Origin of the sequence: Candidatus Kapaibacterium sp. (assembly GCA_023957315.1) — a bacterium.
Taxonomy (GTDB): Bacteria; Bacteroidota; Ignavibacteria; order Kapaibacteriales; family UBA2268; genus PGYU01.
Genome location: JAMLHE010000005.1, coordinates 115,343 through 287,119, shown reverse-complemented (window position 1 = coordinate 287,119; position 171,777 = coordinate 115,343). Strand labels below are relative to the sequence as shown.

At 37.9% G+C, this 171,777-nt stretch carries 106 protein-coding genes, 1 tRNA gene, 1 pseudogene and 1 riboswitch (1 of these 109 running past the window's edge); of the genes and pseudogenes, 60 read left to right on the top strand and 48 right to left on the bottom strand.

The annotated features are described in order from the left end of the window. The 8 genes and pseudogenes from M9949_07580 to M9949_07545 form a co-directional block, all read right to left on the bottom strand. Window positions 1–213: hypothetical protein (locus M9949_07580; protein ID MCO5251267.1), on the bottom strand; the 213-nt coding region annotated here is incomplete at its 3' end. A gap of 439 nt (window positions 214–652) precedes the next feature. Continuing rightward, complete coding sequence (locus M9949_07575; GenBank protein ID MCO5251266.1) at window positions 653–3,904, bottom strand: PDZ domain-containing protein; 3,252 nt, start codon at window positions 3,902–3,904, stop codon at window positions 653–655. A gap of 54 nt (window positions 3,905–3,958) precedes the next feature. Further along, window positions 3,959–4,642 (bottom strand): tRNA (guanosine(37)-N1)-methyltransferase TrmD, encoded by a 684-nt coding sequence (gene trmD, locus M9949_07570; protein ID MCO5251265.1) that lies wholly within the window; start codon window positions 4,640–4,642, stop codon window positions 3,959–3,961. Between the two features lie 10 nt (window positions 4,643–4,652). Beyond that, on the bottom strand, window positions 4,653–5,168 hold the full coding sequence (gene rimM / locus M9949_07565) for a ribosome maturation factor RimM (GenBank protein ID MCO5251264.1): 516 nt from the start codon (window positions 5,166–5,168) through the stop codon (window positions 4,653–4,655). Window positions 5,169–5,175: 7 nt separating this feature from the next. Next, window positions 5,176–6,066, bottom strand: coding sequence for a lytic transglycosylase domain-containing protein (locus tag M9949_07560; GenBank protein ID MCO5251263.1), 891 nt, complete (start codon window positions 6,064–6,066; stop codon window positions 5,176–5,178). 14 nt (window positions 6,067–6,080) lie between these two features. After that, window positions 6,081–6,620 (bottom strand): annotated as a pseudogene (locus M9949_07555) (ABC transporter ATP-binding protein). A gap of 98 nt (window positions 6,621–6,718) precedes the next feature. Next, window positions 6,719–8,425 carry a hypothetical protein gene (locus M9949_07550; protein MCO5251262.1) on the bottom strand — a complete coding sequence of 569 codons (1,707 nt, stop codon included), beginning with the start codon at window positions 8,423–8,425 and terminating at the stop codon, window positions 6,719–6,721. A 10-nt stretch (window positions 8,426–8,435) separates the two neighbouring features. After that, complete coding sequence (locus M9949_07545; protein MCO5251261.1) at window positions 8,436–8,867, bottom strand: hypothetical protein; 432 nt, start codon at window positions 8,865–8,867, stop codon at window positions 8,436–8,438. 376 nt (window positions 8,868–9,243) lie between these two features. Here M9949_07545 and M9949_07540 point away from each other — a divergent pair, with 376 nt between their 5' ends. Continuing rightward, window positions 9,244–11,238, top strand: a complete 1,995-nt coding sequence (locus tag M9949_07540) for a hypothetical protein (GenBank protein MCO5251260.1) — start codon at window positions 9,244–9,246, stop codon at window positions 11,236–11,238. 20 nt (window positions 11,239–11,258) lie between these two features. On the opposite strand, the gene M9949_07535 is transcribed toward M9949_07540, so the two are convergent. Genes M9949_07535 through M9949_07520 form a run of 4 tightly spaced genes read right to left on the bottom strand, consistent with a single transcriptional unit; the run spans window position 11,259 to window position 15,645 of the window. After that, the gene (locus tag M9949_07535) at window positions 11,259–11,903 is read right to left on the bottom strand and encodes a DedA family protein (protein MCO5251259.1); all 645 of its coding nucleotides are present in this window, start codon (window positions 11,901–11,903) and stop codon (window positions 11,259–11,261) included. 40 nt (window positions 11,904–11,943) lie between these two features. After that, entirely contained in the window at window positions 11,944–12,471 is a 528-nt protein-coding gene (locus tag M9949_07530; GenBank protein MCO5251258.1) for an HAD family hydrolase, read from the bottom strand. Then, window positions 12,464–13,654: a glycosyltransferase family 4 protein gene (locus M9949_07525; GenBank protein ID MCO5251257.1), complete on the bottom strand. Its 1,191-nt coding sequence runs from the start codon at window positions 13,652–13,654 to the stop codon at window positions 12,464–12,466. The genes M9949_07530 and M9949_07525 overlap by 8 nt, the downstream gene beginning before the upstream one ends. Then, window positions 13,651–15,645 carry an ATP-dependent helicase gene (locus M9949_07520; GenBank protein ID MCO5251256.1) on the bottom strand — a complete coding sequence of 665 codons (1,995 nt, stop codon included), beginning with the start codon at window positions 15,643–15,645 and terminating at the stop codon, window positions 13,651–13,653. The genes M9949_07525 and M9949_07520 overlap by 4 nt, the downstream gene beginning before the upstream one ends. A 76-nt stretch (window positions 15,646–15,721) precedes the next feature. Between M9949_07520 and M9949_07515 the strand changes: the two genes are divergently transcribed. Further along, the gene (locus M9949_07515) at window positions 15,722–16,624 is read left to right on the top strand and encodes a T9SS type A sorting domain-containing protein (protein MCO5251255.1); all 903 of its coding nucleotides are present in this window, start codon (window positions 15,722–15,724) and stop codon (window positions 16,622–16,624) included. A gap of 478 nt (window positions 16,625–17,102) precedes the next feature. Here the strand turns inward: M9949_07515 and tnpA are convergent, their stop codons facing one another. The 6 genes from tnpA to M9949_07485 form a co-directional block, all read right to left on the bottom strand. Beyond that, window positions 17,103–17,549: an IS200/IS605 family transposase gene (gene tnpA / locus M9949_07510; GenBank protein ID MCO5251254.1), complete on the bottom strand. Its 447-nt coding sequence runs from the start codon at window positions 17,547–17,549 to the stop codon at window positions 17,103–17,105. A 289-nt stretch (window positions 17,550–17,838) separates the two neighbouring features. Next, entirely contained in the window at window positions 17,839–18,147 is a 309-nt protein-coding gene (nuoK, locus tag M9949_07505; protein MCO5251253.1) for an NADH-quinone oxidoreductase subunit NuoK, read from the bottom strand. A gap of 13 nt (window positions 18,148–18,160) precedes the next feature. Then, window positions 18,161–18,667, bottom strand: a complete 507-nt coding sequence (locus tag M9949_07500; GenBank protein ID MCO5251252.1) for an NADH-quinone oxidoreductase subunit J — start codon at window positions 18,665–18,667, stop codon at window positions 18,161–18,163. A 69-nt stretch (window positions 18,668–18,736) separates the two neighbouring features. Next, window positions 18,737–20,863 carry a RelA/SpoT family protein gene (locus tag M9949_07495; GenBank protein MCO5251251.1) on the bottom strand — a complete coding sequence of 709 codons (2,127 nt, stop codon included), beginning with the start codon at window positions 20,861–20,863 and terminating at the stop codon, window positions 18,737–18,739. Between the two features lie 9 nt (window positions 20,864–20,872). Further along, window positions 20,873–21,604 (bottom strand): alpha/beta hydrolase-fold protein, encoded by a 732-nt coding sequence (locus tag M9949_07490; GenBank protein MCO5251250.1) that lies wholly within the window; start codon window positions 21,602–21,604, stop codon window positions 20,873–20,875. A gap of 26 nt (window positions 21,605–21,630) precedes the next feature. Continuing rightward, complete coding sequence (locus M9949_07485) at window positions 21,631–22,296, bottom strand: thiamine diphosphokinase (GenBank protein MCO5251249.1); 666 nt, start codon at window positions 22,294–22,296, stop codon at window positions 21,631–21,633. 146 nt (window positions 22,297–22,442) lie between these two features. On the opposite strand from M9949_07485, the gene M9949_07480 reads away from it, so the two are divergent. Next, window positions 22,443–23,384: a calcium/sodium antiporter gene (locus M9949_07480; GenBank protein ID MCO5251248.1), complete on the top strand. Its 942-nt coding sequence runs from the start codon at window positions 22,443–22,445 to the stop codon at window positions 23,382–23,384. Window positions 23,385–23,387: 3 nt separating this feature from the next. Here M9949_07480 and M9949_07475 read toward each other — a convergent pair whose 3' ends face one another. Further along, entirely contained in the window at window positions 23,388–23,936 is a 549-nt protein-coding gene (locus tag M9949_07475) for a cob(I)yrinic acid a,c-diamide adenosyltransferase (GenBank protein MCO5251247.1), read from the bottom strand. Window positions 23,937–24,050: 114 nt separating this feature from the next. On the opposite strand from M9949_07475, the gene M9949_07470 reads away from it, so the two are divergent. Continuing rightward, complete coding sequence (locus tag M9949_07470) at window positions 24,051–26,819, top strand: S41 family peptidase (GenBank protein ID MCO5251246.1); 2,769 nt, start codon at window positions 24,051–24,053, stop codon at window positions 26,817–26,819. 48 nt (window positions 26,820–26,867) lie between these two features. Continuing rightward, window positions 26,868–27,290, top strand: coding sequence for a heavy-metal-associated domain-containing protein (locus M9949_07465; protein ID MCO5251245.1), 423 nt, complete (start codon window positions 26,868–26,870; stop codon window positions 27,288–27,290). A gap of 86 nt (window positions 27,291–27,376) precedes the next feature. Here M9949_07465 and M9949_07460 read toward each other — a convergent pair whose 3' ends face one another. Then, complete coding sequence (locus M9949_07460; protein ID MCO5251244.1) at window positions 27,377–29,719, bottom strand: ATP-binding protein; 2,343 nt, start codon at window positions 29,717–29,719, stop codon at window positions 27,377–27,379. A 233-nt stretch (window positions 29,720–29,952) separates the two neighbouring features. Between M9949_07460 and M9949_07455 the strand changes: the two genes are divergently transcribed. Together M9949_07455 and M9949_07450 are read left to right on the top strand one after the other, a co-directional pair. Further along, entirely contained in the window at window positions 29,953–31,266 is a 1,314-nt protein-coding gene (locus tag M9949_07455; GenBank protein MCO5251243.1) for a sodium:proton antiporter, read from the top strand. 20 nt (window positions 31,267–31,286) lie between these two features. Beyond that, a complete protein-coding gene (locus tag M9949_07450) occupies window positions 31,287–32,498 on the top strand; it encodes a 6-phosphofructokinase (GenBank protein MCO5251242.1) in 1,212 nt (403 codons plus the stop codon). A 72-nt stretch (window positions 32,499–32,570) separates the two neighbouring features. On the opposite strand, the gene M9949_07445 is transcribed toward M9949_07450, so the two are convergent. The 3 genes from M9949_07445 to M9949_07435 all read right to left on the bottom strand — a co-directional run bounded on the left by M9949_07445 (window position 32,571) and on the right by M9949_07435 (window position 41,442). After that, entirely contained in the window at window positions 32,571–33,866 is a 1,296-nt protein-coding gene (locus M9949_07445) for a T9SS type A sorting domain-containing protein (protein MCO5251241.1), read from the bottom strand. Between the two features lie 95 nt (window positions 33,867–33,961). Next, window positions 33,962–39,709 carry a glycosyltransferase gene (locus tag M9949_07440; protein MCO5251240.1) on the bottom strand — a complete coding sequence of 1,916 codons (5,748 nt, stop codon included), beginning with the start codon at window positions 39,707–39,709 and terminating at the stop codon, window positions 33,962–33,964. A 74-nt stretch (window positions 39,710–39,783) separates the two neighbouring features. Continuing rightward, window positions 39,784–41,442, bottom strand: coding sequence for a polysaccharide pyruvyl transferase family protein (locus tag M9949_07435; protein MCO5251239.1), 1,659 nt, complete (start codon window positions 41,440–41,442; stop codon window positions 39,784–39,786). Between the two features lie 256 nt (window positions 41,443–41,698). Here M9949_07435 and M9949_07430 point away from each other — a divergent pair, with 256 nt between their 5' ends. The 17 genes from M9949_07430 to M9949_07350 all read left to right on the top strand — a co-directional run bounded on the left by M9949_07430 (window position 41,699) and on the right by M9949_07350 (window position 75,139). Next, complete coding sequence (locus M9949_07430) at window positions 41,699–43,606, top strand: NAD(+) synthase (GenBank protein MCO5251238.1); 1,908 nt, start codon at window positions 41,699–41,701, stop codon at window positions 43,604–43,606. A 15-nt stretch (window positions 43,607–43,621) separates the two neighbouring features. Beyond that, the gene (locus tag M9949_07425) at window positions 43,622–44,275 is read left to right on the top strand and encodes a response regulator transcription factor (protein MCO5251237.1); all 654 of its coding nucleotides are present in this window, start codon (window positions 43,622–43,624) and stop codon (window positions 44,273–44,275) included. 120 nt (window positions 44,276–44,395) lie between these two features. Continuing rightward, a complete protein-coding gene (locus tag M9949_07420) occupies window positions 44,396–47,269 on the top strand; it encodes a hypothetical protein (protein ID MCO5251236.1) in 2,874 nt (957 codons plus the stop codon). Between the two features lie 94 nt (window positions 47,270–47,363). Further along, on the top strand, window positions 47,364–58,256 hold the full coding sequence (locus M9949_07415) for a GEVED domain-containing protein (protein MCO5251235.1): 10,893 nt from the start codon (window positions 47,364–47,366) through the stop codon (window positions 58,254–58,256). Window positions 58,257–58,444: 188 nt separating this feature from the next. Continuing rightward, entirely contained in the window at window positions 58,445–60,616 is a 2,172-nt protein-coding gene (locus M9949_07410; GenBank protein MCO5251234.1) for a hypothetical protein, read from the top strand. Between the two features lie 62 nt (window positions 60,617–60,678). Next, window positions 60,679–62,772, top strand: coding sequence for a hypothetical protein (locus M9949_07405; GenBank protein MCO5251233.1), 2,094 nt, complete (start codon window positions 60,679–60,681; stop codon window positions 62,770–62,772). A 31-nt stretch (window positions 62,773–62,803) separates the two neighbouring features. Beyond that, entirely contained in the window at window positions 62,804–64,117 is a 1,314-nt protein-coding gene (locus M9949_07400; GenBank protein ID MCO5251232.1) for a hypothetical protein, read from the top strand. Window positions 64,118–64,180: 63 nt separating this feature from the next. Next, window positions 64,181–66,040, top strand: a complete 1,860-nt coding sequence (locus M9949_07395; GenBank protein MCO5251231.1) for a hypothetical protein — start codon at window positions 64,181–64,183, stop codon at window positions 66,038–66,040. Window positions 66,041–66,046: 6 nt separating this feature from the next. Beyond that, the gene (locus tag M9949_07390) at window positions 66,047–67,417 is read left to right on the top strand and encodes an OmpA family protein (GenBank protein MCO5251230.1); all 1,371 of its coding nucleotides are present in this window, start codon (window positions 66,047–66,049) and stop codon (window positions 67,415–67,417) included. A gap of 36 nt (window positions 67,418–67,453) precedes the next feature. Next, window positions 67,454–67,825 (top strand): response regulator, encoded by a 372-nt coding sequence (locus M9949_07385; GenBank protein ID MCO5251229.1) that lies wholly within the window; start codon window positions 67,454–67,456, stop codon window positions 67,823–67,825. 18 nt (window positions 67,826–67,843) lie between these two features. Beyond that, window positions 67,844–70,057, top strand: coding sequence for a CHASE domain-containing protein (locus M9949_07380; protein ID MCO5251228.1), 2,214 nt, complete (start codon window positions 67,844–67,846; stop codon window positions 70,055–70,057). A gap of 9 nt (window positions 70,058–70,066) precedes the next feature. Next, window positions 70,067–70,483, top strand: a complete 417-nt coding sequence (locus M9949_07375) for a response regulator (GenBank protein MCO5251227.1) — start codon at window positions 70,067–70,069, stop codon at window positions 70,481–70,483. A gap of 107 nt (window positions 70,484–70,590) precedes the next feature. Then, window positions 70,591–71,883, top strand: a complete 1,293-nt coding sequence (locus tag M9949_07370; GenBank protein ID MCO5251226.1) for a 3-isopropylmalate dehydratase large subunit — start codon at window positions 70,591–70,593, stop codon at window positions 71,881–71,883. A gap of 1 nt (window position 71,884) precedes the next feature. Then, the gene (locus M9949_07365) at window positions 71,885–72,385 is read left to right on the top strand and encodes a 3-isopropylmalate dehydratase (GenBank protein ID MCO5251225.1); all 501 of its coding nucleotides are present in this window, start codon (window positions 71,885–71,887) and stop codon (window positions 72,383–72,385) included. Between the two features lie 425 nt (window positions 72,386–72,810). Beyond that, window positions 72,811–73,029 (top strand): hypothetical protein, encoded by a 219-nt coding sequence (locus tag M9949_07360; GenBank protein MCO5251224.1) that lies wholly within the window; start codon window positions 72,811–72,813, stop codon window positions 73,027–73,029. Then, window positions 73,010–73,270 carry a type II toxin-antitoxin system RelE/ParE family toxin gene (locus M9949_07355; GenBank protein MCO5251223.1) on the top strand — a complete coding sequence of 87 codons (261 nt, stop codon included), beginning with the start codon at window positions 73,010–73,012 and terminating at the stop codon, window positions 73,268–73,270. The genes M9949_07360 and M9949_07355 overlap by 20 nt, the downstream gene beginning before the upstream one ends. A 237-nt stretch (window positions 73,271–73,507) precedes the next feature. Then, window positions 73,508–75,139, top strand: a complete 1,632-nt coding sequence (locus tag M9949_07350) for a T9SS type A sorting domain-containing protein (protein MCO5251222.1) — start codon at window positions 73,508–73,510, stop codon at window positions 75,137–75,139. 280 nt (window positions 75,140–75,419) lie between these two features. Here the strand turns inward: M9949_07350 and M9949_07345 are convergent, their stop codons facing one another. Together M9949_07345 and M9949_07340 are read right to left on the bottom strand one after the other, a co-directional pair. After that, the gene (locus M9949_07345; GenBank protein MCO5251221.1) at window positions 75,420–77,078 is read right to left on the bottom strand and encodes a S41 family peptidase; all 1,659 of its coding nucleotides are present in this window, start codon (window positions 77,076–77,078) and stop codon (window positions 75,420–75,422) included. 79 nt (window positions 77,079–77,157) lie between these two features. After that, window positions 77,158–80,187 carry a T9SS type A sorting domain-containing protein gene (locus M9949_07340; protein ID MCO5251220.1) on the bottom strand — a complete coding sequence of 1,010 codons (3,030 nt, stop codon included), beginning with the start codon at window positions 80,185–80,187 and terminating at the stop codon, window positions 77,158–77,160. A gap of 127 nt (window positions 80,188–80,314) precedes the next feature. Here M9949_07340 and M9949_07335 point away from each other — a divergent pair, with 127 nt between their 5' ends. From M9949_07335 to M9949_07325, 3 genes are all read left to right on the top strand, one after another. Then, a complete protein-coding gene (locus tag M9949_07335) occupies window positions 80,315–80,860 on the top strand; it encodes an RNA methyltransferase (protein ID MCO5251219.1) in 546 nt (181 codons plus the stop codon). 23 nt (window positions 80,861–80,883) lie between these two features. Continuing rightward, window positions 80,884–81,666 carry a hypothetical protein gene (locus M9949_07330; protein MCO5251218.1) on the top strand — a complete coding sequence of 261 codons (783 nt, stop codon included), beginning with the start codon at window positions 80,884–80,886 and terminating at the stop codon, window positions 81,664–81,666. An 87-nt stretch (window positions 81,667–81,753) separates the two neighbouring features. After that, a complete protein-coding gene (locus M9949_07325; GenBank protein ID MCO5251217.1) occupies window positions 81,754–84,372 on the top strand; it encodes a T9SS type A sorting domain-containing protein in 2,619 nt (872 codons plus the stop codon). Window positions 84,373–84,380: 8 nt separating this feature from the next. Here the strand turns inward: M9949_07325 and M9949_07320 are convergent, their stop codons facing one another. Continuing rightward, complete coding sequence (locus tag M9949_07320) at window positions 84,381–84,896, bottom strand: histidine phosphatase family protein (protein ID MCO5251216.1); 516 nt, start codon at window positions 84,894–84,896, stop codon at window positions 84,381–84,383. Then, on the bottom strand, window positions 84,893–86,227 hold the full coding sequence (locus M9949_07315) for a hypothetical protein (protein ID MCO5251215.1): 1,335 nt from the start codon (window positions 86,225–86,227) through the stop codon (window positions 84,893–84,895). Before M9949_07315 ends, M9949_07320 begins: the two co-directional genes overlap by 4 nt. Before the next feature lie 184 nt (window positions 86,228–86,411). On the opposite strand from M9949_07315, the gene ppk2 reads away from it, so the two are divergent. Beyond that, entirely contained in the window at window positions 86,412–87,218 is an 807-nt protein-coding gene (ppk2, locus tag M9949_07310) for a polyphosphate kinase 2 (protein ID MCO5251214.1), read from the top strand. 51 nt (window positions 87,219–87,269) lie between these two features. On the opposite strand, the gene M9949_07305 is transcribed toward ppk2, so the two are convergent. Next, window positions 87,270–87,342, bottom strand: a tRNA-Met gene (locus M9949_07305). Between the two features lie 84 nt (window positions 87,343–87,426). Here M9949_07305 and M9949_07300 point away from each other — a divergent pair. The 3 genes from M9949_07300 to murB are packed head-to-tail and all read left to right on the top strand — an operon-like array spanning window position 87,427 to window position 93,651. Continuing rightward, window positions 87,427–91,131 carry a UvrD-helicase domain-containing protein gene (locus tag M9949_07300; protein MCO5251213.1) on the top strand — a complete coding sequence of 1,235 codons (3,705 nt, stop codon included), beginning with the start codon at window positions 87,427–87,429 and terminating at the stop codon, window positions 91,129–91,131. Between the two features lie 50 nt (window positions 91,132–91,181). After that, window positions 91,182–92,576 carry a class II fumarate hydratase gene (gene fumC, locus M9949_07295; GenBank protein ID MCO5251212.1) on the top strand — a complete coding sequence of 465 codons (1,395 nt, stop codon included), beginning with the start codon at window positions 91,182–91,184 and terminating at the stop codon, window positions 92,574–92,576. A gap of 58 nt (window positions 92,577–92,634) precedes the next feature. Next, complete coding sequence (gene murB, locus M9949_07290; GenBank protein ID MCO5251211.1) at window positions 92,635–93,651, top strand: UDP-N-acetylmuramate dehydrogenase; 1,017 nt, start codon at window positions 92,635–92,637, stop codon at window positions 93,649–93,651. Window positions 93,652–93,761: 110 nt separating this feature from the next. Here murB and M9949_07285 read toward each other — a convergent pair whose 3' ends face one another. The 11 genes from M9949_07285 to M9949_07235 all read right to left on the bottom strand — a co-directional run bounded on the left by M9949_07285 (window position 93,762) and on the right by M9949_07235 (window position 115,161). Beyond that, complete coding sequence (locus M9949_07285) at window positions 93,762–98,069, bottom strand: S8 family serine peptidase (GenBank protein ID MCO5251210.1); 4,308 nt, start codon at window positions 98,067–98,069, stop codon at window positions 93,762–93,764. 79 nt (window positions 98,070–98,148) lie between these two features. After that, window positions 98,149–100,401: a hypothetical protein gene (locus M9949_07280; protein ID MCO5251209.1), complete on the bottom strand. Its 2,253-nt coding sequence runs from the start codon at window positions 100,399–100,401 to the stop codon at window positions 98,149–98,151. 89 nt (window positions 100,402–100,490) lie between these two features. After that, on the bottom strand, window positions 100,491–102,380 hold the full coding sequence (gene mrdA / locus M9949_07275; protein ID MCO5251208.1) for a penicillin-binding protein 2: 1,890 nt from the start codon (window positions 102,378–102,380) through the stop codon (window positions 100,491–100,493). Then, window positions 102,370–103,797 (bottom strand): O-antigen ligase family protein, encoded by a 1,428-nt coding sequence (locus tag M9949_07270; GenBank protein ID MCO5251207.1) that lies wholly within the window; start codon window positions 103,795–103,797, stop codon window positions 102,370–102,372. The genes mrdA and M9949_07270 overlap by 11 nt, the downstream gene beginning before the upstream one ends. Window positions 103,798–103,806: 9 nt before the next feature. After that, window positions 103,807–104,964 (bottom strand): Wzz/FepE/Etk N-terminal domain-containing protein, encoded by a 1,158-nt coding sequence (locus M9949_07265; GenBank protein MCO5251206.1) that lies wholly within the window; start codon window positions 104,962–104,964, stop codon window positions 103,807–103,809. Between the two features lie 53 nt (window positions 104,965–105,017). Beyond that, entirely contained in the window at window positions 105,018–106,787 is a 1,770-nt protein-coding gene (locus M9949_07260) for a metallopeptidase TldD-related protein (GenBank protein MCO5251205.1), read from the bottom strand. A 42-nt stretch (window positions 106,788–106,829) separates the two neighbouring features. Continuing rightward, window positions 106,830–108,515 (bottom strand): metallopeptidase TldD-related protein, encoded by a 1,686-nt coding sequence (locus tag M9949_07255; GenBank protein MCO5251204.1) that lies wholly within the window; start codon window positions 108,513–108,515, stop codon window positions 106,830–106,832. Window positions 108,516–108,544: 29 nt separating this feature from the next. Continuing rightward, window positions 108,545–110,641 carry a BatA domain-containing protein gene (locus M9949_07250; GenBank protein ID MCO5251203.1) on the bottom strand — a complete coding sequence of 699 codons (2,097 nt, stop codon included), beginning with the start codon at window positions 110,639–110,641 and terminating at the stop codon, window positions 108,545–108,547. Between the two features lie 95 nt (window positions 110,642–110,736). Beyond that, a complete protein-coding gene (locus M9949_07245; GenBank protein ID MCO5251202.1) occupies window positions 110,737–111,864 on the bottom strand; it encodes a hypothetical protein in 1,128 nt (375 codons plus the stop codon). Between the two features lie 14 nt (window positions 111,865–111,878). Beyond that, window positions 111,879–112,379, bottom strand: a complete 501-nt coding sequence (locus M9949_07240; protein ID MCO5251201.1) for a cupin domain-containing protein — start codon at window positions 112,377–112,379, stop codon at window positions 111,879–111,881. A 1-nt stretch (window position 112,380) separates the two neighbouring features. Further along, window positions 112,381–115,161 (bottom strand): prolyl oligopeptidase family serine peptidase, encoded by a 2,781-nt coding sequence (locus M9949_07235; protein ID MCO5251200.1) that lies wholly within the window; start codon window positions 115,159–115,161, stop codon window positions 112,381–112,383. 145 nt (window positions 115,162–115,306) lie between these two features. Next, a riboswitch (cobalamin riboswitch) is annotated at window positions 115,307–115,501 on the top strand. Window positions 115,502–115,619: 118 nt separating this feature from the next. Between M9949_07235 and M9949_07230 the strand changes: the two genes are divergently transcribed. From M9949_07230 to M9949_07215, 4 genes are read left to right on the top strand one after another with little or no spacing between them, the layout of a single operon-like run. Then, window positions 115,620–117,989, top strand: coding sequence for a T9SS type A sorting domain-containing protein (locus tag M9949_07230; GenBank protein MCO5251199.1), 2,370 nt, complete (start codon window positions 115,620–115,622; stop codon window positions 117,987–117,989). An 11-nt stretch (window positions 117,990–118,000) separates the two neighbouring features. Then, a complete protein-coding gene (locus M9949_07225; GenBank protein MCO5251198.1) occupies window positions 118,001–119,992 on the top strand; it encodes a TonB-dependent receptor in 1,992 nt (663 codons plus the stop codon). Next, complete coding sequence (locus M9949_07220; protein MCO5251197.1) at window positions 119,989–120,909, top strand: T9SS type A sorting domain-containing protein; 921 nt, start codon at window positions 119,989–119,991, stop codon at window positions 120,907–120,909. Before M9949_07225 ends, M9949_07220 begins: the two co-directional genes overlap by 4 nt. Continuing rightward, complete coding sequence (locus tag M9949_07215; GenBank protein MCO5251196.1) at window positions 120,906–122,000, top strand: hypothetical protein; 1,095 nt, start codon at window positions 120,906–120,908, stop codon at window positions 121,998–122,000. The genes M9949_07220 and M9949_07215 overlap by 4 nt, the downstream gene beginning before the upstream one ends. Here M9949_07215 and M9949_07210 read toward each other — a convergent pair. After that, window positions 121,968–122,729 (bottom strand): M50 family metallopeptidase, encoded by a 762-nt coding sequence (locus M9949_07210; protein MCO5251195.1) that lies wholly within the window; start codon window positions 122,727–122,729, stop codon window positions 121,968–121,970. The genes M9949_07215 and M9949_07210 overlap by 33 nt on opposite strands. Window positions 122,730–122,798: 69 nt before the next feature. On the opposite strand from M9949_07210, the gene uvrB reads away from it, so the two are divergent. After that, window positions 122,799–124,844 carry an excinuclease ABC subunit UvrB gene (gene uvrB / locus M9949_07205; GenBank protein MCO5251194.1) on the top strand — a complete coding sequence of 682 codons (2,046 nt, stop codon included), beginning with the start codon at window positions 122,799–122,801 and terminating at the stop codon, window positions 124,842–124,844. Here uvrB and M9949_07200 read toward each other — a convergent pair. Then, window positions 124,836–126,794 carry an acetoacetate--CoA ligase gene (locus M9949_07200; protein ID MCO5251193.1) on the bottom strand — a complete coding sequence of 653 codons (1,959 nt, stop codon included), beginning with the start codon at window positions 126,792–126,794 and terminating at the stop codon, window positions 124,836–124,838. The genes uvrB and M9949_07200 overlap by 9 nt on opposite strands. A gap of 73 nt (window positions 126,795–126,867) precedes the next feature. Further along, the gene (locus M9949_07195; protein ID MCO5251192.1) at window positions 126,868–129,093 is read right to left on the bottom strand and encodes a tetratricopeptide repeat-containing sensor histidine kinase; all 2,226 of its coding nucleotides are present in this window, start codon (window positions 129,091–129,093) and stop codon (window positions 126,868–126,870) included. 386 nt (window positions 129,094–129,479) lie between these two features. Between M9949_07195 and M9949_07190 the strand changes: the two genes are divergently transcribed. The 17 genes from M9949_07190 to M9949_07110 all read left to right on the top strand — a co-directional run bounded on the left by M9949_07190 (window position 129,480) and on the right by M9949_07110 (window position 151,724). Continuing rightward, window positions 129,480–129,695 carry a hypothetical protein gene (locus M9949_07190; protein MCO5251191.1) on the top strand — a complete coding sequence of 72 codons (216 nt, stop codon included), beginning with the start codon at window positions 129,480–129,482 and terminating at the stop codon, window positions 129,693–129,695. 159 nt (window positions 129,696–129,854) lie between these two features. Then, on the top strand, window positions 129,855–131,024 hold the full coding sequence (gene hppD, locus M9949_07185; protein ID MCO5251190.1) for a 4-hydroxyphenylpyruvate dioxygenase: 1,170 nt from the start codon (window positions 129,855–129,857) through the stop codon (window positions 131,022–131,024). A 15-nt stretch (window positions 131,025–131,039) separates the two neighbouring features. Then, the gene (locus M9949_07180) at window positions 131,040–131,501 is read left to right on the top strand and encodes a type I restriction enzyme HsdR N-terminal domain-containing protein (GenBank protein ID MCO5251189.1); all 462 of its coding nucleotides are present in this window, start codon (window positions 131,040–131,042) and stop codon (window positions 131,499–131,501) included. Between the two features lie 15 nt (window positions 131,502–131,516). Further along, window positions 131,517–132,674: a homogentisate 1,2-dioxygenase gene (locus M9949_07175; protein ID MCO5251188.1), complete on the top strand. Its 1,158-nt coding sequence runs from the start codon at window positions 131,517–131,519 to the stop codon at window positions 132,672–132,674. Between the two features lie 607 nt (window positions 132,675–133,281). Next, entirely contained in the window at window positions 133,282–135,453 is a 2,172-nt protein-coding gene (locus tag M9949_07170) for a T9SS type A sorting domain-containing protein (GenBank protein MCO5251187.1), read from the top strand. 190 nt (window positions 135,454–135,643) lie between these two features. Beyond that, on the top strand, window positions 135,644–138,127 hold the full coding sequence (locus M9949_07165; protein ID MCO5251186.1) for a serine hydrolase: 2,484 nt from the start codon (window positions 135,644–135,646) through the stop codon (window positions 138,125–138,127). Then, window positions 138,127–139,134, top strand: a complete 1,008-nt coding sequence (locus M9949_07160; GenBank protein ID MCO5251185.1) for a BPL-N domain-containing protein — start codon at window positions 138,127–138,129, stop codon at window positions 139,132–139,134. The genes M9949_07165 and M9949_07160 overlap by 1 nt, the downstream gene beginning before the upstream one ends. Next, entirely contained in the window at window positions 139,131–140,639 is a 1,509-nt protein-coding gene (locus M9949_07155) for a T9SS type A sorting domain-containing protein (protein MCO5251184.1), read from the top strand. Before M9949_07160 ends, M9949_07155 begins: the two co-directional genes overlap by 4 nt. After that, the gene (locus M9949_07150) at window positions 140,636–142,003 is read left to right on the top strand and encodes a C25 family cysteine peptidase (protein MCO5251183.1); all 1,368 of its coding nucleotides are present in this window, start codon (window positions 140,636–140,638) and stop codon (window positions 142,001–142,003) included. Before M9949_07155 ends, M9949_07150 begins: the two co-directional genes overlap by 4 nt. Window positions 142,004–142,139: 136 nt before the next feature. Then, the gene (locus M9949_07145) at window positions 142,140–144,488 is read left to right on the top strand and encodes a tetratricopeptide repeat protein (GenBank protein ID MCO5251182.1); all 2,349 of its coding nucleotides are present in this window, start codon (window positions 142,140–142,142) and stop codon (window positions 144,486–144,488) included. Between the two features lie 357 nt (window positions 144,489–144,845). Further along, window positions 144,846–145,004 carry a hypothetical protein gene (locus tag M9949_07140; protein MCO5251181.1) on the top strand — a complete coding sequence of 53 codons (159 nt, stop codon included), beginning with the start codon at window positions 144,846–144,848 and terminating at the stop codon, window positions 145,002–145,004. Window positions 145,005–145,166: 162 nt separating this feature from the next. Beyond that, entirely contained in the window at window positions 145,167–145,631 is a 465-nt protein-coding gene (locus M9949_07135; protein MCO5251180.1) for a DUF2141 domain-containing protein, read from the top strand. 15 nt (window positions 145,632–145,646) lie between these two features. Next, window positions 145,647–147,146 carry a phytoene desaturase family protein gene (crtI, locus tag M9949_07130; protein ID MCO5251179.1) on the top strand — a complete coding sequence of 500 codons (1,500 nt, stop codon included), beginning with the start codon at window positions 145,647–145,649 and terminating at the stop codon, window positions 147,144–147,146. A 34-nt stretch (window positions 147,147–147,180) separates the two neighbouring features. After that, window positions 147,181–148,587, top strand: a complete 1,407-nt coding sequence (locus M9949_07125) for an aldehyde dehydrogenase (protein MCO5251178.1) — start codon at window positions 147,181–147,183, stop codon at window positions 148,585–148,587. 27 nt (window positions 148,588–148,614) lie between these two features. Next, window positions 148,615–150,117 carry a phytoene desaturase family protein gene (crtI, locus tag M9949_07120; GenBank protein MCO5251177.1) on the top strand — a complete coding sequence of 501 codons (1,503 nt, stop codon included), beginning with the start codon at window positions 148,615–148,617 and terminating at the stop codon, window positions 150,115–150,117. Beyond that, window positions 150,107–151,231, top strand: a complete 1,125-nt coding sequence (locus M9949_07115; GenBank protein MCO5251176.1) for a glycosyltransferase — start codon at window positions 150,107–150,109, stop codon at window positions 151,229–151,231. Before crtI (M9949_07120) ends, M9949_07115 begins: the two co-directional genes overlap by 11 nt. 10 nt (window positions 151,232–151,241) lie before the next feature. Further along, window positions 151,242–151,724 carry a glycosyl-4,4'-diaponeurosporenoate acyltransferase gene (locus M9949_07110; protein ID MCO5251175.1) on the top strand — a complete coding sequence of 161 codons (483 nt, stop codon included), beginning with the start codon at window positions 151,242–151,244 and terminating at the stop codon, window positions 151,722–151,724. A 100-nt stretch (window positions 151,725–151,824) separates the two neighbouring features. Here M9949_07110 and M9949_07105 read toward each other — a convergent pair whose 3' ends face one another. The 3 genes from M9949_07105 to M9949_07095 form a co-directional block, all read right to left on the bottom strand. Beyond that, a complete protein-coding gene (locus M9949_07105) occupies window positions 151,825–152,385 on the bottom strand; it encodes a hypothetical protein (protein ID MCO5251174.1) in 561 nt (186 codons plus the stop codon). Window positions 152,386–152,549: 164 nt separating this feature from the next. Next, window positions 152,550–153,095, bottom strand: coding sequence for a hypothetical protein (locus M9949_07100; GenBank protein MCO5251173.1), 546 nt, complete (start codon window positions 153,093–153,095; stop codon window positions 152,550–152,552). Between the two features lie 463 nt (window positions 153,096–153,558). Further along, window positions 153,559–154,845: a Glu/Leu/Phe/Val dehydrogenase gene (locus M9949_07095; protein MCO5251172.1), complete on the bottom strand. Its 1,287-nt coding sequence runs from the start codon at window positions 154,843–154,845 to the stop codon at window positions 153,559–153,561. A gap of 252 nt (window positions 154,846–155,097) precedes the next feature. On the opposite strand from M9949_07095, the gene M9949_07090 reads away from it, so the two are divergent. Then, window positions 155,098–158,277: a nucleotidyltransferase domain-containing protein gene (locus M9949_07090; protein ID MCO5251171.1), complete on the top strand. Its 3,180-nt coding sequence runs from the start codon at window positions 155,098–155,100 to the stop codon at window positions 158,275–158,277. 9 nt (window positions 158,278–158,286) lie between these two features. Here M9949_07090 and M9949_07085 read toward each other — a convergent pair whose 3' ends face one another. Next, the gene (locus M9949_07085; protein MCO5251170.1) at window positions 158,287–159,375 is read right to left on the bottom strand and encodes a tetratricopeptide repeat protein; all 1,089 of its coding nucleotides are present in this window, start codon (window positions 159,373–159,375) and stop codon (window positions 158,287–158,289) included. An 82-nt stretch (window positions 159,376–159,457) separates the two neighbouring features. On the opposite strand from M9949_07085, the gene M9949_07080 reads away from it, so the two are divergent. Then, window positions 159,458–160,573: a glycosyltransferase family 4 protein gene (locus tag M9949_07080; GenBank protein MCO5251169.1), complete on the top strand. Its 1,116-nt coding sequence runs from the start codon at window positions 159,458–159,460 to the stop codon at window positions 160,571–160,573. Here the strand turns inward: M9949_07080 and M9949_07075 are convergent. Then, window positions 160,568–161,728 carry a redoxin domain-containing protein gene (locus M9949_07075; GenBank protein MCO5251168.1) on the bottom strand — a complete coding sequence of 387 codons (1,161 nt, stop codon included), beginning with the start codon at window positions 161,726–161,728 and terminating at the stop codon, window positions 160,568–160,570. The genes M9949_07080 and M9949_07075 overlap by 6 nt on opposite strands. A 15-nt stretch (window positions 161,729–161,743) precedes the next feature. After that, complete coding sequence (purL, locus tag M9949_07070) at window positions 161,744–163,978, bottom strand: phosphoribosylformylglycinamidine synthase subunit PurL (protein MCO5251167.1); 2,235 nt, start codon at window positions 163,976–163,978, stop codon at window positions 161,744–161,746. Window positions 163,979–164,267: 289 nt separating this feature from the next. On the opposite strand from purL, the gene M9949_07065 reads away from it, so the two are divergent. The 5 genes from M9949_07065 to M9949_07045 form a co-directional block, all read left to right on the top strand. Further along, window positions 164,268–164,903 (top strand): TetR/AcrR family transcriptional regulator, encoded by a 636-nt coding sequence (locus M9949_07065; GenBank protein ID MCO5251166.1) that lies wholly within the window; start codon window positions 164,268–164,270, stop codon window positions 164,901–164,903. Window positions 164,904–164,919: 16 nt separating this feature from the next. Then, window positions 164,920–166,362, top strand: a complete 1,443-nt coding sequence (locus M9949_07060) for a TolC family protein (protein ID MCO5251165.1) — start codon at window positions 164,920–164,922, stop codon at window positions 166,360–166,362. A gap of 13 nt (window positions 166,363–166,375) precedes the next feature. Beyond that, the gene (locus M9949_07055) at window positions 166,376–167,416 is read left to right on the top strand and encodes an efflux RND transporter periplasmic adaptor subunit (GenBank protein MCO5251164.1); all 1,041 of its coding nucleotides are present in this window, start codon (window positions 166,376–166,378) and stop codon (window positions 167,414–167,416) included. Window positions 167,417–167,426: 10 nt separating this feature from the next. Beyond that, on the top strand, window positions 167,427–170,573 hold the full coding sequence (locus tag M9949_07050) for an efflux RND transporter permease subunit (GenBank protein MCO5251163.1): 3,147 nt from the start codon (window positions 167,427–167,429) through the stop codon (window positions 170,571–170,573). Window positions 170,574–170,934: 361 nt separating this feature from the next. Beyond that, a protein-coding gene (locus tag M9949_07045) for a 5'-nucleotidase C-terminal domain-containing protein (protein ID MCO5251162.1) crosses the window boundary here: on the top strand, window positions 170,935–171,777 show its 5' portion. It continues 1,044 nt past the right edge of the window; 843 of the gene's 1,887 nt are visible here — the first part of the coding sequence; it begins with the start codon at window positions 170,935–170,937; the stop codon falls past the right edge of the window.

Sequence of the window (171,777 nt, the reverse complement as noted above, 5' to 3'; positions counted from 1 at the left end):
TTTATTATCAAAGCAAATATGAAGGTATCGCTCATTATTTTCAGAGGTAACAAATAATAATGTATCGCCTAGATTGATTGAGCTTGAAATCTTATTTTGCAAATCAACATCATTGAATTTTGTTAAAAAAAACAAACTTGGCGTTTGGCTTTGTACAAATGATGTATTCACCAAAATGAATAAGGTGATTAAAAAGGTAAGTACGATTTTCATAATAGCTCCTAAAAGTATTTAAATTTATTAATTTTATAAATTCCAAAAACGTATAGCCGCTTGGGAATCGAGCCACCCTCAAAGCTCCCCGTTCTTCGAGTGTTCATCGAACAATCATAAACTACCTCTCTCGCAATTGAGCGGATACCTTATAAGCCCCATGTCGTAAAATCTAAGCATCAAAATCCCACTTTGATTGTTTCCACATTCCATTTCAAAAAACTTTTTTCAACAATAGTATATCTCTATTTCCAAACAACAAATCAAATTTCGAAAAGTTACATTTTTTTTGATAATTTTTCAAAATATTGCACTTTTTTTCAACACTGAATGTTTGTTGATGCTACATATGAGGTATATGTGCAAATAAATAAAAACTTCGTTATACTTTAAAGCATAACGAAGTTTAGACAAATAAGCAATTAATTAAAACCTATAATTATTTCCCAAAATCTTTCTTTTTATCAGGAAATTGCGGCAAAGCCGGAATCTTGGGCTTGGTGTCGGTTTTGAGCAAATCGAGAATTATTTCAATTCCCCGATTGAGTTGCTCGTCCGTTCCGTGATATTCCTTCCAAGGGTCGTTGTCCACCTCTATATCCGGCACCATACCAACATCTTCGAGAATCCATTTGCCGTCGGGGCTGAAGTTCGCTACTTCGGGTTTGCGGACGTCGCTGCCATCAAGCAGAGGCAATGAGCCGTATATGCCGACAACGCCACCCCAGCTTCGTTTGCCGATTACAGGACCCAAATTCAAACGCTTGAACTGGAAGGGGAAGAGGTCGCCGTCGGACATGGACTGCTCGTTTATCAGGCATACCATTGGTCCGGTCATGATTGCGTCGGGATTTGTCAAGATTTCGTCCTGGTTGCGACCGTATTTGACGATTGCCAATTCGCGGCGCAATCTTTCGATTATCATCGGAGATACGTTGCCACCGCCGTTATAGCGGTCGTCAATTATCATACCTTCTTTTTTGGTCTGTGGGTAGAAATAACGTACAAACCAGTTCAAACCATTAAATGGTGACATGTCCGGAATGTGCACGTAGCCAATTCTTCCGCCTGTCGCTGAATCAACTTTGCGGCGATTTGTTTCCACCCAATCATAATATCGCAAATCTTTCTCGGATTTTAGTGTTTTAATATTTAATTTTCTGGCTCCATCACGAGAGGCTTTGGAATTAATTTCAATTTCGACAAATTTATCAGCTTTATTAATTAATTCAGAAAATGGAGTGCGTGATTGATTGAGCGTAACTCCATTAATTGCAACAATATAATCACCATTTTTTATATTCAGTCCGGGTTCAGTCAGAGGTGAACGCAAATTTTCTTCCCAATTCATTCCTTCGTAAATCTTTTTTATTCGGTAAAATCCTGAAGATTTGTCAAATTCATAATCGGCACCTAATAACCCGATTGGCACTGCAGTCACTTTCGGCATATCGCCACCACTTACGTAAGCGTGTCCGGCATCGAGTTCGCCAATCATTTCTCCGATAATGTAAGTCAAATCAGTTCGGTGAGTTACGTAGGGGAGAAGCTGCTCGTATTTAATTTTCAAGGAATCCCAATTATATCCGTGCATATTCGGGTCATAGAAAAAGTGCTTCATGTGGCGCCAAGATTCATTGAAAATCTGCTTCCATTCTGCACGTCGGTCAAGCATCACTTGCATATCTTTGAAATCTAATTTCCCTTCTTTAGTTGTAATATTCTCTTTCAGAGATGAAATATAATAATCTTCGCCCGATTTGAATAAAATTGAATTTTCATCATGACTAATTACATATTGCGAAAACTCACCAACTTCTTTTTCTTCGCGCTTAACTGCATCATAATAATAGAACTTAGGCTTTTGACCGGATGCACTCCGTACAAAATACATTCGATAATTCATTGTCGCAGTCAAATTGGAATAATTTCCCGCTGCAACAGGAAATTCGAATATTCTGCTTTCTATGCCTTCAAAATCTATTCTTATCGGGTTTTCGGCACTTGCTTTTTCCTTTTTCTTGGTTGGCTTTTTCTCATCGCCCTTTTCTTCGTCACTTTCAAATACTGCAAATGGATTTAATGTTGTGTCTTGCAACGTAACACCATATATTTTAGACATATCCGAATATTGGAAATTATATTCGAAAGCCCCAAAATTTGGTTTAAAATTACGGTCAGAAATGAAAAATAAGAAGCGTCCTCCGGGAGAAAATTCTACTCCGTAGCTGTTAAAGAATTCATTTGTAACGGGATAGCTCTTATTATCTTTAAGCGAATAAATATAAATCATTCCTGTGCGGCGGTCTGTATAATTTGTGTAAGCAATCCATTGATTATCCGGCGACCAATCAAAATCGGAAAAACTCCAAAATCTTGACTTAGCAATATTAGTCTGCTTTTTGCTTACAATATCAATATAATATAAATTGCGAGTATTATCGGATGATATTAATTTCTTGCTGTCCGGCGACCATTTCAATCCATAACGATAAAAATTTCCATCATTAGTCAATTTAATTTCGCCCGTTCCATCAGCTTTTATGATATATATTTCATCTGTACCGCTTTTATCGCTGATGAATGCAATCAATGAGCCGTCAGGCGACCATACTGAGCTTCTTTCATGAATTCCGGAAGTGCTTGTAAGATTTCGGATATTTCCCTTGGAAGCAGGAACGGTGAATAAATCGCCTCGCCCTGTAAATAGTGCACGTGCACCGCTTGGGGAAATGTCAGCACTTGTAATTCTATCTTTCACTGTCACCAATGAAGTGCGTAATTGCGGAAAATCTTCTTTAACTTCAATATTTATTTGGCGGACATTTTCATTTGCTAAATCCATTAAATAAATATTTCCGCCATTTTCAAATGCGATATGATTTTTGCCTTTTGAAGGGAATTTCACATCATAATAATCAAAATTGGTGATTTTTCGAGTTTGTTTCGTGTTCAAATCGTAGGAAAATAAATTCATCGTAAAATCTCTATCTGAAAGATAATAAATTTTGTCACCATGCCAAATGGGAATAATATCTTGGAAGTCATTGTTAGTAATGTTTTCGCTTTGCCCGGTGGCGAGGTCATAAATCCAGATTTCGTCAGCTTGACCGCCACTATAGCGTTTCCAAGTTCTATATTCGCGGAAAATGCGATTGTAAGCCAACTTTGTGCCGTCGGAATTCATCGAAGCGAATCCGCCACGAGGCAATGGCAACTGAACAGGCAAGCCACCCGCTTTGCCGACTGTGTATAATTGCCCGACAAGGATATTCCAGCTATTTTGGCGAGAACGATACAAAATGCTTTCACCGTCCGGAGTCCATTGCATGATAATAATGTCGGGACCTTGCCTCTCGGCGACGTTTGCTTCAGTGTGACTGTAAGTGAGCCGCTGTGGAATTCCACCGCTCGAAGGCATTACATAAACTTCGTTGCTTCCGTCATATTCGGCGGTAAAGGCGATTTCGGAGCCGTTTTGCGAGAATCGCGGGTAGCGCTCAATTCCTTCGGAGCTTGTCAATCGTCTGGCTATACCGCCTGATAGAGGCACAGTGTAGATGTCACCACCATAAACAAATGCAATGTCTGCTTCGGAAGTATTGGGGTATCTGAGTAATCTCGTGGGTTCAGCGAATAGTTCTGATGCGATAAAAAGCAAAATTGTCAGTGAAATAATAAATTTAATCATCGAAAAATTCCGATTTATGTTTAAAAAATATTATTTAGTAGTCGAAAAAAGGGATTAATTATTATCTTGGAGCAAATCGGGGCGTCTTTCGGCAGTTTTTTTCAATGATTGTTGATGTCGCCACTCCTCTATATGAATGGGATGCCCTCCAAGCAAAACATCCGGAACTCTCATTCCGCGAAAGTCTGCCGGTCTGGTGTAAATCGGAGCTTCGAGTAATCCGCTTTGGAATGAGTCATGCAGAGCCGATTCGCAATCTCCAATTACTCCGGGGAGCAAGCGAACAATCGAATCTGCAAGAACAATCGCCGGAAGCTCGCCACCACTCAAAACAAAATCGCCGATGGAAAATTCGCGTGTAATCAAAGCATCTCGTACCCTTTGGTCAACGCCTTTGTAATGCCCTGCAAGTATGATTAAATTGCCTTTCAAGGACAATTCATTGCAATGGCTTTGGGTCAAACGTACACCATCTGCTGCCATGTAGATGATTTCGTCATAATCCCGCTCTGTTTTCAATTTGTCAATGCAACTAAACACGGGTTCGCATTGAATGACCATGCCTGCACCACCTCCGAAAGGATAATCGTCAATGTGGCGATATTTGTCGGTAGCGTAATCATGCAAATTATGTAGATTGATTTCTGCAATTTTCTTTTCGCGTGCAATTTTGATTATACTTGCATTGATTGCCGATTCCATTATTTCCGGTACAGCCGAGATTATATCTATTCGTATTAATGGCATATCAATCAATCAAACCCGGAATAACATTGATAAATATTTTCTTATTTGCGTAATCAATTTTTTCGACGAATTCCGGCACATTTGGTACATTGAAATCATTTTTGGTTCCGCTCACCACAATCACGTCATTTGCGGGTAATTGCCAATAATCAATAACATCGCCCAATTCCTCACCGGAAGTGGCATCAATCACTTTCATATTAATGAAATCGGATGTAATTTGAATTTCAGGGGAAATCGTTCGTAATTTTTCTTCTTCAATGAAAATGCCCGCTTCCATGAATTGCATAGCTTTTTCATCGGAATCCACACCCTTTAATTCCAATTTGGCTTGTTTTTTGGTTTGTCGCCATTTGACAACCTTGTAAGTAATCGAAAAATTTGGCGAATAACCTATATAAACCTCTGTGTCAGGCGGTAAATGAACGTCGTCAATGTCTAAGTGGCTGACTTTCATTTCGCCGCCATAGCCTCTGATTCCCGTAATAGTTCCGATATATATTTTCGTGTTTTCCATTTTGGTCTTATTTTTTCGGTACAGCAACTTCAAACACTTTGCCCTTGGGAGGATTCGGCAGAGAGCGTTTCAAAATCCAAGGATTGAGCATTTTGACTTGCTTATAATTATAGCCCATGCTTTTTGCCCATGCGGATAAATCAGGCACTGCACTTCCAACCTTAACAATATCATATTCATCGGGCGGGTACAAATCGGATTTCTTTAATTTGAATCCATATTTTTCAGCATTTTGCATGAAATGTTTTATAATTGCAATTCGGAAAATGAATCGGGAAGTTTCCTCATTCAAATGCAAATCAAAATAATTGTCTGTACTCTGGAAACTCAGATTGCTTTGCACTCCGGAGTGTCCCATATTATATCCGGCAGCTGTCAACATCCACGATTTGTGGTTCTTATAGCCGTCCTTCAGATACTTCATTGCTGCACGCGTGCTTTTCTCCGGATGGCGTCTTTCGTCAATGTTGTCATCGACTTGCAATCCCATTAACTTTGCGGTTGCTGGCATAAATTGCCACAAACCTATTGCACCAACACTTGATTTGGCTTGATATAGGGCGCTTTCGGCAACTGCTAAATATTTCAAATCATCCGGCATATTATTCTCGCTGATAATTTTTTCGAACATCGGGAAAAATCTACCGGAGCGTTTCAAATAAAGTATGATTTGACCGGGTTGCTGTAGCAGCATATAAAATTCTCTTTCTGCGCGCTCGCGAACTTCAGGGTCATCTAAAGGTACTTTTTCGCCACACCAAGACAATTCTGTGGGGAATTCTACTGTTGACAAAAATTCAAAATGAGATTGTGTATCAATCTGATTGCTTCTCAAATCATTTGATTCGGTGCAAGATATGACAACGATTGCAGTAATAAATAATAATATTGAACGCATAAGGATTCCTTGCATTATTGATAATCCATCAAATCGAAAAAAGCATTGCATAGCCGTTTTTCTCTGTCCTCGTTTGTAGCGATCACAATGCCACAAGAATTTGATGATTTCCTTTTTATTAATTCACCGACGATTTCGATGCCTGTATTGTCTAAATTTGATGTCGGCTCGTCAAGAAACAGCAAATCCGTATCATGTGCCAAAGCTAAAATGAATTTCATCCTTTGCTTCATTCCGGAGGAAAAATTTCGGATTTCCTTGTGGGCATGTTTGTGCAAGTTGAATTCAAGCATCAGATTGTCGAATAATCCAAGGTCTATGGGGATTCCCTTCAATTTGCAAAATATCTCAAATTGTTCGATTGGTGTAAATTCTTCATACAAGTTTACGTATGGTGCAACAAATCCAAAATGAAGATTATGGTCATCTGCGGCTATCTCATTTCCATTTTTGGTAAAGCTGATTTTGCCACGACTTGGATTGATGATTCCTGCCATAGTTTTCAGCAAAGTTGATTTGCCTGAGCCGTTTTCGCCTGTAATTGCAATCACATCGCCCGGGCGGATTTCAATTGAAAAATTGTTGTAAATGAAACTTTTGCCGGTATAAGATTTGGCTATCGCATCTGTTTTGAAGAGGAAATCTCTCATAATCATTTCTTCAGTACCGTAAATTTGCCTACACTCAAATCATCTTTATGATAAATCCCATAAATATAAATTCCATTTGCCAAATCGTTCGGAAAGTTAGTCCAACTCAACACTTTCCGTCCGTTGAATGAACCGACAGCCAATTTCTCGGTTTTCAGTGCAACCATATCGGCATTGTAGATGATAACTTCCAAATTTTCGTACAAATTTGAGCCTTCGGGAGCAGGGAAATGTAGTGCTTCGTCAATTTCAGGATTAAACGAATTCGGGAAAGCATAATCAATCTCGAATAAAACGTCGCCTTTGCGTACGTATATTTTTGATTTGAGGAATTCATGGTCTGATTCGACAGTATAATAATAATTCAGATTTGGTAATGCTTCCCAACCGCTTTGCTGCGATTCGGAAATGCCAACAAAATAATCGCGCTTAATTTTGAACTGGTTTTTTGCCGCATTCAAATCCGAATTTACAAGCACCACATCGACAGTGTCATTGGTTATGTCTTTCCCGTTTTTGAAAATATACCGTAGTGAACGGATCTCCAATGGGTCTAAAGTTCGCGAATCTGACACAGAAGGGCTCGAATAAACTTGAGTCCCGAAGAATTTGATTTCGGGCAGACTCGAGGCATTTGGGAAGTACAAACCTTCAACAGAACGACTGCCTGTATGATATGCCCATTCCGAAAATTTGAACAATTCTTTCTTCAAATCTGTGCTTATTTCCTTGAGGGCGCTATCCAAGGCAGAATAAACTTCAATTTTATTGCCGACCAATTCCCAAAGCCTTTTCAAAACATTATCGCCATGGTTTAGAATCAAATATTTTGCAAAAAGCGAGTAACCATAGCCCATATCGGGACTATCAACGCCAAAAGGATACGAAGACATATTGTTAAAAATATGTCGAACATATTGAAGATAATCGTTGATTTCGGGGTATTGCCTCATTTCCATCGAAACAGCGCACATTTCCATAATGCCAATCGAAGCCGGAAAGCTTCTGCCGTACATTAATTGAATAGCGTGTTGGAACTCATGGGTAGCAGTTATTTTTAGTCCTTCCATTCCAAATGTGCTGTATGCTTGTCTGGCTCGACTTGGTTGGCTTTGAGGACGTATCGAATCCGTTGGGCTGTAATCATTATCAAGGACGATGTAGGAATAAAATTTATCGAATCCGGGTGAGTCAACATAGTCAATTTCTTCATCAAACCAAGTATAACCGTATAATCCTCCCGCATGATAGTTTGGGTGCATTGGGTCGTCGTCACTGTTGCCCAAATCCCAAATATAAATATCATATTCATGAGTGCCACGTCTGCCGCCATCAGGAGCAGGGGAGACATAACCCAATTGTTCAACTTGCAATTCGTACGCCTTGTCCATGTAATATGCTACGGAGTCAATGTAATCAGGCACGCCATTCATATTCGAATCTTTCAAATCGGGAGCGTTCAATCCGGTAATGTCATAATGAATAATGAAAACACCTTTCGGTGAAATATGAGTTTTTTGCCCGACTTTAGGAACTCCATTTTCGTAGTCAACCCTACGCATCAAAGCATCTCTGCCATCGGTAGAATGGATAAGGTGGAATCCGCATTTGTTACTGTGGTGGTCGTCTTTGGAAAGTGAAATGTTGGGTTTAAACAAAACGAAAAAAAATGCCAAAACTATGACACGATATAAATTGTTTTGAGTCATTGAGGAGGTCTTACCTGAACATTTCTTTAATCATGCCCCAAGTGCGTCTTATGCTGCTTGTGTTATGCTTTACATAAGCTACATCGCTAAATGTGGCAGTATTATCATTTGCAATGATTTTGATTCTGTAACTATAAAAGTTTTGAGATTGCAAATCAGGGGTGTATTCGAAGTCATCTTTCATGAATGCTTCATCATCACGGAAACTGTAGTTGCTGGGCGAACCCTTTGCTAATACAGAATGGATACGTTTGTAGTTTTCGTCGCCTACTGAGCGCTCGATTTCAAAACGTTTGATGACAGACTCGTCAGATGTCGTCCATTTGACGGTAACATTGTCGCCGGAAGATTCGGCTGTAAAGGACTGCAATATACTATCGGAAGCTAAACCGATTGTAATCAATCCCATCGCTATAAGAATCACTAATATTGTACTTCTCATGTTTCAAAATTAAGTATTATTTTCTAAAGTACAAAATAAATTTCTGTTTTTTTATCAACAAATATTCTGCAACGTGTAAATCACATCATTATATATGACGAAAGAAACCTAAAATCTTTCAAATTCTTTTCAAATGCAAATCAAAATTCCTCTCATCAAAACTAAAAAAATACAAATAGTCAAAAAAAATGTCGAAACCTTACAATTCTATACCAAATAGACGTTTATAACGTTTAAATAGTTACAAATTTAATGCCGAATTTGGTTAGAATCGTAGAATTGTGTGATTGTTTTAGGTTTTAGAACAAAATAAATTTTTACTTTGTCCAAACTATCTTTATTTTTGAAAACATCTATTAATAAATTTGGAGGTATTATGTTAAGAATTAGTTTACTTTTTGTCGTTTTCATTTTATCATCTATCCATTTATACTCTCAACCAACTATTGTGAGAGATATAATGCCGGAAATTGGAGACAAATTTGTACTGTACGATTGCGATACCGTTGGAGTTGTTCAAGGTAATTCGGGAGCTAACATTAATTGGGACTTTTCATCTCTGACTCGTTTGAGTGGTTCTGATTATATGACTGTTTTAGAATATATTGACCCTGCTTTTGCTCCTCAAAAGGACAAATTCCCTTTAGCAACAATTGCACAAATGACTGACACTGCTGCTGTATTCTATCGTGAAACATCGGAAGGATTCTTCAGGCTCGGAATCGGTGCTTTTGAATTATACGAAATCATCGATTCTCCTTATGACCAACATTTGAAATTTCCATTTTCATTCAACGACAAATTCTCAGCGAACTATAAATCAACGTTTTATATTGAAACAGAAGAAGGTGAAATGGAAATGAATCGCTACGGTGAAACGATGGTCGAATACGATGCATACGGTACTCTTAAAATGCCTGCAGGAATGCAATATGACAATGTTTACAGGCTTTATTACGAATCAACAACTTACGATACTGTATATGTCATGGAAGGTTTTCCTCCAATGATTATCAAAACTGAAATGACGAACTATGGTTGGCATGCATCTACTTCAACTCAGCCAATATTAACAATTAGCGATATTGTTGTTTCTTATATCGGATTCCCGGGGACCCCGGTTTATACTAAGAGCGTAACTTATTCTGAAATCGGCGGAACTATTGAATTGATGCCACCGACACTGCTTTCGCCTGCCAATAATTCGGTTGACCTCGAACTACCTGTGCTTTTGGAATGGGAAGCTCAGGGTGTGGTCGCTATTGACAAAGATACCGACGAGATACAAGCTGAAGACGAAATTATGTATCATGTGCAAGTTTCATCAAATCCCGGATTTAGCATTATGGATTTTGAAGCTACAATTTCGGCTACATCACAAAATGTTTACGAACTTGAATTCGGAACTACATATTATTGGAGAGTAAGGTCTATCAGAGGTGAGGAAATTTCAGAATTTTCCTCGATTTGGAATTTCAAAACAAAAGTTCCTGATGATATAACAGTACCTGACCCGCCAATGCTAATTAGCCCTACAAATGGCGAAGTAGTTGAAACAAATATGCCTACACTCGTTTGGGAAGAAGCTGCAGGAGTAGATTATTCTTGGAAAATTGAAGTAGCTACCGACATGAATTTCACAGACGTTATTTATTTTGAGTACCCACGTATGACAAATACTCTTGAATTTGATTATGAGTTAGAACCCGGAAATTACTTCTGGCATGTGCAAGTTAATAATGGTGAAGCTTGGTCTGAATGGTCGCAAACATGGTACTTTGTTATCGAAGGTGAAGTAGTTGTACTCGACCCGCCTACATTGCTTGAGCCTGCTGATGGTAGTGAAGATTTACCATTAAATAATATCACATTCACTTGGGAAAATGACGAAAATGCTACATTTTGGATAATTGATATTGCTGAAGATGAAAATTTCGATGAAACATTTATATCAGATCAAACAGAAACCAACTCAATTACATTATCCGGTTTTGAATCATACACAACATATTACTGGAGAGTATTGTCAACTGATGGTATTAATGTTTCAGAATGGTCAGAAACAAGAAGCTTCACGACTATGTTAGGTGGCGATGTCAAAAGCATTTACTCAGGAAGCGTGATGAAAATTTCGCCCAATCCTGCACAAGATTTTATCCAAATCACACTCGATTTCGATAGTAATCAAAATGCAGAATTCGAAATACGTGACATCAAAGGCAACTTGTTAGTAAGTGAAAATCTCGGTATGATTAGTGGTTCGCAATTGAATTTGGAACGCTCAATCAGTAATTTTGCATCAGGTAAATATTTTGCAATTGTTAAAATTGGCGAAAAAGCATTTATCAATCCGTTTAACATAACAAGATAAAGTACAAATTTTAAGATTTCTTAAAGAGTCTCAGGTTTTTCCTGAGGCTCTTTTTTATTTTTACCGTTGGAACCGTTCTTATTATTTATAAACCATCGAACTATAAAAAATACGATAATTAATCCAGCAACAGGGAATATAATCTTGCCATATAGCGAAAGGTATTCGTCTATTTTTTCCCAATTATCCCCAAACGCATATCCGAAATATAACAAAATCGAATTCCAAATTAGAGAGCTTAGTGCAGATAGAATTATAGTTTTGGTAAAGTTTAGCTTTGACATTCCGGCAAAAAATGAAATTACGGCGCGTGTTCCGGACAAAAATCTATTTGCGACTATAAGTCTGTAGCCATATATTTGAAACCACTTTTCTACTTTTATCAAGGCTTCTCGGGAAATAAACTTAAAGCGACCGGATTCCATGATTGCACGGTCAAACTTTGAACCAAAGTAAAACATAATGGCAAAACCGAGAGTTGAACCAAGCGTCGAAACTAAAAGTAAAGGTACAAATCCCACTACGCCTATTCCGATTAGAGTACCGGTAAATACCAAAATCGAATCACCGGGCGCGGGAGGGAAAACATTCTCTATAAGTGTCGTCAGGAAGGCTATTACAAGTACCCAATACCAAGGAACGGTACTCAAAAATTCTATCGCCATTTCAAACATATTTGCAAACTTCTCTATCGTAAAATTAAAATCACGTAATAAACTGATTAATATTTATAAGTAAGTTTTCCAAGTCAGGCAAAACCTTAACATCTGAATGCTGAAATTCAAAATCACCGATTAAAATGCACTTTATTCCGGCATTAATAGCAGCTTGAGCGTCCGAAATGCTATCGCCAATCATCAAAGACTGCTTTTGGTCAATGTCATACAATTCCATCGCTTCCAATAGCATTCCTGGATTGGGCTTTCGGCGTGGATGATTACTTTCGGCAAGTTCCGGACAATAAAAAATAGCGTCAAATCTTTCTCCTGCTCGTTCTTGCAAAACATTTTGCATATGGTCATGAATTAAAATCAAATCATCTTCGCTCATCAAGCCCTTGCCAATTCCCTGCTGATTTGTAACCACAATCGCCAGATATTCTTTCATTTTTACATATTTCAAAATATCGATGATGTCTTCCATCAATTCAAAATCTTCGATTTTGCAGACATATTCGTCCACGAGCCGTTTATTAATAATTCCGTCTCTATCAAAAAATATCGATTTATTCATCTAAAATTCCATTCATAATTGATAAAAGTTGTGATTCGACCACATCCCAAGTGTGAGTTTGGAGAATCAAATTTCTTGCCTCAACGCCAATTTTGGCTCGCAAATCTTCATCGCCAAGCAGTTTTATTATTTTCTGTGTAAAATCATTGCTATCATTTGCGATGACTAAATGCTGCCCGTCAACTCCGTTGATTCCCTGATTGCCGGTTGTAGTCGTTACAACCGGGCAGCCGCAAGATAAGGCTTCCAAAAGTTTATTTTGTATTCCGGAGCCTCCTCGGTGCGGATTGATAAATATTGTGGCTCTTTGGTAGAGCGAAAGCATATCACCTACATTTTCGATAATTTCGATATTTTCCGATGCAAGACTGCGGATTTCCGCATTCATATCAGCGCCGGCAATAATCAATTTGACATCCGGAACAGCTTTCACAACAGATGGAAAAATTTCCTTAGCGAGTTGAATTGCAGAAATCTGGTTTGAATGTACGTTCATCTTTCCTGCAAAAAGTAAGGTTTTGGGTTCGCGTACGGAGCTGTCTTTATAATGCTCTACATCAGTTCCATTTGTCAGAATTTGATAATTTCCGCTTGGATTGATGTTTCTGATGCTCGAAATATCATGCTCGGTTACGAAACTTACAGCATCGAAATTGTCCATCATTTCCATTTCATACTTTTGCAGCTTTTTCCATTCGTGGTATCTTACGATTTTTTGCAAAAACTTGTCTGTTTGCTCGTATGAACGTTGTTGATATAATGTTCGGCAATCTTCGGCAACTAAGAGTTTTTTTATATCTAAGTCCTTGACAAATTCTCCTGAACGCATGAAAAAGGCGACAACAACATCAATATTATCATTTTTCACGCTTTTTAAAACCGCTGACTGAAACTCACTCAAATTATAAAAGGAAATCTCGAAAGGCAATTTGGAAAATAATTTCAATCCACAATTTAAAGCACCTTTAGCCGGGTCGAATTTTAAAACTTCGACTTCAACACCGAGCGATTTGACTATTTCCAAATCGGAAACACTCGGCAAATTTCGATAACTCCAAGCAATCATCTTCACATCATAATGTTTCGCTAAAATTTTGAGCATATTGAATGCTTTCAATTTATCGCCACCAATCGGGGGATAGGGGAATCGTGTCGTCAGAAAAAGTATGCGTTTCCGGCTCACTCTTCGTCGTCCTCCTCGGAAACCACATATCTTTCGGCGAACTCATCATTGATATTTTCAAGAAATCGAGATGGTTCGCTCAACACAAATCCGGATTCTCGGTCGAAAATATTAGTTGGATATGTGACATACAGATAATCCTTAGCACGAGTGCAAGCCACGTAGAATAATCGTCGCTCTTCCTCCATTTGGTCTATCGAATCAGACGATTTTGAAGATGGAAATTTCCCTTCCAAAGCCCAAATCAAAAACACGACTCGCCATTCGAGCCCCTTTGCAGAATGAATGGTCGAAAGTGTGAGATATTCCTCTTCTTTCGATTCCGGTGTCAATTCCGATACCGATTCATTGGGCGGGTCGAGCGATAATTCATTCAGGAAATTATCCAAGGAACGATAGCGCTCAGAAATTGAAATCAATGTTTCGAGGTCTTTCCATCGCTTTTGCCAATCGTCATACTTTTCTTGCAGATAAGGTCGGTAATATTCGGTCAATAGGGCGGTTTTATCGGCTATACTCAATTTCGATTTTGAAACATCGCCAAGATTTTTGAACAATTTGTGAATGTGCTCAAACGAACGCAAACCGCTGTCTAATTGCGTATAATCAGATGTATTGACTTGGTTGTCCGAAATTTGTTCGAGCACCTTGTCAACTGTCATTGGTCCAACGCCGGGCAATATTTTCAGAACGCGTTGCCAACTTACGGCATCAATCGGATTTGCCAAAATTCGCAAATATGCGATTATATCTTTTACGTGAGCAACTTCCATGAACTTCAGTCCGCCAAATTTTCGGAAAGGAATATTTGCTTTTTCGAGTTCGATTTCCAAATCAAATGCATGGAATGATGACCTGAATAATATCGCCATGTCTTCGAGTGGAATGTTCTCTTCGCGATGCTCCAACACTTGCTGGACGATAAATTTTGATTGCATTCTCTCCGTTTGCATAGTTATGATTTTCGGCATTTCGGAAGATTCGCGTTTGGAAAACAAATTTTTCTCATACTTGAATATTGCCGAACTCATCAGTGTATTGCTGAAATTCAGTATCGGCTGAATGCTACGGTAATTTTCTTCAATTTTATAAACCTTGCACTCCTCGAATGAATTCGGGAAGAACATTATATTTTGGTAATTTGCTCCACGAAAGCTGTAAATTGATTGGGCATCGTCGCCTACAGCCAGAATATTTTGATTTTTTCCTGCCAAAAAAAGTATTATCTCATGTTGCAATCTGTTGGTATCTTGATATTCGTCCACCATGACCTGAGTATATTTTTTGTTGATTTTCTCAAGCACATCGGGATGATTTTTCATCAGAAAAAGTAAATTCAGCAATAGGTCATCATAATCCATCAATTGATAACGCTTCTTGTACTCGATATACTTGAAAATCAGCTCTTTGACTTTGTCCGTATCATTCAAATACCATGGAAATTGGTCTTGGATTAAATCATCAACACTCGATTGCGTGTTTACGGCGAGACTCCAAATCTTGCTGATAGTCGCTTTAGTAGGGAATCTCCGCTTCTCATTTTTCCCGGTATATTCATGACGCAGTAAATTTATCACATCTTGCGAGTCGCTCTGGTCGAGTATAGTGAAATTTGAGGCATAGCCCATAACTTGAGCATATTGCCGCAAAATCAACGACGCAAATGAATGAAAAGTGCCTCCAGAGACGCTTTCTGCCCGTCCATCAAGTAGAAGTGCTGCACGGGAAAGCATCTCTTGCGATGCCTTGCGAGTAAAAGTCAACAAGAGTATAGATTCCGGCGGGATGCCGTCTTCAATCAATCGCGAAACGCGGTAAATTAGAGTGCGAGTTTTGCCTGTGCCTGCTCCGGCAATCACTAAGGCCGGACCCTTATTATGCATGACTGCTTCAAATTGGCTAAGGTTCAAATCGTGCTGGTAATTAATTTTATATGATTTTTGTATTCCTACATCATCATATTTAGTCTTCTTTAAAATAATTTTTTTCACTATATAACTTTATCGTATTTCCATCGTATTGTATTGTATAATTTACAAATATAGTTAACAATAATTAGGTACTTTGATGAAAAATTTTATTATACTAAGTTTATTAGCACTCTTCGTCACAAATACAGCCGAAAGCCAGCTTATGCAAAAGCAACTCGCCACTGAGCCCCTCCCATCTGTTCGCGAAAGAGTCATTGATGACGGAATTGACGCTCCGGAATTGATTTTTGTCGTCTCAATGAATCAAGATGTTGAATTTTTTGGTCAAACAATGGAAATGAGATTCGATATAACGACCGGAAAGGGCGACTTATGGATGTATATATTTACAAATGAATCGCGAACAGATTTTCGCGGCTATGTAGTATTCAAGCCCGTTCTCGGCGGATATATAATTGAAGAATTCGCTGCCGAAGAAATACTTGAAAGTGGATTACCGATAGAATTAGAGCAATCTTTAGACGATTTTGCATGGCAAAATAGCGACAAAGTAGCCGCTGCCTTTCGCTCATCAGCAGCATTTTCAGATTTTTATGCACTCGACCCCGATGTTTTCATGATTGCCTTGTTTTTGAACGGTGGTATCCCGGGCATTGAATATGGAGACCCAATGTGGGGAGCAATAATGGAAAAGGATGATATGGAACAAATGTGTTCAGCACATGCCATCAGTCTCGAAGTACAGTGCTTGCTCGAAGCATCAGTTGATGACGCAATTGCCAACAACTTCATGATTTATCCCAATCCTACCTCAGATTATCTCACAATCCATCTATACGATATCAACCATACGGTTAACCGTATGGCTGAAAACACAGATATAGAAGTGCAAATATTTAACGTGCTGGGAGTAGAAATTCAAAACTTCACTTCAAGCCTCTCCGTAGGCGATAAAGTTAGAGTAAATGTATCAGATTTGCCAACCGGCACCTATTTCATAAAAATTGGCAATCGCTTTGTACCATTCGTAAAAGAATAGAAAGCCCGAAGGGGTATTGGGTAAGTAAAGCCCGAAGGGCTTAAATATGAATAACCCCGTATTAAATGCGGGGGAGAAGAAATGCGGTGTTTCCCCAAAAAGCCCAAAGGGCTTAAATATGAATAACCCCGTATGAAATGCGGGGGAGAAGAAAAGCGGTGTTTCCCCAAAAAGCCCGAAGGGCTTAAATATGAATAACCCCGTATGAAATGCGGGGGAGAAGAAATGCGGTGTTTCCCCAAAAAGCCCGAAGGGCTTAAATATGAATAACCCCATATGAAATGCGGGGGAGAAGAAATGCGGTGTTTCCCCAAAAAGCCCAAAGGGCTTAAATATGAATAACCCCGTATGAAATGCGCGGAACGAATCAAATGCACCCTATTACAAGCCCAAAGGGCTTAAATATGAATAACCCCGTATGAAATGCGGGGGAGAAGAACATGTGTGGAAATCCCAACCACGAAGTGGTTGAATGTTGTTACACAAGGTATTTCTCATCAAACTCAATTTCATGCTCTTGCAGCATTTCTATAAATTCTTCCCGGAAACTTTTGGTTCGATGGTGTTCTTCTTGATTTTTCACGTACAAGATTAATCTGTCTTTTTCTCTGATACTATAGGTAAATGCTCCGTAGCCTTCCGCCCAGCCTCCAAAGTTTGGGAACAAACCTTTCTGTTTAATCAATGTAGAACTTGCCAATTTTATATCTTTGACAAGCGAGGCTAATGAGATTGTTGGATGCAAGTGTGTGATTAAATGTAAATGATCTTCTACGGCGCTAATTCTGTACAGATGGCAATTTTTGCTTTTCAATATACCCCAGATGTATTTCAGAAGCTCTTCTCTGTTTGGCTTGGTAAGAGTGCGTTCTCTGTTTTTGGTACTAAAAACTATCTGATAGATTATTTGGGTATATGTGCTCATAATCTTTTGATTCTTTTATTCAACTCCTTCGGAGTTGTTTGTGTTTTAATTACTCTTTCCATAGGTTTCACCTATGGTTATTCACATTTAAGCCCTTCGGGCTTTACCTTGTGCTTAAGTTAATTACTCTTTCCATAGGTTTCACCTATGGTTATTCACATTTAAGCCCTTCGGGCTTTGACTTTGTGCTCAATTACTCTTTCCATAGGTTTCACCTATGGTTATTCACATTTAAGCCCTTCGGGCTTTTACAATGGTTATTCATATTTAAGCCCTTCGGGCTTTTACTTTACCACTTCAAAATGTTGATTTCATCAACGTTGACGCTTTGTTTGATTCTGAAGAGGGCGATGACGATTGCTAATCCGATTGCAGCTTCGGCGGCGGCTACTGACATGACAAAAAATACAAATACTTGTCCGGAGGCGTCGCCAAAATTAGCGGCAAAGCCTACAAAGGTAAGATTGACAGAATTCAACATCAATTCGATTGACATGAAAATGATAATTGCGTTGCGGCGGGTAATAACTCCTATCGTACCAATCGAAAAGATGATGCCCGACAAAACGAGGTAATATTCTATGGGTATTGCTTGCATGATTTTTTACTTTTTAATTTTCTAACTTCTTTTTTGCTAAAACTAATGCCCCGACGATTGTTCCGGTAAGTAGTACACCAATCAGTTCCACGGGGACGATGTAATTGGTGAAAAGTTCGTTACCAAGATTGTTGACGGTGCCTACTGCTGCTGCTGTTTCCTCGTTGAATTGGCTGAAACTCGAGTGAGTGATATAAAGTGTCATCAGAAGGAAAGCGAGTGCCGAACCAAACACCCATCCAAGTACATATCGAGAGGAAAGCTTCAATTTCAATTTCTCTTCGTTCGACAAGTTGAGCAACATGATTACGAATATGACAAGCACCATTATGGCGCCGGCATAAACTAATATTTGAATGGCTGCGATAAATTGCGCATTTAGTGTCAGATATAGACCCGACAACATGAAGAAATGCAAGACTAAAGCCATTGCCGAACGCACGGGATGCCTGCTTGCTATAGTTACAATTGCCGAACCTATTGCTAAGGTTCCCAATATCATAAATAGTATTAGTGTCAAATTCACGATTGCTTACTTTATATTATACTAACATCATCTTTTCAAAAATAAATAAAAAAGTTCTTAACTTCAATTTTTATTTTTATCAATTTCAACTAAAATTACTCCGTGAACACTCCAAATGTTCTCGAAAATCATCTTTATGTGCTTCTTATCAGGGACTAACAGCTCTATTCGCTCTTTCAAAATATTTCCTTCGGATTGGTAAGAAAGTGATTTCAATTCAATATCATTCACCGAAATCATCTTTGAATTCATTTCCTCGAGTATCTGAATATTATTGTTAACAGAGACATTGATTGTCAGTTCGAATAATCCTCTATCATTTCGCTCAAATTCAATAGCATCAAATTTTTCAGTAAAATGCAAGTAATTGTCGGATGAAAGTATGGTTGAACTTGATTTTTCGACAATTTTTCGGAGTTCATTCCCTATTTTGAATCCGTCTTTCAGCTTATATTTGATAAATTCCATTGTTCTTTCAAAATCAATCTTTTTCTTAGCTATTGCCAAAAACAAATCCTCCTTTGTAGGAAATTGAAGAGAAATTGCAACTTTGTCAATTTCATCATCGGCGATTCGCAATGCATACTCTTGCAATTTCGTATTCCAAATCTTTTTTCCTTCGATAATATTACGTTTTTCCTCGTCTTTGAGATATTTAATTATGGCTGATTTTGCTTTTGGAGTCACTAAATATTGCAACCAATCTGATTTTGGCTGAGGATGCTCGGATGTAAGAATCTCAACAATATCGCCGCTTTCGAGTTTGTGCTCAATTGGAACTATTTTGCCGTTTACTTTAGCACCTATATAGCTGTATCCGATTTGCGTATGTATGTCGAAAGCGAAATCAAGCGGCGTCGAATCCTTTGGTAGAGTCCTAAATTCGTTGTTGGGAGTATAAACGTAAATTTCATCAAGTAGAAAATTATTTCGGACATTTTTGATGACATCTTCGTTTGTACTCAAACCGGCATTTTCGAAAATACTTCTCACAACTTGAACCCATTCCATTATTTGCTTCTTTTCGAGAATACTATGCTGACCGACTTGATTTTTGTATATGAAATGTGCAGCCAATCCTTTTTCGGCAATATCATGCATGGAAATATTTCGCACTTGTATTTCGACGATTCTGTTATTCAGCCCAACTACTGCCGAATGAATGGATTGGTAACCGTTTCGTTTGGGATTATTGATGTAGTCTTTGAAAGTCTCGGGTACAGGCATATAAATGCTCGCAACAACGCCATAAACATAATGACATAAAAAAGGGTCTTTATTATCCAAATTTACTCTAACTGCGAATAGGTCATATAACTCATTTATGCTTTTGCTCCGAGAACGCATCTTATTGTATATTGAGTATAGGTGCTTTGGTCTGCCGTCAATTGTAAATTTTATTTTCAGCTTTTTGAGCAATTCCTCTTGAGCTAATCTTTCTTCGATTGGTTTGATAAATTGCTTTATGTATTCCTCGCGTTCTTCTCGCGACAAATTCAATGCCGTTCTGATTTCTTCGTAAGCTTCTTGATTCAAATATTTGAATGCCAAATCTTCCAGTTCCCACTTCAAATTACGTAAGCCAAATCGGTTGGCGAATGGAGCGTAAATATCCATAGTTTCTTTGGATAGCTTAATTCTGCTTTCTTCAGGTAAATACTCCAAAGTTCGCATATTGTGAAGTCTGTCCGCTAATTTGATAAGTATAATTCTGACATCGCGGAATAAAGAAATCAATAATTTTCGATAATTTTCTGCCTGATTATCAACGGGAAGATTGTTGTTTTCAATATGCCCTATTCGATAAATATTTTCAACTATATTAGCTACGGTCGAACCAAATTCCAATCTGATGTCTTTAATATGGTAAACGTCGCCTTGGTCAGGCACGTCATGCAACAAAGCCGCAATCACCGAAGTTTCGTCCAAAGGGATTTCTTTAAGCACAATGCGAGCAACTTCAAGCGGGTGTGTGTAATATGGGTCACCGGAATTACGGATTTGATTTTCATGAGCGTCCAAGCACATCATGAAAGCTTTGCGGATTTTTTGTTCGTTAAATTTATTGAGGTGAGTCTTGCATTCTTTGAGCAAAAATGTCAAATCGGATTGAACATCAAGCCCAAATTTATGGTTACTGTTTTCTTCTGTTTTTGTTTTATTGCCAAATGGAAGTGTAAGAATGCTCATTGCCGCTACTTATAAAAAAGAGTTAGTAATATGTTTCAATTGTTCATTCCACGTTTTTGAGTCATGGTCCCATTTAGTATCCCACAAATCACATCTATGTTTAATATCTTTTAGTCTTAGAATATCGGAAAAATTTTGAGTCTGCTCGGGATTTTCGTATCGTCCACTACCGGAAGCCAAGTAAATATGTTTACGATTGAGCAAATAAGACATCCAGTAGTTATCGTTTAGATTGGGGAGATAATCAACAGGCGAATTGAAATAACAATTTTCGTCGAAATAACCTTTTGTCAACTTTCGGATGTCGTAAAAGCCGCTTAAAGCAATAGTCCCCATGAAAATATCGGGTCGTCTGAAAAATGTGTTTGCAGCATGATAAGCTCCAATTGATGCCCCCATTGTTAGCATTGGGACCGGTCCACCGCAGGATTCGTAGATAAAGGGTACTAACTCTTCTTCCAAAAATCGATTGAATTCAAAGTGTCTGCGACTTCTTTCCTCATCTGATTTGCCCGGGTCGAGCCATGATTGCAAATTTACAGTTGAAATAGAATAAATCTTGACTTTACCGGAATTAATATACTCCCTCAAAGCATGTACAAAACCGATATTCTCCGCATCATGGCATGAGTCGCCTTGAGTGGGGAATATTATCATAGCTATTCCGTAGCGCCCGTAACTTACAAGCTCTACATCCTTTGATAGATGCTCACTTTCGATTATTCTAACATCTTTTTCCATCTTATCGCCCCTGATTGATATACAATTTATAAAAAAATCGGACTAAAAGGCAGCCTCGAATCCACAAACAACAAAAAAGAGCCTTCTGAAACTGTTATTTCGAAACTGTCTGCCACCGAAACATTTCTGGCGCCCTCGCGTTGACTAAATTGCAAAATTTCGTCATCCAATTCCCATTTCAAATTTCGAGTTGTCAATCTAACCATTCCATTAGGTATTAACGAAACAATTTCATTTTCCACGCAATTCATTTTTATAGAATCGTAAATTGGAATGCCATATCTCCCGAGTTCGTAGTTGCAAAGGTTTAGCCTTCTGCCGTAACGCATCAATATGCTCCAATTATTCAAAGTATGTTCGAGCAATCCTCCATGAAGACCTAATATCAAAATGTTTTTCATTCCTTCATGCTCAAGCCAAAGCAAGCATTTTTCGAAATCATTGGTTTCTTGGTCTGAAATTTCAATAATATCTACCGAATCATACATCTTTTCAATTTCTTCACGTTTGCCCGAATCTAAATCTCCGATTACTTTTGTTGCTCTCAATCCCAACTTATGTAGCTCGAAAACTGCTCCATCAGCGGCAATAATTGGAACATTAGGGTATAAATCAAACACGTAATCCGGCAATTCCGAATTCAAACAGAGCAATGCTTCAAATTTATTTGTGTCAAAAATCACTTGTTTCATAATTTTCTTACATTTCAAAATAACAACTTATCAATATTTTTCCAAACTTCATAATGAAATTTCAAATTTTATAAAAAAAAATGAAAAAACATACGGAATAAGAATTATTTTCGCACTTACTAATTTTCATAAATTCAATTTTATCTATGCTCATATCATTTTTGATGCTGTTGATTGCTTCGGCGCTTCTGTACTTCGGGGCTGATGGTTTGGTGGGTGGTTCTGCTCGGATTGCATTCAAAATGGGCATCAAGCCACTTATAGTTGGTCTGACAATCGTTGCTTTCGGCACGAGCAGCCCGGAATTAGTCGTCAGCGTCAATGCGAATCTTGCCGGAAGTGGTGACATAACTTTGGGGAATGTCATCGGCTCGAATATATGTAATATTGGGTTGATTGTAGGAATTACGGCACTAATCAAGCCGATTAATGTTAGTCTTCAAATTGTACGCAAGGATATTATCATCATGTGTGGCGTAACAGTTCTGCCGATATTAATGCTGATTGACGGGCAAATAGGCAGGATAGAGGGTGTGATTCTCATTTTGTTACTTATCGTTTATTTGTGGTACAACATTTTCATCGTGTCAAAGCAGGGCAATCCAGAAGCTGATACAGAGATAGATTCATTAGTAAAAAAGTCAAAGCCAATGTGGATGAATATTGCTTTTATCATCGGTGGCTTGGCTTTGCTGATTGTAGGAGCAAATTTGTTTGTAGATAATGCTGTCGAAATAGCTCGTTTTTTCAATATTAGCGAGTCTGTTATCGGCTTGACTATCGTCGCTATCGGTACAAGTTTGCCTGAGTTGGCAACAAGTGTGGTTGCATCTGTCAAAGGGGAGAGCGATATTAGTTTGGGCAATATTGTCGGGTCTAACATTTTCAATATTCTCGCCATTCTGGGCATAGCTGCCGTAATCAACCCGATTAATTTTGGGAATATCACTTATATTGATTTATCCATCATGATGATGTTTGCAGTGGTGTTGCTTCCTTTGGCTCGCACCGGATTTGTCATAGACCGAAAAGAGGGCTTAATACTCCTACTGCTTTATGTGGGTTATATCTACATTTTGCTCAGATAAATTTTATCTAATTTCGCGTTCAACGTTGGGCACATCTAACAAAAAGTTTGCGTAGCGAGCCGCTGTAAATAAATAGTCTGAAAGGCGATTTAGAAATAAAATCACATCTTTGGAAACTGACTCTAAAGTTGCCAAATGCACTACCAAACGCTCAGCACGTCTTGCTACTGTCCGTGCTACGTGCAATCTGGCTGAAGTTTCCGAGCCGCCCGGCAAAATGAAACTCTTCAAAAGGGGTAATTTTTCCACGTAACTATCAATCAAATTTTCTATGAATTCGATGTCGTTTTGGTTGATTCTGTCAACCTTGAATTTTGGCGGAGGCTCTGTGGGAGTAGCCAAATCGGTACCCAGAACAAATAAAAGATGGCTGATTTTTGTCAAATCATCCTTAATCGGTTGAGGTACTTCGCCCGAATTAGCCAAACCAATGATGCTATTCAACTCATCGACAGTGCCGTATGATTCGACACGCAAATCATACTTGGCGACTCGCTTTCCGTTAAATAAGCCTGTCGTTCCGTCATCGCCCGTTTTTGTGTATATTTTCATTATTCAAATTTATCTTATTTTTGCATTACTCGAAACAAATAAGTAGTTTTTTGTAAACATTTTATTGTTTCATGTGTCATTATTTATTGAGAAAGTGAAATTAAGGAAAAAATTGTGAAGAAAGTTATTATTATTTCGATTCTTTTAGCAACTGTAAATGTTTATTCAAATATACTTTATCAACCTGACAACCTCAATTTCGAGCAGGGCAGACCGGGTTATGTCCCCGATGGTTGGGTATTTCCTTCAAAACTTGCTTCAGCAGGTTACATTGCCTTTGTTGAGCATAAGACTTCTTATGAAGGCAGATACAGCGTGGTTATTGACAATCCGCATTATAATGCTGATACTTCATTCGTCGATGGAAGTCCTAATATGTCCACTTTGTACCAATCTGTTGATGCCTATCCCTATCGTAATAAGTTGATTCGTTTTTCTGCTTGGGTCAAATGCAATTTAGGCGAATCCGATGCCAAAGGAGAATTATGGATTGTAGTACGCGATGAAAAAAAAGAATCTATTGTTACTGAGTTTGGTGAAGATGACTTAATCAAAGACAGCGTCTGGCACAAGAAGGAGATTACAGCGTTTATACCTTATAATGCAGATGAATTGAGGTTCGGTTTTTTATTGAAAGGTAAAGCAAGACTTTGGGCTGATGCTACAAGTATAGATATTATCAACCCCGAAGCATCGGTTGATTTACCACCCCAAAACCTCCCTGAAAAAGTCATCCCAAATCTTGTGACTTTTGCAAAGTTGTATGGTTATTTGCATCATTTCTATCCTTCGCAAAATTTCCGTTCAATAGACCAAGAGAGGCTTATCCTCTATTCAATTTCGCAAATACTGGATAATACCGATAAGTTCATTCCCGACATGAAGGCGTTGTTGAAGGATATCGCACCACAAGCTAATATTCTTAAGAAAAATGAAGAAATTAACTATTCGTTCAGAACACCAACTTCTATTCAGGAAAAGATTGCTTATGTAGCAGAAATCGCCGGTGGTCCGGTTGTGAAGAACAGTCCGGCATATTATTCTATGCTCAGAAATGTTTACTCAACTACAAGAAGCCGCGAAGGTTCAGTCTTTCAGAATATTGACATGATAAAATATGATAACAGAAAAGTTGTAGTATCGGCAATGATAAAAGTGGACGGCAAATCTCCGGGTAGCAACGCTCAAATTTGGTGCAAGACGGACATAATTAATTCCCAAGAATATACTTTTGCAACAAATTCCGAGACACCGGCTTTTGATAATGAATGGAACAAATATAGTGTTGAAATCATAATGCCCGAAAATGTTTATAATATGCGTTTAGCATTAGTATTCTTAGGCGAAGGAGCCGCTTATTACGACGATGTAACAGTTCAAATTTTTGATGGCGAAAAGTTAGAAAAGGAATTTATCGTTCCAAATGGTGATTTTGAAAAATCCGGAGCCGGAAATACTTTGAATTCTTGGGAAATGGAGCCTGCTGTTTTAAGCGCCGGATATAATGCAGGAAGAGACCCAAATACCAAGTATGGTGGCTCGTTCTCGCTCAGAATCAGTTCAGATACTGAAACTATGGTCAATTTCCCCGATATGGGTGAATTAGCGAGATTCCCTATTAACAAACAATTTGATTTAGCTTTCCCCTTAGTCATACCTTTTGAAAAGGAACAATTACCTGAAGATTTTGCCAAAAATAATTTAGAAATTTCCGGCAAACCTTTTGGTTATAATCCCACGATTTCTGACAAAACCACAAGGTTAGCTGCTGTGATTCAACTTTGGAATATAATCAGGCACTTTTCAATCAACAAAATTGAGGTTGCCGAACTCGAAAATCTGTTGATTCAATCGTTAAAATCTGCAAGTATGGCTAACTCCTACGATGAATTTTCGATTGTTTTGAACAATATGCTTCAAATATTGAATGACCCCAGAGCAATCGCGTGGAATCAGTTTTACGACTTGAAATACGGTCTCCCGCTTGTTTTCCATAAATTTGAGCATGATGTGATTGTGACTTCTGTAATCGATGAATCATTGGATATCACCGCAGGAGATATGATAACTCATGTTGACGGAATTAAGATTGAAAATTTAATAAAAGAATACGAAAGCAGGCACTACTTTGTCAATCAGCGTTACCTAACTTTGAGGGCTTTGGCAAATATCCGGATAGGAGAGAGGGACTCAAAGAGTACACTGACTTTGAAAAATAAGGAAGGGAAATCTCGTGACGTATCTGTAAGTAGAAATGTGCTTCTTTATGATATTTACGAGCCACGACCAGAACCAATTGTCGAGTTGGATTCATTTGTGTATTACGTGGATATGACACAAATAAGTGATAATTACTTCAAGCGCATTACTGACCAAATTACAGAAGCAAAGGCGTTTGTGTTCGATATGAGGGGACATATTAGTATGAGTGAACATGTTTTGAGTCTATTTTCAGATAAAGACTTGGCGGGTGTGCGTTGGGAAATTCCAATATATACCAAGCCTGAAAAGCAATTACTATCAAAAACCATTTATTCGGGGGGAATCACAGGCAGACAGAAATATTCGGACACTAAGTTAATCTTCCTGATTGATGAGTCAACCATTGGCTATACGGAAGCAGTAGCACATATTATCAAAGAATATCAATTGGGTACCTTGATTGGTGCTCCAACAGCCGGTTTAATCGGGGAAACCTTTACGACAAGACTAATCGGCGGGACAAGTGTCTCGATGACAGGCATGAAAGCCTTCGATTCGGACAACAGATTGCTAAACGGTAAAAGCGTCGAACCTAACGTGCTTTTACTGCGAAATCACAATAAATTTCTGAATTATACGGAATTACTATTAGAAAAAGCATTGGAATTATTGAATAATTAGTTATTTTTGTTTGTTATTTTTTATCTATATTATCAAAGGGGAATTTATATGCTTAAAAAAATTAAGTCCATAAGCTCAATTTTCTTGGCTATTTTATTTGTTGTGAGTGTATCATATGCAGGTGAAATCAAAGAAGCAAGCTACCAAACTAATCTACATTGCGGCTCTTGTGCTTCTAAAATTCAAAAAGGATTGAAAAAAGCCGGTGGTGTAATCGAAACTAAAGCTGACGTTGCTTCCAAAGTTGTAACTGTCAAATATGATGCTGACAAGACTGACGATTCGAAAATCAAACAACTAATTGCAGACATGGGTTACAAAGCTGACTTAGCTAATGCTAAAGAATGCAAAAGCGGTGAAAAGGCATGTTGCAAAACTACAGGCAAAGCCTGTGACAACAAAGACAAAACATCCAAAATGTCCGGCAAAGATTGTTGCGATACTAAAGCAACAAAATCGAATCCTAAATAGAGCAATTGGAACCGAAAAATTAAGCGGGATTGTAAAATCCCGTTTTTTTTTGGTTAAATTTTGAAAGTCGGTCTTAGTAACGATGATTACTTATCGAACTTCAGATTGAAAGTAGTGCCTTTGCCTTCTTCACTTTCTAAGGCAATCGAGCCATTAATCAAATCCACATATTTCTTCACGATAGCAAGTCCTAATCCGGTACCCGGCTTGTTTCCTACATTGCGAGACCTGTGAAATGGGTCGAATACATTGTCGATTTCATTTTCTGGTATGCCAATACCATAATCCTTGATTTGCATATTTACTGAAGTTTGACTGTCAATTATACTAATATCCACGCTTGTATCCTCATTTGAGTACTTTAAAGCATTTGCAACAAGATTGCTGATAATGTTCCTCAAGGATATTTGGTCACATTCAATAAGAATCTTCTGGTTTGTACTTTGGACATTGACAATTCTATTTTTCCCGATTGTCATCTTAATTTCATCAATAATTGAGCCCACGAAAGAGCATAGTTCAATGGTATTGTAAGTAGCTTGCCAATCTTTGGTAGTAGGTTTTTCAAATACCAGAACGTCATCAAGCAGCTTAGTAAGTGATTGAATTGAATGCCGGATAAGTTCCAAATTCTTCTTGAATGAAATTTCGTCATGCTTTTCGTATAGCTTATCTAATATGTATGTTGAAGATAAAATTACTGTCAAAGGTGTGCGATATTCGTGTGAAACCATTGCAATAAATCGGCTTTTAAGTTCATTGAGGCTCTTTTCTTTGGACAAAACAGCAAGCAAATCATCTTGAGTTCTCACTAATTCTTCTTGAGTGCGTTTCCGTTCGTCATTTTCGTAGCTCAATTCGTTTAGAGCCGTTTCCAATTGTTTGGTTCTATCTGCCACACGGTTTTCAAGTTCTTTGTTGATTTCAATTATTTTTCTTTCGTATTGCTTTCTGTCAGTAATATCAATCAAAAAAGCCTGCAAAATGAAAGAATCTTTGATGGGGATTCTATTCAAAGAGACTTCGACATCAATCAATTCTCTACCATTTTTGAGATGTTTCCATTCAAAAACAAGTGATTCGCCTTCTAATGCTCGATTAACGTATTCTTTTGCAATCTCAACTGAACTAAATCCTTCATCCTGAAATTTGGGAGACAGCTTATCGGGTGATAGCCCAACGATTCTGTCGCGGCTGAAACCAAAAAGTTGCTCGGCTTTTGGGTTGCAATCAATAAATTGCATATTGTCCAACAATAGAATTGCAACTGAAGCTTGGTTAAATAAGGCTCTGAACTGAGATTCGCTTTGTATAATTTCTTGTTGCAAAACCATATCTTTCGTAATGTCTTGCATTGTCCCTGTTATTCTAAGCGGCACTCCATATGTATTTTTCACTAATTCGCCTAAGGAACGTATCCATCTCATTTCACCGTCGGAAGCTCTGAAAATTCGGTATCTAATGTCAAAATTTTCAGCTCCGTTCAGCAACGAATCAATCGCTTTAGAACGTAATGGTCTGTCTTCTTCATGGCACAATTGCTTGAATTCCGAATACGATATACTTCGTGTATCCGGCTCCATTCCGATTATTTTGAAATACTCTTCAGTTCCCCAAAATAGTGTTTTGTTCAAATCTAATTCCCAACTGGCAATTTTGGCTATTGATTGAACATTCTTCAATCGTCTTTCGCTGTAAGTAAGCTCTTTCTCAACTATTATCCTATCAGCGATTTCTTCTTTCAAACTATCAATTGCCAATTTTGCAATCTCCATTTGTTCATTTAGTTGGTCTTTACTTTCTTTGGAGAGTATCAAAGCATCTGTCAGACCTTTGATAAGCAACAAAAGGCTAACCGCAATAATTGCCGAAAGTAATATCAGGTCGAATGAAATAGTTAAAATTTCAAGTAAGGACAATTTTGCTTTATGCAAATTCATTAACTCATAAAAAGAAGTGATACTATAAGCCATTAAGACTATGATGATTAATCCGAATGCAGTAATAGCACCTTTTCCGCCTTTAAGTATGGTAGTAGTAATGAGAAATGTCAGTATCCATAATGTAGCAGCAGAATCCGGTCCAAAGTTGAAAAGCAAATAAACCGATAAAGCGAAAAGACCAATCAACAAAAAATTAGATTTGAGTATGTATTTCTCTTTTTTTATAAGTAATAAGCTTAGTAATGCCAAATAGATTATAATTATGAACACACCATAAGAAGGGTCTGCTATTTCGAAGGCTAAAATTATACCCGTGAGCAATGACAATGAGCCTATTATTATCCCAAACCGTATTATATAGTTCAATATAACTGACTTTACTTCACGCAGTATCTCCTCTTCTTGTTCGGTAGGTTTCTTAAATAAACCCTGAAGAATCATTGCAATATTTAGTTTTTCTTTACCCCAAGGGTTCATCAAATTCATATTTTATCAACTTAGAATATTTTCACTATACTAAATTAATGATTAATTACATAATTTTAATCATTAATAAGCAACATAAGCAAAGATTTTTTTATAAAAGTTAAAATTAGTCTAAGCGAAATTCAATTTTGATTACCTAAAATTAACAAATTACATTTATTATTTTGTATTGAGTTGTAAAATTACCTAATTTTGACTTTTGGAATTTAACAAATTTGTAAAAAAGGTTAGAAATGGAACTCGCTCATAACATACCATTGTATTCGCTACTGCCGTTTGTTCTAATGTTAGGCGCTATAGCCGTGCTGCCACTTGTGGCGCATCATTTTTGGGAATCAAACAAAAATAAGCTGATTGTAGCTTTAGTATTGGGTGTCCCGACTGCACTTTACCTACTGCTTACAGGGCTATCATACGAATTGTCTCATATCGTATTTTTTGATTACGTGCCTTTTATTATTTTGCTCGGTTCATTATTTGTAATCACAGGTGGAATCTATGTCGAAGGCGATATAGAAGCCAAACCTCATATAAATACATTGATGTTATTAATAGGAACGCTACTTGCTTCGCTGATGGGTACAACAGGTGCAGCAATGTTGTTGATTCGTCCGCTTTTGCAAACTAACTCACAACGGAAATTCAAAGTCCATACTGTTTTGTTTTTCATTGCTACCGTAGCTAATTGCGGTGGACTCTTGACTCCATTGGGCGACCCGCCACTTTTCATGATGTACCTTCGTGGAGCCGAATTTTTCTGGTTCTTGAATCTATTCAAAGAGTGGATTTTTGTTAATTCTTTAATTTTGATTGTATATTATTTCGTAGATAGATACTACTATAGTAAGGAAAAACCCGAAGATTTGAAACGCGATTCGTTAGATAAGAAACCAATTAAAATCTCCGGTAAACGAAATTTCATATTCCTACTTGGTGTTATTTGTGGAGTAGCATTTATCAACCCAAATTCTATGGAATTCATCAATGATAGTATTTATTATGGATTCTTGCGCGAAGGCTTTTTGTTACTGATGGCTGCACTTTCATTGGCATTTACTGCTAAGGCAGTTCGTGCAAGCAATCATTTCAATTGGGAACCAATCCAAGAAGTAGCTTACCTCTTTATCGGTATTTTTATAACTATGGTGCCGGCTCTCGAATATCTTAAGATTCATGCAAATGAACTCGGTATTGTTACTTCTGCACAATTTTACTACGCAACAGGATTTTTGAGTGCATTTTTGGACAATACACCGACTGCAGTTACATTTTATTATTTGCAGGTAGGGTTGGTAGAATTAAACCCAAGTTCATTGCTTAATGGAGCCGTTGCGGGGATTCCCGAAAGCATTATGATAGCAATTTCGACTGCCTCGGTATTTTTTGGAGCTATGACTTATATCGGCAATGGTCCTAACTTTATGGTCAAAGCTATTGCTGAAAGTCAAGGAATTAAGATGCCGGACTTCTTTTCATACATGATAAAATTCTCTATAATCGTCTTACTTCCAATATTTATACTTGCACAGTTACTTTTTGTGCATTAAAAAAAAAATCGGGAGAATAAATGTCTGACATAAAAAGAATTGGCATCATTACAAGTGGTGGTGATTGCGGCGGTTTGAATGCCGTAATTTCAGGTGCTGCTCGAATGGCATATCATTTAGGCATCGAATCGTGCCTGATACCTCATGGCTATGCCGGTTTGTATAATTTATCGAACATCACGCCTGTTGTCATAGATTTTGCTCGTGCCGACAAAATTCATTCGGGTGTAGCCGGCTCAGAAGCCGGACACTCACGCGTGAAAATCAGTAAAATCAATAACGTACACAAGTACGAAATAATCAAAGAAGGCTTGAAAAAGCATAATATTGATGGCTTGATTATTGCCGGTGGTGACGATACGGGTGGTGTCGTGGTTGATTTGATTGAGCATGGTATCAAGTGTATTCATGTTCCGAAAACTATGGATTTGGACTTACAATCATATTCCGTCGGAGGCGATTCGACAATCAATCGGATTGCAAAATTTACGGACGAATTGCGTACCACAGGCATTACTCATAGTCGTGCTTTGGTAATCGAAGTTTTTGGCAGATACTCAGGGCATACGGCTTTCAGAGGAGGACTCGGTGCCGATGCGGATTGTATTCTGATTCCCGAAATTCATGTGGATTATGATGTTGTTTACGACCATTTCAAACAAACCTATGTCAACAGATTGATGTCCAGCGATGTCAAAGGCTCAACCTATATCATCGTTGCTGCAGAAGGTGTCAAAAACACTAAGGGAGAATTTTTTGCTGATGCTTCCGATAATTTGGATTCATTTGGACATAAGAAATTATCCGGAGTCGGCAAATATATTCGTCAGCATCTCGAAGACCGCATGCAAAAGGATTCCTATTGGGAATTGATTTTAAAACGCGAAGGAATCTATGTTGAAGATATTTACCAATATCCCGAAATACGTGAAATCCAACTCGGGCATTTAGTCCGTGCCGGTGCTACAAGTGCATATGATGTTACTTTCGGCAAGCAAATTGGTGGCGGTGCTGTTCTGGCTATGCACAAAGGCATTTGGGGTGTAACTATTGTCGGGGTAGAGGCTGAAGAAATTATTTATATCCCGACACAAGAAGCTATCAAACAACGAAATGTTGAGCTTAAGGAAATCGCTTTTTACGAGGCTATGGGCGTTTGCTTCGGGCGTGAACCTGTGCAATACAAACCTACTTTCCGCCAGCATGTCGGCGAAATTCATCGTTATATGTAAAATCACAAAACAAAAAAAAAGTGGCTGTTCGCAAGAATAGCCACTTTTTTTTTTATATCTCCGACGTATTTTTTATCTTACGATAATCTTGTCGTGATAGACTTTATTTCCAATTGTAACTGCTACAAAATACATTCCTGTTGGTGCGTTTATTGCTCCCAAATCAATAGCATTCAAACCGGATTGAGTTGTAAACTGTTTGTTCATCACTTCGCGACCATCTATTGACATGATTCGAACATTGATGTTTTCGAGCAAAGTGTCATAGTTCAAAACAAAATTAACAGATTCATTTTGACCAATTACATTAGGATGTATGCCATATGACAATCCCGGGAAATCTTCTACAGAAGTTATTCCTAATGGAGTAAAGTCGAATTTGATTATACCTTCTGCCGACCCTGAGAATTCAGTAAAGACAATTTTGTAAACGATTAATTCAGGTGCATCTTCAATATGTCTGTAAGCAAAGTAAACCAAATCTGTCGGTATGGTATATTCATTGGTAGCTTGGCTGAATGTTTTCCAATCAGAGCCAATTGTAGTTATTACTTCAGAATAATTGTCATCATTAATTGCAGGTGGCATAACTGAAATTGGGTCAACGCCTTTCAATTCTGCAACTCTAATGCTAAGGTTACTTTTTACGCCGGTCACAGGATAAGCCATGAATTGACCTTGTCCGATTGGAATCAAACTTTCATATTTCCCGAATACCAAGTCCCAATCAAGTGACAATGGCTCGCGGCTTTTAGCAGAATTTGTTGCAAACGAGAAGTATGCGTAATTTTGTCCCGTATAATCTTTCTTTTTGATGACTGCTATTGTCTCATCTGTACCATTTAAATTTGAGTATCGAATCGAATATTCGCTCGCTGCCAACGTTTCAATCATGAATTTTTTGTACGAATTGTTTGAGATTTTAATGATAAAGACTTTGTCTCCTACAATGTAGTGAGTTGACAAATCATAGTATCCCCAACCAAAGTCACCACCGGTTATGTATCCGTCTTTACCCAGATTTAAAGCTCCTACGTGCCAAGATTCCTCTGAATTTATTGCTGATTCCCATGTTGAACTCATTCCGTTAGTATCAACTTGATTATCAAATGAATTTTCGTTACTTCCGGGAACGACCCATATCTTCATCCCTTTTTGTCCGTTTACAAGAATACCTGCTCTTTGACCTGTTTGGAAAGCCAAATCCCAATTGTCCTTGTTTTCTTGCTGCAAAATACCGTTTTCTAAACTGAACCACACATCATTCTGGTAATCTTTTCCTAAAATTACTGTATGTTCTATTGTTTCTGCTAAAATTGAATTTGTCATAAAAACAAATGCCAATAATGTTAGTAAATACTTATTCATAGTGATACCTAAAAATTTATAAATTAAAACTTTCAACTATGCAAAATACGAAATTTATCGTTAAACGAAGGTAAGTTTCCATCAATTTTCTTAAATCAGATTAAAAAATCTTTTATAAGAAAACTTTTCATAGTGGCACTAATTTCAAAATAGGTCTGCTCTAAAAAGTCTATGAAATCCTCGAAATTTCTATCAAGATTCGTGTTCATTTTCATGAAATCAATCTTACCGGGCGACTTGATTAAATCTTGTAGAATTTTTGCCAAATCACTTACATTCTCAGCTTGGAAAGTCATGCCGTTCTCGTTTTCATTGATGAATTCGGGCATTCCGCCAATGCGAGAGCAAATTACCGGTACTCCGTAGTATTGGCATTCAAGAATCACCAAGCCCGCACCCTCTTCCCAAATGCTTGGTATGACTGCCAAATCAAGACCGGACATTATCTGGCTTAAGTTCTCTCGTTTGTATTCACCTTTGAAATCACATACTTTGTTTTGGTCAATTTTCTTGATTTGCTCTATGTATTTGCCGGGTCCTGTCCCGTAAATTTTTATATTAACTTTTTCAGGATTGATTGATTGAACTGCATCAGCGAGAATATGTACTCCTTTATGAGGTATTAGCGAGCCGATATACCCGATTTTCACCGGGACCGAAGTTCTCGTTTTGCCTTGTTCGTGTTTGCCGTTGTATAATTTGGGTATTTGGTGAGCTACGATAACTTTGTTAGAATTCAAACCCGATTCTACCAAGATGCCTTTGACTCTACCTGAAATAGCCAACGTCAAATCAATATTGTCATTTATCAATTCGATTGCAATTTTGTTTCGCTTCTTATATTCATTTTCTAAATGAGGGTATGTTCTTACCAAATCTGAATTTTTTGCAAAAACTACGTTATCCCATTTTCGTCCGTTCGAGCCAAACATATAAAGCTGTGGGTCAATGAGATGATAATTATGAGGAGTGTATATGGCTCTGATGCCATATTTTCGCGGGATAGCAGCTATCGCAAACCCCAATCCCAAAAAGTTTTGGAAATGCACAACATCAGGCTTCAGCCTGCGGACTAAATTTTCAAATTCCATAAGAATATGTTCATCGCGAACTTCTAACTGCGGTTCATTCGGAATTATGAAATCAAATTTACGATTGAATATGCCAACCAATTTTACACCGTTAACAATTTTGCTCTCTACAAAGTATGGGGTTTCATTTCTGGGATGTCGCAATCCGGCATAAAAGACTGTAACGTCATATCCGCGATTAGCCAGTGCAATTGCTGTATCTTTTGGAAACATTGTGCCACCACCACTTTCGTCCCATCCAAACATTGTGAAAAGTATCTTCTTCGATTTTGTATTTTCGACAATTGCAGTGGGTGCAAGTTCGGGCTTAGTTTCAATTAATTTTGAGCTTTGAAATTTTTCTATTCCTTCCAATAAACCCTTGTAAAAATTTACAAAATGAAGCACAGTAGCCTTCGACAGGAAATAATTTATCAAATCTTCGGTTGTCAAGTCTAATTTTTTACCTTCGAAAATAACTGCATCATTCTTGATTTTGAACTGCTCCACCTTTTGAACTTCGCGTAAAATTTCAGCTTCGACAGAGATGTTTTCTGCTATATATGCCTTTGCTTGAGAAATTGTTTTTTCGCCCAAGCTTCTAAATCCGAATATCTTATGTTCGAGCTCCAAAATTTCGGGATGTTTTTTAATCAATAGCACTGTGTTTCTACCGTTCATAACTTGGCGTTTACGGAAATTTTCAACCGTCAAAGTGTGGTCATGTTTTGATTTCAACTCAGAGGAATAAAGCACCGAATAGCCCATTTTTTGCAAACGATAGCCCAATTCCGTATCTTCGCTCATAGGTTCTCGGAAATCTTCATCGAATAATCCTGCGTCCAGCAGTGCCTTTCGCTCAATGCTGATGTTGCAAGTAATGAAATGCTTGTATCCGTAAACTTTCCCGTTTTCCATCACCGAGTAATCAAAAATCAAGGGGTATTTCGATAAAAAGTATGTGAATGGATGCTCGATAGCCGATTCCACATAATCGAATGTGCCGAGAACCGCAAACTTCTTCCCTGAAAATCTTTGCTGATAGAGCAGATGCTCTTCTAACAGGCTATCACTTGCGATTGTATCATCATTAATTATCAGTACGTATTTGCTCTGCGACGCTTTAATTCCCTTGTTGCGAGCTGCACCCGGACCTGCATTGCTTTGTCTGATATATTTGAAATTCAAAGTCGTTTGAAATTCCGACATCACGCGTTCAGTTTCGTCAGTAGAGCCGTCATCTATAACTAAAACCTCATATTTACTTTTCGATAGAGTTTGCTTTGATAATGCGTCAATGCACTTTTTCAGGGTGTTGATTCGATTAAAAGTGGGGATAATTACACTTATTTCATATTTAAAGTCTGTAATTTCGGTTTTTGATTCAAAAATTGCAGGATTCAGCCGCTTGTACTCTTCGTAAATTCCCATTTGGTAGTAAAAAATATTAACTTTGCTCAATAATCCAATCATCGCTTCGACGAATTGTTCCTTGCTGAGAACTACTCCGTTCAACTTGTAATTTCGCCCTTCTATGAATGGTTCAAACTCAAAGCGTCGCATTAATTCTACAATTCTCTGGATTTCATCGCCTTTGTTTGCGATTACATTTTCGATATTTCGAATAATCACAATGTCAACGTTGTCTAAGGCTAATTCCAAAATTTCAGGGTTAGCAGCAGATGGGTATTTCAATAGCAATTTGTAGTGGTTGCGTCCCCACATCTTTTGCCGTTTGATGAACATATCAATGCTAATATCATGCAAATGAGTAGCTTTGATTGTTCCGTCAAATAGAACTTTCAAACCCAATCTTTGCAAACGCAGCCCTAATTCGATATCTTCTGCCATTGGTTCGCGGAAGTTTTCATCAAACATTCCTGCTTTATCGACTAAACTTCTCTCGACTGAAATGTTGCACGTCCAAAAGTAGAGATAGTTGTATAAGCCACCTGTGACCAACTTTGAAGCGGGAAAAATGAAATCGGATTTCACTGCCAAATAAGTGAAAATCTTTTCCATTTCCGCTTGTGGATAATTAAAAGTACCCATTACAGCTAATTTTGTTCGGTTTGTTTTGTGATGGCGATAATGCCCGGAGAGAACATCTTTTTCAAGAATTGCATCATCATTCAAGATTAGCAAATAATTCCCGCTTGCATGTCTAATCGCATTATTCCGCGCAGTTGCAGGACCTGAATTTGCTTGCTTGAGATAAATAATTTTATACTTCGATTTGAAATTTTTCACTCTCATTTCGGTGTCGTCAGTCGAGCCGTCATCGGCTATAATGACCTCGAAATTTTCGGTAGGGAAGTCTTGCTTTGAAAGAGATTCGAGGCATTTTTCGAGTATGTCAATTCGATTATAAGTTGGGATAATCACTGAGAATATTAATGAATCCTCATTTTCTAAAGATTTTGCCTTGTCAAATTCCAATCCCAGATGCTGTTTCAAAAAGCTCCGTTTCACGAGTTGATTCGGCAATAATAGCTCATTTCGGCTGAAATAGAGCGATTCGCCGGCTACGTTCTTGTCCGATAGCACATTGTATTCATCAGGTGATTCGAGGAATTTATGCACCAATTGCCCGTACCAATCAACGATGTATTCGAAATTGTAATCGGGACAATGAATGAGAATTCCTGAACTTTTTTCAAGAATTAGCTTGAGCAAATTATCTTTGGAAAAATCATTTGTTTGGATAATCCTCACTTCAATCGCCGAAATACTTTGCAAATCTTGCAATAGTTGGTCGTCAATATCTGTGCAAATCACAATTTCGGCATCTCTCATACGCTGATTGCCCAATTGCGAAACGGCTTTTGTCAAATCCTTGATATTATCTTGAGTTACAAATTTTGATGAAAACGGAATGAATATTGTCAAAAGCGTTTGTTGAGGAATCTTTTGCGAGAAGGATTTGTACTTTGTATAAACTTGGTGCCATTCAGGGTAAAACTGCGACCAATCGCCGGATTCGCCACTTTTAGATAAACTGTGCAACAAATAATAGCTGAAAAATTTGTTGATGTGATTGAATTTATTTCGCCGAGAAATCCTGCACCAATACTCGAAATCCATAGCATATCGCAAAGTCTCGTCAAAATATCCGTTTTCGTCAAGCAATTCACGTTTGAAAAATACTGCCGGTTGAGTAGGCATAGTTACGCCGTACCAATACTGCAAAATCTCGTCAAAATCGTAATCAAAATGCTTTAAATCAATCGTTTGATTCGCTGCTTCGATTCCAAGTTTTGCATTGCCATGAACGATGCGCTCGTTCGGATTTTTATTGAAAAATTTGGCGACTTCTGCGAAAACACCGTCAAAATAATAATCATCGGAATTGAGCCAAGCGACGATATCGCCACTCGCCATTTTCAAACCCTTGTTCAAAGCGTTTGTCTGTCCCGAATCCTTTTCCGAAATCCATTTCAAATGCGGGTAGTTTCGCAATATTTCCTGAGTTCCGTCCGTCGAGCCACCATCAATAACGATATGCTCGAAATTCGGATAATCCTGAGCCAAAACGCTTAGAATGGTTTTTTCAATATATTTTGCTTGATTCAAAGTGGGGGTAATCACCGAAAACTTCAAATTTTGCTTTCCCGTTGTGGCAATTCCACTTAATTGAATTCTCTTTTTAACAATGTTAATTGAATGCTGTTCAGCAAATGAACGTAATTCAGCATTAGTTTTATCATCACAACTTGAAGCGTTGGACAAATAGATTCGTGGCTTATCCGATGATTTTTGCATTTCAAAAAAAGCATCTGCAATATCCTCAGCTTGAATGTCAGTCAAACAATGTGGCTTATCAAATTTGCAAACCCAATTGCATTGGTAACATTCCAGCGCATTGATAATCGCGGTTTGCATCCTGTCATAGGGATAAAATCTTCCGAAATGACCGCCGCCAAGTATCGCCAAATTTGGAATCCCCAAAGCTGTCGCGATGTGTGCGTGAGCAGTGTCCACGCCGATTGCTGCAACAGATTTGTAAATAATCGCAGCTGCTTGTCTAATTGTTGTTTGACCGCAAAGATTAGAATATTTTACATTTGCGGCTTTGCAAATTTCTTCATGCTTTTGCCAATCTTTTTCGGAGCCAAGGCAAACGAAATGATATGAATTTCGCAGATTGACTAATTTCAGCACCTGGGCGAGTTGCGGGTAATCTTTTATCGAATATTGTGCACAGCCATATAATGCTACGATTTTGGTTGAATGATTGTCAAGATTGGCAACAAAATCTTCGCTGAATCGCAGGTCTTCCTTACTCAGCCAAATCCATGGCTCAAGAGTTGCATCTCTTATTCCCAATGATTGCAAAAAGTGCTCATTTCGCTTGATTTCCGGCATGATTGAATTTGGACTTTGTATAATCCGGTTGTAAATTGAATTGTTTTGCAGCCTGATTTCTTCTTCTAAATTGGAGTTGTCGCCATCAAAAGCGATTTTTTGTTTCGCTAATATTGAATTTGCAATTGTATCGCAAACTTCATCTCGCGAATAGACTGTATTGAGCATCAAATCATATTCTCGTCCGGCTAATGAAATCAAGAAATCAGCCCTGTAAGCGGAATTCTCGAGAAATTGGTTTTTTTCAAATGTGATAATTGAATCAACAAATGGGCATTGTTCGTAGAAATTGCTCAGATAATTTTGCGAAAGAATTGTGATTTCGGGGTTTTTGTAGTGCGATTTGATATACTCCAACATTCCGGATGCTATAACAGCATCACCGATTGAGTCCGTGCGGAGAATCAATACACTGCCTATTGTATCAGAATATTTACTTTCAAAAGCAGTGTCAATATTCGACGTTACTTTGGGACTTTCAACTAATAAGTTTTTTTTTTAATGTTGCCTTGAGCCATCATTTCATCAAAAAGCGAGACATCAAAATCACTGCTTTTATACGCAGTTACCTGCATGTTTACGCCATTTCGGGTAACTGTGATATTCGTATAAGCAAGCGATTCCAAAGCACTGACGATGCTATCGCTCGTCCAGCCGTATTTGTGGCAAAAGTATTGCGGATGCGATTTTCTACCTTCGTCATTTTCGGAGCCTTCAAGCGTAGAGCCAATGTCCTGCCCGCCATAAAGCCACTTAATTTTGTCCTCCAAATCCATATCGGAATCAATCAAGGATTCAACATTTGGCAAACGCAAATCAATGTACCCATCAGCTTTGAGCAAGTAATGGAAAGTCGCAAGCAATTCGAGTGCTTCCCAATGAAAATGATGCTCTATAAAATCTTGTGCTAAAATGTACGAAAATGATTCGCTTTGGAAATGCTCTTTTAGGCTTTTGGGCTTTATATCGAAAAAGTAATCAACCCGCTCCAACTTTGTATTGCCATCAATATTGACAAAGCCGGATTTGTAATCATTTCCGCAACCGATGTTCAATTTATCATTTTCGGGTTTGCATGGCAATGCAACTTTTCCGGGCAAATCCAGAACAGGAGCTAATGTAGTAAGATATTTACCGACCAAATCAATTTTGAATTGCTCAACTTCTCTGCTTACTTGCGATAAATCCAAGCTCAGCATCTTTTCAAACTCTTGCTCGAATGATTCAAAATTATTCACCCAAGGAACATGAATGAAACCTTCGAGGCAATGAGTGTGTCTGCCTGTCTCGTTGATTACAATTCCTGGTATTCCATGACCTAATCCATACAAACAGGCATGCAAACGTGTAGAAATCACTAAATCAAATTCGCGGTAAACGTCGTGTAAATCTTGATAAAATGAACTGAAAATTAAATCTATATCGAGATTTCTATTTTTAATAAAGTTGAGGAAGCTGAAATATTCCGTTTTGTGATGCGCCACGAGAGTGATTTTGTATTTTCCGTACAAGGATTGCATTATTTGCATATTCAGCTCAAACATTTCCTTGCCGGTAGCTTGGTTAATAATGCCCATTTCATAAGGAATTTGGATAGACATCCCAATATGCTCGATATTTTTGCCGGGCAATATTTTCTTCACTTCAGGAACTGAAAGTAGCGCCGGGCAGTTGATATGATGAAAGTTCAAATTATGTTCGTCGAAGATTGGCGGTCGCTTTGCCGTTCTTGAGGTTATAATCTTCGCACTTTTGAATATTTCAATTTCGGGATATTCGACAATATGGCGGTCAATATAAAAATTCTCATATCCGGCGGCTAACAAAATCACTTTATCCGTCAAATTGTGCTTGAGAATTTCAAGGTATAAGTCTTTGATTTCTCTCCCAACGGGTAACCCGGCTATGACAATCAAATCCAAATGTGGAGCTAATCTGCCAACATCGCCGGGGGAGACCATATTATGGACGCCTTTGAATTTGCTGTATGGCAGAAAGTCCTCATTGAAATTGTAGAACATAAAATTGAGATGATTGTCCTTATACAGGCGTTTGAGGATTTCAATCACGCCATCTCTTATAAAGTCATCTCCCGGATTCCAAAAACTTGTTCCGGATATTAGAATGTTAAGCACTTTCATATTCAATCTCTTTTATATTTAAGAAGAAATCTACAACAATAATAATGCCATTCAAATTGAAATATAATTCTGTGATTATTAGAAAAAATGTGTTATATTATATAATAATAATGAATAAAAAGATTGTAGTTTTAGCTTTTCTGAAGATTTTTGAAGAATTAATACAAATTTTCATTAATTTTTCGTGAAATACGTCGATATAATGACATTAAATTTTGAAAATTGAAAAAAAATCATTAAATTTTAGTATAAGTTTATGAGTAAAAATATAAATAATTTGGGATATTGCAGAATCATTTCTGTAGCTCCAAAATTAAAAATCGCAGACCCAGATTTTAACAGTTCTGTGATGACGGATTTTATTACTAAAATTGAGTATTTATCGCCACATTTCATCTTATTCCCCGAGCTAAGTGTCACTGCCTATACATGTGCAGACCTCTTTTTTTCCGAAAGACTTTCCAATTTGACTATGCAATCAATTGCAACGCTAAAAGATTTTTCAACAAAATTAAGCACTGTGTTTATCATCGGGGCGCCACTCAGTTCAAACGGTAAACTTTTCAACTGTGCTATTGTAATCCAAAGCGGTAAAATTCTCGGCATCGTACCCAAAAGCTACATATGCAATTCAGCCGAATACTACGAAGAACGCTGGTTCAGTTCTGAATTCGACCGAGTAAGCGACAGAATTACTATCGAAAACGAAGCGATTCCATTCGGAGCTGACTTAATTTTCGAATCATTTGACGGAAAATTACGATTTGGTATCGAAATTTGCGAAGATTTGTGGGCAGTTGCTCCACCAAGCAACGATTTGGCTTTAGCAGGTGCTGAAATTTTGTTCAATCTTTCGGCGAGTAACGAATATCTCGGAAAGTATAAATACAGAAAAGAACTCGTGCAAAATCATTCCGCAAAAACGATTTCGGCATATGTGTATTCATCATGCGGTCCTTGGGAATCTACTTCCGATACATTGTTTTCAGGCAATTGCATGATAGCTGAAAACGGTAAGATTCTCACAGAAACTAAACGCTTCAGCTTTGAAACTGAATATTGCGTCGCTGACATAGATTTGCAAATGCTCCGACATGACAGGCAGCGCAACAACTCTTATGGAGGTTCGCAAGCGACCATTAATTTCCGAACTATCAATTTCGATTGGCAAGAACGAGATGTTGATGCAATACTTAGGCATTATTCGGCAACTCCTTTTGTACCCGAATTTGAAGGTGAACGTTCAAATGTTTGTGAAGAAATTTTGCAGATTCAATCAACAGCATTGGCGAGAAGACTTTTGCAAATCAAGTCTAAGACTGTGATTATAGGTCTTTCGGGCGGATTGGATTCCACTTTGGCTTTGATTGCAACAGCAATGGCTTTCGATAAAATCGAACTTGACCGAAAGGGTATCATTGCGATTACGATGCCCGGAATGGGAACATCTGAAGCGACCAAATCGAATGCAATCAAGCTTGCCGAATCATTTGAATGTACTCTTAAAATTATTGATATCAAAGCATCTGTTTTACAACATTTTCAAGACATCAGCCATGATGCAAACGTTCACGATGTAACTTTCGAAAATGCTCAAGCTCGGCAACGCACAATGATTTTGATGGATATGGCTAACAAAATGAAAGGCATCGTAATCGGCACGGGTGATTTGTCGGAGATTGCTTTGGGTTGGAATACTTTCAACGCTGACCACATGTCCATGTACAATGTTAACTCAGGAATTCCCAAAACATTAGTGAAATACATTATCAGTTGGTACGTCAATTCTATAATTCAAAATAGTTTGCAAATAGTTTTAAATGATATTATAAACACTCCTATCACACCCGAATTATTACCCTTAGGAGAGGGGAATACTTTATCACAAGAAACCGAAAAAATCATTGGACCATACGTACTTCACGACTTTTTTATATATTATACAGTACGTTTTGGTTTTGATAAAACCAAAATTATGACTATTGCCGAAATTGCGTTTAGTGGTTTGTTCGAAAATGATGAAATTGAAAAATGGTATTTAGTTTTTTTTGATAGATTTTACAAAAATCAGTTCAAAAGAAATGTTGTGCCTGACGGAATCAAGATAGGTTCAGTGAATTTATCTCCGAGAGCTGATTGGCGAATGCCATCAGATGCACTTTAAAAATTAAGGAACACTATGCTTTTTGAAATCGACAACCCAATTACGACCATTATAGCTGACGACCACGAAGTAGTACGTGCGGGTATAAGAAGACTATTGTCTGTTGACAAGACTATCAGAATTCTTGATGATGGTGCAAATGGAGAAGATGCTATAAGATTGGCTGAATATCACAAGCCAATCGTTGCATTATTGGATATTTTGATGCCAAAGATGACAGGAATTCAAGCTATAAATGAAATAAAAAGAGTTTCCCCAACTACATATGTTATAATGTTGACTGCATTCGAAGATGCAGAACATCTTGAACAGGCTTTAGCTGCAGGTGCTGACGGGTATCTTACTAAAGATATTTCTGCAAAGGATTTGATAGAATCCATCAAACTCGTAACACAAGGCGAGAGAGTTTTTAGCAAATCTATCATTCAAATCATCCAAAACAAGGTTATGCCTTCGAATATTGAAGACGTAAAACAAGTTTCGATAACGAAACGAGAGCAGGACGTCTTGAACCTTGTTGCAGAAGGACTTACAAGCGCAGAAATTGCAGAAAATCTTGGGTTGAGCATTCGTACTGTCGAATCTCATAGATACAATATAATGCAAAAACTTGGCATAAAAAGTGCCGCTTCGTTGGTGAAATTTGCTGTTGGGAGAAATTTGAAGTAAAAGGTATTTTAAGTAAGTAGTATTACTGAGGTTTTTTATTTGATTATGTACTACTTTTGTTGAAATCGTATTTTTAGGCTCTGCTAAATGTTAGGTGTTGTTAAATTAAGTTTGAATATTATGAAAAACAAAACTACAAATTTTATCATTTTGATTGTGTTATTAGCCTTTCATATAAGTGCACAATCTCAAGAAAATGTAGGTATAGGTACAACGACACCTGAAGTTACTGCGTTGCTTGACCTTGTCTCTACAGATAAAGGCTTGCTAGTACCAAGACTTACGACCGCAAATAGAGATGCAATTGCTACTCCGGCAACGGGGCTAATGATTTACAATACTACAAATAATCGTTTTGAATATTATACAGGTGCTACTTGGGTGCCAATATTAACCAATGGTATTATCTCTTTGGATAATTCTCGTATTTTCGTTGGTAATGCCTCAAACATTGCGACCGGAGTTGTATTGAGTGGTGACGCTACAATCACAAATGCGGGAGTTTTGACTATTGCTAACAATGCAATAACTACAGCTAAAATTAACAACAATGCAATCACAACAGCAAAAATTGGCAACAATCAAGTTACAACAGCAAAAATAGGTGACACCCAAGTCACAAATGCCAAACTTGCTACCGGAATTGATGCGACTAAACTTGCTGACGGTAGCGTTGACAACACTGAATTTCAATATTTGAATGGCGTTACAAGCAACATTCAAACTCAACTTGACTCAAAAGTCTCCGGCACATTGCTCAATACTAATATCTTTGTCGGTAATGCCTCAAATTTAGCCACAGGAGTTGCTATGAGCGGTGATGCCACAATCAGCAATGCAGGTGTTTTGACTATTGCCAATGATGCTATAACAACAGCAAAAATCGGCAACACCCAAGTCACAAATGCTAAACTTGCAGCTGCAATTGATGCAACAAAATTAGCCGACGGCAGCGTTGACAACACCGAATTTCAATATTTGAATGGCGTTACAAGCAACATTCAAACTCAACTTGACTCAAAAGTTTCCGGCACATTGCTCAATACTAATATCTTTGTCGGTAATGCCTCAAATTTAGCCACAGGAGTTGCTATGAGCGGCGATGCCACAATCAGCAATGCAGGTGTTTTGACAATTGGTAACGATGCAATCACAACGGCAAAAATCGGCAACCTTCAAGTCACAAATGCCAAACTTGCATCAGGCATTGACGCAACAAAATTAGCCGACGGCAGCATTGACAACACCGAATTTCAATTTTTGAATGGCGTAACGAGCAATATCCAAACTCAACTTGACGCAAAAATGACAAATGCACTGACAAATACAAACATTTTCGTCGGTGATGCTTCAAACGTTGCCACCGGAGTTGCTATGAGCGGCGATGCCACAATCAGCAATGCAGGTGTTTTGACAATTGGTAACGATGCAATCACAACAGCAAAAATCGGCAACACTCAAATCACAAATGCTAAACTTGCTACAGGCATTGACGCAACAAAATTAGCAGACGGCAGCATTGACAACACCGAATTTCAATTTTTGAATGGCGTAACGAGCAATATCCAAACTCAACTTGACGCAAAAATGACAAATGCACTGACAAATACAAACATTTTTGTAGGTGATGCTTTAAACGTTGCCACCGGAGTTGCAATGAGTGGCGATGCCACAATTAGCAACGCAGGTGTTTTGACTATAGCCAATGATGCAATTACAACAGCAAAAATCATTGATAATGCTGTTGACGGCGCAAAAATTCAAATTACCGGAAATACAATAGGTTCGATGATGTATTATGATGGTACTGATTGGGTGCAACTTTCTCCCGGAATTTCAGGACAACTTTTGCAAACAAGTGGCGCAGCAGCACCAATTTGGGTAAATGCTCCATCAGGTTCATTACCACCGGGCTCAGATAAGCAAACCCTAAGACATAATGGTACAGATTGGGTTGTTTCGAGCAATTTAAGCAATGATGGGACTAATATTGGTGTTGGAATTAGCACTCCAACCGCATTAGTGCACCAAGACGGGGGAGATGCAACTGCGGCTTACCACAAATTTACGGCAGGGACTACAACCGGTACTACTGCAAGTGATGGCTTTGATATAGGAGTAAGTAGTACGGGAATAGCCGAATTACGACAACTCGAGTCTTCCGACATGATTTTCGCCACTAATAATACTGAGCGTATGCGTTTATTCGCAAACGGCAAATTGAGTATCAATACTGCAACTGCCCCTCATGATACGGTTCAAGTGTTGATAGACGGCGACGTGAGGATTACTCAAGATTTAATCGTTGATGGAAATATTGACCCGATTGCACTTATTTTGCAACCTCAAGCAACGGCTCCCAACATTACAACGAAAGGTACTATTTATTTCGATAACACAAGTAACGATATTAAGTTTTATAATGGTTCTGCATGGACTACTTTTGGGGCTGTTTTAAACGATGACCAAGAAGTTACAGGCAATGTCTCGCTTTTAAGTTCAGGACCGGCATCTGAATTAAGATTTTACGAGCCTACAGCCGATGGGAACAACTTTACGGCTTTCAAAGCTCGGACGCAAAATGCTAATATAAGCTATAATTTACCGGTATCGCAAGGTGCTGCGGATAGCTATTTGAAAAATGATGGAAGTGGAAATCTCAGTTGGGGAACTGTTTCAGCTTCTAATACTCTTACTGTCACTCATCTTACAGGAAGGGATGATTATAATGTTGGTTCCAGCGACCAAGTAATTGTTGCTTCTTTCACCGGTGGAAGTAAAAATATTAATCTACCTTCTGCTGCTTCTAATACCGGTAGAGTTATTTATATTAAAAAAGGGGTTGTTGGAGTATCTACTGATAGAATTTATCTTATTCCCCAAGAAGGTGAACTTATAGATGGTGCAGCTAATAAATTTATTAGATTAGAGGGCGCTCGGAGAATTGTTTCTGATGGTTCAAATTGGTGGGTTATTAGTTCATATAATGAATAAAAACAATATAAATATAACTCGGAATTTATATTCAAAATTGCTTGCAATTTTGTTTTGTTGTATTGTATTTAGTCCTTATTCTTACTCACAAATAATGACTGTCAAAACAGGTGGTACTAATGTTTTCATGTCAGAAAATGCAATTGTTACCCTAAATGGCGGCGTCACAATCGAATCCGGCGCTTCGCTTATTCATGAAAACGGTATAAAATCCGACCTATTCATTAGTGGCAGATTCTTCAACTATGGTACATATACTCAAAATACCAATGGATTACTGACTTTCGTCCAAAATGAACTTGATTCTATCGGTGGCGCAGCTAACTATTCGATTGACCGAATTGTGGTTAATAAAAGCGGTACTAACAACGTCACGCTTGACCCCAATACGAATTTGAGCATAAATGACAATTTGAGATTGCTTTCGGGTTCGGTTCATTTGGTAAACTCCGAGCTCATCATCACCCCGACTGCTCAGATATACGCTAATGCTATGAATGATTATGATTTGGCTTCTTTCGACAGCCTTAGGTGTATAATCAACATTGGTAGTGATGGCGACCCACTTTTAGGCGGGCATTTAGTCAGACAATTGCCAAGTTCGCAAACTTTACCTGTTGATGTTTTGTTTCCCGTTGGTACTCCCGGTGTTTATACACCTGCTGAAATTAACATTCTGACTGGTGGCGCCTCGTTTAGCACAAATCCCAGAATTGCTATCAAGCCTGTTCCGCAAGAGCATCCAATGGTTGAAATTGAGGACAAATCATTAACAAAGTATTGGAATATCGAGACTGAAGATATTGATTTGAATGATGACGGTACTACAGTTCAATTCTATTATAATGCATCTGAAGTTGAAGGCAACGAAGGTAGTTATGTAGTTTTATACTTCTCACCGGCTTATAATAATCCATTTGGATTTTGGAAAATCAATCCAGGTGCAGATAACGATATTGTAGATTTCAACAACAAATTTTTCTATTCTCAAAAAGTCGATTCTATAGACGGTGATTGGGTGGCTGGTGAAGTAGTTGTGGCACAAGCAACTTATTACAGCCGAGCCGATGGAGATTGGCACGACCCAAATACTTGGTCTAAAGTTTACTTTGGTGATGTTGCTTCTACTACCGCACCAAATAAGCAATCTGATAAAATTCGCATTCAACATAATGTTATAAATATTGATTCTGCTGTTGCTCCTGTTGGTACATTATCATTGGAAAATGGCACCGAGGGACGCGACCCGGGTAAACTCTTTATTAATGGTGACTATGAAATTGTTGGCGATTCTGTTGTTATAGAACTCAATACGACTATCGGAATTGGTCATAGTGAAGGTGTCTTTGCAAATCCCACAAATTCAGGGCAATTCCAAACTTCTACACGAGTTTTCAGCCAAAATGCTGTTTACGAATTTGTTGGTTCAGGCAAGCAATTTACCGGAACAGGCATTCCAACTACAGTTCGGTCAATAGTGGTAAATAAAGCCGCAGGTGACACTCTTGAGCTAAGTAAGAATTTTGCGATTACTGATTCTTTGATTATTAATGATGGAACGCTTGATTTAGCTTCCACAACTATAAACGGCAATACATCAGGCAGACTGTTCCGTATGGATGGCGGTGAAATTGTGATTCGTTCCACCTTCCCAACAAACTATGTTTCACCTTCGTTTACAGTTGGAAGGGTAAGTTTTGATGGTACAGGAAACACTACAATTCCAACCACAACTACTACGCCGGGTGTGCAGCAATACTTTGATTTGAAAATTGCCGGCGATACTCGCAGTGGTAATGTAACGTTCCCTAATTCGGGGCAAATGATTATTAGGAATAGTTTAGATATTTCGAATTTGAATTTTGCAAGTAATTCCTATGCTTTTTTGACTGACGGTTCGACAGTAAGATTTAACAAGAACGGCGGGACTCAAACTATCCCTACTCGCCCGGCATCACCGGCTGATACAACTGTCAATCTCCAATATTACAATCTAATCCTTGATAGCGCCGGAACAAAACAATTATCAGCTATCGGCTCGCCTACGTTCAAGGTTTTGAATGATATTACATTGAATCACAACGTAGAATTCGATGCAAATAATTTCAATCTTGAAGTGCAAGGAGATTGGTCAAATCAAAACGGGAGTACATTTATACCCGGTTCCGGTACGCTAATCTTTAGGTCAACTGTAAATCTTAATACTAATAATATTACTTCACGCGATACAAGTGATAATCCGTTCAATAATATTGTTTTTGCAGGTGCGGGTATTGTTGCTCCTTTAGATGATATTAAAGTCCAAGGGAATTTGCGAATTGATAGCGCCGCTAATTTTAAATTAGGCAATTTTCACCTTTCACTGTACGGAAATTGGTTGAATGATAAAGGAACTTTTATTTATGATAATTCCGATGTTCATTTCAACAACAATTCTTTGCAAACGATTTCAAAAACGATTGGCGACCAGAATTTTTATAATCTGACAATAAACAACAACGCAGGAGTTAATTCCCAAACTGTTGGCGCTGTTGGCAATGGAATCATTGTCAATAATAATTTGATACTCCAAAATGGAAATTTGCGACCTCATATCGGTACAGATTATCGTTTTGTGACTGTTCTCGGCACTCTGACACGACCCGGAAGCGGATTCATAGACGGAGAACTGCGTAAGGTTGTTGGGATAGGGGCTCAAAATAAAATATACGAAGTTGGTTATAATACAAGCTACACTCCGGTAGAATTAGATTTTACCGGAACCGGTGGAGTTTCAGGGTTGATGGGCGTTTACAGTGACACAGTAACAACTGCAACGTCTCCGATTGCTTGGACTGATGCTACTCCAACCGGATTGACTCCTGCAAACAGTCTTATCAAACCTGATAAACACGTTGCACGTCAATTTTACATAAACAAACCGACAGGCGGTGCTTTTGTATTGGGTACCGATAGAGAATTCAGTTTAGATATTACTTTTATTCCAGGGGCATCACCAAATGGTGACATCCGAAATAATGCCGATACTGCAAATTTTGACATTTTGTATTATACGGGCTCCTCTTGGGTACGTCCATATACTTTTACTACATATCCGGTAATGTCCGAGAGACTTTCTAATTCTACGAAAATTAGCAAGTTGAAAGCTTTTGGTACTTTCATTGTCGGCGAACCCGTTTTAGTTGAATATTTCACGAGAGCTAACGGCAATTGGGATTTGCCATCGAATTGGTCAACCCAATCTTATGGTGGCTCTGCATCGGCTTCCTATCCGGGCGAAATATCAAACCACTACATTGCAAACATCGGAAACGGCAATACGATTACGCTTAATTTGAACGTTAATGTTGACAGTACCGGAAATGAGCAGGCGTTCGTTCGAGTTGATTCGAGTGGCAAGGCGCTTTTGGGAACTAATTTAATCCAAGGTTCGGGTGCTTTCAAAATCGCAAAAGACGGTATTGTAGGTAGTGCTGAAGCAGATGGGCTTCGTTTGACAGGTGCTTTGGGCAACATCAGAACCAGCGTAAGGGAGTATAATTTTGGCAATCATGGGCGTTCCCATTTCATATATTATGGCGGGAATACTCAAACCCAAGTTGTAAATAATTTGCCCGATACAGTCGCTTCAATAGTAATTGACAAATCAAGCAATGCTCTGACTATTAGTGCATCGCCGGCTAAGAGTATTGTTGTACGGGACAGCCTATATCTTGACGCCGGAACTTTCACTTTCGGTTCAAATTTCGATTTAACCATTCATGGAAACATCCGAAGAGACGATGGTACAACATTTAATCCCGGTACACGGACTGTAACTTTTACAGGAGCCGGTGGCGATACGATTACAAACTTGTCCGCTTCACCATTAGAATTCTATAACTTGGTACTATCCAAGGTTGAGAATACGGGTAGTGTATTATTGTGGGACAATACTGCATTAAACATTCTGAACAATTTAAATTTTACAGCAATTTCAGCAAACAAAACCTTACTTGATGCTCGTCAAAGACCGAGTGCTTATGTGCAAATAAATTCAGGAGCAACGGTTTCCAATGCCGGAAATAGTCGCGGTTGGGTAAATGGTGAAATGAGGCGATATATTCCATCCGGTGATGCACCGGCAGTAGAATTTGAAATTGGGGATACTGCTATTTATTCGCCATTTTACATTGATTTTGCTTCCGGTTCCGGAAGTGCTGCAGGTTATTTGGGGGCAAAAGTCGAATTGGGTATGCACCCTTATCATTTGAATATGTACAATCCATCAATTTCTCCTGCCCGTGTGATTGGACCTAAATATTGGAGATTTACTCTACCAAGCGGTTCCACTTTTGCTCGCGGCACAAGAAATTATAATGTCCGTGCTTCATATGCAGTACCCGGCGATGATACAAATGTTGATGATTATGCGTGTACCGAAATGGCTTTCATTCGCGAATGGACTAATTCGGTTGATTGGCAGGCTATGTATGCTAGTAATGGTGGCGCCAATGATGGTCAGCCATTTGCATGTACTGATACGCGTGATTTGTCAAACACCCCACAGTTTGCTTATACCGGAGCAAATGCAGGCGGTATTGGTTACACCCAAGCCAATAGCGTAAATCTCGCATTTGGGAATTCTGAATCAATAGGTTCTGATATTTTGCTCGGTGACTTCGTTGTAGGTAATCAAGCAGGATTGATTAATTTTTACATTTTCTATAGCATAAATGATGGTGATTGGACGGACCCCAATAATTGGTCAACGGTATCATACCTTAGTGCTATTAACGAAGCAGCTACAGACCCTGACCCGGGAGTGCGTGGATTTCCACATCGCCAGTATGATAACGTTTATATTGGTAATAACCGTAGTATCAAGCTCAATACAAATATTGGGACGAACAGACTTTCTTCAATTAGTATTTTAAATGCTTGGGCAGGTCCTTCTGTCAACGTTGAAGCAACTGGTGCTTTGGATTTTGACGCATTTGTGCTCAGGTTTAATAATTTCGAAGCTAAGGCAGGCTCTAAACTTACTGTTGGTTCTCAATATGGTATTGCTACGAGTGGAACAAAAAGCGGTAATCTGCTTGGTCAATATACTTACCCGAGCGTTTTGGATAGTATTAATATTGTTTATAGTGCTGTCGGCAATCACATGAATAATTTGCAAGCTGTGGCTTTTGCAAATAGAAACGGCACTACTCATTTTATCGAAAGAGTGAGAATATTAGATGCTTCTGCAAATGTTATTATAGATAACTTTTCAGGTAATTCGCTTTTGAGGTCTTCGGGTTGTGTTAATATCTATCCCGAACATCCCGCTGTATTAGTTGCCGGACAAACTTATACTTTGCAAATTAATCCAAGCAACGTCAGCACTAACCGAAGATTCCGTGCATGGATTGATTATAATTACGACGGTTCTTATGCAAATTCGGCACCTGAGATGATAATGAGCCAAAATTCAAACGACACAACATTAGTTTCAACTAATTTTACAGTTCCAATTGGCACAGGAAATAGCTCAACTTTTATGAGAGTGGGGATGCGGGAAACAAATTCTGATTTTAATGCTACAAGCACAGGTACAGGTGAATTTGAAGATTATACTATAAAAATAATTAACCCTGCTACAACTGTTGCTCAAGTATCCGGCAATGGTTTGCCTGATTGGGTTGCTTCATATTCGGTTCATTCCAAGCAACCAAATAGCACAGTTGCACCTGAAAAAGATTTCAGCATTGTAGATTCATTGAAGATTGTGTCCGGTCAACACCTTAATGGTACGCGAAACATCACGCTACTTGGTGATTTCATCAATGACACTACAAATGGATTTGCCGCAGGTACAGGCTCACTCATTTTCAGAGGTGCTGACGATAGCGAAATTCGTGGCAGTGCAATTACAACATTTAATATTTTGAACTCTCGCAAAAATGGTGCGGATATAAATCTGGAACAAAATGCAATTATTTCAAATTCGCTTATTTTAGATTCTGCAAATCATTTCCATATTGCCGATAATATCAATCTTACCATAAACCAAACTGCAACTGTTACTCCGGGTGCAGGAACTTTTGATGCAGATAGAATGTTGGCTACAACAGGCTCTGCAACTTCCGGCACTATCACCAAAAGATTCACAAGTGGTACTGGAGTGTTGAGAAATTTCAATTTCCCGATTGGAGTTGAGCCTCTTTTCAATCCTGCATTTATACAAGCTACTGCCAATTACGGAGCTAATGCTTCGATAACCGTTAAGCAAGTTGATGACAGGCACCCATTGCGTTTGATGGATAGCTCATTATTTCATTATTGGACGATTTCTACCAACGAGGTTACAAATGTAACTGCTGATAGTTTAAACTTTTCCTACAACCAAGTTGAAGTCGTCGGAAATGAATCTATTTATTTGCCCGGGCGTCGCCGTGGAATGTGGGAAATTAACCTTGGAAACAATCCGTACGTTGATTCAATTAACAACAAAATTATTGTCACAAATGTTGACACCTTGGATGGTGATTGGACTGCCGGCGAACCACTAATTTATTTCAATGGCAGAATTTTTTATAGCCGTATTAATGGTAATTGGAATAACAAATTGAGCTGGTCGAACGAACAAGCACTCAAACATAACGGTCCTGCTGCATCATATTTCCCGGGAATGTTATACAATAACGATACAGTAAATATTGATGGTCATTTAATTGCTTTCCGTGATTCGCTTCATATTTCAATTGATTCATTGAGGGTTGGAGGCTCAAACCCCAATCCGGGTCAAGGTATATTGCAATTTAGCGATTCGCCTGCCGAGAAAATTTTGGAAATGAGGGAGATGTTCCTTGACGAAGATGGTATGATTACGGGAACTACACCTGTCGGCGGCAGAAGAGATACTATCCAAATCACCGGCAGCATCAAAAACAATTCGACTGCAAGCGTTTCTCTGCGGAACGACAATGATAATTCTACAACAATTAAATTTGTTGGCGATGAGAATTCATTGATTTCAGGTACAGGAAATTGGGGCAGACTCGGCGATATTATCCTTGAAAAGGATGGGGGATTGCTTGATTCCTTATTTATTTCTTCTCCAAATTTTGCCATTGCAAGTGATACAACTGCAAATTATAGTATTGGTTTAAATTCCGGAGTTCTATCGCACAATTTCCCAACTGATTTGTATATTTCTACCGATGGAAACCCCATCAATATGGGTAACAACACGGGGATTCACATTTCTAACGGCTCAATCCGCACTCGTTCAACTGTGACTTCAAACTCGTCAACAACAATTGTACTTGACAATGGCGATTTGTGGGTCGGTGATAGTCCGAACGAACATTTCCTTTATAGGACAGGTACTATTTTCGACCAAAACTTTGGCACTGTCAGAGTTGCCGGAGCTTTTGCGAGAGATTTGACTACATCCGAAATTGATTTCAATCTTGCAGGAAGCAATGAATTTTTTGTCAATACTGTCGGCAATACATCTACAAATATCGGTTTTGATATAAGCAATTCCAATTCATCTTTCTCCATGTCTGATGGCAGAATTGTAATTGCCAACGCCGGAGGCACAACGACTTCTGTAGCAGATTACAGGGTCAGTGCTCAAAACGGTACAGGTATGATAGGTGGTATGATTCAGTCGGGTGATACCGCTCTAACTCCGAATAATACAATCGTGAAATTGTCCGGTACTATGCCTGTTTATAATCTATTATTTGCCAATAATCCGCTAAATGCTGTATCTACACAAATTAACGAAGTAAACTTTACGATTAAAAATGATTGGACTATTGACGATAATCATTCATTCAATCTCAATGGCAGCACGGTAAATCTTGCGGGTAATTTAAGTAACTATGGTAATTTCGTTGGAGTTCCTCCGGGACCAACTTCGGACGCTTGGTTGATTTCGTTAAACGGAACGGCTGACCAAACTTTGCTATCGCAATCGTCGCCACTTGAAATTTATAACATTAGATTAATAAAAGCTTCAGGTAATGTGTTATTATCTGCAGTTGGAAATTCAGATTTAGTGGTTCGGAACTCGCTCGAATTTTCAACCACCAACCAATCATTTATAGATGCTTCGGCTACAAACAGATTTGTCGAGCTAAGCCCTATGGTTGGAAGTAATCCGCAAGTTTTCAGAGTTGGCAAGGGTCACGTCTTTGGCAGGCTGTATCGTGAGCTTGCCACCGGAAATGCCGAAGTATTGTTCCCCGTCGGGGCTGATACTTTAGATAGTTATCGTCCGGTAATTTTTGAAACTGTCGGTGCAGGTGGGACTGTCGGGCTTGTAGGCGTCAGAGCTTACGAATACGCTCATCCCGATACGGCAAGTTCAGCATTCAATACTTCTACCAATGTTCAGAAATATTGGAATATTAATACCAGTGGTGCTTTTGATTTAGGCGCCAGAACTTTCAATGCTACTTTGTTCTTCTTGAATCCACAGGATATAAACGGTGGCGACCCACTATTCTACGAGCAATATCTATACAATCCGCCGTATCCTCCTTCAGCAGGTGTATGGTCTGATTTGTTTACATCAGCTAAAACAGATACGAGTTCTAAATCAATTAATAATACAACGTTTGGTGATTTTGCCCTCGGCGAGCCTTCCGGTATTACTTTCTGGAGCTATAACGATGGCAGTTGGAATGATATTAATACTTGGTCTATGAGCGGATACACTACTTTGACACCTGCAACTCGTACTCCAAATGAAGCAACGGATATTGTACGAATCGGATATGGCAAAACTGTTACTCTGCCCGATGGATACCAAGATACCGTCCGCTCTGTCATTGTTGAACGTTATGACGGACTTCCGGGTTCGCTTTATATAGTCGGCTCCTTTAATTACATTCGAGGAACAAGCTTTATACTCGAAGATAGTTGTACGATTGGCTTGATGCACTTGAATGGCATTACGCCTTCTGTAAACGGTTTCTCGGGGGCTGTGCAAACTAATATTCGTAATTTCGGTGTTAGTCGTTATCATTACAACAGCTCTTTTGGTTCGCAAAATACCGGAACAGGCATTCCTGATTCGGTCAAATCAATAATTATTGACAATCCGGGCGCCGTAAACAAAACTGTGTTTATGTCTGTCCCCGGTGGACCAGTTGTCAGAGTACAAGATACGCTTTTGATTAGGCAAGGTACATTCAATGCCGGTAATAGAAATTTAACTTTGTATGGTGTAGCTGCAGTTGACTCTGTTGTCAATGATGGAAAATTAACACCTACAAGTTCATCGGTCAATTTTGGCGGATTAAATGATAAGTATATAGTAATTCGGAATAATTCGGGTATCAATTTCAACAACGTCAATATTCTTGGTGGTGATGTAATTGTGCATCGTCCTGTTCTGAACAATCCTACTCGGACTCATGTTTATATTGCCAATCAATTGAATTTTGCAAATCCTAATACATTTTTCTCCTTGAATGATAGTGTCCACCTAACGATACAGAATCCGGCTTTGACATCAATTCTGAATTTTGGAGCTAATAGATTTGTCCGAACAAGTATCGAAAGTGGCTTTTTGATAAGAGCTATTAATCCATCGTTGACATATACTTACCCCGTTGGTTCGGATACCTACTATGCTCCGGCAGTTTTTGTCGGTGGTATAGGTACTGCCGGAAGAATCGGTGTCAGAACATCACCCGGAGTATTGCCATTAGAGGCACATCGTGGCTCGTCAGGCAGCCCATATTCATCTTTCATCGAACGATATTGGACAATTGATAGCGTTAGTGCTCAAATCAATGGTCAATGGACTTTCAACTATGTTGACGACGATGTTTATAATAATGAATCTGATTTCGTCCGTATTGGCAGATGGCGCCCCACTCGTGAACGCATTCCGGGGGTTTGGGCATTCCCGTTCAATCCGCCGACAATTAATATTGCCGGTAACTTCTTCCAAACTGATGCGGGTTATGATTATAACGAATTCACAGGCGATTGGACTACAGGCAGTGTAGATTATTTCCGTCGCATATTCTATAGCCGCCAAACAGGCAATTGGACCGACGAAAACACTTGGACATATAATCCCGCACATGCCGGACCAATATCAGGAGCAGGAATTTTCCCAAATATGCTCCAAGATTCGGCAATCATCGGTGGTGGAAATGCAGGGGTTGGAAATCATGTGGTCAATCTTGACATCAACGACCCGATATTGCCCGGATTTGAAAGCGGCATAGCTCTCGGCACAAGTATTTCAAATACTGGAACTTTGGTTACCGGAAATAATATCATTTCTGCAGACCATTTCACTATGGAGAATTTCTCTTCATTATATATCGGTTCTCCTGATGGCATTACAAGTCTCGGCAATCCACTAGGAAGTGTCCAATCCGTTATTGCTCGCTCGTTTAGCAAAAATGGAAAATTCTACTACCAAGCTGCAATTAATCAAGTTACAGGGAATGGTTTACCTGATAGCGTCCGAAGTTTGACTGTGATTAATTCCGGGGCAGCGGGACTTAATGTCGTAACTTTAACTGATGATGTGATTACCCGTGATTCACTTTCAATTATTTTGGGAATTTTGGATTTACAGGCAAATATCGCTAATTCGGCAGGAAATTCTCGCTATTGGCAGGAAAGCAATACAATTTTGCGCGTTGGTGGGACAAATTCTCTCGAAACGGCTTTGAACAACTATTTGTCGTACAATTTGCCGGTTGACAGTTGGATTGATTTCAACGGAACTGCTCAAACCATTAGTGATTTGCCATTAAATTTGATTCAAGATGTAGTGTTATACACTGGTGGGCTGGGTGGCGTTTTTGTGAGCAACCCGGGAGATAAGACAGTTAATGGTCAATTATTGGTCAGAGGGAACATCAGTGTTCGTAATTCATCAACTCTGAATAACTTACAAGCCGATGGTTTGTATATATTGGGTAACGTAATTAATAGTGCAACTATCGTAAATCAAGGTATTATTCACTTAGGGCAATAATTTGGCATAAGATTTATTAGAAATATATTGTGTTTTATAGTTATAATTGTAAATTATAATGTATATTATATGTTAATTAAGTAATTGTACTTAATTTGGTATTTGTTGAAATAGTTAAATTTGAATTACTACGAGAATTATTTTTTATATTGAAATCTACTTTTTTTCTTATTTTTATTGGAGTTTATATGAATTTTAAACTTTTACTCAAAACATCAGCCATTGCTGTATGTTTTATATGTTTCTTCGCTATCAGCGATGCTACAGCCCAGGACTTCGTCAGTGACGGAGCTTCTGCTGATTACAATGCTACTTGCGGTGCAGTAGTCCGCATGAAAGGAAATGGGAGCAAATTTGAAAATACTGGTGGTGCTAACCTTGGTGAAACTGCCGGAAGCGTTATTCCCGGTGTTGTTGATTGGGCAGGAAACGGTTCTAACCAAACTGTTCAAGGTTTGTACTATTCTTTACTTTATACTTCCGGCACTTCTACTAAAAACGTAGAAGATGGAGTATTCGTAATGGGTGGAGCTTGTGCTACATTTTTACCGGGTTATGATAATTTAGCCATCTACCCTTACTATGCAACAGGTGGTGACAGAACATATGCCGGTACATTCACTTACGGCGGTTCAGACCCACAAAATCTCTTTCCCGAAACAACCGGTGCAAGTGGTACTGACTACAATATCTTAGCTCTTTCCGGTGGCGGAACTAAGACTATACTTGGTACTGATGACGTTGGTACTGCTTTAAATGTTGATTCTGATGCCGGTACAACATTAGCAATAGTTGGTCAATTATATACAGGTACAGGTACTTCTACTTTAGATGGCGAAGTTGAATTCAACGACGTAGCCGCTGAATTGATTGTTGGTACAGGTGCAGTTGATTTCAATGCTGATGTTGATGTAAATTCAGGTACGATTTCTGCAGCTACAGGCGCAGGCGAAGTTACTGTAGGTAGCGCTTCTACTTTGACTCTTGGTGGCGACGATTCATTCTTAGATTTTGCTGCCAGCACGAACTTAACTATCACTGGTGATATCATCAATAGCGGTAATGGTCTTAACTTGTTATTTGCTTGTTTGTCAACAGTTACTTATGATGGTACACAAAACCCACAATTAGTAATGCCGACATTGACTACCAACTCTTATGGTAACTTGGTTTTGACCAATGGTGCGAAACGCGGTGATATTGCTGCAAATTATGCAAATGACATATTCCTATGTAATAACTTTGCTCTTACAGGCGGCAATTTCGATATGTTCACTAACACTGGTACTCTTACTATGTTAGCCGTTGCCGGTACTGCTACTTACGGCGGTGGAACAGGAAATGAAGAAGTTGTAGGTTCTATGGCTCGTACAATGGATGCAACAGCAGCTTCATATGTATTCAACAACAGAAATACTACAATTGATTTAGATGCAGATGCTAATAACCCAACTTTAGCAACAATCGAAATGCGTCCCGGACAAGGTACTACAATGCCTGCATGGGTTGTTGCTACTGACGTGAACAGAAGTGTCAATCTTACTCATAATGCTGCCGCTGATTTCGACATGGAGTTAGCTGTTGGTTATTTGTTTAGTGAAGGTCCCGGAGCCCCATTATGGGATGCACCAAATACACAAGCATCAATCAGATTCCATGAAGGTAATGCAGGAGGCGACGATGAAAAAATCGGTACAGGTCAAGTTTATAACAGAACTGCTGCTGCCGGTGCTGACTTAGGTCAAATTTCGTTAGCAGGTATCGCAAGAGCAGCTAATACGGCATTACCTAACGACCTTGACAGATTTGCAAGTGGCAACGACGTGATTCTTCGCGCCGGACCTACAACTTTCTACACTGTTGACGATGGTCGTTGGACAAACCCGAACACTTGGGACGAAGGTACGCAACCTTCATCACTTGACGATACTGAAATCAGACACGCAGTTTATGTTGGTATAGATGGTCCATTTATTGGAACTCCGGGCGGTACTGATGGTGTAGCAGCTAACAACACATTAGCAGAATCTGACCATTATGGTACAAATGCAGCAGCAAGAACGATTACTATTGCTGACGCTTATGCAAATGCTTCGATTATTATTGGTAACGAAGATAACACTGCTTCCTACATTTTCCATACTTCATTTGACGGTGGTTCATCATTCTTGAACAACAATACAAATGCTCCTACTGCAGCGTTCCCTTATGCAATTGCTAAAGGTTCAGCAAACAAAACTGATTTCAACGGTCTTTGGTTGATTAACTCACTTGGTGCCGGTACTCCCGGATTTGGTACATTCCAAATTGCTAACCAAGGTACAATCAACAACGAAGGCGTAATCGAAGTCGGCGAATAATTTTAATTACTCCCATTTCCCCCTCTTTTAAGAGGGGGTTAGGGGGTGTTATGAAAGAAAGAATGAAAAAAAATATAATAAATATCACCATCACCATCATCTTACTATTAATTGCAGGCTTGGGAGCTAACGCCCAAAACGCAATTGATAATACAGGAGGTGCTATCAAAAACTCAGGTACCATTAGAGTTAAAAATGGTCAGGTGAAGAGTTTGCCTGATACGCTTGGTGGTAGAGTAGAATTTTTGCAAAAGGTAGAATCTTCGCAGCAAGTTATCCCGAATATTGTTTACTTCCAATTAGTAATCGCAAACCAAGCAAAAAAAATCGTTCATGATTTGAGAGATGCCAATAATGTTATCAAGCCATTGGTAGTTCTTGATTCGTTGATTGTTGTTGATAGTGCACATTTCACTACTCGTTGGATAGGTTATGAGCCCGAAGACGTTCACGCGAAATCTACTGTTAAGAATAATGCTAAATATTCAGGTCCACGATATATCGTCCTTAATGCCGAAAATGAATCCCAAGATTTGATGGGTGTTGGTTCATTTTCGAAATTAATGATAGATAATCCCCATGGTGTCAACGTTGTAAGCGGTGGTTTTCTGATTGATGAAGAACTCAAACTAAACAGAGGAGAGCTTCGGAATTCACAGGAAAACAACTTCACTATGCAGGATACTACGCTGATTGTCCGAAATGTCGGAGCATCACTCGCCGTAGAGCCTCAATTCGAAGCATCAGTCAACATTCGCTATATCGGCACAGGTGATTTGGTCACCGGTCCTGAAACGCCGTCTGATAAGTCGGTTCTAAAAGATTTGTACGTCCAAAATACAGGCAATACTGAACTTTCCAGAAATGTGACCGTGAACGATTCACTATTTGTCGGAGCCACTGTCAATACGCTTGAAGATACTCTTACTTTTACAGCGGATATAAATCCTGTTTACGCAGGGTATAATGATGCTGCTGAAATTGCAGGCAATTTTGAACGAACTAACTTAGTGTTTGGTGACACAATCTTGCTCAACAATCCCCATACTTGGTTGCTATTTGCTAATCAAGCTGATATGGCAGCAATTACGCGTATAGTAAGTACAGTCAGACCCTTGACTTATCAACCTTATCCCGGTGGCGATGAAAAAGTACAGAGAATAATCAATTTGCAAGGATTCGACGAATCAAACAATCCGATTGACCAAGGAATGGCAGCCAGTTTTGGGTTCGGCTGGAGACATTTGCAGAATGCACAATTCCACGAAACGGGTAATTTGCCTGTACCGGAATTGCTGTTGCAACTTTGGATTGGTAATAATTGGTTTGACTTCGATTCGAATGAACCTACGATTGATTTTGCTACAAATTGGGCATTTAGCGATGTCCAATCAATATCGCAATTTGGCGAATTTGCAATTGGTTTGCCCGGTATGATTTCAATTATTCTTAATGCTCGAATGTACCTCGAAGGTCCTTATCTGAAAGGAAATCAGGGCAGAATGCATACTGAACTGAATAATAGGGGATTGCTCGCACAGACAAATTATGATGCTTATCCGATTAATCTCGATACAAAATTCGACCCAACTTTGATAACTCAAATCCCTGATTCGGCAGTTGATTTTGTTGTGCTTGAATTTAGGAAAAAAAGGAATGAACAAGCAAGCTTCTATAAGACTGTATATTTGCATCCGGATGGCAGATTGTTTGACATTCATGGAGATTCGAACATAAGAATTACTCGTCAAGATGGAATTGATTCCGGTGGCGGAAATTACCACCTTGTAATTCGTCACAGAAATCACTCTCCGATAATCACTGCCGAACCATTAGCTATATTTCCGCAAAATAACAGCTTTTTGTACGATTTTAGTCAACCCGGTTTGATTGAAGGCTCGGAAGCATCTATGAAAATTGTCGAAATCAACGACTTAGGGCAAAGGATTTTTGCGCTCAAAGGCGGCTTCTTGAACGAAGATGTTGCTGTAATGGGTGGCATTTTCAATGTTACTCAAAATTATACGATGAACTACGACCACGAAGGTTCGTGGATTGGTTTTACAAAATACGGCTTTTTCAACGCAGACTACAACATGGACGGTCTAATCAATACACGTGACTTTAATATAAGCTGGAATAATAGAAGACAATGATGAAATCCAAGCTAACGGGAAAAAGTCTTGTATGAAAATTGCAAAAATATTCATAATTGCTTTGTTTGTCTTTATCAGTTGCGTAACTAATATTTATGCTTTGGATACGCTTGCTTTTGTTAATGTGAATAATACCTATTTAGTTAATTCTCATACACTTGAGTTCCAACTTCGGATTCAGAGAAATTCGGACAAATGGCTGAAATTTGTAAACGGAACATTTCAATTTACTTTTCCGCAAGGAATAACAATTGATTCGAATGATTTTGAAATTCAGCTTTATGAGACCGACCTGCCGGAAACTGTAATTTCGGGTGCCGGATTGCCCAAAAAAGAGTATTTAATCGAGTATCAAAAATATGACGAACGGTTTAGTATTACAATTCTGGGACCCGAAAATTATATTGATTGCATGGAAGTACCTCTTGATACATCGCTACTCTTAGGTCAGTTCAGACTTATCAAAAATGGGGGAGACCCTATTCCGAATCGTATTGATTGGCTGCAGCCCCAATATTATTACCAAGCAGTAGCATATAAAATCGAGACGGATTCGATTGAAAGGAATGTCACTTGGTATTATGCTGACGATAATGTCGAAATTCACGATGGCAGAAACAACACTTTTACTATTGGTTATGATGACAGGCGACCCTGGGGATTTGAATTCGAAGATTTCTGGGTACGCTACGTCGGACAAACAAATTTGCAGTATGGGTGGTCAACAAGGCGGGAAATTAACGCAGTTGGTTATACAGTACTGAGAGGTTACAAATTTACAGATGAACAAGTCGCATATACAGACACTATCGGCACCTTTGTAGATTACGACCATTACATTGCTGACTTTCTGAGCCAAGGTATTTCACCATCGGGCTTCATTTATGGCGAATTCGACGACCAGGTCCAATACCGAGGTGGCGATTATTCTTATGCTTTGTGGGGGCGCTTGATTGACGACGACGGCTACGAATTCGACTCATTGCTTGCTATTCGTGATGTGCCTGTTCCTCATGCTGTGATTGTGCAGGCAAATGCAACACCAAACCCATTCAATATTACGACCAAGATTAATTACAAACTTGACGATGACGTTTATCTGACAGCTTTTGTAAGCGATTTGTTGGGTAAACAAGTCAAATTTCTAACTCATCCTGAAACAGGCGAGAAATTTGATAAATTACTGATGCCAATGGGCGAACATTATACAATTTTTTCAGCCCCTGAACTCGCTTCACAAGGGCTTTACAATATAGTTTTGCTTGCTTACCCCATCAATGACCCTACTATTGAAATATCCCGAGCGGTAGTCAAAGTCCAACTCGTCAAAGATGGCGTAAGATAATTTGTACCTAAATATATGCTAATTAAATCAACGATATGTTGTAGTTTGTTTTTTCTTTTCATTTTGACAGTCCAAGCTCAGAATGAAATTACAATCGTTGAGCCAATTGCCGGCACAAAACTCCTTTCCGGTGAAACTGTAAATATCGTTTGGAATATGGACCAGCCTAACCCTGTGGATATTTTTTATTCATACGCAGGGAATCAATACCTAATAGCTTCAAATATTGTTGCTCCGCCTTACCAATGGTTAGTACCATATTTAAATACCGATGAATTGGAGCTGATTGTCAAAAGTTACGAGCTCGAAATGCCTTTCCTTATATGGCATCAGCCTGATGCACATGTGACCGAAGTAGGCTCAATCGCCTTTTCCGACGATGGTAATAGATTGATTACCACCGGAAAAGACAACAAAGTAAAAATTTGGGACATTCCGAGCCGCGCGATGATTGATGAATTTTTAATTGAGCCCGGTGTATTGAAACAAGCAGTTTTCTTCCTATCGGATGGTTTCGTAGCAGTCACAGATAGTGTGTTGATACTTTATGATTTGCTGAATGACATTCGTGAGGAGGTCTATGCTCGAGATTATGGCACTACTTTTAGAAATGTCAGCTATTCGGATTTCAATGCTTTAATAGCTGTTGGCACAGAAAATGGCAAAGTTTATACTTTTTACCCGAATGGTGAATTAGTCGAAACTTATGAAACCGGCACTTCGTCTATAATTTATTCGGTCAAATTCGGCTTCGATGGCTCAAAATTATTATTTACCGATTACGAAGGCTATACGCATATAGTTGATATTGAGTCGAGCACAATCGAAAAGAAAGGTGCTCATGGTAATGTTACTGCTAATACGGTCGTATGGTCTGCAGACACCGACAGTAGCTATTCGAGTATAGTTACTTGTGGGGTTGACCGAACTGTTCGGCTTTGGGATTATGAACAAGGCAATCATTTGGCTTCGTTTAATTCCCACGCTCAACACATCCGAGCAGTTAGAATGTCAGTTGACGGTAGCAGAGCGATTTCAGGTTCATTAGATAGCTATATCAGGCAATATGATGTTCGGAATATGTCTGAACTGACCCAAATCGCACTAAATCACGGTGGCGGCGTTTTGAGCCTTGATATCACGCCTAACTTAGATACAATTGCTTCTGCAGGACGCGATAATTCGTTCAAAGTATGGAGCAATGACGAAGTATTTATACTCGAGACATCGGAAAATTACGAATTGGAAAATGATTTATACATTCAAGTACCTGACAAAATTGTCTCAGCAGGTTCGAATTTTGAATTGCCTATATTCAGCAATATTTCTAAAGCTCTCGAACAATCAGGAAAGTCTGATTTCGATTTCAACTTAACTTTGGAAATCCCGATTTTGATAATGGAACCCGAAATAGGCATCACTTCATTACCCGGGCAAATTTACGATACAATCACTTTCCAAGGCAATTTTGCTCTCGGCGATGAACAAATTTTTGATTTTAATTCCCTTGCGATATATTCGTATATAGACCGAGACTCGGTCAGGATTTTAGATTTTGAGATTATTGGATTAGAAATTCCTTCAATTCGTTATATCAACGGATTGATTGTAATTGTCTATGATTGCGAAGGAGAATACGTAAGACGAGTTTATGTGGGCAACGAAAGAAACGGAATTTTACTTTATCCCAACCCTACAAAGGAATTTGCAAAATTAGCTCTCGATTTGTTGGAAACAGCAAAGTATGAAATAATTTTAGCTGATTTGAACGGTGTCAAGAGGCAAATGATTTATAATGGCGATTTGAATTACGGTTCTTATGAATATGATATTGATTTGACCAATATTGAAAATGGGACTTATTTTGTAATTGTCAAATGGAATCAAAAAGAAATGAATTACAAGTTTCAGGTGAGCAAATAATAAAATATGAAAAGCACTTTAATTATACTTATACTCATAGTTTTATTAAATACTGATGCCTCGGGTCAAGCACCGAAGGGTGAATTCAAGACCATGCATATAGACAAAAACCGAGATACAATTGCCTTAAACAGAAGCTATGGTGATTGGTGGTTCGGTGCTCGTGGCGGACCAAGTGCTTTATTGTATTTTGGCGAACTGAATCTGTTTCAATTCCCGGGTGAAATAGAAAACCCATTCAACTCAATTTTGAATTACTCATCAGGCTCCGGATTGGGCTATTTTATTGGGCTAACTGCCGAATGGATTCCCGTAAATGAAACATGGGGCGCCGGCGCCGGCATCAACTTTATAGACAAACGAACATTTACATCCGAAACCAGACCATTGGAAGATTCTTTAGATACAAAATATGAAGTCGTAGGTGCAAATTCGTTCGTAAATTTCAATCTTTACGGTCGTTATAATTTTCCGCTTCCGGGATTGCATGGCTTAATCGGACTTGATATTGATTTGATGATTGGTGATGATTTCAAACAAAGGAAAAAATTCATAAACACGGGCGATATTTCCCAAGACCAAACCGTTGCAATTAACAATTTTAAAGCCGGACTCGGTCTCCACATCGGAATCGGGTATGATATTTTTTCAGCCGATATAATCAATTGGGGACGCATGATGATGACTCCATTTGTTACATTACATCTTGCAAGTTCATCTATAGGCGATAATGAAAGCAAATGGAATGTGTTTTACGCCAAAGCAGGACTTGCAATTAAACTTGGCAAAGACAAAATCCTTTATGATACTTTGAAATATGACCCACTTTTTGAGCCACCACCTGTTTATTTCGCATCTGTTCAAGATTCGCGGGGTATTGAATTTGCCAGATATATTCCCGCAGAAGCTTTGCCATCAGCGACGATTGATTTAGTCCAAAATCCGGTGTTGTTAGGCGAGTTACGACCTTCCGAGTTAAAAGAAACTGAGCGACCCAAAGTAACCGTACCTGAAACACCAATGATAAATGTGGCTGTGGGACAGGCTAACCAATTCAGATTCCCTACATCAGCTTCAACCGGATTGTCAAAAGATGTTAAAGAATATTTAGATGCCGTCGCTAATTATTTGTTAGCAAATCCAAATGCAGAAGTTAGAATTGTAGGGCATTCGGACAACCAAGGTACATTATCTGAAAATACGGAACGTTCACGGGCAAGAGCCAACAATGCCCGACAGTATTTGATAGCAAGAGGAGTGCCCGGGGGTAAAGTACTTTCCACTTTCAGTGGTTCGCTTAGTCCGGTTGCTCCGAACAACACTGAAGCAGGAAGACGACAAAACAGAAGAATAGAAATTGTGATTAGTTCAAAATAGTTTAATTTAAAACATAGAATAATAAAAGAGGCAGATATGTCGAAATCAAAAATATGTGTTATTGAAGATAACAACCCAATCCGAATGTTGTTCTCTACATTATTAAGAAAAGCAGGGTACGAAGTTGTTGATTTTCCAAATGGGCAAACTGCAGTTGAATGGTTAAAGGCTAACGAATGTTTTGGCATAATAACTGATATACTTTTACCTGATATTTCGGGTAATGAAGTTTTAAATATTGTGAGACAATCGGCTCTTAATAAGGATGTACCTGCGATTGCAGTTACAGGGTATTCTGATTATGATGACAAGGAAAAATTTCTTAATTATGGTTTTAAACATTATATGACTAAACCGGTAGATGTTAATACTTTTGTAGCTGAAATCAGAAGAGTTTTTAATTCGTAATTTAAATTGGAAAATAGAATGAGTGATGTAAAACAAACGGTATCATATGATAAGATTTTAAGGGATGTTGCCCATAAGGGAGCCGGAATACATTCCATAAAGAAAACTTATCCTGCCTATCTAATACTAATTATTTTATTGGTACTGAGTTTTTTTGTTCGGGATATTGTTAGCAATCAAATTGAAAGTGAGTTGCAAAGTGAGTTTAATAAATCGACTACTAATGTAATATCTCGTATTGAAACCGTTAATCTGAGAAATCTGGAAGTGCTCTTTTCAATGAGCGGATTGTATGATTTGATTATTGACGTTGTTCGCGATTATTTCGAGCTTTACGCCACAATACCCACAAGAACTTATACTTCAATATCCGGGATTTCATACATTGCTCAAGTCCCGAAAAGTTCTTTGAGTGAGTTCGTTTTCTATGTCCGCTCGCAAGGCTATTACGACTTCGAAATTCAAAGTAATAACGAAAGTGATTTGTATTACCTTATCAATCATTCTATTCCATATAGCCGAAATATCCACAGAATTGGTTTCGATTTAGCTCCTGAAAAGCAAATGTTCAATGCAATTGAATATGCTCGTGATAATAACAAAGCTACCTCGACAGGATTTTACAATACTCGACCTGATACTTTGGGAATTTATCTTATTACTCCAATTTATAAATATGGCACGGAAAGAGAAGATTTGAACGATAGGAGAAATAATTTTGCCGGTGTGGTTGCAGTAGAACTCAATGCTAAAAAGTTTTTTGAAACAGCTCTTTTGAACGAATTTTTAGTAGGTACCACATATACTCCGATTGACACTACTATTGCTTACAAAATTTATGATAAAGACGAAAACGGTGAATTGTTTACGATTTATTCATCTACGAATTCTGCATTGATTGATTCTGATTATAAACCTATGCTTCAGAAAGATGAAACAATAATGATTGGCGATAGAGAAATCACAATTAGATTCTACACAACACCTACTTTTGGCGGTCAATTAACTGCCAATATGCCTTTAGCATCATTGATAATTTCTATACTTATCAGCTTTGCCTTTTTTGGATTTGTTTATGCTGTAGTCACATCGCGTTCTCGAGCACTTGAATTGGCTGACCGTATGACAAGGTCGCAACGCAGAATTGTCGAAACTTCTAAAGATATTATCGCTGTCATGAAATTTGACCGAAATTGGATTAGCATGAACCCCGCAGCTAAAGATATTTTCGGGGTTGATGAAATCGAAGTGATCGGAACATCGTTCGATGATTATGTTTTTGATGATGAAAATCTCCGCGAATTCAACAAAATATTGAATATAAAAGCTGACCATGAAATAACCGAAAGAACCTATTTGAAAATGAAATCACAGACTGAAAAATTCAGATGGGTCAATTGGTCGTTCACTATTTCTCCCAAAGACAAATTAATTTATTGCATCGGGCGTGATGTCACAATCGAAAAACTCGCAGAAGAACAAACATTGCTCCAACAAAAGCAATTGAAACTTGCTGAACTTTTTGCGCGAGAAGCGATTGAATCGAAGAACTATTTCATGAGAAAAATGAGTTTCCAATTGCGAAATTCTCTTACCGGTATCTTGGGATTTTTGCAAATGGTAACGGGTAAATTATACGAAACTGATGATGAACGTGATTCGTATGTTAAATTGGCGGAAGAATCCAGCGAAGAAATTTTCACTTTCGTTTCGGATATGATTGACGCAACAATTGTCCAAGATAAAACTGCAGTTGCGTTTGAAACTGCTAAGTTAGTTGATATATATAATGCTGCCCAAAGTCATTATACTATGGATAAAGATGTCAATCATAATGTCAAATTCATTGTTGATGACGATACCAAAAAAGTCAAAGTTTACGGTAACATCGAAACAATTACAATCGCTACCTATAATGCATTCGACATACTTTCTACAGGTATTGATAAAACCGAAATAATAATTCAAGCACAAGAAAATGCTTATGAGAGAATTGTCGAAGTCCAAATTCTCGGTGGTGCGAACAAATTAGTCTCAGAAATGATAGGCATGTACAAATTGAATTCGGATAATACTATTGAAGCACTCAAAGATGATAAATCAGATATTTTGCTCAAAATATCTAAGATTAATGCTTATTTTAATATAATGGGTGCAAAGCTGACTGTTGACACTTTCGGCGTTGAAGATGGCAATTTGATTACTTTTAGAATTCCATTCAATAAGGCGTAGGATTATGTTATGTTTGAGAATTTTTCAGGAAACAGCTCGAAATCGGTTTTACTGATTGACGATGATAGCTGGGTTCATAAATCAATAACCCATTCTCTGGAAAAAAAGGATTTTACTGTTTTTTCGGCACTAAATCCTTATGACGGAATAGTCATGGCGATAAATCATAAGCCTGATGTTATCATATTGGACTTTATTCTTCCTGAAATTAGGGGAGATACTATGTTGAAATTACTCAAGAAAATCGAAATCACAGAAGCAATTCCTGTGATAATTATTTCTGCAAATATTGACAAAGACCTCCTTCGCTTTGCTATCGCAAACGGTGCCGTGGCATTTATTTCCAAGCCTTTCACTGAAGAAGTTATCCAAGAAAAAGTTCATTTTGTACTTGAAAAACCTGTACTTGAAAACACTGCTGTTTGATAGGTCATATGCTTTAATTTCATAATTTTGTATAGTGCTTTGGTGCAAATCCGAAGTATTATATTTAATGTCCGTATTGTACGGATTTGTAAAAAATTGGAGTTATTATGAAACAAACAGTTGTGAGGAAAATACTTGCCGAAGCTGTTGGTCAACCTCGAGTCAATGTCGGCGATGTTATCGAACCACGCGTTGATTTGGCGATGTCGCACGAGAATGCCGCTTTGGTAATGAATCAATTCTTCGAAATTTACTCGGGACTCAATGCCGAACCAAAGGTTTGGGACCCGAATAGAATCTCTATAATCTTAGACCACAGAGTACCTGCCGAAAGCAAGAAAACAGCCACAAATCAAAAAAAAATCCGTGAATTTGTTGCCGAACAAGGCATTGCCAAATTTCATGACATTCGCGGTGATGAAGGTGGAATTTGTCACCAAATTCTACCCGAGATGGGCTATGTTTTGCCCGGATATGTCGTAGTCGGGACAGACAGCCACACTACAACTCATGGCGCTCTGGGTGCTTTTTCATTTGGTATCGGAGCCACCGAAATGGCTTCAGTATGGGCTTTGGGACACGTTCTCAATGTAGAAGTTCCCGATACAATCAAAGTTGTCATTGATGGCGAAATGCAAAAATTCGTTTCTGCAAAAGACATCATTTTGCATTTAATTGGCAAAATATCCGCCCAAGGAGCAAATTTCAAAGTTCTGGAATTTCATGGCTCGACAATTTCGGCAATGGATACATCAGGACGACTGACAATCAGCAATATGAGCGTCGAAGCAGGTGCCACGTCTGGCATCATCCCCGCCGATAATGAAACTTTGCGATACTTGAGAGAAGTTGCCGGATTTAAGGGAGCATTTGAGCCCGTTTTGCCGGACGATGATGCCGAATACTGCCAAACAGTGCATATTGATGTGTCCAAACTTGAACCTCAAATCGCTTGTCCCCACACAGTTGACAACGTCAAATCTGTCAGCGAAGTAGAAGGGACAAGGATTCACCAAGTTGTAATCGGGTCATGCACAAACGGAAGATTGGACGATATAAAAATCGCTGCCGATTTACTTCGCGGACAAAAAGTATCAAAAAACGTGCGTATGTTGGTATTTCCTGCATCATCGCGGATTTATCGCGAAGCTTTGGAATTAGGCTATGTTTCCGATTTGATGAGCGCAGGAGCCGTCGTCATGAATTCCGGTTGCGGACCATGTTTGGGTGTTCACCAAGGTGCCTTGGGTGACGGCGAAGTAGCTCTGGCTACTACAAATCGCAATTTCAAGGGCAGAATGGGCAATCCCGTTGCCGAAGTTTACCTCGCATCACCTGCTGTAGCGGCAGTATCTGCAATTACGGGTGTAATCACAAATCCAATCAAAGGAGGATATTAAAATGCTCAAAGTGATTTATAAATTGGAAGATGATATTTCTACCGATATAATTTATCCGGGAAGATACATGGCGACTGTATTGCCAACTGAAACGCCGCAATATGCCTTCGATGATATGAAAGACCTCAATCAGTTGCTCAATGGCAAATCTGCCGACGAGCAATCTATCCTTGTTGCCGGAAATAATTTCGGGTGCGGTTCATCGCGCGAACAAGCCGCTTCTACCTTAGTCGGGCACAATGTGATTATAATCGCCAAAGATTTTGCACGTATCTTTTTGCAAAATGCTATCAATCTTGGTTTGCGAACCATCATTTGCCCTGATATTGAAGCATACGCCGGAGACAATTTGGAAATTCATGACGACAAAGTCGTGAACCAAACACGCGGAACAACACATCCGATAATTCCATTACCCGAAGCTCGCCGTGCAATCGTCGAAGCGGGTGGCTTAATACCCTACAGCCGCTTAAAACTGAAGCAAAAGTTGGGAATAAGTTAGTGGCTTAGATGGACTCCACCTGCGAGGTGGAGTCCATCTGAAATTTTGTAGGGATAGCAACAGCGTTCTGTCCGAACCGTTGGTCATTCTGAAGCCGCAGGCGAAGAATCAAGATTTCATAAAGGCATGGATTCTTCGCTTCGCTCAGAATGACGAAAGAGATAGTTCAGATCACCTTGGCAGGTGTGTCACATCTGATACTTTGTAAGGACAGCAACAGCGTTCTGTCCGAACATCCGGTCATTCTGAGCCGCAGGCGAAGAATCAAGATTTCATAAAGGCATGGATTCTTCGCTTCGCTCAGAATGACGAAAGAGATTGTTCAGATCACCTTGGCAGGTGTGTCACATCTGAAATTTAATGTGAAATATCTTATATGATATATCGTTTGATGATTTAGTATTCTTAAAATGAAAAGGAGTCTTATGCCTGATATTAGTTTTATAACCGACCAGAATGGTGCAAAAACCCATTTGTTGCTTCCTCTGAAATCGCCAAAGAAAATTACTTTGGAATACATCGAGGATATTCAGGATATCATTGCCTACGAACTTCTAAAAAATGAGGAATCTGTTGACTATAAATCGAGCATTGAATCCATCATAAAGAAAAAGAAGAAATTGGATGTATCGGATTCTAATTAAGAAAACAGCCCTCAAAAGTCTCGACAAATTGCCTCTTGATATTCTCGAATCTATTAACGAGAAAATCTTTTCTTTAGCCAAAAATCCAAGACCACGTGGTTGTAAAAAATTAATTCTCAAAGAAAATCTGTATCGGATTCGCGTTTCTTCATACCGCATTGTTTATACAATACAAGATAAAATTCTAACGATTGAAATTATAAAGATTTCCAAGCGCGATGAAGTCTATAAAGATTTGTAACTGTTTTGTCCGAACCGTTGGTCATTCTGAAGCCGCAGGCGAAGAATCAAGATTTCATAAAGGCATGGATTCTTCGCTTCGCTCAGAATGACGAAAGAGATAGTTCAGATAACCTCGGCACAGGTGTGGCACATCTGATATTTAAAATATTTTGCATATTTTTGTGACAAAAATGATTTTCACTTGTTTATACATACTAGGGTGTTTGTTTGAAAACTTTTTGAGATTGGAGTAAAAATGAAACTACTAATTATAATATTCTTACTATTCATTGCAAGAATAGCTACATATGCTTCTGAATGGAAATATACAAAGAATTTAGATACGGGACAAATTAATCCTTTGGTATGCTTTGATGGGATGTGCGTATCTGTGGTTCAGCAAACCGGACTAATAGAGCTTTATCATAGCTATGATGCTGGTGATACTTGGTCTTTGACCTATAAAGCGGACCCAATGAATGAAGAACCTAAATATTTACTGAATATACGTGATTTTTCCGCACCCGATAAAGACAATTATTTCGCAATTTTCTCGGAAGGGAAATATGTAACAAAGAGTACAGACCGTGGTAAATCATTTAGTAAAATCTTAATTGCAGAAGATTCTAACCCAATTAATATTTTTATGTTTGATTCTTTGCGTGGAATTATTACAGATACACAATGGTCTGATGATACATTTCATCACTATATTTATATAACAGAAGACGGGTGGGAAACTTATACAATAGCCGATACCATGCTTATACGAAGCGAAATATATTGCATTGATAAAGTTAATGAGGAAACTTTAGGGTTTTATGTTTTAGCTAAAACGGGCGATAATTTTTCTAAACAGTATGTAAATTTTAATATTAAAACTCAAAATTGGGTGAGATTATGTGATTTTAAAGTTGATTCTACATATTTAGGTTTTAGAGAATTAGATATTGTTAATGACAGTATAGCTTTTTTGGTTGGTAGTGAACTGCTTGGTATAGCACATTATCGGTCAGATGTAATTTACCGAACTCGAGACAGAGGTAAAAATTGGGTCGCTGTGCTTGACACAATTGTTGAGCCAAAATTTGGTCTTCAATCAATTAAATTTTATGATGAATTGAATGGTGTCGCAGTTGGTCAGTATGGTAAAATTGTTATGACTAATGATGGGGGTAATACTTGGAACTATCATCCATTACCACAGCAGATGATAGACGAAGCACCATTAACCATGCGCATTGATTGGGCAGGCAAGAAGCCGGTAGTGGGTACGTGGTACGGCAATATATATAAATATGAAGGGATGTTTTTTAAATTTCAGCCTATACCCGCATCAATCCGGCTAACAACTCCCGTCCATGGAAGTCAACAAAAAAGCGATGAAATAAATTTTGAGTGGGAACCTTCGTCACAATTAGATTCATATCACTTCCAAATTGCTGAGGATAATAATTTCCAAAATATCTTTTATCAAGGGAATCTTAAATCAAATCAATTGACTTTAAATGATTTTAAATATCTTACGAGTTATTTTTGGCGCGTCGGTCTCCGCCATAACAAAAAAATGATTTGGTCACCAACATGGAATTTCACGACCTTGAACAATGTAAGCGTAAGCGAGTCAAACTCTGTATCCTTTATCCACCCCAATCCGGCAAGCGAATATATTGAAATTAATGCTGCTATCAACCCTACGGTTAACCGTGGGGTTGATGAAACTGCTGAAATTAAAATCTACAACACTCTTGGTGAATGTGTGAACCTCACCCGTCTCCCTTCGACAGGCTCAGGGAGCGGGAATTTAAGAATTGATATTTCGCATCTCTCTCGTGGTGTGTATTACATACGTATCAGCAGCCGGACGCAGATGTTTGTGAAGATGTGACAGATGAAGACTTCGGAAGTCTAATTTTCAAAATAGATGAATTTAATAAGCATCTTGAAGTTAATTATAAAGACTTCCGAAGTCTAACTCCAAAGTTTTATAATGTGGTGTTTGTATTTATATTCATCGTCTTAATCACCAAAATCATGTAAATCATAGTTCAGACTAACCATCCCGTCAGGTGTAACACCTGACGGGACGGGGCAAAATTATTATATTGATTAATTCAAAAAAAAAAAAGCAAGCTGTCGCTTGCCTTTTCGTATTTATGCTGTATGCCTTATTTCAATTTTGCGATTTTTTCCGCTTCAGGGAATAGTGTCAAAGCTTTTTTGACTTGGCGGTCAATTGATGAATAGAACAATTGCGAACGTTCCTTTGAGCCCCAAACGATACTCGCAAGGGTACCCTTTATTTCGGCATTGATGAAGTCCACATCAATCTTGAATTGTTCTTCATTCCATTCGATTTCCTTACTTTCAGCAAGTTTTCTGAAGTCTTCGTGCATTTTTGCCGACATTTTGAAATCATTTGCGAATGCCTTGAAATCTCTGCCATAAGTCTTTTTCACATCTTCGCCATTGCGTAAATTGTTGTTCACAAATTCGTAAAATATACGCTTGATTCTTAGCTGAACTGATAAATCAGTCAATGTATCGGATTTGATAATGTAATCAGGGGTGATTCCACCGCCACCCAAAACAGTTCTGCCGCTTTTGGTGTAATGAATTGGAAGTTCATCCATATTAACATAGTTACTGCTATCTTTACCTGTTATTTTTTCGTCTTTGAATTCTTTACGCACTGTTTCCAAAGCGTGTTCGATATTTGAGCCTTCTTCGAGTTCCAATCTACCGAAAAGTCTGCGATAGTTTAGTTTGTCATCATAAGGGCGTTGAATACTTCTGCCCGATGGAGTAAAATATTTTGAAACTGTTAATCTGAACGCTGAACCATCGCCAATGTCATATTGACGTTGGACAAGCCCTTTGCCGAATGATGTTGTCCCGACAACCAAGCCTCTGTCTAAGTCCTGGATTGCACCGGAAACGATTTCGCTTGCAGAAGCAGAACCATGATTAATCAATACGATAATTGGCAAATTGCTGAATTGTCCTGTGCGTTCTGCACGCATCATTTCGTCAAACTCAGGGCGTCTGCCTTCTGTATAAACAATTGTATCGCCTGCTTTCAGGAATTCACCTGCCATGTAATATGCTTGTTGCAAGAATCCACCGGGATTGCCGCGCAAATCAAGGATGAGTTTCTTCATACCTTCTTCTTTCAGGCTTATCAATGCTTCTTTCAATTCCTTGTGAGTTGTAGCAGCGAATCTATTCACACGAATAAACCCGATGTCTGAATTATCAAATAAGAATGAAGCGTCAACTGTATAAAGCGGAATTTTATCACGAACAATCACAAAGTTGAGTGGTTTGGTTTGCGAGCCTCTGATTATATCTACAGAAACTTTGCTTCCTTTTGGACCTTTCAATTTCTTGGGAACTTCGTCTCTATTCATAGCCACGGCATTTTCGCCATCAATTGCGACGATTTTGTCTCCGGCTAAAATACCCAATAATTCGCTGGGTCCGCCGGAAATGGGAGTAATGATTGTAATAGTATCATTAATCATATCAAATTGGACACCAATACCTTCGAAACTGCCTTGGAAATCTTCTTGGACAGCTCTCATATCTTCAGCATTTATATAAACCGAATGCGGGTCAAGGTCGTTTAACATACCCTTGATTGCTGCTTCGGTGAGCTTTTGCGTATCTACATCGTCAACGTAATTCTTAACTGTGAGCCCAAATACTTTTTTGTATTTTTCTAATTGACTGTAAACATTGTCGTTTGATACCATTGGTGTCACGATGACGCCGATAGTTACGCCAAGTATGATTGCTAACAACCACCCCAAGATTTTTTGTTTCATCTGAAAACTCCGTAATTATACATTCTTATATACTTACTATAACGTCTTAAAGTGCAAATAAGTTTCACTTAAAGTGAAATTAGCGATTGATTAGCAATGTTTTTGTGATTATTGTAGAATCCGTTTGCAAAGTATAAATATATATTCCGGATGGTTGATTATTCAAATCTAAATCCATTTCAAAATGTCCTGCTTTTAGCTCGCTATTTACAAGGTTCAAAATTTCTTGCCCTAAGATTGAATAAACTGTGATTTCGACATATGAATCTTGCGGAAGTCCAAACTCGATTTTTGCGATTCCTTGGGTAGGATTCGGTGTACTGCTTGATAAATATGTTGTATTCGGGACACTCGACGAGCTAATCGACAATGGAACGTTGCATCTTGAATCTTCATTAAATTCGATACTTAACGCCAATCCCGAAACGGGCACAAAACGGTCAATGCAATTATGTGTCAATTTCAGTGTGTCATAATCAATTTCGTCAACAAATATGCCGGGGCGGTAACAAAGGGTCAAATCCATACTTGTGCCGGGCTTAATTATCAATGGCATTTGAGCTTGGGGCACTGTAAACAAGCTATTTTTCATCATAAATACATCGTCCAAATCTAAGTCAAATCCTCCATAGTTTTTGATTCTGAATTGTGAACAATTTAAACCACCAATCATAGTGTTGGAGAATTCATAGTCTTCATATTGGTCTGATGAGCCGGAAAGTGTTAAATCTTCAAATTCGAGAGTAAAACCTGGCAATATTGCTTCGTAACTTGCAACTTTGCCGGAGGAATCTTTAACTGAAAGCATAAAATAAGCATCTTGGTACGGGTCAATTACTCGTGCCATAATTTCTCGAGAATACACTCCGGGATTGGTAACTTCAATCTCAACATTCTCAACATTTTCAAAGATGACTTCCTCCAATCCCCATTCCCAATCATCTTCGTCAGTTATTTTAAGCGAGACGTATTGATTACACGGGTCGGGTGTTGCAAGTATGATTGGTTCGTATTGGTCTTCTTTGGATTCGAATTCCATAGTAGCAAAATTTCGTTCTACGCAATCATTATATAAAATTAAATCTTCCACTTCGATAACGTCAACTTCGCTATTGAAGCATACTTCGAATGTAAAACTTTCGCCGGGTTCTAAATTCACGGAATTCGGGAAATCGCTGACAAAGTTTTCACTTTCAAAAGCTTTCATATAAACTTCTTGGGGGAATTGACCGTAATTATACAAAGTATAATCCATACAATATTTGATGTCTGAGCGAATTCTCTTTTGTACTTCAATAGTTTCCCCGGTATATTGAGTTCCATTTACAGCAATCGTGAATCCGGGAATGCTCATTTCTTTTCTGATTTGCTGAAGTATCATATCCGAAGCAATCAATTTGAAATGTCCATCCAAAAAGGGATTAATAATCTTTGCTTTGAACGAAACTGTAGTATCTCCTTCGGTAAAAGGAGCAATTTCAACATATATGTTGAATGCCGTACCATCTTGGACTCTAATTTCTTTTACTCCGTTGTCCGTTACGATTCCTTCAATCTCGAAACAATCCGACGATGATTTGAGCAATGGTGGTTCCCAATCATCTCGAGCACGCAAAGTTCCTGTAAAATACCCGTACGAATTAGCATAGCCATAACCGCATACGAAGAGCCCCACATTTTCAATTGAATTTAGCAGATTAGTTCCGGGATTGACTGAAAGTATCGAATATGAAAAATCACTTTCTATTATAGGTTTGAATAAATTCGTGTTAACATTTGTTCCATTTAAGGTAATGTTACCGAAGTTATTATTAGGACTTATGATAACAGCAAAATGCTCTGTATAAACTCTCTGATGTTGAACCGGACCACCCATAGAAAATTTGGGTTCTTTAACTTCAAGTGAATAAAATTTCTGACGATTGCTAAATTGGTCAATTGATGGTACAATCTGCATCAGCGGGTCTCCTACTGAGTTGCCCATATTTGATAGTTGAGCTGACCTGCGGTAAATCATAGGTAAAACAGGTGCTGTTGAATTCAACATGAATGGCTCAATTATATCAGTTTCATAGTATTCCCCTTTGTCCAATTGAGCTATCAAAACATCGCCAACAAGTAGTTCTGTGCCATCAAAAGCAGCGAGAACTCGTAATTTATCTTTCAAATGACGTGAATCAAATTGCGACACAGGATCGGGCAAAGGTATTACCGGAAATGACATATTCCAGTATTTTATAGGTGGCATTTGCTCCATCAGCATATCGCGTGAAACATCCTGCTGAGGCAAATCAAATGCTACTCTTGCTCTTTGTTGACCGGCAACGATAGCAATAGGTTTATCGGAACGAACTTCGGTACCTGTCAAATCACTATGACGATCTTGTTGAAATCCATATGCTTGGACTAAGTAAACATCAGATCTGTCCAATGTTATCCTTTGTGGGTTCAAGCGATTGGCATATGTAGGTGCACTCGGAAAAATATCTACAACAGTATTATCTTCTGTTGCAATAATTGCAAACTGAGATGGGGTTACAGTTAAGCTATTCGAAACTCCCGGAGGAGGGCCTGATATGCCGTTCGAGTTATATGCCATTACAATATAGTCTTCTGCTAATAATTCTTCCGGCAATACATTAAACGATTCGCTCGTTAGATATGCCTGATTATGTCCTAATACAATTACATTTTTGTCAGTTTCTATGTAAAATGATTTTTTACTGATTTTTTCATTATCGGAATTATTATTTACTCTTCCGGCGTCATTATAGCCTATCAATTCAAACTTATTATATGCAATTGAAAATATATGGGGTATGTCGGGATTTGGAATCGTAAAAGAATGAACGTTCTTTATACTGTTATTATCTGAATATGTAATCGTACCGTTTGTGGGTTCTGTATCCGCATAGATTATTATATAAAGCGAGTCACCATACTTCAATTGCTGTTCTTGTGACCACTTGTTGTTGTGGAAGTTGGGTAAAAAAGTCATATAAAATTTTCGTCCGTTTTCGCTTTCATCACCGAATGAAATATTCAGCCCTGATAACAGCATCACGACGACAATGTTCAATCCTACGAAAAAATGTTTACGACAATTCATATGCTGACCCCATTTATTTGAACTGACTTAAATTCTAAATTATTAAATTTGTACTTAATATTTAACCACGATTCAATTTCTTTTTATTACACAAGTACTTATTGTAATATAAGCAAAACTTACAAAGATGCGAAAACTTTCTCATAGCGAATTGCTAAAAATCCGAAAAAAAGAATCAGATATCAATGAATTCGAACGCCATCCTGTCTCAATCATACTCTCTAATGTCCGTAGCCTCTACAATGTCGGCTCAATGTTCAGGACTTGCGATTCAGCACTTGTATCAGAACTCATTCTTACCGGATTTACGCCATATCCGCCAAGAAAGGAAATCGAAAAAACTGCTCTCGGTGCAGTAGATACCGTGCCTTGGAAATATTTCCCCGACATACAAGATGCAATCAAATATCAACGAAACAAGGGCTTTCATATAGCCGCACTCGAAATCACAAATAATTCCGTGAGTTATGATGAAATCGAGCGAGACAATTTCCCACTATGTATCATTGCCGGTAACGAATTGACAGGTATTGACAATGCTGTGCTTGAGCTTTGCGATTTTTCCATCGAAATACCAATGTATGGCGTTAAACACTCACTCAACGTCTCTATAGCTACAGGAATTGCAATATATTCTTCAATTCGTCAATGGCATAACTATACTAACACATAAAAAGCAATTTTGTGACAAAAAAAATGAAAAAAAATATATATATATCGAATAACGGCATTTGTGACATCATTACAGCAAATGCAAAATCTGCAGCAGAGCACTTTGGCTTCGAACTGAAAACTGTTGACGAAAAGGCTATACTCAAAGCGGTAACTAATAATCATGCTGATTTGGCGCTTGTTAGCCCCTTGGTTTACGGAATGTGCATGAATAAGGCTGACCTTAGGATTATTCCTGAACAGTGCCTCTCGTTTGTGGGCTTTAATGGGAATTCGAGCATACTTTTCCGGCAGGGCGAAAGTAACTTATCAAAAGTTGGAGCATCTAATGTTGATGACTATTTGACTGTAATTGCCAAAATCTTATTTTCTGAGCGATACGACATCGAACCTGATTTCGTAGAGTATTCAGGCAGTGCGAATGAAATCCCAAAAGAGCTGTCCGCCGTCTTACGCATAGGAGATTTCCCCGACATTAGTTCACTCGATTTGAGCGAAGATTGGTTTGATTCATTCGAAATTCCTTTGCCGATTGCCTTTTGGGTTGGGCGGAATGAGGAAATTATCCCCGAATATTATGATTTTATCAAATTGGCAGCAACTGACGATTTGCCGCTCGAATATCCCGTGCATGAAAAGATTGACGAGAATACTGACCAATACGTGCGGAGTGGCTCTGTGATTACTAAATGGAACGATGAAGTACGCTCGGCTTTAGACCAAACTCTCCAAATGCTCTATCTGAGGACATACTTTAAGGATATACCGGCTGTCAAACTCGTAGGTGATGAAAATTTTTTAGTATAATAAGAAATATTTTTACTTTATTTGTAATTTTTTGCTTCTTTAATGTGTTTATAACAATATTGGATTCAATAAATTTGGAATTTTATTATGAAAAAGTTAACTCTCATAATTCTCTTATTTTCATTTATTAGCATCGAATTATTTGCTCAAGCAGTCACTCCTGACAGAGTCAAACGAAGCGAGTCAAATCCCGATTTTCACAAACAAAGACGTGAATGGTTAGAAAACATGCACCGTGCCGAGCCCGGAGTTGATTGGAAAATCATCGAGCGCGAAGTACGCGAATATCGTCGCAATGAAATTAATCAGATTCGACAAGAGCTCGGCTTTAAAGACCCGAACTTGTTCTTGAATACTGTCGCTGCTAATGGCAATGTTGTTGGCAAGTGGAAGGAGAGAGGAAGTAATAACCAATCCGGTAGAATTCACGGTTGCGATATTGATTTTAGTCGTGGATTGATTTATGCTGCTTCAGCGGGTGGAAACGTTTGGCGCGGCACACTCGATGGCGAAGATTGGACTTGCCTGAATAATTCATTTCAATTCAACATCCGAGATATTAGAATACTCAAAGTCGGTGATAAAAACCGAATCACAGTGTTCGACCGACGTAATGTCTATTATTCCGATGACGAGGGCTTAACTTGGCTTAAATCAAATGGACTACAAAATGTAGAATCCACCGGCAATATTATTCGTGGGATTGCCGTAAAAGTAAACTCAAATCAGGGTGCAGTTGAAAAAGACAATTCGGACATTTTGTACCTTCTTGCAAATGAAACTGTCAATGGGCAAAAGACGAGTGTATATTATTCTACTGATAATGGCGAATCTTTTAATGCATTCAGAATTCATAATCGTAAAGAAGCAATTGAAATTTGGGGCAGTGATTCCGGCGACCCAAACTTGTATTTGTTTCATCGCGATTCGACATTTGTTATAAATGCTGTTGCAAATGATGAGAAAATCAAATTCCAATCGCTTTTCCCGAATTTCGGAATTCTTGATAACCCTCGATTTTATGCTAAAGGTGCAGTAAGCAACGGTAAAACTGTGGTTTATTTAGCTATCAGGCTCGGTAATGAATCCAAACGGTATATACAAAAATCCACGGATGGCGGCAAATCATGGGATGATGGCGGTGAATCGCCCACCGATATGTTCATGTGCAACAGCTTTGGCGTCTCGAAATCAAACCCTAATATGTTGTTCATTGGTGGCGTAAATTGTTTCAAAAGCACAAACAGTGGGCTTTCCTGGTCGTTAATCAACGAATGGTATGATTATTACAACGACCCGCTTAATAAACTTCATGCAGATATTCCGGAAATCAAATCCTTCATTTCTCCCGAAGGTGAAGAAATCATCTTGATATCTACTGATGGTGGCATTTATCGTACTTATGGGGATTCTGAAAATATCGTAAATATTTCGCTAAGCAAACTCAACGTCTCTCAATATTATTCAATTTATACATATAACACGCCAAATCATATTATATATGCCGGCAGCCAAGACCAAGGCTTCCAACGCAGCGAACCCTTTCGAGATGATGTACTTGATTTCGAGCAAACTATAAGCGGTGATTACGGCAGCATTACCTCAGGAGATTATGGCAAAAGTCTATGGACGGTATATCCCGGCTTTGCAATGATTTACCCTGACGCTGCTAAGTCTAATCAACGCTACACTTGGAATTTCCCACAATCTTCCAACAACAGAGTTTGGATGCCACCAATAGTTGCAGTACCCGGGTACCCGCGTCTTGCTTACATTGCTCCGGGCGGTTCGGGGAATTTCTCGACTCTTTGGAGACTTGAATATCTCCCGGGCGGAGGAATTTCTGCCGGTGAACTACCTTATAAATTTGACCAAGACAATAGTGTAAATGATGTTACTGCTCTTGGTATTTCCGAGTTGGATATAAACTACATGTATGTACTGACAAGATTGGGAAAATTTTATTATTCTACGAACAGAGGTGATACTTGGACCGAGACTATAGGATTTACAGGTCCCGGGATTAATTATCTTCACGGAACAAAAATTCTACCATCAAGAGTACATCTCGGCACAATTTATATTGCCGGTAGTGGCTATTCATCCGCACCGATTTACGTATCTCGTAATAATGGACTTTCATTCGAGCCTATGAATAACGGGATGCCACCGACTATGGCATATGATTTGGCTGCTTCTGCAGACGAAGAGGTGCTCTTTGCTGCTACTTCGTCAGGACCGTATATCTACATAAAAAATCACAATAAATGGTATCATATCGGCGGATTGGAAAGCCCTGACCAAAATTATTGGTCGGTAAACTATTTGGACGACAAAAAAATCGCACGATTTGCTACTTATGGCAGAGGTATTTGGGATTTTGAAATATCACATTTGATAACAACTTCGGTTGAAGAAAATCAAACATTAAGCTCTAACCGTTTGAAAGCATTCCCAAATCCTGCGTCAGATGCGGTCAATATCGAATTCGGAACTACACTTGGCAAGCGCACTATAATAAAATTGTACGACATTGCAGGCAATGTCATTGCTATTTTGCACGATGGAATTTCAGGTAGCGAAAAACTAAGCTTAGATATAAATTTGCAAAATCTAAACGGTACCAAAGTCAATGTGGGCAACTATTTGGTAGTTGCTACTTCAGGGAACTCAACTGAGTATTTCAAATTGAGCGTTGTAAGATAATTACCGAATCAATCGGACAAGTTTTCTTTTTGGAAATACAATTTCGGGAATATAAAGAACCTGAGAATCCCATTTTCGTTCAGAACTTTTTCCCAATTCTGAACTTTGAAATCAATGCAGACGATACCGCAAGTAGGTACATTTTCGAAATAATCGCCTGTCAGAAAACCGGCTAAGGAGCTGATATCGGGGTTGTGTCCAAAAATGAAAACCGTACTATGATTATTGTCTAATTGTGAAATAAGCTTGGAAACATACTTTTGACCTTTTTCATAAATCCCAATATCAAATTTTAGATTTTTCTCACCGTATTCTAATGTATTAGCAAAAATAGTAGCTGTAATTTTGGCACGAATTGCAGGTGAGGAAATCATCAAATCCGGATTTAAATCTTTTGTTTTCAACACATCTGCCAAAAATGGAGCATCACGTAAGCCGCGTTTGTTTAAAGGGCGTTCAAAATCACTCCATTCAGGATTATCCCAACTCGATTTTGCATGTCTGACTAATACAATAGTTTTCATTGACTATTCTTTAATTTGAATAAATCGTCTTCATTTTTAACCTTGTTTTCAACTTCCGTAGCACTCAGAGTATCTTTCATCATAATATAAGCAGTTTGTAAGTTTTCGCTTATTGCGCTTCGTATCTCATATCTGTGAGTCGAATCTTCTATCTGAAACCATGCCTTTTGCTCAAAATAAATTTTCAAATTATTTATAACTTGAGATGGATTTTTGATAGTATCGCCTATAATCTTATCAATACGCTGTCTCAGAACTTTGTAAATATACTCCAAATCGTCGTAGGATTGGTCTTTACTCGTGTCTTTCCTTGATTTTGAATGAGCAGCATCAATTTTAGATGTCAGATGCAATAGAGTCAATGGGTTTGAAAAATCATAAACCTTGTATTCAATTGGGAAAGAAGGTCTAATTTTGATAGTAATATCTTCTACATTTCCACTAAAACCGCTATCTTTTAGTATCTTCAGTAGTTCTTTAAATTTAGAGGTCTTCAAATTTGATTCAATCAATGATAAAACACCTCGTATGATAACTTCACCCTTGATACCATCTAAATTTGAAAAATTATTCGATATCATTTGTCTCATAAATTGAGCTTGATTATAAACTCTTTGGTAATCATCACCGCCAAGAGCTTGTCTGGAGCGTAAAATTTTCAAAGTAGATTGTGGTTTCTCGTGTCCTAACCACTCAATTATGCCAATTGCTTGCGAAAAACCAAATTCGCCCCAATAGTGAATCTTGTCTAACTCTGCAATTGAAGCAACTTCTTTCAGATAAGCATTCCTGCCTTTGGCACGAACGGTAGCGAGTTTGTTGAATCCGGTTGTATCTTCAAATCCTGCGTCAGCATATGTATCTCTTGGAAGAGAAATGATTTCAATTTTGCCACTATCCGCTAAAATTGAAATAACATGATTTGCATCAGCATGTTTGAAACGTTGTCCGAGTCTTGAATCCACTCCTGTGACTGCAATGTTGATTCGTCTGCCGTTATAGACTCTTCGTACATACCTCCCTGCTTTATCATCGAATTCAACTTCGGGGTTATAACCCGGGTCAGCACTTAATTTGATGATTTTAATCGCAGTATCTGATTCAGGCATTATTGATTTTAAAAATGTTGAATCAAATGTTTTTACAGCATTATCATCATCATCCGATGAATCTAACTTTAACGTGGAATATAGTGATGCAATATTCTCGGGTCTTGTAAACTGACTGCCAAATGTTAGATACAGCATCAGAAGCAAGGAACCACCAATAACTATTATAAGCAATAGCACTAAGATGATAATCCATTTTAATTTGAAACGACGATTTTTCACTCTGTAACCTTAATTTTACTAAAACTTAATAAATTTGTAAAAAAATTCACAAAAAAAGTATTCAAATATAATAAATTATTCTTACGACTCAATAAGTCGTTTTTGTGATTAGATTTGAATTTTGTTATGTTTGTAAAGTATTTTTTCTTCATCTGCTTTGAATAATTAATTTGGAGTGTTTGGTATGGCTAAGGACAAAAAAAATTCTAAGAACGACGGCATAGACAAAAAAGTTTATGAGAGCGAGTTAGAGCGGCTTCAGTTGGAACTTGTGAAGTTGCAATATTGGATTAAAAAGGAGGGGCTTAAGGTCTGTGTGCTGTTCGAAGGGCGCGACGCAGCTGGTAAAGGCGGCATTATCAAAAGGATTCAAGAGCCTCTGAATCCACGTGGAGCAACTGTGGTAGCCCTGACTAAGCCAACTGAACGAGAGCGTACTCAATGGTATTTCCAACGCTATATTACTCATCTTCCCGCTGCCGGTGAAATCGTGATTTTCGACCGTAGTTGGTATAATCGTGCAGGTGTAGAGCATGTCATGGGATTCTGCACAAAACACGAATACGATGAATTCATGAGGTCATGCCCGGAATTCGAGAAAATGCTCGTGCGTTCAGGCATCATTCTAATCAAATATTGGATTACCGTTGATGAAGATGAACAAGAAAAACGTTTCAGAGACAGAGCAAGAGACCCGAGCCGCAGATGGAAATTATCCGATATTGATATTGCATCATGGGATAAATGGGAAGAATATTCCAGAGCTAAAGATATTATGATTCGGTTGACTGATATTCCCGAATCTCCATGGTATAACGTAGATTGCAACGACAAAAAGAAGGGCAGATTGAATTGTATCGCTCATTTGTTAGGTCAAATTCCTTACAAAGATGTCATACCGCCACCGATGGAACTGCCCGAACGCAATATTGACAGTACCTATGTGCGACCTCCGAAAAATGAAATTAGGTATGTGCATGAAATTTATTAAGCCGGGCTATAAAATGAAAAAAGGGGCTTTAGTGCCCCTTGTTTTCGATTGTAGCGGGACTAGGACTCGAACCTAGAACCTTCGGGTTATGAGCCCGACGAGCTACCAATTGCTCTATCCCGCGATCATTTAGACTTCAAAAATACGCATTTTTATTGACTTAACCAAACTTTACTTAGTTTTTTATCATATATTTATAAAATAACACATGAATCGTTTCACAGATGAACAATTAAAAGCTTTTGATTCGAATATTCATATTTCTGTTAATGCAAATGCCGGCTCTGGTAAAACATCCGTTCTTATAGAACGATACTTGCGTTTGGTGTTGAACGAGTTTGCTCACGGCAATAGAAATATCAACTCGGTTGTCGCCATAACATTTACTAAATTAGCCGCTCAGGAAATGCGTTCACGAATCATCATCAAAATCGAAAAATTGATTGATGAATTTGACGACGATATCAAAAGGGAATACAACACAAATTTGAAAGATTTGAAAATCATTCGCGAAAAAATGAGTGTTGCTCCTGTAATGACCATTCACAGCTTTTGTTATTCGTTGCTACGGGAATTTCCTATCGAAGCTGATATTTCGCCCAACTACACAGAACTCGATGAATACGAAGCCTTTCTGTACAAAAAAGCAGCAATTGACGAAATGATTGAAAATATTTATGCCGAGCCTGATATTTTTCCCTCAGAATTTGAACTTCTCGTACGCTACGGCATGAATCAAATCAATACAAATGTAACGCTGATGCTCAATTCTAAAGAAAAATTTCGAGAAATCAAACAAATTTACACTCGGGATAATTCACAACTTATTGATGATTTGCAAGATTTCTTCCGGTCTGCTTTCGCAAAATTTTTCAGCAAACTTAGAGATTTTACCCAAAGCGTTGGATATGATTATAATAAAATTAAGCCGGAAGCTGAAGACATCGTAAATGTTGCAGTGTTGAGAATTGCCACAGAATCATTAACCATGAATGATTTGCTGGATATTTACGATAAATTGGCATCATTAAAATTAAGCCGGAGTAACTTTTTCACAAAATACAACACTTTCCTGCGTGATAATCATCCTGAGATTGAATTAAATTTGATAGGTGATTTTTATAAAGATTATTATGCGAATTGGGATTTGTGCGGTAAATATTTCGATGATGTCCGTACTTTGATTAGAATTTCCGATATAGCTCTTGAAACTTTAATGAACAAGCAGCACGATGAAGCGAAATATGATTTTGACGATTCGATGCTATTTACGCTTGATTTGTTGGAGCGAAATGCTTTCGATGCTCGGAAAAAAATCGCAAGCCGAATCAAATATCTCATGGTGGACGAGTTCCAAGATACGAATGCACTACAATACGAAATCATCAAGCATATTATTGAAATTATCGATTCAGTTCCGCCCCAAAACAGGCTGTTCATAGTCGGCGACCCCAAGCAAAGTATTTACGGATTTCGTTCAGCGGATGTCAAAGTTTTCGGTACAGCGACTGAGGACATTGTCAAGCTAAATTCTGAGAAGGCTTTAGAGCCTATTTCAAATATCGGTAAACAAAATCTGACAGTTACTTTTCGTCTTCGTCCGGTTCTGACAGCATTCAACAATTTGATTTTCAATAGTCTGATGGGAGCCGAAGGACAAACGAAATCTTCCGAATACGAAGTGCCATATTCGCCATTTGTAGCCGGTAGAATGGTAGAGGAACTTGAGCAAAGTGTGGCTGAAAGTGGCACTTTGAGCAATCATTTCGGTAGTGTCCATTGTTTGGTGGCAGTAAATGAGTATGTGGATACGAAACAAATCTTGGACGATTTGCTAACTAATGTGGACGCACAGCCAGATTCCCACAAGAAAGAAGAGGATTTGGTTGTTAATTTTATTCTTAAAATTGTAAATGGCGAAACTGATTTAACCGTCAAAGATGAGCAAGTAGGCGAGAGGCTGCCCTGCCTTGGCGATATTGCTATTTTGTGCCGAAAGAAGAAGAGCATTCAGACTATTGCAAACGCTTTGATGCATCATAATTTGCCATATGTCATAAGCTCCGGACGCGGCTTTTACGATGCTCAAGAAGTTATTGACGTGATGTCTTTTCTGACTTTTATCAATAGCCCTGCTGATGATTTGGCTTTGGCATCAATTCTGAGGTCGCCTATGTTTGGGCTTGCCGATTCAACAATTTTGCGAATCTCACGCCTAAATAATTTCGATACTTTATTTGAAAAATTAGAACATTTTATATCAAATCCTGAATTTAACGCAAACGCAAAAACCTCTCGAGCATTTGAAATCATCAATAGTTTTCTCGAAATTTCGGTAGAATTGCCACTTCCCAGATTGATAAATAAAATTATTGCTGAAACTGCATACATTGGCTCTTGGTCGGGGCAACCTGCTATTCAGCAAATCAAGGCAAATTTGCAACAATTAATCAAATTTTCGATTGCATTTGAACGTCGCGGATTTTCGATGTTGCACGATTTCATCAAGCAATTTGAAATTTTGTCCGAAATATCCGGCGAAAAAGAGGCGTCATTCAATACATCCGCGAATGCCGTAAAATTAATGACATGCCACGCATCGAAAGGTTTAGAATTCCCAATTGTTATTTTGTACAATATGAATGTGCGAGCAGGCAAAAATTCAGTCTTAGATACAAACAAGGATTGCGGCGTAAAGATGAGCTTCAAACATGGGAATGCCGAATCAAGCATACCACTCAAATTGGATATTCCGGCACAGTTATATGTTAAGCAAAAGAACAAACAAGCAGAAACTGCTGAACTAAAAAGACTGCTATATGTGGCTTGCACAAGAGCTAAAGACCATCTAATACTTTCCACCGAAATGAAAATCAATAAAGACGGCGTGGCATCTCTGAGAGAATTTGCAGAATTGCTTCGTAACGCTGACCCAATATTCAGCCCCGCGTCACTTATAGCTATGGAAAAGCTGAATACACCTGTCGAAGTAAGAACTTTCTATGCTCGGCAGAGTATTTATTCGGATAATCGCGTTCAGGATGAGGCAGTTCCATTCAAATTTAACATCAATTTCCATTTTCATAGCGATGCACCCGAATCGCGAAAATATAAATTTTCAAGCACTCTAAATAAAGATGATGTCAAATTGCTCACAGGGCAATTCATTCCGGATAGTTTGGAGCAAGTAAATTACATTTCGGCATCGAAATATGCCTTATTCCGTAACGACAAAAAAGCCTTTTCGGATAGGTACATACTCGGTTTGTCAGATTCCTATCATAGTGGTGATAATGATATTGAACTGAGCGACACAAGAGATGATACACCCGGCACACAGTTTGGTTTGATTATTCATCACGTCTTTGAAAATCTAAATTTGTGGTTAGCAAAAGATGGTGACGTAAATGTTGAAAATTTGCGAAAACAATGTATTTCATCATCCGAAAATTTTGGAATCACGAAAAGCGAGATTATTAATAGAGTCTTTGAAACTGTCTCAAAAACTGCATCCACGAACTTCTTCCGAGCTCATTTAGCCAATTTGCTCAATTCCGAACAAGAAATTGTCTTGAATATGCCATTTAGGAACTCATTTTTAGTCGGAATTATAGATTTGCTTTTTGAGCGCGATGATGACCATATCGAAGTCTGGGACTGGAAATCTAATGCAATAACAAATGAACAAATTGGCGAAGTCGCTGCGAGTTATGTTCCACAGTTAGAATTTTACTCATATCTCCTTTGGCGACGCTTCAAGAATGTCAAAAGCATAACTTGCCGCTTAATTTTTACAAATATTGCAAGCGATGATAATAGTGATTGGTGCTTTACATACAAAATTGATTCTTCAGAATTTGCCCAATTAAATGAAAGAATTGAAACAGATTTTGATGAAATTTTATTACTTTAAAAGTTTAGAAATTTTACAAACATTTTATAGAAAAAAATGGAGAGAAAATTATGAATTCACGAATCGAAAAAGATTCAATGGGTGAGATTGAAGTCCCTTTTAACGTATATTGGGGAGCACAATCGGCAAGGTCTTTGATACATTTTGATATTGGAACGGAAAAAATGCCACGCGAAATTATTCGCGCTATCGGCATTTTGAAAAAAGCTGCTGCTATGACTAATAATCAGCTTGGAACTTTGAGCTCTGAAAAGTTAGATTTAATCACACAAGCTGCCGATGAAGTAATTGCCGGCACTTTAGATGCTCATTTCCCGCTATCAATCTGGCAGACCGGTTCCGGCACCCAAACGAATATGAACGCAAATGAGGTGATTTCAAACCGTGCTATCGAAATTGCAGGTGGCGTAATGGGCAGCAAAAGCCCCATTCATCCCAATGATGACGTTAATAAGTCGCAAAGTTCAAACGATACTTTTCCAACTGCAATGCACATAGCCGCTGCTGAAATTTTGAATAATAAATTAATTCCGTCGGTGCAAGTATTGATGGATACATTGAATAAAAAAGCTATCGAATTTGATGATGTTATCAAAGTAGGGCGAACTCATTTGATGGATGCCGTACCGCTTACTTTAGGTCAGGAATTTTCGGGCTACGTCAAGCAATTGGAAAACGGCATCGAGAGAATCCGTTTAGTAATGCCGGGCTTGTTAGAATTAGCACTCGGCGGAACTGCCGTTGGCACGGGTCTAAATGCACATCCGCAGTTCGCCGTCAAATCAGCCGAAGCTATTGCATCGCTTACAGGACTGCCATTCGTCACAGCGCCAAATAAATTCGAATCACTTGCTGCTCATGATGCTCTTGTGTTCGCACATGGAGCGCTGAAAACATTGGCTGCATCGCTCATGAAAATTGCTAATGACATTCGTTGGTTGGCTTCGGGTCCACGATGTGGCATCGGCGAGCTAACTATTCCCGAGAACGAACCCGGTTCGTCAATTATGCCAGGAAAGGTCAATCCTACTCAATCCGAAGCTATGACAATGGTCGTCGCTCAAGTTATGGGAAATGATGCCACAATCAATTTCGCCGGAACTCAAGGCAATTTCGAGTTGAACGTTTTCAAACCCGTTATGATTTTCAATTTCTTGCAAAGTGCCCGCTTGCTTGCTGATACTTGCGTTATGTTCAACGAGCATTGTGCTGTCGGTATCGAAGCGAATAGGGCTCAAATTAGTCATTTTGTGAATAACACCTTGATGCTCGTTACTGCACTCAATCCTCATATTGGATATGACAATGCCGCAAAAATCGCAAAACATGCTCATCATCACGGAAAAACTCTGAAAGAAGCTGCGATTGAGCTTGCAATCTTGAGTGAGGAAGATTTTGACAGACTTGTGAATCCGGCTGATATGCTCGGTCCGAATATTAAATAATGATTATCACGTTTTTTTTGATATATTTGCGGAATAGTTCAACTGTTCCGCATATTTTATGATTGAATACAAAAATATTTCCTTAGAAAATTTAAATACATTTGCTATTGATGCAATTGCTTCATCGTTGCTCGTTATCGAATCGGAAAGTGATTTGATTGACTTATACGATAGTGGATTTTTTGAATCATCCGGCTTCATTGTCCTGGGCGGTGGGTCTAATATTGTTTTTGTTGATGATATTGTCCAAAATCCGATTCTGAAAATTGAAATCAAAGGGCTGGAAATTGAAGATTCGTCAGATTCGAGAACGATTACGGCAGGTGCCGGTGAAAATTGGCACGAATTTCTTGAATTTTGTATCCGCAATGAATCTTACGGGATGGAAAATTTGGCACTTATTCCCGGAACTGTTGGAGCCGCACCAATCCAAAATATCGGTGCTTATGGCGTCGAACAAGAAAATTGTTTCCTCTCGCTGAGAGCATTCGATGTCAAATCGGGGCAATTCATCACTTTTGACAAGGATGATTGCAAATTTGCTTATCGTGATTCATTTTTTAAAAGACATAAAAATCAATATATCATAACATCAGTGTCGTATCAACTTTCTAAAGAATTTGAGCCAAATATTTCATACAAGGATTTGAGCGATAGATTTGATGGTGTTTCACTAAATAAAATTACTCCAATTGAATTATTTGAAGCAATTTGCGATATCCGCCGCAGAAAAATCCCATATCCCGAAAATATTCCGAATGCGGGCAGCTTCTTTAAGAATCCTGAATTGAATCTTGAATTCTATTATTTATTGAAATCTAATTTTCCCGATATTGGTGGATTCATAAATGGTGATAAAGTTAAAGTTCATGCAGGAAAGCTAATTGATTTAGCCGGACTGAAAGGGCACAGAATGACGAACTCTAATATTGGAGTATCGGATAAACATGCTCTGGTGCTTGTTAATAACGGCGGAGGAAAGGGTAGAGAAATATTTGAGTTATCCGAATTTATCATTGATACAGTCAAATCCAAATTTGGTATCAAGCTCGAACGAGAAGTAAATCTTGTTTAAGAGTGTTATTTCATTTTTCTTAAATTCAATTTAACCGCAAAGTTCACAAAGAATATGCAATGTCACGTCAGTTTGTAACAAAGACGTAACACATGAATCGCAGAATTTACTTATGGCAACACAACAAATTTGTTCTTGTTCGCAAAAACTTCGATACCTTCTGAGTTTGTGCCGCTGACTTCATAAGTATAAATGCCCGGTGGAATAAGTGCTCCGTGTCTGTCTCTACCGTCCCATTCAACACCACCATTGCCGTTGTTTTCCAACAAGCTGATTATTTCTACTCCGTCGAGGCTCATGATTTTGACGGTAGCGAATTGAGTCAAATTCGCAAAAAATATCTTTGGCTCTTCGGAAAGTACAATCGGGTGCGGGAAAACATAAGGGTCTATAAGGTCGTCCGATGAAATCACGAAACCGAGTGTATTGCCCGGACCCTTTGTAATTGGAGTGCCGTCAGTGGAGTTGATATTATACGCTGATATTGTGTAGTCAAATCCCCTCGCTCCTCTGTCTCTCAGACTTTGGCTTATATTGAGCAATACTAATGTGGAATCTGTATTGCTGCGTTCTGCAAATAGAACTTCGCCGAAGGGCTTCATCACATAATTTGCCCTATTTGATGAGCTTTCCAATTCAACAGCTTCCGAAAATTCTAATTGCAATAAAGTTTGCGATAAAAAGATGAGTTTAACCAAAAACATTTCGTCTTCGAGAGGCTCAGTGCTATAAGTGAAAAATGTAGAATCTGATGTCACTAAATTATCAAATCTATCCAAAAAAGGATTAATCACGAGTTTATAGTTTTTATTCGGTTCAAAATTAATAGGAAATGTAACGAGAGCGACTGAATCATAGCTTGTAATTGTGCTCGAGCTTGCTGATAAGTAATTACCTTCATCGTCAAATAAGAGAAAGATGCCGGCTTCGATATGATTATGAGGTAAAAATCCGCTGAATACTACCTCTACGACATTCTTATCGGTGCTTTCCGCACTTATAAATTTTGCTGGAGCAATAGCAGTGATAGTTGCAACATCTGTGTAATCACTCAATTTGTCGGGCTTAGTGGAATTGAAGCTTCGCAAGACAAATTCGTAAGTACCGCCTGGTGTCAGCCCTTGAATTATCAGTTCATTAAAGGTAGTTTCTTTTATCAAAATTGCATTCACATTATTGCCATCTTGAACTAACTGATACACCAAATACATTTCGGCATCATCCATCATATCCCAAGTTAATTTGCCGCTTACGGCGTCAAGTGCTACACCTTTGAAATTGGTTGGCATTTTGGGACCGTCGAATCCCTTGCGGTACTCGAAAAAGCGCATCGAACTGAATGTCGTGAATCCGATTTCATTCATGCCATTTCCATCTATATCTGCGATTAATGCTGAATTGGACAACGTTGACGGGTACCACCAGAATTTTTCAAATTCCTTGCTTTGCTTGTTATACCTGTAAACATAAAGGTTCGGGAAAGGTGAGAAAATTATCTCATCGCCCGGTTCGCCATCCAAATCTCCGCTTGCAATACCATTTCTGTAGCTGAAAAGTGTCCTTACGAAGCCTTGTTTCACGCCATAAAAATGTTCCTTCCAAATTTCCTCGTAGCTGTTATGTGCAGTTGATTTCAAAACTCGTGCTGTCCAAATATTCGACGGAGCCTCATTATTTTGGAACAATATTTCCGATTCGGCAAACATATGGATGATTTCCGGAATCCCGTCGCCGTCAATATCGGCTGTCGTCAGGAACTGATTTGAATTTGATTTTTTTGTAGAATCAACCCATTCAATGTTGAAAGTTCCGTTTTCGTATTGATATATAAGCACATTGCTATTTGTGTTCACAAAGCATAATTCTAATTTCCCGTCACCGTCCAAATCAGCAATTGCAGAATTTCTTGTGATTGGTACATTCCTCAGATTTTCCGGCAATTCTGCAGTTGTTTTAATTTTGTATTCGCCGTTTACATTCTCATACACAAGATAGTGGCGGTTCTCGACTTCGTAACGATACCCGATTAAATCTTTTTTACCATCGCCGTCAAGGTCATACATTTGTTCGCCCCAAAACGAAGTTCCGACCGGATTCTTGAAAACTTGTTTAGCAAAAGGATTATCGCCTAAGAAATTTCCTTGCTCCGAAACGGAATTAAATTGGGCAGTTGCAAAAATTTCAGGAATACCATCGCCGTTCGAATCACCCATACCGACAGGTATCCACGCCGCTACTGATGTATCTCTGAGCACGAGTTGACCGGATTGGTACTGATAAATTTTAGTCGTCCCGATATTTAAACTTGACAAATCATTTACAACAAATACCGGATTGCCGTCGCCATATAAATCATAATGATTGTTATTTATGTATGAGCGATGAATCGAATAGGGTTTTGGGTCGAAATTTTCAGTCGTCCAAACATCATTTTCAACCGAAAATTCGAATTCTCGAGTCAAAGTATCTCCGGAATTTGTAATCACTTCAGCTATTGCTTGATAATTTTGCCCGGGAGTTAGCCCTGAAAATATTTCGATGGAATGATAAATGCTCTTATGTTTGAATTGCTTCAGATATGTATATTCATCACTTTCATTAGCTCTGAATTTCACTGTCATCGTGCCTTTTTTGGATGTTTTGGCACCGATTAATATCACTCTTTTATCATTTGCAAATGCCGACACGACGTTGAGATACTCAAATTTGGCGCTATCATTTTCATTTGTAATATTTATAGTTATCCTGCGTTCGATTGTCTTCTTATTTTTGAGATTTACATATAATGACACATTATATTTTCCGGTCATTAAATTGCTAATATCAATTGAGCCGAGTTTGTCGTTGATTTTTTGACGATTGTCCGTATAAACATCTGTCCAAACTTCCGGCAAAATTCCTCTGCCAATTTTGATTACATAGCTATCGAAAAGGGGAGTAGCAACAGAACCGTAAATATCAATAATTGGTGTTCTATCTGCGTAAAATTCAGTTTCATTTGTTGGGGAATCAATCATAAATACCGATGAACCGACAAAATTAACTGCTTCGTAAGCATCTAAAATTCCTGCACCGAAAAATACATCCCAACCTTCATCACCGATGTCGTAAGATGTTGCCGCTAAAATCCCATGAATTTCGCTCGGTTTCAAAGTCGGGTCAATTTCAAAAAGCATCGCCACAACAGCCGAGACGTGCGGAGCGGCAATTGAAGTACCCGAAACATTGGCATAGCCGCCACCTGCGACAGTTGTCATGACTTGTTCGCCCGGGGCAACTAAATCTATGAAAGAACCGTAGTTGCTTCTGCCATATCTGCCACCCATGGAATTCGTTCCTCCCACGTTGATAACCTCAGGATATATTGATGGATAATGCTCACCAAACCAGCCTGTATTTCCGGCAGACGTTATCATGACACATCCGGCATTGTAAGCAAATTTGATTGCATCGTACATTATGGGCGATTCGTAGCGCTCACCAAAGCTGAAATTCAGGACTTTTGCACCGTTCAGCACAGCATAAATGATAGCTTTCGCAATGTCATCGGCTTCGGCATTGCCCGATATATCAAACGCTTTAGACGTCAAAATCCTTGCACCGGGTGCTACACTTGCTATGCCAATTTCATTATTAGTAGATGCTGCAATTATACCCGATACACTTGTACCATGGTCGCCTTCATCTTCGGGAATTGGGTCGGGGTCTCGATAGTCACCGAAATTTACCACATCTTGGTCCACAAAATCGTAGCCTATCACATCATCAATAAAGCCGTTTCCATCATTGTCAATCCCGTCCAAATCGCCCGAAACACCGTTTCGGATTTCATTCACACTCCAAGCATCAAATCGTCCGTTACCATTTATATCCTCTTTCGAATTTATCCACAATCCGCCAATCAAATCGGGGTGTTCAAAGTCAATACCTGTATCAATTACGCCGACAATTACGCCTTTGCCGTCAGCCTTTTCCCATGCTTTTAGAGCATTGACTTGCTTCAAATTCCACTGTTGAGAAAATAGTGAATCATTTGTTTGGGCGATTTTATTAATGGAATAAATATGATTGGGCGTAATGCTAATGAGGCTACCATCATTTTGGAATAATTCATTCAATTTTTCAAATTCGTCTCTTGTAACTTTTACTTCGTAATAATTGCCAAGCAATCTAAGCAAGTTTTGAGCTTCCGCACTCATTAATTGGTCTGAAATTTTTTCGGTATTAATCATTTCGCTCCGAAAAACTTTCTTCACTTCTAAATCGAAATTAACTGTAGCGAACCTTTGCTTAAGATTGCCATTGTATTTGATGATGTAGGAGTTACTTTCTGCAGATTGAAGTTCAACTGAGGGATTTAAATGAATTGATAATGCCACAATTGCAAATGCAATTAAAAATCTTATGTTCATGCTCATATTTACTCGCGAAATAATAAAAGAGTGCCATCACTTAAGACGTAATGGCACTCAAAAGTTTTATAGAAAATGAAAAAAATTATTTTTTGCTCAATTTCTTTACTAAATAATTGTCATTTTTGCAACTGATTTCATACTGGAATTCCATTCCATTGTATCCTTCGTACATAATGTCAACGCCGTATTTGCCTTCGCAGAGTTCTTTAAACCAAACGTAGCCGTTTTCGACTGTACCTTCGCGTTCAACTTTGCCATCTTTCCAAAGTCTGACCTTAGCACCGTTTAACGATTCTTCAGAATCGGCATCTTTAACAGCGATTTTGATTTGAGCATCGCAACATTTTCCACCTTCGAGTTTTTTATCAATTGTGATGTCTTCGTTGCAATTTACGCTTGTTTGAAATTCAATTGTTTGATAGCCTTCTTTCATCATCACAACTTTATAGCTTCCTTTGCACATGATTTTGCCTGTAGAAGCGGTACCGTTTTGCGTTTCCAAAGTTTTCTTTACTGTATTGTCTTTAATCAACTTGATTTTAACTCCGCTCAAAGGATTGCCATCGGCATCTTTTACGATAAAATTGATAGTGTTGTCGCAACATTCAGTGTTGTTTTTTGATTCCAATTTGATAGTTTTTTCAACAGCTTTATCGCAATTTTCGATATAAACATAATCTTCAACAACTTTGTAATTTTCAGCAGCTACGCGAACCCAGTATTTGCTCATGCAAAGCTTAGTGAATTCGACACTACCGTCATTGCCGCTTTTCTTAATGTCGTAGAATTTATTATCAGCGCGTGTGATTTTGACTTCTGCGTTGGCAATTGGAGTGTTTGTAGTTTTATCAATTACAGTCAATTTCAACACTCCGCAACAATCTTCGCCTTGGTCTTTAACCAAAGTCTTATTGTATTTAATATCTTCTTCGCATCCGAAAGTATGATGGAATTCAAACGGTTTGAAACCTTCGCTCTTGATTAATATACTATATTTTCCTTTGCAAAGTTCAGCGAAATAAACATAACCGTCATTGCCGGTTTTCCCTTCTTTTGCAACTTTCCCATCACGGTAAAGCAGTACTGTTGCATTAGCTAAAGGATTATTGGCGTCATCGCCGACAAAAATAGTCAATTTGTTATCGCAACATGCTTCATTATTGCCTTTATACAAAGTTTTTTCAACTGTAATGTTTTCTTTGCAATCAAAAATTTGATATCCCTCAACACCTTTGTAAGTGTCTTTTTGGATGGCATAGGTATATTTTCCTTTGCAAAGTTCAGCAAAAGTGATTTTGCCATTGTCATCTGTTTTACCATCATGAACAGCCTTACCATTGCGGTAAAGTATGATTTTTGCGTCCTTAATTGCATTGCCATTTTCATCACTGATTATGAAATTTAAAGTATTGTCGCAACATTCTAAGTTTTCTTCCTTGCTTAAAGTTTTGTTAACGGTAACATTTTCTTCACAATCAAAGATTTGATATCCTTCAATTCCTTTGTAGCTATCTTTTAAAATAGCGAATGTATATTTACCTTTGCATAATTCGCTATAAGTAAGTTTGCCATCTTCATTAGTTTTATCGTCTTTTACTAACTTGCCATCACGATATAAGTTCACTTTGGCATTGCTGATTGCATTTCCATCTTTATCTGTGACAACGAAATTTAGAATGTTGTTGCAACATTCATCAGCATCTTTGATTTTCATTTTAATTGTCAAATTCAAAGTGTCGCACTCAACGATTTCAAAATAATCTTCAACTACTTGGTAGCCTTCGAGAGCGAATCTGAGCCAATGTTTGCCGGCACATAATGCACCAAAGTTTTGCACGCCTTCGCCATCAGTATATTTCTTTTCGCTCCATTCGTTTCCTCTTGAAATTTTCACTTCGACATTTTCGAGCGGGTCGCCGGATTCATAATCTAAAACTTGAACGGTCATATCTCCGCAGCAAGAATCTTCTTGAAGGAGTTTGAAAACAACGGGAGATTTTCCGGCTTCAGATTTATGTGCATTGTAAAATGTTTCAAAGTCTCCGGAGATTGTGGCATATTCGGCATGTCTGACTCTGTAAGTCAATCCTTCCTTTTTGATTGGGATTGATGTCAGAGTGAATTTGCCATCTTTATCTGTGATATCGCTCGCAATCAATTTGTCTTCCAAACCGAATATTTCGATATTTGCATTTTCAATTGCTTGGTCTTCGGAATTTTTCACAAAACCTGTGAAATCTTCGGTCAAAGCCGGGCTTGACGAATTGTCGCTGCATGAAACGAACAAAAAAGCAACAAGTGCTAATGCGGAAATAAGGTACTTGAAATGATGCATATTAAACTCCATAAATATATATATAAATTTAGAATTATCTTACATACACATGAAACGTAAAAAGGAAACAAAATATTTAAAATAAATTTTTAATCTGATTCTTCAATCACATCTAAGATTTCTTCCAATATCACTTCTTCAATCATATCATTAATAATTTCAGGATTTTCAGTAATTGCCATCAATTTATGTTGTTCGGGAGTTTCGTATAATTCGGGATTGAAGAATGCCTTCAGTAATTGTGCTGCAATCGGCGCAGCAACTGCTCCACCAAATCCGGCATTTTCGATAAATACACACATTGCAATTGTTGGGTTTTCTTTGGGTGCGAAACAAACAAACCAAGCATGGTCTTTGCCATGTGGGTTTTGTGCAGTTCCCGTTTTTCCGCAAACCTCTACATCGGGCATACGAGCGATTGCTGCTGTACCGCCTGAAAGATTGACCACATCGGACATACCGTTTTTGATTAAATCCATTATCTTACTGTCAATTTCAAGTTTTCTTGCGTATTGTTCGAGTGGTTCCATTTTGTTGGATAAATTATTCCGAATATGGGTCACAACGCGGGGACGGTAGTAAGTGCCACCATTTGCAATTGCTGCAGTGTAAGCCGCCATTTGCAAAGGCGTTGTGGAGATTTCGCCCTGCCCGATACCATAATTTACCATTCTACCTGAGAAATTAATCTTCCCTAATCTTTTTTCTAACCACTCTCGAGTTGGGATAAGTCCGGGATTTTCGTGAGGCAAATCTATTCCGGTTTTATGCCCGAAACTGAACATATCTGTGTATTTTTCGAACAAATCAATACCTAATCTCATTCCCAAAGTATAGAAATAAGTGTTGCATGAAGTCTGAATTGCACGTCTGGCACTTATATTTCCGTGTGCACCATGGCATTTCCAGAATCTGCCTCCGTATTGCAAACCACCACCGCAATAAATCGTGGTGTTTTCGTTAATTATCCCTTCCTGCAGTGCAGCAATCGCTATAAGCATTTTCCATGTCGAACCCGGCGGATATTGCGATTGAATTGCTCTGTTCAACATTGGTGATGCAGGGTCATTCATAAGTCCATTATACAAACTCGAAGAAATTTTGCCGCTGAAATCACGTGGGTCATAATCAGGTTTGCTGACTAATGCCAATACCGAGCCGTCTTGCGGATTGATTGCTACAACCGAGCCGCGCCTGTCTTTAAGGAGTAATTCGGCATGTTCCTGCAATCGTTTGTCAATGCCAAGATGAACATCGAAACCGTTTTTAGAAGGGATATCGCTTCTACCGTTATCAAAACTTGCAACTCGTTGCCCAAATTTGTTTACTGTTACAAACTGAATGCCCTCTCTACCTCGCAAATCACTGTCAAAAGTTCTTTCGATTCCGGATTGACCAATTTGGTCTCCTTGATATAAAAATGGACTATTTGCAAGTTGCCTTTTAGAAATTTCTCGTGTATAACCAAGCAAATGTGCCATATGACCTTCAAATTCATAAAGCCGCTTCGAATCTATCATTATTTCGATTCCGGGCAAATGGTCACTATATTCTTCAATAAGCGAAACTGTCCTGAAATCAGCATCTCTGTGGATTTTTATTGGTATGAATTTCGATGTACCTTTGTTTGCCTCATACAATTTTGATATTTCGGCAGAATCAACTTCCAATATCGAACACAAAAGTGGGATAGAGGACTGTTTGAAATCATTTGGAGTAAGAGTCACCGAAAATGAAGGCTCGTTATGCACCAACATTTCGCCATTTCTGTCAAAAACATTACCCCGAAATGGCTCTATTCTAACAGTTTTGATGGCTTGTGCTTCACTGTCTGAACGATATTTTTTGCCTTCGATTATCTGTAATTGAGCCAATCTTCCGGTGAAAACCAAGAAAATTGCTATAATGAAAACCTTTAGAAACAGCTTTCTGCCCTTATTTTCAAAAGTATTGTCTGCATATCTGAGATTAATTTGCATCTGCCGTTGATTCCGATAAACTCTTTTGATTTATGATTCTTTCCAAAATACAAATAAATGCAATTATCATTGCAGTTACAAATATTCCATCTCGATAAAAGAATTGCGAACTTGTGTAATTTGATATAAATAAGGACATGAAAACCCCGATTATCGAGTAAATAAGCGACTTTTCAAATTCACTTCTTGCTTTGGGCAACAAATTAATAGTTTTGAACACATAGAAGGTTAAAAACGAAAAATAAAATAGCGATAAAGGAATACCAAGTCTAAAAGGCAGAAACAAATAACCGTTATGAATGATAGAAGTATGTTTGGTCTGCATTCTAATCGGTTCGTAATAATGAAAATGTTTTCCAAGTCCGTTTCCACCGAGAGGGTTTTCGTAAATCAAATTCAACACCTGCTCCCATTCTATCAATCTTGACCTTAATGAAATATCATCTCTAACTTTTGTTGAAGAAAGTAATCTGTTCTTCGATGCCTCATAAAGCAGTGTAACATTATCTCTCATCAACAAAAATGCCGAAGAGCCAATAAAAATGACTAAGAATCCGATTGATAAAGCCATGCGTATCTTTTTCTGAAATGGTACAATCAAAAAAATCAGAAAAACCGACAAAACAAGTATCACCCAAAATGTCCGTGAAAAGGTACTAAATAAAAATGCAACGGACATTGCTGTAAAAATTATTGAAAAAATCCTGACTTTTACGCTCTCAGTTGTAATCAAAAATATCAGACCAACCAATGAGGCTGCTGTGTAAAGAGTTTGATTGGTACTCATCGAATGAATCAATTCATAAGCATAAACCATCTTGGCGGTGACCCTAATGTAGTAATCGTAAAGTTGATATGTGCCAACTCCGGCAATTACAATCGCAAAAACGAGTAAGACCTTCTTGATGTCAGCTTCGGTACGAACAATATCTCGGATAGGGAAGTACATTAATACAATTGCCATCATTAGTGTTTCACGCAGCCAGAGCTCAGGGTCTGCGTCATTCATTATGACAATTATCAAATTCAGGGGTATTAAGATGAAAAATGCGAGAACTAACCAATCACCAATATTTTCAGCCACTTTTTTTCTGATAACAAACATTCGATGAAAGAACCATGCAAGAATACTGCCTAAGAAATATATTGCCATCACAACATCTATAGCCGAAATTCCGCCACCGGTTGTTTGGAAGAAAATACCCGTAAGTGCCAAAAGCGTATAAAGCCAAATTTTCGGCTTTACTGTGACAAAGTAGAATAGTGGGGCAATTGCAATAACCGGCAAAACATAAAGCATGACATCAAAATAAACCGAAGCTAATATTATCGCTGCGAAAAAAATACTCGAAAGGATAAGTCCGACAATCAGCAATTTATCTGAGAACAAAAACTGCTTTTTATGAGCATCAAGCATTTGCATTTCTTAGCTGCCGATAGAACGTAATTGTGTTCTGACATTTTGGAAACCACGAAGTAGCACGAGTATGAATATCGAAAATATAAAAGCTCCAATAAATGCACCTGCTACTATAAACATTCGCTTTGGCTTTTCCTTGCGTTCAGCCGGGACTGCAGCATCTAATACGAACAAATTCTTCACTTTTTTAATCTCGTCTAATTTAGTTTTTTCGACCATTGGCAAGATAAACGCTTTTACTTTCGAATATGTTTCGAATTCAGTGAATAATCTCAAGTATTCTATACCTTCTTCAGCGGCGTCTTCGAGTGAAAAATTACCTGCAAATCCGGGCTTAGTTGTTACTTCAGCGATTTTTTTCCGAGTTTGCTCCTTGAGCGTCAGAATTGATTTTGTCATATAATCATCTTCGCCCAAGTATGATTTGTAATATTCGTATGCGATGTCATTCTTTATTTCTTCAGCTTTCAAATCCGATAAAGCCTTGCTCATGGCTGACGCTTGGTCGGTTGGGGAGAAAATCAAAGTACGACGGGAGAATTTTTCCAATGTATCGGCAATAAATGAGATTACCGAATCGGTAGCATGAATCTGCTTATTCATGAAATGCAAATTGAAAGCGGCTTCTTCGTTGAATAGCTTTGTAGCCAAATCATTTGCAACTTCACCAAATCGGTTAGCTATATCGGCTGCTCTTTGAGGGCTTTCATCAATAATACTGATGTAATAATTCCCTTCCTTTTCGTAAGTAATGTCCAAATTCTCATTGAATTTCATTCGGATTTTTGACATCATAGTATCAGGAATATCATACACTCTTGGCAAATCAAACTCTTTGATAATGGAATCAACTACAGTCCGGCTGTGAAGTATTACTATGAATGAGTAACCTTCGCCGGCTTGACCGCCCAATTTGGTCAACCCGAAATCTTTGAGTGTCGAAGAAATTGCACCCATCGAGCCGCCCATCATACCATCATTCGATTGAGGAGGTACCAAGTTTACTGTTGACTTGTATTGATTTGGTATCAAAAGAGCTACCCAAATTGATATTCCGGTTACTACCAAGGTGAATATTAATATAAACCACTTGTGCTTTAATAAAAATGCTAAGAAGAGTATCGAAGAGAACTCCTCATTTTTTTGATTCAATTCAGTTGACATATCCTCTCAGATAAATTAATTTTTCATAACATCAAAAATAGTCATTTTAACGATTACTTTAAAGGACTGTCTAAAATTGGTGGTTTTTTATAATCACGTTCGCTATTTCTGATTTCAACATCTTCGAACAATAAATCGCCCGAAACTATTGATACACCTAAGTATTGGTCGCCACCGGTTATGAATGGCGATATTACCGAAGGTGAAAGAAAATTATGAACGTAGTTACTGTTGCCCATCAAAAGTACGTCCTTGAAAGATTGCACATTTACGCCCGACAATTCGCCACCGCGAATTATTTCTCGTTTGCCGTCGGGAAATACCTTATATGCTTCCACAATTGTAATTACGTTGTTGCCCGTTGCAGGTTGGTAAGCACCGTATGCAATCCTGAATAATGTCGTAAATAATATATTTTGATTCAAAAGCTTTGTGACCACAATCCCGTAAGGCAATTCTCGTGCTTTGCAAAGTTCCATCATTCGGTTGATTAATGAATCACTGCTAACGGAATGCTCTTTATCACTTGTGAAAATAATGTTCGATAGCATTGCCGAGCCACCCCTTTTATGTGCATTGGATTGCTTAACCCGGCGAGTGGGGATACGTTCCGATAGCAAATTCTTTAGATAACCATTTTCAACTAAACTGACTTTGCTTGGTTTCAATCCATCGCCGTCAAGTTCGAAGCTACCGAGTAATCTTGTGTCGTACATTCTTTCGCTGTTTGGGTCGGCGGTTACACTCAGGAATTCTGGCAGAACGCGTCCCCCGATTTTATTTTGGAATGCCCCGAAACGGTCATTAAACGCAGTACCGCCTTCTGCAAGTGGAGCGCGTTGAGTTACGAAGTTTGGTGCGAAAGCTTGCCCAATCAATTCTCCAGCCGCTGCATCCGAGAAAACGACGGGTCCGGCATAAGGTTCATCCAAGGGTACAGATTTTGACATTTTGTTCAAAACATCGGCAACAGATTTCACTGCTTTCATGAGCGAATCTGCTGATGGCAAGTCGTTCGGGGTTTTGCCTAATGCCGTATAAAAATTCGTAAGTGGCATTCCGTCATTTGCCTGTGTGAATGCAACTACTTCCAATCCTGTGTAATAATCAGTCGTGATATATTCCGTTCCTTCACTGTTTACGTAATAAACTTTTTCCGGCAAATATTCGATTCCGACTGTTGAATTTATTATATCTGGATAATTTCTGAATGAGTGCGATAATTTTTTCGCCAAATCTTCAAATTTTTTGGTTTCAAATGGCGGAGTGTTTTTGATGATTTTATTTTTCGTGGGTGCTGTTTCCAAGAAGTCGGGAATTGTATCGCGTCTCATCAAGCTCTTGAGTATCGCTTCTTTTTTAGAGTATAATTCCGCAGCTTGTTTGTAAGCAGCATCTGTAGCAAGCCATAGCTCACGTCTCAATGTCGAATAATCAAGCTCAATCGGGATTTGACGATTTCTGAAATTTTCCTCATCATCGCTACTGCCGAAAAAACTCAGTCCAACATCGAAAAAGTTTGTATTATCGAACTTGTAATCGCCAACTCGCACTCCTACATTGAGTAGAGCGTAACTCATGTTGTTCGATTCTGTCAACAGACCATAATCCGATTTTACATTATAAACTTTGCGAAGTCTAAGCGAATATTCTATGTAATAGGGCGCTCTGATTGATTCCAATTTCAGTTTCTTAAGCGAACGTGAAATTTCGTCCCTAAGTGCGTTCATTATTTCATCGTCATTTTTGGTATCGTTGATTAAGGATAGGCTGAATGTGGTATTAATCAAGAATATAACAATTATCAAAAATATTTTATTCATCAAATTTTCCGTTATTTTTTATTTGTTTACAATTTAAACTGATTAATTGGCTTTGTTCGTCAGAACTGGTGAATCCAGAATTGGCGGTTTTGCTTGAGATTTTGACTTCTTTTGCACTTCAATTGTGCTTACGAGCAAACTTGGCGAGCATGCTGAAACCGGAACTCCGCCGGATTCGGCTCCGCAAATACCATTGAAAATGCCCATGTCATCACCGGTTGCAATTATATTAGAAAAAGTTGTAAGCGGAGTACCAATCAAGTCAACTCCACGTACAAGCTCGTCCGGTCTGCCGTCTGCATATACTTTATATACAACCAATGGTGTAACATTGAAAGCATTCGGAATTGTACGCGATGTGAATGTAAAACCTCCGGAAACTTCTACGAATAATAGCCCGTAATCTTTATTTTGCTTTTTGATTTCTTCGCGAAGATTTTTCCGCAAATCATCATTACTAACAGTTTGCGTTGAAGTTACAATCATATTTGATTGGCGCGATACAACTTGAAATCCTTGTTGTCTTCTGCCATGTCCGTTAGAGTACGAAAACCCTTCGATAGGTGAGCGTGACATTAGGAAGTTGCTGAAAACGCCATCTTTGACTGTGACTACTTTATTTGCAGTTACGCCTTCGTCATCATATTTATAATATCCGGAAAGAGGAGTGCCATTCAATTCACTTTTTGTTGGGTCGAACACAACATCTATAAATTCGGGTAGAATTTTTCGCCCGATTGATTTTTTGAAAGTTTGGCTCGAATTCGGGTCTTTTTCTCTGTGCCCTTCAACTCTATGACCGAAAATCTCGTGAAAAAACACACCTGCTGCTTCACCAGACAAAATTGCCGGACCCGTGAAAGTTTCTGCCATTGGTGCATTTCGCAATTCATTCAATAACACAATCATATCATCAATATCTTTTGCGATTTGCTCTTTGCTTGGTAATTCATCGGGAGTAAAAGCAAAATAGCTCCGATACAAAGGCAAAGTCATCCCGTCATCGGCTTTGGTGTATGCATTCACAAAGATTCTTGCACTTGTTTCAGACCAATTCATTTTGCTACCTTCGGTGTTGACGTAGTATTTATGCTTAATTTCGGTATTGAAACGAACTGATGCCCCAAAAATTAGCGGGTGTGCGTTGAACATACCCGATAATTCACGTGCTGCATTGCTCCATTTTACTGTATCTACAGTAAATCCGAGCCTTTTACCCGTATATAAAACGGGTTTTTCTCGCGAAAAATCAGCAGATGAATCTTCCTCAGCCACTTTGACCGCTTTGTTTGTTATCGCTTTTTCATATCTTTCAATTGCATTCTTGAAACGCCTGTCGGTAGCAAACCAAATCATATTTCTTATCGCTTCTTCATCGGTTTCTAAGGGCAAAGTTATTGCACCGCCGGAACTTCCGAAGTTGAACGGGTTACCGCGAATAATGTGAGTATTATCGAAATCATAATCTCCAACCCGCAAATCAATATCCAAAACTCGAGATTTGTTTTCGCCGGAACTCAAAATTTTACCAAAACTAGCTACAATCGCCGTTACTTCGACATCTGTGATGTTATAGGAGATGAAATAGGGCGGAAATTCCTGCTTTTTGAGTTCATTTATGCTTCGCTTTATCTCAGTCTGCATCGCTCGGAAAACCGCTTCTTCAGCGTTTATACGGCTCATACCGAATGCCGTCAACATCAAAGTTATTATTAATAATTTTTTCATAATCATACCATTTATATTTAATTTATTTTCTAAACTTGTTCATTTTTAGTTACTCTCGCCACTAACATCTCTATAACGGCTGTAATCAAAGTCAGTAACAAAAATAATTGCCATAATTCTGTACCGACCCTCGCTTGGCTGAGCCCTTGGTCTATTTCATCAATATCTTCAATAATATTCAAATTATTGTTTGCAAGCAATCTTGTGCGTACCTGACCGGAAATTTTTGTCATATCAGTCTTCATAATTTCGGATTCTGTACTATTATGATTGACGGCAATTTGGGTTATAAAGTTACCTTTTTCATCAAAAATTTGATAAAGCCCTTTGACAGTCATGTTTTCGAGCGAGACTACCGCACCGGATGGTAAATTGACTACATCACGGAAAAATTCGTTCCCATTCGGGTCAACGATTCTGAAGCGATTAGTTCCCGCATATCTCTTGGGTATAATTATATTCGCCGAACTGCCAATAATTGATTCAATCGCTTTGTCCGATGATGATGTAAGTAATATCATACTGCGGTGTATCAATGCCGGAAAAATTCCTACAAATGGGAAATCGCTCCATTGTGTTGTGGGTTTTACTCCGAAGTAGTAAACTTTGCCATCGCCAACTTCATTTTCTACGAAAAATACGCCATCGGTAGATTTGATAATCGTTCTGCCACCGTCAACTTTCACTGTTCTGTAAATTTTTGGAGATTCAACATTTTTCGCCTCTGATTCATCTTTTTTGAACACATTATCAAAAATCGGATGCGATGATTCGACTATAGTAAAGCGTCCCGGTTTGCTTGATTCAAAAACTATTTCAGTTGAATTTCCCAATCCGAGCTTTGATGTGAAATAAGATAAATCTGCCATATTTTGAACATTCACAGGGAAAACCATAGCCGCACCGCCATTTTCGACATATTGCGTAATTCGGTCAAAATCGGCTCTTGCATAATCGCCACCTGCTAAAATCACCAAGTCAAAAGAGACGAGGTTTTGAGATGCAAACAACTGTGGACTCACTACTGTAAGCGAAGTTTCATTTTTTTCGTCAGATGCTCTCAATACATTTTCGACAAAGAACACATCCGTTGGGTCACCTGCAATCAAAATTCGGGGTGATTCGGGAATATGAAAACCGAAGAAATTCGTATTATCATAATCCAGTACATCATTCTCGGTCATTATAGTTGCTTTGATTGGTCCGCGATTTTGAGGTGGAGCTGCAATTGCAACCGCAATACTTTTTCCTGCCGGAACGTCAATCGCACGCTGAGCCACACGTTGGTCATTGTACATCATGCTGACTACAGCGCCCTTTATGTCCGTATTTGAGCTATTGCGAATGTATGCTTCGACTTCTACGGGACGATTTGGAACGAATATACTGCTCAAAAGGTTTAGCGAATCTATGCTCAAATTATTCAACGATGCTTTGGAATTTGCCCCGACAGGGATTAAAAAGAAGCTCACTGACGGGTCTTTCATCTTGATAGAATCAAACTCTGATGTTTCAAACACATTTGATTGGAAGTCTGAGATTATGAAAATTTCTTTGTTCAAATTTTTTGCATCTTCCAATATTATTTGGGCAAATTTAAGACTATTATCCAACTTTGCCGGAAGTGGTGTGATTTTGATATTATTCAAATTTGATTCGATTAGTTCTGTGCTGGTCGCAAAGGAGTTAAGTACGTCGAATTGATTGTTTGCCATTTCGAAAAGTGCAATTTCATCACCTTCGTTCATGTTTTGCATCAGTGCTCGAACTGCATTTTTCGCCTGATTCAATCTATTGCCGTATTCATCCGATATATCCATACTAAATGAATTATCAACGATGATGACTACGCTCGATTTGGCATATGATTCAAAAAAGGGGAGAGTACCTTCGATAGTTGGTCTGGCAAATGCTAAAACTGCAAAAATGATAATTAAAGTACGAAGAATCAGCAACAGAATTTGTTTCAGTTTGAGTTTGCGAATTTTTGTCTTTTGGAGCTCTTTGATAAATTTTAACGTAGAAAAGTCCACCGTCTTTAACTTACGGAGATTCAAAAGATGTAGTAGTAATGGGATACCTGCTGCTACAAGGCCTATTAAAATCAAAGGATTCAGAAAATTCATTTATTCTTCTGTCTTATTCTCATTTAGTAATAAAATTAATAGACGAATCAATCCTTCTAAATTATAATCATCATTGATTGTATTGCAAATTAAAATCAAAGTGCTTTCTCGTAAACGCGATATTTTTTGTAAACTTTTCCGTTCATTGAAGTAGTCAAACCTTTGTTCATCATCTCGTTATCTTCCAAAATCCATGATGCTTCTGCGTCGTTCAACTTCAATTTGTCGGCTCTTTCGCCCGATTCGTAATATAATATTGCGTCAAGTCCGAGCTTCTGAAATTCGGGTAAAACGCCCAACACCATGATTCGCACTCTATTGATTCTGCGTTTTTTAGTCAACATATGCCAAATAGCACCAATCATACTTCCACTACGATTGTATTTAAACACTTGATTCAAATCGGGCAGCGCAATATGAAAACCTGCCGGTTTGCCCTTGACATCAATAATGAATACTAAACTTTGTTGTGCTATTGGTTTCAAATCTGAAGCCAAAAAGTCGAATTCATCATCAGTCATCTTCACAGCACCCCAATTTGGTTGCCAAGCTTGATTATAGATTACTTTGAGTGTTTCAATATCTTCAAGAAATTGCTTTTTATTTTTAAAATTCACTTCTCTTACTGTGACTTTATACTTTTCACGCAAAAGTCCTTGCAATCTCTTCATCTTATCAGTTGCGAAATCCCTATAATGCAACTGGTAAGCAAATAAATCCTTCACTTTGGCGAATCCCGCGTTTTCTATTATTTTCGGATAATATCGAGGATTATAAGGCATTAGTATCTGCGGACTGTCGTCAAATCCTTCAATCAATGTTCCTATTTCATCATTAATTGATGGATTTAGCGGTCCTCTCGCATGAGTCAACCCTTTCGATTTGAGCCAATTCGCCGCTTGTGCGAATAACAAATCTGCTACTTCTTGGTTATCAATGCACTCGAAGAATCCAAAGAAGCCCATTTTATCTTCGTGAACAAGATTGTGATTGTCGTTTTTGATTGCTCCAATTCTACCAAGCACTTTGCCGTCGGATTCGACCATGAACAACTCCATTTCGGCATGTTTGAAGAACGGATTTTTATCCTTACTGAGCAGTTTGATTCTGTCGGCAATTATTGGCGGTATGAAGTATTTGTCGTTATGATAAAAATTCCATTGAGATTTGATGAATTTCACCAAATCTGATTTTGTTTTAACTATTTTGACTTCCAAATCCATTTTATAAACTCCGTTTACGTTGATTTTAAAATAATTTCTTTCAAATGAGGAAATTCAAGAATGAGTTTTTCGGGGTCAGCAAGTTCAAAATCAACATATTCAAACCCGGGAGCTACTGTACACGCAATCAGTACGAAGCTGTCTTCATCGGCTATTTTTGCAGTAAACCATGTGTCTGCCGGAATGACTATCTGTGGCAATTGCCCTGATTTGACATCAGTGCCAAGTATCATTTTATCTACTTTCCCATTTGGATTGATTATTTCAATAATTGCCGGTGAGCCGTCATGGAAGAACCAAATTTCATCTCCACGCACTCTGTGTAATTTGGAAATATCATTGCCTTCCAATAGGAAATAAATTGATGTCATCAAACTCCGTTTTCCGGTAAAGCCATCAGGCAAATCTTCAGATGATACGGAATATTGCGACTTAAATGTCTCGACAAAATATCCGCCCTCAATATGTTTTTGCATATTGAGAGCTTCGATGTATTCGCTTGCTTTTGTATTCACACTATTTCCCGTAATACGGTTTGCCGTCTTTAATCCATTTCGGAGCTTCTTTGCCCAAAACGTAGTGGTCGAACCACTCTTTCATTTTAATTTGCCAATCCAATTTGTTTTCGTATTTTCTTGGATGGTGAGGCTCTTTGTTGTATTCTACGAGCACACAAGGTTTGTCTAATCTTCTGAGTGCAAGATACATTTCTACCCCTTGCGAAAAAGGGACTGCTTCATCTTCGTTTCCATGTAAAATCAATAGAGGCGTGTTGATTTTTGGGGCAAGAAACACTGGTGAATTATTCATATAAGCATCCAAAGAATCCCACAAGTTCCCACCGATACGGCTTTGCTGAGATTCGTATTGGAATTGTCGGGCAAGCCCGCTTTCGGTTCTTATCTGACTATAAGCACTCGTCATATTGCCTACAGGAGCTCCTGCTGACGCAGCTTTGAACATATCCGTTTGGGTGATAACAAATGCTGTTTGGTATCCTGCCCATGAATGCCCTTGAATACAAAGTCTATCGGGGTCAGCAATTCCACGGTCAATCAGCACTTTGAGTCCCGAAAGAATAGCATCGGTTGCATCATATCCCGGGCGTCCCGTTTTGTAAACAACATCCGGTACAAAGACTAAGTAATCGTCAGACAGATATAATTGATAAATCGGGCGATGATTTACTCGCGGTTGGTAAAATGTAAATGTTCTCGAAGAAAATCGCTCGTAATAATACACAAGCACAGGATATTTCTTTTTGGGGTCGAAATTGTCGGGTTTGATAATATACCCATCTAATGAATCTCCCAGTGGTGAGACCCATCTCACAATTTCTGTTGTACCCCATTTTAAATCCTTCATCTGAGGATTAATATCAGTGATTCTTATTGGATTGTCAAGCATTGGATTATCAGTAAACCAAATATCGGGAAATTCGTCAAAACTTTCTCGTGAGAAAATCAACTTGTTATTTTTTGACCTGCCAAGGATTTTGAATGTCTTTTCCTCGTAAAATCCCCTTCCGGTTTCTGTTGTAACGTTGATACCACCTGCAATATGCTCCTCGAAAAAGAACATGTTTGTAGATTTGGACTTTTCCGAATACACATGCACGTAAAAGGTATCTTTATTCAATATAGCTTTATTTCTCGGGTCTAAATTTGTATATCGGTATTGTAGTTGATTTTTGCGTCCGTAAGTTCCAGACATATTTATGAATGAACCCGGATCTGTAGTGAAAAATTTGTAGAAATCATATTTTTCGTTGATCAAAACATAATTGTCATCTTGAAACCAACCTCCAATACCGTAGCTGCCGGCTTCGGCAGGAATATCGTTGTCAACATCATAAAATGGTATAGGGACATTTATAGTTATGTTTGCTAAAGAATCTTTATTTGTGTCATAAATATGCCAATGTTTATTTTGGAAAAACAATACATGTTTTCCTTGAGGTGACAAATATGCTTGTTCGGCAAGTCTTGTCGCTATTTTTTTCTTGGTTCCTGTTTGCAAATTGAATACATACAAATCGAAAAACCAGCCCTTGTAGGTGATTTCCTTTTGGTAAGGAGTGTTGTCGTAGCCAATTGTGTAAATTGAATTGTCGGCAGCAACGACATTATTGCAAGACGAATCTGCCAGTTGGAAGAACCTTTTTGAACGGAGATTATACACTGATGTAAAAGTTCTATCCTTGCTCTTATTCCACCAATTAACTTGATTGGAGCTGATAAGTGGGTCATCCCAATGCCAGATGAACTCCGAAGATTTAGTCAATACCGAATCAATGTTGTAGAAAGAGTCATCAGTGTAGATGATTGCTTTAGTTTCGATTGTGTCACGCTCGGCATCAGGTTTTAGCCCGATGAAAAGACTCAGACCATCATCGCTCCATTTGGTTTTGTTATTGTATGGTATATACCAACCCTTTGGAGCAGTTTGAGGGGTCACAGCAATTTGATATTGTTGAGCCCTGATTTCTTCCCAAATCATCAAAGTGCCTTCTTTGGGAACACCTTCAGTCGTCAATGTTGAGGAAATATATCCCAATGCTTTGGTATGGGGAGTCCATGCCAATCCCGAATAGAGTGTGTTTTCGGCTTTGTTTACAGCAAATTCCGGTGCAAATACTTCGAGAAGTCTCCGCAAGTATAAGCCGTCACGTTCGCCATCAGGTGATGAAACACTATAAAAAATGTATGTGCCAGCACTATCCAAAGCATATTCGGTAACGTAATCCACCCGAATTTCAGTTTGTGAGAATAAGTGCCTAATCACAAGTTCAGAGCCAATTGGCTTCTTTTTCAATTTTTCGCTTTTTTTATCTTCATCCCCAAACTTGTGATATACACACCACTTTGAATCTTCGGAAAACTCGAAACTTTTGACATCTTTGATTTTGTCAATCCTTCCGGTCGTATTTTTAACTAATACAAAGCCATTTTTGGGCTTGTCTTTGGGTGTTTTTGCATTCTCCACTTCGAGTGATTTTGGCACCCACGTAAAGCCTGTATAGACATCGTCACGTGAAAAAACCGGTCGAGTGGCTCTTTCGATTTCAAATTTTGATGAATCAGTTGTGGATTGAATGTAGCCGATTGGGTCGCCTCTGTCAGGTGAGACGTGATATGCCACCCAAAAACCGTTTTCGCTGATAACCGGACTGTGGAGTGACTTGAATTTCATCGCATCGTCTAATGTAAACGGCTTTTTGGCGTAAGAGGGTAAGCTGAGTAAAATAAATGTTAGTATTAGAGAAATAATTCGAGAATAAACGACATATTGTTTCATATTGTTACCATTAAAATTAAAAACTTCATTTTCAAATTTAGCAAATTTCAAAATAAGTGCATTTCTTTACATAACCAAAAGAAAAATTTGCACATTTCATATTGTAATAAACAAATTAAAGTCGAAAAAATTACAATTTTGATTATATTTGTATGCGTCGTTGAGTGAAAAAGCATGAAAATGTTTTAGGAAACAGGTGAGAATCCTGTGCGGTTACGCCGCTGTAACGGAGTACGATGCAACTTATGTCGGAAGACAGCCACTACCGGATTAGGTGGGAAGGCAAGTTGCAAAGGTTGATACCGAAGCCAGAAGACAGACTCGACGATACTCATTGGAGTGTAATTTGACACAGCGTTTGCGTAAACAAACGTAATGAGAAATTGGTACCGCCAAATCGAAATGACTTACCGATTTTTCTTACGAAAAAATTTTTATATATACTTTTAGGAGTTACTATGGCTAAATTCTATTATTTTGCTGCTATATTGGTCATACTTATTGCATCTGAGTCACCTTTATCAGCACAGGGGTATTCTTATTACAGTTTGCTTGGAGTAGGGTTCACACCGGTTCATATTGTTAAATCTCCAAACGATGGTTCGATTCATGTCTTTTGCGCAGGCAAGGACGAAAATTACAATGGACAACTTGACGAAGGCGATGAATATCCTTCATGGTGGATAATCAAAGAGGTTGAATCAGCCGGTGACCCTACGTTCGAAGCTGAAAAGAAATTTGACTTTGACTCTTTTTTCAAATTTCCTAGCGGTGTCGAAGTCTTTCGTCCGGGATTCGATTGGGCAAACGATGTAGTTTATATACCGTTTGAAGGAGTCATCAAAGCTTTCGATATGATTGATTTCGATATTCATGATGACCAAGTAGCCTTTATCAATGCTACTTCTATTTCAATAGCAGGTGCACATCTTTTGTTGACCGTAACCCCGGGAGCGGGGCAAGTAGGCAAACTTGAGGTATTTAGTACTACATCAGGCCAAGTCTTGCAAAGTGTTACTGCTAAAGAAAACGTAATGCAATCAGTTTACTACCAATCATCGGCAGGCTTGTCAATTGCAATACTATCCAATGGTCCATATGGAGAAGCAAACGGAGTTGTCCAATTCGGTCCTATTAGCCATATGTCCGATTTTGAATTAGAAAACGAAGTTATTGTCGGCAATAATCCGAATCATATGATATTCAATAATGGCAAATTGTATGTATCAGTCAATGGAGAGCATAAAGTTGTCGAGATTGATGTTGAAACTCATGAAACGAGAACATTCTACACAGGCACAATAGCTTACAATGGACCAAGAGATATTTTTGTCTCGGAAGGTAAATTGTTTGTAGCCACTTATCAAGGCGATGCTCGTGTAATCAATCTCGAAACAGGTTGTGTAGATGACGTAGTATCGAACGGTTTAGGCAAAATTGAAACAGTTTTACTTGATGATGAATTCCTTTTTATGTTAAGTTCCTATAATTGGTTCTATTCAAACTCAGAGTTTATTATTATTAATAAATATTCAGGCAGTTCACCTTTAGAAGATGAGAGTGTATCTTTCCCATTAGTTGGTATTAGACCAATCGGCTCGTATTATGATGAGGTGCAGGAAGTATATCACGTCTTTTGCCTTGGTGACAATTCGCAATCGCCTTCATGGTGGACAATTGATAAGGAAGGCGTCAGTACAAATAAATTTACTTTTCCTTTAGGCAGCTTGAAAGAGCCATTCAAACCGGCTATTGATGGCGAAAATCGCACAATTTACATTCCTCATAACAACTATATCGCTTCTTATAATTTGGACGATTTCGCAATTGATGACCCCGAAATAGCTCAAATTGATGCAGTAGCACTTGATTTAGCCGGAAGTCATTTATTAGCTGCTGTCCAATTTGATGGTGCAGATTCTATTTTGGTGATTAATACCCAGTCGGGTATGGTTTTGCAACGAGTATTTGCCGGTATGAATGTTCGCGACCTCAAGTATTATCCTCATTTTGAAGAAGGGAATCCTAAGCCAATCATAAGTATGGCTGTATTGACTGACAAAGATGAATCGGGTTCAGAATCTCAATTGATGTTTGGAGCAATTAAGCATATGGAATATTTTACACTTGATAATACTGTTGATGTCGGATTGAATGCAAATCATTTGACTTTTTCACCAATATTGCAATCTCTTTTTGTCACTTCAAAAGGTGATTATTCTTTGCATCAACTTTTACTTAGTGATAATTCTGTTAGTTCAACCAGACTTGGAACACAAGGCGCCGGATATCCCGGTAAACCATACGCTATATTCGATGTTCTTTTAGTACCTACTTATAATAGTGATGTCAGGACTTTCCATATAGACGAATTTAATGGACAAGCTTATCTAGATAAAGTTCTTCCCCTCAGACACAAAATTGAACAAGTCGAAGTTGCAATGGGGTTTGATGATCCAATATCAGCACTTTTCGTCACACCATATGAATCTGACGGGTCATACTCAAGCGAAGTTATTTTTATAAATGTTTCTCCCTCATCTGTTGAAACGAATCCGAGAAGCAACAATAATGATTTGATTTATCCTAATCCAACAAACGGTAGTCTGGCTATTGTTCTAAAAGATGATAGGTACAATATGTCGAATATCAGAGTGGATATATTTAACCAATTCGGTCAATTTGTATTTTCGTCGGAAAATATTATTCCTGCAAATAATATGATTAATTTGTCGCTCCCAATCGAGAATTTGGCATCAGGAGCTTATTACATTACAGTTTCAGACGGTAGAATCAGCAAAACACAACCCTTGACTATTGTCAAGTAAATGGTATAAAAATGTTAAACTGCATTATTGATAAAGTATTTTCTTCAAAAGCCCTGTGCATGAAGTTTCTTATTATATCGCTAATGCAGTTTTTCTTTTTTTACGGAAATTCTATTGCTTACGAATCCATAGAAAGCGACAGTTCGAGAGTTGTGTTCCCGACTATCTCTGTGGTTGCGACTCGAGAAATTATGACACCATTGGCTGATTTTTCCGGAACAAGCGTTATCAATTCTGAATTCATCAATAGAATCATGCCTATGCAAATCTCTGAAATATTGAATTTTACTCCCGGAATTAAAATCAGGGATTACGGTGGCTTAGGTGGAATCAAGACTATATCTATGCGCGGCAGCATGGCATCGCAAACTGTAATAATGCTTGACGGTATAAAACTCAATTCGTCGCAGAACGGAATGATTGATTTGAACGTGATTCCGGTCTCTTTGATTGACCGAATTCTAACCACAAGCGGAGGAATGTCCGCAATGCACGGTAGCAATGCAATGGGTGGTGTGATTGATTTTGGCAGTAATTATAATTTGCAAACTTCCAAGATTATCACAAATCTTGGCAGTTTCGGTGAACGCCTCATTAGCCTTAGCGGAGGGACTAATTTGAGTGGAATAAATATTTCAGCTTTTGGGGAATATCGGACTACAAACGGCGATTATAGTCTAAATATCAATCAATACGGCAAAAAATATAATTATCATCGCGAGAATGCTGATTATTCATCATACTCTTTTGGGCTAATTTCGGGGCTTTCGCTTGATTCATCGAGCCATTTGCGATTTTCATCAATATCTAATATCGCTAATAAAGGTGTGCCCGGAGCAGTTTTGCAAGGAAGCATTGAATCTCTAAGAGCGCGTAGCGACGAATTTTTCTCAATTTCAAGTCTAAGTTATTCTAAGCTATTCTCAGAATCAATGCTTTTTACATCATCGTTTTCGTATAAATATTCAGAAAATCATTTCATAGATAGCAAATACGTACCGCTCAACTATTCGGGCAACACAAATTTCTATGCAAATGATTTGACTTTTTCAGGTAATTTACGATTGAAAAAAAAATATTTGGATTTGAATTTTTCAACTGAGCTTTTTCATTCGCAATTGGTTGGAGATATGCTTGACAAAACTCTCGGCGGACAGGTTGACAGAAGTGGATTTTCCCTTGGATTGACATCAGAGTTTAGGCAAATTTCAGACTATTTGCGAGTTGTGGCAGCTACGAGATTGGACTTGTTCAGCGATAATACATCGGCATTGTCGCCTTTTTTGGGTGTAATATTAATGCCATTCAACGATATGATTGAAATTCCTATCAATATTTCGTATAACTTTCGAGTGCCATCCTTCAATGAATTGTACTATTTGAATTATGGCAATTCCGATTTAAAGCCCGAGCGTTCGACTTCTGTGAATCTTGGTGTCAGAAGCTATTTGAGCGAGTATTTCAATGTCCAAAGCAATGTTTTTTACATCAACACAAGCGATATGATTCTGTCTGTACCAAAATCTCCGGTTCAGTGGAGTGCTCAAAACGTCGGTAAAGTTGATTCTTACGGTTTTGAATTGGATTTGAACGGAATTTTATTCGATAATTTGCTCTCGTATAGTTTTGCATATACACGTATGAATGTGATTGACAAACAGCCCGAATCCCCAAACTATGACAAGCTGTTGCCGTATTTTCCCCAAGAAAGTATGGGCTTAACTTTGTTTGTAACTTACAGTGATTTCGTACTCGGCAACACGCTTAATTACTCGTCTTTTGCATATTCACTTCGCGACAATAATCACAGTTCGATAATTGATAATTATTTGATTTATGATGTATCATTGACGAGGAAATTCAATTTCGAGCAATTCGCATTTCAATTACGTTTTGATGTGAAAAATCTGTTTGACACCGAATTTGAAATCATCAAAAATTATCCTATGCCGGGGCGAATCTTCAGAGCATCTGTGCAATTCATTTACGGAGAAAACCAATGAGAATCTTTTTTTCGATGATATTATTCATTTTCATACCTTTTATGTTATTCTCGCAGGACTATGAGCAAGGTTTCATTGATACAGTTTATCAATTCACTCCCGGCGTTTATGTAGAAACTGTTGAATGGGAAAAGCATTTTCCAGTAAATATTTTTGGACCGCCCTCCGAAAAAGCAACTTTACAGGTTCCGGCTTCATCTATGGCAGATGTACTGCCGATTGGAATAGGTGGCGAAATCATAGTCGGTTTCAGTGGCAAGGCATTGTTTAACGGTCCGGGCTATGATTTCATAATTTTTGAGAATGCCTTTTTGAACCCAATAAATAAGGGCATTTTCGCTGAACCTGCTAAGGTTGCTGTGAGCCAAGATGGAATTCATTTTATCGAATTCCCGTATGATAATGAAACTCTGGAAGGATTAGCAGGATTAACTCCGGTTATCGGTACGAAAGACCCCTTCATTCATCCTGCTTGCGGCGGCGACGCTTTCGATTTAGATGATGTAGGATTGTCGTTCATCACGCATATTAAACTCACAGATTTTACGGAAATCATCTTAACTTTGGAAACTAAACACAAGTATTATAATCCTGAGCATATTCTCTCAGGATTTGATTTGGATGCAGTTTCCGCTCGTTATTTAATGGATGAATCATTAGCAAGTATTCTCCAATTTGATAATAAATATGATTTTATAATTCAATCTAACTATGATTATATTCAAGTTATTAGCAATGAACCTAATATTAATTTAATTGCATCAATTTTTGATATATTCGGTCGCAAAATGAATTCTAACAATTTTAGTGATTATTTGCAAATTCCGATTAGCGGCTTCAGTTCAGGAATTTATTTAATGCAAATAGTAGATTCTCAAGGTCAAATTTTATCAATTTATAAATTTGTTAAATTATGATTGTTAAATTAATTTCGATATTATTAATCATATTGGGCATTGCATCATGCGTGAAAACGCCGAGTAACCCTGCAATTACGGAAGAAATTGAGGTTAATTACGGTGATTGTCTCGTTTTGTGCGAAGGCTTGATGGGCTATGACAATTCGGAAATTACTTATATCAATACCGCATCGGGAAAGACGGTTGTTGAAGCATATTCGCAAAGCAATGTCGGATTTCGCTTGGGCGATACCGCAAACGACATTATAATCGAAAATGATACAATATATATATCCTCCACAATCGGAAATTTTATCGAGGTAATCAATCTTAAGAATTTAAAAACGATTAAAAGAATCAATCTTCCGGAAAATTCTGGACCTCGAAAAATAGAAATTGATTCGAAATATATTTACTGCACATTGCTATTTGAAAGCAAAGTTGCCGTGATTGAGCGCTCTACGCTTGAATTTACGGGGCAATTGATTGATGTCGGTCCGCAACCTGAAGGAATTTGCCTCGGCAGCGCGGGAATAGTTTACGTTGCCAATTCAGCTTATGGCGATTTCAATTCCAATCACGAGTATGCGAAAACGATTTCAGTGATTGATGTAATTTCAAAATCAGAAGTCCGTAAAATTGAAATCGGTCCAAATGTCTGCGAAGTAGTCTATAACCCGAAAAATCAAATGCTATATGCCGCATATTACAACTTGCCATCATTAACTGATTCACTCGGTGGCATTGTAGAAATAAGTACTTTAGATAACTCAATTGGGCGACATTGGCGATGTAATCCTTTCAGAATGTCGCTGTCAATGAATGGCGATTCCTTGTTTTTTATTGACCAAAAGCGCTCTGACAAGACTAAATCCAACGCAGCAGTCTCATTTGTAGCTTTACAAAGTGGAAATTATGGAAATTTAATCACCACTGATAATAATGATATACTTTACGCTCTTTCCGTTTCACCCATTGATGGCTCTGTTTGGGTCGGAAATGCTAAAAATCACCAATCTAACGGCACATTGTCTCAAATTAATGGAAATAGCATGACCCGAAATATTCCCGTCGGTCTAAACCCCAACTGCATTGCTTTTGTCCGGTGATTTCTTAGCAAGCACATATTTAAAACTCAGATAAATAATATAAACCGAGAAAGCTAAAATTGTAAATGCCCAAAACCAATGAGGTAGAAGCAAATTTTCAGCAATTACTTGAGTATCAGAAAAGTTTTGTTGTCCATCAACTACTGCTCCCTTTGAAAACAAATATCCGATTCCTTGGTACATACTTGCAAATGCCTGCACTGCAAGCAACTGTAATGTGATGGTTTTGACAATATCTTTGCCTTTGAAAGCTATAAAAGTGATAATTACCGAAAAGAGGAGAATCATTACGAAACCAAAACCAAACCAAGGACGCACCCAAAGCAACGTAGAAATTATAAGGAAAAAACTCAAGGAGTAGAGTGCAATTTCAGTGCTTCGCTTCTTAGTCGATGCTACTAAGAACAGAGCTCCGGCGATTGTCGGACCTATCGGACCTGCCGCTGCTACCAAAGCATTCCCAAAATTCCCTAAGAACAGAGATGAATAGCTGAATTGGGCGTAACCCGAACCATTAGGAAAAATCACGAGCTTATTGAAACTTGCACCTAAAATGAGTGCCATCAAGCCATGAGCTAATTCATGAAACCAAGTACCTAAGATAGTAAATGGATACAAAATCATGTTCCCGAAAGGCACATTCCATAATATAATGGTGAGTAAGCCGAAAGCCATCACACCATAAATAGATTTATTTGTTTGAGATTTTACTATTTCTTGATTCGTCATTTATATTTTATTCCTTATTTTTATAAGTTTTGACGTACTAATTTAATAAAATTTCTTTGAATCGGAAAAATTATGAATACATTTAAGTTAAATTCGAGTTATAAACCTGCGGGAGACCAACCCAAAGCCATCCGAGAGCTAATTGAAGGGCTCGAAAGAGGTGATAAATTCCAGACTTTGCTCGGTGTCACGGGCTCAGGTAAGACATTTACTATGTCGAATGTGATTCAGCATGTACAAAAGCCGACTTTGGTGATTTCGCCAAATAAGACTTTAGCTGCTCAGTTATATGCCGAATTCAAATCCTTTTTCCCCGAAAATGCTGTCGAATTCTTCATCTCCTACTATGATTATTACCAACCCGAAGCATATATTTCCAAATCCGATACATACATCGAAAAAGACTTTGCTATCAACGACGAAATTGACAGGCTAAGGCTCAAAGCCACAAGCAGTCTTGTCGAAGGCAGACGTGACATAATCATTGTTGCATCGGTCAGTTGCATTTATAGTATTGGCAAAAAGGAAGATTTTGAGAAATTCCTGTTCCAAATGCGGAAGGGAATGTTTCTACCACGTCAAAAGCTGCTCTATAAGCTATCGGAGTTGCATTACGAACGTAACGATTTTGATTTTAAGCGTGGCAATTTCCGAGTTCGTGGTGATATTATTGACATTGTTCCTGCATACGAGTCGGATTTGGGCTATAGGATTGAATTGTTCGGAGATGAAATTGACAAAATCTCTACAATTGAAGTCAGTACAGGCAGAGTTTTGACAAACGAAACTGAAGTTACGCTCCATCCGGCAAAACTATTCGTAACGCCCGAAGATAGATTAACAGTGGCTATGCAATTCATTCGTGATGAATTAGCAGAGCGATTAAAAGAGCTTCGATTGCAAGATAAATATTTCGAAGCACAACGTTTGGAGCAACGAACTATGTTTGACCTTGAAATGATGAAGGAAGTCGGCTATTGCTCGGGTATCGAGAACTATTCGATGCACCTGACCGGCAGAACTTTTGGCGAAAGACCGCATTGTATTTTCGACTTTTTCCCTGATGATTATTTGTTGATAATTGATGAAAGTCACGTTTCTGTGCCGCAGGTTCGGGGAATGTATAATGGTGACCGCTCTCGTAAAATGAGTTTGGTCGAGCATGGTTTCCGCTTGCCATCAGCTATCGAAAACCGACCACTGAGGTTTGATGAATTTGAATCATTGATTAATCAAGTCGTGTTTGTGAGTGCAACTCCTTCAGATTTTGAATTGGAGAAATGCGAAGGAGTCGTGGTGGAACAGGTTATCAGACCAACAGGATTGCTCGACCCGCAGATTTCGGTTCGCCCTATAAAAACACAAATTGATGATTTATTGGCTGAAATACGTATCAGAGTCGTCAAAAAAGAGAGAGTTTTGGTGACAACTCTTACTAAACGAATGGCAGAAGATTTGACCGATTATCTGAAAAATCTGAATATTCAAGTGGCTTATATTCATTCCGATGTTGATTCCCTTGAACGTGTCGAAATTATCCGCAATTTGCGTTTGGGGCATTTTGATGTTTTGGTAGGTGTGAATCTTTTGCGTGAAGGGCTCGATTTGCCTGAAGTATCGCTTGTTGCAGTGCTTGACGCCGATAAGGAGGGCTTCTTGCGTAGTCAGACATCATTATTGCAAATTGCAGGGCGTACAGCGCGAAATGTTGATGGTTTAGTGATTCTTTACGCAGATAAATTGACTAAATCAATCAATCATCTAATTTCCGAAACAAATCGCCGCAGACAGTTACAATCCGAATATAACACCTTACACGGAATCAATCCCACCACGGTTTATAAATCTTTGGAGGAAATTCTGTCGTCAACTTCGATTGCTGACATACATCACCCAACAGTTGGGCGGATTAACAAATCTGCAAATAGCAATGAAGTGAAAATCGCTGCAGAACCTGTTGTGAAGTTCATGTCGAAAGAGCAAAAGAAAGAAGTATTGAACCAAATGTTTGCACAAATGAAAGAATCCGCCAAAAACTTAGATTTCGAGCGCGCCGCCGAATTGAGAGACGAAATAAATACACTCAAAGGCGATTGGCAAATAGACTCAGATTAGAGCTCTGATTTTTTCAAATTGCAAGAGTGAATCCTGATTGGCGATTGAAGTCTTATTTTTGACTTCAACTCCCAAAAGAACGTTTAGAACTGCAAGCTCTACTTTTTTTCCATTCAATGTGACGGGCACTTCAGAAATTTGATGAATTGTCTTGGGTATATGTCGTGCTGTTAAATTAGTTCTAATTTCGTTTTTGATATTATTGACCAATTCTGTAGTCAATTCAGCATCGTTTTTCAGCACAACAAAAAGTACGATTTCTACATCATTTTCCTTAGGCAGTCCGATAACAATTGAGTCAGAAATTTCGTCCATTGCTTCTACGATTCTATATATCTCTGAGGTTCCGATGCGAACTCCTCCCGGATTCAAAGTTGCGTCCGACCTGCCATGCACGATGATACCACCGTTTTCGGTAATGGTAATGAAATCGCCATGATGCCAAACACCCGGGAATGTCTCAAAATATGCGGCTTCGTACTTCTCATCGTCTGTATCATTCCAGAAGTAAACAGGCATTGATGGAAATGGTGCCGTGCAAACAAGTTCGCCTTTGCTATCCGAAACAGCTTTGCCGTTCTCGTCCCAAGCTTCTACTTTCATTCCCAAACCGCGACATTGGATTTCCTCCGAATAAACGGGTAAATTTGGATTTCCCAGCATGAAACATGAAATAATGTCAGTACCACCGGAAATTGACGACAAACGCACGTCAGATTTGACATTTTCGTAAACCCACTCAAAATTATCTTTAGAAAGTGGCGAGCCGGTGGACAAAATTGTTTTCAATTCCGATAATTCAAAATTGTTGACCGGATTGATTCCGGCTTTTGGGCATGCACTCAAAAATTTCGGACTTGTCCCAAAAACGCTTATTCCTTCTTCGTCAGCCATTTTCCACATAGCATTCAAGTCAGGATAGGAGGGACTACCGTCATAAAGTACAACTGTAGCACCTACACTCAATGAACTAACAAGCCAATTCCACATCATCCATCCACAAGTTGTGAAATAGAAAATTTTGTCCATATCTGTCAAATTTGTGTGCAATACCAATTCCTTCATATGTTGGAGCAATGTACCTCCTGCTCCGTGTACGATGCATTTGGGTACGCCCGTTGTTCCGGACGAATACATTATATATATAGGATGGTCAAATTCAGACATTTCAAATTCAATTTCTCCTGCTTTATTATCAAGCAGATTATCCCAAGAGATATACTCAAAGCCTTTTATTTCAGCATTTATTTGATTGATGATGACGGTTTTCTTAGTCTGTTCGAGTTTCAAATGAATCTCATTTAGATTTTCAGCCAATGAAATTGTCTTACCGTTGTATTTATAGCCGTCAACTGCAATCAGAACCTTGGGTTCCACTTGTGAGAATCTGTCAACGACACCGTTAACACCAAAATCAGGTGAAGTGGATGTCCAAATTGCACCAATGGAAATCGTTGCAAGCATTGCAATGATTGCTTGTGGATTGTTGCTGATATAACCTGCAACTCTGTCGCCTTTGCCCACTCCCAGAGCTTTCAGTCCTAAGGCACATTTTGCAGTCATTTCATACAATTGTCCATAAGACATGTAAATCGGTTTGGAGTCTTCCGAATAATATGCAATCGCTAATTCACTATCACGAAATTTAAGCAGATTTTCAGCAAAATTCAATTTTGCCCCTTTAAACCAACGATAGTTTCGGATATCTGAATCCGGCAATGCAGAATTAACTTTCGAGATTACGCTTTTGTAGGGCTGCTCATAGACTACATCCATAAATTGCCAAATGTCCTCCCAGAAATTTGCAATGTATTTTATTGACCAATCGTACAGTTCGTGGTATGAACTGAGCTTTAATCCATATTTCAAATTAACGAAATTTATGAATTGGGTCATATTGGATTCATTTATATTATCACCGGCAGGTGTCCACAAAGCTTGCTTTTTCATCACATCTCACATTAGTTTAACGTTTTGAATGACGTGAAACGATACTGAGTATTGAATAGGAATAATTTGCAGTCTAATCAGTAGATGATTTTGAAGGTTTGAGAGGGATTTTTATAGTTAATACCGTACCCTTGCCAATTGTACTTTCGGCTTCAATTGAACCATGATTCATTTCCATGAATTCTCTGCACAAAATTAGCCCCAACCCTGTGCCTTTCTCTCTTGAAGTGCCAAATGTAGAATAATGAACATCAATTCTGAAGAGTTTTTTCAAATCTTCTTCACTTATGCCTACGCCTGTGTCCTTGACTTTAAGTTCGCAATATTCGTTGTTGATTCGGGTGCTTAAATGAATTTCACCACCTTTTGATGTGAATTTTATTGCATTAGACATTATATTCCTAATCACTGTATTTATCATATTCGGGTCAGCGTATGCATAAACAGAGCCACCGTTTCCGGATTGGATTGTGATTCCCTTGTTTTTGGCTGATTCTGAAAGTAGCTTTACATTTTCGGCTACTAAAAATGATAAATCAATCATTTGGCGTTCAGGTTTCATAGCACCACTTTGTGCTTTTGACCAGAATAGCAAGTTTTCGAGCAAATTCGACAAGTGCAACCCGGCTTTGTGGATTTGGCTAATCAAATCAACGTGTTGCTGCTCGGTCATCATCTTGAACTTCGTTTTAATTGTATCTGATGACAATACAATAGCATGAAGCGGATTTTTCAAGTCGTGGGCTATGATTGTAAAGAACTTATCTTTAGTAGCGTTGGATTCAATCAGCTTCTTCTCGTTTTCACGCAAATCTTTGAGTATAAGTTCGAGCTTGTCTGTTTGTTCGGAAATCGTTTGATTTTTGGTACTCAAGAGTCTGTTTGTTCGCTGATTAGTTTTGTATCGGAAATAGAACATTATGAGCAAAACGAAAATCAAGAATGTTATCATTATGAAAGATGTCTTCTGAATCTCGTTTATCCTGCGTTGGCTTTCATTCTGTTGCCTCAGCATTATATTCTCTTTTTCCTTTTTGTCCACATCATACGATATTTTCAATTCGGCAATTCTCTTATTGCTTTCTTCATTTATCAAACTGTCTTTGGTATTCGAATACAATTTGTAATAATCCAGAGCCGAGCGGTAGTTACCAATTTCTCTGTACAAATCATGGTAAAGTTCATAAACTATAATTAATTGCTTTTTGTCTCCTAAACTATTAGCGATTTCATTTGCTATATTAAGATTGCTTATAGCATCATCATAATTTTTTAACAAGATGAATATTTGAGCTTTGGTAGTAAGTGGATGGAATACTCCGGAGCTATCACCTGTTTCCAATCTTGCAGCTATCGAACGTGTACAATAATCAAGTGCTTTGGGATAATTGCCCATTTGTTTATGTATCATACCTATGTTGTTCAGAAGAATACCAATCCCTTTCTTATCCTTATTTTCGTCACGAATAATAAGAGCGTTATCGTATGAAGTTAAGGCCTCTTTAAATCTATTTGTTTCAAAGTAAATATTGCCAATATTGGTCAGTGAACGTGCCAATTCGGCATTGTTGTTAGATAATTTACTTGATTTAGAAGCTTTCTGATAAAAGGTTAAAGCCTCATCATACATTTTGAGAGCATAGTAAACTTTTGCAATTTTGTTATAAACATTGCCTAATTCACCATCGTTAGACGTGCTTTCCACAATTTTCAACATTTCAAAGTAATATTCAAGGGATTTGCTGAATTCGCCAACATCGTAACTGACAAGACCAATATTATTAAGAGATTTGTATATCTCGGTTGTGTCACCGACTGCAATTCTAAATTTTAAAGCTCTTTCATAGAATTCTTTTGCTTCGTGAAAAGCTTTAATATTATAATAAATGACACCAATATTATTCAATGACTGAGCCATGCCAGGCCTGTCTTTTTGAATTTCTCGAATCCTCAAAGCTTCAACATGGTTCTCCAATGCAATTTTATAATCACCAAGGTAATCATAAGCCAAACCAATATTACTGTATGAATTGGCAATCTCAGTCAAATAATTTTTTTGTAAAGCTATTTTTAGAGAGCGGTTTGAATAATTAATAGCTTTTTGCGGGTCTTGGGCTACAATTTCCATTGCCAATTGATTTAGCTTGATTGCTTTTTGGTCATCGGGCAATGCGAATAAAAAATTTTCTACGTTGTCAGTATCGTCTTGCGGGTTTTCAAAACAAAAAACCGAAACTGTACATAGCAATAATGTAACAATTAGTATAATCCGGTTAAATAGTCTTATAAATTGTTTCATATCTGAATGCTAATATTCACCTATTTATTTCAAAATGTCTAAATTTCTTCAACAAATTTAACGAAGAATTTTATAATTCCAACACAATTTTTTTTATTTTTATTCACAATTGAATGGTCAAAACAATGGAAGTCTGCATTGGTTGCTGTTATAAGAAGATTTGTTTGAATTTATGGAAAAAAAGGAATCTTAATTTCGGATAGTTATAATGCCCCTGGCATTGACTTTGTCACTCTTCAAGTGATTTTTAAAGGATGAACTGATATGCAGGATGCACTTATTTGAAAAACAGAGATGTTTGGGTTTGTCACTAAGACAATGGCTGTGGCAACCTTCAACACTTTTTTAATGTATTTTTTTAATAATTTTTTTTTGGAGTAATAAAAATGGAAATTTTCATTGCGATTCTGTGGTATTTTCAAATTTTAGTTTCGGGTGTAACTTATACTACAACCGAAGTCGAGGAAATTATTCAAATTAACCAACCTATTATCGAATCTGTTCAACAAGACCCTGTTCTTGAGAACGAAATTATTGAACTTTACGATGGACAAATTGATGTCGTCGAACCCGACGTTGATACAGAACCAATTCGTAACTAATACAAAACTGATTTAGATTTTTTTAAATCACAGCCATGTAAAGTAACCCTATTAAGGGTTGCTTTTTTTTTTGCGTTCAAAATGTTTTTAGATTCAGTTACGTCAAAAATAATTATTAGATTTGCGTAAATTATTTTTGGTATTGTTAAGGAGAAAATTATGGAAATGGATATTTGTTATGGTGGTGTACCGAGCAAAATTCCCCAGAATTCAATGGGAATCAGAGGTTACGACTATATAGAATTTTATGTAGGCTCGGCAAAACATGTAGCATTTTGGCACGCCAAAGCATTGGGTCTCAACATCGTGGCATATCAAGGTCCTGAAACCGGAACCCGCGACCGTGTGTCATATTTGTTATCGAATAAGCATAATTTGAAGATAATGATTACATCGGCGATTCAACCATCGACATATGATGTTCAGTCTTTCATTCACAAGCATGGAGATGGCGTCAAGCGTTGGTGTGTGGAAGTGGTCAATGTTAACGAAACTTATAGTAAAGCTATCAAAAACGGGGCTGTTCCCGTTACCAAACCATATCGTCTTGAAGACAAAGACGGCTTTGTAGAGCAAGCTGCAATTCGATTATACGATGACACTGAAATCAATTTCATAAACTACGACCATTATAAAGGGCTGTTCAAACCCGGATTTGAAGAACCTTTCTATCACTTCGAAATCAGACGCGAGGAATCCAATCTCAAAATCATTGACCATATCGTCGGCAATGTTCATGTAAACGAAATGGATTATTGGGAAAATTACATCAATCGCTCGTTAGATTTTGAGACTTTCATATTTTTTGGTCCCGGCGATATTTCGACAAAATACTCCGCATTATTGTCCAAAGTTGTCCGTTCTAAGGATTCCGTGATTCAAAATCCCATAAATGAACCATTCGATGCAGAACGCCAATCACAAATTGAAGAATACACACAGCAATACCACGGTTCGGGAATTCAACATGTGGCACTTGCAACAACGAATATAATCGAAACTGTTGCGAATTTGCGTGCAAATGGTATCGAATTTTTAGATGCACCACCCAAAACTTATTATGATGACATCAAACGTCGTAGCGAAGAAAGAGGTGGATTAGTGACTGAAGATATTGATGAACTCGCAAGACTCGGTATTTTGTGCGATATTGAAATCTCGAGTGGCGGCTATTTGCTCCAGCTTTTCACTAAGCCGATATTCGACCGCCCGACCTTTTTCTACGAGATTATTCAACGCAGAAAGGGCGCATCAGGATTTGGGCAAGGTAATTTCCTCGCATTGTTTGAAGCTATCGAAAGAGAACAAGCCAAAAGAGGCAATTTATAGTGAGTCATAATATATATGTATGTTGAATTAGCAAGATTGAATCTTCCGAATTATCAATTCAAGTTTGATGATTCAGATGGCGTTTTGAAGATTTACGATTCGATTCGCAACAAGTTCATTGTGTTGACACCTGAGGAATGGGTTAGGCAAAATTTTGTTCGATATTTGAACGAAACTTTGTGCTATCCCAAATCTCGGACTAAGATTGAACATAACTTGAAATATGGCGAATTGAACAAAAGATGCGATATTATAATATATGATAAATCAGCGAAACCACATATAATTGTGGAGTGCAAAGCATATTCGGTGAAACTTAGCCAATTAACGGTTAATCAGCTCGCTACATATAATTCGCAATTGGGAAGCAAATACTTGTGCATAACAAATGGAATCAACCACTATTATTACGTTTTGAATCCGGCTACTAATAAATACGATTCAATTAAGTCTTTTATAAATTATAACGACAACTAAAAATTGAGGTTCATTATGGCATTCTATCATAAATTAGGCTCTATACCCAAGAAAAAGCACACTACTTTCTACAAACCGGATGGGACTTTGTACCGTGAGGAGTTAGTAAGTTCGAAGGGATTTTCGGGGGTTTATTCTAATAAGTATCATCTGAATATGCCGACAAAAGCAACGAAAATCACCGAATTGCCCAAATTAGCAGATGAAGTTTGGCACGATGCTGAGCTAAGGCATTTCCATTTTTCGACCGATACATTGAAAAAAGAGGGTGATTTTTTCAGTTCGAGAGTATCATATCTCGAAAATAATCATTGCAAAATGTATGCTGCAAAGCCGACAAGGAACCCTGATTACTTCTTCAAAAATGTATATGCTCACGAGTATATTTTCATTCATAGGGGCAGCGGTCTCTTTTTGTCAGATTATGGCACTTTACCTTTCGTCGAGGGCGACCAAATAATCGTTCCTCAAGCAACAATTTATCAGATGCACTTCGATGGCTTCGATGATAATAAAATTGTGATAATCGAATCCGATACACCTTATGAAATCCCAAAACATTACAGAAATGAATACGGTCAACTCGAGGAGCATGCTCCATACGAAGAGCGCGATTTCAAATTGCCACAATTCATGGAACCAAAAGGCGATTTGGGAGATTTCAGAATTTTGATGAAAGCCGGAAATCGCATTTTTGAATATATGCAGCCACATCACCCATTCGACATCGGAGGTTGGGATGGCTACTTATATCCATTTGCATTCAACATCAAAGACTACAACCCCAAAGTAGGACGCATCCATTTGCCGCCACCTATACATTTATTATATCATACAAAGCATTTCGTCTTGTGCAATTTCAATCCGCGACCATTTGATTGGCACGAAGATGCAATTCCTGCTCCCTATTATCATTCTAATGTTGACAGTGCAGAGGTGTTGTACTATGTCGAAGGTGATTTCATGAGCCGAAAAGGTGTTGGACCCGGTTCAGTCACGCTACATCCGCTGGGAATTCCCCACGGACCGCAACCCGGCAAGACCGAAGCAAGCGTAGGTGCAAAATTCACTCACGAATACGCCCTCATGCTCGACACATTCGAACCACTATTCCCGACTACAAACGTTCAACAGACCGAAGACGCCGCCTATCCGTATAGTTGGTTAGAATAAAACGTCTGAACAATGATTTTGTCTGAACTATGATTGATTTGATTAATGTGATTTTTATGATTATGTATTTTGAAATTGTATGCTTCTTAATCACTTTAATCACTCAAATCATGTAAATCATAGTTCAGACTAAATAGCAATTCATCCGATGACTCCCTCAGATTTGCCACAGCTTCATTTAAACCAATTCATCTGAAAAGTTCAAGTCATCGGATGAATAAATGAATTTATTTGCTTCTTAATCATCTTAATCACAAAAATCACATAAATCATAGTTCAGACTAAATAGCAATTCATCCGATGACTCCCACAGATTTGTCACAGTTTTAACCAAACCAATTCATCTGAGAGTACAAGTCATCGGATGAATAAATGAATTTAAGAGCTTCTAAATCACATAAATCATAGTTCAGACAACATAACACACAAATCACATAAATCATAGTTCAGACAACATAACACACAAATCACATAAATCATAGTTCAGACAACTGACAAATTTTTTTCTTCCAAATTTTGTAACTTTATTAGCTTTCATTTGTTATTTTGGAATATGGAGATTGCCAAAATGTAAAATTTTATTTAGATATAAATTGGAGATATGGGTATGAAAAATTTTGCTACCTTTTTATTTGCGTTGCTACTTTTTAGTAGCTCTTTATTTGGTTGGACCAAAGGTTCGTTTTTTCAACCTGATTTTATTTTAAATCCTTACAATGACGAGGAAATTGTTTTTACGGCTTCTTCAAATATTTGTAGATTAGACATAAACAGCGGAAATCTTGATTTCGCATCTCTTTCAATTTCAAATTCGGGAGATATTAAAGATGTCATTATCAATGGCGAATCCAAACGTATCGGATACCTATTTAATGGGAGAATTGCAATTTTCAATTACATGGATTTTACGGAAGTTGCAAATTTCACTATCAATTATGTAGGCGATTCTCAAGACACAAAAGTAAGCTTTTCAAAAGATGGCAATAAAGTTTACACATTCAAAAAGAGCGAGTTACGATTGTCTGTTTACGACATCCCATCCGTCACAAAATCCGATGAAATTATCATTAATGCCAATCCTACATTTTATTCGGCTGCATTCCTCAATAGCGATAAAGCTGAATTCGCTCTACTGATTAATGATTCGCTCGAAATATGGTCTATTCCGGCTCGTAGTCTTGACCGAAAAATCCCCTTTGACTCAAATGCAGAATTGCTTCAGTTCAGAAATTCCGGTGATAATATTACCTATAAAATTGACGATAATATTTATATTGTTGATTCGCAAACCGGCGCTGAAATTTACAGCAAGACTTTACCATTCGATATTTATTCCTACGAATTTTCAGCAAATATGCAATATATGATTTGCAGAGAAGAATATCGTGAGCAATCAGTCTGGGACATAGTTTCCGATACTTTAATTTTTGAAGGTTATGCTTCTCACAGTACCGGTTTAAACTATATTTATATAAATTCGAATAAAACAAGAGCTATTGGATTTATTGAAGAGATGATGTTTTGTGGAAGACTGTTAGATATGCCGCTTATAGAAAAAGTTTACTACTTGTTTGATATGAATGAATTTAGAAAGATAAGTGCTTTAGGTGATGGATATTTAGGCGACCCAATTAATGCTTTAATTAATCCAACCAATAAGCTAATTCTGGTAAGTAGTAATATTGGTTATGAAGAACCAAATTATATTCACGGATTAGTTGATGATAATGGTAAATTCTTAAAATTTATAAATGTTAACAGAGCCGCTATTGCATTTTCGCATGATTCAAAGTACATTGCTTTTAACGATACTTCCGGCTTAATGTTATATAATATCGAATCGGGCATTGTCGAGAAAACGCTAAAAATCCAGCGAAGTACACTTGGCAAAATATTTTTCAGCCCACAAAATGGCGGATTAATTGTTTCAATAACAAAGGACTATATTGATGTTTATGATTACAACACATTGACATTAAATTATTCTAAAGAAATTCCTCCTGAAGAAGGATACGTATATAAGTTAGTATGTGACCTAAGCGGAAAAATCAGTATTTTTTATCAATCAGGTAGATATCTTGAATTTGATACGGAAACCGGCGATTTAGCGGAGATAATACTGAATAATCTCCCCGAAAAAAGGGAATTCAGAGACATGACAAATGACGGTAAATATATACTATGGTCAGTTGATAAAGACAGCATAGTTGTTTATGATATTAAACGACAAAATATCAAATTTTCATACAAACACAATCTTGGAACTAATCATGCTGAAAGCATTTCAATCGGATTCCTTGGGATTCATGAAATAGTTTGGTTATCGTATATTGATAATCCTATTAATAAAAGTAATATATTGCATGCTTATGATTTTGTGGAAGAGCAACAGTACGCATTAGACGGCGAAGGAACACCAAGAGTCAGTATGGACGGCACAAGATATATGACTTTTAGTTGCCCCTATTCGTATTTTTATAACTCAATTCGGCTACCTGTTTCAGTATTTGAAGGCACAATGTCGGAAAACTTATTTACAATTTTCCCCAATCCCGCAACGGAATATATCGAAATCAGTTCTCCATTTATCAACCCTACGGTTAACCGTGGGATTGATGAAAGTTCAGACATCAAAATCTTCAATACATTGGGCGAATGTGTTGTGACTGTAGAGACACGTCATGCCGTGTCTCTACAAAGAATTGATATTTCGCATCTGCCGTGTGGCGTTTATTACCTCCGTATCGGTAGCCGGACGCAGATGTTTGTGAAGATTTAGTCTTGTAGGGACCGCAACAGCGTTCTGTCAGAATAATGGTCATTCTGAGCCGAAGGCGAAGAATCAAGCTTTAATAAAAGGCATGGATTCTTCACATTCGTTCAGAATGACTATTTCATTTCTCGATTAAACTTTTTAAACGATTGTTTTGTCTAATAAGCAATCTATTAATTATTTTGGAGAATTAGTGATGAAAATATATATTACCTTTTTTTGTTTGATAGTAGCCATTTTTTCCAATATCAAAGCCCAAGACTTGTATTTTCCACCTATCGTAATTGGTCAACCGTGGGAAACTCTAAACCCGGAGGACTTGGGTTGGAACATGGAAAAAATTCCACAGTTATATGACTATCTTGATGAGAAGAATTCCAAGGCATTCATATTGATTAAAGATGGAAAGATTGTCCTTGAAAAGTACTTCGGGAATTTTACTCAGGACAGCAACTGGTACTGGGCTTCAGCCGGCAAGACTCTAACCGCGACTTTAACCGGATTGGCTCAGGAAGAAGGGATTCTGAACATTAATGATAAAACTTCAAAATATCTTGGCGAGGGATGGACTTCCTTTGGCTCTGCGAATCAAATAGATTATGTTGATTGTGTTGATTCGAACAGTAATTGTTCCGTAGTTGAAATCGAAGGTGATGAACCCTACAAACTACCCAATGGAAATCCAAGTCCATTTAGCGCATTTGCAGACCCGTGTATTAGAAAAGATCCAAATAGTGATACCTTATGGATGGCATATTCATGGCCCAATTTTAAAATTAAAAACCAATTAGTTACTCCGGCAGTTGATATTCATTTGGCTTATTCATTGGACTCAGGGAATAAGTGGCATTTTAAGAAAAAACTATTTGAATCCCAAGAGATGCAAAATCCTGAAAATTCAAACCAAAATGGTTCTTATGACCACGAGACTATAAATTTTGTACCTTATCAAATAGCTGATGAAATTAGATGGGCTGGAGCAAGATTAAATTATTTCATTCCGGAAGGCAAAGGTTTTGGTGAAAGACCATATACATCATTGCATATTACCTTGTTTGATTCTAAAAGAATCGAAGATTTCAATGAAGAAAATTCAATAAAATTAGGTGGAAACATTTCAAAAAATGAATGGGGAATTGATTTATATTTGCCATCAATAATTCCTGATTTCCCAAGTAATTATCAATTTTGGAATGAACCGGCGCTTTATTTTGAAAATGGCATGCTATATTTAGTCTTAGTATCATTCGCATTTGACAATCAGTCAAAACCAGATTTAAGCAAGAGCAATGTTTATGTTTTCTCTACAGTACCAAATGGTGATATAAAAGAATGGATATGGAAATATAATGGAGAATTGATAGATTCCGAGCTGTCGTCAGAACTTGGTGGTGAGTCCGTTACGCAAACAGAAATTTCTACAACCCAAGATGGAAAGCTCATACTATTATGTACCCCAAAGATTTGGAACGAAAACATTAATGATTTCACACATAAAGGGTGCAAAATAATTGAAATTGACAATCTTGACAATCCCGAATTATCAAGATATGAGGATGGCGAATTAAAAGTATTAGCCGAGATAAATGCATCAGATGCCGGTCCTTCAGGAACTGCTGCAGCAGCTTATGACCCAAACTTAGCTAAGGGAGTGATATTCGGTAAAAGAGAGAAGGGAGAGAATCTAATTATCAGAGCAATGATTTGGAACACGGGGCTACACCCTTCTTCATCATTAAGCTCGCCGGGCAAAGAAGACCTAATCACTATTCGTCACCAACTTACTATGACTACAGGCTTGGATTATGATGTCGAAAATTCGGATTGCACAGACCCGGAATGCCTGAAATACAAAGCAGATGCAGGCTCGCAGTGGTACTATCACAATGCACCCTACACTCTGCTTGAAAGAGTAATCGAAGAAGCAAGTGGCGACAACTACAATCAATACTTTTTCAGAAAGCTGAGAAACAAAATCGGCATGAACGGTCTTTGGTTAAAAATCGGTTTTAATAATGTATATTTCAGTACACCACGCTCGATGGCTCGTTTCGGCTTACTAATGCTCGGCTCCGGTAATTGGGGCGAAACGGAAATCATTTCCGACAAGCAGTATCTAAGCGATATGATTAGCACGTCAAATGATTTCAATAAATCTTACGGCTATCTCTGGTGGCTCAATGGAAAAGAAAGTTTTATGATACCCGGAACTACAAAAGTATTCAGCGGCTCTGCAATGCCTGACGCTCCTGATGATGTTTATTCAGCACTTGGAAAAGACGGACAAATTTTGAACGTATCGCCAAGCAAAGGACTTATTTTAGTACGTATGGGCGAGCGTCCTGACGACCAATTCTTCATATCAACAATATTCAATAATGAAATTTGGAAGTATGTTAATGAAATAATGGATGGGGAAACAAGTGTTGCAGATGAAAGACAATTTATAGGAATCTCTCCCAATCCTGCATCGGGATACATCACAATCCAAACTTCGGAAGTTTCCAAGACTTCCGAAGTTTATAAGGTGCAGATTTTTGATATATTGGGAATTGAGCTTATGTCCGAAACAATTCATCCGATGACTGCCAGTCATCGGATGAATATAGAGAGATTGCCTAAAGGTATGTATTTCATAAAAATTGGTGATTATTTAGACAAGTTTATAGTGGTGGAGTAGTGAAAATTATATTACTAATGACTTTGCTATTAATACCTAATTCCATATTAGCTAAAGATATATGGATTTATTCTGATGATGGTGCTTGGTCTGATGGTATTATTGCATTTGAACAATTTTTAAATTATAAGGGGCTATCACACAAAAGGATTTATGCAGTGGATTTGAATAATTCTAGTGATTACTCATTGGCTAATGCTATTTGCTTTCCCGGTGGTTTTGCTTACAATTATAAATTAAAATTAGAAGAGCGTACTATTAATAATATAAGAAATTATGTAGAAGAAGGCGGTTCCTATATTGGTATTTGTGCAGGAGCTTACTTTGCTACTTCTTCTGTAGTTTGGGAAGGTATAGATTATTCTTACACGCTTGGATTATTTAAAGGCAGGGCTGTTGGTTCAATTCACGAAATTGCTTCTTGGGATAATTATTGTATGACCACAATCGTTTTAAATCAAAATAATTCGATTGTTACCGGTTTTGAACAAGAATATAATGTATTATATTATGGTGGTCCATATTTTGAGAGTAACGAAATGGACTTCGATGTTTTAGCTACTTGGAAAGATTATAATGAATATCCTTCTATCATTAATTTTAATTACAAGAAAGGGAAAGTGTTATTAATAGGACCACACCTTGAAATAGAAACAAATTCTGATAGAGATTCTTCAAGTTTTGCTGAAGAACTTGAAGATATCGAGTCTGATTGGGAAATATTGGGAACTATTGTAAGTTGGGTAATATCTTCGGAAACAAGCAACTCTAATAATAGCTCAAACAATTTGGGAATTTATCCCAATCCTGCATCGGAATATATCGAAATCAGGCAACCTACCGAAGGCTCAGAAGTTAAAATCTACAATACATTGGGCGAATGTGTTTTAACTGTAGAGACACGGCATGCCGTGTCCCTACAAAGAATTGATATTTCGCATCTTCCCGTCGGCTTATACTTCATTCGTATCGGAAATTATTCAGAAAAATTTATGGTGATAAGATGAAATTTATACTAATTCTGAAAATTATAGTAATTGCTGTAACGCAGATTACTTATGCTCAATCATGGGATGGAGCAATCAAAATCACATTGGGAGAAGAAGAGAAAGTGTTTATATACACTGATGACAGATGTGATGTTCTTGATTTGCCTGATGTGTATGCACATCCTATAAGAACACCTGACGGTATAATGCTTGTTTCAGGCAATGCACCTGACAATTATTTTATGTTTGGTGAAGATTTTAATTCACTCAAACGTAGTTGCGAGGCGGTTTTCATTTCCGGTGACAAGTGGGATGCTGATGATTTCCGGCATCAGGAGTGGATTACATCCGTATATAGCGAAGATGGCATTACGATACATGCTTTAGTTCACAATGAGTATCACGACCCATATGCAGAAAATTGCAAACCGGGAATTACAGATCCCTCAAATCCATGTTGGTATAATTTTATTAGTTATGCAAAATCTACAGATGGGGGCAGAACTTTTATACAACCCGAAAGCCCAAACCATCTTGTGGCAATGCTTCCATTTAAATGGAATGCTGCTGCTGTTGACCGTGGTTCGCCACCACCGCACGGTTACTTTGAACCGAGTAACATTGTCAAGCATAATGGCTATTACTATAGTTTAATGTTTGGAATATTATCCAACACTAATGCGAGTGTTCGTGGGACATGTATTATGAGAACTGATGATATTTCTGCTCCCGACTCATGGCGGATTTGGGATGGAAGTGGTTTTAATATTCCATTAATAAATCCTTATGCAAATCCACCTGCAGATTCCAGCGAATATTTGCCCGAATTTATTAGTTTTAGAAATATTAGAGATTTACGTGGCAGCTTGACATGGAATTCATATTTAAACCAATTTGTTTTAGTTGGCAGTGGCGTTCATCCTGTCGATGGGGAAGAGACTTGTGGGTTTTTCCTATCGCGGTCGGATGATTTAATTAATTGGACTAAGCCACAATTAATTCGTGAAACTATTTTTGGTTGGCAACCCTGCCATAGACAAACCCCCGACCAAGCCGCTCGAAACATTGTGCAAGAAGCATATCCCTCGCTTATTGACCATGACGCACCCGACATTAGTTTTACCTATGCCGATTCAACAGCATATCTATACTTTATGCAAAATATGGATAATTGGAAGCAAGGCGGTTGGGGATTGAGACGTGATTTGGTTCGAATTCCATTAACTATAGAGAAAGTTAATCCCTCAAATGTAGAGAAAAGAAACGAACCGAAATCCCAAATTTTAGTCTCTCCCAATCCGGCAAGCGAATATATTGAAATCAACCTTGATAGATGGACTCCGCCTTCGAGGTGGAGTCCATCTGAAATCAAAATCTTTAATACATTGGGCGAATGTGTTTTGACCGCCCTTCGACAAGCTCAGGGAACGGACTATGCGAGGATTGATATTTCGCATCTGCCCGTCGGCTTGTATTCAATCACAATTGGAAATTACGTGGAAAAATTTATGGTGGTGAGATGAAAAGTACTTTATTCATTTTGATTATTATATTAAATATCTCGGCACTAAATGCTAAGGAAAAGTATTTGATTGTAACTAATGAAAAATATTATAATAGTGAAATTTTGAACGAATTTATTGAATACCGTAGTGTGGATTTTAAAGTTGAAAAAGTATTAAACACTACTATTGGAGATATTTCTGAGGATTTTAGAAGTTATATAATGAAAGAAATTCCCGCGTATGTGCTTTTAGTTGGAAATTATTCAGATTTCCCGGCAAAAACAATTCCTTATCCTAAGCCTGTTGAATCTTACAATTATTGGGTTGCAGAGCAAGTTGATAGTTTATTCCGAATTACAATACCAATAGGGCTGTTCTTTGTTGAAAATGAAGTTGAGCTTGAGAATATGGTATCAAAAACGATTAGATTTGAACAGAATTCAGAGGAAATCCCCCAAAAACTATACACTCATTCAGGTAGTATTGAGCCGCTGCATCCATGGCCCCTTGACTTCAACGACGAACTATTAAATGAAATGTACGACTTGTTTTTTAAAAATAATGGTTTTTTACATCGGCATGAAACTTCATTAGATGAAACACCGAACGATGCAATAAGTGATGTACAAGCAATAAACAATGGAGTGAAATACATACTCTATCACGGGCACGGAAATATTCAGAAATGGACTTATGGAATGGGAGTACAAGGGATTGAATATTTGGTTAATGACGAATATTTTCCGATAATTTTTTCAGCATCTTGTTTGACCGGAACTTTCACCGGGAAAATTGGTGTTATGGAAGCCGAATGTTTTGCTACAAAAATGATAGCTTCAAAAAATGGTGGAGTTGCTTTTGTTGGTGCATTCAATGAATCAGGAAGGGGTCAGAACCCCTTGCTCAATGGTTTCTGCAAAGCAGTTAACGACAATGCAAATACAAGATTAGGGGAAGCACTTTTACACGCTTTTAACAGTCAAGAATTACCTGAAACGGCAATAAAATACTATCCACATGTAGAAGCTCCACTGTTTAATCGAGCAAGATTGCAGTTCCATTTATTTGGCGATCCGGCATTAAAAATCCATTATAGCAGTTCGAGTGTAAAAAACAATGATTTAACCGGTAGTGTTACAATCTCTCCAAATCCCGCAAGTGACTATATTGAAATTAGTTCCTCCTCTATCAACCCGACTGTTAACCGCAGGGTTGATGAAAGTTCAGACATCAAAATCTTCAATACATTGGGCGAATGTGTTGTGACTGTAGAGACACGGCATGCCGTGTCTCTACAAAGAATTGATGTATCGCATCTGCCTGTCGGATTGTATATCATCAAAATTGGTAATTTCGTCGAAAAATTTATGGTGGTGAGATAATAGAAAAATATGCTTTATATCCACTCATTTTTGCTGATTTATCGCTTTTTTTTCTATTTTTGTATATGATTATGATTTGATAAAGAAACATTGCAAGTAATTTAGAACAAAATAAGTAAAATTTACAAAGCAGAATATGAAAAGCAAAATAACACTAATAGCAATTATAGTTTTTGGGGCGCTCCCATTTTTACTCCTCGCCCAAACCGCTGATGAATATTTAGAACAAGGGATTGCAAAAGCAAAATTGGGCGATCATAGCGGCGCAATTAAATATTATAATAAGGCGATAGAGATTAGTCCGAATTCTTATGAAGTATATTATAACAGAGGGATTGCAAAATTCGAATTAAGGGATTATCCTGGTGCAATTTTAGATTATAACAAGTCTATTGAGATTAATCCAGATATTGCTATGGTATATGGCAACAGAGGTTTTGTAAAAAGTGTATCTGGTGATAATTTTGGTGCTATTTTAGATTACAACAAGTCGATTGAGCTTAATCCGAAAGATGAAATGGTTTATGGTAACAGAGGTATTGCAAAAGGCGCAATAGGGGACCATGCTAGCGCAATTTTAGATTTTAACAAGGTCATAGAGATTAATCCGAATAATACTTTGGCTTATAGCAGCAGAGGCGATGCAAGATGTGCATTAGGGGAGCATAGCAGTGCCATTTTAGATTATAATAAGGCTATAGAGATTGATCCGAATTTTGCGAATGCATATAATAACAGAGGTATTGCAAAACGTGTATTAGGAGATTTTCGCGAAGCAATTATAGACTATACCAAGGCGATTGAGCTAATTCCGAATAATGCTCAAACATATTTTAATAGAGGTCTAGCAGAGGTAGAATTAGGGGAACATGAAAACGCAATTTTTGATTTTAGCAAAGCAATAGAAATTAATCCAAATAATGCAATGGCATATTTTAACAGAGGGAATGAAAAATATAAATTAAAAGATTACAACGAAGCTATTTTAGATTATAACAAAGTGATAGAGATTAATCCGAATATTGCAACGGCATATAGTAACAGAGGTCTTGCAAAATATAAAATAAAGGATTACAGCGATGCCATGATAGATTATAATAAGGCTTTAGAGCTAAATCCGGATAATGCTGAAACATATTTTAACAGAGGTCTTGCAAAATTTAATATAAAGGATTACAGCCAAGCCATTTTAGATTATAATAAGTCAATAGAGTTAATACCGGAAAATGCTGAAGTATTATTTAATAGAGGGAATGCAAAACGTGCATTAGGCGACCTTCGCGGTAGCATTATTGATTATGATAAGGCAATAGAGTTGGTTCCGGATAATGATGAATTATTATTTAATAGAGGGACTGCAAAACTTGCATTAGGCGATCTTCGCGGTGGCATTATAGATTATGATAAAGCAATAGAGTTATTTCCGGATAATGCTGAACTATTATTTAATAGAGGGAATGCAAAACGTGCATTAGGCGATCATCGCGGTGGCATTATAGATTATGATAAGTCAATAGAGCTAAATCCGAATGATGCGAGGGTTTATAGCGTGAGAGGCATTGCTAAAGGTATGTTAGGGGATCATAGTGGCGCAATTTCTGATTTCAACAAGACGATAGAGCTTAATCCTAATGATGCATTAGCATATATCAGCAGAGGTGTTACAAAAGGTGAATTAGGTGATCATGTCAGCTCAATTTTGGATTTTAACAAAGCGATGGAGTTTAATCAGTATGATGCATTAGCATATAACAGTAGAGGTCTTGCTAAATACAATTTAGGCGATAATATCGGCGCTGTTTTAGATTTTGACAAGGCGATAGAGCTAATCCCGATTAATGTTGAAGCATATTATAACAGAGGGAATGCAAAATACAAATTAGGGGATTTCAACGGCGCAATTTCAGATTATAATGAGGCGATAGAGATTGATCCCAATAATGCCATACTTCTTTTTAACAGAGGGACTGTAAAAAACCAGTTGGGGGATCATCGCGGCGCAATATTAGATTTTAATAAGGGGATAGAAATTAACCCGAATGATGCAATGGCATATACCAACAGAGGTGCTGCAAAAAGCCAATTAAGCTTTAATCGCGGCGCTATATTAGATTTTAACAAGGCAATAGAGATTAATCCAAAATCTGTCGATTCATATATTTATAGAGGGATTTCAAAAAATAGTTTATCGGATTACAACGAAGCTATTTTAGATTTTAATAAAGCGCTTGACATTAATCCAAAATCTGTAGATGCATATATTAATAGAGGGAATGCAAAATATAGTTTAGCGGATCATAGGGCAGCAATTTTAGATTATAATAAGGCGATAGAGATTGATCCAAATATTGCAATGGCATATTCTAACAGAGGCCTTGCAAAATATGAATTGGAGGATAAAAAAGGTGCTTGCTCGGACTGGAACAAAGCCGGAGAATTGGGGTTTATAGATGCTTATAATTTGATAAAAGAATATTGCAAGTAACAAGTCTCTACTATGCTTTTGTCTGAACTATGATTTATTTGATTTGAATGATTTGTATATTTTCCCTCTGGTGTAACACCTGACGGGACAAGGAAACTTCTTGCGGTACTTGTATATTATAGATATATAATCGTTTCGCGATAAAAACATACCCCGAAGGGGTTATATATCTATAACTGTACATCCACGAGCCCAGACTCTTTACCCCGAAGGGGTTAAATCACTGCATTTTTCTTCATCACACTAATCACCCAAATCGCAAAAATCATAGTTCAGACAGAACAATTCATCCGATGACTCCCTCAAATTTGCCACAGCTTTAATCAACCAATTCATCTGAATACTCAAAGTCATCGGATGAATAAAAGAATTGAAGCGATTCTTCATCATCATAATCACCCAAATCGCAAAAATCATAGTTCAGACAGAACAATTCATCCGATGACTCCCATTCTGATGTCCCGTAGCTTTAATCATTTCAATTCAACGGAAGATTACAAGTCATCGGATGAATAAAGGAATATAATTAATAGTTCAGACAATCACTCAAATCACAAAAATCATAGTTCAGACAAAAACTTATGTTTAGACATACAATATTTTAAGATGATTTACGTTTATGATTTCAAATTTATTTGTGAAAATCGAGAAATTGAATGTATGTTAAGAAGTTTAAAAATGTTTACTAACAACAAGCTATGCTTATCATTATTTGCGTTTTTTATCCTTTTAGCTGTATCAATCTCTAATATTTACGCTCAAGCCCCGACCGGGAAAATCATTGTCGAAGTCAAAGGTTTCGAGAACAACAATGGTAAAGCTCGGCTACTTTTGTTTTCATCTAACGAAAAAAAGCATTTCCCAAAGGATAAGGATAAAGCTTTAAGAAAGAATGTTGTTCCCATCGTAAACAATCAAGTTCAATTTACCTACGAAAATTTGCCTTATGGAGAGTATGCCATTAGTGTTCATCATGACGAAGATGAAAATGGTAAGGTAAACACTAATTTTCTCAAAATTCCTAACGAAGGTTTAGGGTCATCAAATGATGCCAAAGGGTTTATGGGACCTCCATCTTTTGACAAAGCGAAAGTAATTTTAAATAAAGAAACAATTTCAATTACTATTAATATAGTCAACTAAAAAAATAAGGTTACAATGAAAAAAAAGAAAGTCATTATTGTTGGGGCAGGTCCGGGAGGACTTGTTGCCGGGATGATATTGTCTCAGAAACGATTTGACGTACATATTTACGAAAAGAAGGGTATAGTGGGCGGCAGGAACGGATTTATTCAGGCAGGTGAATATAAGTTCGACTTAGGTCCGACATTCTTTTTGATGAAGGACGTTTTGGAGCGAATCTTTACAATATGCAAGAGAAATTTGGATGATTATGTCAAAATCACTCAGCTTGACCCAATGTACAAGTTGGTGTTCAACGACAAGACTTTTGCTCCGACAACAGACAAAGAAAGGATGGTGCTCGAAATTGAAAGAGTTTTTCCCGGAAGTTCCAAAGGATATTTGCAATATATCGAAAGGGAACAAAAAAAATATGATAGGCTAATCCCTTGTCTCGAAGTCCCATACGGCTCGTTGACTGATTATTTCTCTCTGAGATTGTTGAAAGCATTGCCTTATCTGGATGGTCATTTAAGTTTGTTCGATGTGCTCGGTAAATACTTTGATGATGATTTTCTTAAAGTATGTTTTACTTTTCAAGCAAAATATATTGGAATGTCGCCATGGCAAGCGCCCGGACTTTTCAGCATATTATCTTTTATCGAGCATGGCGGCGGAGTCTTCCATGTAAATGGAGGATTAAATGAATTATCAAAAGCCATTGCTAAAGTTATTGAAGAGTGTGACGGAAAGATTCATTTATCCACAGGAGTCAAAAAACTGATAGTTGAAAACTCTGTCTGCAAAGGTGTTTTACTCGAGGACGGCAGCGAAGAAAAAGCCGATTACGTCGTTTTGAACGCCGATTTTGCACATGCAATGAAAAACTTGGTCGAACCGGCAGATAGGCGCAAATACACCGACAAAAAATTAAAAAAGATGAAATATTCATGTTCAACTTTTATGCTTTATCTCGGACTTGATAAAAAATACGAAAAGCTAAGTCATCATAATATCTTTTTTGCAAATGATTACAAGCATAATGTTGATGAAATTGTCAGTAATTCTATCATTCCGGATGACCCGTCAATTTATGTTCATAACCCAAGTATGATTGATGATTCATTGGCTCCTGACGGGAAGTCTTCAGTATATGTATTGGTTCCAATTGGTAATACAAGTGGTGGAATTGATTGGGCTGCAAAAAAAGAAGCATTTAAGGAAAAAATTCTAAATATCTTAGAAACTAAAGCGGGAATAAATGATATTAGAAATCATATTGAAGAGCTCAGAATAATCACGCCCGACGATTGGGAAAATCAAATGGACATTTACGATGGCGCCACATTCAATCTGGGACACAATATGGGACAATTACTGTATTTTCGTCCGCATAATGAATTCGAAGAGTTCTCTAATTGCTATCTGGTTGGTGGTGGCACACATCCCGGAAGTGGATTGCCTACTATTTACGAATCCGCCAGAATTTCGTCCGAATTAATATTAAAAAAAGAAGGGTTGAATTTATTTTCTTAAGTGTGAATTGAAATAATCATAAAATGCAAAGCAAATGAAGCAAAGCTATTTGAAGTATGATGATATAAACTTATTACTACATAAGCAGAGAGATTTCTTCGATTCGGATAAAACCAAAGAGATTTCTTTCAGAATTGATATGCTCAAAAAGCTTTATGCGATAATCGAAAAGAACGAAAATCGAATTATTGATGCATTGTATTCGGATTTACACAAAAGCATAACGGAGGCTTACACAAGCGAAATAGCTTACGTACTAAAGGAAATTGAGAACGCCATATCTTCGATTCGGAAATGGAACAAATCAAAGAAAGTGTGGACTCCACTAATCAATTTCCCTGCGAAAAGCTATTATTTTTACGAGCCTTATGGCATAGCACTTATAATCGCACCATGGAACTATCCTTTCGGGTTGACCATGAGTCCATTGATTGGTGCAATATCCGCAGGGAATTGTGCGATTCTCAAACCATCTGAAATTTCAGTTCATACAGCGGAGTTATTGTCCGATTTGATAAACAACAATTTCCCGCCCGAGTATATTAGAGTCGTCCAAGGCGATGCTGAAGTAGTTAAGTTATTGATTAATAAGCAAATTAATTATATTTTCTTTACGGGCAGTACGGTAGTCGGCAGAGAAATCATGAAATCAGCAGCCGAACATCTTATTCCGCTTACTCTTGAGCTCGGGGGAAAGAATCCATGCATTGTGGATAGTGAAATTGATATTGATGTAACCGCAAGAAGAATTATTTGGGGTAAATTTTTCAACGCAGGGCAAACTTGCATCGCACCCGATTATTTGTTAGTACATAATGATATAAAAGATGATTTTCTGAAAAGTTTGGTCAAAGCTATCGATGAATTTCATCCTGATGTGAAACCCGACAGTAAAGACTATTCGCATATAATTAACGAAAAGCATTTTAAAAGAATTTGCGACCTTATGGAAGACGGAAATATTTTGGTTGGTGGGCAAAAAGACGAAAGCAATTTATTTATTGCCCCGACTTTAATTACCGATGTTGACTATAATTCCAAGATAATGCAAGAGGAAATATTCGGACCACTTTTGCCAATAATATTCTATGAAAATTTATCGGATGTAATTCGTAAATTAAAAACGCTTCCAAAGCCATTGGCTTTGTACTTTTTTTCCAAAAATAATAAAAAACAAGACAAAATATTAGCCGAAACTTCGTCCGGTTCAGTATGTATCAATGGCACAATCCATGTAATCATGAATCAGAAGCTCCCATTTGGCGGAGTGGGGCAAAGTGGAATGGGCTCATATCACTGGCAAGCAGGTTTTGAAACATTCAGCCACCGGAAAACTGTTCTGAGGAAATTCTTCATATTGGATTTCAAAGCAATGTATCCTCCTTATAAAACAAAATTGAGCATATTGAAAAAAATAATTAATAGATTATATATTTTATAATATTAAAAAAATAATTCGAGAAATAAAATGTCAGAAAATAGTACAAAAAAGAAAGTCATAATAATTGGCGCCGGCTTGGGAGGGATTTCTGCAGCTATTATGTTGAAAATTAATGGCTATGATGTAGAAATATTTGAAAAAAATGAGAAAATCGGTGGAAAACTCAATACAATTCGAGAGAATGGTTATACATTCGATTTGGGTCCCTCGATTCTTACTTTACCGCAATATTTCAAAGTATTGTTTGAAGCTTCCGGCAGAGATATGAGTGATTACATTCCCATCCAAGAAGTCAGACCACATTGGAGAAATTTCTTCGAAGACGGCACAGTAATAGACTTAGACCCCGATATGGAAGTAATGAAAAAAGAGCTTGACAAACTCGGTCCTGATGCATACTCAGACTTCCGAAAGTTTATGGATTATTCGGAAAAACAATATGATATACTAGCTCCTGGATATTTCGACAGCGGACTCGATTCAACTTTCGACTTTATGAAATTCTACGATTTTTCAGCCGTTTTCAAGATAGATTTTTTCAGAACGATGCATGGCAGAATTGCCAAAATAATTAAAAACCCATATTTAATTGATATTTTTGATTATTTTATTAAATATGTAGGGTCATCTGCATATAATGCACCGGGATTTATGAATTTAATGCCAACAATCCAGTTCAGATATGGCTTGTGGTATGTACCCGGAGGAATGTATAACATTGCATTGGGCTTCAAAAAATATATGGATGAGCTTGGAATTAAAGTTCATTTTAATTCTGAGGTTTCTAAAATAGTGACTGACCAAAACAAGGTGAACGCAATCGAGGTGAATGGCGAAACGCATCATGCCGATATTATCGTTTCAAATATGGAAGTTATCCCTGCTTACAAAGATTTGCTAAATGAAGATGATAAATTTCTGGGTAAAATGGATAGATACGAGCCGTCTTGCTCCGGGCTTGTGCTTGACATCGGGCTCGATATTCAGTATCCACAGCTTGCTCATCATAATTTCTTGTATTCGCAACACCAAAAAGAGCATTTTGATTTAGTTTTTAATAAAAAAATGATGCCTACTGACCCAACAATTTATTTGGTGGATAGTTCTAAATCTGATCCAAGCGTGGCTCCGCCGAATTGTTCCGGATTGAAAATTCTCCCACATATTCCATATATCAACAAGGAAAATCCTTATACGATGGAAGATTATATTAAATTAAAAGACACAATTCTTATTAAACTTGAACGAATGGGGTTGACAGACCTTCGTAAACATATAGTATATGAGCATTTACTCACTCCAATTGATATTGAAAAAATGTATAATTCAAACAAAGGCTCAATTTACGGAGTCGTTTCCGATTTCAAAAAGAATTTTGCTTTTAAATTACCTAAAAAAAGCAAAAAATATTCAAATCTGTACTTTACGGGCGGCACAGTAAATCCCGGAGCCGGAATGCCAATGGTTTTACTTTGCGGGCAAAACGTTTGCAAAGCAATTATCGAGGATGAGAAAAAGAATGGAAATTAATTCTATAATTTTACTCGCAATAGCAATTCCATCGTTTCTGTGCGGATTCTACTTTCTGTACAGAATCAAGCTATGCAGAGATTATAATTTGAATTCTTCTAATCAAAAAATTGCTATAATTATTCCTGCTCGAAATGAAGAACATAATATCGGAAATTTGTTAAGTTCTATAAATAATCAAACTTATAAAGTTGACGAAGTGATTGTGGTAAATGACAGCTCGACTGATAAAACGAAAGAAGTTGCGGAAAGCTTGGGGGCAATAGTGTTGGAGTCCGACCAATTGCCGGAAGGATGGAAGGGTAAACCCTGGGCTTGCTGGCAAGGGTCGCAATTTTCATCTGCCGATATTTTTATTTTCCTTGATGCAGATACCATTATCGAGCCTGATGGATTGAAAAAAATCGTTGAGTCATATTTATTTGAGCTACAAGAATCCGAAAATACGAATGGAGTTGTAATGTCAATAGCACCTTTCCACAAAATTGAAAAGCTCTACGAGGAATTTTCTGCAATATTTAATATCATAATGGTCGGCTCTATGAATGCATTTACACCGTTTAAAAGTAATCAGCCAACCGGATTGTACGGTCAATCACTCATTATCAGTAAAAAGAATTATTTTGAAATTGAGGGGCACTCCTCAGTGAAAAATAAAATACTCGAAAATGTTTTTATGGCTCAGAAATTCCGAGAAAAGGGTACGCGATTGGTTTGCTTGGGTGGCAAAGGCTCGCTATCGTTCAGAATGTATCCCGACGGGTTCAGAGCATTGATTGACGGTTGGACAAAAGCATTTGCCTCGGGTGCAGGTCAAGCCTCGTTATCAGCTTTATTGACCAGCATATTATGGATTTCAGCCGGATTTATGATAAGCATAAAACTACTTTTCGACTTATTTGCTGGCGATTCAGTCATTTTGTGGCTCCTTTTATACGTTGCATATTCACTTCAAACTTATTGGATGCTACGACGTTTGGGTAGCTTTAGTTTCCTGACGGCATTGCTTTTTCCGGTTAATTTAGTCTTTTATGTAATTGTTTTTTCACGCTCATTGTATTATCTGATTTCCAAAAAGTCAATTAATTGGAAATCGAGAAATGTAAATTCATGATGGAAATAAAATGCTAATAGAATTGCCAATTGTTTGGACGATAATAATTAATATAGTTTTGTGGTTTATAATTCACATGTCCTTTGCGTATATTATCACAATTTTGCCCGCTTCCTCAATAAATACTAAGCTTTGGATATATAAAAAGCGAGATTGGGAGCAAAATGGTAAAATTTACGAAACTTTATTCAATATAAAAAGCTGGAAAGGGCTGCTCCCGGACGGTGCCGCTTTGTTCAAGAAAGGATTCAAAAAAAAGAGCATGGCAACAAAGGACAGAGACTACATGAAACTTTTTATGATAGAAACCTGTAGGGGAGAGTTTGTTCATTGGCTTGTGATACTTTTTTCGCCCATATTTTTCATATGGAATCCCTTGTGGGCGGGCTGTGTCATGATTGTTTACGCACTCATCGCAAATTTGCCCTGCATCTTAGCCCAGAGATATAATAGAATCAGATTCGCAAGAATACTTGCAGATGGTCGAAATTAAGTAACATACCAATTCATCCGATGACTCCCACCTAAATGTGCCACAGCTTTAATCAAACCAATTCATCTGATGACTGCCAGTCATCGGATGAATAAAAGATTTAATTAAAAACCACAACAACACCAATCCGATTGTAACCGATGTAAAATTTATAATCAAGATTTGATATAAGCGAATTCTTATTATTATATGCTTTAACCGCTCTGTGAAACATATCATTACTTTCATTCAATAGTAAAATTGCCATCAAATCAATCGCTACTGTTAATTCAATAATCAATAGAGCCACGGTAAAATTATTAAAAATACTGTTTCTTCTGGGAAGCTCTTCATATGTATAGGTATGACGATTGGAATATAAATCCCAAATCGAATAAATAGCAACGCCGGTTAAAACTGTTCCACCGGCAAGAGAGATATAGCCCCAAGTTTTATAATTGCCGTATGATTTCACTAACTTTTGCGAACTTGGATTTGCATAAAGTAAGTCTCTGATTTCACTTTTTGAGTGCTCCGTGTCGCCCAAGTAATAGCTGTTGCCCCAAAACGAATACTCAACTCTGATAGTGTCGGTCACATTTTGAGCCAAAGTTTGCCCTGCCGCAAGAAATGAAATCAACATTGTGATTGCAAGAGTGAACTGTTTGAATACTTTTGTCATGTTTTAGTCCTAAAATTTTTGTAAAATTAATTGATATTTTTTGTCCCGTCTTTGTATTAACTTACGGAACATTACAATTCATCCGATGACTCCCACTTTGATGTGTCACAGCTTTAATCAAACCAATTCATCTGAATAGACCAAGTCATCGGATGAATAAAGAATTAATTAAAAACTACAACAACACCAATCCGGTTGTAGCCGATGTAAAAATCATAGTCAATATTTGATGAAAGCGAGTTCTTATTATATGCTTTAATCGCTCTATTAAACTTACTATTACTGTCAAGCAATAGTAAAATTCCGGTTAAATCAAGAACTACAGCGATAGCTGCTGTAATATTAAATCTTGTTGCATCATAACCGTAGCTTTGATTTTCAAATGGAGAGCGACCACTGCTATGCCCCATCATCAATCCGTCATAAATTGTATAAGCTGTTAATATTAATCCTGTCGTAAGAGTAATATTGCCCCATATTTTATAACTGGTGGAAGATTCCATCAAGTCCTGAGTACTTAAGTTGCGATAAAGAATGTCCCTGATGTCATCTTTATATTGCTTTGTGTCGCCCAAGTAGTAGCTGTTGTTCCAAAACGAATACTCAACTCTGATTGTGTCGGTCGCATTTTGAGCCAACGCTTGCCCTGCCGCAAGAAATGAAATCAACATTGTGAAAGCAAGAGTGAACTGTTTGAATACTTTTGTCATATTATAGTCCTAAATAATTTATGTTCATTTTATAATTTACGAATCTACGAAAAAATTTTCTTTATAGTCTCAACTATGATTTTTTTGATTAAAATGATTTTTATGATTATGTATTTATTTGTTTGTCTGCTTCCTAATCACATTTAATCATTCTAATCATATAAATCATAGTTCAGACAGCAACAATTCATCCGATGACTCCCACCTAAATGTGCCACAGCTTTAATTAAACCAATTCATCTGATAGTACAAGTCATCGGATGAATAAAAGACGAAAATCATAGTTCAGACAGCAACAATTCATCCGATGACTCCCTCAGATTTACATCTGCTTTAATTAAACCAATTCATCTTAATACTCCAGTCATCGGATGAATAAAAGACCAAAATCATAGTTCAGACAAAAAAAAAGACTGCCCAAATATTGAGCAGTCTAAATTTATAGAAAATCTATCAGGAGCTATTAGACCCAGCCTCTTAATTTGCATGCTTCGGCAACTCTTGAAACTGAAATCAAATAAGCAGCGTCGCGCATGTAGATATTGCGTTCGCGAGCCAAATCTGCTACTGCATGATAAGCGTGTGTCATCTTGCTGTCTAATTTTTCCAAAACTTCTTGTTTTGTCCAGAAATAATTTTGGTTGCATTGTACTTGTTCAAAATACGAACATGTTACGCCACCTGCATTAGCCAAAAAGTCAGGAATCATCCAAATGCCGCGTTCGTAAATTACTTTGTCGGCGTCGGGAGTTGTAGGTCCGTTTGCACCTTCGGAAATCATTTTAACTGTAGGTGCTATTCGGTTAACTGTTTCAGCATTAATTTGATTTTCCAATGCAGCTGGAATCAATATATCAACTTCTTGTTCAATCCATGCATCGCCGGGAAGAACTTCGTAGCCCAATTCAATAGCTTTTTGGCGGTCAATTTCGCCAAAACGATTTGTGATGTCGAGCAATTCTTGCAAATATAGCCCTGACATTTTGCGATAAGTATATGCTTTCTTTTCGATATTGTCCCAACTCGAAACGGCGATTGCTTTGCCGCCATATTGAGTATAGAGGTTAATAGCGTATTGGCTTACATTACCAAATCCTTGGAAAGATGCTGTAGTGTTTCTAATATCAATGTTCATTTCTTTCAAAGCTTCACGGACAGTATAAATCACACCATATCCTGTAGCTTCGGTTCTACCCAAAGAACCGCCCATACCCAAAGGCTTACCTGTAATCAAACCGGGAGCTTTGTAGCCGACCATTCTTTCGTATTCGTCTAACATCCAAAGCATGTGCTGCCCGTTTGTCATTACGTCAGGTGCCGGAACATCTTGCAATGGACCAACATTTTTGGCAACTTGGCGAATCCAACCGCGGCAAATTGCTTCTTGTTCGCGTAGTGAGAGGTTGCGTGGGTCGCATATTACGCCACCCTTACCGCCGCCCAATGGTATATCAACAACGGCAGTTTTCCAAGTCATCCACATTGACAATGCTCTCACAGTATCAATAGTTTCTTGTGGATGGAATCTGATGCCGCCTTTTGCAGGTCCGCGAGCATCGTTGTGTTGGCAACGAAAGCCTTTGAATACCTTGTAAGAGCCGTCATCCATTCTGATTGGAATGTTAAAATGGAACTCTCTGTCAACATTTCTTAATAAATCGCGGGTTGCTTCATCTAACTGAAGTTGTTCAGCTATGGCGTCGAACTGATGTTGCGCCATATTGAAGGGATTGAATGATCCTTCTGACATAATCTGCCTCGAAAATTTAATCTTACAATTTAAGAACTCGTTTTTTACGAGTTACAACAATTTATTGTACAAAAGTACGAAATTTTATGACAATAAGTCAAATTAAAATTAACAAAAAATCATAAAAACTTGCATTTTTATGTACGAAAAGTAACAAAAAAGTTAAATTTTGGAGCAAATCATCAAAATAAAATAAAATCGGGTGGAAAATCTCTATATAAAAATGTATATTTTTACAATAAGTTGATTTATATGGATAATATTATCAGAAGCCTTGAAGAACGTGCCAAAGAGCTAAATTGCTTATACTCTATTGAAGAAATTTTGAACTCGAATCGAAGTTCGGAAGAAATGATTTTCGCTATATTAGCCATTATCCCGTCAGGTCTAAGATACCCCGAATTGTGCATGACGAAAATCACAATTGCGGACAAGGATTATACTTTGACCGATTTCTACGAAACTGAATGGTGTCTGAGTTCTTCAATCAAAGTTCATAACGAAGTTTTTGGCAGTCTGAATGTATATTATTCGCAACATTTGCCGGAGTTGGACGAAGGTCCTTTTTATAAAGAAGAGAAAAAATTACTGAAAACTATTGCCGAAAGGTTTGCTCATTATTTGTTCTTCACCAAAATGAAGGTGATTTTCGACGAATTGTCTCATTCAAATGGTGATAACAATAATCACAGACGCCCGGAATGGGAGGTAATCTTGGATATGCTTAAGCGTACCGACCAAAATCTCTTCTCGATTTTATCTCGCAAAATGCTGAACCATCTTTACTGCAAAGGTATCAAAGAATCTTCAGATATGTTTGAAAAGCTCGGCTCGAAATTGGATTATGATTTAACTTCGAGCGATTTTCTTAATCGCCCGACTAAAAAAACTGTACTGCAACAGTCATTCAAGCTCGGCAACGAAATTTTCGAAATTGCTGCAAAGTATTTCAGCGACAATGATATTATGCAAAAAATTCAGAAATGGATAAATGAGGAAAAATCGCATCATCTTGTAAAATTATTAGCAAGCCAAAATTCCCCTTTAGCGGATGTAGCTGATGCTATCAGGCGCTACCATCAGGTCAATCCAACCTATGATTTGGGGCTAACACCCACCAGACAAGGTATAATCGTAGCTCTAATCAGACGATTCCTGAATGACCAACTCGAATTTATTGACATTGCCAAAAATTACCTCAATATTCAAGATTTTTATTATCTGCTCCAAAAGATGATTTTCCCACCGGAAAGTCACGGCAAATTGGGTGGTAAAGGTTCCGGCTTATTGCTTGCCGGGAAAATTATCGAGAAGGCGACTGAGTATTCGAACGTTATGTCGGGAATTAAATTTCCCAAAACATGGTATATTACGTCAGACGGTTTGATGAATTTCATGTACTATAATAATATGGAAGACATCATTGAGCAAAAATATCGTGATATCGAAGAAATTCGCCAAGAATATCCTCATATCATGCAGGCTTTCAAAAACTCGCAGTTTTCATCAGAGATTTTAAACGGACTTTCAAGGGCTTTAGATGATTTTGGAGACAACCCGATTATTGTTCGTAGTTCAAGCCTATTGGAAGACCGCATGGGCTCAGCTTTTGCCGGAAAATACAAATCACTTTTCTTGGCAAATCAAGGCAGCAAGCAACAACGACTCGATGAATTGGTTGACGCAATTGCCGAAGTTTATGCTTCCACTTTCGGACCCGACCCGATTGGTTACAGAACTGAACGTGGATTACTCGATTTCAACGAGGAGATGGGGATTTTGATTCAAGAGGTTGTGGGGACAAAAGTCGGCAAATATTTCTTCCCGGCATTTGCAGGCGTAGCTTTCAGCAATAACGAATTCAGATGGTCGCCCCGAATCAAGCGAGAAGACGGCTTGATTAGGATGGTAACAGGACTTGGAACTCGTGCTGTAGATAGAATCAGCCAAGATTTTCCATTATTGATAGCTCCGGGGCAACCGGATTTGAAAGTAAACCAAACTTATCAGGAAATTGTCGGTTATTCGCCTAAACACATTGATGTTATGAATTTGGAAACAAATTCTTTTGAAACTATTCCAATCAAGACACTATTGAAAGAGGTTGGAAATAAGTATCCTATGTTGAACGAAATATTTTCGATTGTCGAAGAGCGTCGCCGAATCAAAAGACCTATGGGACTTGGAATTGATACCCGTAAAGACGATATAGTTGTGACTTTTGAAAATTTGGTTCACAACAAAAAGTATATCGAAATGATTAATGCGGTTCTGCTCGAACTCAAAAGCAAATTGGGCACACCTGTGGACATCGAATTTGCCTGTGACGGCAAGGATTTATACTTACTGCAATGCCGTCCGCAATCATCTTCAGCAGAAGCCCAATCGGCTGTTATACCGAAAGATGTTGACCCCAAGAAAATTATCTTTACTGCCAACCGATTCGTTTCAAATGGGAAAGTCCCGGACATTGCTCATATTGTTTACGTTGACCCCGAAAATTATGGAAAAACCAAAGAACTTGAACATCTGAACGATGTAGCCCATGCCGTCAGTAAATTGAATAAACTTTTACCCAAAAAGACATTTATACTGATGGGACCCGGTCGTTGGGGTACTCGTGATGATATCAGACTTGGAGTGAAAATCACATATTCGGATATTCACAATACTGCAGTTTTGATTGAAATTGCAAAACAAAAGGAACAGTATGTACCGGATTTATCATTCGGGACACACTTTTTCCAAGATTTGGTTGAAGCGGGTATCAGGTATTTGCCATTATATCCTGGTTCGAAAGATGTGATTTTCAAACGCGATTTCTTCATGAAAAATGAAAACACTCTAACGCGATATTTGCCCGAATTTGAGCATTTAAATAATGTTTTGAGAGTAATCAATGTGCGGGAAACCACAGGTGGCGGTATTTTGAGATTACTTATGAATGCTGATGATGACTTTGCGATGGCATTGTTGACTGACCCGACTACCACTGCTAACTATACATCCGGCAATATTTCCTATTCTGCATTAAAGAGCGAATCCTCTGCCGAAGAAGCTTTGCAATGGCGTAAACGCATGGCTGAAAGCGTCGCTCTAAAGCTTGACCCAAAGCGATTCGGTGTGAAAGAAGTCTATTTGTATGGAACTGTTTTTAATGAAACAGCTACTTCAAACTCCGATATTGATTTATTAGTACATTTCGATGGTAATGAAGAACAATACAAGGAACTAAAAGTTTGGTTCGAAGGTTGGAATCACTGCCTGAGCCAACTGAATTATAACCGTTCGGGATATTCTATCGAAAATTTCCTCGATATTACATTCATTACAGACGATGAAATAAAGGAACAAAAGTATTATTCAGACTTGATGGAACCCGCAAATCATACTGCAAAGAAATTGCAATTGAAAGCATATTCGAGTTCTTAACGATGATAATTATAGTTTTTGAAGCATTTTTCTTGCTTTGGGAGCGAATGGACTATTTGGGTTACTTTCAATCAATTTTCTGTAATCGCCCTTCGCTTCGTTGATTTTGCCTGATTTCAATTTGCTGTCTGCCGATAGTAATTGGGCGTGGTCCGTGAACTGGCTGTTACTCGAGTTTATGACTTTAGAGAAATGAGCCAGTGCGTTATCGTAATCACCGATTTGATAGTAGCATTTTCCAATATTAAGGTTTATTTCATTTTCCTTAGTTTTGCTTGTTTCGCTTTGTAAGGCTCTTTGGAAGCTACTCAATGCCTGAGCATAGGAACCTTTTTCGTAAAGATTTTTGCCTAAGGTTAATTCCTCACTGTCCGAAATCACGATATTATTCACCGTTGCTTTACTTTCTGTCACTTCAGCTTCTCTGCTCGGTTGCTGTGCTCGGTTTCTTTTCGGAGCTACGGTCTCGTCAGGCTCGAGATAAGTTTCATTTACAGCTCTAGACAATATATCTTTCTTAGTTGTGCTATTAGTTTTTGAAGTGGGTTTTGAAACTTCATCGGGCATTAGAATCGTTTTGTTGTTATCATTACTCGGAGAAATGGCATTTGAACTAGCATGATTCCTTGTATTTCCGGTTTCGGGCAATATATTCATATCAGATTTGACATCGGCAATGTCATAGCTCATATTGCGAATCAATTCCTTGATTTCCGAAATATTGTCTTCGATTTTCTCCAATCTGCCGCTTGATGACTTTTGCTCTTCGACGATTGCCATCATTTGCTCTCTCAAGGTTGGAATTTGTCTGATTACATTTTCAGAAATCATCGGTTCCTTTTCAGCCTTGATATTTGCATGGTTTACTTCTTTGTCACCGATTTCGTCAATTTCTGCAATTATCTCGTTTGATTCGATATTTTTCGATTTGACAGATTTATCGCTTTCAGGAATAGATGAAATTAATTTTCCACCTCGGACACTTCGGGCAGTCGAACATGACGATAGGGGAATGCCTGATATGGTTAATATTAGTAACAATGTCAATATTGTGCATATTCTGTGGCTTCCGAAATAGGCTATAAATCTGTTTTTCATACTATCATCCTTGTTTAATCAGATAAATCGTTATATTTGATTATATTTTATTAGAAATTTACAAATAACGTGCCTTAAATAAATGAAAATATTAGTAATCAATTGGCAGGACATCAAAAATCCTTTCGGCGGTGGTGCTGAAGTGCATATGCACGAAATTTTCAAACGTATTGCAGCTATGGGGCATGATGTCACTATTTTTGCTTGTGCCCATCCCGATTTAGCTCCAGAAGAAATTATTGACGGTATAAAAATTATTCGCAAAGGCGACCGCAATGTTTTTAATTTTATAGTGCCTTGGGAATATAGGAGAAGGTTTAAGAATAAAGGATTTGATATAATCATTGATGATATAAACAAAATCCCTTTCTATACTCCACTTTTTGTCGAGGAACCTTTACTTGCTATCAGCCATCATTTCTTCGGTAAAAGCATTTTCCATGAAACGAACACTATCTTTGGTTCATACGTTTATTTATCAGAAGCATTGGTAGATGTTATTTATAAGAAGACTAAATTTGTTGTTGTTTCCGATAGCACTCTTGATGAATTCATTTCAAGAGGTTTCGATAAAAAGAATATTACTATTGTCACAAACGCTATCGAACAAAGCGATTTCCCAATGGCAGTCACTACCAAGAATCCAAATCCTATAGTGACATATTTTGGTCGCCTCAAGAAGTACAAAAGCGTTGACCACTTAGTCAGGGCATTTTACTTTGTTTCGCAAGAAATTCCAAATGCAAAACTCGAATTCATCGGCAGGGGAGACTTCCGCCCATATTTAGAACAATTATGCAGAAAACTCGGAATAAGCGATAAAGTTCATTTTCATGGTTTTGTTGATGAACAAACAAAATCGGAATTATTATCCAAATCATATTGTGTTGTTAATACATCAATGAAAGAAGGTTGGGGGATTACAAATATTGAAGCCAATGCTTGTGGCACTCCGGTTATTTCAGCCAACGTCCCTGGTTTACGCGACTCAGTCAGCGAAGGGGTTTCGGGATTGCTGTATGAATATGGCAATATCATGGATTTAGCCGACAAATTAAGATTGGTACTGACTGATAACAAAAAAAGACAGCACCTTAGTGAAGGTGCCGTCTCTTGGGCTCGCCAATTTTCTTGGGATACGTCTGCAGAAATTATGTTAGATGCTTGTCAACGTGTGATAGACGAGCATAAATCATAAATTCGGGGTAATCAAATCAATAAGCTCTTGCGCCATTGTTTCTGAAAAACCTGATTTTCTAAATAGTACTTTTCCGTCTTTTCCTACTACAAACATAGTAGGGAAACCCGTTACGCCATATTGCATTGCAGTTTGGTCTCCTTCGAGCAAAGTTTGATAATTAACATTATGTTCCTTTTTGAATTTAACAGGGTCGGCTCCGGGAGGTTCTTGGCAACTAATTCCAAGCACTAATGCGTTTTTGCCAGCAAAATGTGTGTGAACTTTCTGTAGTTCCGGCATTGCTTTGACGCACCATTTGCACCATGTACCCCAAAAATCCAACACAAGAACTTTGCCTTTGAAATCAGATAATGATACCATTTTGCCGGATTCGTCTTTCAATTGGAAATCAGGTGCTACACTACCTACATCAACTGATGCTGTTGGTTCGCCGGATGCTAAATCTTCCTCAGCATAACCTTCAGGCTTTGTCAATGTAAAAATTGAATCGTCAATTTTACCGTCCAATTTTACATCTTTCAAATTTGAGATATATTTTACAGTGTCGTTTCCGCGAATTTGGTAAATTTCCTCTCTAAATCGGAGTAAATCGCTCTTACGAACATACATTTTCATTAATGCGTTAACATCAAATTCGGGGTAATGCTTAGAGCTTGTAAGCAAATAGGCTTCTACACCGTCAATTTCGACTATTTTTTCGAGTTTCATCGAATCTTTGAACTCCGAAACATACATATCATAACTTGTAATCGGTGCTATCATTTCGAATGATGAATTCAAGAAGTTTTCAACCAAAAATCTTGATGGATCTTGGTCTTTGGTGATTCTGATGAATTTCTTGTTGACATTGTCCACCAATGTGAAATTTTCATTTTGATATGCTATCTTTGTTCCATCAGCATATTCAGCATAAATTTTCATTGGATAAGCAGCATTTTGAGTGTCGCGGACCAAAATCACTTTCGCACTCAAATCATTGTCCATATTTGGGGCTTTGAAAGTGAAATCAAGAGAATACTCTGCTGATTGGACTTTCATACTACGCTCGTGAGATTGCTTCAAAATATCGAGAGGCTCGGTCAAATTTGTGTCTTCGGAACAACTTGTTACCACCAACACAAGGAGAATAAACATTGAAAGATACTTATACATTTTTCACTCCGGAAATTATAAATTCATTAAATTAGGAATTGCATTTTCATAAAGCTCAAAGACGTTTTTAATTGAATAATTAATATAATTTTTAATGATGAATTTGTTCTCGATTGTCTTGCCGATTACATTGAAAGGAACATTGTGCTTCTCGGCAGCTGAACTGACTTCATCGAGCTTGGATTTGTCTATTGTGATGACTATTCTTGATTGAGTTTCGCTAAACAAATCGCCAACTGTCGGGCTGTCACCCAAATCTATTTCGCAGCCTATGTTGCCCGATGATATAGACATTTCGGACAATGCGATAATCAATCCGCCTTCGCTAATATCATGAGCAGAAGTAATCAATCCGCTGCGAATCAACTCTAAAGCCAACTTTTGCAAAGCGATTTCTTTCGTCAAATCAATTTCAGGCGCGTTGCCGGTAATCTCTTCCGCATAATGCTTGAGATATTCAGAGCCGCCAAGCTCATTCAGATTATCACCCAAAACTACAATTATTTCATCTTTTTGTTTAAAATTAAGCGACATGATTTTGTTTAAGTCATCTATGATTCCAAGCATACCGATTGTTGGAGTAGGGAATACTGCATTGTTTTTGGATTCGTTATGAAAGCTGACGTTGCCGCCTGTTACGGGTGTATTAAATGCTCTACAAGCATCACCCATGCCCTTAATCGCTTCGGAGAATTGCCAATAGACTTCAGGGTCATATGGATTGCCGAAATTCAAGCAATTTGTGATTGCGACGGGTTCTGCTCCTACGCAAACCACATTTCGGGCAGCTTCTGCAACTGCAATCATAGCACCTTTGTAAGGATTCAAATACACATAGCGACTGTTGCAATCTGTAGTTACAGCTATTGCTTTGCCCGGAAGCTCTTTCAGTCGAATTACCGCTGCATCGCCTTTGATAGAAACTGTATTTGTGCGTACTTGTGAATCATATTGCTCAAAAATCCAACGTTTAGATGCTATATTGGGCGAACTTATTACAGTTTTGAAATCGCCTTCAGTCGGTGTCATCGCTGCTACTTTGGCACAATCGTATTTATGTTTTTGAGCCAAATAGTCCGGTTCTTTAGTTTCTCGGTCATATTGTGGAGCACCACCGCCCAAGACTAATGAATCGGCATCCAATTCGCAAACTTTCAGACCATTTCTAAATATATGGATAAGCCCATCGCCAGTTACTTCGCCAATCTCAGTTATTGGGACGTCCCATTTGTTGCAAATATCAATAGCGATTTGCTCTTTCCCTTTTTCAATCACGGCAAGCATTCTTTCTTGCGATTCGGAAAGCATAATTTCATATGCAGACATACCCAGCTCTCGAAGCGGCACTATATCAAGGTTAATGTTCATACCCAAAGCGTTTCTGGCGCTCATCTCCGACGTTGAGCACGAAATTCCGGCTGCTCCCATATCCTGAATACCAACAATTACACCTGCATCAATTAATTCGAGAGTTGCTTCGAGAAGTAATTTTTCAGCAAATGGGTCGCCAACTTGGACTGTAGGTCGCATATCATCAGTTTTTTCATCGAACTCGCGTGATGCGAGAAGCGATGCACCATGGATTCCATCGCGTCCTGTGCTGCTTCCTAATATCATCACCGGATTGCCAACACCTGATGATGCTGCCGAAGCAGTTTTATCAACATGAACTATACCTACAGCCATAGCGTTTATCAGAGGATTATCACTATAACAATCATCGAAATAAATTTCTCCGCCAACAGTCGGGACTCCAAAGCAATTTCCGTAATGTCCGATTCCATGTACCACTCCTGAGAGCAGATATTTCGTGCGACGGTTGTTCAATTCCCCGAAGCGCAATGAATTCAATGCGGCAATAGGTCTTGCTCCCATTGTAAAAATATCGCGTAAAATTCCACCAACGCCTGTAGCAGCACCCTGAAATGGTTCAATAGCAGACGGGTGATTGTGACTTTCGATTTTGAAAGCGATTGCCCAGCCGTCGCCAATATCAACTAATCCGGCATTTTCTTCACCGGCTTCGACTAAAAGTTTGCCACCGGAACGTGGCAAAGTCTTCAATTTTTTTATAGAATTTTTGTAGGAGCAATGTTCGCTCCACATTACGCTATAAACTCCCAACTCTGTGTAGGTCGGAGTTCTGCCCATTATTTCGACAATTTTTTCGTATTCTTTGGCTGTTAAGCCCAATTTTAAAGCTGTTTCGACTGTTACCCGAAGTTCGGAATATAGCTCTGATGTATTCATTTTTTGTTCAAATTATTTCAAAATATTTTCATTCTTGTCAACTTAACATCTTTAAAAATAAGGAAAAATTACGAATGTTTTTTGAATTTCTAATGTGACTGCCGTATTATTTAACATGAATATTTTCACAATAATGAAACATATGATTGAACTTTACGTAATGTGGTATGTTATTTTATGAGATGTACTATGCATTTATTTACGAAAAAAATGAAATTTCTTTGCAACATTTTAAAATATTCAACGTATTAAGCATTGTTTAGAAAACTATTGGAACGAAATTAGTTTTATGAGTATTGAAAACGAAAAAAATGATAATCGCCAAAGGATTATTAATACAGCGAAGGAGCGGATTCTCAAGTATGGATATCGCAATCTGAGAATTGATGACATCACAAACGATTTACAAATATCAAAACGCACTTTGTACGAAATCTTTTCCTCGAAAGAGGATTTAGTACGAGAATTATTTCAACAAGGTCACTCAATCATGTCGAATGAAATCGAAAGCGTATTGTCAACGATAATTAATGATATCGAAGCTGACTTCTTAGTCGAAATGAGAAAGCTTTGGGCTATTGTCAAAAACCATACTGAAATTGTCAGCAACCAACTTTTTGTAGAAATCAAAACAGTTTTCCCTGATTTATCCTGCAAAAGGCAAGATTTTGAAGATTCGATAAAAAGCAATTTCGACCAAATCTACAAAATCGGAATTGCAAAAGGTATATTCAAACCAAATGTCAAAAGTGAGTTATTTTTTATGATTCATTACTATGCTTTGAGTAGCATACTGAAACCTGAAATCATAGCTCAATCATCAATGAGTATAAAAGAAATTATTGATGGCATTTCAAATTTACTATTAACGGGCGCATTAACAGAGGACGCACAAAAGAAATATTTAGAATTAACAGAAATTTAAATTTAAGGATTTATAAATGAGTTCTTTCAAACATAATATCAAAAAAATGATTCTCTGCTTCATCGTGTTAACGGCAATCGCCTGTCCGGCACTGAGTAGAGAGACTGTTGTCTTGAAGTTGGATGACGCTATACTAAAGGCTTTGAGCAACAATTCGCAGACAAAAATCGCTAAAATGGAGCTGACAAAAGCAAACGCCGCTGTGAAAGAGGCATTTGGTTACGCACTTCCAACTGTTGATTTTTCGGCAAGTTTATCGCACTTCTTGAGCGTTCCCAAGATGCCATTTCCCGATTTCGAGGCAATGTTGAACAACTACACTTACAAAGTGTTGGTAGATGAGGCACTTATTTCTGAGGGTGATGCAAAATATCGAGACATGAATAATGTGCTGCAAAGCTTCACACTCAAGAATAATTATGAAGCCAAACTTCAAGTAACGCAGATTTTGTTCAATTCCGCTGTGTTTCGTGGTATCGGGGCATCAGAAATTTATCGTCAAGCCGCTGAAGTAAACCTTCAAAATACTGCTGCGAAAACTATTCTAGATGTCCAAAAAGCATTTTATGGGATTTTGCTCGCAAAAGAGATGAATTTAATTGCTCAATCAAGCTTCGAAAACATCGAAAACCATGTCAAATCTGCTCAAGCTATGTTTCAACAGGGTTTAGCATCAGAGTATAACGTTATGCAAGCTGAAGTACAGTTAGAAAACTTCCGACCAATGGTAATTGCATCAGAAAATGCTCTGAAAAATGCGAAGGAAGGATTGAGAATTGTCTTGGGCATTGGAGATGATGTTGACATAGATGTTGTTGGTAATTTGGAAGTAATTGATGATGTAGGCGATGATTTACCAAATTTAATTGAAAAAGCCCGCAAAAACAACTTAGATGTTAAAGGTTTGAGCAAAAAAGCCGACGTTGACGAGGCATTTATTGATTTAGATGTTTCGGAATATTGGCCCTCGCTTGTAGCATTTGGAAATGTATCTTTAAACGGAGCATCCGATGATTTCAATTTTTTGCACTATAATTCATCAATGGTTGGTTTGAGCCTTTCAATTAATTTATTCAATGGCAACAGAACTCGCCAAAAAGTCGAACAGTCAACCGTTTCGATGTTGCAAACTCGAGAACAGGTTAATAATCTCAAAGATTTTGTTGCAATGAGAATGAAGGACAAATTTAACGAATTGGAACAAGTCAGGAGCACATTATCATCGCAGGAAAGAAACGTTGATTTGGCTCAGAAGAGTTATTCGATTGCCGAAGTAAGATTTAAAGAGGGTACGGGCACTCAACTTGAATTGCTAAGTGCCGAATTGCAATTACGCCAAGCACGCGCCAATAGATTGCAATCTGTTTACGCATTTATTAATGCAAAAGCAGATATTGAGAATCTAACCGGCAAGTTAAGCGACGAGTATATTAATTTAATCATGAATAGTAATAAATAATTAGGATAAATTTATGAAAACTTTTAGAACAACAATAATTTTGGCTACATTGGCAACTTTAGCGCTGATAAATGTGTCATGCCAAAAAGAGAAGCCCGCTCCGCCACGCAGTATGGAACAAATTAAATCGGAAGAAGGTATTCCGGTTGAAGTTTCTACCATTATGCCTTCAGACTTTTCAAAAGAATTATCATTTTTCAGTACTGTTTCCGGAATAGTTGAAACAGTCGAATATACCAAGGTAAAAGACCAAATATTGAGCATCAGAGCTAAAGTTGGCGATTATGTAAAGCAAGGACAATTGCTCATGGAATTCCCGACAAATAATCCGAACTTGCAATACGAACAAGCAAAAGTTGCTCTCGACAATTCCGAAAAATCTTACAAAAGGATGAAAGAATTACTTGCAGTAGGCGAGATTTCCCAGCAAGTATATGACAACACTCAGGCTCAGTATATGGTTGCAAAACAAAACATGGAATCTATCGAAAAATTAGTTAAAATCAAAGCTCAGGTTTCCGGTACTTTGATATCAATTCCTGTTCGAGTTGGCGATGTAACGGGCGATAACCAAGCACTATTTACAATTGCACAATTAAATAAAATGATTGCAAAAGTTCAAGCGACTGATAGAGAGTTAGTCCAAATCAAAAAAGGGATGCCTGTTCAAGCATTTTGGAATGGAATTGAATATAGAGGCGTAGTTAGCGATATCGGAATGGAAATGAATTCGATGACAAGGTCTTTCCCAATCGAAATCACCATTGATAATCCAAAACAAACACTTAAAAGTGGGGTTACGGTTGATGTCCGAATCAAAGTTAAAGAAACTGACCAAGCAATTATTATTGACCGCAAACTTTTAGTTGACGAAGCCGGCAAAAAATTTGTTTTCTTAGAAAAAGATGGTTTTGCCACCAAAAGGCAAGTCCAAACCGGAATCGCAAGCGGCACAAATATCGAAATTACAGACGGCTTAAAACCAGGCGATAATTTAATTACGTGCTGCACTTCATTTTTGGAAGACGGTATAAAAATTAAACTAAATAAATAAGGGACAAAATATGATATTAGCTAAAATTTCTATTGACCGTCCCATTCTGACAACTATGGTCTTGCTCGTATTTATTATTTTCGGAATCATTGCTTTCCGAGGTATGAATATGAACCAAGTGCCTGAAGTTAATATACCATTTGTGACGATTTCGACTATTTATCCGGGTGCCGGACCAAAAGAGATCGAAACTCAAATCAGCAAACGTATCGAAGACGTGGTGGCAACAGTAAGCCAAATTAAAAGAATCGAATCATATTCATTAGATGGTGTTTCCATTGTTATGATAGAATTTGACTTGAAAAAAAATATTGATATTGCTACGCAAGAAGTAAAAGATAAAGTTGACCAAGTAATTAATTTATTGCCTCGTGACGTTGATAAACCAATTGTTCAGAAAGTTGACTTGCAGGCATTTCCTGTAATCGACATTGTTTTCAGTGGTGACCTTGACCCACTTGCATTATATGATTATGCTTCTCGCACACTAAAAGACCGCTTTTCGCAAATTGGTGGAGTTGCCCAAGTTAATATAATCGGCGGTCAGCAAAGGGAAATCAAAGTAAGTTTTGACGATAAAACAGTTCATGAAAATATGATTTCGCTTCCGCAGATGCTACAAATATTTGCGGCTCAAAACTTCGATATTCCCGGTGGATATTTCCAAATCCAGGGTCAAGAATATACAGTCAGACTTTCAGGCGAATTTGATGATATCGAACAAATTAAAGAAACGGAGTTAGAAACCCCATTCGGGAAAAAGAAAGTCGGGCATATTGCTGACGTTATTGACGGTGGAAAAAAAGTTCGCCAACGTGCAGTTTATTTCGATAATATTGCAAAAATAAGAGATGAAAACGTTGTAAGATTATCTTTAATTAAAGCAACGGACGGTAATGCAATTAATATTTCGAGTGATTTATATAAATTATTACCCGAATTAGAAGCAATTATACCCGAAGGTACTCAATTAAAAGTAGTTAACGATGCTGCAATATTTACAAAATCAACTGTAGATGACACAATGTCTAATATACTTTTAGGTATTCTTTTTACATCAATTGTTTTATTATTATTTTTGCATGACATTCGTTCAACAATAATTGTTGGACTTTCGATGCCAATTTCGGTTATATCAACATTTTTGCTCATGCAGGCAGCCGGATTCTCCCTCAATATGATGTCGCTGATGGGAATTTCAGTTTCAATTGGGGTTTTAGTTGCTAATTCGATTGTTGTATTGGAAAATATTTTCCGAAACAAAGAAAAAGGTATGAACCGTAAAGATGCGGCATTCTTTGGTACGAAGCAAGTCACCGTAGCTGTAGTCGCTGCGACTTTAACAAATATTGTAGTATTTGTTCCATTGGCAAATATTAGTTCAATCGTAGGTGAGTTCCTTAAAGAAATGGCTCTGACCGCAGCTTTTGCAACTGTATTTTCATTAATAATTTCATTTACTCTTACTCCGATGCTCGCATCATTAATTTTACCTGATAAACCCAAAATTGGTTTTTTCGGTCGAAAAATTATTGCATTTGAAAAAATGTGGGAAAGGCTCTATACGCGTTTATTAACATTAAGTTTGAAAAATAAATGGATTAGTGTGTCTATTCTCGGTATTACTTTTATTATGTTTTTCTTAACTGTTTTTAAAATTTATGGTCCTAATTTATCATTTGAATTTATGCCTGCAGGAGATAATGGAAAAATTGCAATTCAAGTACAATTGCCCGAAGGCTATGATTTGCCGTCAACAACTAAATTGATGCAGACAATTGAAGACAGGATAAGGACTTACGATGATGTCGAAGTGATTTTGACAAATATTGGAAAAACAGACGATTTAAATATCGGGACTAATTTGGCAATGATGGAAGTTTATTTGAAGGATGTTTCTGAACGAGAATTAGGCTTAACCGATTATATTGAATCTTTTACCGAGGAACTTTCAAATATTCCGAATGCACTTATCAAGGTAGCGCCACTTGAAAATATGGCTGGTCCGGGAGCACCAATTGAATTTTATTTATTGGGGCAGGATTTGGATAAATTGGAAGAAATTAAGGCTGTAATTGTTGAAAAAGCCAAAAATATTAAAGGACTTGTGAATTTTGATAATAGCTCAAGTGCCGGAAAACCTGAAATGACAGTCGTGCCAAACAGACAAAAAATCACTGAGCTTGGCGTTTCAGTCCAAGAAATTGGGATGACGCTCAGAGCTGCTATCGAAGGGATTGTTTCAACTCAATACAAGGATAGGGGCGAGGAATATGACATGGTCATTACGATGGATGAAGAATCAGTCAATACCCCCGAAAAAATCGCTGCTATTCCAATTATTACCCGAATGGGAACGTATAGGCTTTCGGATTTGGCAGAAGTTGAGTTCACCAAAGGATTCACCAAAGTGCTTCGTCGCGATAAATTTACTGCTATTAAATTCACAGGTGATGCCGCCGCAGGAGTGCCTACCGGAGATATAATTAACGAAATTGATTTAATAGTAGATGGTGGTGTAATTGACGGTAAAGAAATTGCAGGTTTAGACTTACCTCCCGGTTATAGAGTACGATGGGGTGGAACAGCAGAAATGCAAATACAAATGGTCACCGACCTTGCATTCGCCTTTTTCTTGGCATTTTTATTGACATATATGTTGCTTGCTGCAATACTCGAAAGCTTGTGGCAGCCTGTGCTAATCATGCTCACAGTTCCATTAGCCTTACTTGGCGTGGTTATATTGATGTATTACACAGATACATATTTCGGTTTGACGGCAATAATGGGCGTAATCATGCTTATTGGAATTGTGGTAAATAATGCGATTTTAATTTTGGACAATACCAATCAATTAATCCGAGAGAAGAAAATGAAAGTCAAAGAGGCTCTCATCCAAGCTGCACCGGAAAAATTGAAGCCGATTATCATGTCAACTACTGCAATCATACTTGGGCTGTTGCCAATGGCGCTTGGAATTGGTTCAGCCGGTAAAGAAATGAGAATACCGCTTGGAATCGTGAGTATCGGTGGACTGGTAGCTTCTACATTTCTAACATTATTTGTAATCCCCGTGGCATTCTACGTTGTAGCAGCATTTTTCAATAGGGTAAAGCTCATGTTTGCGAAAATGTTCGGACGCGAAGTACCTGCATAATCAGTCCTTTAGAGTAATTAGGGGTTGGCAGAATTTGTCAACCCCTTTTTTTATATTTTTGAATAAAATTATCAAAGTATTTGCCTTAATCCATAAATTATTGAAGATGCAGCTTGTTATTTTTGTCACAACAAAATTGTTTAATGAATATTTTCCGGGTGAAACATTTTTAAAATAGCTGATAAGTGTCTGTCTGTAAATATCACATCGTCAGATATAATCAACGCTGACGCACTTTTTCGTTAAAATAAAATAATTTGATTAGAATGAAAACTTTCATTACGTTTACATTATAATTTTGTATCTTTGGAAATAAGTGTTAAGGTTTCTCCATATTTAGTAACATTATCTCGGAGGCTCTATGAATGCGTTTTGTACTCGATTTTTGCTTTTCATATTTTGTTTGATTTTGGGTTTCAGTATCTCATTTTCTGAAGAAGTGGAAATCAATATCATCCATATCAATGATTCTCACTCAAATTTATTGCCCGGCAAAGGGCGAGATGAAAACCTAAAATCTAAGCACGGTGGGCTTGCAAGAGCTGTCACAATTATTGGAATTGAGAAAATTCAAGATCCGGAAACTTTGCTTTTACATGCCGGCGACTTTTCAGTTGGCGACCTTTTGTGGTATCTTAATTTTGGAATACCTGAAATAGCAACTCTTAAGAGTCTTGGTTTAGATGCTATGACAATTGGCAACCACGAATTTGACGCAGGAACTGTCAATCTTTCGACATTACTTATGACAGCAAACCAAGATTACGGTGATTGTAATTTCCTCTCAGCTAATTTAGTGGCTAACGAAGGCTATAGCGAAGGTTATCAGTTGAAACAAGAAGTGAAAGACTATATTATCAAGGATGTCAAAGGTGTGAAAGTTGGGATTTTTGGCATGACGAGCGGTTCTGCAAACATGACTTCCATTCCATATCCGGAAATCACTGTTGATGAGAATTATGTTATAATCGCCAACGAACAAGTTGCAAAGCTTCAAGATGCAGGTTGCGATGTCATAATCTTCCTATCTCACTTAGGTTCTAAAAATGACATGTTCGTAGCAGAACAAACCAAAGGCATTCATTTAATCATTGGCGGACACGACCACATGACGACATATCAACCAATAATCGTACCATATGATGAAGAGCATTCAACCTATATTGTTCAAGCCGGTGCTTTTTACGAAAGTATAGGGGGAGTG

Excerpts from the sequence above, each read along its gene's own strand:
- M9949_07575 (MCO5251266.1), bottom strand. The coding sequence starts at position 3,904 with ATGATTAAATTTATTATTTCACTGACAATTTTGCTTTTTATCGCATCA.
- rimM (MCO5251264.1), bottom strand. The coding sequence starts at position 5,168 with ATGGAAAACACGAAAATATATATCGGAACTATTACGGGAATCAGAGGC.
- M9949_07560 (MCO5251263.1), bottom strand. The coding sequence starts at position 6,066 with ATGCGTTCAATATTATTATTTATTACTGCAATCGTTGTCATATCTTGC.
- M9949_07550 (MCO5251262.1), bottom strand. The coding sequence starts at position 8,425 with ATGACTCAAAACAATTTATATCGTGTCATAGTTTTGGCATTTTTTTTC.
- M9949_07545 (MCO5251261.1), bottom strand. The coding sequence starts at position 8,867 with ATGAGAAGTACAATATTAGTGATTCTTATAGCGATGGGATTGATTACA.
- M9949_07540 (MCO5251260.1), top strand. The coding sequence starts at position 9,244 with ATGTTAAGAATTAGTTTACTTTTTGTCGTTTTCATTTTATCATCTATC.
- M9949_07535 (MCO5251259.1), bottom strand. The coding sequence starts at position 11,903 with ATGGCGATAGAATTTTTGAGTACCGTTCCTTGGTATTGGGTACTTGTA.
- M9949_07530 (MCO5251258.1), bottom strand. The coding sequence starts at position 12,471 with ATGAATAAATCGATATTTTTTGATAGAGACGGAATTATTAATAAACGG.
- M9949_07515 (MCO5251255.1), top strand. The coding sequence starts at position 15,722 with ATGAAAAATTTTATTATACTAAGTTTATTAGCACTCTTCGTCACAAAT.
- tnpA (MCO5251254.1), bottom strand. The coding sequence starts at position 17,549 with ATGAGCACATATACCCAAATAATCTATCAGATAGTTTTTAGTACCAAA.
- nuoK (MCO5251253.1), bottom strand. The coding sequence starts at position 18,147 with ATGCAAGCAATACCCATAGAATATTACCTCGTTTTGTCGGGCATCATC.
- M9949_07495 (MCO5251251.1), bottom strand. The coding sequence starts at position 20,863 with ATGAGCATTCTTACACTTCCATTTGGCAATAAAACAAAAACAGAAGAA.
- M9949_07490 (MCO5251250.1), bottom strand. The coding sequence starts at position 21,604 with ATGGAAAAAGATGTTAGAATAATCGAAAGTGAGCATCTATCAAAGGAT.
- M9949_07485 (MCO5251249.1), bottom strand. The coding sequence starts at position 22,296 with ATGAAACAAGTGATTTTTGACACAAATAAATTTGAAGCATTGCTCTGT.
- M9949_07480 (MCO5251248.1), top strand. The coding sequence starts at position 22,443 with ATGCTCATATCATTTTTGATGCTGTTGATTGCTTCGGCGCTTCTGTAC.
- M9949_07475 (MCO5251247.1), bottom strand. The coding sequence starts at position 23,936 with ATGAAAATATACACAAAAACGGGCGATGACGGAACGACAGGCTTATTT.
- M9949_07465 (MCO5251245.1), top strand. The coding sequence starts at position 26,868 with ATGCTTAAAAAAATTAAGTCCATAAGCTCAATTTTCTTGGCTATTTTA.
- M9949_07460 (MCO5251244.1), bottom strand. The coding sequence starts at position 29,719 with ATGAATTTGATGAACCCTTGGGGTAAAGAAAAACTAAATATTGCAATG.
- M9949_07455 (MCO5251243.1), top strand. The coding sequence starts at position 29,953 with ATGGAACTCGCTCATAACATACCATTGTATTCGCTACTGCCGTTTGTT.
- M9949_07450 (MCO5251242.1), top strand. The coding sequence starts at position 31,287 with ATGTCTGACATAAAAAGAATTGGCATCATTACAAGTGGTGGTGATTGC.
- M9949_07445 (MCO5251241.1), bottom strand. The coding sequence starts at position 33,866 with ATGAATAAGTATTTACTAACATTATTGGCATTTGTTTTTATGACAAAT.
- M9949_07435 (MCO5251239.1), bottom strand. The coding sequence starts at position 41,442 with ATGAAAGTGCTTAACATTCTAATATCCGGAACAAGTTTTTGGAATCCG.
- M9949_07430 (MCO5251238.1), top strand. The coding sequence starts at position 41,699 with ATGAGTAAAAATATAAATAATTTGGGATATTGCAGAATCATTTCTGTA.
- M9949_07425 (MCO5251237.1), top strand. The coding sequence starts at position 43,622 with ATGCTTTTTGAAATCGACAACCCAATTACGACCATTATAGCTGACGAC.
- M9949_07420 (MCO5251236.1), top strand. The coding sequence starts at position 44,396 with ATGAAAAACAAAACTACAAATTTTATCATTTTGATTGTGTTATTAGCC.
- M9949_07415 (MCO5251235.1), top strand. The coding sequence starts at position 47,364 with ATGACTGTCAAAACAGGTGGTACTAATGTTTTCATGTCAGAAAATGCA.
- M9949_07410 (MCO5251234.1), top strand. The coding sequence starts at position 58,445 with ATGAATTTTAAACTTTTACTCAAAACATCAGCCATTGCTGTATGTTTT.
- M9949_07405 (MCO5251233.1), top strand. The coding sequence starts at position 60,679 with ATGAAAAAAAATATAATAAATATCACCATCACCATCATCTTACTATTA.
- M9949_07400 (MCO5251232.1), top strand. The coding sequence starts at position 62,804 with ATGAAAATTGCAAAAATATTCATAATTGCTTTGTTTGTCTTTATCAGT.
- M9949_07390 (MCO5251230.1), top strand. The coding sequence starts at position 66,047 with ATGAAAAGCACTTTAATTATACTTATACTCATAGTTTTATTAAATACT.
- M9949_07385 (MCO5251229.1), top strand. The coding sequence starts at position 67,454 with ATGTCGAAATCAAAAATATGTGTTATTGAAGATAACAACCCAATCCGA.
- M9949_07380 (MCO5251228.1), top strand. The coding sequence starts at position 67,844 with ATGAGTGATGTAAAACAAACGGTATCATATGATAAGATTTTAAGGGAT.
- M9949_07375 (MCO5251227.1), top strand. The coding sequence starts at position 70,067 with ATGTTTGAGAATTTTTCAGGAAACAGCTCGAAATCGGTTTTACTGATT.
- M9949_07370 (MCO5251226.1), top strand. The coding sequence starts at position 70,591 with ATGAAACAAACAGTTGTGAGGAAAATACTTGCCGAAGCTGTTGGTCAA.
- M9949_07365 (MCO5251225.1), top strand. The coding sequence starts at position 71,885 with ATGCTCAAAGTGATTTATAAATTGGAAGATGATATTTCTACCGATATA.
- M9949_07360 (MCO5251224.1), top strand. The coding sequence starts at position 72,811 with ATGCCTGATATTAGTTTTATAACCGACCAGAATGGTGCAAAAACCCAT.
- M9949_07355 (MCO5251223.1), top strand. The coding sequence starts at position 73,010 with ATGTATCGGATTCTAATTAAGAAAACAGCCCTCAAAAGTCTCGACAAA.
- M9949_07350 (MCO5251222.1), top strand. The coding sequence starts at position 73,508 with ATGAAACTACTAATTATAATATTCTTACTATTCATTGCAAGAATAGCT.
- M9949_07345 (MCO5251221.1), bottom strand. The coding sequence starts at position 77,078 with ATGAAACAAAAAATCTTGGGGTGGTTGTTAGCAATCATACTTGGCGTA.
- M9949_07340 (MCO5251220.1), bottom strand. The coding sequence starts at position 80,187 with ATGAATTGTCGTAAACATTTTTTCGTAGGATTGAACATTGTCGTCGTG.
- M9949_07335 (MCO5251219.1), top strand. The coding sequence starts at position 80,315 with ATGCGAAAACTTTCTCATAGCGAATTGCTAAAAATCCGAAAAAAAGAA.
- M9949_07330 (MCO5251218.1), top strand. The coding sequence starts at position 80,884 with ATGAAAAAAAATATATATATATCGAATAACGGCATTTGTGACATCATT.
- M9949_07325 (MCO5251217.1), top strand. The coding sequence starts at position 81,754 with ATGAAAAAGTTAACTCTCATAATTCTCTTATTTTCATTTATTAGCATC.
- M9949_07320 (MCO5251216.1), bottom strand. The coding sequence starts at position 84,896 with ATGAAAACTATTGTATTAGTCAGACATGCAAAATCGAGTTGGGATAAT.
- ppk2 (MCO5251214.1), top strand. The coding sequence starts at position 86,412 with ATGGCTAAGGACAAAAAAAATTCTAAGAACGACGGCATAGACAAAAAA.
- M9949_07300 (MCO5251213.1), top strand. The coding sequence starts at position 87,427 with ATGAATCGTTTCACAGATGAACAATTAAAAGCTTTTGATTCGAATATT.
- fumC (MCO5251212.1), top strand. The coding sequence starts at position 91,182 with ATGAATTCACGAATCGAAAAAGATTCAATGGGTGAGATTGAAGTCCCT.
- murB (MCO5251211.1), top strand. The coding sequence starts at position 92,635 with ATGATTGAATACAAAAATATTTCCTTAGAAAATTTAAATACATTTGCT.
- M9949_07285 (MCO5251210.1), bottom strand. The coding sequence starts at position 98,069 with ATGAGCATGAACATAAGATTTTTAATTGCATTTGCAATTGTGGCATTA.
- M9949_07280 (MCO5251209.1), bottom strand. The coding sequence starts at position 100,401 with ATGCATCATTTCAAGTACCTTATTTCCGCATTAGCACTTGTTGCTTTT.
- mrdA (MCO5251208.1), bottom strand. The coding sequence starts at position 102,380 with ATGCAAATTAATCTCAGATATGCAGACAATACTTTTGAAAATAAGGGC.
- M9949_07270 (MCO5251207.1), bottom strand. The coding sequence starts at position 103,797 with ATGCTTGATGCTCATAAAAAGCAGTTTTTGTTCTCAGATAAATTGCTG.
- M9949_07265 (MCO5251206.1), bottom strand. The coding sequence starts at position 104,964 with ATGTCAACTGAATTGAATCAAAAAAATGAGGAGTTCTCTTCGATACTC.
- M9949_07260 (MCO5251205.1), bottom strand. The coding sequence starts at position 106,787 with ATGAATAAAATATTTTTGATAATTGTTATATTCTTGATTAATACCACA.
- M9949_07255 (MCO5251204.1), bottom strand. The coding sequence starts at position 108,515 with ATGAAAAAATTATTAATAATAACTTTGATGTTGACGGCATTCGGTATG.
- M9949_07250 (MCO5251203.1), bottom strand. The coding sequence starts at position 110,641 with ATGAATTTTCTGAATCCTTTGATTTTAATAGGCCTTGTAGCAGCAGGT.
- M9949_07245 (MCO5251202.1), bottom strand. The coding sequence starts at position 111,864 with ATGGATTTGGAAGTCAAAATAGTTAAAACAAAATCAGATTTGGTGAAA.
- M9949_07235 (MCO5251200.1), bottom strand. The coding sequence starts at position 115,161 with ATGAAACAATATGTCGTTTATTCTCGAATTATTTCTCTAATACTAACA.
- M9949_07230 (MCO5251199.1), top strand. The coding sequence starts at position 115,620 with ATGGCTAAATTCTATTATTTTGCTGCTATATTGGTCATACTTATTGCA.
- M9949_07225 (MCO5251198.1), top strand. The coding sequence starts at position 118,001 with ATGTTAAACTGCATTATTGATAAAGTATTTTCTTCAAAAGCCCTGTGC.
- M9949_07220 (MCO5251197.1), top strand. The coding sequence starts at position 119,989 with ATGAGAATCTTTTTTTCGATGATATTATTCATTTTCATACCTTTTATG.
- M9949_07215 (MCO5251196.1), top strand. The coding sequence starts at position 120,906 with ATGATTGTTAAATTAATTTCGATATTATTAATCATATTGGGCATTGCA.
- M9949_07210 (MCO5251195.1), bottom strand. The coding sequence starts at position 122,729 with ATGACGAATCAAGAAATAGTAAAATCTCAAACAAATAAATCTATTTAT.
- M9949_07200 (MCO5251193.1), bottom strand. The coding sequence starts at position 126,794 with ATGAAAAAGCAAGCTTTGTGGACACCTGCCGGTGATAATATAAATGAA.
- M9949_07195 (MCO5251192.1), bottom strand. The coding sequence starts at position 129,093 with ATGAAACAATTTATAAGACTATTTAACCGGATTATACTAATTGTTACA.
- M9949_07190 (MCO5251191.1), top strand. The coding sequence starts at position 129,480 with ATGGAAATTTTCATTGCGATTCTGTGGTATTTTCAAATTTTAGTTTCG.
- hppD (MCO5251190.1), top strand. The coding sequence starts at position 129,855 with ATGGAAATGGATATTTGTTATGGTGGTGTACCGAGCAAAATTCCCCAG.
- M9949_07180 (MCO5251189.1), top strand. The coding sequence starts at position 131,040 with ATGTATGTTGAATTAGCAAGATTGAATCTTCCGAATTATCAATTCAAG.
- M9949_07175 (MCO5251188.1), top strand. The coding sequence starts at position 131,517 with ATGGCATTCTATCATAAATTAGGCTCTATACCCAAGAAAAAGCACACT.
- M9949_07170 (MCO5251187.1), top strand. The coding sequence starts at position 133,282 with ATGAAAAATTTTGCTACCTTTTTATTTGCGTTGCTACTTTTTAGTAGC.
- M9949_07165 (MCO5251186.1), top strand. The coding sequence starts at position 135,644 with ATGAAAATATATATTACCTTTTTTTGTTTGATAGTAGCCATTTTTTCC.
- M9949_07155 (MCO5251184.1), top strand. The coding sequence starts at position 139,131 with ATGAAATTTATACTAATTCTGAAAATTATAGTAATTGCTGTAACGCAG.
- M9949_07150 (MCO5251183.1), top strand. The coding sequence starts at position 140,636 with ATGAAAAGTACTTTATTCATTTTGATTATTATATTAAATATCTCGGCA.
- M9949_07145 (MCO5251182.1), top strand. The coding sequence starts at position 142,140 with ATGAAAAGCAAAATAACACTAATAGCAATTATAGTTTTTGGGGCGCTC.
- M9949_07140 (MCO5251181.1), top strand. The coding sequence starts at position 144,846 with ATGAATAAAAGAATTGAAGCGATTCTTCATCATCATAATCACCCAAAT.
- M9949_07135 (MCO5251180.1), top strand. The coding sequence starts at position 145,167 with ATGTTTACTAACAACAAGCTATGCTTATCATTATTTGCGTTTTTTATC.
- crtI (MCO5251179.1), top strand. The coding sequence starts at position 145,647 with ATGAAAAAAAAGAAAGTCATTATTGTTGGGGCAGGTCCGGGAGGACTT.
- M9949_07125 (MCO5251178.1), top strand. The coding sequence starts at position 147,181 with ATGAAGCAAAGCTATTTGAAGTATGATGATATAAACTTATTACTACAT.
- crtI (MCO5251177.1), top strand. The coding sequence starts at position 148,615 with ATGTCAGAAAATAGTACAAAAAAGAAAGTCATAATAATTGGCGCCGGC.
- M9949_07115 (MCO5251176.1), top strand. The coding sequence starts at position 150,107 with ATGGAAATTAATTCTATAATTTTACTCGCAATAGCAATTCCATCGTTT.
- M9949_07110 (MCO5251175.1), top strand. The coding sequence starts at position 151,242 with ATGCTAATAGAATTGCCAATTGTTTGGACGATAATAATTAATATAGTT.
- M9949_07105 (MCO5251174.1), bottom strand. The coding sequence starts at position 152,385 with ATGACAAAAGTATTCAAACAGTTCACTCTTGCAATCACAATGTTGATT.
- M9949_07100 (MCO5251173.1), bottom strand. The coding sequence starts at position 153,095 with ATGACAAAAGTATTCAAACAGTTCACTCTTGCTTTCACAATGTTGATT.
- M9949_07095 (MCO5251172.1), bottom strand. The coding sequence starts at position 154,845 with ATGTCAGAAGGATCATTCAATCCCTTCAATATGGCGCAACATCAGTTC.
- M9949_07090 (MCO5251171.1), top strand. The coding sequence starts at position 155,098 with ATGGATAATATTATCAGAAGCCTTGAAGAACGTGCCAAAGAGCTAAAT.
- M9949_07085 (MCO5251170.1), bottom strand. The coding sequence starts at position 159,375 with ATGAAAAACAGATTTATAGCCTATTTCGGAAGCCACAGAATATGCACA.
- M9949_07080 (MCO5251169.1), top strand. The coding sequence starts at position 159,458 with ATGAAAATATTAGTAATCAATTGGCAGGACATCAAAAATCCTTTCGGC.
- M9949_07075 (MCO5251168.1), bottom strand. The coding sequence starts at position 161,728 with ATGTATAAGTATCTTTCAATGTTTATTCTCCTTGTGTTGGTGGTAACA.
- purL (MCO5251167.1), bottom strand. The coding sequence starts at position 163,978 with ATGAATACATCAGAGCTATATTCCGAACTTCGGGTAACAGTCGAAACA.
- M9949_07065 (MCO5251166.1), top strand. The coding sequence starts at position 164,268 with ATGAGTATTGAAAACGAAAAAAATGATAATCGCCAAAGGATTATTAAT.
- M9949_07060 (MCO5251165.1), top strand. The coding sequence starts at position 164,920 with ATGAGTTCTTTCAAACATAATATCAAAAAAATGATTCTCTGCTTCATC.
- M9949_07055 (MCO5251164.1), top strand. The coding sequence starts at position 166,376 with ATGAAAACTTTTAGAACAACAATAATTTTGGCTACATTGGCAACTTTA.
- M9949_07050 (MCO5251163.1), top strand. The coding sequence starts at position 167,427 with ATGATATTAGCTAAAATTTCTATTGACCGTCCCATTCTGACAACTATG.